229 protein-coding genes, 5 tRNA genes, 4 pseudogenes and 1 riboswitch (1 of these 239 cut by a window edge) are annotated in these 230,686 nt (G+C 41.3%); of the genes and pseudogenes, 194 read left to right on the plus strand and 44 right to left on the minus strand.

The window, feature by feature from the left end; genetic code table 11:
- Positions 1–5: 5 nt before the first annotated feature.
- The 3 genes from NML69_RS06570 (at position 6) to NML69_RS06580 (ending at position 279) form a co-directional block, all read left to right on the plus strand.
- Positions 6–76: transfer RNA gene (locus tag NML69_RS06570), tRNA-Gly, on the plus strand.
- Between the two features lie 35 nt (positions 77–111).
- Positions 112–185: transfer RNA gene (locus NML69_RS06575), tRNA-Ile, on the plus strand.
- Between the two features lie 6 nt (positions 186–191).
- Positions 192–279: transfer RNA gene (locus NML69_RS06580), tRNA-Ser, on the plus strand.
- Positions 280–354: 75 nt separating this feature from the next.
- On the opposite strand, the gene birA is transcribed toward NML69_RS06580, so the two are convergent.
- Together birA and NML69_RS06590 are read right to left on the minus strand one after the other, a co-directional pair.
- Positions 355–1,290, minus strand: a complete 936-nt coding sequence (birA, locus tag NML69_RS06585; protein WP_254725868.1) for a bifunctional biotin--[acetyl-CoA-carboxylase] ligase/biotin operon repressor BirA — start codon at positions 1,288–1,290, stop codon at positions 355–357.
- Positions 1,287–2,147, minus strand: coding sequence for an AraC family transcriptional regulator (locus NML69_RS06590; protein ID WP_254725870.1), 861 nt, complete (start codon positions 2,145–2,147; stop codon positions 1,287–1,289). Before NML69_RS06590 ends, birA begins: the two co-directional genes overlap by 4 nt.
- Before the next feature lie 107 nt (positions 2,148–2,254).
- Here NML69_RS06590 and NML69_RS06595 point away from each other — a divergent pair, with 107 nt between their 5' ends.
- The 11 genes from NML69_RS06595 (at position 2,255) to pnuC (ending at position 15,379) form a co-directional block, all read left to right on the plus strand.
- A complete protein-coding gene (locus tag NML69_RS06595; RefSeq protein ID WP_254725872.1) occupies positions 2,255–4,417 on the plus strand; it encodes an alpha-galactosidase in 2,163 nt (720 codons plus the stop codon).
- Positions 4,418–4,451: 34 nt separating this feature from the next.
- The gene (locus NML69_RS06600) at positions 4,452–5,702 is read left to right on the plus strand and encodes an extracellular solute-binding protein (RefSeq protein WP_254725875.1); all 1,251 of its coding nucleotides are present in this window, start codon (positions 4,452–4,454) and stop codon (positions 5,700–5,702) included.
- A gap of 18 nt (positions 5,703–5,720) precedes the next feature.
- Positions 5,721–6,593, plus strand: coding sequence for a carbohydrate ABC transporter permease (locus NML69_RS06605; protein ID WP_033584257.1), 873 nt, complete (start codon positions 5,721–5,723; stop codon positions 6,591–6,593).
- 16 nt (positions 6,594–6,609) lie between these two features.
- Entirely contained in the window at positions 6,610–7,443 is an 834-nt protein-coding gene (locus NML69_RS06610; protein ID WP_000711271.1) for a carbohydrate ABC transporter permease, read from the plus strand.
- A gap of 282 nt (positions 7,444–7,725) precedes the next feature.
- Positions 7,726–9,168, plus strand: coding sequence for a sucrose phosphorylase (gene gtfA / locus NML69_RS06615; protein WP_254725878.1), 1,443 nt, complete (start codon positions 7,726–7,728; stop codon positions 9,166–9,168).
- Positions 9,169–9,299: 131 nt separating this feature from the next.
- Positions 9,300–10,493: an O-antigen ligase gene (locus NML69_RS06620; RefSeq protein ID WP_254726157.1), complete on the plus strand. Its 1,194-nt coding sequence runs from the start codon at positions 9,300–9,302 to the stop codon at positions 10,491–10,493.
- A 143-nt stretch (positions 10,494–10,636) separates the two neighbouring features.
- Positions 10,637–11,074, plus strand: coding sequence for a MarR family winged helix-turn-helix transcriptional regulator (locus tag NML69_RS06625; RefSeq protein ID WP_042902612.1), 438 nt, complete (start codon positions 10,637–10,639; stop codon positions 11,072–11,074).
- 3 nt (positions 11,075–11,077) lie between these two features.
- Entirely contained in the window at positions 11,078–11,842 is a 765-nt protein-coding gene (locus tag NML69_RS06630; RefSeq protein WP_254725880.1) for a nuclear transport factor 2 family protein, read from the plus strand.
- A gap of 14 nt (positions 11,843–11,856) precedes the next feature.
- A complete protein-coding gene (locus NML69_RS06635) occupies positions 11,857–12,585 on the plus strand; it encodes an ABC transporter ATP-binding protein (protein ID WP_042902614.1) in 729 nt (242 codons plus the stop codon).
- The gene (locus tag NML69_RS06640; RefSeq protein WP_042902615.1) at positions 12,578–14,098 is read left to right on the plus strand and encodes an ABC transporter permease/substrate-binding protein; all 1,521 of its coding nucleotides are present in this window, start codon (positions 12,578–12,580) and stop codon (positions 14,096–14,098) included. Before NML69_RS06635 ends, NML69_RS06640 begins: the two co-directional genes overlap by 8 nt.
- Positions 14,099–14,587: 489 nt before the next feature.
- Entirely contained in the window at positions 14,588–15,379 is a 792-nt protein-coding gene (gene pnuC / locus NML69_RS06645) for a nicotinamide riboside transporter PnuC (protein ID WP_254725883.1), read from the plus strand.
- A gap of 35 nt (positions 15,380–15,414) precedes the next feature.
- Here the strand turns inward: pnuC and NML69_RS06650 are convergent, their stop codons facing one another.
- Both NML69_RS06650 and NML69_RS06655 read right to left on the minus strand, forming a co-directional pair.
- Entirely contained in the window at positions 15,415–15,747 is a 333-nt protein-coding gene (locus tag NML69_RS06650; protein WP_254725885.1) for a glucuronide permease, read from the minus strand.
- Between the two features lie 26 nt (positions 15,748–15,773).
- Positions 15,774–16,328: a TetR/AcrR family transcriptional regulator gene (locus tag NML69_RS06655; protein ID WP_254725887.1), complete on the minus strand. Its 555-nt coding sequence runs from the start codon at positions 16,326–16,328 to the stop codon at positions 15,774–15,776.
- Positions 16,329–16,460: 132 nt separating this feature from the next.
- Here NML69_RS06655 and NML69_RS06660 point away from each other — a divergent pair, with 132 nt between their 5' ends.
- Positions 16,461–17,351 (plus strand): cation diffusion facilitator family transporter, encoded by an 891-nt coding sequence (locus NML69_RS06660; protein ID WP_254725888.1) that lies wholly within the window; start codon positions 16,461–16,463, stop codon positions 17,349–17,351.
- 33 nt (positions 17,352–17,384) lie between these two features.
- Here NML69_RS06660 and galR read toward each other — a convergent pair whose 3' ends face one another.
- Positions 17,385–18,389, minus strand: a complete 1,005-nt coding sequence (gene galR / locus NML69_RS06665; RefSeq protein WP_254725890.1) for a DNA-binding transcriptional regulator GalR — start codon at positions 18,387–18,389, stop codon at positions 17,385–17,387.
- A 164-nt stretch (positions 18,390–18,553) separates the two neighbouring features.
- On the opposite strand from galR, the gene NML69_RS06670 reads away from it, so the two are divergent.
- From NML69_RS06670 to NML69_RS06680, 3 genes are all read left to right on the plus strand, one after another.
- Positions 18,554–19,732, plus strand: a complete 1,179-nt coding sequence (locus NML69_RS06670) for a galactokinase (RefSeq protein ID WP_198459282.1) — start codon at positions 18,554–18,556, stop codon at positions 19,730–19,732.
- A gap of 18 nt (positions 19,733–19,750) precedes the next feature.
- Positions 19,751–21,232 carry a UDP-glucose--hexose-1-phosphate uridylyltransferase gene (locus NML69_RS06675; RefSeq protein ID WP_254725892.1) on the plus strand — a complete coding sequence of 494 codons (1,482 nt, stop codon included), beginning with the start codon at positions 19,751–19,753 and terminating at the stop codon, positions 21,230–21,232.
- Positions 21,233–21,301: 69 nt separating this feature from the next.
- Entirely contained in the window at positions 21,302–21,706 is a 405-nt protein-coding gene (locus tag NML69_RS06680; RefSeq protein WP_061413329.1) for a PaaI family thioesterase, read from the plus strand.
- Between the two features lie 32 nt (positions 21,707–21,738).
- On the opposite strand, the gene NML69_RS06685 is transcribed toward NML69_RS06680, so the two are convergent.
- The 4 genes from NML69_RS06685 to NML69_RS06700 form a co-directional block, all read right to left on the minus strand.
- Complete coding sequence (locus NML69_RS06685) at positions 21,739–23,001, minus strand: nucleobase:cation symporter-2 family protein (protein WP_001171655.1); 1,263 nt, start codon at positions 22,999–23,001, stop codon at positions 21,739–21,741.
- Entirely contained in the window at positions 23,001–23,582 is a 582-nt protein-coding gene (locus NML69_RS06690) for a xanthine phosphoribosyltransferase (RefSeq protein ID WP_084859516.1), read from the minus strand. Before NML69_RS06690 ends, NML69_RS06685 begins: the two co-directional genes overlap by 1 nt.
- A gap of 360 nt (positions 23,583–23,942) precedes the next feature.
- A riboswitch (purine riboswitch) is annotated at positions 23,943–24,038 on the minus strand.
- A 130-nt stretch (positions 24,039–24,168) separates the two neighbouring features.
- Positions 24,169–24,555, minus strand: a complete 387-nt coding sequence (locus NML69_RS06695; RefSeq protein ID WP_000386240.1) for a VOC family protein — start codon at positions 24,553–24,555, stop codon at positions 24,169–24,171.
- An 11-nt stretch (positions 24,556–24,566) separates the two neighbouring features.
- Complete coding sequence (locus NML69_RS06700) at positions 24,567–25,394, minus strand: exodeoxyribonuclease III (RefSeq protein ID WP_213988220.1); 828 nt, start codon at positions 25,392–25,394, stop codon at positions 24,567–24,569.
- Between the two features lie 133 nt (positions 25,395–25,527).
- Between NML69_RS06700 and NML69_RS06705 the strand changes: the two genes are divergently transcribed.
- From NML69_RS06705 to trpA, 14 genes are all read left to right on the plus strand, one after another.
- Positions 25,528–25,983: a DUF3290 family protein gene (locus tag NML69_RS06705; RefSeq protein WP_000675332.1), complete on the plus strand. Its 456-nt coding sequence runs from the start codon at positions 25,528–25,530 to the stop codon at positions 25,981–25,983.
- Positions 25,980–26,615, plus strand: a complete 636-nt coding sequence (locus NML69_RS06710; protein WP_254725894.1) for a DUF421 domain-containing protein — start codon at positions 25,980–25,982, stop codon at positions 26,613–26,615. The genes NML69_RS06705 and NML69_RS06710 overlap by 4 nt, the downstream gene beginning before the upstream one ends.
- 54 nt (positions 26,616–26,669) lie before the next feature.
- Positions 26,670–28,415 carry an ABC transporter ATP-binding protein gene (locus tag NML69_RS06715; RefSeq protein WP_254725898.1) on the plus strand — a complete coding sequence of 582 codons (1,746 nt, stop codon included), beginning with the start codon at positions 26,670–26,672 and terminating at the stop codon, positions 28,413–28,415.
- Positions 28,405–30,147 carry an ABC transporter ATP-binding protein gene (locus tag NML69_RS06720; protein WP_254725900.1) on the plus strand — a complete coding sequence of 581 codons (1,743 nt, stop codon included), beginning with the start codon at positions 28,405–28,407 and terminating at the stop codon, positions 30,145–30,147. The genes NML69_RS06715 and NML69_RS06720 overlap by 11 nt, the downstream gene beginning before the upstream one ends.
- Positions 30,148–30,365: 218 nt before the next feature.
- A complete protein-coding gene (locus tag NML69_RS06725) occupies positions 30,366–31,058 on the plus strand; it encodes a sugar transferase (RefSeq protein WP_254725902.1) in 693 nt (230 codons plus the stop codon).
- Between the two features lie 42 nt (positions 31,059–31,100).
- Positions 31,101–32,330 carry a DegT/DnrJ/EryC1/StrS aminotransferase family protein gene (locus NML69_RS06730; protein WP_254725909.1) on the plus strand — a complete coding sequence of 410 codons (1,230 nt, stop codon included), beginning with the start codon at positions 31,101–31,103 and terminating at the stop codon, positions 32,328–32,330.
- 426 nt (positions 32,331–32,756) lie between these two features.
- Positions 32,757–33,935 (plus strand): tryptophan synthase subunit beta, encoded by a 1,179-nt coding sequence (gene trpB, locus NML69_RS06735; protein WP_254725920.1) that lies wholly within the window; start codon positions 32,757–32,759, stop codon positions 33,933–33,935.
- 290 nt (positions 33,936–34,225) lie between these two features.
- Positions 34,226–35,587, plus strand: a complete 1,362-nt coding sequence (trpE, locus tag NML69_RS06740; protein ID WP_254725922.1) for an anthranilate synthase component I — start codon at positions 34,226–34,228, stop codon at positions 35,585–35,587.
- On the plus strand, positions 35,584–36,150 hold the full coding sequence (locus tag NML69_RS06745; protein ID WP_000601899.1) for an aminodeoxychorismate/anthranilate synthase component II: 567 nt from the start codon (positions 35,584–35,586) through the stop codon (positions 36,148–36,150). Before trpE ends, NML69_RS06745 begins: the two co-directional genes overlap by 4 nt.
- A 10-nt stretch (positions 36,151–36,160) precedes the next feature.
- Positions 36,161–37,165 carry an anthranilate phosphoribosyltransferase gene (trpD, locus tag NML69_RS06750; RefSeq protein ID WP_000658698.1) on the plus strand — a complete coding sequence of 335 codons (1,005 nt, stop codon included), beginning with the start codon at positions 36,161–36,163 and terminating at the stop codon, positions 37,163–37,165.
- Entirely contained in the window at positions 37,162–37,929 is a 768-nt protein-coding gene (gene trpC / locus NML69_RS06755) for an indole-3-glycerol phosphate synthase TrpC (RefSeq protein WP_254725924.1), read from the plus strand. Before trpD ends, trpC begins: the two co-directional genes overlap by 4 nt.
- The gene (locus tag NML69_RS06760; RefSeq protein WP_061427967.1) at positions 37,916–38,515 is read left to right on the plus strand and encodes a phosphoribosylanthranilate isomerase; all 600 of its coding nucleotides are present in this window, start codon (positions 37,916–37,918) and stop codon (positions 38,513–38,515) included. The genes trpC and NML69_RS06760 overlap by 14 nt, the downstream gene beginning before the upstream one ends.
- Positions 38,493–39,716, plus strand: a complete 1,224-nt coding sequence (trpB, locus tag NML69_RS06765) for a tryptophan synthase subunit beta (protein WP_061427966.1) — start codon at positions 38,493–38,495, stop codon at positions 39,714–39,716. The genes NML69_RS06760 and trpB (NML69_RS06765) overlap by 23 nt, the downstream gene beginning before the upstream one ends.
- Positions 39,709–40,485 (plus strand): tryptophan synthase subunit alpha, encoded by a 777-nt coding sequence (gene trpA / locus NML69_RS06770; RefSeq protein WP_198464434.1) that lies wholly within the window; start codon positions 39,709–39,711, stop codon positions 40,483–40,485. Before trpB (NML69_RS06765) ends, trpA begins: the two co-directional genes overlap by 8 nt.
- Positions 40,486–40,574: 89 nt before the next feature.
- Here the strand turns inward: trpA and NML69_RS06775 are convergent, their stop codons facing one another.
- Positions 40,575–41,474: a YafY family protein gene (locus NML69_RS06775; protein ID WP_070568217.1), complete on the minus strand. Its 900-nt coding sequence runs from the start codon at positions 41,472–41,474 to the stop codon at positions 40,575–40,577.
- Positions 41,475–41,552: 78 nt separating this feature from the next.
- On the opposite strand from NML69_RS06775, the gene NML69_RS06780 reads away from it, so the two are divergent.
- On the plus strand, positions 41,553–42,008 hold the full coding sequence (locus NML69_RS06780; protein ID WP_142350307.1) for an effector binding domain-containing protein: 456 nt from the start codon (positions 41,553–41,555) through the stop codon (positions 42,006–42,008).
- On the opposite strand, the gene NML69_RS06785 is transcribed toward NML69_RS06780, so the two are convergent.
- Positions 41,997–42,659, minus strand: coding sequence for an A24 family peptidase (locus NML69_RS06785; RefSeq protein WP_254725926.1), 663 nt, complete (start codon positions 42,657–42,659; stop codon positions 41,997–41,999). The two genes, NML69_RS06780 and NML69_RS06785, sit on opposite strands and share 12 nt — an antisense overlap.
- 69 nt (positions 42,660–42,728) lie before the next feature.
- Here NML69_RS06785 and NML69_RS06790 point away from each other — a divergent pair, with 69 nt between their 5' ends.
- The 3 genes from NML69_RS06790 (at position 42,729) to NML69_RS06800 (ending at position 44,404) form a co-directional block, all read left to right on the plus strand.
- A complete protein-coding gene (locus NML69_RS06790; RefSeq protein ID WP_049519700.1) occupies positions 42,729–43,184 on the plus strand; it encodes a GNAT family N-acetyltransferase in 456 nt (151 codons plus the stop codon).
- Between the two features lie 103 nt (positions 43,185–43,287).
- Positions 43,288–43,812: a hypothetical protein gene (locus tag NML69_RS06795; protein ID WP_049519702.1), complete on the plus strand. Its 525-nt coding sequence runs from the start codon at positions 43,288–43,290 to the stop codon at positions 43,810–43,812.
- A 70-nt stretch (positions 43,813–43,882) separates the two neighbouring features.
- Positions 43,883–44,404 (plus strand): hypothetical protein, encoded by a 522-nt coding sequence (locus tag NML69_RS06800; protein WP_254725928.1) that lies wholly within the window; start codon positions 43,883–43,885, stop codon positions 44,402–44,404.
- A 219-nt stretch (positions 44,405–44,623) separates the two neighbouring features.
- On the opposite strand, the gene NML69_RS06805 is transcribed toward NML69_RS06800, so the two are convergent.
- The 5 genes from NML69_RS06805 to NML69_RS06825 form a co-directional block, all read right to left on the minus strand.
- Positions 44,624–44,827 (minus strand): CsbD family protein, encoded by a 204-nt coding sequence (locus tag NML69_RS06805; RefSeq protein WP_000102421.1) that lies wholly within the window; start codon positions 44,825–44,827, stop codon positions 44,624–44,626.
- Positions 44,828–44,868: 41 nt separating this feature from the next.
- Entirely contained in the window at positions 44,869–45,453 is a 585-nt protein-coding gene (locus tag NML69_RS06810) for an Asp23/Gls24 family envelope stress response protein (RefSeq protein ID WP_000072931.1), read from the minus strand.
- Positions 45,454–45,464: 11 nt separating this feature from the next.
- Complete coding sequence (locus NML69_RS06815) at positions 45,465–45,635, minus strand: DUF2273 domain-containing protein (protein WP_000454669.1); 171 nt, start codon at positions 45,633–45,635, stop codon at positions 45,465–45,467.
- Positions 45,636–45,645: 10 nt separating this feature from the next.
- Positions 45,646–46,209, minus strand: coding sequence for an alkaline shock response membrane anchor protein AmaP (gene amaP / locus NML69_RS06820; protein ID WP_045616760.1), 564 nt, complete (start codon positions 46,207–46,209; stop codon positions 45,646–45,648).
- A 99-nt stretch (positions 46,210–46,308) separates the two neighbouring features.
- Entirely contained in the window at positions 46,309–46,545 is a 237-nt protein-coding gene (locus NML69_RS06825; protein WP_000964741.1) for a GlsB/YeaQ/YmgE family stress response membrane protein, read from the minus strand.
- A gap of 296 nt (positions 46,546–46,841) precedes the next feature.
- Here NML69_RS06825 and NML69_RS06830 point away from each other — a divergent pair, with 296 nt between their 5' ends.
- Positions 46,842–48,323 carry a M protein trans-acting positive regulator PRD domain-containing protein gene (locus NML69_RS06830; RefSeq protein ID WP_254725930.1) on the plus strand — a complete coding sequence of 494 codons (1,482 nt, stop codon included), beginning with the start codon at positions 46,842–46,844 and terminating at the stop codon, positions 48,321–48,323.
- Positions 48,324–48,478: 155 nt separating this feature from the next.
- On the opposite strand, the gene NML69_RS06835 is transcribed toward NML69_RS06830, so the two are convergent.
- On the minus strand, positions 48,479–49,624 hold the full coding sequence (locus tag NML69_RS06835; RefSeq protein WP_048775918.1) for a low temperature requirement protein A: 1,146 nt from the start codon (positions 49,622–49,624) through the stop codon (positions 48,479–48,481).
- 803 nt (positions 49,625–50,427) lie between these two features.
- Between NML69_RS06835 and NML69_RS06840 the strand changes: the two genes are divergently transcribed.
- Together NML69_RS06840 and NML69_RS06845 are read left to right on the plus strand one after the other, a co-directional pair.
- Positions 50,428–51,717, plus strand: a complete 1,290-nt coding sequence (locus NML69_RS06840; protein WP_042768538.1) for a membrane protein — start codon at positions 50,428–50,430, stop codon at positions 51,715–51,717.
- Positions 51,718–51,726: 9 nt separating this feature from the next.
- Positions 51,727–52,815, plus strand: a complete 1,089-nt coding sequence (locus tag NML69_RS06845) for an AI-2E family transporter (RefSeq protein WP_042768539.1) — start codon at positions 51,727–51,729, stop codon at positions 52,813–52,815.
- A gap of 140 nt (positions 52,816–52,955) precedes the next feature.
- Here the strand turns inward: NML69_RS06845 and NML69_RS06850 are convergent.
- The 4 genes from NML69_RS06850 to NML69_RS06865 all read right to left on the minus strand — a co-directional run bounded on the left by NML69_RS06850 (position 52,956) and on the right by NML69_RS06865 (position 55,569).
- Positions 52,956–53,028: transfer RNA gene (locus NML69_RS06850), tRNA-Lys, on the minus strand.
- A 61-nt stretch (positions 53,029–53,089) separates the two neighbouring features.
- Positions 53,090–53,605, minus strand: a complete 516-nt coding sequence (locus NML69_RS06855; RefSeq protein ID WP_000672739.1) for a DUF308 domain-containing protein — start codon at positions 53,603–53,605, stop codon at positions 53,090–53,092.
- Between the two features lie 356 nt (positions 53,606–53,961).
- A tRNA-Lys gene (locus NML69_RS06860) sits at positions 53,962–54,034 on the minus strand.
- Positions 54,035–54,297: 263 nt separating this feature from the next.
- The gene (locus tag NML69_RS06865) at positions 54,298–55,569 is read right to left on the minus strand and encodes a replication-associated recombination protein A (RefSeq protein WP_254725932.1); all 1,272 of its coding nucleotides are present in this window, start codon (positions 55,567–55,569) and stop codon (positions 54,298–54,300) included.
- Between the two features lie 115 nt (positions 55,570–55,684).
- On the opposite strand from NML69_RS06865, the gene NML69_RS06870 reads away from it, so the two are divergent.
- The 10 genes from NML69_RS06870 to NML69_RS06915 all read left to right on the plus strand — a co-directional run bounded on the left by NML69_RS06870 (position 55,685) and on the right by NML69_RS06915 (position 63,576).
- Positions 55,685–56,155, plus strand: a complete 471-nt coding sequence (locus NML69_RS06870; RefSeq protein WP_254725934.1) for a DUF3013 family protein — start codon at positions 55,685–55,687, stop codon at positions 56,153–56,155.
- Positions 56,156–56,164: 9 nt separating this feature from the next.
- Positions 56,165–56,593: an NUDIX hydrolase gene (locus NML69_RS06875; RefSeq protein ID WP_049479771.1), complete on the plus strand. Its 429-nt coding sequence runs from the start codon at positions 56,165–56,167 to the stop codon at positions 56,591–56,593.
- Entirely contained in the window at positions 56,590–56,958 is a 369-nt protein-coding gene (locus NML69_RS06880) for a hypothetical protein (protein ID WP_254725936.1), read from the plus strand. Before NML69_RS06875 ends, NML69_RS06880 begins: the two co-directional genes overlap by 4 nt.
- A 61-nt stretch (positions 56,959–57,019) precedes the next feature.
- A complete protein-coding gene (locus NML69_RS06885) occupies positions 57,020–57,493 on the plus strand; it encodes a GNAT family N-acetyltransferase (protein WP_049499958.1) in 474 nt (157 codons plus the stop codon).
- A 137-nt stretch (positions 57,494–57,630) separates the two neighbouring features.
- The gene (gene prmA / locus NML69_RS06890; RefSeq protein ID WP_302851709.1) at positions 57,631–58,581 is read left to right on the plus strand and encodes a 50S ribosomal protein L11 methyltransferase; all 951 of its coding nucleotides are present in this window, start codon (positions 57,631–57,633) and stop codon (positions 58,579–58,581) included.
- 1 nt (position 58,582) lies between these two features.
- Complete coding sequence (locus tag NML69_RS06895) at positions 58,583–59,326, plus strand: 16S rRNA (uracil(1498)-N(3))-methyltransferase (RefSeq protein ID WP_254725958.1); 744 nt, start codon at positions 58,583–58,585, stop codon at positions 59,324–59,326.
- A gap of 10 nt (positions 59,327–59,336) precedes the next feature.
- Positions 59,337–61,133 (plus strand): oligoendopeptidase F, encoded by a 1,797-nt coding sequence (gene pepF / locus NML69_RS06900; RefSeq protein ID WP_254725960.1) that lies wholly within the window; start codon positions 59,337–59,339, stop codon positions 61,131–61,133.
- 28 nt (positions 61,134–61,161) lie between these two features.
- Positions 61,162–61,944, plus strand: a complete 783-nt coding sequence (locus NML69_RS06905; protein WP_254725962.1) for a deoxyribonuclease — start codon at positions 61,162–61,164, stop codon at positions 61,942–61,944.
- Positions 61,945–62,005: 61 nt separating this feature from the next.
- Positions 62,006–62,797, plus strand: a complete 792-nt coding sequence (locus NML69_RS06910) for a DUF2785 domain-containing protein (RefSeq protein WP_254725964.1) — start codon at positions 62,006–62,008, stop codon at positions 62,795–62,797.
- A gap of 110 nt (positions 62,798–62,907) precedes the next feature.
- Entirely contained in the window at positions 62,908–63,576 is a 669-nt protein-coding gene (locus NML69_RS06915) for an MIP/aquaporin family protein (RefSeq protein ID WP_254725966.1), read from the plus strand.
- Positions 63,577–63,633: 57 nt separating this feature from the next.
- Here the strand turns inward: NML69_RS06915 and queF are convergent, their stop codons facing one another.
- From queF to NML69_RS06950, 7 genes are all read right to left on the minus strand, one after another.
- Positions 63,634–64,125 (minus strand): preQ(1) synthase, encoded by a 492-nt coding sequence (gene queF / locus NML69_RS06920; protein WP_254725968.1) that lies wholly within the window; start codon positions 64,123–64,125, stop codon positions 63,634–63,636.
- A 17-nt stretch (positions 64,126–64,142) separates the two neighbouring features.
- Complete coding sequence (gene queE / locus NML69_RS06925) at positions 64,143–64,859, minus strand: 7-carboxy-7-deazaguanine synthase QueE (protein ID WP_254725970.1); 717 nt, start codon at positions 64,857–64,859, stop codon at positions 64,143–64,145.
- Complete coding sequence (queD, locus tag NML69_RS06930; protein ID WP_254725972.1) at positions 64,852–65,295, minus strand: 6-carboxytetrahydropterin synthase QueD; 444 nt, start codon at positions 65,293–65,295, stop codon at positions 64,852–64,854. The genes queE and queD overlap by 8 nt, the downstream gene beginning before the upstream one ends.
- On the minus strand, positions 65,295–65,948 hold the full coding sequence (gene queC / locus NML69_RS06935) for a 7-cyano-7-deazaguanine synthase QueC (protein WP_254725974.1): 654 nt from the start codon (positions 65,946–65,948) through the stop codon (positions 65,295–65,297). Before queC ends, queD begins: the two co-directional genes overlap by 1 nt.
- 201 nt (positions 65,949–66,149) lie before the next feature.
- Positions 66,150–66,464, minus strand: a complete 315-nt coding sequence (trxA, locus tag NML69_RS06940) for a thioredoxin (RefSeq protein WP_001029581.1) — start codon at positions 66,462–66,464, stop codon at positions 66,150–66,152.
- A 15-nt stretch (positions 66,465–66,479) separates the two neighbouring features.
- Positions 66,480–66,701, minus strand: coding sequence for a DUF4649 family protein (locus NML69_RS06945; protein WP_000570262.1), 222 nt, complete (start codon positions 66,699–66,701; stop codon positions 66,480–66,482).
- 97 nt (positions 66,702–66,798) lie between these two features.
- Positions 66,799–67,179 carry a MarR family winged helix-turn-helix transcriptional regulator gene (locus tag NML69_RS06950; protein ID WP_254725979.1) on the minus strand — a complete coding sequence of 127 codons (381 nt, stop codon included), beginning with the start codon at positions 67,177–67,179 and terminating at the stop codon, positions 66,799–66,801.
- A 196-nt stretch (positions 67,180–67,375) separates the two neighbouring features.
- Here NML69_RS06950 and NML69_RS06955 point away from each other — a divergent pair, with 196 nt between their 5' ends.
- Both NML69_RS06955 and NML69_RS06960 read left to right on the plus strand, forming a co-directional pair.
- On the plus strand, positions 67,376–67,750 hold the full coding sequence (locus tag NML69_RS06955) for a CidA/LrgA family protein (protein ID WP_000781325.1): 375 nt from the start codon (positions 67,376–67,378) through the stop codon (positions 67,748–67,750).
- Positions 67,747–68,442 carry an LrgB family protein gene (locus NML69_RS06960; protein ID WP_254725981.1) on the plus strand — a complete coding sequence of 232 codons (696 nt, stop codon included), beginning with the start codon at positions 67,747–67,749 and terminating at the stop codon, positions 68,440–68,442. The genes NML69_RS06955 and NML69_RS06960 overlap by 4 nt, the downstream gene beginning before the upstream one ends.
- A gap of 31 nt (positions 68,443–68,473) precedes the next feature.
- On the opposite strand, the gene NML69_RS06965 is transcribed toward NML69_RS06960, so the two are convergent.
- From NML69_RS06965 to NML69_RS06975, 3 genes are read right to left on the minus strand one after another with little or no spacing between them, the layout of a single operon-like run.
- Complete coding sequence (locus NML69_RS06965; protein ID WP_000498773.1) at positions 68,474–69,202, minus strand: hypothetical protein; 729 nt, start codon at positions 69,200–69,202, stop codon at positions 68,474–68,476.
- A 15-nt stretch (positions 69,203–69,217) separates the two neighbouring features.
- A complete protein-coding gene (locus NML69_RS06970) occupies positions 69,218–69,913 on the minus strand; it encodes an ABC transporter ATP-binding protein (protein WP_000173187.1) in 696 nt (231 codons plus the stop codon).
- Positions 69,914–69,917: 4 nt separating this feature from the next.
- A complete protein-coding gene (locus NML69_RS06975; RefSeq protein ID WP_000119122.1) occupies positions 69,918–70,283 on the minus strand; it encodes a GntR family transcriptional regulator in 366 nt (121 codons plus the stop codon).
- 140 nt (positions 70,284–70,423) lie between these two features.
- Here NML69_RS06975 and nrdR point away from each other — a divergent pair, with 140 nt between their 5' ends.
- The 27 genes from nrdR to NML69_RS07110 all read left to right on the plus strand — a co-directional run bounded on the left by nrdR (position 70,424) and on the right by NML69_RS07110 (position 101,086).
- Positions 70,424–70,897: a transcriptional regulator NrdR gene (gene nrdR / locus NML69_RS06980; protein ID WP_001203676.1), complete on the plus strand. Its 474-nt coding sequence runs from the start codon at positions 70,424–70,426 to the stop codon at positions 70,895–70,897.
- Positions 70,898–72,061, plus strand: coding sequence for a DnaD domain protein (locus NML69_RS06985; protein ID WP_254725984.1), 1,164 nt, complete (start codon positions 70,898–70,900; stop codon positions 72,059–72,061). It begins immediately after the preceding gene.
- Entirely contained in the window at positions 72,062–72,958 is an 897-nt protein-coding gene (gene dnaI / locus NML69_RS06990; protein WP_254725986.1) for a primosomal protein DnaI, read from the plus strand.
- The gene (locus tag NML69_RS06995; RefSeq protein ID WP_247936372.1) at positions 72,955–73,668 is read left to right on the plus strand and encodes an NADPH-dependent oxidoreductase; all 714 of its coding nucleotides are present in this window, start codon (positions 72,955–72,957) and stop codon (positions 73,666–73,668) included. Before dnaI ends, NML69_RS06995 begins: the two co-directional genes overlap by 4 nt.
- A gap of 13 nt (positions 73,669–73,681) precedes the next feature.
- A complete protein-coding gene (gene der / locus NML69_RS07000; protein ID WP_001207688.1) occupies positions 73,682–74,992 on the plus strand; it encodes a ribosome biogenesis GTPase Der in 1,311 nt (436 codons plus the stop codon).
- A gap of 228 nt (positions 74,993–75,220) precedes the next feature.
- On the plus strand, positions 75,221–76,066 hold the full coding sequence (locus NML69_RS07005; RefSeq protein WP_254725988.1) for a YgcG family protein: 846 nt from the start codon (positions 75,221–75,223) through the stop codon (positions 76,064–76,066).
- 160 nt (positions 76,067–76,226) lie between these two features.
- Positions 76,227–76,823, plus strand: a complete 597-nt coding sequence (locus tag NML69_RS07010; RefSeq protein ID WP_254725990.1) for a LemA family protein — start codon at positions 76,227–76,229, stop codon at positions 76,821–76,823.
- 132 nt (positions 76,824–76,955) lie between these two features.
- Positions 76,956–77,246, plus strand: coding sequence for a hypothetical protein (locus NML69_RS07015; protein ID WP_000415959.1), 291 nt, complete (start codon positions 76,956–76,958; stop codon positions 77,244–77,246).
- A gap of 144 nt (positions 77,247–77,390) precedes the next feature.
- Positions 77,391–78,161: a DNA alkylation repair protein gene (locus NML69_RS07020; protein ID WP_254725992.1), complete on the plus strand. Its 771-nt coding sequence runs from the start codon at positions 77,391–77,393 to the stop codon at positions 78,159–78,161.
- Between the two features lie 115 nt (positions 78,162–78,276).
- On the plus strand, positions 78,277–80,790 hold the full coding sequence (secA, locus tag NML69_RS07025) for a preprotein translocase subunit SecA (protein ID WP_001284115.1): 2,514 nt from the start codon (positions 78,277–78,279) through the stop codon (positions 80,788–80,790).
- Positions 80,791–80,869: 79 nt separating this feature from the next.
- Positions 80,870–81,901, plus strand: a complete 1,032-nt coding sequence (locus NML69_RS07030; RefSeq protein WP_254725995.1) for a 3-deoxy-7-phosphoheptulonate synthase — start codon at positions 80,870–80,872, stop codon at positions 81,899–81,901.
- 1 nt (position 81,902) lies between these two features.
- Complete coding sequence (locus tag NML69_RS07035) at positions 81,903–82,934, plus strand: 3-deoxy-7-phosphoheptulonate synthase (protein ID WP_049478454.1); 1,032 nt, start codon at positions 81,903–81,905, stop codon at positions 82,932–82,934.
- A gap of 44 nt (positions 82,935–82,978) precedes the next feature.
- Positions 82,979–83,341 carry a holo-ACP synthase gene (gene acpS / locus NML69_RS07040; protein WP_254725997.1) on the plus strand — a complete coding sequence of 121 codons (363 nt, stop codon included), beginning with the start codon at positions 82,979–82,981 and terminating at the stop codon, positions 83,339–83,341.
- Positions 83,331–84,434, plus strand: coding sequence for an alanine racemase (alr, locus tag NML69_RS07045; RefSeq protein ID WP_254725999.1), 1,104 nt, complete (start codon positions 83,331–83,333; stop codon positions 84,432–84,434). The genes acpS and alr overlap by 11 nt, the downstream gene beginning before the upstream one ends.
- Positions 84,435–84,452: 18 nt before the next feature.
- The gene (gene recG / locus NML69_RS07050) at positions 84,453–86,468 is read left to right on the plus strand and encodes an ATP-dependent DNA helicase RecG (protein ID WP_254726001.1); all 2,016 of its coding nucleotides are present in this window, start codon (positions 84,453–84,455) and stop codon (positions 86,466–86,468) included.
- A gap of 310 nt (positions 86,469–86,778) precedes the next feature.
- A complete protein-coding gene (locus NML69_RS07055; RefSeq protein ID WP_254726003.1) occupies positions 86,779–87,261 on the plus strand; it encodes a thioesterase family protein in 483 nt (160 codons plus the stop codon).
- Positions 87,262–87,419: 158 nt separating this feature from the next.
- Positions 87,420–88,400 (plus strand): acetylxylan esterase, encoded by a 981-nt coding sequence (locus NML69_RS07060; protein WP_254726005.1) that lies wholly within the window; start codon positions 87,420–87,422, stop codon positions 88,398–88,400.
- Positions 88,401–88,736: 336 nt separating this feature from the next.
- Positions 88,737–92,018, plus strand: a complete 3,282-nt coding sequence (locus NML69_RS07065; protein ID WP_254726007.1) for an SIALI-17 repeat-containing surface protein — start codon at positions 88,737–88,739, stop codon at positions 92,016–92,018.
- 232 nt (positions 92,019–92,250) lie between these two features.
- Positions 92,251–92,949, plus strand: coding sequence for an N-acetylmannosamine-6-phosphate 2-epimerase (locus NML69_RS07070; protein WP_001135657.1), 699 nt, complete (start codon positions 92,251–92,253; stop codon positions 92,947–92,949).
- A gap of 114 nt (positions 92,950–93,063) precedes the next feature.
- Positions 93,064–94,392 (plus strand): extracellular solute-binding protein, encoded by a 1,329-nt coding sequence (locus tag NML69_RS07075; RefSeq protein ID WP_084878772.1) that lies wholly within the window; start codon positions 93,064–93,066, stop codon positions 94,390–94,392.
- Positions 94,393–94,611: 219 nt separating this feature from the next.
- Entirely contained in the window at positions 94,612–95,478 is an 867-nt protein-coding gene (locus NML69_RS07080; RefSeq protein WP_254726159.1) for a carbohydrate ABC transporter permease, read from the plus strand.
- 15 nt (positions 95,479–95,493) lie between these two features.
- Positions 95,494–96,333: a carbohydrate ABC transporter permease gene (locus tag NML69_RS07085; RefSeq protein WP_001183243.1), complete on the plus strand. Its 840-nt coding sequence runs from the start codon at positions 95,494–95,496 to the stop codon at positions 96,331–96,333.
- Between the two features lie 445 nt (positions 96,334–96,778).
- Positions 96,779–97,231, plus strand: coding sequence for a YhcH/YjgK/YiaL family protein (locus tag NML69_RS07090; RefSeq protein WP_198459343.1), 453 nt, complete (start codon positions 96,779–96,781; stop codon positions 97,229–97,231).
- A gap of 20 nt (positions 97,232–97,251) precedes the next feature.
- Positions 97,252–97,896, plus strand: a complete 645-nt coding sequence (locus NML69_RS07095) for a YesL family protein (RefSeq protein ID WP_198459344.1) — start codon at positions 97,252–97,254, stop codon at positions 97,894–97,896.
- A gap of 170 nt (positions 97,897–98,066) precedes the next feature.
- The gene (locus tag NML69_RS07100; protein ID WP_084874422.1) at positions 98,067–98,984 is read left to right on the plus strand and encodes a dihydrodipicolinate synthase family protein; all 918 of its coding nucleotides are present in this window, start codon (positions 98,067–98,069) and stop codon (positions 98,982–98,984) included.
- A gap of 17 nt (positions 98,985–99,001) precedes the next feature.
- Positions 99,002–99,898 (plus strand): ROK family protein, encoded by an 897-nt coding sequence (locus tag NML69_RS07105; RefSeq protein WP_254726009.1) that lies wholly within the window; start codon positions 99,002–99,004, stop codon positions 99,896–99,898.
- Positions 99,899–100,321: 423 nt separating this feature from the next.
- Complete coding sequence (locus NML69_RS07110) at positions 100,322–101,086, plus strand: class I SAM-dependent methyltransferase (RefSeq protein ID WP_254726010.1); 765 nt, start codon at positions 100,322–100,324, stop codon at positions 101,084–101,086.
- Positions 101,087–101,221: 135 nt separating this feature from the next.
- Here NML69_RS07110 and NML69_RS07115 read toward each other — a convergent pair whose 3' ends face one another.
- Positions 101,222–102,073, minus strand: coding sequence for a MurR/RpiR family transcriptional regulator (locus tag NML69_RS07115; RefSeq protein ID WP_254726011.1), 852 nt, complete (start codon positions 102,071–102,073; stop codon positions 101,222–101,224).
- A 255-nt stretch (positions 102,074–102,328) separates the two neighbouring features.
- Here NML69_RS07115 and pbp2b point away from each other — a divergent pair, with 255 nt between their 5' ends.
- From pbp2b to NML69_RS07200, 17 genes and pseudogenes are all read left to right on the plus strand, one after another.
- Entirely contained in the window at positions 102,329–104,371 is a 2,043-nt protein-coding gene (gene pbp2b / locus NML69_RS07120; protein WP_254726015.1) for a penicillin-binding protein PBP2B, read from the plus strand.
- Between the two features lie 10 nt (positions 104,372–104,381).
- Positions 104,382–104,978, plus strand: a complete 597-nt coding sequence (recR, locus tag NML69_RS07125; protein ID WP_000966754.1) for a recombination mediator RecR — start codon at positions 104,382–104,384, stop codon at positions 104,976–104,978.
- Between the two features lie 173 nt (positions 104,979–105,151).
- On the plus strand, positions 105,152–106,195 hold the full coding sequence (locus tag NML69_RS07130) for a D-alanine--D-alanine ligase (RefSeq protein ID WP_084944144.1): 1,044 nt from the start codon (positions 105,152–105,154) through the stop codon (positions 106,193–106,195).
- 84 nt (positions 106,196–106,279) lie between these two features.
- Positions 106,280–107,653, plus strand: a complete 1,374-nt coding sequence (gene murF, locus NML69_RS07135) for a UDP-N-acetylmuramoyl-tripeptide--D-alanyl-D-alanine ligase (RefSeq protein WP_254726017.1) — start codon at positions 106,280–106,282, stop codon at positions 107,651–107,653.
- Positions 107,640–108,251 carry an NUDIX hydrolase N-terminal domain-containing protein gene (locus NML69_RS07140; protein WP_198459351.1) on the plus strand — a complete coding sequence of 204 codons (612 nt, stop codon included), beginning with the start codon at positions 107,640–107,642 and terminating at the stop codon, positions 108,249–108,251. Before murF ends, NML69_RS07140 begins: the two co-directional genes overlap by 14 nt.
- A gap of 195 nt (positions 108,252–108,446) precedes the next feature.
- A complete protein-coding gene (locus tag NML69_RS07145) occupies positions 108,447–109,151 on the plus strand; it encodes a TIGR02206 family membrane protein (RefSeq protein ID WP_254726019.1) in 705 nt (234 codons plus the stop codon).
- Between the two features lie 236 nt (positions 109,152–109,387).
- Complete coding sequence (ftsA, locus tag NML69_RS07150) at positions 109,388–110,758, plus strand: cell division protein FtsA (RefSeq protein WP_000196345.1); 1,371 nt, start codon at positions 109,388–109,390, stop codon at positions 110,756–110,758.
- Positions 110,759–110,774: 16 nt separating this feature from the next.
- Entirely contained in the window at positions 110,775–112,031 is a 1,257-nt protein-coding gene (ftsZ, locus tag NML69_RS07155) for a cell division protein FtsZ (RefSeq protein WP_000144261.1), read from the plus strand.
- A 3-nt stretch (positions 112,032–112,034) separates the two neighbouring features.
- The gene (locus tag NML69_RS07160) at positions 112,035–112,706 is read left to right on the plus strand and encodes a YggS family pyridoxal phosphate-dependent enzyme (protein WP_001049616.1); all 672 of its coding nucleotides are present in this window, start codon (positions 112,035–112,037) and stop codon (positions 112,704–112,706) included.
- A 9-nt stretch (positions 112,707–112,715) separates the two neighbouring features.
- Positions 112,716–113,246: a cell division protein SepF gene (locus NML69_RS07165; RefSeq protein WP_000053366.1), complete on the plus strand. Its 531-nt coding sequence runs from the start codon at positions 112,716–112,718 to the stop codon at positions 113,244–113,246.
- A complete protein-coding gene (locus NML69_RS07170) occupies positions 113,246–113,506 on the plus strand; it encodes a YggT family protein (RefSeq protein ID WP_000576501.1) in 261 nt (86 codons plus the stop codon). The genes NML69_RS07165 and NML69_RS07170 overlap by 1 nt, the downstream gene beginning before the upstream one ends.
- A complete protein-coding gene (locus NML69_RS07175; protein ID WP_254726021.1) occupies positions 113,503–114,294 on the plus strand; it encodes an RNA-binding protein in 792 nt (263 codons plus the stop codon). The genes NML69_RS07170 and NML69_RS07175 overlap by 4 nt, the downstream gene beginning before the upstream one ends.
- Positions 114,295–114,302: 8 nt before the next feature.
- Positions 114,303–115,097: a DivIVA domain-containing protein gene (locus NML69_RS07180; RefSeq protein ID WP_198459357.1), complete on the plus strand. Its 795-nt coding sequence runs from the start codon at positions 114,303–114,305 to the stop codon at positions 115,095–115,097.
- Positions 115,098–115,350: 253 nt separating this feature from the next.
- Positions 115,351–118,143: an isoleucine--tRNA ligase gene (gene ileS, locus NML69_RS07185; RefSeq protein ID WP_254726023.1), complete on the plus strand. Its 2,793-nt coding sequence runs from the start codon at positions 115,351–115,353 to the stop codon at positions 118,141–118,143.
- 327 nt (positions 118,144–118,470) lie between these two features.
- Positions 118,471–118,851, plus strand: a complete 381-nt coding sequence (locus tag NML69_RS07190; RefSeq protein ID WP_009730427.1) for a hypothetical protein — start codon at positions 118,471–118,473, stop codon at positions 118,849–118,851.
- Between the two features lie 188 nt (positions 118,852–119,039).
- Complete coding sequence (locus NML69_RS07195; protein WP_000240120.1) at positions 119,040–119,732, plus strand: phosphoglycerate mutase; 693 nt, start codon at positions 119,040–119,042, stop codon at positions 119,730–119,732.
- A gap of 169 nt (positions 119,733–119,901) precedes the next feature.
- Positions 119,902–120,306 (plus strand): annotated as a pseudogene (locus tag NML69_RS07200) (transposase); the annotation flags it as partial.
- A gap of 325 nt (positions 120,307–120,631) precedes the next feature.
- Here the strand turns inward: NML69_RS07200 and NML69_RS07205 are convergent.
- Together NML69_RS07205 and NML69_RS07210 are read right to left on the minus strand one after the other, a co-directional pair.
- On the minus strand, positions 120,632–121,942 hold the full coding sequence (locus tag NML69_RS07205) for a sensor histidine kinase KdpD (RefSeq protein WP_254726025.1): 1,311 nt from the start codon (positions 121,940–121,942) through the stop codon (positions 120,632–120,634).
- Positions 121,943–122,632 (minus strand): response regulator transcription factor, encoded by a 690-nt coding sequence (locus NML69_RS07210; RefSeq protein ID WP_001106859.1) that lies wholly within the window; start codon positions 122,630–122,632, stop codon positions 121,943–121,945. It lies immediately after the preceding gene.
- Between the two features lie 171 nt (positions 122,633–122,803).
- On the opposite strand from NML69_RS07210, the gene NML69_RS07215 reads away from it, so the two are divergent.
- The 3 genes from NML69_RS07215 to NML69_RS07225 are packed head-to-tail and all read left to right on the plus strand — an operon-like array spanning position 122,804 to position 125,177.
- Positions 122,804–123,712 carry an ABC transporter ATP-binding protein gene (locus NML69_RS07215; protein WP_254726027.1) on the plus strand — a complete coding sequence of 303 codons (909 nt, stop codon included), beginning with the start codon at positions 122,804–122,806 and terminating at the stop codon, positions 123,710–123,712.
- Complete coding sequence (locus tag NML69_RS07220; RefSeq protein WP_008809654.1) at positions 123,712–124,452, plus strand: ABC transporter permease; 741 nt, start codon at positions 123,712–123,714, stop codon at positions 124,450–124,452. The genes NML69_RS07215 and NML69_RS07220 overlap by 1 nt, the downstream gene beginning before the upstream one ends.
- On the plus strand, positions 124,449–125,177 hold the full coding sequence (locus NML69_RS07225) for an ABC transporter permease (protein ID WP_198459361.1): 729 nt from the start codon (positions 124,449–124,451) through the stop codon (positions 125,175–125,177). The genes NML69_RS07220 and NML69_RS07225 overlap by 4 nt, the downstream gene beginning before the upstream one ends.
- A 115-nt stretch (positions 125,178–125,292) precedes the next feature.
- Here NML69_RS07225 and NML69_RS07230 read toward each other — a convergent pair.
- Positions 125,293–126,549: pseudogene (locus tag NML69_RS07230) on the minus strand (ISL3 family transposase).
- Between the two features lie 88 nt (positions 126,550–126,637).
- Here NML69_RS07230 and NML69_RS07235 point away from each other — a divergent pair.
- The 7 genes and pseudogenes from NML69_RS07235 to NML69_RS07265 all read left to right on the plus strand — a co-directional run bounded on the left by NML69_RS07235 (position 126,638) and on the right by NML69_RS07265 (position 134,730).
- The gene (locus tag NML69_RS07235; protein WP_302851711.1) at positions 126,638–127,372 is read left to right on the plus strand and encodes an ABC transporter ATP-binding protein; all 735 of its coding nucleotides are present in this window, start codon (positions 126,638–126,640) and stop codon (positions 127,370–127,372) included.
- Positions 127,368–130,076 (plus strand): annotated as a pseudogene (locus NML69_RS07240) (FtsX-like permease family protein). The gene NML69_RS07235 and the pseudogene NML69_RS07240 overlap by 5 nt, the downstream one beginning before the upstream one ends.
- Before the next feature lie 144 nt (positions 130,077–130,220).
- Positions 130,221–130,490, plus strand: a complete 270-nt coding sequence (gene rpsO / locus NML69_RS07245; RefSeq protein WP_001018251.1) for a 30S ribosomal protein S15 — start codon at positions 130,221–130,223, stop codon at positions 130,488–130,490.
- A gap of 733 nt (positions 130,491–131,223) precedes the next feature.
- Positions 131,224–132,270, plus strand: coding sequence for an iron ABC transporter permease (locus NML69_RS07250; protein ID WP_254726031.1), 1,047 nt, complete (start codon positions 131,224–131,226; stop codon positions 132,268–132,270).
- 1 nt (position 132,271) lies between these two features.
- Positions 132,272–133,027: an ABC transporter ATP-binding protein gene (locus NML69_RS07255; RefSeq protein WP_254726033.1), complete on the plus strand. Its 756-nt coding sequence runs from the start codon at positions 132,272–132,274 to the stop codon at positions 133,025–133,027.
- Positions 133,028–133,046: 19 nt separating this feature from the next.
- Positions 133,047–134,057, plus strand: coding sequence for an ABC transporter substrate-binding protein (locus tag NML69_RS07260; RefSeq protein WP_049485159.1), 1,011 nt, complete (start codon positions 133,047–133,049; stop codon positions 134,055–134,057).
- Complete coding sequence (locus tag NML69_RS07265) at positions 134,038–134,730, plus strand: alpha/beta hydrolase-fold protein (protein ID WP_254726035.1); 693 nt, start codon at positions 134,038–134,040, stop codon at positions 134,728–134,730. The genes NML69_RS07260 and NML69_RS07265 overlap by 20 nt, the downstream gene beginning before the upstream one ends.
- A 42-nt stretch (positions 134,731–134,772) precedes the next feature.
- Here NML69_RS07265 and NML69_RS07270 read toward each other — a convergent pair whose 3' ends face one another.
- Complete coding sequence (locus tag NML69_RS07270; protein ID WP_254726037.1) at positions 134,773–135,522, minus strand: 1-acyl-sn-glycerol-3-phosphate acyltransferase; 750 nt, start codon at positions 135,520–135,522, stop codon at positions 134,773–134,775.
- Between the two features lie 132 nt (positions 135,523–135,654).
- On the opposite strand from NML69_RS07270, the gene NML69_RS07275 reads away from it, so the two are divergent.
- From NML69_RS07275 to NML69_RS07300, 6 genes are all read left to right on the plus strand, one after another.
- Positions 135,655–137,991: a cation-translocating P-type ATPase gene (locus tag NML69_RS07275; protein ID WP_254726038.1), complete on the plus strand. Its 2,337-nt coding sequence runs from the start codon at positions 135,655–135,657 to the stop codon at positions 137,989–137,991.
- 101 nt (positions 137,992–138,092) lie between these two features.
- Positions 138,093–138,770, plus strand: a complete 678-nt coding sequence (locus NML69_RS07280) for a tRNA (adenine(22)-N(1))-methyltransferase TrmK (protein ID WP_125840786.1) — start codon at positions 138,093–138,095, stop codon at positions 138,768–138,770.
- On the plus strand, positions 138,757–139,554 hold the full coding sequence (locus NML69_RS07285) for a Nif3-like dinuclear metal center hexameric protein (RefSeq protein ID WP_254726040.1): 798 nt from the start codon (positions 138,757–138,759) through the stop codon (positions 139,552–139,554). Before NML69_RS07280 ends, NML69_RS07285 begins: the two co-directional genes overlap by 14 nt.
- Before the next feature lie 16 nt (positions 139,555–139,570).
- The gene (locus NML69_RS07290) at positions 139,571–140,674 is read left to right on the plus strand and encodes an FAD-binding oxidoreductase (RefSeq protein WP_254726042.1); all 1,104 of its coding nucleotides are present in this window, start codon (positions 139,571–139,573) and stop codon (positions 140,672–140,674) included.
- 101 nt (positions 140,675–140,775) lie between these two features.
- Entirely contained in the window at positions 140,776–141,795 is a 1,020-nt protein-coding gene (gene galE / locus NML69_RS07295) for a UDP-glucose 4-epimerase GalE (protein WP_001156534.1), read from the plus strand.
- Complete coding sequence (locus NML69_RS07300; protein WP_254726044.1) at positions 141,779–142,762, plus strand: glycosyltransferase family 2 protein; 984 nt, start codon at positions 141,779–141,781, stop codon at positions 142,760–142,762. The genes galE and NML69_RS07300 overlap by 17 nt, the downstream gene beginning before the upstream one ends.
- 75 nt (positions 142,763–142,837) lie before the next feature.
- Here NML69_RS07300 and NML69_RS07305 read toward each other — a convergent pair whose 3' ends face one another.
- Positions 142,838–143,041, minus strand: a complete 204-nt coding sequence (locus NML69_RS07305) for a ferredoxin (RefSeq protein WP_002874767.1) — start codon at positions 143,039–143,041, stop codon at positions 142,838–142,840.
- 45 nt (positions 143,042–143,086) lie between these two features.
- Between NML69_RS07305 and NML69_RS07310 the strand changes: the two genes are divergently transcribed.
- The 9 genes from NML69_RS07310 to whiA all read left to right on the plus strand — a co-directional run bounded on the left by NML69_RS07310 (position 143,087) and on the right by whiA (position 150,146).
- Positions 143,087–143,593, plus strand: coding sequence for an SAG1386/EF1546 family surface-associated protein (locus NML69_RS07310; protein WP_254726046.1), 507 nt, complete (start codon positions 143,087–143,089; stop codon positions 143,591–143,593).
- 9 nt (positions 143,594–143,602) lie between these two features.
- Positions 143,603–144,277 (plus strand): (d)CMP kinase, encoded by a 675-nt coding sequence (gene cmk, locus NML69_RS07315; protein WP_254726048.1) that lies wholly within the window; start codon positions 143,603–143,605, stop codon positions 144,275–144,277.
- Between the two features lie 118 nt (positions 144,278–144,395).
- Positions 144,396–144,902, plus strand: coding sequence for a dihydrofolate reductase (locus NML69_RS07320; protein WP_254726050.1), 507 nt, complete (start codon positions 144,396–144,398; stop codon positions 144,900–144,902).
- 201 nt (positions 144,903–145,103) lie between these two features.
- The gene (gene clpX / locus NML69_RS07325) at positions 145,104–146,336 is read left to right on the plus strand and encodes an ATP-dependent Clp protease ATP-binding subunit ClpX (RefSeq protein WP_254726052.1); all 1,233 of its coding nucleotides are present in this window, start codon (positions 145,104–145,106) and stop codon (positions 146,334–146,336) included.
- A gap of 8 nt (positions 146,337–146,344) precedes the next feature.
- Entirely contained in the window at positions 146,345–146,932 is a 588-nt protein-coding gene (gene yihA, locus NML69_RS07330) for a ribosome biogenesis GTP-binding protein YihA/YsxC (RefSeq protein WP_000422595.1), read from the plus strand.
- Between the two features lie 9 nt (positions 146,933–146,941).
- The gene (locus tag NML69_RS07335; RefSeq protein WP_001140420.1) at positions 146,942–147,322 is read left to right on the plus strand and encodes a RidA family protein; all 381 of its coding nucleotides are present in this window, start codon (positions 146,942–146,944) and stop codon (positions 147,320–147,322) included.
- A gap of 51 nt (positions 147,323–147,373) precedes the next feature.
- Positions 147,374–148,264 carry an RNase adapter RapZ gene (gene rapZ, locus NML69_RS07340; RefSeq protein ID WP_000163039.1) on the plus strand — a complete coding sequence of 297 codons (891 nt, stop codon included), beginning with the start codon at positions 147,374–147,376 and terminating at the stop codon, positions 148,262–148,264.
- Complete coding sequence (locus NML69_RS07345) at positions 148,261–149,238, plus strand: YvcK family protein (protein WP_001231053.1); 978 nt, start codon at positions 148,261–148,263, stop codon at positions 149,236–149,238. The genes rapZ and NML69_RS07345 overlap by 4 nt, the downstream gene beginning before the upstream one ends.
- Positions 149,235–150,146, plus strand: coding sequence for a DNA-binding protein WhiA (whiA, locus tag NML69_RS07350; RefSeq protein ID WP_254726054.1), 912 nt, complete (start codon positions 149,235–149,237; stop codon positions 150,144–150,146). The genes NML69_RS07345 and whiA overlap by 4 nt, the downstream gene beginning before the upstream one ends.
- 31 nt (positions 150,147–150,177) lie before the next feature.
- On the opposite strand, the gene NML69_RS07355 is transcribed toward whiA, so the two are convergent.
- Positions 150,178–151,146, minus strand: a complete 969-nt coding sequence (locus tag NML69_RS07355; RefSeq protein ID WP_254726056.1) for an NAD(P)/FAD-dependent oxidoreductase — start codon at positions 151,144–151,146, stop codon at positions 150,178–150,180.
- 125 nt (positions 151,147–151,271) lie between these two features.
- Between NML69_RS07355 and cdaA the strand changes: the two genes are divergently transcribed.
- The 9 genes from cdaA to NML69_RS07400 all read left to right on the plus strand — a co-directional run bounded on the left by cdaA (position 151,272) and on the right by NML69_RS07400 (position 160,183).
- Positions 151,272–152,129: a diadenylate cyclase CdaA gene (cdaA, locus tag NML69_RS07360; RefSeq protein WP_033630051.1), complete on the plus strand. Its 858-nt coding sequence runs from the start codon at positions 151,272–151,274 to the stop codon at positions 152,127–152,129.
- A complete protein-coding gene (locus NML69_RS07365; RefSeq protein ID WP_254726059.1) occupies positions 152,116–152,913 on the plus strand; it encodes a YbbR-like domain-containing protein in 798 nt (265 codons plus the stop codon). The genes cdaA and NML69_RS07365 overlap by 14 nt, the downstream gene beginning before the upstream one ends.
- A gap of 30 nt (positions 152,914–152,943) precedes the next feature.
- On the plus strand, positions 152,944–154,296 hold the full coding sequence (gene glmM, locus NML69_RS07370; RefSeq protein WP_000521455.1) for a phosphoglucosamine mutase: 1,353 nt from the start codon (positions 152,944–152,946) through the stop codon (positions 154,294–154,296).
- Between the two features lie 73 nt (positions 154,297–154,369).
- Positions 154,370–154,744, plus strand: a complete 375-nt coding sequence (locus NML69_RS07375) for a DUF1149 family protein (protein ID WP_001050092.1) — start codon at positions 154,370–154,372, stop codon at positions 154,742–154,744.
- Between the two features lie 2 nt (positions 154,745–154,746).
- On the plus strand, positions 154,747–155,595 hold the full coding sequence (locus NML69_RS07380) for a DegV family protein (RefSeq protein ID WP_254726061.1): 849 nt from the start codon (positions 154,747–154,749) through the stop codon (positions 155,593–155,595).
- Between the two features lie 151 nt (positions 155,596–155,746).
- Positions 155,747–156,514, plus strand: a complete 768-nt coding sequence (gene dapB, locus NML69_RS07385) for a 4-hydroxy-tetrahydrodipicolinate reductase (protein ID WP_254726063.1) — start codon at positions 155,747–155,749, stop codon at positions 156,512–156,514.
- Complete coding sequence (locus NML69_RS07390; RefSeq protein WP_254726065.1) at positions 156,511–157,710, plus strand: CCA tRNA nucleotidyltransferase; 1,200 nt, start codon at positions 156,511–156,513, stop codon at positions 157,708–157,710. The genes dapB and NML69_RS07390 overlap by 4 nt, the downstream gene beginning before the upstream one ends.
- Complete coding sequence (locus NML69_RS07395; protein WP_254726067.1) at positions 157,707–159,575, plus strand: ABC-F family ATP-binding cassette domain-containing protein; 1,869 nt, start codon at positions 157,707–157,709, stop codon at positions 159,573–159,575. The genes NML69_RS07390 and NML69_RS07395 overlap by 4 nt, the downstream gene beginning before the upstream one ends.
- The gene (locus NML69_RS07400; RefSeq protein ID WP_254726070.1) at positions 159,572–160,183 is read left to right on the plus strand and encodes a hypothetical protein; all 612 of its coding nucleotides are present in this window, start codon (positions 159,572–159,574) and stop codon (positions 160,181–160,183) included. Before NML69_RS07395 ends, NML69_RS07400 begins: the two co-directional genes overlap by 4 nt.
- Before the next feature lie 53 nt (positions 160,184–160,236).
- Here NML69_RS07400 and mntE read toward each other — a convergent pair whose 3' ends face one another.
- Positions 160,237–161,430, minus strand: coding sequence for a CDF family manganese efflux transporter MntE (mntE, locus tag NML69_RS07405; RefSeq protein ID WP_254726072.1), 1,194 nt, complete (start codon positions 161,428–161,430; stop codon positions 160,237–160,239).
- Between the two features lie 156 nt (positions 161,431–161,586).
- Here mntE and NML69_RS07410 point away from each other — a divergent pair, with 156 nt between their 5' ends.
- From NML69_RS07410 to NML69_RS07425, 4 genes are all read left to right on the plus strand, one after another.
- Positions 161,587–163,197, plus strand: a complete 1,611-nt coding sequence (locus NML69_RS07410; protein WP_254726074.1) for a hypothetical protein — start codon at positions 161,587–161,589, stop codon at positions 163,195–163,197.
- A 1-nt stretch (position 163,198) separates the two neighbouring features.
- Positions 163,199–164,230: an acyltransferase family protein gene (locus tag NML69_RS07415; RefSeq protein WP_049500641.1), complete on the plus strand. Its 1,032-nt coding sequence runs from the start codon at positions 163,199–163,201 to the stop codon at positions 164,228–164,230.
- Complete coding sequence (locus tag NML69_RS07420) at positions 164,223–165,209, plus strand: glycosyltransferase family 2 protein (protein WP_254726075.1); 987 nt, start codon at positions 164,223–164,225, stop codon at positions 165,207–165,209. The genes NML69_RS07415 and NML69_RS07420 overlap by 8 nt, the downstream gene beginning before the upstream one ends.
- 210 nt (positions 165,210–165,419) lie before the next feature.
- Entirely contained in the window at positions 165,420–168,116 is a 2,697-nt protein-coding gene (locus tag NML69_RS07425; protein ID WP_254726077.1) for a cation-translocating P-type ATPase, read from the plus strand.
- Here the strand turns inward: NML69_RS07425 and NML69_RS07430 are convergent.
- Entirely contained in the window at positions 168,045–168,305 is a 261-nt protein-coding gene (locus NML69_RS07430; RefSeq protein ID WP_239665721.1) for a DUF4368 domain-containing protein, read from the minus strand. The two genes, NML69_RS07425 and NML69_RS07430, sit on opposite strands and share 72 nt — an antisense overlap.
- A 484-nt stretch (positions 168,306–168,789) precedes the next feature.
- On the opposite strand from NML69_RS07430, the gene NML69_RS07435 reads away from it, so the two are divergent.
- From NML69_RS07435 to yaaA, 5 genes are all read left to right on the plus strand, one after another.
- Entirely contained in the window at positions 168,790–171,312 is a 2,523-nt protein-coding gene (locus NML69_RS07435) for an AAA family ATPase (protein WP_254726079.1), read from the plus strand.
- A 201-nt stretch (positions 171,313–171,513) separates the two neighbouring features.
- Positions 171,514–171,924 (plus strand): peptide deformylase, encoded by a 411-nt coding sequence (locus NML69_RS07440; RefSeq protein ID WP_049489492.1) that lies wholly within the window; start codon positions 171,514–171,516, stop codon positions 171,922–171,924.
- Positions 171,925–171,935: 11 nt separating this feature from the next.
- The gene (locus tag NML69_RS07445) at positions 171,936–173,531 is read left to right on the plus strand and encodes a hypothetical protein (protein ID WP_254726081.1); all 1,596 of its coding nucleotides are present in this window, start codon (positions 171,936–171,938) and stop codon (positions 173,529–173,531) included.
- An 86-nt stretch (positions 173,532–173,617) separates the two neighbouring features.
- Positions 173,618–173,731 carry a DUF3953 domain-containing protein gene (locus NML69_RS07450; protein ID WP_254726083.1) on the plus strand — a complete coding sequence of 38 codons (114 nt, stop codon included), beginning with the start codon at positions 173,618–173,620 and terminating at the stop codon, positions 173,729–173,731.
- A 97-nt stretch (positions 173,732–173,828) separates the two neighbouring features.
- Positions 173,829–174,557 (plus strand): peroxide stress protein YaaA, encoded by a 729-nt coding sequence (yaaA, locus tag NML69_RS07455; protein WP_254726085.1) that lies wholly within the window; start codon positions 173,829–173,831, stop codon positions 174,555–174,557.
- A 31-nt stretch (positions 174,558–174,588) separates the two neighbouring features.
- Here yaaA and NML69_RS07460 read toward each other — a convergent pair.
- Both NML69_RS07460 and NML69_RS07465 read right to left on the minus strand, forming a co-directional pair.
- Positions 174,589–175,136: pseudogene (locus tag NML69_RS07460) on the minus strand (NADPH-dependent FMN reductase).
- A gap of 91 nt (positions 175,137–175,227) precedes the next feature.
- The gene (locus tag NML69_RS07465; RefSeq protein WP_025172773.1) at positions 175,228–175,674 is read right to left on the minus strand and encodes a MarR family winged helix-turn-helix transcriptional regulator; all 447 of its coding nucleotides are present in this window, start codon (positions 175,672–175,674) and stop codon (positions 175,228–175,230) included.
- Between the two features lie 118 nt (positions 175,675–175,792).
- Here NML69_RS07465 and NML69_RS07470 point away from each other — a divergent pair, with 118 nt between their 5' ends.
- The 23 genes from NML69_RS07470 to NML69_RS07580 all read left to right on the plus strand — a co-directional run bounded on the left by NML69_RS07470 (position 175,793) and on the right by NML69_RS07580 (position 193,488).
- The gene (locus NML69_RS07470) at positions 175,793–176,269 is read left to right on the plus strand and encodes a DUF5590 domain-containing protein (RefSeq protein WP_070800033.1); all 477 of its coding nucleotides are present in this window, start codon (positions 175,793–175,795) and stop codon (positions 176,267–176,269) included.
- A 9-nt stretch (positions 176,270–176,278) separates the two neighbouring features.
- A complete protein-coding gene (locus NML69_RS07475; protein ID WP_254726087.1) occupies positions 176,279–177,460 on the plus strand; it encodes a pyridoxal phosphate-dependent aminotransferase in 1,182 nt (393 codons plus the stop codon).
- Positions 177,460–177,831 carry a VOC family protein gene (locus NML69_RS07480; protein WP_007516973.1) on the plus strand — a complete coding sequence of 124 codons (372 nt, stop codon included), beginning with the start codon at positions 177,460–177,462 and terminating at the stop codon, positions 177,829–177,831. Before NML69_RS07475 ends, NML69_RS07480 begins: the two co-directional genes overlap by 1 nt.
- Positions 177,832–177,841: 10 nt before the next feature.
- On the plus strand, positions 177,842–179,188 hold the full coding sequence (gene asnS, locus NML69_RS07485; protein WP_180382792.1) for an asparagine--tRNA ligase: 1,347 nt from the start codon (positions 177,842–177,844) through the stop codon (positions 179,186–179,188).
- Positions 179,189–179,313: 125 nt separating this feature from the next.
- Positions 179,314–180,522 (plus strand): MFS transporter, encoded by a 1,209-nt coding sequence (locus tag NML69_RS07490; RefSeq protein WP_254726089.1) that lies wholly within the window; start codon positions 179,314–179,316, stop codon positions 180,520–180,522.
- Positions 180,523–180,654: 132 nt separating this feature from the next.
- Positions 180,655–180,945 (plus strand): 30S ribosomal protein S6, encoded by a 291-nt coding sequence (gene rpsF / locus NML69_RS07495; protein WP_001151782.1) that lies wholly within the window; start codon positions 180,655–180,657, stop codon positions 180,943–180,945.
- A gap of 11 nt (positions 180,946–180,956) precedes the next feature.
- Positions 180,957–181,427 (plus strand): single-stranded DNA-binding protein SsbA, encoded by a 471-nt coding sequence (ssbA, locus tag NML69_RS07500; protein ID WP_000609596.1) that lies wholly within the window; start codon positions 180,957–180,959, stop codon positions 181,425–181,427.
- Between the two features lie 31 nt (positions 181,428–181,458).
- Entirely contained in the window at positions 181,459–181,698 is a 240-nt protein-coding gene (gene rpsR / locus NML69_RS07505) for a 30S ribosomal protein S18 (protein WP_000068664.1), read from the plus strand.
- Positions 181,699–182,109: 411 nt separating this feature from the next.
- Positions 182,110–182,619 carry a GNAT family N-acetyltransferase gene (locus NML69_RS07510; protein WP_084937124.1) on the plus strand — a complete coding sequence of 170 codons (510 nt, stop codon included), beginning with the start codon at positions 182,110–182,112 and terminating at the stop codon, positions 182,617–182,619.
- Positions 182,620–183,054: 435 nt separating this feature from the next.
- Positions 183,055–184,209, plus strand: coding sequence for a non-hydrolyzing UDP-N-acetylglucosamine 2-epimerase (wecB, locus tag NML69_RS07515; RefSeq protein ID WP_254726091.1), 1,155 nt, complete (start codon positions 183,055–183,057; stop codon positions 184,207–184,209).
- Position 184,210: 1 nt separating this feature from the next.
- A complete protein-coding gene (locus NML69_RS07520; RefSeq protein WP_254726093.1) occupies positions 184,211–184,990 on the plus strand; it encodes a hypothetical protein in 780 nt (259 codons plus the stop codon).
- A gap of 9 nt (positions 184,991–184,999) precedes the next feature.
- On the plus strand, positions 185,000–185,140 hold the full coding sequence (locus tag NML69_RS07525) for a hypothetical protein (RefSeq protein ID WP_000176307.1): 141 nt from the start codon (positions 185,000–185,002) through the stop codon (positions 185,138–185,140).
- The gene (locus tag NML69_RS07530; protein ID WP_000625489.1) at positions 185,133–186,443 is read left to right on the plus strand and encodes a glycosyltransferase; all 1,311 of its coding nucleotides are present in this window, start codon (positions 185,133–185,135) and stop codon (positions 186,441–186,443) included. The genes NML69_RS07525 and NML69_RS07530 overlap by 8 nt, the downstream gene beginning before the upstream one ends.
- 8 nt (positions 186,444–186,451) lie before the next feature.
- Positions 186,452–187,555, plus strand: coding sequence for a glycosyl hydrolase family 8 (locus NML69_RS07535; RefSeq protein ID WP_254726095.1), 1,104 nt, complete (start codon positions 186,452–186,454; stop codon positions 187,553–187,555).
- A 122-nt stretch (positions 187,556–187,677) separates the two neighbouring features.
- A complete protein-coding gene (locus tag NML69_RS07540; RefSeq protein ID WP_254726097.1) occupies positions 187,678–189,078 on the plus strand; it encodes a bifunctional Cof-type HAD-IIB family hydrolase/peptidylprolyl isomerase in 1,401 nt (466 codons plus the stop codon).
- A 1-nt stretch (position 189,079) separates the two neighbouring features.
- Positions 189,080–189,439 carry a S1 RNA-binding domain-containing protein gene (locus NML69_RS07545; protein ID WP_000689613.1) on the plus strand — a complete coding sequence of 120 codons (360 nt, stop codon included), beginning with the start codon at positions 189,080–189,082 and terminating at the stop codon, positions 189,437–189,439.
- 53 nt (positions 189,440–189,492) lie between these two features.
- Complete coding sequence (locus NML69_RS07550) at positions 189,493–190,242, plus strand: tRNA1(Val) (adenine(37)-N6)-methyltransferase (protein WP_254726099.1); 750 nt, start codon at positions 189,493–189,495, stop codon at positions 190,240–190,242.
- Positions 190,232–190,516, plus strand: a complete 285-nt coding sequence (locus NML69_RS07555) for a GIY-YIG nuclease family protein (RefSeq protein ID WP_000349631.1) — start codon at positions 190,232–190,234, stop codon at positions 190,514–190,516. Before NML69_RS07550 ends, NML69_RS07555 begins: the two co-directional genes overlap by 11 nt.
- Positions 190,517–190,601: 85 nt before the next feature.
- Positions 190,602–191,537 carry a manganese-dependent inorganic pyrophosphatase gene (locus NML69_RS07560; RefSeq protein ID WP_000036036.1) on the plus strand — a complete coding sequence of 312 codons (936 nt, stop codon included), beginning with the start codon at positions 190,602–190,604 and terminating at the stop codon, positions 191,535–191,537.
- A 53-nt stretch (positions 191,538–191,590) separates the two neighbouring features.
- The gene (locus NML69_RS07565) at positions 191,591–191,917 is read left to right on the plus strand and encodes a DUF2568 domain-containing protein (protein ID WP_042769125.1); all 327 of its coding nucleotides are present in this window, start codon (positions 191,591–191,593) and stop codon (positions 191,915–191,917) included.
- Positions 191,918–192,039: 122 nt separating this feature from the next.
- On the plus strand, positions 192,040–192,552 hold the full coding sequence (locus NML69_RS07570; protein ID WP_254726100.1) for a YiiX/YebB-like N1pC/P60 family cysteine hydrolase: 513 nt from the start codon (positions 192,040–192,042) through the stop codon (positions 192,550–192,552).
- The gene (locus NML69_RS07575) at positions 192,536–193,186 is read left to right on the plus strand and encodes a DUF1803 domain-containing protein (RefSeq protein WP_254726102.1); all 651 of its coding nucleotides are present in this window, start codon (positions 192,536–192,538) and stop codon (positions 193,184–193,186) included. The genes NML69_RS07570 and NML69_RS07575 overlap by 17 nt, the downstream gene beginning before the upstream one ends.
- Before the next feature lie 101 nt (positions 193,187–193,287).
- Complete coding sequence (locus NML69_RS07580) at positions 193,288–193,488, plus strand: CsbD family protein (protein WP_000051179.1); 201 nt, start codon at positions 193,288–193,290, stop codon at positions 193,486–193,488.
- Positions 193,489–193,519: 31 nt separating this feature from the next.
- On the opposite strand, the gene NML69_RS07585 is transcribed toward NML69_RS07580, so the two are convergent.
- Positions 193,520–194,965, minus strand: coding sequence for a UDP-N-acetylmuramoyl-L-alanyl-D-glutamate--L-lysine ligase (locus NML69_RS07585; protein ID WP_254726104.1), 1,446 nt, complete (start codon positions 194,963–194,965; stop codon positions 193,520–193,522).
- Between the two features lie 105 nt (positions 194,966–195,070).
- Between NML69_RS07585 and NML69_RS07590 the strand changes: the two genes are divergently transcribed.
- The 29 genes from NML69_RS07590 (at position 195,071) to NML69_RS07730 (ending at position 226,980) form a co-directional block, all read left to right on the plus strand.
- Positions 195,071–196,693 carry a polysaccharide biosynthesis protein gene (locus NML69_RS07590; protein WP_254726106.1) on the plus strand — a complete coding sequence of 541 codons (1,623 nt, stop codon included), beginning with the start codon at positions 195,071–195,073 and terminating at the stop codon, positions 196,691–196,693.
- 202 nt (positions 196,694–196,895) lie between these two features.
- A complete protein-coding gene (locus NML69_RS07595) occupies positions 196,896–198,854 on the plus strand; it encodes a peptide ABC transporter substrate-binding protein (protein WP_254726108.1) in 1,959 nt (652 codons plus the stop codon).
- Positions 198,855–198,999: 145 nt separating this feature from the next.
- On the plus strand, positions 199,000–200,094 hold the full coding sequence (locus NML69_RS07600) for a cystathionine gamma-synthase (protein WP_254726110.1): 1,095 nt from the start codon (positions 199,000–199,002) through the stop codon (positions 200,092–200,094).
- Positions 200,095–200,101: 7 nt separating this feature from the next.
- Positions 200,102–201,268: a MalY/PatB family protein gene (locus NML69_RS07605; RefSeq protein ID WP_254726111.1), complete on the plus strand. Its 1,167-nt coding sequence runs from the start codon at positions 200,102–200,104 to the stop codon at positions 201,266–201,268.
- Between the two features lie 92 nt (positions 201,269–201,360).
- Positions 201,361–204,456 (plus strand): DEAD/DEAH box helicase, encoded by a 3,096-nt coding sequence (locus NML69_RS07610; RefSeq protein ID WP_254726113.1) that lies wholly within the window; start codon positions 201,361–201,363, stop codon positions 204,454–204,456.
- 47 nt (positions 204,457–204,503) lie between these two features.
- Positions 204,504–205,115 carry a cystathionine gamma-synthase gene (locus tag NML69_RS07615; RefSeq protein ID WP_254726115.1) on the plus strand — a complete coding sequence of 204 codons (612 nt, stop codon included), beginning with the start codon at positions 204,504–204,506 and terminating at the stop codon, positions 205,113–205,115.
- 11 nt (positions 205,116–205,126) lie between these two features.
- A complete protein-coding gene (gene murC, locus NML69_RS07620; protein WP_000048076.1) occupies positions 205,127–206,461 on the plus strand; it encodes a UDP-N-acetylmuramate--L-alanine ligase in 1,335 nt (444 codons plus the stop codon).
- A 9-nt stretch (positions 206,462–206,470) separates the two neighbouring features.
- Positions 206,471–206,941 carry a GNAT family N-acetyltransferase gene (locus NML69_RS07625; RefSeq protein ID WP_198459410.1) on the plus strand — a complete coding sequence of 157 codons (471 nt, stop codon included), beginning with the start codon at positions 206,471–206,473 and terminating at the stop codon, positions 206,939–206,941.
- A complete protein-coding gene (locus tag NML69_RS07630) occupies positions 206,938–207,444 on the plus strand; it encodes a GNAT family N-acetyltransferase (protein ID WP_254726117.1) in 507 nt (168 codons plus the stop codon). The genes NML69_RS07625 and NML69_RS07630 overlap by 4 nt, the downstream gene beginning before the upstream one ends.
- Before the next feature lie 70 nt (positions 207,445–207,514).
- A complete protein-coding gene (gene mltG / locus NML69_RS07635; RefSeq protein ID WP_198459412.1) occupies positions 207,515–209,266 on the plus strand; it encodes an endolytic transglycosylase MltG in 1,752 nt (583 codons plus the stop codon).
- 62 nt (positions 209,267–209,328) lie between these two features.
- A complete protein-coding gene (gene greA, locus NML69_RS07640) occupies positions 209,329–209,811 on the plus strand; it encodes a transcription elongation factor GreA (protein ID WP_000818765.1) in 483 nt (160 codons plus the stop codon).
- A gap of 76 nt (positions 209,812–209,887) precedes the next feature.
- Positions 209,888–211,252 (plus strand): amino acid permease, encoded by a 1,365-nt coding sequence (locus tag NML69_RS07645; protein WP_198459413.1) that lies wholly within the window; start codon positions 209,888–209,890, stop codon positions 211,250–211,252.
- A gap of 100 nt (positions 211,253–211,352) precedes the next feature.
- Positions 211,353–211,763 carry a GNAT family N-acetyltransferase gene (locus NML69_RS07650; RefSeq protein WP_198459414.1) on the plus strand — a complete coding sequence of 137 codons (411 nt, stop codon included), beginning with the start codon at positions 211,353–211,355 and terminating at the stop codon, positions 211,761–211,763.
- A gap of 57 nt (positions 211,764–211,820) precedes the next feature.
- Entirely contained in the window at positions 211,821–212,417 is a 597-nt protein-coding gene (locus NML69_RS07655) for an HAD family phosphatase (protein WP_198459415.1), read from the plus strand.
- 146 nt (positions 212,418–212,563) lie between these two features.
- Positions 212,564–212,773, plus strand: coding sequence for a helix-turn-helix transcriptional regulator (locus tag NML69_RS07660; RefSeq protein WP_162284509.1), 210 nt, complete (start codon positions 212,564–212,566; stop codon positions 212,771–212,773).
- Entirely contained in the window at positions 212,763–213,251 is a 489-nt protein-coding gene (locus NML69_RS07665) for a DUF6773 family protein (RefSeq protein WP_198459416.1), read from the plus strand. The genes NML69_RS07660 and NML69_RS07665 overlap by 11 nt, the downstream gene beginning before the upstream one ends.
- Before the next feature lie 116 nt (positions 213,252–213,367).
- Complete coding sequence (locus NML69_RS07670) at positions 213,368–214,828, plus strand: nicotinate phosphoribosyltransferase (RefSeq protein WP_198459417.1); 1,461 nt, start codon at positions 213,368–213,370, stop codon at positions 214,826–214,828.
- The gene (gene nadE, locus NML69_RS07675) at positions 214,825–215,649 is read left to right on the plus strand and encodes an ammonia-dependent NAD(+) synthetase (protein WP_254726119.1); all 825 of its coding nucleotides are present in this window, start codon (positions 214,825–214,827) and stop codon (positions 215,647–215,649) included. Before NML69_RS07670 ends, nadE begins: the two co-directional genes overlap by 4 nt.
- A 157-nt stretch (positions 215,650–215,806) precedes the next feature.
- Positions 215,807–216,358 (plus strand): GNAT family N-acetyltransferase, encoded by a 552-nt coding sequence (locus tag NML69_RS07680; RefSeq protein ID WP_254726161.1) that lies wholly within the window; start codon positions 215,807–215,809, stop codon positions 216,356–216,358.
- A gap of 163 nt (positions 216,359–216,521) precedes the next feature.
- A complete protein-coding gene (ccdA2, locus tag NML69_RS07685) occupies positions 216,522–217,232 on the plus strand; it encodes a thiol-disulfide oxidoreductase-associated membrane protein CcdA2 (RefSeq protein WP_254726121.1) in 711 nt (236 codons plus the stop codon).
- A 13-nt stretch (positions 217,233–217,245) separates the two neighbouring features.
- Complete coding sequence (locus tag NML69_RS07690; RefSeq protein WP_254726123.1) at positions 217,246–217,809, plus strand: redoxin family protein; 564 nt, start codon at positions 217,246–217,248, stop codon at positions 217,807–217,809.
- A gap of 9 nt (positions 217,810–217,818) precedes the next feature.
- Complete coding sequence (gene msrB, locus NML69_RS07695; RefSeq protein ID WP_254726125.1) at positions 217,819–218,931, plus strand: peptide-methionine (R)-S-oxide reductase MsrB; 1,113 nt, start codon at positions 217,819–217,821, stop codon at positions 218,929–218,931.
- A 70-nt stretch (positions 218,932–219,001) separates the two neighbouring features.
- On the plus strand, positions 219,002–219,739 hold the full coding sequence (locus tag NML69_RS07700; RefSeq protein ID WP_254726127.1) for a response regulator: 738 nt from the start codon (positions 219,002–219,004) through the stop codon (positions 219,737–219,739).
- Positions 219,736–221,427, plus strand: coding sequence for a sensor histidine kinase (locus tag NML69_RS07705; RefSeq protein ID WP_254726128.1), 1,692 nt, complete (start codon positions 219,736–219,738; stop codon positions 221,425–221,427). The genes NML69_RS07700 and NML69_RS07705 overlap by 4 nt, the downstream gene beginning before the upstream one ends.
- Positions 221,428–221,536: 109 nt before the next feature.
- Complete coding sequence (locus tag NML69_RS07710; RefSeq protein ID WP_045616863.1) at positions 221,537–222,100, plus strand: TIGR01440 family protein; 564 nt, start codon at positions 221,537–221,539, stop codon at positions 222,098–222,100.
- A 263-nt stretch (positions 222,101–222,363) separates the two neighbouring features.
- Positions 222,364–224,085 carry an aminodeoxychorismate synthase component I gene (gene pabB, locus NML69_RS07715; RefSeq protein ID WP_254726130.1) on the plus strand — a complete coding sequence of 574 codons (1,722 nt, stop codon included), beginning with the start codon at positions 222,364–222,366 and terminating at the stop codon, positions 224,083–224,085.
- A gap of 96 nt (positions 224,086–224,181) precedes the next feature.
- Entirely contained in the window at positions 224,182–224,982 is an 801-nt protein-coding gene (locus NML69_RS07720; RefSeq protein ID WP_254726132.1) for an excalibur calcium-binding domain-containing protein, read from the plus strand.
- A gap of 100 nt (positions 224,983–225,082) precedes the next feature.
- Complete coding sequence (locus tag NML69_RS07725) at positions 225,083–226,042, plus strand: ROK family glucokinase (protein WP_254726135.1); 960 nt, start codon at positions 225,083–225,085, stop codon at positions 226,040–226,042.
- 98 nt (positions 226,043–226,140) lie between these two features.
- Positions 226,141–226,980 carry a thymidylate synthase gene (locus NML69_RS07730; protein ID WP_254726137.1) on the plus strand — a complete coding sequence of 280 codons (840 nt, stop codon included), beginning with the start codon at positions 226,141–226,143 and terminating at the stop codon, positions 226,978–226,980.
- A gap of 42 nt (positions 226,981–227,022) precedes the next feature.
- Here NML69_RS07730 and NML69_RS07735 read toward each other — a convergent pair whose 3' ends face one another.
- Positions 227,023–227,193: a DUF3042 family protein gene (locus tag NML69_RS07735; RefSeq protein ID WP_001051782.1), complete on the minus strand. Its 171-nt coding sequence runs from the start codon at positions 227,191–227,193 to the stop codon at positions 227,023–227,025.
- A 120-nt stretch (positions 227,194–227,313) separates the two neighbouring features.
- Between NML69_RS07735 and miaA the strand changes: the two genes are divergently transcribed.
- The 4 genes in view from miaA to rnz are tightly spaced (at most 14 nt apart) and all read left to right on the plus strand, a layout consistent with a single transcriptional unit that may run on beyond the window.
- On the plus strand, positions 227,314–228,198 hold the full coding sequence (miaA, locus tag NML69_RS07740; RefSeq protein WP_254726139.1) for a tRNA (adenosine(37)-N6)-dimethylallyltransferase MiaA: 885 nt from the start codon (positions 227,314–227,316) through the stop codon (positions 228,196–228,198).
- Positions 228,191–229,429 (plus strand): GTPase HflX, encoded by a 1,239-nt coding sequence (gene hflX, locus NML69_RS07745; protein WP_254726141.1) that lies wholly within the window; start codon positions 228,191–228,193, stop codon positions 229,427–229,429. The genes miaA and hflX overlap by 8 nt, the downstream gene beginning before the upstream one ends.
- Entirely contained in the window at positions 229,422–230,045 is a 624-nt protein-coding gene (locus NML69_RS07750) for a cystathionine beta-lyase (RefSeq protein ID WP_254726143.1), read from the plus strand. The genes hflX and NML69_RS07750 overlap by 8 nt, the downstream gene beginning before the upstream one ends.
- A 14-nt stretch (positions 230,046–230,059) precedes the next feature.
- Positions 230,060–230,686, plus strand: partial view of a ribonuclease Z gene (gene rnz, locus NML69_RS07755; protein WP_254726145.1) — the 5' portion only. Its footprint extends 303 nt past the window's final position; only the first 627 of its 930 coding nucleotides appear in the window; the start codon lies at positions 230,060–230,062; its stop codon lies off the right edge, out of view.

Here is a 230,686-nt window from a genome sequence, read left to right on the forward strand (position 1 = left end):
ATTAAGCGGGTGTAGTTTAGTGGTAAAACTACAGCCTTCCAAGCTGTTGTCGCGAGTTCGATTCTCGTCACCCGCTTTGAACTTTGTTCAATTACCAAGTTTTTTAAACTTGGGCGCGTAGCTCAGGTGGTTAGAGCGCACGCCTGATAAGCGTGAGGTCGGTGGTTCGAGTCCACTCGTGCCCATTAATAGGAGAATTACTCAAGAGGCTGAAGAGGACGGTTTGCTAAATCGTTAGGTCGGGTAACCGGCGCGGGGGTTCGAATCCCCCATTCTCCGTACGTTAAGAGAGCTGTTAGGCTCTTTTTTGTATGTAAATCCCCCTTCTAAATCATTAAAAGGGGGATTTGTTTATTACCAACTTGTTAGTGATATTTCTCCGCTATTTAGCCAGATAGTATGTTTATCTTCAAATTCGACTTGTAGTTGGCCAGATTCTGAGATTTCTTTTGCAAGACCTTTCTCAAATTTTCCGTCTAGCTGGAATGTAACTTCTTTTCCAAGAACGATTGATCTTTCTTTATAGATATAAAGTAGCTCATCTGAATCCGTATTGTAGAAACAATTCCATATTTCGCTGATGAGCTCATTACGACTAATTGGTGCAGGTGGCATAAATAGGCTGCCTGCTTTTTCTTTTAGGTCTTCTGGGAAGTCTGCTATAGAAAAATTTATACCAAGTCCGATAATGACGTCTGTAACCAAGCCTGTCTCAACTGATGTCATCGCTTCGGTGAGGATACCTGCTATCTTTTTATTTTTAAAGTAGATGTCATTTACCCATTTGATATCTACTTCTATCATAGTTAGGTTTTTAATGGCTTTGTAGACTGCAGCAGCTACAAGGAGAGTATAGGATGGGAGTTTTTCGTAGGGAAGGTTTGGTTGAATATGCAAGGACATATAGATTCCCCCCTGAGATGGAGAATAGTAGGGGCGTTGAAAGCGGCCACGACCTGCTGTTTGACAGGTTGAAAGATAGAGTGTATTTCCTTGGTTTCCAGCCTCAATCCCTTCTTTTGCATCTGTTTGTGTTGATTTGGTCTCAGGTTTGTAGTGAATGGTTAAGTTTGTTTTCTCGTGAATCAAATCAGGCAATATCAGATCGCCTTGAATAAGCTTGTAGCCTCTATTTTTGATACTGTCAATTTCTAGCCCTTCTTGTTGAAGACGTTGGATCGCTTTCCATATGGACGTACGACTTAAATTCAGTTCTTCTCCGATTTTTTCTCCGCTAACATAATCGTTTTCTCTAGCTAATATTTGGTAGACTAGTTGGTGTGATTTCATTGATTTTCCTTTCTAGCTGAGAGGGAATGAGAGTATTCTTTTCGAGTTTGACTAGGTGTTTTATGAAAAAACTGCTTGTAGGCTTTTGAGAAATGTAGTGGATCTGAAAAACCCACAGAATACGCAATGATTTTGATCGTTTCATTGGTGTGTTCTAGTAACTGTTGCGCACGGTTCATTCGAACGAAAAGTAAATACTCTTTTGGAGAGAGTTGGTGAAATTCTTTAAACACACTAGTTAAGTAACTTCTATGAACCGATAGCTCTTTTGCTAAATCTTGAATGGTGAGCGATTGTGGATAGTGACTATCAATTAATCGTTTGCAGTCAAGATAGAGTTGGTGGGTTGATGAAATATTCTCTTTTTTCTGATTAGGAGCAATAGTTCCTAGATGAAACATCAGTTCATGGAGTTGTCCCATGATGTGGAGTTGAGCCAATTCATTTGATTTTGTAATCTGAGCGAAACGGACAATATTTTCAACGAGTTTTGCAGTTGTCTGGGTATGACTAGTTTCAGATTGGATGAGGTAGGATTGGTCAGAAATTTGAGATAGAGCAAAGTAGTCAGGTGCTCTTCCTCCAGTGATCCCCAACCAGTAGTAAGCCCAAGGATCCTGGCTATCTGCTTGATAGAATGTTAATTCATCTGGTTTTAGTAAAAAGAAATCTCCCGCCTTTAAATCAACAATTTTCCCCTTATAATGGAATTGACCTTTTCCTTTAGTGATGTAATGGAGTACATAGGTATCTCGAATAGCTGGGCCAAAAGAGTAGTTAGGCGTGCATTCTTCATAGCCGTAAAAGCTAAGAGAAAGATCAATTGTTCCAGTCTGGTATTCTGAAAAAACGAGCATGTGCCACCTCCTACCTAACATTTTACCATACTTTGTAGACATTTCTCTATTTTAGAAAGCGCTTTTATTTGCTAAAATTTTATTAAGAAATCAATGAGGTACAATTTATGGGAATTCGGATAGAGAATAATCTATTTTACGTTGAGAGTAAAGGTCTAAGTTTGATTATTGAAAATAGGGATGGATTCTTATTATTAAAACATTTAGGAAAGACTATTAAGAACTATAGAGGTACTAATAGTGTTTACGAACGCGATCATGCTTTTTCTGGTAATCCCATAGCTACTAATCGAACCTTTAGTTTGGATACGCAACGTCAGATTTTTGGACAACATGGTTTGGGTGACTTTAGAAAACCAACTTTACAGGTTCAACATGATGCAACTGAAGTAACAGACTTTCGATTTGTAGAAGCAAAGATTTTAAAAGGTCAGAATGGTCCACAGGGTTTACCTTCTCCACACAGCATGGATGATACAGAGACGCTTGCCTTGATTTTAGAAGATTCTAAGGCTCAACTTAGTCTGACTTTGTATTATACTGCTTTTGATAATGATGCGACAATTGCTAGTTACAGCAAATTGGAGAATAATAGTAATCAGGAAGTTGTCATTCATAAGGACTTTTCTTTCATGGCTGATTTTCCTGCTGCAGCTTACGAAATAGTGACTTTACAGGGAGCTTATGCCCGTGAAAAGACTGTTCGACGTCAACAGGTAGAACAAGGAATCTTTTCGATTAGTTCGAACCGTGGAGCTTCTGGGCATGCTCAAACACCAGCTCTTCTATTATGTGATCAAGGAGTTACAGAGGATGCAGGGAATGTGTTTGCTCTGCAACTACTGTATAGTGGAAACTTCGAAGCTTTTGTCCAAAAGAATCAACTGAATGAAGTTCGAGTGGCTATTGGTATTAATCCAGAAAATTTTTCTTGGAAGTTAGATTCTAAGGAAAAATTTGAAACACCGGTAGCTTTAGTGACCTATTCAGATAAGGGATTAACTGGTATTAGTCATGAAAGTCAGAATTTTGTACTTAAGCATATTATGCCAAGTAAATTTTCTAAAAAAGAGCGTCCAATTCTTATCAATAACTGGGAAGCTACCTACTTTGACTTTCAGAGAGAAAAACTGTTAGAACTAGCTGATGAAGCTAAGAAAGTTGGAATAGAACTTTTTGTATTAGATGATGGGTGGTTTGGTAATCGCTTTGATGATAATCGTGCTTTAGGTGACTGGCGTGTTAATGAGGAAAAATTGGGTGGAAGTCTAGAAAGTCTGATTTCAGCTATCCATGAAAGAGGTTTGCAGTTTGGGCTTTGGTTAGAACCTGAGATGATTTCTGTTGATAGCGACTTGTATCGTAAACATCCTGACTGGGCTATTCAGGTTTCAGGTTATGAGCATACCTATTCTAGAAATCAATTAGTACTTAATCTTGCCAATTCTCAGGTAGTAGAATATTTGAAAAGTGTTTTAGATGAACTCCTCTCTCATCATGATATTGACTACATCAAATGGGATATGAACCGCAATATCACTAATCTGGGGAATGGTTCAGTTTATCTGGAAACCCAGATGCAGTCTCATCAGTACATGCTGGGGCTTTACGAACTCGTTTCTTATTTGACAGAGAAACATAGTCATATTCTCTTTGAGTCCTGCTCTGGTGGCGGTGGCAGAAATGATCTTGGTATGATGCGTTATTTCCCACAAGTCTGGGCTAGTGATAATACTGATGCTATTACACGTTTACCAATTCAATACGGTTCATCCTATCTCTATCCAGCCATTTCTATGGGGGCTCATGTGTCAGCAGTACCAAATCATCAGATGGGACGAATGACACCATTGGAAACTCGTGGTCATGTGGCAATGATGGGAAATCTGGGTTATGAGCTTGATTTGACAAGTTTATCAGATGAAGAGAAGTCTGAGATTGCTAATCAGGTGAACTTGTATAAAGAATTGCGACCAGTAGTCCAGTTGGGAAATCAGTATAGGTTAATCAATCCCGATGCTGAATCCAACGAAGCAGCTGTACAATTTAACTATGGAAATCAGACGATCGTAACCTACGTCCGAGTCCTATCAGTTGTGGAAACAATGGAAACCACCTTGAAACTGAAAGACTTAGAAGTGGAAGGGCTTTATGAGCTGGAAGGGACAAACATTGTTTATTCGGGTGCAGAGCTCATGTATGCAGGTTTAACTGTTACCCTATCACCAGGAGATTTTTTGAGTAGACAGTATAAATTCAAAAGACTATAATAAAAGCGTATAAATTTATCAAGGAGGCATTCCAATGAAATGGTATAAGAAAGCAGGTTTTCTTTTAGTAGCTGGGGCAAGTTTACTAGGCCTAGTGGCTTGTGGTCAGAACAATCAATCAGCTGATGGAAAGGTAACGATTGAGTTTTTTAACCAGAAGACCGAGATGGCAGATACCTTGCAAAGGATAGTGGATGATTTTGAAAAGGAACACCCTAATATTGATGTGAAGCTGACTACAGTACCTTCAGCTGGAATTGTGCTAAAGACTCGGATTTTATCAGGAGATGTTCCAGATATTATTAATATCTATCCTCAAAATATGGATTTTCAGGAGTGGGCGAAGGCAGGCTATTTTGCAGATATGACAGGAAAACCCTATCTTGAGAACATCAAGAATGACTATGCCGAAAAGTATGCAATCAATAACAAGATTTATAGTGTGCCTTTAACGGCCAATCTTTATGGAGTCTATTACAATAAAACAAAGTTTAAAGAATTAGGACTGGAGGAACCGAAGACTTTTAAGGAGTTTCAAGAGATTGTTAAAAAGATAAAAGATAGTGGGAATTCTCCATTTGCGGTTGCAGGCAATGAAGGATGGACATTAAATGGTTACCACCAACTTTCTCTCATTACTCTTACAGGTAGTGGAGATGCGGCTAATAACTACCTTCGATTTTCAAAACCAAACGCCATCTCTGCAGATGATGCTATTTTAAAAGCAGATGCAGAACGACTCGATTTATTAGCAGATAATGCTCAAGATGGTTGGCGTGGTGCCTCATATAATGATTCGGTGGTAGCATTTTCAAGTGAAAAAGCCTTGATGATGCCACAAGGATCATGGGCATTAGCGGCAATTAATCAACAGGATCCAAAATTTGAGGTGGGGATGTTTGCCTTTCCAGGAGAAGAAGTAGGGAAAGAAGTCACTGTTGGTGCAGGGGACATGGCATTATCAACTTCAGCTACTACCAAACATCCGAAAGAAACCGAAGAATTTATCAGCTATATGACTAGTCCAAAAGCTATGCAATCATACTATGATGTAGATGGATCACCTATTGCGGTAAAAGGCATACAGGAAAAAGAAGATTCAGCGCTTGCAGCTATTTCTAAACTGGCATTTACGGACAAACATTATGTTTGGTTGGGCCAACGCTGGAACTCTGAAGAAGACTTTTTTAATCTAAGTGCAGGTTACCTGATGGATAAAAATCTGAAAAATATGGCAAACAATCTCAATGCTTTCTCTAATCCAATGAAGGCAGATTTGGACTAGAATAGGAGTTAAGATGATATGGCTATTCGAAAATTTTTAAATAAATACTGGGGTTGGACATTTTTACTCATCCCGCTTGCTTTACAAGCTATCTTCTTTTACTTTCCGATGGTGCAAGGTGCTTTCTATAGTTTGACTAACTGGACTGGATTGACCTATAATTATAAATTTGTTGGTTTAAATAACTACAAATTGCTGATGATTGATGGGAAATTCTTCACAGCCATAGCCTTTACTTTGATTTTAACTCTGGCATTGATTATTGGAGAGATTACGATTGGGATGGTTGTGGCACGAGCCTTAAATTCTAAGATGAAGGGACAGACCTTTTTTAGAGCTTGGTTCTTTTTCCCAGCTGTTTTGTCTGGTTTGACAGTTTCCTTGATTTTTAAACAATTCTTCAACTATGGTCTTCCAACGATTGGAAAAATTTTAGGAATTAGCTTTTTACAAGAGAGTCTATTAGGAACACCTGTCGGAGCGGTAGTGGCAACTATTTTTGTTCTTCTATGGCAAGGAGTAGCAATGCCAATTATTCTCTTTCTTGCTGGTCTTCAGAGTATTCCAAATGATATTTTAGAGGCAGCATCAATTGATGGTGCAACAAGCAAACAAACCTTTTGGAAGATTGAATTGCCCTATTTATTGCCAACGATCTCCATGGTTTTTATCTTGGCTCTTAAGTCCGGTTTGACAGCCTTTGACCAGATTTTTGCGTTGACGAGTGGTGGTCCAAATAATGCTACAACGTCTCTTGGACTTTTAGTCTACAATTATGCCTTCAAGAGTAATCAATATGGATATGCGAATGCAATTGCCTTGATTTTATTTTTAATTATTGGAATTGTTTCTCTTATCCAAATCAAGCTATCAAAGAAATTTGAAATCTAATAGAGGAGTCCTACACATGAAAAAAGAAGAAAAATTGAATCAGTTTTGGAAATATGTCCTCTTGATAGTCGGTGGTATTCTTATACTTGTTCCTTTGTTGGTAACAGTGTTTAGTTCTTTCAAGACAACTAAGGATATCATGAATCATTTCTTTAGTTTGCCCAATCCTTTTACCTTAAGTAATTATGAACGATTAATTTCGGATGGAATTGGAGGCTATTTCTGGAATTCAGCAGTTATTACGGTGTTATCATTGATTGTAGTAGCTTTCTTTATACCAGCTGCTGCTTATTCCATTGCTCGAAATATGTCCAAGAAAAAAGCCTTTGCAATAATGTATTCGCTCTTGATCTTAGGGATATTTGTTCCATTTCAGGTGATTATGATTCCCATCACAGTTATGATGAGTAAACTCGGTCTGGCAAATATGTGGGGGCTAGTAATACTCTACCTAACTTATGCTATTCCACAAACTCTCTTCTTGTATGTTGGTTATATAAAAATCAGTGTACCAGATAGTTTGGATGAAGCTGCGGAAATCGATGGGGCTGATCGTTTTACAACTTATCGTCGAATCATTTTTCCAATGTTGAAGCCCATGCATGCGACAACTTTGATTATCAATGCTCTCTGGTTCTGGAATGACTTTATGTTGCCACTCTTGATTCTGAATAAGGATTCCAAGATGTGGACTTTGCCTCTCTTCCAATACAACTACCAAGGTCAATACTTCAATGACTATGGCCCAAGTTTTGCATCCTATATTGTGGGAATTGTAACGATAACCATTGTCTACCTCATCTTCCAAAAACATATCATTTCAGGAATGAGTAACGGGGCAGTGAAGTAACAAGATACAAAGCCCGTTAAAAGCTCACAGTGAAAATAGGGAATCTGAATAAGAAGCCTTGGCTTCTTGGAAGATTCATCTTTTTCACACAGAGCTTAGGGCGTGTTCAATTAAGATACAAAGGGACGGTTCAGCTTGTTGACAATTCTATGTAGAAAACAAGAAAATAGTACGTAGTTGCTTGCAGTCTATATTAGTACTGAACAAAAATCTAAAAATATCTTTCATTTACGAAGCCAGGTCATATGAGACTTGGCTTTCATCAGAAAAAGGAGAACATTTATGTCAATTCAAAATAAAACCATGTTGATTACTTACTCTGATAGTCTTGGAAATAATCTTAAAGACTTGTATGAGAATTTGGAAAAACATTTTGGAGATGCTATTGGGGGAGTTCACCTTCTACCATTTTTCCCGTCAACAGGAGATCGTGGATTTGCACCGGTTGACTATGACGAAGTGGATCCAGCGTTTGGTGACTGGGAGGATGTTAAGCGTTTAGGTGACAAATATTATCTTATGTTTGACTTTATGATTAACCATATTTCTCGTCAATCTAAGTATTATAAGGACTATCAAGAAAAACATGAAGCTAGTGAATTTAAAGATCTTTTTCTAAACTGGGACAAGTTTTGGCCGGAAAATCGTCCGACACAGGCTGATGTGGATTTAATATACAAACGTAAGGATCGTGCACCAAAGCAAGAGATTCTTTTTGCAGATGGTTCAGTAGAACATTTGTGGAATACTTTTGGTGAGGAGCAGATTGATCTTGATGTGACCAAAGAAGTAACGATGGAATTCATCCGTAAGACGATTCAACATCTAGCAAGTAATGGGTGTGATTTGATTCGTCTAGATGCCTTTGCTTATGCGGTGAAGAAATTGGATACCAATGATTTCTTTGTGGAACCAGATATTTGGAATTTATTGGACAGAGTTCGAGATATCGCTGCTGAGTATGGGACAGAGCTCTTACCTGAGATTCATGAACACTATTCGATTCAGTTTAAAATAGCGGACCATGATTACTATGTTTACGATTTTGCCCTTCCAATGGTGACCCTTTATACTCTTTACAGTTCCAGAACAGAGCGTTTGGCTAAGTGGTTAAAGATGAGCCCAATGAAGCAATTTACGACACTAGACACTCATGATGGGATTGGAGTGGTGGATGTCAAAGATATCCTGACTGATGAGGAAATTGACTATGCTTCAAATGAGCTCTATAAGGTTGGAGCGAATGTCAAACGTAAATACTCTAGTGCAGAGTATAACAATCTAGATATCTACCAAATCAATTCAACCTATTATTCTGCGCTTGGAGATGATGATGTCAAGTACTTCCTCGCTCGTTTGATTCAAGCTTTTGCGCCAGGCATTCCTCAGGTTTACTATGTGGGTCTATTAGCAGGTAAGAATGACTTGAAATTATTAGAAGAAACCAAAGAAGGTCGAAATATTAATCGTCATTACTATAGCAACGAGGAAATAGCAGAAGAAGTCCAACGTCCTGTGGTGAAGTCTCTTCTCAATCTATTTTCTTTCCGTAACCGTTCAGAAGCCTTTGAACTAGAAGGGACTATAGAGGTGGAAACACCAACCGCTCACAGCATTGTAATCAAACGTCAAAATAAAGACAAGTCCGTAACAGCAGTAGCAGAAATTGATTTGCAAAGTCAGACCTATCAAGTAGTGGAAAACGGCAGAAAAATTCAGTTCTAGTACTATATTGATGACAGAGTTTTTTGTGGTGAAAACGTGTTCAATGTTCCCAAATGACGGAAAAAATGGTAGAATATAAAGATAGTTTAGCATTTATCTTCTGGAGAAATCCAGAACAGAAAGGATCCGTTTTGAAATCAATTGGATTACTGGATAAGATAAGAGGGCTTTCGAAAAAAGATTTCTTTTTGTATCTGATGATCATAAGTATCTTTTTACCTTTTTATTTGTTCTTAGCTCTCTTTGCTTTATATTTGATAGGTTTACTCGTTACTGGTGAGATGAAGGGAATTATCAAAGGATTGGCCAAACATCCTGTACTTCTCTTTTTTATTGCCTACAGTAGTATCATCTCCATCGTCGCCAAGAACTGGCTTGGATTGGTTGCATCTTTACTGATGTTTCTCTTCCTCATTTTCTTTAGTTTCTACCAGAAACGTCTGACACATGCTTTCTTTCGACTGATACTGCAGACAATCTTGTTTGGTAGTGTGCTCTCTGCTGTTTTTGCTACTTTGGAGCATTTTCAAATTGTAAAGAAATTTAACTACGCCTTTCTTTCGCCCAATATGCAAGTATGGCACCAGAACCGTGCAGAGGTCACCTTCTTTAATCCGAACTACTATGGGATTATCTGTTGCTTCTGTATCATGATTGCCTTTTACCTCTTTACAACGACGAAGCTAAGATGGTTGAAAGTCTTTTGTGTGCTAGCAGGTTTTGTAAATCTATTTGGCTTGAATTTTACGCAAAATAGAACAGCCTTTCCTGCCATCATCGCTGGTGCCATCATTTATCTCTTTACAACCATTAAAAACTGGCGCGCCTTCTGGCTCAGTATTGGAGTTTTCGGGATTGGCCTTTGTTTCCTCTTCTCAAGCGATTTGGGTGTCCGTATGGGAACGCTAGATTCTTCAATGGAGGAGCGAGTTTCAATCTGGAATGCGGGTATGACTTTGTTTAAACAAAATCCGATTTGGGGTGAGGGTCCACTGACCTATATGAATTCCTATCCGAGAATTCATGCACCTTACCACGAACACGCGCATAGTCTTTACATCGATACTATTTTAAGTTATGGTTTGATTGGAACCATTCTCCTATCCATTTCTTCGGTGATTCCGGTTCACATGATGATGGATATGAGTCAGGAGTCTGGCAAACGACCAATTATCGGTCTTTATCTCTCCTTCCTTACAGTAGTTGCTGTACATGGAATTTTTGACTTGGCTCTCTTTTGGATTCAGTCAGGATTCATCTTCTTGCTGGTTATGTGCAGTCTACCACTGGAACATCGAACACTGGTGTCTGAAATGACAGATTAAGTTACTCAAGAACGAAGATCTTCTACTCTAGGTAGGAGGTCTTTTTTGTTGGTGAAAATTATTTCTAAATCGAAATAGTTGACAGATGGAACGATAGGTGTTACAATAAAAACAATTCGATATAGAAATAAATTGGAGAGATCATGAAAGATAGTCATTTAGTTGCCCATCATATTCGTTTATTGAATGGGCGGATTTTTCAAAAGTTACTGAGTCAGGATCCTGAGGCTCTTTATCGGAGTGAACAGGGAAAGATTTTAGCGGTTTTATGGAATAGTGAGACAGGTTGCGCTACAGCCACAGATATTGCGCTGGCGACTGGACTTGCTAACAATACGCTCACAACCATGATAAAGAAACTTGAGGAGCAAAACCTGGTCATCATTAGCCCATGTGGAATAGATAAGAGAAAGAAGTATGTCAAGCTAACGGAGCAAGGTTTGTCCCAGAAAGAAATTGGCCAGCGTGTCAGTCAAAAATTGGATGCAATTTTTTATAAAGGATTCACTGAGGAAGAAATTCGTCAATTTGAAAGTTATCAAGAACGCATCTTAGAAAATTTAAAAGAAAATGAGGCATAAATCATGTCAAAACAAGTTGAAAATGCTCACAACCTATACATTCATGCTATTCAAGATGGACGAGTTGCTGAGGCTCAGGCCCAGTCTGTAGGAGATACCTACATTCAACACTCGACAGGAGTGCCAGATGGGAAAGAAGGGTTTGCGGCTTTCTTTGCAAATTTCTTTGAGCGCCATCCCGAGCGTGAGATGAAAATTGTTCGCACTATTGAAGACGGCAATCTAGTCTTCGTCCATGTTCATCAATATCTCAATGGTGGGGAAGCTCAATGGGTGACGACAGATACTTTCCGTGCGGATGAGAATGGTCGTATCGTGGAGCATTGGGATGTTATTGACTACTATCGTGCTCCAGAAAACGGCCAATTAGACCAGATTTTTGGAGATTTTAAGATCAAGGATTTGGATAAGACAGCAGAAAATAAAAAGTTGGTTCGCCGTTTCTTGACAGAAATTTTCCAAAATGGGGAACTGGAGCAGTGGAATGATTATGTGGCAGACGATCTGATTCAGCATAATCATGAGATTAGCCAAGGAAGTGATGCTTATAAAAACTATGTGGCTGAACATGGTGTCACTTTCGACTTTGTTTTCCAGCTTTTGGGACAAGGAAACTATGTGGTTAGCTATGGACAGACTCATATTGATGGAGTTGCCTATGCTCAGTATGACATCTTCCGTTTGGAGAACGGCTTGATTGTGGAGCATTGGGACAATAAGGAAGTTATACCTAAGGTAGAAGACTTGACCAACCGAGGAAAGTTTTAAATTGAGGATACAGAATGATTGAATACAAGAATGTAGCGCTACGCTATACAGAAAAAGATGTTTTGAGAGATGTCAATTTACGGATTGAGAATGGAGAGTTCATGGTTTTAGTTGGGCCTTCTGGGTCCGGTAAGACGACCATGATCAAGATGATTAACCGTCTCTTGGAACCAACTGATGGAAATATTTATATGGATGGCAAGCGCATCAAAGACTATAATGAGCGTGAGCTTCGTCTCTCTACTGGTTATGTTTTACAGGCCATTGCTCTCTTTCCCAATCTAACGGTTGCAGAAAATATTGCTCTCATTCCTGAGATGAAGGGCTGGACTAAGGAAGAAATTGCGAAGAAAACAGAAGAGCTTTTAGCTAAGGTTGGTTTACCGGTAGCTGAGTATGGGCATCGACTTCCAAGTGAATTATCTGGTGGGGAACAGCAACGGGTTGGTATTGTTCGTGCTATGATTGGTCAGCCTAAGATTCTCCTCATGGATGAGCCCTTTTCAGCCTTGGATGCTATTTCGAGAAAACAGTTGCAGATTCTGACGAAAGAATTGCATAAAGAGTTTGGAATGACAACGATTTTTGTGACCCATGATACGGATGAAGCTTTGAAATTGGCGGACCGTATTGCTGTCTTGCAGGACGGAGAGATTCGTCAGGTGGCGAACCCTGAGACCATTTTAAAAGCTCCTGCAACGGACTTTGTAGCAGATTTGTTTGGAGGTAGTGTTCATGACTAATTTGATATCAACTTTTCAGGATCGTTTTGGTGATTGGGTAACAGCTCTATCTCAACATTTGCAGTTGTCACTTTTGACCTTGTTACTAGCTATTTTTATCGCGATTCCTTTGGCTGTTTATCTTCGTTATCATGAAAAGATGGCGGACTGGGTCTTGCAGATTGCAGGAATTTTCCAGACCATCCCGTCTCTGGCCTTGTTAGGACTCTTTATTCCCTTGATGGGAATTGGGACCTTGCCTGCTTTGACTGCTCTGGTGATTTATGCGATTTTCCCGATTTTGCAAAATACCATCACGGGGCTGAAGGGAATTGATCCAAGTCTGCAAGAGGCTGGGATTGCCTTTGGGATGACCAGGTGGGAGCGTCTCAAGAAGTTTGAAATTCCACTTGCCATGCCTGTCATTATGTCTGGGATTCGGACGGCAGCGGTTTTGATTATCGGTACGGCGACCTTGGCTGCCTTGATTGGTGCAGGGGGACTGGGTTCCTTTATCCTTTTGGGAATTGACCGCAATAATACCAGTCTGATTTTGATTGGGGCCCTTTCTTCTGCAGTGCTTGCTATTGCCTTTAACTTCCTACTAAAAGTGATGGAAAAAGCAAAATTGCGGACGATTTTCTCTGGTTTTGCCTTGGTGACCATATTGCTCGGTCTGTCTTATAGTCCAGCCCTCTTAGCTCAAAAAGAGAAAGAAAACTTGGTGATTGCTGGAAAATTGGGACCAGAACCCGAAATTTTGGCCAATATGTATAAGCTGCTGATTGAAGAAAATACCAGTATGACTGCGACTGTTAAGCCGAATTTTGGGAAAACAAGCTTCCTCTATGAAGCTTTGAAAAAAGGGGATATTGATATCTATCCTGAATTTACTGGTACAGTGACTGAAAGTTTGCTTCAACCAGCACCTAAAGTGGGGCATGAGCCAGAACAGGTTTATCAGGTGGCGCGTGATGGCATTGCCAAACAAGATCATCTAGCCTATCTCAAACCTATGTCTTATCAAAATACCTACGCTGTAGCTGTTCCGAAGAAAATTGCTAAAGAATATGGCTTGAAGACCATTTCGGACTTGAAAAAAGTGGAAGGCCAGTTGAAGGCAGGCTTTACACTCGAATTTAATGACCGTGAAGATGGCAATAAGGGCTTGCAATCAATGTATGGTCTCAATCTCAACGTAGCGACCATGGAGCCAGCTCTTCGCTATCAGGCAATTCAGTCAGGCGATATTCAAATCACAGATGCCTATTCGACAGATGCAGAATTGGCGCGTTATGATTTACAGGTCTTGGAAGATGACAAGCAACTCTTTCCACCTTATCAAGGGGCACCACTCATGAAAGAAGCTCTTCTCAAGAAACATCCTGAGTTGGAGACAGTTCTCAATAAATTGGCTGGTAAAATCACGGAAAGCCAGATGAGCCAGCTCAACTACCAAGTCGGTGTTGAAGGCAAGTCAGCAGAACAAGTAGCCAAAGAATTTCTACAAGAACAAGGTTTGTTGAAGAAATAGCTTGAGAATAGCAAACTCAACTTTGGCTAAACGACCATATAAAAAAATGCTCAGACAATCTTGTCTGGGCTTTTTTGATATTAGAGTTACTAAATGTCATTTAAAATGGAAAATAATACTCAATGAAAATCAAAGAGCAAACTAGGAAGCTAGCCGCAGGTTGCTCAAAGTACAGCTTTGAGGTTGTAGATAGAACTGACGAAGTCAGTAACATATATACGGTAAGGCGACGCTGACGTAGTTTGAATTTGATTTTCGAAGAGTATAAGAGGAAATTTTCAGGATTTTCTAGATTTTTACTGTAAATACACTTGACTATTCACAAAATAGGTGTATAATGTGTTGTGAACTACTTAACAAATAAAGATTTCCAGCTCATGTCGACTAAGGATGGAAATCTTGTGTATAGACAGTTCAGTAGATATATAATAGAGCGTTGCGTCCGAAAGTCTATCCAGACACGGCTCTTTAAAAACAAAAGGAGAAAATATGACGACTTATTTGCAAACAAAACTCAAGAACATCAAAATAACTCTTGGTGAAATGTCTGGTGGCTACCGCCGTATGGTTGCTGCTATGGCTGATTTGGGATTTTCAGGAACCATGAAGGCTATCTGGAATGACCTCTTTGCCAATCGTAGTTTTGCCCAGTGGCTTTACCTGCTGGTTTTAGGAAGTTTTCCAATCTGGCTTGAGTTGATTTATGAACACCGCATTGTTGACTGGGTTGGGATGATTTGTAGTCTGACTGGAATTATCTGTGTTATCTTTGTATCGGAAGGTCGAGCAAGTAATTACCTTTTTGGTTTGATTAACTCTGTCATTTACCTTATCTTGGCTCTGCAGAAAGGCTTTTATGGTGAGGTGCTGACGACACTCTACTTTACGATCATGCAGCCAATTGGACTTCTAGTTTGGATCTACCAAGCACAGTTCAAGAAAGAAAAGCAGGAATTTGTCGCGCGTAAACTGGATGGTAAGGGTTGGACCAAGTATCTTTCCATTAGTGTTCTTTGGTGGTTGGTCTTTGGGTTCATTTATCAGTCTATTGGAGCCAATCGTCCTTATCGCGATTCCATCACCGATGCGACCAATGGGGTTGGGCAAATCCTTATGACAGCTGTTTACCGTGAACAATGGATATTCTGGGCAGCTACCAATGTCTTTTCTATCTATCTCTGGTGGGGAGAAAGCCTGCAAATCCAAGGAAAATACCTGATTTACTTGATCAATAGTCTAGTTGGTTGGTATCAGTGGAGCAAGGCCGCAAAGAGTGCTTAAAAAAGTAAAAAAGGATCAGATGATCCTTTTTTGTGTTAGAGCAAGATGAATAATACTGTAATGACGATAGCGCTCGTCAAACGAACGATGTGGTGCGAGATATGTTGTTTTTCTTTCTGTTGGCCGTTCCAGTAGGCACCATAGCAGACGATACTCGAGCCCACAATCCATAGAAGAATGGTCGCCAGTGGGACGAAGTAAAAGATGGCTAGAGCCAGAGAGGTGAGGCAACTGCCGACCAAAATGCACTTATTTCCCAGACTGTAGTTCTTTTGTTTCATGGCTGAAAAAGCAGCAGCAAGGTGAAGCAATGAGAAGGCGAGAGCTAGTACAATTGTTAGTATTCCTAGAATCATCGAAGTTAACATAGTTGGTTCCTTTCTGAGTTACAGGCTTAGTTATCAAGTGGAGTTGTAGAGGTCATCTCCATTACATCAAGGTAAAATCTCACCACTTGGTCTTCGGTATAGGATTTTCCTTTTTTTAGCCACCAAGTTAGGGTCTCGATAAAGTTCGTCACAACAAAATGCTGGAGGTAGGAGTCCGGAATGTTTGGATAGGCCTCTTGCAAGTCATCCGCCACCATGGGATAAACGTGGTGTTCGAGTTCCTTGTGTAGTTGGCGGAGGAAGTAGTCGTTTTTGGAAAAAAGGAGACTGGTGACATGGTCCTGGTTTTTCTGAAAATGTAAAAAGATATGTGCGAGGTAGTCCTCGGTAGTAAAGTGTCCTTCCCTTTCAAAGAGATGATGAAAGAGGTAGCGACAGAGCTCATCTAAAAGGAGTTCCTTACTTTCGTAATGACAGTAAAAAGTAGAACGCCCAACATCTGCTAGGTCAATGATATCCTGAACAGTAGTGGCATCATAGCCCTTGTCGTTCAAAAGTTGTAAAAAAGCTTGATAGATGGCTTTTTTAGTCTTGCTGACTCGACGGTCTCTTTTTGGCATATAGACACTTGAGACAAACTGTTCAGAACTGAACAGGACTGACAGTTTGCTTCTATCCTTTCTTTGGATTTTATTAGATAATACAAATGAAAGAAGTATGTATATACCCATTATACCAAAGGAGGGAGAGAAATGAGTTCTAAAACATCTATCTGGTTAGCTTTTTTCTTAAATTTAAGCTATGCGATTGTTGAGTTTATCGCAGGAGGAATCTTTGGTTCAAGTGCAGTTCTTGCTGATTCTGTTCATGACCTGGGGGATGCTATAGCCATTGGTATATCAGCCCTTTTAGAAACGATTTCAAACCGTGAAGAAGATAGGCAGTACACCTTGGGTTACAAACGTTTTAGTCTTTTAGGGGCCATGCTAACGGCTGTGATTCTTATGATAGGCTCTGTTCTAGTGATTTTGGAAAATATCACAAAGATCGCTCACCCGCAACCCGTCAATGAGAATGGCATCCTCTGGCTGGGAATCATTGCAGTAGTTATCAATGTACTAGCAAGTCTGGTAGTTCGTAAAGGAAAGACAAAGAATGAGTCAATTCTTAGCTTGCATTTTTTGGAAGACACTCTTGGTTGGTTGGCTGTCATCCTAATGGCGATTATCCTCCGATTTACAGATTGGTATATCCTCGATCCATTTTTATCTCTGGTTATTTCTGTCTTTATTCTGTCGAAAGCCATTCCTCGCTTTTGGAGCGCACTGAAGATTTTCCTAGATGCTGTGCCAGAAGGGGTCGAGACAAGTGATTTGGAGAAGGATTTAGAGGCTCTTTCCAATGTCAAAAGTATCAATCAACTTAGTATTTGGTCCATGGACGGTCTAGAGAATAATGCTATTGTCCACATTTGTATTAAGGACTGGGAACAGATGATGGAAACCAAAGAAGTGGTGCGTCAATGTTTAGAAGAAAGAGGCGTGCAGAATATCACTATTGAAGTAGATAGCAGTCAAAGTAACCATGCGCAACATAGGCGGAAGGTGAGAGAGGTAGAGCAGAAGCATGGTCATCATCATTAACAAAACGACCTCTAGCGAGGTCGTTTCGTTATCCTATTCATTCCTCGTACTCTCTCTCAAAGTCAGTCTGGTGCCCAGCATAGTCAAGCTGGGGATTTTGCGACCGTGGAGAACTTCCTTATTAAGAATATCCATACCTGCTCGGCCCATTTCTTCGGTATAGACGGTAATGCTAGAAAGAGGAGGATAGACCTGCTTGGTCAGACTAGTGTCGTTAAAGGAAATAAGGCTGACGCGGTCTGGTAGGCTAATTCCAGCTTCTTGAAGGGCACGGAGGGCACCGATGGCTAAACTATCGCTGGCAGCGAAAAAGGCTGGTGGGAGTTGTTCTCCTAGCTTGTGAATGGCCTCCTTCATCAAGTCATAGCCAGACTGGGCAGTAAAGCTCCCTTGAAAAACCAGTTCTTCATGGTAGATACCATTTGATTGGGTAATGTCTTTGAAGTTTTCTAGTCGCTTATCCTGGATAATTTCTTCCTGGTCGGTTGTTTCCTCAAGGCCTGTGAGAATGCCAATCCGATCCACCCCCTGACTGAGGAAATGGTCTACAACTTGTTTCACAGCAGTGTAAAAATCAGTGATAATACAGGTATGACCTAGTGAGAGGGTGTCACTGTCTATAAAGACTAAAGGTTTTTGGTATTCTTCAAAGGCAGCAATCTGAGCTTGGCTAAATTTTCCGATGCAGAGAATGCCAATCACTTCCTCGCTTAGTGTAAAAGGATGGTCATTAAAATAGCGCAAGATGTCATAGTCCAACTCTTGGGCCCTTTTTTCAATACCGAGACGAATCTGATAGTAGTAGAGGTCGTCCAACTCCCCTTGTTCGCTGACCCATTGGATAATGGCAATCTTTTGCTTGAGTTTGTGGGATTCGCCTGTCTTGAGGTGCTTAGTATAGCCCAGCTCTTCAGCGACAGTTAAAATACGATGTCTGGTTTCTTCTGTGACAGATAGGCTCTGGTCGCGGTTGAGGACACGAGATACGGTCGCGATAGAGACAGAGGCTAGCTGTGCAATGTCTTTTAAGGTAGCCATAAATCCTCCTCCTTTTAGGTTAGTATATCATATTTTTCTGCTTTTTACTGATAGTTTAGTAAAAATTTAGTAAAAAGGATTGACCTTGGCAAATGCCTTGGATACAATAGAAGAAAACGATTACACGTTAAGGTGACTTAACGGACAGTCAAAGGAGAATTCATATGACACAAGATCTTACTACTGAAGCCCTTCGCAAAGACTTTCTTGCCGTTTTTGGTCAAGAAGCAGACCAAACTTTCTTTTCACCAGGTCGTATTAATCTGATTGGTGAACACACAGACTACAACGGTGGGCACGTTTTTCCAGCTGCTATTTCTTTGGGAACCTATGGAGTGGCTCGCAAGCGTGATGACCAAGTTTTGCGTTTCTACTCAGCCAACTTTGAGGACAAGGGTATCATCGAAGTGCCTCTTACTGACCTCAAATTTGAAAAAGAGCACAGCTGGACCAACTATCCAAAAGGGGTTCTTCATTTCTTGCAAGAAGCTGGACACGTGATTGACAAAGGGTTTGATTTTTATGTTTATGGAAATATCCCAAATGGTGCAGGCTTGTCATCATCAGCATCCTTGGAACTTTTGACGGGGGTTGTGGCAGAGCATCTCTTTGGTTTAAAACTAGGCCGTTTGGATTTGGTTAAAATCGGAAAACAAACAGAAAACAACTTTATCGGAGTCAACTCTGGTATTATGGACCAGTTTGCTATCGGTATGGGAGCTGACCAACGGGCCATTTACCTAGATACCAACACCTTGGAGTATGACTTTGTGCCACTTGATTTGAAGGACAATGTTGTTGTTATCATGAACACCAACAAACGCCGTGAACTGGCGGACTCTAAGTACAATGAACGCCGTGCTGAGTGTGAAAAAGCTGTGGAAGAATTGCAAGTTGCCTTGGATATTCAGACCCTGGGTGAATTGGATGAGTGGGCCTTTGACCAATACAGCTATCTAATTAAAGACGAAAATCGCTTAAAACGTGCTCGCCATGCTGTTCTTGAAAATCAACGTACCCTCAAAGCACAAGCAGCTCTTCAGGCAGGTGATTTGGAAACATTTGGTCGCTTGATGAATGCATCTCACGTTTCTCTTGAGCATGATTATGAAGTAACTGGCTTGGAATTGGATACCCTTGTTCACACAGCTTGGGCTCAGGAAGGTGTTCTTGGTGCTCGTATGACAGGGGCAGGATTTGGTGGCTGTGCCATTGCCTTGGTTCAAAAAGATGCTGTTGAGGCTTTTAAGGAGGCTGTAGGCAAGCGCTACGAGGAAGTAGTTGGATACGCTCCAAGCTTCTATATCGCTGAAGTTGCAGGTGGCACTCGCGTCCTTGACTAGTTAAAAGGAGGCTCTATCGTGACCTTAGTAGATAAATTTGTAACACATGTTATTACTGAAAGTTCATTTGAGGAAATGGATCGAATCTACCTAACCAATCGTGTTTTGGCGCGAGTGGGTGAAGGTGTTTTGGAAGTTGAGACGGATCAGGATGACTTGATTGACCTCAAGGACCAGCTTGTTGAGGAAGCGGTTCGATTAGAGACGATTGAAGATAGTCAGGCTGCGCGTGAAAACCTCGGAGCTGAACTGATGGACTTGGTAACCCCTTGTCCAAGTCAGGTCAATCGTGACTTTTGGACAACTTACGCCCAATCACCAGAGCAGGCGATTGCGGACTTCTACCAACTTAGTCAGAAAAATGACTACATTAAACTCAAGGCCATTGCTAAAAATATTGCTTATCGTGTACCATCTGACTACGGAGAACTTGAGATTACCATCAACCTCTCTAAGCCTGAAAAGGATCCAAAGGAGATTGCGGCGGCCAAGTTGGTGCAAGCTAGCAATTATCCCCAGTGTCAGCTTTGTCTAGAGAACGAAGGCTACCATGGTCGGGTTAACCATCCAGCTCGCAGCAATCACCGCATTATCCGTTTTGAAATGGTGGGTCAGGAGTGGGGCTTCCAGTATTCACCCTATGCTTATTTTAATGAGCACTGTATCTTCTTAGACGGCCAGCATCGTCCCATGGCCATTAGTCGTCAGAGTTTTGAGCGCCTGCTGGCTATCGTAGAGCAGTTTCCAGGCTATTTTGCGGGCTCTAATGCCGACTTGCCAATCGTGGGGGGCTCTATTCTCACCCATGACCACTATCAGGGAGGTCGTCACGTATTTCCTATGGAATTGGCTCCTTTGCAAAAGACTTTCCGATTTGCTGGTTTTGAGCAGGTCAAGGCTGGGATTGTCAAGTGGCCTATGTCAGTGCTTCGTTTGACCTCGGATTCAAAAGAAGATTTGATCAACTTGGCTGATAAGATTTTGCAGGAATGGCGGAAATATTCAGACCCTGCAGTGCAAATTTTGGCAGAGACAGACGGGGCACCGCATCACACCATTACACCCATTGCCCGTAAACGCGATGGACAGTTTGAGTTGGACTTGGTCTTGCGAGACAATCAGACATCCCCAGAGCATCCTGATGGTATCTATCATCCCCACAAGGATGTTCAACATATCAAGAAGGAAAATATCGGCTTGATTGAGGTCATGGGCTTGGCTATCTTACCACCTCGTTTGAAAGCAGAAGTGGAGCAAGTCGCTAGCTACCTCGTGGGAGATGATGATATAGTTGCCGACTATCATCAGAAATGGGCAGACCAGCTCAAAGCCCAACATCCGGACCTAGCAGATAAAGAAAAAGCCCTTGAAATCGTCAAGGACTCTGTGGGTGCTATTTTTGCGCGTGTTTTGGAGGACGCAGGGGTTTACAAGCAGACGAAACAAGGACAGGCAGCTTTTATGCGCTTTGTAGAACAGGTCGGAATTTTGCCAAACTAGGAGCTTTCTCCTTGCACAGTCCTATAAAAAGTAGTATCATAGTGTCGTTTGAACTATCAGGAGGAAACGATGAAAGATTTTCATTTTGACGCTATATCTGCCTTTGAAAATTACGAAATAGAAAAAATGAGAGACGGTCACGTTGTGGTGACGACAAAAGTAGTGGACTCGTCGCTCAACTATTATGGCAATGCCCATGGTGGCTATCTCTTTACCCTTTGTGACCAGATTAGTGGTTTGGTGGTTATCTCGCTGGGGCTTGATGGAGTGACACTCCAATCCTCTATCAACTACCTCAAAGCAGGAAAACTCGACGATGTGCTGACCATTAAAGGAGAATGTGTCCATCATGGTCGCACAACCTGTGTCGTGGATGTGGATATCACCAATCAAGAAGGCAGAAATGTCTGCAAGGCAACCTTTACCATGTTTGTCACAGGCCAGCGGTCTGAAGACAGACAGGTAAGGATATAGATAAACAAAAAAGAGGCTCACACCTCTTTTTCTTATTTCTTCTTCCGGTTTAATACTGCATTGAGGACAATGGCCAGTAGGCTGGCTACGACGATTCCGTTTGAGAAGAACATTTGGAAGGCTGTTGGCATGCTGACAAAGAGATTACTATTGTTGAGTCCGACACCTGCAGCGATGGATACCGCTGCGATAAGGAAGTTGTGTTCATTGTTAGCAAAGTCAACGCGGGCGAGGATTTGCATCCCTTGAAGGGAAACAAAGCCAAACATCACCAGCATGGCCCCTCCAAGAACAGGGCTCGGAATGATTTGGGCGAGGGCACCAAACTTAGGAAGGAGTCCAAGGAGGACTAGGAAACCAGCTGCGTAGTAGATTGGCAGACGGGTCTTGATACCAGATAATTTAACCAAACCAACGTTTTGTGAAAATCCTGTGTAAGGGAAGGTGTTAAAGATTCCTCCGAGAAGTACGGCTAGACCTTCTGCGCGGTAACCGTTGCGCAGGCGCGTGCTGTCGATTGGGTCATTGGTAATATCAGACAAGGCCAGGTAAACACCAGTGGATTCAACCATAGAAACCGTTGCAATGATACACATCATGACGATGGATGAGATTTCAAAAGTCGGTACACCAAAGTAGAGGGGAGTTGGAACATGGACAAGCGGTGCTGCCGCAACAGGGGAGAAATCAACCAAGCCCATGGTAGCAGCAATGGCAGTTCCAACAACCAGACCAATCAAAATGGAGATAGACTTGATGAATCCTTTGGTAAAGATGTTGATCAAGAGGATGATTAGAACAGTGATGGCTGCAAGCAAAAGACTTTGCCCAGTTGGTTCTGGGACGTTATTTCCCATATTTCCAATAGCGACAGGAATCAGGGTCAATCCAATCGTGGTAATGACAGATCCTGTTACGATAGATGGGAAGAGATTGGCAACTTTTGAGAAAATGCCTGAAATCAGAACCACATAAATCCCTGAAACGATAAGGGCACCAAACATAGCACCGCTACCGTGGCTTTGTCCAATCATAATCAAAGGAGCGACGGATTGGAAGGCAACTCCGAGAACGACTGGTAGTCCAATCCCAAAGTATTTGTTGAGTTGGAGTTGAAGGAAGGTGGCCACCCCACACATGAAGATATCTGTGGAGATAAGATAGGTCAACTGTTCAGCTGAATAGCCAAGAGCTGTCGCAATCATGATGGGAACCAGGATGGATCCTGAGTACATGGCTAGTAAGTGCTGTAAGCCAAGAACGGCTGCTTGCGAGTGTTTTTCTTGTTTTTGCATTAGAGATCTGCCTCCTTAAATACGACCTGACCATTCTCAAAACGATCCAAACGAGCGAGTGATAGAACTGGATAGCCAGCTTTCTCGAGCAAATCACGACCATCCTGGAAGGATTTTTCGATAACAATACCGATGGCTTCGACTTTAGCTCCGGCTTGTTCTATGATTTGGATCAAGCCTTTGGCAGCTTGGCCATTAGCAAGGAAATCATCGACAATCAAGACCTTGTCTTCGGGTGAGAGGAATTTTCCAGCGATGGAAACGGTGCTGGTCACCTGCTTGGTAAAGGAGTAGACTTGGGCGGTTAGGATGCCTTCGTTCATGGTGATGTTTTTAGCTTTCTTGGCGAAAATCATGGGCACATTTAAGGCTTCAGCTGTAAAAACGGCTGGGGCAATGCCTGATGCTTCAATGGTCACGACCTTGGTAATGCCAGCAGAAGCGAATTTTTCCGCAAAAATCTTACCAATCTCTCGCATTAAGCTAAAGTCAACTTGGTGGGTTAAAAAAGAATCCACCTTGAGGATGTTGTCCCCCAAGATATGCCCATCCTCAAGGATGCGCTCTTCTAATAATTTCATAAGACCTCCTAAAGTCTAAAAGTCAGTTTACTTGTTGGTTAACTGTTTCTATAGTGAACCAGTTTGCTAGTACTATGTATTTGATAAAACTAGTACGAGCGAAGCGAGTTTTATCAAATATTTCCCGCCGTAGTGGTATCATAGACAATAATCTTGTTATTGTCTATGACGGGATTTTTGAGACTTTTGGCTCAAAAATTAGGGATGAAATTCCGAAGGAAGTTGCTCCCGTCCGCACTAATTAAGGGAAATATTAAAAATATTTAGTTTACACTTAAAGGCGTACTTTAATAAAAATATTCAAAAAGGACCTACTTAATCCCCTAAGTAAGTCCCCAAAATAGGCATGGCCAAAACCATACCTCCAGCTGACATACTCATTGTTAGGTGTTCCGGCACCTTGTAGAAACGTCGTGCCAATTCACGACATAAACAAGTAAAATGATATTCAATTTTAAATAGGCTACTGCCAATGTTTTTATTTTACACCAATTAGCTTTATAAATCAAATATTTTGTTAGCAAATAGACCATAAAAGCGAACGAAAAAGCTACAACACTAGATAGTATTGTAGCCCTTTATTCTTCTATTCGCTAAATCTTAAAAAATAGCCATCTGGATCCAAAACTGCAAATTCATGGGGATAAATAAAGCTATCTCCTACTCGAAATTCTCTTTTTGTCAGGGGCCGATGGATGGGATAGTCAGCTTCCAGCAGTTTTTGGTGGAGCTGAGGGACATCTTCAATGCCAAAGGAAATATTGATACCGCGCCCGAAAGGATAGGTTAGTTGGGCTAATTCTTCTGTACTGCCTTCTTCTAGCATAAGTTGGCAGTCTTCAAGCGAAAGAAAGAGGAAGTTTTCTTCTGGACGCTCGTATTCGACAGAAAATCCCAGCAAGTCGCAGTAGAAGTGGCGTGACTTTTCGAGGTCAGATACTACAAATTCAGGAATGACAGCTTGATAGTCCATTAGCTTTCTCCTTAGAGCTCAATCTCCATGACAATGGGTGTGTGGTCTTGGCGCGCACCAGAGTCAATCATGTCGGACTGAGTCACCTTGTCAGCCACGCGATTGCTGGTGAGCCAGTAGTCGATTCTCCAGCCTGTATTGTTGATTTTAGAAGTCTTGCTGCGTTGCGCCCACCAAGTGTAGCGCTCTGGGACATCACCGTGAATATGGCGGAAGGTGTCAGTAAATCCAGTTGCCAAAAGGTTGGTAAAACCAGCACGTTCCTCGTCTGTAAAACCAGGTGAACGGCGGTTGCTGGCAGGATTTGCAAGGTCGATTTCCTTGTGGGCTACGTTGTAGTCTCCAGTCGCAAGGACTGGTTTTTCTTTGTCTAGTTGCGCCAAATACTCAGCGTATTTGACATCCCAGACTTGACGCTCTTCCAAGCGTTTGAGACCATCGCCAGCGTTTGGAGTGTATACTTGGGTCACGAAAAATGTATCAAATTCCAAGGTGATGATGCGACCTTCCAAGTCCATGGTAGAAGGGGCACCGATTTCTGGAAAAGTGACAGTGGGTGTGAGTTCTTTCTTATAAAGGAACATGGTTCCAGCATAGCCTTTGCGGGCAGGTTCTTGAGAAGAACGCCACGTGTTTTCGTAGTTTGGAAAGAGTTCAGCTAAAATTTCCAAGTGTTTTTTAGTAGGACCCTTGGCAGAAAGCTTGGTTTCTTGGATAGCGATGATATCAGCATTTTCAGCGACCAAGGTTTGTAGTACCTCTTGGGACAATTTGGCACGAGTTGAGTCACTAGTTAGGGCAGCATTGAGGGAATCAATATTCCATGAGATGAGTTTCATAAAGTTACCTTTTTCATTCAGATTATAGATTTTATTATATCAAAAAAAGGTCCATTTCCCCAACGTATGGCTTGAAAAATCACTCTCTTTCGTTTATAATTAAGAATGATTTTATGAAAGGGAGTGAAAATAAATGAAATTTTACTCATATGACTATGTACTTAGCCAAATCAGTCAGCAAAATGGCATCATGATTGGCTTTGGAATTGTTCTCCTAGCTATCACAGGATTTTTTGCTTTTAAAGCCTATCGAGATAAAAAGGGGACTAAGTTTCGGGAATTGGTCATGATTTTGGCCTTGACCTTGGTGGCCATGCTTTTGGTGACAATCTCAAAATACCAGACCAATCAAGCCTCTAACAACCAATTTCAAACCTCCCTTCATTTCATAGAGGTTGTTTCCAAAGACTTGGGAGTGGATAAATCAGAAGTTTATGTCAATACTTCTGCAGCCACTGATGGAGCGCTTGTCAAGGTAGGTCCAAATTTCTACCGAGCCATGAACGGGAGCCAACCAGACAAGTATCTTTTAGAGAAATTAGAATTGAATCAAACAGACGCTATTGAATTGGTGGAGGTAAACAAATGACACTCAATTATATGGAAATTTTAATCAAACTGGCCTTGGGGCTCTTCTCGCTTGTTTTTGTTATCAATGTGACAGGAAAGGGGAACCTAGCACCTAACTCTGCGACAGACCAAATTCAGAACTATGTTCTCGGTGGTATCATCGGTGGGGTGATTTACAATAGTTCTATCAGCATTCTCCAGTATGCAGTGATTTTGATGATGTGGACGATTTTGGTCTTGACCCTCAAGTGGCTCAATAACAATGTTCGTTTTGTCAAACGCTTGATTGATGGAAAACCAACTCTCCTTATCAAAAATGGGCAGATTGACCCAGAAGCCTGTCGTTCAGTTGGCTTGTCTGCATCGGATGTAGCCCTCAAACTTCGTAGCCAAGGAATTTTCCAGATGAAGCAAGTCAAACGAGCTGTGCAGGAGCAAAATGGCCAACTCATCGTAGTCCAAATGGGAGATGAGAATCCCAAGTATCCTGTTGTCACAGATGGTGTTATCCAAGTGGAAATTTTGGAGTCGATTGGTCGTAACGAAGAATGGCTGCTTGATAACCTCAGCAAGCAAGGGCATGACAATGTAGCCAATATCTTTATCGCTGAGTATGACAAGGGTGCGGTCACAGTCGTAACCTATGAATAAGAAAAACCTGGGGTCTTGGCCTCAGGTTTCTATTTGCAATCAGAAAGGGATGTTATGTCCATTATTCAAAAACTTTGGTGGTTTTTCAAGTTAGAAAAACGCCGTTATTTAGTCGGGATTATGGCTCTGGTCTTGGTTTCCGTCCTCAACCTCATTCCCCCAATGGTTATGGGGAGGGTCATTGATGCCATCACATCGGGGCAATTAACCCAGCAGGACCTCCTTCTTGCCCTATTTTACTTGCTTCTTGCAGCCTTTGGGATGTACTATCTGCGCTATGTTTGGCGTATGTATATCCTCGGTACTTCCTACCGTTTGGGACAGATTATGCGCTCTCGCTTATTTGAGCATTTTACTAAGATGTCGCCAGCCTTTTATCAGACCTATCGGACAGGGGACTTGATGGCACACGCCACCAATGATATCAATGCCCTAACTCGTCTCGCAGGTGGAGGTGTTATGTCTGCGGTGGATGCTTCTATCACGGCACTGGTGACTTTGCTGACCATGCTCTTTAGCATTTCTTGGCAGATGACCTTGGTTGCCATTCTTCCCCTGCCCTTCATGGCTTATGCGACTAGTCGTCTAGGGAGAAAGACCCACAAGGCCTTTGGCGAATCCCAAGCAGCCTTTTCCGAACTCAATAACAAGGTGCAGGAGTCTGTATCAGGTATCAAGGTGACCAAGGCTTTTGGTTATCAGGCGGACGAGTTGAAGTCCTTTCAAGCAGTCAATGAATTGACCTTCCAAAAGAATCTCCAAACCATGAAATACGACAGTCTCTTTGACCCTATGGTTCTCTTATTTGTTGGTTCATCCTATGTTTTAACCCTTTTGGTCGGTTCCTTAATGGTGCAGGAGGGGCAGATTACAGTTGGGAATCTGGTTACCTTTATCAGCTACTTGGATATGCTGGTCTGGCCTCTTATGGCCATTGGCTTCCTCTTTAATATCACTCAGCGAGGGAAGGTGTCCTATCAGCGGATTGAGGAACTTTTGTCTCAGGAATCACCTGTACAAGATCCTGAGTTTCCTCTGGACGGTATTGAAAATGGACGTTTGGAGTACGTCATTGATAGTTTTGCCTTTGAAAATGAGGAAACACTGACGGATATTCACTTTAGTTTAGAAAAAGGGCAAACTCTGGGCTTGGTCGGGCAGACAGGTTCTGGTAAAACATCCTTGATCAAGCTTCTCTTGCGAGAATACGATGTGGATAAGGGAGCTATTTACCTAAACGGTCACGATATTCGGGATTATCGTCTGACAGACCTACGCAGTCTCATGGGATATGTCCCGCAGGACCAGTTTCTCTTTGCGACCTCTATCTTAGACAATATCCGCTTCGGCAATCCGAACTTGCCTCTTTCAGCAGTTGAGGAAGCGACCAAGCTAGCACAAGTTTACCAAGATATTGTGGACATGCCTCAGGGCTTTGATACGTTGATCGGTGAAAAGGGAGTCAGTCTTTCAGGTGGTCAAAAGCAACGTCTGGCTATGAGTCGGGCGATGATTCTAGACCCTGATATCTTGATTTTAGATGATTCCCTGTCCGCCGTGGATGCCAAAACTGAGTATGCGATCATCGACAATCTTAAGGAGACGAGGAAGGATAAGACAACCATTATTACAGCCCATCGTCTCAGTGCGGTTGTCCATGCAGATTTGATTTTAGTCCTGCAAAATGGCCAAATCATTGAACGGGGCAGGCACGAAGACTTGCTAGCCCTGAATGGCTGGTATGCCCAAACTTACCAGTCTCAGCAGTTGGAAATGAAAGGAGAAGAAGATGCAGAATAAGAAAGAACAATGGGCTGTATTGAAGCGCTTGATGTCCTATCTCAAGCCCTATGGCCTCCTGACCTTTTTGGCATTAAGTTTTCTCCTTGCGACGACGGTCATTAAAAGTGTCATTCCCCTTGTGGCTTCCCACTTTATCGACCAGTACCTCAGCAATCTTAATCAACTGGCCGTGACCGTTTTGCTGGTCTACTATGGTCTTTATCTCCTGCAAACTCTAGTTCAGTATGTTGGAAATCTTCTCTTTGCGCGGGTGTCCTACAGTATTGTCAGAGATATTCGTCGGGATGCCTTTGCCAATATGGAAAAACTGGGCATGTCTTATTTTGACAAGACGCCAGCAGGATCCATCGTTTCTCGTTTGACCAATGATACCGAGACCATCAGTGATATGTTTTCAGGGATTTTATCCAGCTTTATCTCAGCAGTTTTTATCTTTCTGACAACTCTGTATACCATGTTGGTGCTGGATTTTCGTTTGACAGCTTTAGTTTTGCTATTTCTTCCCTTGATTTTCCTTTTGGTCAATCTCTATCGGAAAAAATCAGTGAAAATCATCGAAAAAACCAGAAGTCTCTTGTCGGATATCAATAGTAAGCTGGCAGAGAATATCGAGGGAATCAGGATTATCCAGGCCTTTAACCAAGAGAAGCGCCTGCAAGCAGAATTTGATGAAATCAACCAAGAACACTTGGTCTATGCCAACCGATCTGTAGCCTTGGATGCCCTCTTTTTGAGACCTGCCATGAGTTTGCTGAAACTCCTAGGCTACGCCGTTTTGATGGCCTACTTTGGTTACCGTGGTCTTTCTATAGGGATAACGGCCGGAACTATGTATGCCTTTATCCAGTACATCAACCGTCTCTTTGATCCCTTAATTGAGGTGACGCAAAACTTTTCAACCCTTCAAACTTCCATGGTGTCTGCAGGTCGTGTCTTTGCCTTGATTGACGAGAAGACCTATGAGCCTCTTCAAGAAAATGGACAAGCCAAAGTCCAAGAGGGTAATATCCGTTTTGAACATGTGTGTTTCTCATATGATGGCAAACACCAGATCCTAGATGATATTTCCTTTTCGGTTAAGAAGGGAGAAACCATTGCCTTTGTAGGACATACAGGTTCCGGGAAATCTTCGATTATCAATGTTCTCATGCGTTTTTATGAATTTCAGTCAGGCCGCGTTCTCTTGGATGGTGTGGATATCCGAAACTACAGTCAGGAAGAGCTGAGAAAGAACATTGGTCTGGTCTTACAGGATCCCTTCCTCTATCACGGGACTATCAAGTCCAATATCGCCATGTACCAAGATCTTAGTGATGAAGAGGTACAGGCTGCGGCTGCCTTTGTGGATGCAGATTCCTTTATTCAGGAGCTTCCACAGGGTTATGATGCACCTGTGTCTGAGCGTGGTTCGAGCTTTTCTACTGGACAGCGCCAGCTTCTTGCCTTTGCTAGAACTGTTGCCAGTCAGCCTAAAATCCTGATTTTGGATGAAGCGACAGCCAATATTGACTCTGAAACAGAAAGTTTGGTTCAAGATTCCCTAGCTAAAATGAGACAGGGACGGACAACAATTGCCATCGCTCATCGTCTTTCGACCATCCAGGACGCCAACTGCATTTATGTCTTGGACAAGGGGCGCATTATCGAGAGTGGAACCCATGAGGAACTCTTGGCCTTGGGAGGAACCTATCACAAGATGTATAGCTTGCAGGCAGGAGCTATATCCTAATACTCTTTGAAAATCTATTCTAACCACGTCAGCTTTATCTGCAACCTCAAAGCTGTACTTTGAGCAGCCTGTGGCTAGCCTCCTAGTTTGCGTTTCGATTTTCATTGAGTATAAGAAGGAAATTCTTTAAATTACAGATTTCTTGCACCGCCTTTTCCATTTTGTGGTATAATGAAAAATGTTGACAAATAGTATAATAAAAACAAAGGAGAAACAGCATGCTGAAATGGGAAGACTTGCCCGTGGAAATGCAATCAAGCGAGGTTGAGTCTTACTACCAGCTTGTCTCTAAAAGGAAGGGGTCGCTGATTTTCAAGCGTTTCCTGGATTGGGTTCTGGCCCTGTTTTTGCTACTTTTGACTTCTCCCGTCTTTCTTATCTTGAGCATTTGGATCAAGTTGGATAGCAAGGGACCTGTCATTTACAAGCAAGAGCGCGTGACCCAGTACAATCGTCCGTTCAAGATTTGGAAGTTCCGTACCATGGTGACGGATGCGGATAAAAAAGGAAGTCTAGTGACTTCTGCTAACGATAGCCGTATTACCAAAGTTGGAAATTTCATCCGCCGTGTGCGTTTGGACGAACTACCTCAGCTGGTCAATGTCCTTAAAGGCGAGATGTCCTTTGTCGGTACACGACCTGAGGTGCCACGTTACACCGAGCAGTATAGCCCTGAAATGATGGCGACCTTGCTCTTGCCAGCAGGAATCACCTCTCCAGCCAGCATCAACTACAAGGATGAGGATACGATCATCAGTCAAATGACGGAGAAAGGTCTATCAGTTGACCAGGCCTATATCGAACATGTCCTTCCTGAAAAGATGCGCTATAACCTCGCCTATCTTCGAGAGTTTAGTTTCCTTGGAGACATCAAAATCATGTTTCAAACCGTGTTTGAAGTGCTAAAATAAAGTAGTCATGAGAAAATGAGTACAGATAAAAGGAGCAAATCAATGCCAAATTACAATATTCCATTTTCACCACCCGATATTACAGAAGCTGAAATTGCTGAAGTAGCGGATACCCTTCGTTCTGGTTGGATCACAACAGGTCCGAAGACAAAAGAACTGGAGCGTCGTTTGTCCCAACACACACAGACACCAAAGACTGTCTGCCTCAACTCTGCGACTGCCGCTCTTGAGTTGATTTTGCGTGTTTTGGAAGTGGGACCTGGTGATGAAGTCATCGTTCCAGCCATGACCTATACAGCTTCATGTAGTGTTATCACTCATGTGGGAGCGACCCCTGTCATGGTGGATATCCAAGCAGATACGTTTGAAATGGACTATGACCTACTTGAGCAAGCCATTACTGAAAAGACTAAGGTGATTATTCCGGTTGAGCTTGCAGGGATTGTTTGCGACTATGACCGTTTGTTCCAAGTTGTGGAGAAAAAACGTGATCTCTTTACCGCTTCAAGCAAGTGGCAAAAGGCCTTTAACCGTATCGTGATTGTCTCTGATAGTGCCCATGCTTTAGGATCTACATACAAAGGGCAACCAGCTGGTTCGATCGCTGACTTTACTTCCTTCTCATTCCATGCCGTTAAGAACTTTACAACGGCTGAGGGAGGAAGTGCGACGTGGAAAGCCAATCCAGCGATTGACGATGAAGAGATGTACAAGGAATTCCAAATCCTTTCTCTTCACGGGCAAACTAAAGACGCTCTTGCCAAGATGCAATTGGGTTCATGGGAATACGATATCGTTACACCAGCCTACAAGTGCAACATGACGGATATCATGGCTTCGATTGGTTTGGTACAATTGGATCGTTACCCAGCTTTGCTACAACGTCGTAAGGACATCGTGGACCGCTATGATCGTGGTTTTACGGGTACTCGTATCCATCCACTGGCACACAAGACTGATACTGTCGAATCTTCACGCCACCTCTACATCACTCATGTAGAAGGAGCAAGTTTAAAAGAACGCAACCTCATCATCCAAGAATTGGCCAAAGCAGGAATTGCAAGTAATGTACACTATAAACCGCTTCCTCTTTTGACAGCCTATAAGAATCTTGGTTTCGATATGGCAGATTATCCAAGAGCCTATGCCTTCTTTGAAAATGAAATTACGCTTCCACTTCATACAAAATTAAGCGATGAAGAAGTTGATTATATCGTTAAGACTTTGGTGAGAATTTCCGAAGAAATCCTCGGATCAGGAAAAAAATCATAAAAAAATCTTGACAAAAAGCGGACAATAGCATATAATATTCTCAACAAATCAGAAAAGTAACTATTTTTGATCTTCAGGGAGCCTGTGGTGATTGTGAACAGGTGGTTGGAAGTAGTGAAAATGGGCTGATTTTAAAAATGAGTTTGAAACAATGAAAATTCGGTGCGCACACCTTACAGTGCAACTTGTTGTTAGACAAGGTAGAGATGTAAAGGGGGATAGTCCCTTTATAATTGAGGTGGCACCGCGTTACCAACGCCCTCACACGGAATTTAATTCTGTGTGTGGGCTTTTTTCTATCCGTCATTTTGTTTATCTTTTATTAGGGCGTTAAGTCGCTTTGATGAACTTGAGTTCTATCTACAGCTCCTTGCCTACTACTAAAAGCAAACAAAAAGCCGGATTCATACAGAAGGAGGAAATTTTATGACAACTAAAGGATATTTTGGACAATTTGGTGGTAGTTTTGTACCGGAACCGATTCAGGCTTTGTTGGATGAGTTAGAAGTGACTTTTGACAAGTACAAGGATGATCCAGAGTTTTTGGCAGAGTTTCGCCATTACTTAAAAGACTATTCAGGTCGCGAAACACCACTCTATTTTGCGGAAAGTTTGACAGACCACCTAGGTGGCGCTAAGATTTATCTCAAGCGCGAAGACCTGAACCATCTGGGTTCCCACAAACTCAACAACGTTTTAGGTCAAATCCTTCTTGCCAAACGTATGGGCAAAAAAAGAGTGATTGCGGAAACAGGAGCTGGTCAGCACGGTGTTGCGACAGCCGCGGCTGCAGCCAAGTTTGGTATGGCTTGTGATGTCTACATGGGAGCGGAGGATGTGGAGCGTCAACGTCTCAATGTCTTCCGCATGGAGATGATGGGAGCGACCGTTCACGCAGTTGAAACAGGGACACGAACTCTCAAGGATGCGGTCGATGCAGCCTTTGGAGCATGGATGAATGACCTTGAAGCCTTCTACGTTTTGGGATCTGCTGTAGGCCCTCATCCTTATCCTACAATTGTTCATGAATTCCAAAAGGTCATCGGTGAAGAGTCTCGTCGTCAAATCTTAGAAAAAGAAGGCCGTTTACCAGACTACGTCATTGCCTGTGTAGGTGGTGGTTCCAATGCCATCGGTGCTTTTTCGCAGTATGTGGCTGATGAAGAAGTCAAATTGGTTGGGGTTGAAGCTGCCGGTCACGGACTTGATACTGACAAGCACGCAGCCACTATGACAAAAGGTAGTGTCGGAATTGTCGATGGTATGAAGACCTATGCAGTCTTTAAGGAAGACGGAGAGCTGGCGCCAGTTTACTCTATCTCAGCTGGTTTGGACTATCCAGGGGTTGGCCCAGAACACGCCTACTTCAAAGATTCTGGTCGCGTAGAATACGTAGCAGCGACAGATGAAGAAGCTGTTCAAGCTTTGCTCCTTCTTAGTAAGACTGAAGGGATTATCCCAGCGATTGAAAGTTCGCATGCCATCGCAGAAGCAGTTAAACGTGCACCGAAACTAAGTAAAGATGAGATTATCATCATCAATGTCTCTGGTCGTGGAGACAAGGACGTAGCTGCTATTGCAGACTACCTAGAAGATAAAAAATAGATGGAAAAATTACAGTCCTTTCTCTCACAGAGAGCTTGTGGTTGCTGGAAACAAGCAGAGAAAGCTGTAAGGTTGGGTCCATCTGAAACAAGAGAAGAAAACATAATTCTCAAGGGAGTGCCCTTTATCGCACAGCCTGTTACAGGAGCTTTCTGAGACAGGAATGAGAGATAGGAGAAATCCTATAATTGAGGTGGCACCGCGAATTTCGTCCTCACGCAAGTTATTTTGCGTGGGGATTTTTCATACAGTCACCACGGACTAGAAGTAGAACTGAAAGGGAAATTACAATGGAACGAATCATTCATGGAGATGTCTTATCACCAATCTTGGCTTATATGCGCCTAAAGGGGCAACACAAGGTTATCTTAGAGAGTATTCCGAGAGACAAGGAAACAGCTCGATTTTCTATCCTAGCCTATAATCCTGTTTTTGAGATTCAGTTTGAAAATGGAGTTCTTTATCAAAATGGTCAAGTGATTGATCGGGATCCTTTGGATTTCCTTTATGAAGTGACTCATAAGAGTCAGCACCATTCAGACCTACCTTTTGGTGGAGGAGCTATTGGCTTTGTGGGTTACGATATGATTTCTCTTTATGAAGAGATTGGCCAGATTCCTCAAGATACCATTGGGACGCCAGACATGCATTTCTTTGTCTATGAGAGTTACATAGTTTTTGACCATAAGAAGGAAAAAATCCATGTCATTGAGGATGCTCTTTATAGCAATCGCAGCCAAGAAGATTTGGAAAAAGCTTTGAACCAAGTGCTGGAGGAATTACGCAACCCTGCTCCAAATGAATTTGAAGACTTGGATTTATCTCCGTTGGATTTCAAATCGCATATTGCTCCTCAGAAGTTTGAGCAAATGGTCGAAACCGCTCGTGACTTGATTCGTAATGGTGATATGTTCCAATGTGTGCTCAGCCAGCGTTTCTCAGCAGAGGTTACTGGAAATCCATTTGACTTCTACAGAAATCTCCGCGTGACTAATCCTTCTAATTACCTCTATTTCTATGATTTTGGGGATTATCAAATCATCGGTGCCAGTCCTGAAAGTTTGGTTTCTGTCAAAAATGGCATTGTGACAACCAATCCGATTGCAGGTACACGACCAAGAGGGGCTACGGATGAAGAGGACAAGGCCTTGGCGACTGACCTGCTTTCTGATGAGAAGGAAACAGCAGAACATCGGATGTTAGTAGACTTGGGACGTAACGATATTGGCCGCATCTCTGAAACAGCCAGTGTCCAAGTCACTAAGTATATGGAAGTGGAGCTCTTCCGCTATGTCATGCATTTGACCAGCGTGGTGAAAGGGCGTTTGCTTCCAGAACTCACTGCCATGGATGCCTTGAAAGCTACACTTCCAGCTGGAACAGTTTCAGGAGCACCAAAGATTCGGGCCATGAGACGCATCTATGAACTGGAAACGGAAAAACGAGGCGTATACGCAGGAGCAATCGGCTACTTGTCTGCGACGGGTGATATGGATTTGGCCATTGCCATCCGAACCATGATTCTCAAAGATCAAACAGCCTATGTGCAGGCTGGGGCAGGGATTGTCTATGATTCTATCGCCCAAAACGAATACCAAGAAACCATTAACAAGGCTAAATCTATGACTAGAATTGGAGAACTAAGACCATGATTTTATTGATTGATAACTATGATTCTTTTACCTATAACTTGGCGCAGTACATTGGGAATTTTGCAGAAGTGCAGGTCTTGAGAAATGATGATCCCAAGCTGTATGAAGAAGCTGAAAAAGCAGATGGTCTGGTCTTTTCTCCCGGTCCTGGTTGGCCGGTGGATGCCGGAAAGATGGAAGACATGATTCGTGACTTTGCAGGCAAGAAGCCAATTCTAGGGATTTGTTTGGGTCACCAAGCCATCGCAGAAGTCTTTGGTGGGAAGCTAGGCTTGGCTCCAAAAGTCATGCATGGGAAACAGAGCCATATCAGCTTTGAAGCGCCATCTGTTCTCTATCAAGGCATTGAGGATGGTCGTCCAGTCATGCGTTATCATAGTATTTTGATTGAAGAAATGCCAGAAGAGTTTGAAGTGACAGCTCGTTCGACTGATGACCAGGCTATTATGGGAATTCAACACAAAAGCCTGCCGATTTATGGCTTCCAATACCATCCAGAGAGTATCGGAACGCCAGATGGCTTGTCTTCTATTCGGAATTTTATCGAGAAGGTTGTAAAGTGAGGAAACTAGGATGAAAGAGATTATTGAAAAACTAGCAAAATTTGAAAATTTATCAGGTGTGGAAATGACGGATGTCATTGAGCGTATCGTAACTGGGCGTGTAACCGAAGCGCAGATTGCTTCTCTTCTCTTGGCCCTTAAGATGAAGGGGGAAACACCGGAAGAACGCACAGCCATTGCACAAGTCATGAGAGGGCATGCCCAACACATTCCAACTGAGATACATGATGCTATGGATAACTGCGGTACAGGTGGGGACAAGTCTTTCAGCTTTAACATTTCGACAACTGCAGCCTTTGTCTTGGCTGGTGGCGGCATCCACATGGCCAAGCACGGTAACCGTTCGATTTCTTCTAAATCGGGTTCTGCAGATGTCCTTCAAGCATTGGGTATCAATCTTGACCTCAAACCAGCTGAACTAGGTAAGGTTTTTGATAAAACTGGAATCGTCTTTCTCTTTGCTAAAAATATGCACCCAGCTATGAAGTACATCATGCCCGCTCGTTTGGAACTAGGAATTCCAACAATCATGAACTTGACTGGTCCACTGATTCACCCAATGGCCTTGGAAACACAGCTTCTTGGTATTAGTCGTCCAGAACTGCTAGAAAGTACCGCTCAGGTTTTGAAAAATATGGGGCGAAAACGTGCCGTTGTGGTTGCTGGACCAGAAGGTCTTGATGAAGCCGGCTTGAACGGAACAACCAAGATTGCTCTTCTTGAAAATGGCGAAATTACCTTATCCAGTTTTACTCCAGAGGATTTGGGGATGGAACGCTACGCTATTGAAGATATCCGTGGAGGGAATGCTCAGGAAAATGCAGAGATTTTGCTTAGCGTTCTTCAAAACGAACCAAGTCCATTCTTGGAAACGACAGTTTTAAATGCTGGTCTTGGTTTCTATGCTAATGGTAAGGTAGCTAGTATCAAGGAAGGAGTTGCCTTGGCCCGTCAAGTGATTGCTAGTGGTAAGGCCCTAGAAAAACTCAGACTGTTACAGGAGTATCAAAAATGAGTCAGGAATTTTTAGCACGAATTTTGGAGCAGAAGGCGCGTGAAGTTGAGCAAATGAAGCTGGAGGAAATCCAGCCCTTGCGCCAGACCTATCGCTTGGCTGACTATTTAAAACAACATCAGGACCGTTTACAGGTAATCGCTGAGGTCAAAAAGGCTAGCCCTAGTCTGGGAGATATCAATCTCGATGTGGATATTGTGCAACAGGCCCAGACTTATGAAGCGAACGGCGCAGTGATGATTTCGGTTTTGACAGATGAGGTTTTCTTTAAAGGGCATTTGGATTATCTGCGGGAGATTTCCAGTCAGGTAAACATTCCAACGCTCAACAAGGACTTTATCATCGATGAAAAGCAAATCATCCGTGCTCGCAATGCCGGCGCGACAGTTATCTTGCTCATCGTTGCGGCCTTGTCAGAAGAACGCCTCAAGGAACTGTATGATTACGCGACAGAGCTTGGTCTGGAAGTCTTGGTGGAGACCCACAATCTAGCTGAACTAGAGGTGGCCCACAGACTGGGTGCCCAGATTATTGGGGTTAATAACCGCAACTTGACCACCTTTGAAGTCGACTTGCAGACCAGTGTAGACTTGGCCCAGCACTTTGAGGAAGGTCGCTATTACATTTCTGAATCTGCCATTTTCACAGGGCAGGATGCGGAACGAGTAGCACCATACTTTAACGGAATTTTGGTGGGAACAGCTCTCATGCAGGCAGAAGATGTAGCCCAGAGAATCAAGGAGTTGCAGATTGACAAAGGTTAAGATTTGTGGCCTATCGACCAAAGAAGCGGTAGAGACAGCTGTTTCAGCAGGGGCAGACTACATTGGTTTTGTCTTTGCACCTAGTAAAAGGCAGGTGACCTTGGAAGAGACCGCAGAGCTGGCAAAGCTCATTCCTGCTAATGTTAAAAAGGTTGGTGTATTTGTTTCACCAAGTCGAGCAGAATTGCTAGAAGCAATTGACAAAGTTAGCTTGGACTTGGTTCAAGTTCATGGTCAGGTGGCAGATGAGTTGTTTGAAGATTTGCCTTGTAGCAGTATTCAGGCCGTGCAGGTGGATGGAGAGGGGCATGTCCCCAATTCTCAGGCGGATTATCTCCTCTTTGATGCCCCTGTGGCTGGGAGTGGCCAGACCTTTGACTGGGGTCAACTGGATACGACAGGACTAGCTCAGCCCTTCTTTATCGCAGGTGGGCTTAATGAAGACAATGTAGCAAAAGCAATTCAACACTTTACTCCCTATGCAGTAGATGTATCAAGTGGAGTGGAGACGGATGGACAAAAAGATCATGAAAAGATTAGAAGATTTATAGAGAGAGTAAAGCATGGCATATCAAGAACCAAATAAAGATGGATTTTATGGAAAATTCGGCGGACGTTTCGTCCCAGAGACATTGATGACAGCAGTTTTGGAGTTGGAGAAGGCCTACCGTGAAAGTCAGGCAGACCCAAGTTTCCAAGAGGAATTAAACCAACTTTTGCGCCAGTATGTAGGACGTGAAACTCCTCTTTACTATGCAAAAAACTTGACCCAGCATATCGGTGGAGCCAAGATTTATCTCAAACGGGAAGACCTCAACCATACAGGGGCCCACAAGATTAACAATGCCTTGGGACAAGTTCTTCTGGCTAAACGCATGGGCAAAAAGAAAATTATCGCTGAAACGGGTGCTGGTCAGCACGGTGTGGCAACTGCAACAGCTGCAGCCCTCTTTAACATGGAATGTACCATTTACATGGGTGAGGAAGATGTCAAACGCCAAGCCCTTAATGTCTTTCGTATGGAGCTTTTGGGAGCTAAGGTTGAGGCTGTGACAGATGGTTCGCGCGTGCTCAAGGATGCGGTTAATGCAGCCCTTCGTTCATGGGTGGCTAATATCGATGATACTCACTATATCCTTGGTTCTGCCTTGGGACCTCATCCTTTCCCAGAAATCGTTCGTGACTTCCAAAGTGTCATTGGTCGAGAAGCCAAACAACAGTACCGTGACTTGACAGGCCAAGCCCTACCAGATGCCCTAGTAGCCTGTGTTGGTGGTGGTTCGAATGCCATCGGCCTTTTCCATCCATTTGTAGAAGATGAGTCAGTAGCTATGTATGGAGCTGAAGCAGCAGGGCTTGGTGTGGATACAGAGCATCACGCAGCGACCTTGACCAAGGGTCGTCCGGGTGTTCTCCACGGTTCGCTTATGGATGTGCTCCAAGATGCACATGGTCAAATTCTTGAAGCCTTCTCTATCTCAGCAGGTTTGGACTATCCTGGTATCGGTCCAGAACATTCACACTACCACGATATCAAACGTGCCAGCTATGTTCCTGTGACGGACGAGGAAGCCTTGGAAGGATTCAAACTCTTGTCTCGCGTGGAAGGGATTATCCCAGCCTTGGAATCTAGCCATGCCATTGCCTTTGCAGTGAAATTGGCCAAAGAACTTGGACCAGACAAGTCTATGATTGTCTGCCTATCCGGTCGTGGGGACAAGGATGTGGTTCAAGTCAAAGACCGCTTGGAAGTAGATGCAGCAAAGAAGGGAGAAGCCCATGCCTAAGACTTTAACAGAAAAATTGAACGCTATCAAAGCAGCTGGAAAAGGAATTTTTGTTCCCTATATCATGGCTGGAGACCATGAGAAAGGATTAGATGGTCTTGGTGAAACAATCCACTTTTTAGAAGATTTGGGTGTTTCAGCTATTGAAGTGGGTATTCCCTTTTCAGACCCTGTTGCAGATGGACCTGTGATCGAAGAAGCAGGCTTGCGCAGTCTAGCTCATGGAACTTCTACCCAGGCTTTGGTTGAAACCTTGAAAACCATTCAAACAGAAATTCCTCTTGTCATTATGACCTACTTCAATCCCCTCTTTCAGTATGGTGTGGACAAATTTGTCAAAGATTTGGCAGATACAACTGTTAAGGGATTGATTATCCCAGACCTGCCTCATGAGCATGCCAACTTTGTAGAGCCTTTTTTGGCAGACACAGATATCGCCTTGATTCCCCTAGTTAGCTTGACAACAGGACTTGAGCGCCAAAAAGAGTTGATCAAGGGAGCTGAAGGATTCGTCTATGCCGTTGCTGTTAATGGGGTAACAGGAAAATCAGGAAATTACCGTGCAGACTTGGACAAGCACCTGGCACAATTGCATCAAGTAGCTGACATCCCAGTCTTGACAGGTTTTGGTGTGTCTAGTCAAGAAGATGTAGAACGCTTTAATGCGGTATCAGATGGTGTTATCGTTGGTTCGAAAATTGTAAAAGCTCTCCACCAAGGAGAGCCGATTGAGGACTTTATCAAACAAGCAGTAGCTTACCAAAAATAATCAAACAAACAGCAAGTAAGAGGAAAGGCACAAACGGCAGTCTTTCCTTTTTCTTTTGAGGGTATAAGTTCATGAATGACAGTTGAATATTAGTTTGGGTATTGCTTATGAATGGTATCTATATAGTTGGTGAAATGTTTCAGGAAATGCTTAGGAGATATAACAGTGATGTATTTTCCAAAAGCAAGCAAGGTATTGTATCCCCAATCATTGTCGTTTAACGGATAAGTAATCTCGTAAATATCGCTATTAATAGGTTTTATGGCATTATAGCCTAAGAGTTCCACAAATCGATCAAGAACAATTTTCTGGACATGCAGGATGACAGGTACTTTGTTTTCATTCATCCAAGCACCACCATCATAGGGAAGTGGTGTAAAATGTCTTTTTGAAAAAGTATCGGAGAGAGTAAGTTCACTAATTCTAGCAACTTTAAAAACAGAAAAACGCGCTTTATCAGTATCGTAGGCATCCATATACCAACTCCGGTCCTTATAGACAATACGGTAAGGCTCACAATTTTTTTGACTCACCAGTCCTTGTGAATTAATATAGGAAAATTTTATTTTTACTCTACCTCTGATAGCTTCCAATAACTTAAAAATCAAAGTTCGTATTTCCAAGTTCCCTTGAGATAGAGATAAATCAATTTCGAAATCAGAGTATGTATTGGTAGCATTTAATTTCAATATAGCATTGAAAGTAGAGGCATCTTCCAATACTTGATAACGGCTTTTTAAACCAGATTCGATCGAAAGCCTCTCGGATTGGGTCAGGGGAGGTTTGTCAGTTTGGAAGTCTTCCATAAGAAAAATGCCTCCATTTTTTCCTTTCATTACATAGAGAGGAATGCCTGCAAGAGATAAATCATCAATATCTCTCATAATAGTTCGTGTGCTGACTTTAAAAAGTTCTGATAATTCTTTAGCTGTTGTTTTTCGTTTATTTGCTAAATGAGAAATAATCCCCATTTGACGGTCAATTTTCATAATTTTCTCCTTAAATATGACAGATAGTTGTCATATTACTTTCGTTATGATTATACCATAAAGAAAGGAGTTCATATAATGAAACATCAAACTAAACCATCGTTTACCTTAGTTGGCAAGAGTATTTTGATAGAAGGAACTACAGTTCATGAACATCACTATTCTAAAGAGAAAACGGCATTCTATACTCAGTTATTTAAAGAAGGAATGCTAGGAAAATTGATGCCCCATTCTCTAGATAAAAGAGGCTATGCTTTGATAGTTCCTCATAAAGATGGTATACAATACTACGCAGGAGTTGCGGCAAATGATGCTGTGGCAGGTTACGAAAGCATTCTTGTCCCAGAGAAAGATTATTTAGTAAGCTCAGCCAGTGGTGATAAATCAAGACTCTTGTTTGATAAATTGGAGGATAACTTTTTTGAGGGAGAATATAGTTCGCTTTACAATGATGGAATTATCTTAGAAATACTTTTAAACGGTAATCCCATGGATGCAGAAGTTGAGCTTTGGGTTCCCAATTCAACAAACTAATAAGAACTGATAGAAAATTATTATAGTCGCAGCAAGTAAGAGGAAAGGCACGAAAGGAAGTCTTTCCTTTTTCTTTTGCGAAAGAAAGGCTAAAATCCCTGCTGCCGAAGAGAACTGAATCAAGATGAGTAATTCTGTCACACTAAAAACGAGCGCACAAGAAGCCAGAAATAGAAAATCTCCTGCTCCCATGCGGATATCGATAAAATGGGCCATGATTCCGAGGACAAGGAAGAAAATCATAACCAGATTCCAGCCAGAGCAGGCCATGAGGATTAGGTGGAACGTCAGCCAGACTAGTAAGGGATATTCCTGATGGCGAAAGTCGTAGATGCCCAAGGTTGAGCCAGCAGTGATTAGGATGGCTTGACCCAAGGAAATCCAACCCAAAGACCAAGTCAGAAAGAGGAGTCCTAAGCCGAATTCAAAAAGGGCATACCAGAATGGATAGCGAATCTTGCAGTAGCGACAGCGAAAGCGATTGAAGACCTGCGAGAGAATAGGAATCAAATCTGAGGGACGCAAGCGAGTCTGACAGGAATCACAGTGACTAGCCGGTCGAATAATGGATTGCTCAGGAAAACGGTCAATGACCAAACCCAAGAAGGAAGCGAGAATGCTCCCGACAAGAAAAAAATAAAGATCAATCATACTTATCTATTCGTAAAAAATAGAAGAAGTAGTATAATAAAGAAACATTGATAAGATGGTGAGGTCAAGATGACAATTCGTTTTGAAGAAAATGTGAGCATAGAAAATGCTCAGCTCGTATGCCAATGGTCCAACTCCCTTGGCAAATCCTTTCAAGAACAATGGATGGGAACAATGATTCCTTTTCCCTTAACAATTCAAATCTTGCAAGATTTGAAAGGAATCTTTTCAATCTTTGATGGACAAGAGTTTGTGGGGCTTATCCAGAAAATCAGGCTAGAAGACAGGAATCTTCATATCGGGAGATTTTTTATCAATCCCCAGAAACAGGGGCAGGGCTTAGGTAGCCAGGCTTTAAGGAAATTTGTTAGTTTGGCCTTTGAAAATGAAGACATAGACACTATTTCTCTAAATGTCTACGAGGCAAATCAAACAGCTTACAAGCTTTACCAAAAAGAAGGATTTGAAACCGTTCAAATGGTTGAAGTACCTATACGAAAATACATCATGAAAAAGGGCAGATAACAGTCAGGTGGGGCTAGAGTCCCAAGGATTTTTAAGGAAAAGGAAGTTCTCTTTCAAAGTTAGAAACAAGACTTCTATGATTTCTTAGATAGAGGAGATAAAAATGTCGAGACCTAGAAAAATACGAATCTTGCTCGCTTCTGTACTTGCCTTAGTTGTTGGTATCACTCTTTATTCTCAGTATCAAAGCCACCAAGAACGGTTCCAATTAAAGACCTCCTTTGAAGAAAAGGACACTATAGCCGTCTTAAAACATTTAACGGCGTCAGGAAAATATGCGTCTGACATGCGAAAAGCTGGCTATATTGTTCCTCCCGACGGTGCCATTCGCTTGGATGGAGGAATTGACTCCATAGGGATAAAAGGAGACATCGATTTGAAAATGTCGAATCCTAGAAGGGATGAAGTCTCGGTTTTATTTGAAACAATGGTAAATGAGGAAAAAATAGATGCCTACTATATTTTAGATCATCAATTTACTCTAAAACGTAGTTACTATTCTTATATTAGTAATCAAAATAAAGAAAGTGTGACGATATCTCAAGCCGAAGAAGAACGCTTGTTAAAGATTGTTCAAAAAGAGTTGAAAGCTTTTCTAGATAAGATGTATCAGACTTTATATGGTTGATGGCACTATTGAGAAACTAACACGAGATCTTGTTTAGAATGTCAACGATGATAAGAAAGGAGGGACAAGAATGTTTACAGAATTGCTCTTTATTGTCTCTTTTGTGTTACTTTTACGTTTGTTTAAGAGTAGGCGCTCACGAATGATTATAGGAGTCTTGTATAGTTTGCTGCTAGTCTGGTTTGTCATTTCCGTTTTGAACTATGGCAAATACACTCTTCAACCAGGTCAATCCGTCAACTTAAGAGTAAATCCCAGAACACAAGATTTGGAATACTATTCAATCTTCATCTTGAAGAAAAACGATTCAAGTAAAATTAAATTAACTGGCTCAAGTGTTTGGAGTGAGAGTAATGGTGATGTTTACTATGAAGTAGAGGGACAAAAAATTACAAAAAGCCATGGTTTCGATGAGGAGGATGAAGAACTTCCAAACAATCAAGCAGATATTTATTTAGAAAAAGATGGAGTTGTTGTGAGTTACCAAGGTGAAAAAGTGTTTGATGCCACCAATAACAAGCCCTACACGATAACCATTACCAATGTAGACAACCAACTAGCCCAATTTGAGGCTCAGGTGGTGGATAAATAAGCCAGTCTAGTAGTGTGCAAGCTTTTAAAATTTGTTTCAATTCAATAAAAACATACTATTTTAAGTAAGCAAAAAAGCCCTGAAACCAAGGCTTTTCCTGTTGACACTACCTTTTAACGAAAAATGGGAAGCGTGTTTAGAATCCGATCTACAAAAAAAGAGGACATTTACGGTCCTCTTTTTGACTACTATAATGAAAAGGTCAATTAACGTTTAGCCTTATTTTTCATCTTTGTGAAGCATGTTTTTCACACCTTCAATAGCGCCTTCGACAGCGTCTTTAGCATCTTCAGCAACTTCTTTTACTTTAGAAACAACTTTTTCAGCTGTTCCTTCTTTTTCCATTTTTTCATCGCCGATCATTTTGCCGACACCTTCTTTAATGGAACCTTTTGCTTGGTTTAATTTTTCTTCTGTTGACATGATTCTGCCTCCTTTAAATTGATTGATTTTGATTAGGTGAATTAGTGTACGCGAGCATTTTCCTTTGCTTCGCCCTTAACGGCTTCAACACCTTCGCCTACTTTTTCTTGAACAGCAGCAACACCTGAACCGATACCAGATTTCACTTTTTCAAATTGTTCTGAAGCAAATTCTCCTGTTGAAGAAGCCACGTCAGTTACTCGGTCTTGGAGGCTAACTGAATCTGCTTCATGCTGTTCCTTCGTTTTGATATCAACAACATTCACATTGACTTCAACAACTTCTAGATCAGTCATTTTTGTAACTTGTGATACGACAACATCTTTGATTTCTTTGTACAAAGCAGGGACATTCTTTTGGTACTCAACAACAATGTTCAAGTCAACTGCAACTTGCTCTTTCCCAACTTCAACATTGACACCATGAGTGACATTATCTGTATTGATAATTTTTTCTGTTAGATTAGAGAAGAATCCTCCATCCACATCCAAAAGTCCAGGTACTTTTTCAAGTGAAAGACCAATGATTTTTTGGATGACTTTATCCTCATAAGTGAGTTCCCCTTTAACATCTTGAGAAACAACAGCAACATCTTTTTTTTCTACATTTTTATCTACGTTTGACATACGAGACTCCTTTATTTATTTAAATATTTTTCCTTAACATAGTATCCTGCAAATGCTCCTAAGGCTCCACAAATTAGTACAAAGAGTGTTTTGAAAAAGCCAAAGGATAAGATAAAGCAAGCGAGAATGACACCTACTAAACCTGCAATAATTGGATACTGATATTTTTTAAACCATTCCATTTTTACTTCCTTACTTTACACGACTAACAGTCTTTTTGGTCGTTTTTGGAGGTTCAAATTCTTTCACTTTAACTTCAAGTTTTACCTCACGTTCAATACCAAAGAACTGCTTTAATCCATGAGTTATTTCATTCTGAATGACTAGACATCGATTTGAGATGTTGTCTGAAGGAAGAATTTTCCCTTCTACAGTAACGAAACATTTATTTTTGCGGCTATTTACATGGACTGTTGGTTCTTTGATCAACTGATGATCAATGACCAAACATCGAACAAAGCCTTCGATAGCTGAATTTTTTAGTTTTAATGTATCTTCTTGAGTCTCTAATTGAATCTCTAAATACTGTTTAGGATAGAAGAGTATTACTAGCATTGAAATTAACACTAAAACAGATAGGACAAGTGTCCCCCAAAAGACATATCTAGCAATCAGAAATTCAGCGTAGAGTTCTCTCCAACTGAATAAGTGGATATCTAAATCACTGACCTGATGATAATCTATGAGAATAGGAAGGAAAATAGCCAAGATTAAAATACAGAAAATAAGTAACAATATTTTCTTTGATTTTGACATATTAAATCCTTTCAAATGAAAAGCTTTAAACCATAATTTTACCCGTCTACTGTATTCAAAATTATGGCTTATCACTTTTAATTTCTTATTAGGTAATGCTTATTTTTTACCAAATAGAAATGAAACAACTGCAACAACAATCACTGCACCTACGATTGACGGAATAATAGCCATTCCAGCCAATGAAGGTCCCCAGCTTCCTAGAAGTGATTGCCCTACAGATGAACCGATAAGACCTGCAAAGATATTTGCAATCAATCCCATTGAACCACCTTTTTTAGTGATTGCACCTGCGATGAGACCAATAAGACCTCCTACAATAATGGACCACAACATAGTGTATCCTCCTTTTCTATTTCTAAATCAAAGAATCAACATCTTTGATTGAACTAATTATATACTATCTCAACTTGGAAACATAATAGTACGTCTTAAAAACCGTACTGTAAACATGTACTCTAGATACAGATAAATAAGAAAAGCTAGATTCTACTGAGTTTCTAGGTTATGAAGCGAGTCTTTTCATAGCAAGCAAAAGTCGTTGTAAGAGGATAAATACACTCTATGTGGTATAATTGCATGAAGATTGAAAGACAATCAATTAGTTTATTATAAAGAAAGAAAAGTTATACATGAGAGATTTATTATCGAAAAAAAGTCACAGACAATTAGAATTATTAGAATTACTATTTGAAAACAAACGCTGGTTTCATATTTCAGAACTAGCAGAATTATTGCACTGTACAGAACGTTCTGTAAAAGATGACTTGTCCCAAGTCAGATCTTCTTTTCCTGACCTGATATTTCATTCCTCAACAAACGGCATCCGTATCATTAACACTGATGATAGTGATATTGAGATGGTCTATCATCATTTTTTTAAGCATTCAACCCACTTTTCAATTTTAGAATTTATCTTCTTTAATGAAGGATGTGATACTGATAGTATTTGCAAAGAGTTTTATATCAGTTCTTCCTCTCTTTACCGTATCATCAGTCACATTAATAAAATTATTAAGAAACAATATCGTTTTGAAGTTAGCCTCAATCCAGTTCGAATCACTGGAAATGAGATTGATATCCGTTACTTTTTTGCCCAGTATTTTTCAGAGAAATATTATTTCCTTGAATGGCCTTTTGAAGATTTTTCTCAAGAACCCTTGTCTCAATTATTGGAATTAGTCTATAAAGCAACTTCTTTCCCGATGAATTTATCAACTCACAGAATGTTAAAATTACTTCTGGTTACAAATTTATATCGCATAAAGTTTGGTCATTTCATGGAAGTTGAGAGAGACTCTTTTAACAATCAATTGTTGGAATCGTTTATGCAGGCAGAAGGCATCGAAGAGATTGTAGCGAGCTTTGACTCTGAATATCATATCTCTCTGAATAAAGAAGTAATAGGTCAATTATTTGTAACCTATTTTCAAAAAATGTTTTTCATAGATGAAGAAGTATTTCTCAACCATGCAAAAACAGACAGCTATGTAAAAAAATCGTATCAGTTATTGGGAAAGCTAGTAGATCAGGTATCAAGAGAGTATAATCTTCAAGTAGACAATAAGGACAATCTGATTTGGCATCTGCACAATACGGCGCATCTGCATCGCCAGGAATTATCGACAGAGTTTATCCTATTTGATCAAAAAGGCAATACAATCAAGAACTTTCAAAATATTTTCCCTCGCTTTGTTTCAGAGGTGAAGGAAGGGATTGAACACTATCTAGAGGCTTTGGATATGGATCGTAATTCAATGAAGGTCAATCATTTATCCTATACTTTTATCACCCATAGCAAACACTTAGTGTTAAATCTTTTACAAAACCAACCTAAATTAAAGGTTTTGGTCGTGAGTAATTTTGATCAGTATCATGCAAAATCAGTAGCCGAGACACTTGCTTACTATTGCAGTAACAATTTTGAACTGGAGGTCTGGAGTGAATTAGAGTTGTCCATTGATGCTCTAAAAGAATCACCTTACGACATCATTATTTCAAATTTTATTATTCCACCTATTGAAAATAAGAGACTGATCTATTCCAATAATGTCAATACAGTCGCTCTCATCTCTTTGCTTAACGCAATGATGTTTATTCGATTAGACGAGTAACTAAGAATAACAAAAAACGCTAGATAGCGTTTTTTGTTTTATAAGGAAAGAATTTTATCTATACTAAACTCAGAATATCCTAACAATCCTGTCATTTTTTAGTTCAGAACAACAAAAAGCCTTGGTTCCCAAAGCTTTTTAATCTTATAAACTCATTAAAACAACTCCCAGTAAGGTGTGGAATGTTTTTTAGTCTGTGTCATATAAAAATAAATAGAATGAATAGCTATAGCTAGAGCTAAAATGGTTGTAATACTTACTACTATTATAGGATTAGAAGCAAAGATTAAAGAGAGAATCAAGGCAGCCAGATAGAGTGTAGCTTGGACACAGTAGTAACTTTTCGAATAGCGAAGATAGTGTTTGTTATGGGGCCCATTTACTAGGACAGCAGCTTGAAAGAGGCCAAATCCGATATAAGAGAAGCTGGTTGCAAAGAGACGATTAGCTTCAGGATTCTGAAGAAATCCCATCGATACAGTCATCATCATAAGTCCAATGAAAATAGGATAGTGACTGTAAATTAGAAATAGCCCCTTTTGATTAGATTTTTCATCAATAGCATGGTCGAATTGACCAAAATAAAACAAGAACAGAGAAATCATAATAATGAAATAAAGAACCGAATAAATCGAGAAATTCTCGATTGTAAAGAAGTTAGCTAGCTCCGTAATCATCTCTCCAAACATAATAATGACAAGAAGGGAGATGCGCTCGATTAAATGGGGGAGATTTACCTGGTAATGCTTATCTTTATTAAGCAAGATACTTGGCATAATAAATGTTAGCAGAATACTAGCATAAAGGATATAGACTCCAATGTAAATAGGAAGAAGAGCTGCTAGATAGATTTCTAAACTTCGTAGACCTGTTATCCATAGAAAACCTTTGATACTTTCCCTATGAACATTATCGGTTGATTTTTTAAAAAACTCAACCAAATATTGAAAAAATAAGGTAAGGGTTAATGTACCAATAGCCCAACAGACATAATGAAAATATTGTTGCCAATCAGGTCCAATCATATTGGCTATAAAGAGTAAAATTCCCATTTTGATAAACATGATTACTATGTTAAATAAAGAGTTCTTTCCATAGCGATTGGTATAATCGGTTTGAATCATCCAGGAATCGATGAGAATCAAAGTAGCAATGAGAAAATCAAGGAAAGAATTCCAAGTCAAAATACCGTTATGAAGATGGTGAATTAAAGCAGTTACTTTTGAAATCGCAAAAACAAAAACTAGATCATAAAAAAGTTCTGAATAATTTACACGTTTATGTTTAACAAGAGTTGTCATCTTAAGACCTTTCTATTTTAGAAGTACAATTTATTATAACAGAAAATGGTAATAAAAAAAAAGGAGATGCTTAAATAACTTCATGTGACGCGAATGAACTGCGCCACAAAAGTTAGGTTTTTTCTGTCTAACTTTTGGGGTGCAGTTCAGAAGGGGTGTTTTTTCTATCGTTTTTTAGTGCTAAGACTACACAAAAAAGCCTTGATTCCAAGGCTTTTTCCTGTTGATTTAGATGCCCCCTACAGGGATTTGGAAAGGACTTTCATATTGAGAGCAATTAAAAATATTGAAATATAAGTGATTTTAGGTATTTTCAATGTCATGATTTAAAAATGGGACAAAAGTGGGGCAAAAACCATACAGATTCTAAACTGTATGGTTCTTTTTTTATCTAACCAAGAAAGGTTAAAACTTATTAAAACACATGCAATCAACTGTTGAAAACTTTTTAGTCCGTGTAATATAAAAACAAGTAAAAAGTTGAACTATAGGGAATATTGTGTCATAATAAGTAATAGATGAATAATTAATAGATTGGAAATAATGCTTTCTTACCTTAACAAGTTGAATTGGTTATACATTTTTTCGTCTCAATTGTACTTATCTCTCAAGTTTAGTTAATTTTTATTAGCTTTGTTTTCGAATCAATAAAACAATTTTTAGAAGTGCATAAGACAAGATGGTGACATTACTACAGTCATTTCTAGTCACCATATGTTGCTGGCACAGGCTGTTTGTAGTGTTGGCTATTTACTAGTCAGTTTAATCGGAGTGTTTAATTTTTATTGTTGAAAGGTTTTTATATGGAAAAAATTCTATCTTTAGGTCTGACAGGTAGGAAATTACTTGCTCAGGGTTTCTTATTTGTTCTGCTAGGTCTTATCTTGATGGTTACGGGGACTTGGTTGCCAGTAACGGTTATTCGACTGGTTCTGTTTTTAGCTTGGATAGCAACGGTCTTAGATTTAGTATTACGTATTTTCAAAAAAAGTCAGTCAACGGACACCTTGGGAGTTGCACTGGTTAAATTGTTAGTGCTGGGATATTTGCTTGGCTCCAATTTTGCGACGGATGTGCCGATTTATATTTTGGCTCTTGTGATTGGAGTTTATCAGATTTTTCATGCTACTATCAACCTTGTCACCTATGTTCTCTACCGCAAAAACAAAATTCGACCTCGTTTTCGTCTCTTACTAGATGGACTCGTACTAGTTTTTCTTGGTGGGACTAGTCTTTTGTCCTCTACAGGAAATTCTGTCTTTCAACTCTTTGTATTAGGGGCTTATTTTTTCCTTTATGGTGTGTCCAATATCCGTGACGGTTTCTTGTTTGAGGAGGAAATTGGGAAAAACCATCTCAAACGTCGCATTAGAATTAGCTTACCTATTGTCCTAGCCGCTCTCATCCCTGCAAGAACTTTAGCAAAAATTAACAAATTTATGCTGGAAAATGCTGATGAGGAAGAAGATATCCATCTTGGAATGGTGAAGTCTGGTAAGACAGCGGAGCTTGAAATTTTTGTTCATACAGCTGAGACCTCTCTGTTTTCGGCAATTGGTCATGTGGATATCTGCTATCAAGGCCGTGTTATTTCTTATGGCAACTATGATCCGTCTTCTGAGACCTTATTTGGCATGGTAGGAGATGGTGTCTTATATTTCTGTGATCGTGACAAGTACATTGACCTATGTAAACGTGAGAGTCAAAAAACGCTTTTTGGTTATGGGATATATTTGACGCCTGAAATGGAAAAAGCAGTTCAGAAAAAGTTGGCTGAATTGAAACAACTGACAATTCCATGGGAGCCAAGTGCAGATAAAATCATGACAGGTGATGGTAAGGAAGACTACACCTACGCTTATAAAATCAGACACGAGACAGATGGGGAACTTTATAAATTTATCAAATCTAAGTTTAAATCCTACTTTGTCTTATCTACAAACTGTGTGCTCTTGGCTGATACCATAGTCGGTCAGGCTGGCACCGATATCCTCTCACCCAAAGGATTTATCGCTCCAGGAACTTACCAAGCCTACCTTGATCGAGAGTTTGAAAAACCAAATAGTATAGTCGTATCTAAACATGTTTATTAAGGAGAATTTATGAACTTAGTTAAAAAATATACTCCGTTAATCCTTTTTATAGGGCTGGTTGCTCTTGTAATTCTGAATGCATCGAGCTTTATATCAGGAGCAATCTCTCTCTTTGATGTAATATCAACCTTGATTTATGGTGCTGTTATTGCTTTTGTGCTTAATGTTCCTATGAAAAAAATTGAACAGTATTTAGTTAAATTGAAGGTAAAGGCAGAGTTGCGTCGTCCGATTGCCATGGTACTTGTTTTCCTAGCTCTTATCTTAATCGTGATTGCTCTTTTGGTTTTGGTGCTGCCAACCCTAGCTCAGACTATTAGTCAGCTGGGAACAGTCCTTTCAACAGTCCTGACTCAACTTAGGAAATTGCTAGACAGCTCGGAATTTGTAACCAAAGACATGCTGTCAACTATCGTATCAGGAATTCAGGGACAGTCTAGCTCTATTAGTCAAGCTTTGATAACCTTCTTATCCGGTCTGACTAGTAATATAGGAAATATTTTTTCAAGTATAATGAATGCCTTTCTGATTATAGTATTTACCTTTTCATTTTTATCCAGTAAGGAACATCTGGCAGCGATGACGAGTCGACTTCTAAAAGTTATATTTCCAGAGAAAGTGGTGACAAAGTTAACTTGCATTGGACAAGTAGCACTAGAGACTTATGACCAATTTTTGATGAGTCAGCTGATTGAAGCAGTCATCATAGGAGTTATGATAGCGGTTGGTTACAGCGTGTTTGGGATACCCTATGGAGTAATGACAGGTATCTTTGCAGGAGTGCTATCGTTCATTCCTTATGTAGGGCCTATGATTGCTTGTGTTGTGGGAGCGATTTTTATCTTCACAGTGAGTCCTACTCAAGCCTTACTTTCTCTTCTTCTATATCAAATCATACAACTGATTGAGGGAAATCTTATCTATCCCAAAGTTGTGGGTCAATCTATTGGCTTACCAGCCCTTTTCACGCTTGCGGCTGCTAGTATCGGAGGGAATCTTTTCGGACTACTTGGAATGATATTCTTTACCCCCGTATTTGCTGTTATCTATCGACTGGTTAAAGAATTTGTCGTTGCAAAGGAAAATCAGGTAGATTAAGAAAAACTAAATTTAATAAGATATACTGAGAAGAGAGTGAGAGATTCTCTTCTCTTTTATTTTTAAATACTTTTCTACAAAAAGCTATTAGACGTTAAAAAAAGCCTTGGTTTCAAGGCTTATTTCTGTTGATTTAGATGTGCCCCCTGCAGGGCTCGAACCTGCGACCCATAGATTAAGAGTCTACTGCTCTACCAACTGATCTAAGAAGGCAAATAAAAAGCTGAGAATGTAACTTCCCAGCTTTTTTAATATGCCCAAAATGGCAGCTAGATTATTTACGAAAGGCATCAAGGATATAGGTGAAACCAACAATTAAAAATGCAAAGGCAACGACATAAACGACAAAGACACTTGTAGCTACTGGATTGAACAAAATCACTAGACCTAGTAAAAATGCAAGCAACGCTATCCACATGATATGGTTGCCAATAATAGGGAAAATCAATCCCAGACGATTGCCTTTAAAGAAAGCTATAATGGCTTCTACAATTAACCAAATTCCTAAAATAGTTGGAATGACAACTGGCAGCGTCACAAAGCCATAGGCAACGAGGTAAAGAGCTAAGAGAAGATTAACAATCCCTTGGAAAAGATGAGCTGGTGAGCGAAGCTCTTTTGGTACAGAGAAATAGCCTAAAATAGCTGCTATAGAAGAAACCAGTAAACCAAATGCAATCCACCAGCTGTAAGCAACAAGATTAGCTACTGGGTTTGTAAATAGGAAAAGTCCTAAAAGGACAAAAACAACTCCTGCAAGGAATAGCAGTAAACGATTAGAAAATTTCATTTCAATACCCCCTATATAGTATAGTATAGTATAGTTTGATAATAAAAATATTATACACCTTTTTAGAGGAAATGTCAATAAACAAAATGGAAAATTTGGAAGTTTCAGTCTGATTTATGAAAAGAAAATCAGTTTTTATTATTTTGAAAATAAAAAGAGAAGATAAAATTTGTCTTCTCTACATGAAAATATTGTATGGCATCAAAGCAAAAGTAACTGGCTTTACACTATTTGTAAAGATGTAATTTGGTTCAAAAAGAAAAGATAGATTTAAAAGTGGGGCAAATGATGAGGCAAATCAGTTATAGATAAGCAAAAAAGCCTTGGTTATCAAGGCTTTTCCTGTTGTATTTAGATGCCCCCTACAGGGATCGAACCTGTGACCCACGGATTAAGAGTCCGCTGCTCTGCCAGCTGAGCTAAGGAGGCAAAGAAAAAGCTGTATTGGTGCCGAAACTTCACGGTTTGTATTGAACCCGCGCAATTAAGCAGGTGGGCAACTCGCTCTAACTGAAGCTGTTTCCGTGTGAGACGGCCTACATGCTGTTAGAAGACTTTTGTTTCCCTAATAATACAAAAAATAGTCGGTCAACACTTAAGTGTGAAGTCGTACACCACAGCGTTTCTATGTTTATATGATACCACTTTTTCAAAAAAAATCAAGAGGAAAATGCAATTATTTGAAAAGGATTTCACAAGTCCCGTAATTTATCAATGGTTTCCTTGCGTTGAGCTAAAGCCCGTTCGTATTTGCCAGTATCTTCCGGAGTGAAGTAGTGCTGATCTTTAATTTTTTCTGGCAGATAGTCCTGCTTGACCCAGTTTCCAGGATAGTTGTGCGGATAGAGATAGTTTTGCGCATTCCCTAGTTCCTTGCTTCCACTGTAGTGGCCATCGCGCAGGTGGCGCGGAATAGGTAAATGACCTGATGTTTTGAGGTCAGCAAGGGCCTTGTCCATGGCCACATAGGCTGAGTTGGATTTTGGAGAGAGGGCCAAGTCAATCACGACATTGGCAATGAGAATGCGAGCTTCTGGGAAGCCAATCTTTTGAGCAGCATCTAGAGCAGTTACAGTATGAATCTGAGCTTCAGGATTGGCCAAACCGATATCTTCATAAGCGATGACGGTCAAACGACGAGCGAGACTGGGCAAATCTCCAGCCTCAATCAAGCGGGCCGCATAGTGGAGACTGGCATCGACATCCGAGCCACGGATGGACTTTTGTAGGGCTGAAAGGACATCGTAGTGACCGTCCCCATCCTTGTCCATGGTAATATAGCTCCGCTGGAGGCTATTTTCCATGATATTCAGAGTGATGTGGCGGATCCCCTTGTCATTTTCAGGGGTAGAGAGAACAGCCAAATCCAGCGAGTTAAAGGCAGAACGCAGGTCTCCATTTGTAGAGGTCGCGATGAAATCCAGTGCATCCTCATCTAGCTCTACTTGGAAATCAAAACCACGCTCAGGGTCAGTTAGAGCGATTTGAATCGCTCCTTTTACATCTTGATTAGACAAGGGTTCTAACTCAAAAATCTGAACACGGCTACGAATGGCTGGAGTGACAGAAAAGAAGGGATTTTCAGTCGTAGCCCCAATCATGATGACCAGACCACTTTCTAAGAGTGGCAGAAGAAAGTCTTGCTTAGTCTTATCGAGACGATGAATTTCGTCTAATAATAGGACGAGACCACCTGAAAATTTAGCTTCTTCGGCGATTTCTTGTAGTCGCTTTTTACTATCCACTGTCGCATTAAAGGTCCGAAAGGCATACTTGGTCGTTCCAGCGATGGCAGAGGCAATACTGGTCTTGCCAATACCTGGAGGTCCGTAGAGAATCATGGAGGACAGACGATTGGCTTCCACCATGCGACGGATAATTTTTCCAGGTCCGACCAGATGCTCCTGACCGATGACCTGGTTGATGGTTTTTGGGCGCATGCGAAGCGCGAGATTGTCTGGCATAGCAGTCCTTTCTAACATGGATTTTCTGATGTATATGTGGTAAGATGGTAGTATCTATTTTAGCATATTTCCGAGCAATCGGGGCGATTTAAGAGTCGCATAGAAAGAGGACAAAATGGCAACATACGGATTTTTAGATGTTTTAGAGGAGGAGTTGGACAAGAACTTTCCCTTTGACTTTGAGATTAGTTGGGACAAGCGCAATCACGCGGTAGAAGTGAGTTTTTTACTAGAAGCGCAAAACGCTGCTGGTGTAGAGATGCTGGATGAGGACGGAGAAGTTTCGTCAGACGATATCCTCTTTGAGGAAGCGGTTCTTTTCTACAATCCTGCCAAGTCAACGGTTAATGTAGAAGACTATTTGACGGTCATCCCTTACCTGCCTAAAAAAGGATTTTCTCGTGAATTTTTAGCTTATTTTGCACTTTTCCTCAAAGATACTGCCGAGGTTGGGCTGGATGCGCTCATGGACTTTTTGGAAGATCCAGAAGCAGAAGAATTCGTCATGGAATGGAACCAAGAAGTCTTTGAAGAGGGAAAAGTCGGCTTGGAAGAGGGAGAGTTTTATCCTTATCCGAGATATTAGGAGTCTGATATGGAAATAGAAATTTCTGATTTTACAGGTTGCAAAATTGCCCTCTTTTGTGGTGATAAGCTCTTAACTATCTTACGTGATGATAAATCAAACATTCCATATCCTAATACCTGGGAATTGCCAGGTGGAGGACGAGAAGGTGATGAAAGTCCTTTTGAGTGCGTGGCGCGTGAAGTTTATGAAGAACTGGGAATTAATCTGACCGAAGATTGTCTACTTTGGAGCAAGGTCTATCCCAGTATGATTTTTGAGGGGAAGGAATCCGTCTTTCTAGTTGGTCAGTTGACACAGGACCAGTTTGACAGTATCGTATTTGGAGATGAAGGACAGGGCTACAAACTGATGAGTACTGAGGAGTTTCTTGGCTCAGATAAGGTCGTGCCCCAGTTGCAGGATAGAGTGAGGGATTATTTGGAGGAAATAAAATGATTTTTGCAATTGCAACAACGACGTTAAATAAGGAAGTTAAACGCAAACTAAAAACTGGACAATATTCTAGAGAAGAAGCTACATTTATCTATATGGAATATTTAAAGTTAAAGAAGCAGAGAGATAGTGGTATGAAAGTAGCTGGGATTTCTACGGCTGTTATTTGGGTATTAATGCTTGTTATACCCTTACTGAGTGATAGAGGTCTCGTGCTGCCTCTTTCAGTATATTTTTTATTATTGATACTGTTAGCAGGAATTGTTCTATTTGTTTATTATCTTACGTTTGGTATTTTTAAACAGCAGATTCATAGTGCAATGAAAGAACACTATACAGATGTGATTGAAGAATTTAAGGGTCAGTAAAACAGCGTGTGGAAGAGCATAGAAGTGCTAGTTGAGAGAATGTGTATTTGGAGGTATTAGTATGATTCAGATTGAACGAGCAGGAGCGGAAAATTTAGAAACTATTATTGCCATTCAAAGAGCTAGCTTTAAGGCTGTCTATGAAAAATATCAAGATGAGTATGATCCTTATCTTGAGGATCGTGAACGAATCAAGTGGAAGTTGGTTGAGCGTCCCAATAGCTATTACTACTTTGTGAAAGAAAAGGAAGAAAATATTGGATTTTTACGAGTTCAGACCAATGAAGAGTTGACAAAGGCTTGGTTGGGAACAGCAGCGATTTTACCCCAGTATCAAGGAAAAGGTTATGGTTCTGAGGGACTGAGATTGCTGGAAAAAGAATTTCCAACGATTAAACAATGGGATTTGTGTACGGTATTACAGGATGCGGGCATGGTTGCCTTTTATGAGAAAAATGGCTACCGTCAAACCCATATCGAGCCTGAAAAAGAAGGCATGGATATGGTTTACATGAAAAAATTGATTGACAAATAGAAAGGACGGTTCGGTTACATTTCTAAACTGAACCCGCCCTATACACTGTTCCAAAAAGATAAACTTCTCTTAGACACAAGCGTCTTCAGAGAGTTTCTCATTTTGGCTTTGTGTTTTACGGGCTTGGTATCTTAATGATGGAAACATGGCAAGAGTTAAAAGTTACAGTGAAGCGTGAGGGGGAGGAATTGGTCTCCAATCTCTTGATTGAGCTGGGTGCGCAAGGTGTTGCGATCAAAGACAGTATGGACTATGTGGGGAATGTGGATCGTTTTGGTGAAATTTTCCCAGAGGTTGAGCAACAAGAAGAAATCGTAGTGACCGCCTACTATCCTGATACAGTTGATGTGGCAGTGGTTGAGGCGGACTTGCAGGCTCGCCTAGCAGAATTGACCGATTTTATGGATCTAGGAGAGGTCAAGATGGGGACGACTGCCTTGGCTGAGGAAGACTGGGCAGACAACTGGAAGAAATACTATGAGCCAGCTCGTATCACCCATGACTTGACCATCGTGCCGTCTTGGACAGACTATGAGGCGACTGCGGGAGAAAAGATTATCAAGCTGGACCCTGGCATGGCCTTTGGGACTGGGACGCATCCAACCACTAAGATGAGCCTTTTTGCCTTGGAGCAGGTTCTTCGTGGTGGCGAAACGGTGCTTGATGTGGGAACTGGTTCAGGTGTCCTTTCTATTGCCAGCTCGCTTCTGGGTGCTAAGGAAATCTTCGCCTACGACCTAGATGATGTGGCAGTTCGAGTCGCTCAGGAAAATATTGAGCTCAACCCTGGTATGGAAAACATCCATGTAGCGGCAGGTGATTTGCTCAAGGGTGTGGAGATTGAGGCAGATGTGATTGTGGCTAATATCTTGGCGGATATTCTCATTCATCTGACGGATGATGCTTATCGCTTGGTCAAGGATGAAGGTTACCTGATAATGAGTGGGATTATCAAGGACAAGTGGGACATGGTGCGCGACTCGGCTGAGTCAGCTGGATTTTTCCTTGAAACCCACATGATTCAAGGGGAATGGAATGCCTGCGTCTTTAAGAAGACTAAGGATATTTCAGGTGTGATTGGAGGCTAGCATGCAGCAGTATTTTGTAAAAGGAAGTGCTACATCACCTATCACCATTGAGGACAAGGAAACCAGCAAGCACATGTTTCAGGTTATGCGCCTGAAAGAAGGTGATGAGGTTGTTTTGGTCTTTGATGATGGCATTAAGCGCTTGGCGCGCGTGCTAAATGTGGAAGCTCGTCAGTTTGAATTGCTCGAAGAATTAGCTGATAATGTAGAACTACCAGTCCAAGTGACCATTGCATCAGGATTTCCCAAGGGGGATAAGCTGGAGTTTATTACTCAAAAAGTGACGGAACTGGGAGCCAGTCAAGTCTGGGCTTTTCCTGCTGACTGGTCGGTCGCCAAGTGGGATGGTAAGAAATTGGGTAAAAAGGTTGAAAAACTAGAAAAAATCGCCCTTGGAGCGGCAGAACAAAGCAAGCGTAATATCGTTCCAAGTATCCAGCTTTTCGAGAAGAAAGCAGATTTTCTAACTCAGTTTGACCAGTTTGACTCTATTATAGTAGCCTATGAAGAATCAGCAAAAGAGGGAGAAGCCGCGGCCCTCTTACAAGCAGTCACTGGTCTTGAAAAGGGAGCTAAATTGCTCTTTATCTTTGGTCCAGAAGGCGGTCTCTCACCTGCAGAAATTGAAAGTTTTGAAGCTAAAGGAGCAGTCTTGGCAGGTCTTGGTCCTCGCATTTTGCGAGCGGAAACAGCACCGCTTTATGCCTTATCAGCCCTTAGTGTTTTAGTAGAATTAGAAAAATAAGAGGAAGAAAATGGAACAAAAACACCGTTCAGAATTTCCAGAAAAGGAACTTTGGGACTTAACAGCCCTATACCAAGACCGTGAGGATTTCTTGCGTGCAATCGAGAAAACGCGCGAAGACATCAACCAATTTAGCTGTGACTACAAGGGCAATCTTCACACTTTTGAGGATTTCGAGAAGGCCTTTGCGGAATTGGAGCAAATTTATATCCAGATGAGCCATATCGGTAATTACGCCTTTATGCCTCAGACGACAGACTATAGCAATGAAGATTTTGCTAATATTGCCCAAGCTGGGATGGAATTTGAAACAGATGCCAGTGTAGCCTTGACCTTTTTTGACGATGCCTTGGTGGAAGCTGATGAGGAAGTCTTGAACCGTTTGGGTGAATTACCTCACTTGACGGCAGCCATTCGTCAGGCCAAAATCAAAAAAGCCCACTATCTAGGTGCCGATGTGGAGAAGGCTTTGACCAATCTCGGTGAAGTTTTCTACAGTCCACAGGACATTTACACTAAGATGCGAGCTGGGGACTTTGAAATGGCTGACTTTGAAGCCCATGGCAAGACCTATAAAAACAGCTTTGTGACCTATGAAAATTTCTACCAGAACCACGAGGACGCTGAGGTTCGTGAGAAATCTTTCCGTTCTTTCTCAGAGGGACTTCGTAAGCACCAAAATACGGCTGCGGCAGCCTACTTAGCTCAGGTCAAGTCTGAAAAACTGTTGGCAGATATGAAGGGCTACGACTCGGTTTTTGATTATCTTCTAGCTGAGCAAGAAGTGGACCGTGCCATGTTTGACCGTCAGATTGACCTCATCATGAAGGACTTTGCGCCAGTTGCTCAGAGATACCTCAAGCATGTTGCCAAGGTCAATGGTCTTGAAAAGATGACCTTTGCAGACTGGAAATTGGACTTGGACAGCGCCCTTAATCCTGAAGTGACTATTGATGACGCCTATGATTTGGTCATGAAGTCAGTAGAACCTTTGGGACAAGAATATTGTCAGGAAGTTGCGCGCTATCAAGAAGAACGCTGGGTGGACTTTGCTGCTAATAGTGGCAAGGATTCTGGTGGTTATGCGGCGGATCCGTATCGCGTGCACCCTTATGTCCTCATGAGCTGGACTGGTCGTTTGAGTGATGTCTATACCTTGATTCATGAAATCGGACATTCTGGTCAATTTATCTTTTCAGATAATCACCAAAGTTACTTCAATGCTCATATGTCGACCTACTACGTCGAAGCGCCATCAACCTTCAATGAATTGCTTCTTAGTGATTACTTGGAGCACCAATCTGACGACCCTCGTCAAAAACGTTTCGCTCTTGCCCACCGCTTGACAGATACCTACTTCCATAATTTCATCACCCACCTCTTGGAGGCAGCCTTCCAGCGTAAGGTTTATACATTGATTGAAGAAGGGGAAACCTTTGGAGCAAGCAAACTCAACAGCATTATGAAGGAAGTTTTGACAGATTTCTGGGGAGATGCTATTGAAATTGATGACGATGCGGCACTGACTTGGATGCGCCAAGCTCACTACTACATGGGCTTGTATAGTTACACTTACTCTGCTGGTCTTGTCATCTCGACTGCAGGTTATCTTCATCTGAAACATTCAGAAACTGGAGCTGAAGATTGGCTTAATCTCCTTAAATCAGGTGGTAGTAAGACACCGCTTGAGTCAGCCATGATTATCGGAGCGGATATCTCAACAGACAAACCACTTCGTGATACCATCCAATTCTTGTCTGACACAGTTGACCAGATTATTGCCTATAGTACTGAGTTGGGAGAGTAAAGATTGGACAGAGTTTTAGGAGAATAATATGAATAGAATCAAAGAATGGCTAGAGCAAGATCCCAAAAGAATGCATTTTATCAAAATTGGTCTAGTTTTATTGGGAATCATTTTATTGATTGCTCTACCTACTCTCTATCTTGTTTTGAGCGGAGTTGGTATTTGGTATTTTGTAAAGAAAGCACCAGATATTCGAAAAAGAAATCTAATGATTGGGCTTTTCATTGTCAGTTTTGTTGCAGTTGCTCTTCAAACTCCGACAGTCACAAAGAAAATTTCATCTTCTCAGTCAGAAACTAAGCAGACTGCGACATCTACTACTTCGACAGCTTCAACCACAGATACTTCATCTAGTATAGAGGAAGCAAAACGAATCGAAGAAGAGAAAAAAGCTAAAGAAAAAGTAGAAGAAGAGAGAATTGCCAAAGAAAAAGCTGCAAAGGAGTTGCAAGAAAAAGGTGAAACCTTAGTCAAACAATTGGAAGACAGTCAAGATGCGAGTCAAGTGAAGTCTGCTAAAGAGACAGTTAATCAGATTGAAAATAATGATAAAAAGACAGAGTTGCTTGATAGAATAGGTGCAGTTGAGTCGTTAATTTCTCAAAAAGAAGAAGAAAAAAGAGCTGCGCGTGAAGCTGAAACCAAAGCTCAACAGCAAGATAGAATTGTCTATGTTGCAGACCATGGGAAATCAAAAGTTTATTGGTATAGTAAGGATAGAATGCCTTCAAAAACGAATAAAGCTAACGTTGTTGAGATGACAGAAGCAGATGCGATTGCAGCAGGGAAACGTCCATCTAAAAGAGAATAAGACGGAAAGTTATCTTGGGCTGGTTTGTTGAACAGTTGCTAGAAATGTAGAGGTACTTGAGATGCGTAAAAAATTACAAAGAAAAGTGACAGAAGAAAAACCAAGCTATAGCCGAGAAGAAATTCAGTGGTTGATCGAGCATTTGGGAGATCCCTCTCCAGAAATTCGAGACGAACTTGTTTTTACGAGTTTGGCTAGAGGGATTCAAGAAGAGTTGTTTTCCCTTGAGCAGTTTCAGTTTATCTCAGAAGAGGTCTCCTCTGATGAAGGTTTATACAAAGAGATTGATAGTAGAGGAGTTTCGGCTCTTAAACGTTCTTTTAGGGCGCTTATTTATGCCAATCTACTGTCCTGCGATGGTACTAAGGAATCACTTTATTACCAGCAGTTGCCTTCTCCTATAAGGGCTACCATGCTAAATCAAGGCTTACACTATCTTACAAAGGAAAAAGAGACGACGGGCTACCATCATCAGTATGGTTGGGTTCATGCTTTTGCTCATGGAGCTGATCTCTTGACTGAAGTCCTTTGTCATCCAGATTTTCCTAATAACAGAGTTCATGAAGTATTTGATGTACTTGACCAACTATTTAAAAGAATTCCCATTCGTTTTACAAATGATGAGGACTGGCGGTTAGCGAGAGTACTTTATGAACCCATTTTGCAAGGAAAATTAGAGCAAGAACAAGTAGCCTCTTGGATAAAAACGGTTGACTTTCCGATAGAAGAGACCGAAGATTTTTATAAATTTTCCAACTTCAGATCCTGTCTGTTGGAAGTCTATATCCAACTTGACCAGAGAAATAGTATACAAGATGCCTTGAAAGAAGCCATTCAATCTTTTCAGTACTAAGGATAAGCGAGTCGTTTCATGATTTTCAAAGAACTTTCCAGTCAATTTTCTTGAAACCCTTTCCTTCTTTTGATAGACTAATACATAGTTTGAAAAAAAGGAGACTTATCATGAAAAAATTTGTTGCTGAATTAATCGGTACATTTATGCTTGTGTTCATCGGAACAGGAGCCGTTGTTTTTGGAAAAGGTCTTGATGGCCTTGGACACCTTGGAATTGCTTTTGCTTTTGGCTTGGCCATCGTAGTCGCAGCTTACTCAATCGGAACTGTTTCAGGTGCTCACTTGAATCCAGCTGTTTCAATCGCTATGTTTGTAAACAAACGTTTGTCATCTTCTGAGCTTGTAAACTATATCCTTGGACAAGTAGTTGGAGCTTTCCTTGCGTCAGCTGCAGTATTCTTCCTCTTGTCTAACTCAGGCATGTCAACTGCTAGTCTTGGTGAAAATGCCTTGGCAAACGGTGTTACTGTCTTTGGTGGATTCTTGTTTGAAGTTATCGCAACTTTCTTGTTTGTCCTAGTTATCATGACTGTCACTTCAGCAAGTAAGGGCAATGCCGCAATCGCTGGTTTGGTGATTGGTTTGTCCTTGATGGCCATGATTCTTGTTGGCTTGAACATTACTGGACTTTCAGTGAACCCAGCTCGTAGCTTGGCACCTGCTGTTTTGGTCGGTGGCGCAGCTCTTCAACAAGTTTGGATTTTCATCCTTGCTCCAATCGTTGGTGGTATTCTTGCAGCCCTTGTTGCTAAAAACTTCCTTGGAACAGAAGAATAATTGAAACTCAAAAAGCCTTGCTCCTCAGCTTGAGGAACAGGGCTTTTTCGTATCGGTTTAGCGGTTGTCAATTTTCTCTGGATAAAGGTCGTGTTGGAAGAGGCGTTGTTCTGCCAGGCCTTCATACTTGGTTCCAGGTCTACCGTAGTTGTAGTAAGGGTCGATTGAAATGCCACCGCGTGGAGTGAATTTTCCCCAGACTTCTAAATAGCGAGGGTCTAGCAAGTTGACCAAGTCTTTCCCGATGGTGTTGATACAGTTTTCGTGAAAATCCCCATGATTTCGGTAGCTAAAGAGGTAGAGTTTGAGAGATTTTGACTCGACACAGAGCTTGTCAGGAATGTAGGAAATATAAATGGTCGCAAAGTCTGGCTGAGCCGTAATAGGACAAAGTGAGGTAAATTCAGGACAGTTGAATTTGATGAAATAGTCATTTTCCACATGACGATTGTCAAAGGATTCGAGGACTTCTGGTTGATAGTCAAAAATGTAGTTGGTTTCTTTGTTGCCGAGGAGGCTTAGGTTTTTCAATTCTTCTTGTTGTGACATGATTTTTTCTTTCTAATTTAAACACCACGTTGGTTGTCGTAGAGGAGGGTATGAAGTTGAGGAAGGACGCGGACATTGCCCCAGCTATCGTCAGCAGCGATACGTTCCCAGAGTTCTTTGAGGCGGTCCAGTTGGTCTTGGACAATATTACCTGTAGCCTTGGGCTCAGGATTTCCAGCCGATAAGAAAAGAACATCTGGTTGGTAACGTTCTTGAATCCCTTTGGCAAAGGCCAAATCGGCATCATCAAAGACAGGGATCTTAAAGGTGACCTTATCTGGATCCAATTGGGAAACGATAAAGTCTAAGGTTTCGAAGTTGACTTCCATCTTGGATGAAGGAGGTTTGGGACTCAGAGTAACCTGGTCGATATCTTTTAACCAATTTTGCCAGCGGGAACCTTGGGTCTCAACAGCCAGAGTGACACCACGTTCTTTAAGCTTGGTGACGAGTTCAGCCATGTTGGCTGCTAGGATAGCAGGATTTCCGCCAGACAAGGTAACGTAGTCGTAGCTTCCTAGCTTATCTAATGCAGCAATGACCTCGTCAGCGGTCATGCGAGTTGGTTTTTCAGAACCATCCCAAGTAAAGGCAGAGTCGCACCAGTCGCAGTGGTAGTCGCAACCACCAGTGCGGACAAACATGGTTTTCTGCCCGATAGCACGACCTTCACCTTGAAAGGTAGGGCCAAAAATTTCCAGAACTGGTAGTTTGAGGACACGTTCCCTAGTCATCTAACCACTCCCGTCTAAACTCCGCAAAGGCAGTCGGAGTCTCATAGAGACGAACGTATTCCATACGGAGACCGCGCTCGTCTGGCAACTCTTGTCTCATGGTTTGGAAAATCCAGTAAACCATGTTTTCAGCGGTCGTGTTCATATAAGGCAGGGTTTCATTGAGATAGCGATGATCCAAGTGGGGTTCAATGTAGTCCTTGTAGATAGCTTTAATATCTCCAAAGTCGTAGGTCATGCCCCGTTCATCTAAAAATCCACTAATAGCAATCTGCAGATGATAAGTGTGGCCGTGCAGGGATTTGCATTTTCCCTCATAGTGAAAGAGGTGGTGGGCAGCGTCGAAAGTAAACTCTTTTGAAACTAAGGTTCTGTGAGGATTGTAGACAAGAGATTCCCCAGTTTCCTGTTTGATTTCTTTGGGTGCAAAAAACATTAGCTCTCTCCTTTCTGTGAGAGATAAACATCAAGGCCATGCTGACGCAGGTGGCAGGCTGGGCAATCCCCACATCCACTTCCGATAATCCCATTGTAGCAGGTCAAGGTCTTTTCACGAACATAGTCAAAGGCACTGAGTTGGTCGGCTAATCCCCAAGTTTCAGCCTTGTCTAGCCACATGAGAGGTGTTTGGATAACAAAATCGTAATCCATGGCAAGGTTGAGCGTGACATTGAGAGATTTGACAAAGACATCCCGGCAGTCAGGGTAGCCTGAAAAATCTGTCTCACAGACACCTGTCACGATGTCTTTAATGCCTCGTTGCTTGGCAAGAACTGCTGCAAAGGATAGAAAGAGGTGGTTGCGGCCGTCAACGAAGGTATTGGGAAGCTCTCCCTCTTTTTGCTCGATTTCCATATCAGAGGTCAGGGCATTTTCAGTGATTTGTCCCAGCAGAGACATATCTAGGATGTGATGACGAATACCTTGTTCCTTAGCGATTTCTTCAGCAACTTGAATTTCGAGATGATGGCGTTGGCCGTAGGCAAAGGTGACGGCTTCGACTGTTTCATAGTGTTCTTTAGCCCAAAAGAGGCAGGTTGTGGAATCTTGACCGCCACTAAAGACGACCAAGGCTGATTGACGTTTCATAGTACTCCTTCCAAAATGGGAAATGTTCAGAGCACGCAAAAAGCTCCCTTGAGGGGAGCTAAAAAATACCAAGTAGAGGTTTTTTTTAGCGATGGCATGTCCCAAACATCGTAATATTCTACATACAGTCTAGCATATTTTTTGAAAAATGGCAAAGGGCAAGAAAAAGAGACCAAATGAAGCACTTGGTCTCTAGTGTGATTAGCTCAATTCAGCAACGATGGCCTTGATTTGTTCTGCAGTATGAACACCTGCAACTTGTTTCACCACTTGGCCGTCTTTCTTGAAGAGAAGGGTTGGGATAGACATGATTCCAAAAGCACGAGCTGTGTTTGGATTTTCATCAACGTCCATTTTAACGATTTTCAAGACATCTTCTGAAAGTTCTTCAGACAATTTGTCCAAGATTGGACCTTGCATACGACATGGACCACACCAAGTTGCCCAGAAGTCTACCAAGACCAAACCGTCTTTTGTTTCTTGTTCAAATGTTGCATCTGTAATTGCTTTTGCCATTGTATTTCTCCTTTTTTAGTTATATTGGCTTAAATCTTGTTTCATGAGATAGAAGAAGACATCTCCATAAGTCCCATGGTAGTCCAAGTCATGACCATTGTAGGTTAATTTTTGAACTGGGTAATAGTCTGCGACACCGATAAGGCAGGCGTGTTGAGAACGTTCAAAGTCTTGGTAAGACTCGAAAGTCATGGTTCTCTCTTGCTTACTGGCGTCTAGATAAGTAATTTCGATCATATAAAACTCCTTTGTTTGATCTTGACTTTATTGTACTCTTTGAAAAGAGGAATGTCAAGAAAAATGATTGCGCACGCAACTTCTTTAAAAAATCTGTTTATGAAATGAAATCAAGACTCGTCTCCAGTCTTTCTTCGACAGCCTTTTGCAGGTAAGCTAGAGTTGTCTGTCCCTCGTCAGTCAGGCAGATAAAGCTAGCCCGTCTATCCTGATCGCAACACCGACGACTAAGCAAACCACAGTTTTTCTCTTCCAGGCGAGCCACCATTCGAGAAACAGCGCTCGGACTGAGATAGAGTTTATCTGGCAGGTCAATCTGTCGTAAAGATTTTTCATCAGCTAGGTCCAGATAGTAGAGCAGGTAAAACTCTTTCAAGGTCAACCTTTGTTCACTCTGCTGGGCAATAGTTTCTTCCAACAAGGTTTCCATTTCCTTTTGACGGCGGTTGTAGTCAAACCACTTTTCCAAATAGGTCATTGCTTTCTCCTTTCTTTTCAAAGTAAAAATCACAAAGTCATTACTGATTATCTTTGTAACACAAGATGATTGCGCATGCAATGATTATACTACTTTTAACTAATCCTTGCAAGAAAGAAGAATTTCAATATTTCCTTGAAATTTTCTGAAAAAAGAGTAAACTGGTATGCAAGAAGTCTATTTCGTGGAGTTTAGGATGAAATTATATGTTCAATTAATGATTCTCTTTGTGATTTCTCTTATCGGAGAGGGGATTTCCAGTTTCTTTCATTTGCCCATCCCAGGCAGTATTATCGGTTTGATTATTCTCTTTCTAGCCCTACAGTTCAAGTGGCTGAGAACCAGACATGTCAATATGGTTGGGAATTTCTTGCTGGCCAATATGACTATTCTCTTTTTACCGCCAGCAGTGGGAATCATGGAAAAGTTTGATGTGATTGCCCCTTACCTCTTGCCTATCGTTTTGATTGTCTTTTTTGCCGCGGTCATCAACATTATCCTCATTGCCCTAGTGGTTCAGTTTATCAAGAGACGATTTGAGGGAGATTATGAGAAAGGAGATGCCAAATGAGCGAATTTGTATCCAATCCTCTGTTTGGGATTGCATTATCTATTCTAGCTTATCTATTGGGTATGTTGATTTACAGACGTTTCCCCCATCCATTGACAACACCCTTACTTTTGTCAGCTATTTTTATCATTATTTTCCTTAAGGCGACGGGTATTTCTTATCAAGATTACTACCAAGGTGGTGTTTATCTGAACAATTTGATAGTCCCATCGACCGTAGCTCTAGGGATTCCGCTATATAAGAGTTTTCATCTGATGAAGCACCATGCACGGAGTATTCTCTTTGGTAGTCTGCTAGCAGTAGTTGTCAACACTAGCTTCACTGCCATAGTGGCGAAAATCTTTGGCATGGATTTTTTCCTAGCCATTTCTCTCTTTCCCAAGTCAGTGACAACTGCCATGGCAGTGGGAATCACAGAAAAATTGCAAGGTTTGACGACTGTGACCTTGGTCGTCGTAGTAGCGACTGGGATCTTGACCAGTGTGATCGGACCAACCCTTTTGAAGTGGTTGAAGATTGACGATCCAGTGGCTGTCGGACTCTCCCTTGGAGGGACAGGTCATGCTGTCGGAACGGGTACGGCCTTTCGATATGGTTCTGTAGCAGGAGCCATGGGTGGCTTGGCTATCGGTGTCACCGGTATTCTCTACGTATTTGTTAGTCCAATAGTAGCCAGTTTGATATTGAGTTAAAGAAAAACCCAGCTTTCTAGCTGGGCATTTTTTATTGCAAATTAACCTTGTTTTTCAAGATATAGTAGGTTCCGAGATAGTAGATAGCTGATAAAAAGAGATCGCGCAGAATTTCTGTACCAATCATCATGTTAAAGTCATTTTCAATTCGGAAAAAGAGAGAAACATAACCAATGACGATGGCAATGACGATATAGGCTAGAATCCCCATAGCTGTTCGATACTCATTAAAGAGTTGTCCGATAGAGATGGAGAGGTAGATGGATAAAATCCATGCGATCGAACCTACAAACAGTGATAGCGCATACAGCCAGCCGTAGCTGAGGTAAGGGGAAATGAAGTTATAGAGGGCAGTGAAGTCTTTTTCTATTGGTGTTAAGAAGAAGATAATCAATATACTCAAGATAAAGACGATATAGCTTAAGATGGACCAGACAAGACCACCTAAAAGTTTTGCGATGATGATTTGGTGCTCAGAGACAGGCAAGGTCAGGGTCAAGTACCCTTGGCGGTCATAAACACTGCCCTTGAATCTTCGGATGATTAAAAAGATTGTTGCAATCCAAAGAGTGACGCTGAGTCCTCCAAAGACTAGTACTAAAAAGAAGATGAAATAAGCAGCATTGTTAGGATTGTAACTCTGGCTAAGGCTGCTAATAAAAGCTCCAATCAAAACTGAAATTGCAAGCACAGCACCGTAGAGTGCCAGATACCATTTATTGACATTTTTAAATTCATAACGAACTAGATTCCAAAACATAATAATCTCCTTTGCTTAGGCTTTAAATTCCTGGCGGAAGAGCTGGTCAATTGATTCACCTGACTCGTAACGAATATCATCAACATTTCCTTGGCGGACGACTTTTCCGTCTTTGAGAAAGATAATCTCATCCAAAATTGGCTCAATATCTGAAATCAAGTGGGTTGAAATCAGCACCGTAGAGGTTGGTGAGTAGTTGTTGATGATGGTATTAAGGATATAATCACGGGCAGCTGGATCTACACCTCCGATTGGTTCGTCAAGAACGTAGAGGCGGGCTTCACGACTCATAACCAAGATGAGTTGGACCTTTTCCTTGTTCCCTTTTGATAATTTCTTTAAGCGACTGTTTTCATCAATACCAAGATCAGCTAGCAGGTGTTGGGCTTTTTCGAGATTGAAATCCTGGTAGAAGGTTTTAAAATAGGTTAGAGCATCCTTAACCTTCATCTCTTCATTGAGGTAGGTTGTATCTGGTAGGTAGGATACGATCGCCTTGGTAGCAGGACTTGGATCCTGTCCGTTAATGAGGACACGTCCTTTATTTGGTTGAAGGAGGCCATTGATCAGTTTGATCAAGGTTGTTTTTCCGGATCCGTTTGGTCCAAGGAGTCCGACAATCTTTCCGGCTGAGATCTCTAGTGAGATATTGTCAAGTGCCGCAGTTGCTCCATATGATTTTGTTACATTTTCAAGTGCTAGTAGTGTCATAGTCTTAAACTCCTTTGATATAGTCACTTAATACATTTGGCAGTTCTTCTTTTTTGTAGCCAAATTGAAGCATGCAAGAGACGAAGTGTTGCAGTTGCTCCTCGGAAAGTTGTTTGCGGGACTGAACGATGAGGTCCAAATCCTCGGTGACAAAACGACCAGTTGTCCGCTTGCTGTATACAAATCCTTCACGTTCGAGGTCAGACAAGGCGCGCTGGATGGTATTGGGATTGACCCCAGCCTCGCTCGCCAGTTCTCTCACGGTTGGGAGCTGTTGGTTGGGTTCCAGTTCATGGGAAACAATCTGTAATTTGATTTTTTCCATAATCTGTAAATAAATCGGTTTTGTATTATCAAATGACCAGGACATCATAGTCTCCTTTCTTTGTCTTTATTGTTCTAATTAAATAATGCAATAAAACAAAAAACTTGTCAAGTAAAAATAAGAATTGTTTTGGGAATTGCTCAAAAAATGGTATAATGAAAAGAAAACGATAAGGAGGGAAATGCATGCGTTGTCCAAAATGTGGGGCTACAAAGTCAAGTGTTGTTGATAGTCGACAAGCCGAAGAAGGAAATACCATCCGCCGAAGACGTGAGTGCGACGAGTGCCAGCATCGTTTTACAACCTATGAACGAGTAGAAGAAAGAACGCTGGTTGTCGTCAAAAAAGACGGTACACGTGAGCAGTTTTCGAGAGATAAAATCTTTAATGGGATTATCCGCTCAGCCCAGAAACGCCCTGTTTCAAGTGATGAAATCGGCATGGTGGTCAATCGCATCGAGCAAAAACTCCGTAGTCGCAGTGAGAATGAGATCCAAAGTGAATATATTGGGTCTTTAGTCATGGAAGAATTGGCAGAGCTTGATGAGATTACCTATGTTCGTTTTGCTAGTGTTTACCGTAGCTTTAAGGATGTGAGTGAGTTGGAGAGCCTTCTCCAGCAGATCACCCAGTCCTCTAAGAAGAAAAAGGAAAAATAGATGAAACCAAATGACCGTTTTTCTTTTCTAAAGAATAATCGGGTGTCGCAAGATACCTCTTCTCTGGTACAGTGCTACCTCCCGATTATCGGTCAGGAGGCACTGAGCCTCTATCTATACGCCATTACCTTTTGGGATGGTGGGCAAAAGGAACATCTCTTTTCCCATGTTCTCAACCACTTAAACTTTGGCATACCTACCTTGCTCCAATCCTTTAAAGTCTTATCTGCTTTGGATTTGTTGACCCTTTATCAGAAGGGAGAAACCTATGAATTGCAGCTTCATTCTCCCCTAACTATTCAGGATTTTTTAAGTCATTCTGTCTATAGCAGACTCTTGGAGAGAAAGATTGGGGATACTGCGCTTGCTTCTATGAAGCAAGCTCCAAGTGAGGGAGAAGCACTCTCTGTTTCTTTGAGCCAAGTCTTTCCAACCCTGACTGAAGAAGTGACACCAAGCGAGTCTAAAAGCAAGTTAAAAAATGATTTTGACTTGGAACATTTCCAGCGCCTGATGGCTCGAGATGGCTTGCGTTTTGAAGACGAGCAGGCGGATGTTTTGGAATTGTTTGCCATCGCAGATGAAAAAAAATGGACCTGGTTTGAAACCTATCAATTAGCCAAGGCGACTACAGTGGCTCAGGTTATTTCAGTCAAACGCATGCGTGAAAAGATAGCACAAAAACCAGCGACTTCTGACTTTAGCCCCAAAGAAATGACCATTATCAGGGAAGCCAAAAATAAAACTCCCCTGCACTTTTTAGCGGAAATCAAGCAAACGCGTAAGGGGAACATCACCCAGAGCGAAAGAGAACTCCTTCACCAGATGGCGTCTTTAGGCTTGTTGGACGAAGTCATCAATATCGTCTTGCTTCTAACTTTTAACAAGGTTGATTCGGCTAATGTCAATGAAAAATATGCCATGAAGGTCGCTAATGACTATGCTTACCAAAAAATTCGAACAGCAGAAGAAGCTGTGCTTCGGATTCGAGAACACCAGCAAAAAGGGCAAGAAGAACAGAAAAACAAGGCTAGCTCAACTAAGACAAATGTTCCTAAGTGGAGTAATCCAGAATACAAGAATCAAACCAGTGAGGAAACTCGTCTGGAACTAGAACGCAAAAAACAAGAAATGTTAGCCCGATTAGAAGAAGGAGGAGACTAGATGGAAAGTGTTGGTGATGTAATCAAACGTCAGACAAGTCGTTTTCAGTATCAGGACTTGGTTAAGCAGATCATGAAGGACCCCGATGTAGCGGATTTTATCCAGAAAGAATCCCTCAGTCCAGAGGAGTTGAATCGTAGCATCTCCAAGTTCAACCAATATATCACAGAACGGGATAAGTTTCTTCGTGGGGATGCGGACTATATAGCGCGTGGCTACAAGCCTATCTTGGTCATGAATCACGGTTATGCGGATGTGTCTTATGAAGAAACACCAGAACTAATCGCGGCAGAAAAAGAGGCTGCAATTAAGAATCGCCTTAAGTTGATCAATCTACCAGCAAGTCTCAAGAAAGCGAAATTAGCTCAGATTGACCTAGATGATCTAGGACGGTTACCGATTTTTGAGAGACTCTATTCCTTTGTTGACCTTTACCCAAGCATCCGAAAAGGCCTCTATCTTTACGGAGATTTTGGTGTTGGTAAGAGTTTCATGATGGCAGCCCTAGCTCACGACCTATCTGAAAAACGTGGGGCATCAACGACGATTCTTCATTATCCAAGTTTTGTCATTGATGTGAAAAATGCCATCGGTGAAGGTTCTGTGAAGACCTTGGTGGATGACATCAAGTTAGCAGAAGTCTTGGTATTGGATGATATTGGTGCAGAGCAGTCGACTCCTTGGGTACGTGATGAGATTCTCCAAGTCATTCTTCAGTACCGCATGCAGGAAGATTTGCCGACCTTCTTTACTTCCAACTTTAATTTCCAAGATTTGGAAAAACATTTTGCCAAAGGAAAGAATGGAAATGACGAGACTTGGGAAGCTAGACGGGTCATGGAACGAATCCGTTATTTGGCTGAGGAAACGAGACTAGAAGGAGAAAATCGCCGATGACAGAAACCATTAAACTGATGAAAGCTCATACTTCAGTTCGTCGTTTTAAGGAGCAAGAAATTCCCCAAGCAGACTTGGAAGAGATATTGACTGCTGGACAAATGGCGTCGTCTTGGAAAAATTTCCAATCCTACTCTGTGATTCTTGTGCGCAGTCAAGAGAAGAAAGATGCTCTTTATGAATTGGTTCCCCAGGAAGCCATTCGCCAGTCAGCTGCCTTTTTGCTCTTTGTCGGCGACTTGAACCGAGCTGAAAAGGGAGCAAGCCTTCATACGGATGCTTTCCGACCTCAAGGAGTGGAAGGTCTCCTTATCACGTCTGTAGACGCGGCACTTGCTGGGCAAAATACCTTGCTTGCAGCAGAGAGCCTGGGCTATGGTGGTGTTGTCATCGGTTTAGTCCGTTACAAGTCGGAAGAAGTGGCAGAGCTCTTTAACCTGCCTGATTATACCTACCCTGTTTTTGGAATTGCCCTTGGTGTGCCAAATCAACAACACGATGTTAAACCAAGATTACCTTTGAGCCAAGTGGTATTTGAAGAAGAATACCAAGAACAGCCAGTAGCAGCGATTTTGGACTATGACCAAGTTCAGGCAGACTATGCTGGTGCGCGTGCGACGACCTCTTGGAGTCAGCGTTTAGCAGAGCAGTTTGGCCAAGCCGAACCTAGTTCAACTCGAAAAAATCTGGAACAGAAAAAGTTATTGTAGAAAGTGAGAAAACATGGCCTTACCAACTATTGCCATTGTGGGACGTCCCAATGTTGGGAAATCAACCCTATTTAATCGAATCGCTGGTGAGCGGATCTCAATCGTAGAAGATGTTGAGGGTGTGACACGAGACCGTATCTATGCAACGGGTGAGTGGCTCAATCGTTCCTTTAGTATGATAGATACAGGAGGAATTGACGATGTCGATGCTCCCTTCATGGAGCAAATCAAGCACCAAGCAGAAATTGCTATGGAAGAAGCGGATGTCATCGTTTTTGTGGTATCTGGAAAAGAAGGAATCACAGATGCGGACGAATACGTAGCCCGTAAACTTTATAAGACCCATAAACCTGTTATCCTTGCCGTTAACAAGGTTGACAACCCAGAAATGCGAAATGATATCTTTGATTTCTATGCGCTAGGATTAGGCGAACCCCTGCCAATTTCGTCTGTCCACGGTATCGGTACGGGTGATGTGCTGGATGCCATTGTGGAAAATCTACCACACGAAGTTGAAGAAGAAAATCCAGACGTGATTAAATTCAGTTTGATTGGCCGTCCTAACGTTGGAAAATCAAGTTTGATCAATGCCATTTTAGGAGAAGACCGCGTGATTGCTAGTCCTGTTGCTGGAACAACGCGTGACGCCATTGATACCCACTTTACAGATACAGATGGACAAGAGTTTACCATGATTGATACAGCGGGTATGCGCAAGTCTGGTAAAGTCTATGAAAATACGGAGAAATACTCTGTCATGCGTGCTATGCGTGCCATTGACCGTTCTGACGTGGTTTTGATGGTCCTCAATGCGGAAGAAGGTATCCGTGAATACGACAAGCGTATCGCAGGATTTGCCCATGAAGCTGGTAAAGGGATGATTATCGTAGTCAATAAGTGGGATACACTTGAGAAAGACAACCACACCATGAAGAAATGGGAAGAAGATATCCGTGAGCAGTTCCAATATCTGCCTTATGCACCGATTGTCTTTGTATCCGCTTTGACCAAGCAACGTCTCCATAAACTGCCTGAGATGATCAAGCAAATCAGTGAAAGTCAAAACACCCGAATTCCATCAGCTGTCTTGAACGATGTCATTATGGATGCCATTGCTATCAATCCAACACCGACAGACAAAGGGAAACGCCTCAAAATCTTCTACGCAACCCAAGTGGCAACAAAACCACCAACCTTTGTCATCTTTGTCAATGAAGAAGAACTCATGCACTTCTCTTACCTGCGTTTCTTAGAAAATCAAATCCGCAAGGCCTTTGTCTTTGAGGGAACACCAATCCATCTCATTGCAAGAAAACGTAAGTAAGTCTTGCTTGTTTTTCTGCAAAAACAAACTAAGAGAAGACTTCATAGTCTTCTTTTTTCTGTCTAAAAAGGGAGAAAAGAAGCTGTCAAATTGGAGGAGAAATCTGTCATCAAAATTCAATCATTTTCCTAGCTTTTGTAATCTATTTGTAATGAAAATGCACTTTCTTTGTAAAAATCAAAATGCTATAATTCCTTAAATCAATTTTCCTTTATCAGGGAGGTTATTATGAAAAGAAGTAGATTATTTAAACATAGTTTCTTGGTTCGCTTGCTTGGGTTGCTGATGGTCTTTCTCTTCCTGTCAGCATTCACAGCACCTGAAAAACCTGAGTTCGGGATCTATGACCCGGATCATTATTTAACGGATGAGACTATAAGTCAGATACGGGAATTGAATAACGTCAATAGTAAAAAATCAGAAAAATTCCAGATGGGTGTCTACGTTGTGAAAAGCCTGGATGGAGAAACAATCGAAACTGTCGCCAATGAAACAGCTAGAGCTTGGAAGATTGGCTACTCGGGAGACAACAATGGTGTCTTGATTGTGGTAGCAGTCCAAGATAGAAAATCACGGATTGAAACCAGTAATAATGTGGCCAGTAAGATCACGGACTATCAGACCAATAGATTTTTGAAAACAGCACGACCTTACTTTAAAAATGGTGACTATAACAAGGGTGTTCTCTCAATAGTCAACAATCTCAACTACATGTTTTATAGTGGATCGAGTACGACTGCTTCAAGTTCTAAAAGTAGTTACGACTATGCTACTAATTCTAGTCGTCTAAGAGAAATTGAAAAGTATACAGCTGAGAGTCGATCTTCAAAACGGAACCGAAAAAGCAGTTCAAATGACGGAGTTATCGTATTTGGAGTTCTCATTTACTTCATCGTGATGATTATCGGATTTCTATTTGGTGCTCGTGGTTCACGTGGAGATGATTCTGGCGGTGGCTGGTGGGGCGGTGACTCATCAGATTCAGGATCCTCTTGGTCTGACTCGGGCTCCGATTCATCTGGAGGCTGGGACGGCGGTGGCTTCGATGGCGGCGGTTCGTCTGATGACTGGTGAGTAATCATATATTGCTCAAACCGATTTCTCCATACAGTTAGGTGACTCCTTTGCAAGAGTTCACTCCTTAATTAAAAATAAAAACAAAGTTTGGGAAATTGATTTAAAATCTGAGTATTTTCTCAGAAAAGTTGATAAAAGAAAGTGTTAAGGTTTTGATATGAAACAAAATAAAGTAATTCTCTCAATAGTGGCGATTTTCTTTGGACTACTAGTTCTGGGAAGTTTTTCCGCAGTAACGACCTATAATGGTCTAGTTGGTGAACAGACTAAAGTGGAGCAGGCTCAGGCCGATGTCTCGACAGCCCTCCAACGTCGTTCGGACTTGATTGGTAACTTGGTGGAGTCCGTTAAAGGACAAATGAATCATGAAACCGAAGTCTTTACCAAGATTGCTGATGCTAGAGCTAAAATCGGTAGTAGCTCAGTAACTTCGGAAGAAAACCAAAAGGCTCAGGGAGAGTTGAGCTCAGCTCTTTCCCGCTTGATTTCCTTGACGGAGAATTATCCAGAACTCAAGAGCAATCAAAATGTTGAGCAACTAATGGTCGAACTTTCAGGCAGTGAAAATCGTATCTTTGTAGCACGCAAGGATTATAATAAAGTCGCAGCCGAGTACAATCAAAAGTTGAGAAGTTTTCCAACCGTGCTTTTTGCGAATATGATGAACTTTAAAGAAGCTGAAACCTTTAAAGAAACTGAAGAAGCCAAGACAGTTCCTAAGGTCGATTTTGGAACATCTTCATCAAGTCAATAAAGTGAATCAGCCTATGAATAAAGTAATTTCTCTAGTAAGACTAGTGATTTCAAACCCGAACCTGGAAAGCTTTTTCCAGGTTTTTTTGGTATAATAAAAGGGAAGAGACAGTGACTCAAATGGAGGTTTGCTATGGAGAAAACAAAAGCCTTTCTTGAAGCGCACTACAAGAGATATATCCTTACGATTTGCCTTCTCTGGTTCCTCATGTTTTTTCTTCCTTGGGATTGGCAAATAGGAGGAGTTTCAGTATATTATTTCGTTATGAGAAAACTCTTTGTGGTTTTTGGTGTTTTATCTATCCTATACTCCGTGCTGATTAAAAAATTCAGTCTTCTCATCTTTGGAATTATCTTTTGCTTGGCCTTCTGGATCAATCTCTTTTGGTATTTTGGGATATTGCCTGTATTCTTGGGAAATTAAACATAAAAAAATGAAGGGCTAGACTAGTTTCTAGTCCTTTTTTCTTCCTTGTTAAAATAGTTGGAGATATAAAAATAATTTTGTTGACGGGCTATCTGTATGATATAATAAGTCCCGTAAAACGAAGATTAAGGGATTTGAAAAATGGCGAAGAAAGTAAAAGATTATTATGACTTGGCTTATGCTAGGGATTTGAGTCAAAGGTTGCAAGAAGCGTCCCTTGACTTTGATGGACAAAAATTTAGCTTATTGCTGGAAAAAGACTTGGAAGAGTTGGAGTTTAGCCAGCGTCAAGAACTTTTGGCTAAAAGTATCAAAGATTGCCTTCCCCTATCTTATGAGGACTCTCTCAAGGTTTTTGAGAAAATTTTGGGTCCTGAGTTAGAGGGTGGTTTAGGTATGTTCTCAGAAGGATATTGGCTTTGGCCAATCGGAAAATATGTAGAGCTATTTGGGGACAAGGAATTTGAATTGAGCGCGGCCTTTAGTAAGGAACTAACCAAGCGATTTACTGGAGAATTTTCCATGAGACCCTTGCTGGCTCGTTATCCTAAAGATACAATGGTTTTGCTGTTAGAATGGAGTCAGGATGAAAATTTGCGCGTTCGCAGACTTGCCAGCGAATGCATGCGTATCCGTCTGCCTTGGGCTAAGAGACAAACCGTGGTATTGGATTATTTTGAGGATTTTACCACTATTCTGACCAATCTAAAGGATGATAGAGACAAGTCCATTCAAAAAAGTGTAGCCAATAATCTAAATGATTTGTACAAGGAAGATCCTGATAAGTTTGAAAGGATTCTTCAAACTTGGCAAAAGGAGGAGCTGAGTCCAAGTTGTGCTTGGATCATCAAGCATGCATCTCGAACAAAAAACAAAAAGGTAGCCACAGAAGATTTATGCAAAAAAAGCTGAATTTTGGCTGGCCTTTTCCGTTGTAAATTAAGGATTCTTTCTTGAAAAATAATGGTAAATATGCTAAAATTAAAAGAACATTCTAAAATATTCAGAATAAAAAGTAAGGAAAATCATGGCTAATATTTTAAAAACGATTATTGAAAATGATAAAGGAGAACTTCGTCGTCTGGAAAAGATGGCTGATAAGGTTCTTAACTATGAGAGCCAAATGGCTGCAATGTCAGACGAAGAACTAAAAGCGAAAACTGACGAATTTAAAGAACGATACAACAAGGGTGAATCACTTGATTCATTGCTATATGAGGCTTTTGCGGTAGTTCGTGAAGCTGCAAAACGTGTCCTTGGGCTTTTCCCTTATAAGGTTCAGGTCATGGGTGGGATTGTTCTTCACCATGGTGACGTTCCAGAGATGCGTACCGGTGAAGGGAAGACCTTGACAGCGACCATGCCAGTATACCTCAATGCCCTTGCAGGTAAAGGAGTTCACGTAGTTACAGTCAATGAATACCTAACAGAACGTGACGCGACTGAAATGGGTGAGTTGTACTCATGGCTCGGTTTGTCAGTAGGGATCAACTTGGCAGCTAAATCTCCAATGGAGAAAAAAGAGGCTTACCTTTGCGACATTACCTACTCCACAAACTCAGAGATTGGTTTCGACTACCTTCGTGACAACATGGTCGTTCGTGCAGAAAACATGGTGCAACGTCCACTAAACTATGCCTTGGTCGATGAGGTTGACTCAATTTTGATCGACGAAGCTCGTACACCATTGATCGTTTCAGGCGCCAATGCAGTTGAAACAAGCCAACTCTACCATATGGCGGACCACTTCGTGAAATCCTTGGACAAGGACGACTATATCATTGACGTTCAGTCTAAGACGATCGGTTTGTCAGACTCTGGTATTGACAAGGCTGAAAGCTACTTCAAACTAGAAAATCTCTACGACATTGAAAATGTGGCTCTTACTCACTTTATCGATAATGCCCTCCGTGCCAACTATATCATGATTCTCGATATCGACTATGTGGTTAGTGAAGAGCAGGAAATCTTGATTGTCGACCAATTTACAGGTCGTACCATGGAAGGTCGTCGTTACTCTGATGGTTTGCACCAAGCGATTGAAGCAAAAGAAGGTGTCCCAATCCAAGATGAGACTAAGACTTCAGCTTCTATTACCTACCAAAACCTCTTCCGTATGTATAAGAAATTGGCAGGTATGACAGGTACTGGTAAAACAGAAGAAGAAGAATTCCGCGAAATTTACAACATTCGTGTTATCCCAATCCCAACTAACCGTCCAATTCAACGTATCGACCACTCAGACCTTCTCTATGCAAGTCTTGATGCGAAATTTAAGGCTGTAGTTGAAGATGTAAAAGCTCGTTACCAAAAAGGTCAGCCGGTCTTGGTAGGTACAGTTGCCGTTGAAACGAGTGATTTCCTTTCTAAGAAATTGGTAGCAGCAGGTGTTCCTCACGAAGTCTTGAATGCGAAGAACCACTACAGAGAAGCGCAAATCATCATGAACGCTGGTCAACGTGGCGCGGTTACTATCGCAACCAACATGGCTGGTCGTGGTACCGACATTAAACTTGGTGAAGGGGTTCGTGAGCTTGGTGGACTTTGTGTTATCGGTACAGAGCGTCACGAAAGTCGCCGTATTGATAATCAGCTTCGTGGACGTTCAGGACGTCAAGGAGACCCAGGTGAGTCACAATTCTACTTGTCTCTTGAAGATGATTTGATGAAACGTTTCGGTTCAGAACGTTTGAAAGGTGTCTTTGAACGACTCAACATGTCTGATGAAGCCATTGAATCTCGCATGTTAACGCGTCAAGTTGAAGCAGCTCAAAAACGTGTCGAAGGAAACAACTACGACACTCGTAAACAAGTCCTTCAATACGATGATGTTATGCGTGAACAACGTGAGATTATCTATGCGCAACGCTATGATGTCATTACTGCAGATCGTGACTTGGCACCAGAAATCCATGCTATGATTCGTCGTACCATTGGACGTATCGTGGATGCACATGCACGTTCTAAGGAAGATGAAAAATTAGAAGCAATCTTGAACTTTGCTAAGTATAACTTACTTCCAGAAGATTCAATTAGCCGTTCAGATCTTGCAGGTCTGTCAGACCAAGCTATCAAAGATGAACTTTTCCAACGTGCCTTGAAAGTCTATGATAGCCAAGTTGCTAAGCTTCGTGACGAAGATGCAGTGAAAGAATTCCAAAAAGTCTTGATTCTACGTGTTGTAGACAACAAGTGGACAGACCATATTGATGCTCTTGACCAGTTGCGAAATGCTGTTGGTCTTCGTGGATATGCCCAAAACAACCCTGTTGTAGAATATCAAGCAGAAGGTTTCCGCATGTTTAACGACATGATTGGATCGATTGAATTCGATGTGACCCGCTTGATGATGAAAGCACAAATCCATGAACAAGAACGTCCGCAAACTGAACACAATATCAGTACAACTGCGACTCGTAATATCGCAGCGCAGCAGGCAAGCCTTCCTGAAGATTTGGACTTGAGCCAAATCGGACGAAACGACCAATGCCCATGTGGATCAGGTAAGAAATTTAAGAACTGTCATGGTAAGAGACAATAATATGAGATAAGATACAGGCGGATACCTGGTAAAAATCATTTTTTGCTTGGTGTCCGTTTGCTTTATAAGGAGATGAATCATGGTATTTAAAGCTAAAAGTCCTAAAATTAACATTGAAGAAGTTCGCGCCTTGTCTAAATTAGAGGGAGCGGCTCTTGCGAGAAAAAATCAACGTGATCAGGAATTGGAAGCCATCATTCGTGGGGAAGACCAGCGTATTCTCTTGGTGATTGGACCATGTTCATCTGATAATGAAGAGGCGGTTCTCGAGTATGCCAAGCGTCTATCTGCTTTGCAAGAAGAGGTCAAAGACCGTATTTTTATGGTTATGCGTGTCTATACAGCTAAACCTCGTACCAATGGGGACGGCTATAAGGGCTTGATTCATCAACCAAATGCGACAGAAGCTCCTAGCTTGATCAATGGGATCAAGGCTGTTCGTCAGCTCCACTACCGTGTGATTACCGAGACGGGAATGACAACAGCGGATGAGATGCTTTATCCTGAAAATCTTCCGCTGGTGGATGATTTGATTTCTTATATGGCTGTTGGAGCCCGTTCTGTAGAGGATCAACAGCACCGTTTTGTAGCGAGTGGAGCAGACTTTTCAACAGGATTTAAAAATCCAACATCTGGAAATCTTAATGTTATGTTTAACGGGATTTACGCAGCGCAAAATAAACAGAGTTTCCTTTTCCTCGGTAAAGAGGTGGAAACAACGGGGAATCCATTGTCCCACGCCATTCTTCGCGGAGCCTTGAACGAATACGGGAAAAATATTCCTAACTACTACTATGACAATTTGATGGATACCATTGATCAGTATGAAAAGATGGGCTTGGAAAATCCCTTTATCATCATCGATACCAATCATGACAATTCAGGCAAGCAATATATGGATCAAATCCGTATCGTTCGTCAGACCTTGATTAACCGTGACTGGAATGAGAAAATCAAGAAATATGTTCGTGGTTTTATGATTGAGTCCTATCTAGAAGATGGACGTCAAAATGAGCCAGAAATTTTTGGTAAGTCTATTACAGATCCGTGTCTAGGATGGGACAACACAGAAGCACTTGTTCGCGAAATTTACCAAACGCTAGGAGAGTAAGATGGCATTTATCGAAAAAGGTCAAGAAATTGATATTGAAGCAATCAAGGCTGCGACCCAGTTGTCACCTGAAGCCTTGCGAAAGAAAGAAGCCCGCGATAGAGAGTTGGCAGCCATTATCTCGGGTGAGGACGACCGAATCCTTTTGGTGATGGGGCCTTGTTCTTCTGACAATGAAGAAGCAGTACTCGAATATGCTCGTCGCTTAGCCGACTTGCAGAAAAAAGTTGCGGATAAAATCTTTATCGTAATGCGTGTCTATACGGCTAAACCTCGTACTAATGGAGATGGCTATAAGGGCATGATTCATCAACCAAATACCAGCGAAGCGCCTAGTCTCATCAATGGTTTGCAGGCTGTTCGTCAGCTGCACTACCGAGTGATTACCGAAACTGGATTGACGACAGCTGATGAGATGCTTTATCCGTCAAATCTCGTTTTGGTTGATGACCTGGTCAGCTACCATGCTGTAGGGGCTCGTTCAGTGGAAGACCAAGAACACCGCTTTGTAGCCTCTGGGATTGATGCTCCGGTTGGGATGAAAAATCCAACATCTGGAAATCTTGGGGTCATGTTTAATGCTATCTATGCAGCTCAAAACAAGCAAACCTTCCTTTACCATGGCCAAGAAGTGGAAACTTCAGGAAATCCTTTGGCCCACGTTATCCTTCGTGGTGCCATGAACGAATATGGTAAAAATGAACCCAATTTCTACTATGAAACCCTCTTAAATGCCATCAATCGCTATGAGACTATGGGACTTGAAAATCCCTTCATTATCATCGATACTAATCATGACAATTCTGGCAAGCAATATATGGAACAAATTCGCATTGTTCGTCAAGCCTTGCTGAATCGTGATTGGAATGAAAAGATTAAAAAGACGGTTCGAGGCTTTATGATCGAATCTTACCTAGCAGATGGTCGCCAAAATCAACCAGAGATCTTTGGTTGCTCCATAACGGACCCTTGTCTAGGTTGGGAAAATACAGTAGCCTTGGTAGAAGAAATTTATACTACCTTAACAAAATAAGTGAAAAGGATGGAGTTGGGGGAATCTCAGCTCCTTTTGTGAGTATGATAGTTGGACACGGAATTGACATCGAAGAATTAGCTTCGATAGAAAAAGCAGTTACACGACGTGAGGGCTTTGCCAAGCGCGTGCTGACTGCTAAAGAAATGGAGCTCTTTACCAGTCTCAAAGGGCGCAGACAGATCGAATACTTGGCAGGCCGCTGGTCAGCTAAGGAGGCCTTTTCCAAGGCTATGGGGACAGGAATTGGCAAACTGACCTTTCAGGATTTGGAAGTTTTGAACAATGAACGCGGGGCTCCCTATTTTAGTCAGGCACCATTTTCAGGAAAAATTTGGCTATCGATCAGCCATACAGATCAGTTTGTGACAGCCAGTGTCATTTTGGAGGAAAATCATGAAAGCTAGTCCACATAGACCAACCAAGGCTCTGATATATCTGGGAGCTATTCGACAAAATATTCAGCAAATGGGGGCTCATATCCCTGAAAGAACGCTCAAGTGGGCAGTGGTCAAGGCCAATGCCTATGGTCATGGGGCAGTAGCTGTTGCCACAGCTATTCAAGATGATGTTGATGGATTTTGTGTTTCCAATATTGATGAAGCCATCGAGTTGCGTCAAGCAGGTATAAACAAGAAAATTCTCATCTTAGGAGTTTCTGAGCTAGAAGCTGTTTCTCTAGCAAAAGAATACGACATCATCTTGACAGTGGCAGGATTGGAGTGGATTCAAGCACTCTTAGCTAGGGAGACAGATTTATCTGGCTTAACAGTTCACCTCAAGATTGACTCAGGGATGGGACGGATTGGCTTCCGTGATTCCAGTGAGGCAGAGCAGGCTCAAGCCTTGCTCCAACAACACGGTGCTCGCGTTGAGGGGATTTTTACCCACTTTGCTACTGCAGATGAAGAATCAGATACCTATTTTAATACCCAGTTAGAACGATTTAAAGCTATTTTGGCAAGTATGAAGGAAGTTCCAGAGCTGGTTCATGCCAGCAATTCGGCAACGACCCTCTGGCATGCAGAGACTATTTTCAATGCAGTCCGTATGGGAGACGCCATGTATGGTCTCAATCCAAGTGGAGAGGTCTTGAACTTACCCTATGATTTGACTCCAGCCTTGAGTTTGGAGTCTGCCCTTGTTCATGTCAAGACAGTTTCAGCTGGAGCTTGCATGGGCTATGGAGCGACTTATCAAGCCAATAGTGAACAAGTCATTGCGACGGTGCCAATCGGCTATGCGGATGGTTGGACACGAGACATGCAGAATTTCTCTGTCTTGGTAGATGGTCAAGCTTGCCCAATCGTCGGACGAGTATCTATGGACCAAATTACCATTCGTTTGCCTAAGGTTTACCCACTAGGAACAAAAGTAACCCTGATCGGCACAAACGGTGACAAGGAAATCACAGCAACTCAGGTAGCGACCTACCGTGGAACCATTAACTATGAGGTGGTTTGCCTCCTCAGCGATCGCATTCCGAGAGAATATTATTAAAAAAGAAAGGAGTGGAGCATGAATCTACATCAACCCTTGCATGTCTTGCCTGGTGTGGGGCCAAAGTCAGCAGAGAAATACGCCAAACTAGGAATTGAAAACTTGCAAGACCTCTTGCTCTACTTTCCTTTCCGTTATGAAGATTTCAAGACCAAGCAGGTGATGGAGCTGGAAGACGGAGAAAAGGCTGTCCTGTCTGGTCAAGTCGTAACTCCTCCAAGTGTCCAGTATTATGGTTTTAAGCGCAATCGTCTGCGTTTTAGTCTCAAGCAGGGAGAAGTCGTTTTTGCGGTGAATTTTTTTAACCAACCCTATCTGGCTGATAAGATAGAGTTGGGAGCAACCCTGGCTGTCTTTGGAAAATGGGACCGTGCTAAGGCCAGTCTGACTGGGATGAAGGTTCTGGCTCAGGTGGAAGATGACCTCCAACCTGTTTATCGTCTGGCTCAAGGAATCAGTCAGGCCAGTCTGGTCAAGGTCATCAAGACAGCCTTTGATAAGGGGTTGGACCTCTTGATAGAGGAAAATCTTCCCCAGTCTTTACTGGATAAATACAAACTCATGTCCCGTTGTCAGGCTGTCCGTGCCATGCATTTCCCCAAGGATTTGGCAGAATACAAGCAGGCCCTTCGCCGGATCAAGTTTGAGGAACTCTTTTATTTTCAAATGCAGTTGCAGTCACTCAAGTCTGAAAATAGAGTTCAGGGAAGCGGTCTGGTTCTGAATTGGTCTCAGGAAAAAGTGACAGCCGTTAAAGAAAGTCTTCCTTTTGCCCTGACCCAAGCTCAAGAAAAGAGTTTGCGGGAAATATTGACCGACATGAAGTCGGACCACCACATGAATCGTCTCCTACAAGGGGATGTAGGGAGCGGAAAGACGGTGGTTGCTGGCTTGGCTATGTTTGCGGCGGTGACGGCTGGCTATCAGGCAGCTCTCATGGTACCGACAGAAATCTTAGCAGAGCAACACTTTGAGAGTTTACAGAACCTTTTTCCAGACTTGAAACTCGCTCTCTTGACAGGTTCCTTAAAAGCTGCAGAAAAAAGAGAAGTTTTAGAGACCATTGCCAAGGGTGAGGCTGACTTTATTATCGGAACCCACGCTCTGATACAGGATGGGGTTGATTATGCTCGTCTTGGTTTGATTATCATCGATGAGCAGCACCGTTTTGGTGTGGGACAAAGGCGGATTTTACGGGAAAAAGGCGACAACCCAGACGTTCTCATGATGACGGCGACGCCCATTCCGCGAACATTGGCTATCACAGCCTTTGGCGATATGGATGTTTCCATTATCGACCAGATGCCTGCGGGTCGGAAACCCATTGTGACACGTTGGATCAAACATGAGCAACTGCCTCAGGTGCTGACTTGGTTAGAAGGAGAAATTCAAAAAGGTTCTCAAGCATACGTCATCTCTCCCTTGATTGAAGAATCAGAAGCTCTGGATCTGAAAAATGCCATTGCCTTATCTGAGGAGTTGACAGCTCATTTTGCCGGCAAGGCTGAAGTAGCTCTTCTACATGGTAAAATGAAGAGTGATGAAAAAGACCAGATCATGCAGGATTTCAAAGAGAGAAAAACGGATATTCTAGTATCTACAACTGTTATCGAGGTTGGGGTCAATGTTCCAAATGCGACAGTTATGATCATCATGGATGCCGATCGCTTCGGTCTCAGCCAGCTTCATCAGCTCAGAGGTCGTGTTGGTCGGGGAGACAAGCAGTCTTATGCTGTTCTTGTGGCTAATCCCAAGACGGACTCTGGGAAGGACCGCATGCGCATCATGACAGAAACCAATAATGGATTTGTCCTTGCTGAGGAAGATTTGAAAATGCGCGGATCGGGTGAGATTTTTGGAACCAGACAGTCAGGACTTCCAGAGTTTCAAGTGGCGGATATTATCGAAGATTTTCCGATTTTAGAAGAAGCTAGGAAGGTTGCCAGCTACATTAGTTCGATAGAAGGTTGGAAAGAGGATCCAGAATGGCGCATGATTGCTCTCCACCTAGAGAAGAGAGAACATCTGGATTAAGCCTTTTCTAAGAAATCTATAAGCTAGCTTTTAGGTTTGGGTCTTATACTAGAGTCATCAAAAAGAAACGAGGACTCTCACATGACTATTAAAGTAACCTACCAAAAGAAATTCCAAACCGTCAAACTAGAGAAAGGAGCTAGCACCTATTGATACACAGAGAGCGGAAACGCTCTTTTTATTTTTATAAAATGGTCGGCTATAAATCAAACTTAGTCGAGAGATAAAAAGATATTAGTCTCCAAACCTATTTACTCTTTGACTGAAGCTTGATATAATTGCCCCATCTGAGTAAGGAGGAGTGAAAAGAATGTTAGAAACCAGAGCGATTGCTATCCAAGATAGGTATGGAGAACGATTTCAGCATTGTTGGGGATGTGGTCCCAAGAATGATTTAGGCTTACATTTAAAAACCTATCCAAGTATAGATGGAAAGAGTTGTATTAGTCGGATAAAGCTTGAAAATGCTTATACTGGTGGAGTTCCATCAAATGTCTTTGGAGGAATGATAGCGACTATTTTTGATTGTCATGGCACGGCCTCAGCAGCTTGGTTTGCCCATCATCAAAAAGGGTTGGAACTGACGGAATCAACTGTGATAGGACGTTTTATTACAGCTCGCTTGGAGATTGATTACCTTAGTCCTAGTCCAATTGAAGATGAAATTGTGGTTACTTCTACTCTGGAGGAATTAGGGGAAAGAAAAGCAATTATTGCTATGGAGATGACAGTGGCTACTAAAGTCCGTGCCAAAGCCAAAATGGTAGCAGTTGCTGTGAAGGATCATATGTAAAACGGAAGATTAGAAGTTTAAGATTTTAAAACTACTTTCAGATGATAGGTTTGAGGAAAGAGAATATAAATTCACTTTCTGTTTACCGTTCTTTCTTGCATTGCTTTCCTAGATATGCTACAGTTGTGATAGCGATTACAAATCAAAAGGAGCATGATATGAAAAATCCAGCTTTATTAGAAGAAATCAAGACTTATAGAGGGCGAGATGAGGTTCCAGAAGACTTTGATACTTTTTGGGATGGGGAAGTGAAAAAGGTTTCAACTCTTCCAGCCTACCAGTTGGAGGAAAGAGATTTCCATATTCCCCAAGTCAAGTGCTATGAGCTAACCTTTGAGGGAACTAATGAAGGCAAGGTCTACGCACGTGTCGTCCTTCCAAAGAGTGAGGGTAAAGTTCCCCTAATCTTTCACTTTCATGGCTATATGGGACGTGGTTGGGACTGGGCCGACATGCTGGCCTTCACCGTGGCTGATTACGGGGTTGTTTCTATGGATGTTCGAGGCCAGTCAGGTTATTCGCAAGATGGTTTGCGCTCTCCTTTGGGAAATACCGTTAAGGGACATATCATCCGTGGTGCTGTTGAGGGTAGGGATCAGCTCTTTTATAAGGAAGTCTATCTGGATATTTACCAGTTGATCGAAATTGTTGCTAGTCTGCCACAGGTAGATGAGGAAAGACTTTCTAGCTATGGTGCCTCACAAGGCGGTGCTTTAGCCCTGGTTGCAGCAGCGCTCAATCCTCGGATTCAGCGAACAGTTGCCATCTATCCTTTCTTGTCAGACTTTAGACGAGTGCTTGAGATTGGCAATACCAGTGAAGCCTATGATGAACTCTTCCGATATTTCAAGTTCCACGATCCCTTCCATGAAACAGAGGAAGAAATTATGGCGACTCTTGCCTATATCGATGTGAAAAATCTTGCCCATCGCATTCAAGGTGAGGTCAAGATGATTACGGGCTTGGACGACGATGTTTGTTATCCTATTACCCAGTTTGCAATTTACAACCGTCTGACCTGTGATAAGGTCTATCGCATCATGCCTGAGTATGCCCACGAAGCCATGAATGTTTTTGTCAATGACCAAGTTTATAACTGGCTCTGTGGTAGTGAGATTCCTTTTAAGTACGCAAGATAATGAATGAGAGAGCCCAGGATCTCTCTTTTTATGTCCAAAACCTGAAAGTACTTTTAGAAAATTTAAAATATTAAAATATTCTTAAAAGTAAAATCTATTCTGTGAGAACATAGATATAAATATAAGACTTTATTGTATAATAAAGGAAAAATCACTTGTGAAAGGAGGAAAAAGGCTGCTGGGCGCTTAAAGAATGGCTCAGCAGAAAATGGGAGAGGATTGGGAGCTCTCATTAAGTTGGATACTTTCTTGTAAAACTTGTCTCTTGAAGAGACAATAAAAATTTTTAAAGAAAAAAGAAAGCGCTTTATTTTTATGAAAAATGGAAGGACAAACATGAATTACAACTCTTTACATCGGAAACAGCGATATGGAATTCGAAAATTTGCAATCGGAGCAGCATCAGTAGTGATTGGTACAGTAATATTTGGAGTAAATCCAGTCTTAGCCCAAGAACAAGCCAATGCAGCAGGCGCTAGTACAGAAACTGTCGAACCTGGTCAAGGATTATCAGAATTGCCAAAAGAAGTGTCCTCGGGAGATCTTGCTCATTTGGATAAGGATTTGGCTGGTAAATTGGCAGCAGCTCAAGACAATGGCGTTGAGGTGGACCAAGATCATTTGAAAAAAAATGAGAGTGCAGAATCAGAAACCCCATCCTCTACGGAAACCCCTGCAGAAGAAACAAATAAGGAAGAGAAATCAGAGGATCAGGGAGCTATTCCTCGTGACTATTACTCAAGAGATTTAAAAAATGCTAATCCTGTCCTTGAAAAAGAAGATGTTGAAACCAATGCAGCAAATGGTCAGAGAGTTGATTTATCAAGTGAACTAGACAAACTAAAGAAACTTCAAAATGCTACAGTTCACATGGAGTTCAAACCAGATGCATCAGCTCCACGCTTTTACAATCTCTTCTCTGTATCCAGTGACACCAAGGAAAATGAGTACTTTACTATGTCGGTCCTTGATAATACAGCTCTTATTGAAGGGCGTGGCGCTAACGGGGAGCAGTTCTATGATAAGTATACAGATGCTCCTTTGAAAGTTCGCCCTGGACAATGGAATTCCGTGACCTTTACTGTCGAACAACCGACAGCGGAGTTACCTCATGGTCGAGTTCGTCTCTATGTGAACGGTGTCTTATCCCGAACAAGTCTAAAATCTGGTAACTTCATCAAAGATATGCCAGACGTTAATCAAGCTCAACTTGGAGCAACCAAACGGGGCAATAAAACAGTTTGGGCATCAAACCTACAAGTTCGAAACTTAACTGTTTATGATCGTGCTTTAAGCCCAGATGAAGTTCAAACACGGAGTCAGTTATTTGAAAGAGGTGATTTGGAGAAGAAACTTCCAGAAGGTGCGAAAATCTCAGAGAAAGAAGACGTCTTTGAAGGCGGAATGCATAACCAACCAAACAAAGATGGCATCAAGAGTTATCGTATTCCAGCTCTTCTCAAGACTGATAAAGGAACGCTGATTGCTGGAACGGATGAAAGACGTTTGCACCATTCTGACTGGGGGGATATTGGGATGGTTGTTCGTCGCAGCTCAGATAATGGAAAAACATGGGGAGACCGAATCGTAATCTCAAATCCTCGTGACAATGAGCACGCTAAACATGCAGATTGGCCATCTCCAGTCAATATTGATATGGCCTTGGTACAAGACCCTGAAACAAAGAGAATTTTTGCAATTTATGACATGTTCCTTGAGAGTAAGGCGGTATTTTCTTTGCCGGGGCAAGCTCCGAAAGCTTATGAACAAGTGGGAGATAAAGTTTATCAAGTTTTATATAAGCAAGGGGAATCAGGTCGCTATACGATTCGAGAAAACGGAGAGGTTTTCGACCCTCAAAATAGAAAGACAGATTATCGTGTTGTCGTTGACCCTAAAAAACCAGCCTATAGCGATAAGGGAGATTTGTATAAAGGAAATGAGCTAATCGGAAATATTTATTTTGAGTATAGCGAGAAGAATATTTTTAGAGTTTCCAATACCAACTACCTATGGATGTCCTACAGTGATGACGATGGGAAGACTTGGTCTGCACCAAAAGATATTACTCATGGGATTCGGAAAGATTGGATGCACTTCCTAGGAACTGGACCTGGTACAGGGATTGCCTTGCGTACAGGGCCTCATAAGGGAAGACTGGTGATTCCAGTTTATACAACAAACAACGTTTCCTACCTAAGTGGTTCTCAATCATCTCGTGTAATTTATTCAGATGATCATGGAGAAACATGGCAAGCAGGGGAAGCAGTTAATGATAACCGCCCAGTAGGCAACCAAACCATTCACTCTTCAACCATGAATAATCCAGGCGCCCAAAATACGGAGTCAACTGTTGTTCAGTTGAATAATGGGGATCTCAAGCTCTTTATGCGTGGGTTGACAGGTGATCTTCAGGTTGCGACCAGTCATGATGGGGGAGCAACGTGGGATAAGGAAATCAAACGTTATCCTCAAGTAAAAGACGTTTATGTTCAAATGTCCGCTATTCACACCATGCATGAAGGCAAGGAATACATTCTACTCAGCAATGCTGGTGGTCCTGGACGAAACAATGGTTTGGTTCACCTGGCTCGTGTTGAGGAGAATGGTGAGTTGACATGGCTAAAACACAATCCTATACAAAGTGGTAAGTTTGCTTACAACTCGCTCCAAGAACTCGGAAATGGCGAATATGGTTTGCTTTATGAGCATGCGGATGGCAATCAAAACGATTATACTTTATCCTATAAGAAATTCAACTGGGATTTCTTAAGCAAAGACAGAATTTCTCCTAAAGAAGCAAAAGTAAAATATGCTATCCAAAAATGGCCAGGTATTATTGCCATGGAGTTCGATTCGGAAGTATTGGTCAACAAGGCTCCGACCCTTCAATTGGCAAATGGCAAGACAGCAACCTTTATGACCCAGTACGATACAAAAACTCTCCTATTCACAATAGATACAGAAGATATGGGGCAAAGAATTACAGGTCTAGCTGAGGGTGCAATCGAAAGCATGCACAATTTACCAGTTTCTTTAGCTGGCTCTAAACTAAGCGATGGTATTAATGGCAGTGAAGCTGCTATCCATGAGGTTCCAGAGTTCACAGGAGGCGTTAATGCGGAAGAAGCCGCTGTAGCTGAGATACCAGAGTACACTGGACCATTGGCAACAGTAGGTGAAGAACCAGCACCAACAGTAGAAAAACCAGAATTCACTGGTGGAGTCAATGCTGTTGAGGCAGCAGTCCATGAACTTCCAGAGTTCAAGGGTGGTGTCAATGCGGTTCTAGCAGCCTCAAACGAGCTTCCGGAATATAGAGGAGGTGCTAACTTTGTCTTAGCAGCTTCAAATGACCTGCCAGAGTATAAGGGTGGAGTCAATGGCGCTGAGGCAGCAGTCCTTGAAGTGCCAGAGTACAAGGGAGATACCAATCTAGTATTAGCAGCTGCAGACAACAAACTGTCTCTAGGCCAAGATGTGACCTATCAAGCGCCAGCAGCTAAACAAGATGAACTTCCAAATACGGGAAGCAAGGATACAAACTCACTAATTTCTCTTGGCCTTGCGGGCGTCTTCTTATCACTCTTTGCATTTGGCAAGAAGAGAAAAGAATAATAAGTAAAAGCTATTTGAGTAACTCTCAGAAGAGATAGCAGGTTTTAAGCCTGCTATCTTTTTTGACGATATTCAGGTTGATTTGAAATCATAAGAGGCCTGAAACTACTTTCAGGATAGTCTGTTCTATAAAATAGTTTTGAAACTGAAATCTATTCTACTACAAGTTATTGAAAGCGCTTAACAAATGATATATAATAAGCCCATAAGAACAAGAAAGGGAGGAAAGAGGATGCCACAGATCAGCAAAGAAGCCTTGATTGAACAAATCAAAGATGGAATCATTGTCTCTTGCCAGGCACTTCCTCACGAACCGCTTTATACAGAAGCGGGAGGAGTCATTCCCTTGCTAGTCAAAGCGGCTGAGCAAGGTGGAGCAGTCGGTATTCGAGCAAACAGTGTTCGCGATATCAAGGAGATTAAGGAGGTTACGAAACTACCGATTATCGGGATTATCAAACGTGACTATCCGCCACAGGAGCCTTTCATTACAGCTACGATGAGAGAAGTTGATGAACTGGCTGAACTAGATATTGAGGTCATTGCTCTGGATTGTACCAAACGTGAACGTTACGACGGTTTGGAAATTCAGGACTTTATCCGACAAGTCAAAGAAAAATATCCGCATCAACTCTTAATGGCTGATACTAGCACGTTTGAAGAGGGTATAGCAGCGGTTGAAGCAGGAATTGATTTTGTTGGAACGACCCTATCAGGTTATACCTCCTATAGTCCTAAGGTAGATGGTCCAGACTTTGAACTGATCAAAAAACTCTGCGATGCCGGCGTGGATGTCATCGCTGAAGGGAAAATTCATACACCAGAACAAGCCAAGCAAATCCTTGAATATGGGGTGCGAGGTATCGTTGTTGGTGGAGCGATTACTAGACCAAAAGAGATTACGGAACGCTTTGTTGCCGGTCTTAAATAACACAATCTCAAAAAAGAGGAGAGTGGTCGATGCGTCGGATAAAATGAAAACGTATACAAATGTAAACTTGCTCATTATCCAATATGGATACGCTTATCAATTAGGAGAATACAAATGAAATTTAGAAAACTAGCTTGTACAGTACTTGCGGGTGCTGCGATTCTTGGCCTTGCGGCTTGTGGTAACTCTGGTGGAAGTAAAGATGCTGGAAGTTCTAGTAGCGATAGCGGAAAAACAGAAATCACTTGGTGGGCATTCCCAGTCTTCACACAAGAAAAAACGGGTGACGGTGTTGGAACTTATGAAAAATCAATCATCGAAGCTTTCGAAAAAGCAAATCCAGATGTAAAAGTGAAATTGGAAACCATCGACTTCAAGTCAGGTCCTGAAAAGATTACAACAGCCATCGAAGCAGGAACAGCGCCAGACGTACTTTTTGACGCACCAGGGCGTATCATCCAATACGGTAAAAATGGTAAATTGGCTGAGTTGAACGACCTCTTCACAGACGAATTTGTCAAAGATGTCAACAACGAAAACATCGTACAAGCAAGTAAGGCTGGAGACAAAGCCTACATGTATCCAATCAGTTCAGCACCATTCTACATGGCAATGAACAAGAAAATGTTGGAAGATGCTGGTGTAGCTAACCTTGTTAAAGAAGGTTGGACAACTGATGACTTTGAAAAAGTTTTGAAAGCCCTTAAAGATAAAGGCTACACTCCAGGTTCATTGTTCAGTGCTGGTCAAGGGGGAGACCAAGGAACACGTGCCTTCATCGCAAACCTTTATGGCGGTTCTGTAACAGACAAAGACGTAACCAAATATACAACAGACGATCCTAAATTCGTCAAAGGTCTTGAAAAAGCTGCTAGCTGGATTAAAGACGGTTTGTTGAACAACGGTTCACAATTTGACGGTGGAGCAGACATCCAAAACTTTGCGAACGGTCAAACTTCATACACAATCCTTTGGGCACCAGCTCAAAACGGTATCCAAGCGAAACTCTTGGAAGCAAGTAAGGTAGACGTGGTAGAAGTACCATTCCCATCAGACTCTGGTAAACCATCTCTTGAATACCTTGTAAACGGATTTGCAGTATTTAACAACAAAGACGACAAGAAAGTCGCAGCTGCTAAGAAATTCGTTCAATTCATCGCAGATGACAAAGAATGGGGTCCTAAAGACGTAGTTCGTACAGGTGCCTTCCCAGTTCGTACTTCATTTGGCAAACTTTATGAAGACAAACGTATGGAAACAATCAGTGGCTGGACTAAATACTACTCACCATACTACAACACTATCGATGGATTTGCTGAAATGAGAACACTTTGGTTCCCAATGTTGCAATCTGTATCAAATGGTGACGAAAAACCAGCGGATGCTTTGAAAGCCTTCACTGAAAAAGCTAACGAAACCATCAAAAAAGCTACAAAACAATAAGCACTAAGTCAGATTGATTCCCCCCTTTTCCCTGTGCACTATGGTGTAAGAAAAGGGGGACTTTTGTTTGAAATGGTAGGAACTGTCACGAAATTAAAATGAAGTTCTTACATAAGCGAATCTTAAAAAATTTCATTTTGGTTTTAAAACAGTTCAAGAAAATCAAAAACTATTCTATTTGAAAGAGAGGTGCCGACTGTGAAAGTCAATAAAATTCGTATGCGGGAAACAGTGATTTCCTACGCTTTCCTAGCACCAGTGTTATTCTTCTTTGTCATCTTTGTCTTGGCTCCTATGATTATGGGATTCATTACAAGTTTCTTTAACTACTCCATGACTAAATTTGAGTTTGTAGGCTTTGACAACTACATTCGCATGTTTAAGGACCCTGTCTTTATGAAGTCTTTGATCAATACCATTATCCTGGTTATTGGATCTGTTCCGATTGTGGTTCTCTTCTCGCTCTTTGTAGCATCTCAAACCTATCATCAAAATGCCATTGCCCGTTCTTTCTATCGTTTCGTCTTCTTCCTTCCTGTAGTTACAGGTAGTGTTGCCGTAACGGTTGTATGGAAATGGATCTATGACCCCCTATCAGGAATTCTTAACTTTGTCCTTAAGTCAAGCCACATCATCAGCCAAAACATTTCTTGGTTGGGTGACAAAAACTGGGCTTTGCTAGCGATTATGATCATCCTTTTGACAACATCTGTTGGTCAACCGATTATTCTTTATATCGCTGCCATGGGGAATATTGACAACTCACTTGTTGAAGCAGCGCGTGTAGACGGTGCGACTGAGTTTCAAGTCTTCTGGAAGATCAAATGGCCTAGCCTTCTTCCAACAACTCTTTACATCGCGATTATTACGACCATCAACTCTTTCCAATGTTTCGCCTTGATTCAGCTCTTGACTTCAGGTGGTCCAAACTACTCAACAAGTACCTTGATGTACTACCTTTACGAAAAAGCCTTCCAATTGACAGAATACGGCTATGCAAACACTATCGGTGTCTTCTTGGCAGTGATGATTGCCATTGTCAGCTTTGCGCAATTCAAGATCCTCGGAAACGACGTAGAATACTAAAGAAAGGAGACAGTTATGCAACCTACACAAAAGAAACCTTTAACAGCTTTCACTGTTATTTCAACGATTATCTTGCTCTTGTTGACCGTACTGTTCATCTTTCCATTCTACTGGATCTTGACAGGGGCCTTCAAATCACAGCCTGATACCATTATGATTCCGCCACAGTGGTTCCCTAAAATGCCAACCATGGAGAACTTCCAACAACTCATGGTGCAAAATCCTGCTATGCAGTGGATGTGGAACTCTGTATTTATCTCACTGGTAACCATGTTCTTAGTCTGTGCAACCTCTTCTCTAGCAGGTTATGTCTTGGCTAAAAAACGTTTCTATGGTCAACGCATCCTCTTTGCAGTCTTTATCGCTGCCATGGCTCTTCCAAAACAAGTTGTCCTTGTACCATTGGTACGTATCGTCAACTTCATGGGAATTCACGATACACTTTGGGCAGTGATTTTGCCTTTGATCGGATGGCCATTTGGGGTATTCCTTATGAAACAATTCAGTGAAAATATCCCTACAGAATTGCTTGAATCAGCTAAAATCGATGGTTGTGGTGAGATTCGTACTTTCTGGAGCGTAGCCTTTCCTATCGTAAAACCAGGATTTGCAGCTCTTGCGATCTTTACCTTCATCAATACTTGGAACGACTACTTTATGCAGTTGGTTATGTTGACTTCACGTCAAAACTTGACCATCTCACTCGGGGTTGCGACCATGCAGGCCGAAATGGCAACCAACTATGGTTTGATCATGGCAGGTGCAGCTCTTGCAGCAGTGCCAATCGTAACCGTCTTCCTTGTCTTCCAAAAATCCTTCACTCAAGGGATCACTATGGGAGCTGTTAAAGGATAATGCTCTGCGAAAATCGAGTTTAAACTACGTCAGCATCACCTTGCCATACTTAAGTATTGTCTGCGGTTAGCTTTCTAGTTTGTTCTTCGATTTTCATTAAGTATAAGAGAATATAGAGTTATAAGTGTCTACAAAATGGAGAGTATGCAGTTACTTCGTGAAGTTTTGTCAGACACTTATAAACTTAAGAATGAACTCTTTTCATGATACTAGTTAGAGTAGGTTCGTTTTAGGGTGGCTATTTCCCGCTTTAGTGGTGTCTAAGATAAGCATCTTACGCTTATCTTAGACGGAATTTTTGAGACTGACGATAAAAGATTAAAAGGCTCAAAAATTAGGAATGAAATACCGAAGGAATTTGCTTCCGTCCGCACTATTACAGGAAAATAGAGAAAGGATGAATCGGAACTGAAAAATAGTAACTATCAGAAACGAAGGAAATAGTATGATTTTTGAAGATTTGAAAAACATCGCCTTTTACAAAGGAATCCATCCCAATCTAGACAAGGCTATCGACTATCTCTATCAGCACCGTAAGGATTCTTTCGAACTCGGTAAGTATGAGATTGACGGGGACAAGGTCTTTCTAGTTGTGCAGGAAAATGTCCTCAATCAGGCTGAAAATGATCAATTTGAGCATCATAAGAACTATGCAGATTTGCATTTGCTGGTAGAAGGGCATGAATATTCGAGCTACGGTTCACGTATCAAAGACGAGGCGGTAGCATTCGATGAAGCGAGCGACATTGGCTTTGTCCATTGTCATGAACGCTACCCACTCTTGTTGGGCTATCACAATTTTGCAATTTTCTTCCCAGGAGAACCACACCAGCCAAATGGCTACGCAGGGATGGAAGAAAAAGTTCGCAAGTATCTCTTTAAAATTTTGATTGATTAAAAGAATCAGGAGGAGCAAACATGGCACAAAAAGGAGTAAGCCTTATCAAGGCAGCATTTGATACAGATAATTTTCTCATGCGTTTCAGTGAGAAGGTCTTGGATATCGTCACAGTCAATCTTCTTTTTGTCGTCTCTTGTTTGCCCATCGTGACGATTGGAGTGGCAAAAATTAGCCTCTATGAGACCATGTTTGAAATTAAGAGAAGCAGACGAGTACCAGTTTTCAGAACCTATCTAAGAGCTTTCAAGCAAAATCTGAAACTGGGGCTTCAGTTAGGTCTGTTAGAGTTGGGCATTGTCTCATTAAGCCTTCTAGATCTCTACCTCTTCTGGGGACAGACCGCTTTGCCTTTCCAGCTTGTGAAAGCTATTTGTTTGGGGATTCTCATCTTCCTTACTCTCGTGATGCTGGCTAGTTATCCCATCGCTGCGCGCTATGATTTGTCTTGGAAAGAGGTGTTGCAAAAGGGGCTTATCTTGGCAAGTTTTAACTTTCCATGGTTCTTCCTCATGTTAGCCATTCTCTTTCTTATTGTGATGGTTCTTTATCTATCCGCCTTCACTCTCCTTTTGGGTGGATCGGTCTTTATCCTCTTTGGTTTTGGTTTGCTGGTCTTTCTCCAAGCAGGATTGATGGAGAAAATTTTCGCAAAATACCAGTAGGATGAGATCTTTCTGAAACTACTTTCAATCGTTATAGTTTCTAAAATACAAGTAGAAACTAAAATCTAAGTGTATACAAGATATTGAAAGCGATTTCCACAAGGTGTATACTAAACTTGTAAAAAATAGAACTGCTCTCAGCAGAAAAAAGAAATCTTAGGAGAAAATCTATGTCAGATTTGAAAAAATACGAAGGTGTCATTCCAGCCTTCTACGCATGTTATGATGATCAAGGAGAAGTCAGTCCAGAGCGTACGCGTGCCTTGGTTCAATACTTCATTGATAAGGGAGTTCAAGGTCTCTATGTCAACGGTTCTTCTGGTGAATGTATCTACCAAAGTGTGGCAGACCGCAAATTGATTTTGGAAGAAGTCATGGCAGTTGCCAAAGGGAAATTGACTATCATCGCTCACGTAGCTTGCAACAATACCAAAGACAGTATGGAACTTGCTCGCCACGCAGAAAGCTTGGGAGTAGATGCTATTGCAACGATTCCACCGATTTACTTCCGCTTGCCTGAGTACTCAGTTGCCAAATACTGGAACGATATTAGTTCTGCAGCTCCAAACACAGACTACGTGATTTATAACATTCCTCAATTGGCAGGTGTTGCTTTGACTCCAAGTCTTTACACTGAAATGTTGAAGAATCCACGTGTTATCGGTGTTAAGAACTCTTCTATGCCAGTTCAAGATATCCAAACCTTTGTCAGCCTTGGTGGAGAAGACCACATCGTCTTTAATGGTCCAGATGAACAGTTCCTAGGTGGCCGTCTCATGGGTGCTAAGGCTGGTATCGGTGGTACTTATGGTGCTATGCCAGAACTCTTCTTGAAACTCAATCAGTTGATTGCTGAGAAAGATTTGGAAACAGCGCGTGAATTGCAGTACGCTATCAATGCAATCATTGGAAAACTCACTTCTGCACATGGAAATATGTACGGTGTGATTAAGGAAGTCTTGAAGATCAATGAAGGCTTGAACATTGGTTCAGTTCGTTCGCCATTGACGCCAGTAACCGAAGAAGATCGCCCAGTTGTAGAAGCAGCAGCACAATTGATTCGTGAAACCAAGGAGCGCTTCCTCTAATCCATAAGGAGGTATTTATGACACACTACGTTGCAATTGATATCGGTGGAACCAATATCAAATATGGTTTGATTGACCAAGAAGGCCAACTTGTTGAATCGCATGAAATGCCAACTGAGGCGCATAAGGGTGGACCTCATATCTTACAAAAGACAAAAGATATCGTAGCCAGCTATTTAGAAAAAGGCCCAGTAGCAGGTGTTGCCATTTCTTCTGCAGGAATGGTGGATCCTGATAAGGGTGAGATTTTCTATGCTGGTCCTCAGATTCCCAACTATGCAGGAACCCAGTTCAAGAAGGAAATCGAGACGAGTTTTGCGATTCCTTGTGAAATTGAAAATGATGTCAACTGTGCAGGTCTGGCTGAGGCAGTATCTGGTTCAGGCAAGGGAGCGAGTGTCACTCTTTGCTTGACCATTGGAACTGGTATCGGTGGTTGCTTGATTATGGATGGGAAAGTCTTCCATGGATTTAGCAATTCGGCCTGCGAAGTCGGTTACATGCACATGCAGGATGGAGCTTTCCAAGACCTCGCCTCTACGACAGCCTTGGTGGAGTATGTAGCAGCAACTCATGGAGATCCGGTTGATCAGTGGAATGGCCGACGCATTTTCAAGGAAGCTACCGAAGGAAACAAGATCTGTATGTCTGGGATTGACCGCATGGTAGACTATCTAGGAAAAGGTCTGGCAAATATTTGCTATGTTGCCAATCCAGAAGTGGTCATTCTTGGTGGCGGTATCATGGGGCAAGAGGCTATCCTCAAACCAAAGATTCGCACAGCCTTGAAGGCGGCCTTGGTGCCAAGCCTAGCTGAAAAAACACGATTAGAATTTGCCCATCACCAAAACACAGCAGGGATGTTGGGAGCCTATTATCATTTTATACTCAATGAAAATCAAAGAGCAAAGTAGGAAGCTAGCCGTAGGCAGTACTTGAGTACGGCAAGGTGAAGCTGACGTGGTTTGAATTTGATTTTCGAAGAGTATCAAGACAAAACAATCCAAGTTTGGAATTATAGAATTAAGAAAAACACTTAATCACTACTCGAGTGAAAACTGTTTTGCTTAATTCTTTTTTTATTGAAAAATTTGAGCCAAAGGATGTAATCGTGAGAAACTAGGAGAAAATAACCGACTTGCATGAGAAGTTAAGGAGAGAGCAATTCTATCATCCATTTAATTGATATTTAGCTTGAGTAAATGGGAAAATGTGGAAAAATGATATAATGAGATGGACGAAAAATTGACAAATTAGAATTTCTAGAGGTGAGAAAATGTAATGGCAACTGATTCACCTGAAATCGAAATCATATAAAATTACGAGGAGATTGTAAGATGAACAATTATATAAAATTAAATGAAGATCGATGGAATAATGTAAAAAATGACTATACTGAGCCATTGACACAGGAAGAATTAGAAGAAGTTAGAAAGCATCCAATTTCTGTTGCCTTAACTGTTGGGAAAAAAGTTCCGAAAGAATGGTTTGAAAAAGCCAAGGGAAAAAAGATATTAGGGTTAGCTTGTGGTGGTGGACAGCAGGGTCCCGTTTTTGCTCTAAAAGGTTATGATGTCACCATTATGGATTTTTCTAAATCACAATTAGAAAGAGATGAAATGGTTGCAAAACGAGAAGGCTTAAAAATCAATACCGTTCAAGGCGATATGACAAAACCATTCCCATTTGAAGATGAAACCTTTGATATTATTTTTAATCCAGTTTCAAATGTATACATAGAAGATTTAGAAAACATGTATAAAGAAGCCTCTCGAGTATTGAAAAAGGGCGGTTTGTTAATGGTCGGATTCATGAATCCTTGGATCTACATGTATGATGCTGACACTGTATGGGACAAACCCGATGAGGAATTACTGTTAAAGTTTTCACTACCTTTTAATTCAAGAGAGCTTGAAGAGGAAGACAAAATTACCATCAATCCAGAATATGGATATGAATTTAGCCATACCTTAGAAAGTCAGATTAGAGGACAACTAAAAAATGGCCTCGCTATGATCGATTTTTATGAATCATGTGATAAAAGGCATCGATTGTCACCTTATGGAAATGACTACATCGCTACACTCTGCATTAAACTATGATATTATAGAACGTACTTCTGAAGAATAGCTCATTTTATTTTACGATTAGAATTTGCCCATCACCAGAACACAGCAGGGATACTCGGTGCATATTACCATTTCAAAACAAAACAATCCTAGTTTGGCTCAACCAAACTAGGATTTTCTGACACGTTTTTGTCTACGATAGCCGTTGAGCTTTTTATTTTCCCAATAGCTGTTAAAGATTTTTTCTTTGCTCTCGCGATTAATTTCTAAAAAGTAGGCATAAATCAAATCTATTAAAATGAGCATAGGGAGTTGAGCGGAAATACGCTGGATGTAAGAAGATTGACTATGGCTTGCCACAAGGACTGTTTCGGTATAGGCCTGACTGTTTTTGTTTGGAGCGCTGGTAAAGAGAATGGTCTTGGCCCCCATTTCCTTAGCATCCAACAAACTATCGAGGACGGATTGAGTAGTGCCTGATAGAGAAAAGCCAAGTACCAGACAATTTTCATCCATGATACTAGTCGTCCAAGCAAAGCCATCCTGATCGGTCAAAGCTTCACAGACCACACCTAATCGCATAAAGCGCAGTTTCATCTCACGGGCAATCAGACCAGAACTTCCCGTCCCAAAAAAGTAAACTCGTTCTGCGTCATCGATTAATTGGGCAACTCGTTCCAGTTGTTCTTCGTCAATCAAATCCTGTGTTTGTTCTCGCATGATACTGTAGCTTCGTAAAACACGTTTGGTCAAAGGACTGTGTTTGTGCGAATGAGTGTCCGGTTTACTAGCCTGATGCTGGTATTGAAAGACGAACTCTCGGTAGCCTGTAAAACCACACTTTTTGGAAAAGCGGGTCAAGGCTGCTTGGGAGATATGTAATTTCTGGGTAACTTGCTGAGAAGAGAGATCATCTTGGATCGTTTCAGCTTGTAAAAAATAGCGAGCGATTTCTTGCTCGAGCTCGGTTAATTCTTCAAAATGGAGGTCGATTATGGTTGCGATATCTGGCTTGTTCATGAGGCTCCTTTTTATGAGTCAAAGTCTTAAAGGTTAACGCTTTCCTAACTATTACTATCATTATATCATAGAAAATAGGATAACCAAATAAAAAGGCATTTTCAATTAAAAGTCAAAAAATGCTTCGACTTTTCCAAGAGTTTCTCCGTAAAATATGGTACAATGAAATGTACTGAGATTCACCTATTTACTCTATTATTTTAGGGAAAATAAAGGTGGAAATCGGGAATTTTTCTAGAAAAGAGTCTTAGTTGTATGAGAAAATTTAATAGCCATTCGATTCCGATTCGGCTTAATTTACTATTTGCGATTGTCATCCTGCTCTTTATGGCCATTATTGGTCGTTTGTTATACATGCAGGTGCTCAATAAAGATTTCTATGAAACAAAATTGGCCTCAGCCAGCCAAACAAGGGTAACAACCAGTTCAGCTCGTGGACAGATCTATGATGCGGCAGGGAAACCCTTGGTAGAAAATACTGTCAAGCAGGTTGTTTCTTTCACACGAAACAATAAAATGACAGCAGCTGAATTGAAGGAGACAGCCAAGAAACTCCTCACATATGTAAATGTAACTTCCCCAGATCTGACCGATCGACAGATTGCAGACTATTACTTGGCGGACCAGGATATTTACAAAAAAACAGTCGAATCCTTACCAAGCGATAAACGCCTAGATTCAGATGGGAATCGTTTATCGGAAGCGACACTTTACAATAATGCGGTTGAAAGCATTGACGTGAGTCAACTCAATTATACAGATGACCAGAAAAAGGAAATCTATCTCTTTAGTCAGCTAAATGCTGTTGAAAATTTTGCAACGGGCACCATTTCTACGGATGCCTTAGATGATACCCAAGTTGCTCTCGTTGCATCAGCGTCCAAGGAATTACCAGGTATCAGTATTTCAACCTCATGGGATCGTAAAGTACTGGATACATCTTTATCAACGATCGTCGGTAGCGTTTCAAATGAGAAGTCAGGACTTCCAGCAGAGGAAGTTGATGCCTATCTCAAAAAAGGGTATTCTCTCAATGACCGAGTGGGGACTTCCTATCTTGAAAAGCAATATGAAGATGTTCTTCAAGGCAAACGCTCCGTCAAGGAAATCCACCTCGACAAACACGGAAATATGGAAAGTGTGGAAAATGTCGAAGAAGGAAGCAAAGGAAACAATATCAAGTTAACGATTGATCTAGCTTTCCAGAATGGTGTGGACGACCTACTCAAGAGCTACTTCAACTCAGAGTTGGGTAACGGTGGAGCCAAATATTCTGAAGGGGTTTACGCCGTAGCCCTCAATCCTAAAACCGGTGCAGTTTTGGCCATGTCAGGTGTTAAGCATGATGTCGAATCCGGTGAATTAAGTTCAGATTCGCTTGGAACGATAACCAACGTCTTTGTGCCAGGATCTGTCGTTAAGGCGGCGACCATCAGCTCTGGTTGGGAAAATGGAGTCTTGTCAGGTAATCAAACCTTGACAGACCAGCCGATTGTTTTCCAAGGTTCGGCCCCTATCAATTCATGGTATACCTTGTCCTATGGTTCTTTCCCTATCACAGCAGTTGAGGCTCTAGAATACTCTTCTAATGCCTATATGGTTCAGACTGCGCTAGGAATCATGGGACAGACCTACACACCAAACATGGTGGCCGCAACGGGACAGTTAGAGACTGCAATGGGCAAATTGCGATCAACCTTTGGGGAATATGGACTTGGAGCTTCAACAGAGATTGACCTCCCAGATGAGTCTACAGGATTTACACCAAAAGAATTTGATTTGGCCAACTATATTAATAACGCCTTTGGTCAGTTTGACAACTACACACCGATGCAGTTAGCCCAGTATGTCGCAACCATTGCAAACAATGGCGTACGATTGGCTCCTCACATCGTTGAGGGAGTTTATGGAAACAATGAACAAGGTGGCTTAGGAAATCTAGTTCAAGAAACAGCCACCAAGGAACTGAACAAGATCAACATCTCAGAAGCGGATATGGCTCTCTTGCACCAAGGTTTCTATCAAGTTTCGCATGGAACGAGCGCTCTGACAACTGGTCGTGCCTTTTCAAATGGCTCATCCGTTTCCATCAGTGGGAAGACAGGTACTGCCGAAAGTTATGTCAATGGTGGCCAAAAAGCCAATAATACCAACGCAGTTGCTTATGCTCCGTCTGATAATCCTCAAATCGCGGTCGCAGTCGTCTTTCCTCATAATACCAACCTAACAAATGGTGTCGGACCTTCAATTGCGCGTGATATCATCAATCTTTATAATCAACAACATCCAATGAATTAGAAAGGAACTTATGCTGTATCCAACACCTATTGCCAAGTTAATTGATAGCTATTCGAAGCTTCCAGGTATCGGGATCAAAACGGCTACCCGTCTCGCCTTCTATACCATTGGAATGTCTGATGACGATGTCAATGAATTTGCAAAAAATCTCCTATCTGCCAAGCGGGAATTGACCTATTGTTCCATCTGTGGTCGCTTGACCGATGATGATCCCTGCTCTATCTGCACAGATCCGACTCGAGACCAGACAACGATCTTGGTGCTAGAGGATAGTCGCGATGTGGCTGCTATGGAAAACATCCAAGAATACCACGGACTCTATCACGTCTTGCACGGTCTCATTTCTCCGATGAATGGTATCAGCCCAGACGACATCAACCTCAAGAGCCTCATGACCCGTCTCATGGATAGTGAGGTTTCAGAGGTGATCGTGGCAACCAATGCGACAGCAGATGGGGAAGCGACATCGATGTATCTCTCTCGTTTGCTCAAACCAGCTGGTATCAAAGTCACTCGTCTAGCACGAGGACTAGCCGTGGGAGCAGATATCGAGTATGCGGATGAGGTCACACTCTTACGAGCCATTGAAAATCGGACAGAGTTGTAGGAGTAGACAAATTTACGAACTAAATTTATTCATAAGAAAATTAAGGAGACCGACTTTGATGTTATAGGTCTCTTTTATGTTTCTTAAATTCTAGTACCATGTTCAAGTTTCAAAAAAGAAGCAAATATGATATACTAAAGAACGAGTATTCTATTAGAATTAGGACAAGTAATATGAAACAAACGATTATTCTTTTATACGGTGGACGTAGTGCAGAGCGTGAAGTCTCTGTCCTTTCAGCTGAAAGTGTTATGCGTGCGGTCAACTACGACCGTTTCACAGTCAAGACTTTCTTCATCAGCCAGTCAGGTGACTTTATCAAAACGCAAGAATTTAGCCAGACTCCAGGTCAAGAGGATCGTCTCATGACCAATGCAACTATTGACTGGGACAAGAAAATAGCGCCAAGTGCCATCTATGAAGAAGGTGCAGTGGTCTTTCCAGTTCTTCATGGTCCTATGGGAGAAGATGGCTCTGTTCAAGGATTCCTTGAAGTTTTGAAAATGCCCTATGTCGGCTGCAATATCTTGTCATCAAGCCTTGCCATGGACAAAATTACGACTAAGCGTGTTTTAGAATCAGTAGGGATTGATCAAGTTCCTTATGTGGCTATCGTTGAAGGCGATGATGTGACTGCTAAAATCGCTGAAGTTGAAGAAAAATTGACTTATCCAGTCTTCACGAAGCCGTCAAACATGGGTTCTAGTGTCGGTATTTCTAAGTCTGAAAATCAAGAAGAACTCCGCCAAGCTTTGGAGCTTGCCTTCCAATATGACAGCCGTGTCTTGGTAGAGCAAGGGGTAAATGCGCGTGAAATCGAGGTTGGTCTCTTGGGCAACTACGATGTTAAGAGCACTTTGCCAGGTGAAGTGGTCAAGGATGTTGCCTTTTATGACTATGATGCCAAATATATCGATAACAAGATTACCATGGACATCCCAGCAAAGATTAGTGATGATGTGGTAGCTGTCATGCGTCATAATGCAGAAACAGCCTTCCGTGCGATTGGTGGCCTCGGTCTGTCTCGTTGTGATTTCTTCTATACAGATAAGGGCGAGATTTTCCTAAACGAGCTTAATACCATGCCAGGTTTTACCCAGTGGTCTATGTATCCACTACTTTGGGACAATATGGGAATCAGCTACCCAGAACTAATCGAGCATTTGGTTGACCTTGCTAAGCAAAGTTTTGACAAGCGCGAAGCGCATTTGCTATAAAAATGAAAGAGAGGGTAGAAGCCAGAACTATCACTGCATGATGATTAGAGTTCTCGGACTTCAACCCTTTTTAAAGGAGTAGAAATGAAATTAACAATCCATGAAGTTGCCCAAGCTGTTGGAGCTAAAAATGATGTTAGTCTTTTTGCGGACGTTCAGTTAGAAAAAGCTGAGTTTGACAGTCGTTTGATTGGGCCAGGTGATTTGTTTGTGCCACTCAAAGGAGCGCGTGACGGTCATGACTTTATCGAAACAGCTTTTGAAAATGGTGCAGTAGTAACCTTGTCTGAGAAAGAGATTGCAAATCATCCCTACATTCTAGTAGACGATGTCTTGACTGCCTTTCAAATCCTCGCAGCCTACTATCTTGAAAAAACGGCAGTTGATGTCTTTGCAGTAACGGGTTCAAATGGCAAGACGACTACCAAGGATATGTTGGCACATTTATTGTCAACAAAATACAAGACCTACAAAACTCAGGGCAATTACAATAACGAAATTGGCCTTCCCTACACAGTTCTCCACATGCCTGAAGGGACAGAAAAGTTGGTCTTGGAGATGGGACAGGATCACCTAGGAGATATCCATCTTTTGTCTGAATTGGCTCATCCTAAGACAGCCATTGTGACCTTGGTTGGAGAGGCTCATTTGGCCTTTTTCAAAGACCGTTCGGAGATTGCTAAAGGGAAAATGCAAATTGCTGATGGTATGGCACCAGATTCTTTGCTTTTGGCACCAGCTGACCCGATTGTAGAGAACTACTTGCCTACAGATAAAAAAGTGGTCCGTTTTGGGCAAGGAGCTGAGTTAGAAGTCACAGACTTGATTGAGCGCAAGGATAGTCTAACTTTTAAAGCTAATTTTTTGGGACAAGCCCTCGATTTACCAGTGACAGGTAAGTACAATGCCACCAATGCTATGATTGCTGCTTATGTGGCTCTACAAGAAGGAGTTTCAGAGGAGCAAATTCGTCAGGCCTTTCAGAACCTAGAATTGACCCGCAATCGTACTGAGTGGAAGAAGGCAGCCAATGGAGCAGATATTCTGTCTGACGTATACAATGCCAATCCAACTGCTATGAAGTTGATTTTGGAAACATTTTCTGCCATTCCAGCTAATGAAGGGGGCAAAAAAATAGCTGTTCTAGCAGACATGAAGGAACTTGGTGACCAGTCTGTTCAGCTCCATAACCAGATGATTTTAAGCCTATCGCCAGATGTGCTGGATACCGTTATTTTCTATGGAGAAGACATTGCCGAATTAAGCCAACTTGCTAGTCAAATGTTCCCAATCGGTCACGTTTTCTACTTCAAGAAAACAGCTGACGAGGACCAATTTGAAGACCTAGTCAAGCGGGTTAAGGAAAGACTCGGTGCCAATGACCAAATTTTGCTCAAAGGATCGAACTCCATGAATCTAGCCAAGCTGGTAGAAAGTTTAGAAAATGAATGCAAGTGATTTCACCAAGTATCTGCAAAGAATGCTAGCCATTACGGATACTGGATTAACCTTTACAAAAGATCCTTTCGACCGTGAGCGCTACGAGGACTTGCGAATCCTGTTATCTGAAATGTTGAATCAGGTATCAGACCTCGATGCAGAAGAAGTGGCAGAAGTCTTGAAACCAACGTCCGCTTATGCAACTCCTCTGATGGACGTCCGTGCTTGGATTGTCGAGGATGAAAAAGTCTGTTTAGTTAGAGGAAAAGGGGAGGATAGTTGGGCTTTGCCAGGTGGTTTTGGTGAAGTTGGCTATTCTCTAACCGAAAATATTCTTAAAGAAATTGAAGAAGAAACCGGCTTTACAGCAAAAGCTGAAAGGTTACTTGCAGTTTTTGACACCAATCGTTTCCAACTACAGAGCAAACAATATGCAAAGTTTGTCTTTGAATGCCAACTTCTTGATGGACAATTTCAAGAGAATCAAGAAATTGCTGAGCTTCAATTTTTTGCCATTGACCAATTGCCAGTCTTATCTGAAAAACGCATCACCAAGGAGCAAATGGAGATTCTTTGGCAAGTTTATAAAGGACAAAGAGACCAATATGTTGATTAGTTTATGCTAGAGAAGTTGACAAATCAAAAAAGGGTATCTGCAAGGTGCATTTCTGCAATACAAATGATATAATATGTTGCGAATTTAAGACGCAAGTATTCTATGCATGGCATGGAATCAAGTTTTTCAAAAAATTTAAAAGCTGGGGAAAGTGAATTTTTTACTGTCTCTAGCTAGATGAACGAGGAATAGAATATGAATTTGTGGGATAAATTATTTACCACACAGATATCAGAACCGCCCCAGTTTGAACTCCACTGGTACATTGGTTTGTTATGTTTACTGGCTCTTACTTTCTATGCTTCTTATCGTTTTCGCGATAAAGTGGCTTACAAGCGTTTTATTCAGATCCTTCAGTCTGTTCAACTGATTGTTCTGTACAGCTGGTATTGGGGGAATCACATGCCTCTGTCAGAAAGTTTGCCCTTCTATCATTGCCGTATCGCCATGTTTGTGATGCTCTTGATTCCAGGGACATCCAAGTACAAACAGTACTTTGCTCTTTTAGGAACTTTTGGAGCAACAGCAGCACTGGCTTACCCACTCTTTGATCCCTACCCATTTCCACACGTAACCATTTTGTCCTTCATTATCGGACATGTTGCCCTTTTAGGAAATGCGCTCCTATACTTGTTTAGAAACTATCAGCCTTCCCTTCTCGATTTGAAGAATGTGACGGTGATCACCTTCGCCTTAAATGGCTTGATATGGGTTGTCAACTTAGTTGTAGGTGGGGATTATGGCTTTTTAAACAAACCACCACTTGTTGGAAGTTTCGGCCAGCCCTTAAATTATCTCATTGTTTCGACTGTTATCGTGATAGCAATTCGCTTAACAGGGAAATTAGTAGAAAATTTTTTACAACAAAAATCGGAAGAATTTATTCAAGAGAAGATCTAAAATGATCTTCTCTTTTTTGGATTTTTAAGAAACAAAAAGGAAATTGTGAACGTTAACTTCAAATAATCTCTTAGAAGAAGAATTTTTCTAGAATTTTCTCAAAAAACATGCAGGAATTTTATCAAAAACTAAGCACGATTGGATTTTTTGTGTTATAATATTCTTTGAATAGCTATGCCCAAACATAGTTATTAAATAGAAGTGAGAAACTTGGAAGACAGAGAGGATGCGATGTAATGACTAGAGATGGTTTTTTTACAGGCTTAGATATCGGAACTAGCTCGATTAAAGTGCTAGTAGCTGAGCATAGAGATGGCGAAGTAAATGTAATTGGTGTTAGCAATGCCAAAAGTAAAGGTGTCAAAGACGGAATTATTGTTGATATTGAAGCAGCTGCTTCAGCAATCAAATCTGCAATCACACAGGCAGAAGAGAAAGCTGGTATTTCTATTAAGTCTGTTAACGTTGGCCTTCCAGCAAATCTCTTGCAGGTTGAACCAACACAAGGAATGATTCCTGTAACTTCAGATACTAAAGAAATCACAGATCAAGATGTTGAAAATGTTGTCAAATCAGCTTTGACAAAGAGCATGACTCCTGACCGTGAAGTGATTACCTTTATTCCAGAAGAATTCATTGTGGATGGTTTCCAAGGAATTCGTGACCCTCGTGGTATGATGGGTGTCCGCTTGGAAATGCGTGGTCTGCTTTACACAGGTCCTCGTACAATTCTACACAATCTTCGCAAGACGGTTGAGCGTGTAGGTATTCATGTTGATAATGTGATTATTTCACCTTTGGCAATCGTGAACTCCGTTCTCAATGAAGGTGAACGTGAATTTGGTGCGACTGTCATTGACATGGGTGGAGGTCAGACTACTGTAGCGACTATCCGCAACCAAGAATTGCAGTTCACTAACATCTACCAAGAAGGTGGAGATTACGTTACTAAAGACATTTCTAAAGTCTTGAAAACATCTCAAAAAATTGCAGAAAGTTTGAAACTGAACTATGGTGAAGCTTACGTTCCACTAGCAAGTAACGAAACTTTCCAAGTTGAAGTAATTGGTGAAGTAGAACCTGTTGAAGTAACAGAAAGCTACTTGGCAGAAATTATCTCAGCACGCATCAAACATATCTTTGACCAAATCAAACAAGAGTTGGAAAGAAGACACTTGTTGGATTTGCCAGGAGGTATCGTCCTTATCGGTGGAAATGCAATTTTGCCAGGAATTGTTGAATTAGCCCAAGAAGTATTTGGTGTTCGCGTAAAACTTTATGTACCAAATCAAGTTGGAATTCGCAACCCTGCATTTGCGCACGTGATTAGCTTGTCTGAGTTTGCTGGTAAATTGACTGAAGTCAATCTTCTTGCCCAAAAAGCAGTTAAAGGAGATGAATTCCTTCGTCAAAAACCAATCAACTTTGGCATTCCAAATCAACGTTTGAATCCAGTAGCGCAACCAAGTCCAGCACAAGCAGCTCCAGCTGAAACTGTGCAGGAAGCTCCAGTTGCTCCCAAGGAAGAATTCCAAGCAAGTTCTCAAAGTAAACCGAAGCTAACAGAACGTTTCCGTGGTTTGATCGGAAGCATGTTTGATGAATAAAAGAGGATAAGAAATTATGACATTTTCATTTGATACAGCAGCAGCTCAAGGCGCAGTTATTAAGGTAATTGGTGTCGGTGGTGGTGGTGGTAACGCCATCAACCGCATGGTTGACGAAGGTGTTGCTGGTGTAGAATTTATCGCAGCCAACACTGATGTACAAGCCCTTAGCAGTACGAAAGCAGAAACCGTTATCCAACTTGGTCCAAAATTGACTCGTGGTTTGGGTGCTGGAGGGCGTCCGGAAGTTGGACGTAAAGCTGCAGAAGAAAGTGAAGAAGCTTTGACGGAAGCTATCACTGGAGCAGACATGGTCTTTATCACTGCTGGTATGGGTGGTGGATCTGGTACAGGTGCAGCCCCTGTCATTGCACGTATCGCTAAAGATCTTGGTGCTCTTACAGTTGGTGTCGTGACACGTCCTTTCGGATTTGAAGGAAGCAAACGTGGCCAGTACGCTGTAGAAGGAATCAACGAACTTCGCGAGCATGTTGATACTTTGTTGATTATCTCTAACAACAACTTGCTTGAAATCGTTGATAAGAAAACGCCACTTCTTGAAGCTCTTAGCGAAGCAGATAACGTTCTTCGCCAAGGTGTTCAAGGGATTACTGACTTGATCACGAACCCAGGATTGATTAACCTTGACTTTGCTGACGTGAAAACTGTAATGGCCAACAAAGGGAATGCCCTTATGGGTATCGGTATCGGTAGTGGTGAAGAACGCGTTGTTGAAGCGGCTCGTAAAGCAATTTACTCTCCACTTCTTGAAACAACTATCGATGGTGCTGAGGATGTCATCGTCAACGTTACTGGTGGTCTTGATTTGACTTTGATTGAAGCAGAAGAAGCTTCAGAAATCGTCAACCAAGCAGCTGGCCAAGGTGTAAACATCTGGCTTGGAACATCAATTGACGAAAGCATGAAGGATGAAATCCGTGTTACAGTTGTAGCGACAGGTGTTCGTCAAGAGCGAGTGGAAAAAGTAGTTGGAGCTCGTAACAACCAACCAGTTGGACGTCCATCAACTAAAGCGCCACAAGCACACACATTTGACCGTCAATTCGACTTGGAAGAGACAGCAGAATTGCCTAAATCAAGCCCACGTCGTTTTGAAACTAACCAAGCCTCTGCTTTTGGAGACTGGGATTTGCGTCGTGAGTCTATTGTTCGCCAAACAGATCCAGTTGTTTCACCGGTAGAACGCTTCGAAACACCAGTTTCACAAGATGAAGATGAATTGGATACACCTCCATTCTTCAAAAATCGTTAATCAATGAATTTGAAAAAAAATACTGAATTAGTTTTTCAGCAAATAGCTGATGCTAGTCAAGAAGCCAACCGTGCTCTAGATGCTGTTTCAGTAATCGCAGTGACAAAGTATGTAGATGTACAAACAGCGGAAGCCTTGCTTCCGCTTGGTGTCCGTCATATCGGTGAAAATCGAGTCGATAAATTTTTAGAAAAATATCAGGCCTTGAAAGATTACCCAGTTACTTGGCATTTAATAGGAACACTACAGAGACGGAAAGTGAAAGAAGTAATCCCATATGTGGATTACTTTCATGCTTTAGATTCCCTAAAGTTAGCCCAGGAAATTCAAAAGAGAACAGATCATGTTATCAAGTGTTTCTTGCAGGTCAATATTTCTGGGGAAGAAAGCAAGCATGGGTTTTCAAAAGAAGAATTGCTAGAACTTTTGCCAGAATTGGCTAAGTTAGATCAGATTGAGTATGTTGGTTTAATGACCATGGCTCCTTTTGAGGCAGACAGTGATGAATTGAAAGAAATTTTCAAGGATACGCAGGCTCTGCAAGCAGAAATTAGAGAAAAACAAATCCCTAATATGCCGATGACAGAGCTAAGCATGGGAATGAGTCGTGATTTCAAAGAAGCGATTCAGTTCGGCTCAACCTTTGTTCGAATCGGTACAGCATTTTTTAAATAGGAGAGAGCTATGTCTTTAAAAGATAGATTCGATAAATTTATAGATTATTTTACAGAAGACGGAGAAGAAACGACTAACTACCAGACTCAACAAGAGGAAACAGTTAGCCCAGCCATCTCATCTTCTAAAGAATTACCAGCACCTGCTCAGTCAGGATCAGCAAAAGATGCAAATATTACTCGTCTACATGCGCGTCAGCAAGAATTGGCAATGCAAAGCCACCGTTCAGATGAGAAAGTGACAATTGACGTTCGCTATCCAAGAAAATACGAAGATGCAACTGAAATTGTAGATTTGTTGGCTGGAAATGAAAGTATTTTGATTGATTTCCAATACATGACAGAAGTACAAGCCCGTCGTTGCCTTGATTACTTGGATGGAGCCCGTCATGTCTTGGCTGGAAATATGAAAAAAGTTGCGAGTACGATGTATCTATTGACTCCTGTCAACGTTATCGTGAATATTGAAGATATCAAGCTTCCAGATGAATCACAAAGCGCTGAGTTTGGTTTTGATATTAAACGAAATAGAGCAAGATAATGATTTTCTTAATCCGTTTAATCCAAAATGCGGTTAGCATTTATTCCATCATTCTCGTTGCATTTGCTCTTCTTTCATGGTTTCCAAATGCCTATGAAAGCCAACTAGGTCGCTTAGTTATCAGACTTGCTCGCCCAGTTATTGAGCCACTTCGTAAGCTCAATCTACAATTTGCTGGTCTTGATTTTACGGTTTGGGCAGCGCTGATTTTGATTCAGTTTGTTGGAAATCTCTTAACACGACTAGTCCTATTACTATGACAGTAAATCGAGCCATTTATCAGCATTTTTCCCAAGATGATATTCCCTTTATTGATAAGGGGTTAGAGTGGATCAAGCGGGTAGAAGATACCTATGCGCCGGTACTTACTCCTTTTATCAATCCCCATCAGGAACAGATCTTGAGGGTGCTAGCTGGGACATATGGACTGGGTTGCCAAAGTAGTGGTGATTTTCTTCCGACAGAGTCGGTTCGAGTTCTTCTCTATCCAGATTACTTTGAACCGGAGATATCAGACTTTGAAATGGCCTTGTTGGAAATTTGCTATCCGAGTAAGTTTGAGCAACTGAGTCATGGAAAAATATTGGGAACAATCATCAACCAACTAGGGATTGACCGGAAATTATTTGGTGATATCTTGGTAGATGAAAAGAGAGCACAGATTTTTGTCAATCGTGATTTCATTCCTCTTTTTCAGGATGGAATAAGAAAGATTGGCAGACTTCCTGTATCGCTGGAGGAACGTCCTTTTACCGATAGGATTTTGTCTAAAATTGATTATAGAGAACGAGAAATTTTAGTTTCGAGTTTTCGATTGGATGCCCTCTTATCAAGTGCCTTGAAATTATCTAGAAATCAAACTAGCCAACTGATTGAGAAAAAATCTGTCCAGGTAAATTATCATGTGATTGAAAAATCTGATTACCAGGTTGCAGTTGGAGATTTGATCAGTGTGAGAAAGTTTGGTCGTTTGAAAGTTGTCAAAGACAATGGTCAGACAAAAAGAGACAAGATAAAACTAAGCATTCAATTATTATTAAGTAAGTGAGGAAAAGTATGCCAATTACATCGTTAGAAATTAAAGATAAAACCTTTGGTACAAGATTTAGAGGTTTTGACCCAGAAGAAGTAGATGAGTTTCTTGATATCGTTGTTCGTGATTATGAAGACTTGGTGCGTAGCAATCACGACAAAGAAACGCACATCAAGAACTTGGAAGAGCGTTTGTCTTACTTTGATGAAATGAAGGATTCCTTGAGCCAATCAGTTTTGATCGCCCAGGATACTGCTGAGCGTGTCAAACAAGCTGCTCAAGAACGTTCAAACAATATTATTCAACAAGCTGAACAAGACGCTCAGCGTTTGCTCGAAGAAGCGAAATACAAGGCAAACGAAATTCTTCGTCAGGCAACAGATAATGCTAAGAAAGTTGCCGTTGAGACTGAAGAATTGAAGAACAAGAGTCGTGTATTCCATCAACGCCTCAAGTCTACGATTGAAAGTCAATTGGCTATTGTCGAGTCATCTGATTGGGAAGATATTCTTCGCCCAACAGCTACTTACCTTCAAACAAGTGATGAAGCCTTTAAAGAGGTGGTTGGTGAAGTTCTTGGTGAATCAGTATCTTTACAATCAGAGGAAGAGCCTATTGATATGACTCGTCAATTCACACCAGAAGAGGTTGCTGAATTGCAAGCTCGTATCGAGGCTGGCAATAAAGAATTAGCTGAGTTTGAGGCTCAACAAAATCAACAGACAGAAGAAATTGACCAGCATGAAAAGTCAGTTGAAGTAGAAGCTACTGCGGCAACTGAGGACGATGCAAACAAAGAATCTGTTCTTATCCTATAAAAAATGTGAGAACAAGATCGAACCAACTATATTTTCAGCGAGTGGGAGATGGTGAGAGTCCTGCAATCCCTAGTGGTTAGATTATCCTCTCAACAAAAATCTAGTCTGAAAGCAGTAAGACTGGACGTCCCCCACGTTACGGGAAAAGAGGAAAAGAGACCCTGTCTTTTTTCGAACAAAGGTGGTACCACGATTTTCGTCCTTTTTGCGAATCGTGGTTTTTATTTTGTCATTTTAAATTAAAGGAGTAACAATGAAACTTAAAGAAACCCTCAATCTAGGGAAAACAGACTTTCCTATGCGTGCTGGTCTTCCAACTAAAGAACCAGTTTGGCAAAAAGAATGGGAAGAAGCAAAACTTTACCAACGTCGTCAAGAATTGAACCAAGGAAAACCGCATTTCACTTTGCATGATGGACCTCCGTATGCAAACGGAAATATCCACGTTGGACATGCCATGAACAAGATTTCTAAAGATATTATTGTTCGTTCGAAATCTATGTCAGGGTTTTACGCCCCTTACATCCCAGGTTGGGATACACATGGTCTGCCAATCGAGCAAGTCTTGGCAAAACAAGGTGTTAAACGCAAAGAAATGGACTTGGTTGAGTACTTGAAACTTTGCCGCGAGTATGCTCTTTCTCAAGTTGATAAACAACGTGAAGACTTTAAACGTTTGGGTGTTTCTGGTGACTGGGAAAATCCTTATGTGACTTTGACTCCGGACTATGAAGCGGCTCAGATCCGTGTCTTTGGTGAAATGGCTAAGAAAGGCTACATCTACCGTGGTGCCAAGCCTGTCTACTGGTCATGGTCTTCTGAGTCAGCCCTTGCAGAAGCGGAAATTGAGTACCATGACTTGCTTTCAACTTCCCTTTACTATGCTAACCGCGTCAAAGACGGAAAAGGTGTCCTAGATACAGACACTTACATCGTAGTTTGGACAACTACTCCATTTACTATCACAGCTTCTCGTGGTTTGACAGTTGGAGCTGATATTGACTACGTAGTCGTTCAACCAACTGGTGAATCTCGTAAGTTTGTAGTTGCTTCAGAATTGTTGAACAGTTTGTCTGAGAAATTTGGCTGGGCGGATGTGCAAGTCTTGGCAACCTACCGTGGTCAAGAATTGAATCACATCGTAACAGTCCACCCATGGGATACAGCTGTAGATGAGTTGGTGATCCTTGGTGACCACGTTACTACTGACTCTGGTACAGGTATCGTCCATACAGCTCCTGGTTTTGGTGAGGACGATTACAATGTCGGTGTTGCCAACGGCCTTGAAGTTGCTGTAACAGTTAACGAACGCGGTATTATGATGGAAAATGCTGGTCCTGAATTTGCGGGTCAGTTCTATGACAAGGTTGTGCCGACTGTTATCGAAAAACTGGGCGATTTGCTCCTTGCTCAAGAAGAAATCTCTCACTCATACCCATTTGACTGGCGTACGAAAAAACCAATCATCTGGCGTGCTGTTCCACAATGGTTTGCTTCTGTATCTAAATTCCGCCAAGAAATCTTGGATGAAATTGAAAAAGTGAAGTTCCACTCAGAATGGGGGAAAGTTCGTCTTTACAATATGATTCGTGACCGTGGTGACTGGGTTATCTCTCGTCAACGTGCTTGGGGTGTTCCGCTTCCAATCTTCTACGCAGAAGATGGTACAGCTATCATGACAGCTGAAACGATTGAACATGTAGCTCAACTCTTTGAGGAACACGGTTCTATCATCTGGTGGGAACGTGATGCTAAGGATCTCTTGCCAGAAGGATTTACTCATCCAGGTTCACCAAATGGCGAGTTCAAGAAAGAAACAGATATCATGGACGTATGGTTTGACTCAGGTTCATCATGGAATGGAGTGGTGGTCAACCGTCCAGAACTCAAATACCCAGCAGATCTATACCTTGAAGGTTCTGACCAGTACCGTGGTTGGTTCAACTCATCACTTATCACATCTGTTGCTAACCATGGCGTTGCTCCTTACAAACAAATCTTGTCACAAGGTTTTGCCCTTGATGGTAAAGGTGAGAAGATGTCTAAATCTCTTGGAAATACGATTGCTCCAAGTGATGTTGAAAAACAATTTGGTGCGGAAATCTTGCGTCTCTGGGTAACAAGTGTTGACTCAAGCAACGACGTGCGTATCTCTATGGATATCTTGAGCCAAGTCTCTGAAACTTACCGTAAGATCCGTAACACACTTCGCTTTTTGATTGCCAATACATCTGACTTTAACTCAGCTCAAGATGCAGTGGCTTACGATGAGCTTCGTTCTGTTGACAAGTACATGACCATTCGCTTTAACCAGCTTGTGAAGACTATTCGTGATGCTTATGCAAACTTTGAATTCTTGACAATCTACAAGGCCTTGGTGAACTTTATCAACGTTGATTTGTCAGCCTTCTACCTTGATTTTGCGAAAGACGTTGTCTACATCGAAGGTGCCAAATCACTTGAACGCCGTCAAATGCAGACTGTCTTCTATGACATTCTTGTCAAAATCACCAAACTCTTGACACCAATCCTTCCTCACACAGCAGAGGAAATCTGGTCATATCTTGAGTTTGAAGCTGAAGAATTTGTTCAATTGTCTGAATTACCAGAAGCGGAAACTTTTGCTAACCAAGAAGAAATTTTGGATACATGGTCAGCCTTCATGGACTTCCGTGGACAGGCTCAAAAAGCCTTGGAAGAAGCGCGTAATGCAAAAGTAATCGGTAAATCACTCGAAGCCCACTTGACAGTTTACCCAAATGAAGTGGTGAAAACTCTTCTTGGAGCAGTAGATAGCAATGTGGCTCAACTTTTGATCGTGTCAGAATTGACCATCGCTGAAGGTATAGCTCCAGAAGGCGCAGTTAGCTTTGAGGATGTTGCCTTTACAGTTGAACGCGCTACAGGTGAAGTTTGTGACCGTTGCCGTCGTATCGACCCAACTACTGCAGAACGCAGTTACCACGCAGTCATCTGTGACCACTGTGCAAGCATTGTAGAAGAAAACTTTGCAGATGCAGTTGCAGAAGGATTTGAAGCGAAATAATCAGAAAGAGACTGAGAAAGGTCGTTAAAATCATAAAAACGCATAATATCAAGAGTTCAAGTGCTTTGATATTATGCGTTTTATCATGGGAAAATTTACTAGTCCATTTCTTCAAATGAAGTTCTTCCTGGCCTATCCGTGTAGATAATTAACATAATCAACTATTCAGTTTTCTCATAATTTTATATTTCTACTAATTATAAAGAGACTATAGAACTTAAAATTATTTTTTGAAAATCAATATTTATTATAAAATTTTATAAGATTGTTTAATTTTTAGATAAATTATGATAGAATAATACATATAAAAATTTTAAGGAGATTATTATGAAAACAAATACACTTGCTCGTGTTAACGCTATTTTTGGTCTTATTTCAGGAATTGTATTGCTTTTAGCGCCAGTCATCATGTTTATCATGGCTATTGGAGCTGCTGCGGCAACTGAAGACGCAGATGTAACGGTTGGGACATTGACAGGGCTCTCAATTATTTTGTCATTGGTTAAAATTGCTGTTTTAGTGTTGGGAATTGTGGCTATTGTTTATTATAAAGATGATGAACGTGTTACGAATGCACCTTCTGTCTTGCTCATTGTAGGTGGTGCGGTCGGCTTGATTCCATTTTTAGGATGGGTAGGTGGAATTCTAACCATTATTGGTGGTTCACTTTACTTTGGAACATTGAAAAAATTTGTAATTGAAGAGTAGTAGTTTTCCAATTATTTGGACGGGACTATTTCATCCTATATCAAGAACAATTATGATAGTACGATAAAGAGAAGACTGCTAAGCTCTTCTCTTTTTAGTTGATTTTAACTAGCTTTTTTGTGAAAAATTGTGTAAAATAGAATAGATAAACGAGGGACACCTCGAAAAATAAAAGGAGAATCCATCTAATGGTAAAATTGGTTTTTGCTCGCCACGGTGAGTCTGAATGGAACAAAGCTAACCTTTTCACTGGTTGGGCTGATGTTGATTTGTCTGATAAAGGAACACAACAAGCGATTGACGCTGGTAAATTGATCAAAGAAGCTGGTATCGAATTTGACCAAGCTTACACTTCAGTATTGAAACGTGCAATCAAAACAACAAACTTGGCTCTTGAAGCTGCTGACCAACTCTGGGTTCCAGTTGAAAAATCATGGCGCTTGAACGAACGTCACTATGGTGGTTTGACTGGTAAAAACAAAGCTGAAGCTGCTGAACAATTTGGTGATGAGCAAGTTCACATCTGGCGTCGTTCATACGATGTATTGCCTCCTGCAATGCCTCATGATGACGAATACTCAGCTCACACTGACCGTCGTTACGCTTCACTTGACGATTCAGTCATTCCAGATGCTGAAAACTTGAAAGTGACTTTGGAACGTGCCCTTCCATTCTGGGAAGATAAAATCGCTCCAGCGCTTAAAGATGGTAAAAACGTATTCGTAGGAGCTCACGGTAACTCAATCCGTGCCCTTGTAAAACACATCAAACACTTGTCAGATGATGAAATCATGGGTGTAGAAATCCCTAACTTCCCACCATTGGTATTCGAATTCGATGAAAAATTGAACGTCGTAAAAGAATACTACCTTGGAAAATAATCTATAAACAGAAGGCCTAGGAATTCCTAGGCTTTTTTGTATTTGCTTCTAGTTTCCAATTAGTTGGAAAAGCGTTATAAATGATAGTAAAGAGTGACTTAATTGTAAGAAAGAGAGAAAGACGATGGCTTACAGGCTCTTTGTCAACTGTAGTGGGTTGATGAAAAGGGCTAGTAAGGTGAAACGATCTAATCGAGTGGTTATTCTAGGGTAATTAAAAACGATTTATCGTGCTGAAAATTTAGAAATGGCAGTACAAGCTTTAGAGGACTTTATCGCTGAATGGAAGCCAAAGTATAGGTAAGTCATGGAAAGTCTGGAGAATACGGATAATCTTTTAACTTTTTTCCAGTTTCCCTACCAAATTTGGCACAGCATTTATTCGACAAACCTCATTGAGTCTCTCAACAAAGAAATTAAACGTCAAACGAAAAAGAAGGTTCTTTTTCCTAACGAAGAAGCCCTGGACCGTTACTTAGTTACTTTGTTTGAAGATTATAATTTCAAGCAAAGTCAACGAATCCATAAAGGGTTTGGTCAATGTTCTGACACACTTGAAAGCTTATTTGATTAGCACTCCATAACTCTACTTGAGTGTTTACACATAATTATTGACAGTATCTAAAGCGTTTTTAGTGTAATTCGTATATAGTTGTTGACAAAACATTTTAACAGTAAAAGAGTGCAACTTTATTTGTTCACTCTTTTTTTGCGTATAACAGAAAAATTTTTGATAAATAGAATAGTATTGCTACTTATTTATCAAAAATTTACGATGATTAGACGAAAGAATACTTTGCCCCAAAAATAGCATTTAGAAATATTTAGAAGATAAATAATGTGTCGCAATGCTCCAAATGGTTAGTTTTCTAAGTGTAAGCTTGTTCTGAGGCAGGCCATTATTCCTTTACTAAAGGTAAAGAAATGGTGACTTTTAAGCCTGGATGATTGTCCAAAAAAACAATTTCACCTTGATGTAATTTAATAATTTGTTTGGTGATAACTGTTCCCATACCATGTGATTCATAATTAGTTGATTTTTGATTTAGCTCAGTAATTTTTTGAGCTGTAATATCTCCTTGATCCGCAATGACGATGAGCACTTTATTATCAGATAATTGATAAGTCAGATCAATCTGGTTAGAGCCGCTGTGCATAATACTATTAAGCAAGAGATTTCTAAAAGCTCTTGCTAATAAAGTTACCTCTCCTTTTACCAACACTGTCTCGGCAGGCAAATCAAAATGAAGTGTAATTGTTTCATAATTATTCAATATATCGGCAATTACTGTTCGTAGGACAGCAACCAAATCAAGATTGGAAAATTCGGAGTGACGCTTTTGGTTATCCAATAAGTAGCTCATATTGAGATTAGAAATCATTTCTTTCATAGTTTGAATCTGATTTTCAATTTCCTCTGTCTGCTTTCCTTTGCCATACTGCTGCTCTAACTGACTGTTATAACCTGATATGAGCATAAGAGGATTGCGTAAATCATGACTGACCCCTCTAATCCATTGCTCTTTCATCGTGTTGCTTTCTTCCAAAATATGAGATGTTTCATTGAGAGCCGTCTTAATTTCAGAGAAATTTCCCTTTTCTTTAAGAACGATATTTTGACCTTGAGATAAAGAAGTGACAGCAGTAATAATCGGCTCCATCTCCTTTTTAATACGCAACTTTGATCGGCTCAAAAGAATAAAAATAAGTAAAAGAATAATACCCAAGAAAACAAGTCCCAAACTGAGAAAATTCCTAATAAATTGCGTATTAGCATAGAAATTAAATTTTGCTAAGGAATGCTTTTTAGGATAGCCCAAAACTAAAATTTGCTGACCACGTACATAGGAGAAAACAGGGTAATCTTCTAAATACCAACGTGAAAATTTAACCATATCAGCATTCGTATAATGCCTTTTGAGTCCTTTAGGTAAATGATAAGATTGGACAATATTGCCATCTTGATTCAGTACCATAGCCCAAGTATTTTGTTTATCCATTTCAATTTTGCTGCTTTTATCAAAATTGAAATTATTCTCTTGACTCGATTGAGCGATTTTAGTGTAAAGTAGTTCCGGTTTTTCCTTTCCATAGAAACTAAAATAGGCTGAGAAAACCAAACCATAAACAAAAACAAGTCCTATGATTAAAGCCAAGATTAATAGAACATACCTGGTTAATAACTTAGTAAAAAATTTAACGGTATCCATTTAATTCACCTTTAGTTTGTAACCCAAACCTTTAACCGTTATTAAGCTTTCTGGTTTAGAAGGATTGGCTTCAATCTTTTGTCGAATCTTACGAATATGAGCCATTAGGGTATTATCATAGCCTTGGTATTGTAATCCCCAGACCTTTTCTAAGAGTTGGTCAAAAGTGACAATGCGATTCTTATTATCATATAAGACCTTAAGAATACTGTATTCCTTAGCTGTCAGCTGAATCTCTAGTTTTCCTTTGGTAATCAAGGCTTGGCTAAAATGCACCTGGCAAGCAGGCAAAACAAGGGTATCTTCCTTTTCGGGATAGGCTCTTTTTAGGATGGAAAGAATACGCAACTCCAAATCTCTTGGACGGAAAGGCTTGATAATATAGTCATCTGCCCCTAACTCAAAGCCCTGATATTGTTTTTCTATATCGGAGATTGCCGACAAAAACAAAACAGGAACCATTGAAGTCTTACGGATGCCCTTTAAAACTTCAAATCCTGATCCTTCAGGCAGCATAATGTCTAAAATAACTAAATCAAAAGATTTTTCTTCAAATTGCTCCAAAGCTTCTTTTTGTGATTGTACACTTGTTAGATTGCTAAACCCAGCAATGCTCAATGATTCTTGCACTATTTCTAAAATTTCTGGGTTATCGTCTAAAATTAAGATCTTCTTTTCTTTATAATTCATACTATTACCTCAACAAGACTAGTATAACACATTGCTTCCTTAGTCAAGGACTTTAAAGTAAAAATTAAGGAAGAATTAAGGTAATGAACAGGTTAAAATAAAGGAGTTTCATTATAATGAAAATAGCGAAAGGATATAACATCACTCTAAGATTTTTAAAGGAGAAAACAAATGAACAATTATATCGTTGAAACCAACCAATTAAGTAAGGATTTTTCAGGTGAAGTAGCCGTTAATCAGCTCTCTATTCATATTAGAAAAAATGAAATTTATGGTTTTTTGGGACCAAATGGTGCTGGTAAGAGTACTGCTATGAAAATGCTTTTAGGATTGTTGCAACCAAGCCACGGTTCCATTAAGCTCTTTGGAAAAACCTTTAATAGCAATCAAATATCACTCCTCTCAAATGTAGGTTCCCTCATTGAAGAGCCCTCTTACTATGCTAATTTGACCGGTTATGAAAATCTTGAAATTATCCAAAAATTGCTTAAATTACCAAAAAGAAATATTGATGAAGTCTTAAAGATTGTCAAACTTTTCGATCAAAAAGACAAGCTAGTTAAAAACTATTCACTAGGCATGAAACAACGTTTAGGAATTGCGTTAGCTATTGTTAAATTTCCTAAATTACTGATTTTGGATGAGCCAACTAATGGTTTAGACCCTGCCGGTATTCAAGAAATTCGTGAGCTTATCAAGTCTTTACCACAAAAATACGATATGACTATCATCGTTTCTAGCCACATTCTTTCAGAAATTGAACAGATGGCTACAACTGTTGGCATTATCAATCATGGTCAATTACTTTTTGAAGGCCACCTATCTGACCTTGAAGAAGATGAAAAATATCTGTTTGAGACCAGTGATGATGTAACTGCTAAAAGAATACTAATGTTCAATGGTTTTAATTTGGATGATGATCCAAAATTGATTATCAACGATAACAATAAAGTTAATATAGCCACTGCTATTCGACTCTTAGTTGAAAATAATGTTGATATTTATCAAGTTCGTATGATTCGTCGATCGCTGGAAGATGTTTTCCTTGATATGACAGGACGGGAAGGAAGTGTTTTGTAATGCTAAATTTACAATTAGAATTTATCAAACTAAAAAGACGGTCTTTCTTGTTATCTTTGATTGCTATTGTAGCAGTGGGCTTGATTTGGAGTAGCGTTGTTATCAAATATGAATTACCTAAAACACATGAGGCCTATAATGCCATTTATACCATGACTTACTTGAATGATTTTATTTTGCCACTTTTCATTGCAGTTTTAGCGTCTAGACTACTGGAATTGGAACATCTAGGCAAAACTTTTAAACTCTTGCAAACCAGTAACGAAAGTCCTTGGCAACTTTTTAAAGCTAAATTGACTGTGATGGCTATTTTTGCCTTTGTTGTCAGTTTGATTCAAACGCTTTTTCTGAAATTTATTATTCAAGGCATGCAGGTCAGTGTGACACCTGTTTCATTGAGTCTCTTTTTGTTCACAACTTTTTTGGTTTGTCTCTTTCTGTCTTGTTTACATCTTTGCTTAGCTTTTATCTATCCAAAGCCAAGTGTGACAGTAGTAACAGGCTTAATTGGTTCCTTCCTGTCATTTATAGGTATCGGTGCGTTACCAGTTCCTATTCGTATTTTCATTCCTTGGCAATATTTCTCTATGATGGGAATCGCTAAACGGGTGGCTGGAACTAACACTTATCTTTTTCAATACGATAATGCTTATCCCTTTAAATTAGTCGTATTATTGCTTATCATTTTTTTAAGCATCTTTGCCAGTAAAAAACTCATTGGAAAGGCGGATCTATTATGATTATTTTTGAATTTAAAAAAATCAAAAAAAGTGCTATTCCGATAACGCTAATCTTCTTTAACCTTGTTGGGTCCTTATTGGGAGCAATGATTTACGCTCTCAATCGAAAGGTGCTCCTAGATGGTACACAAGCTCACGTCCTTTGGGGACAAACAGTTTTCTATTCCTCGCAGGTATTTACTCCTATTCTGATCGGGATTATCTGTTCCATCAGTTGTCAATTCGAGGAAAGTAATAAAAACTGGCAGCGCTTATTAAGTATTCCGGTTAAAGCCAATCGTATCATTTTATCAAAAATCACCAGCTTATCACTAGTCATGGCTATTAGTCAACTGATAGTTCTTCTCTTTTATATTATCAGCGCTTTGGTTTTGAAGGTACCTTTTGCAAATTATCTACTGGACTTTTTACTTTGGTCTATCACAGGTTGGATAGCAACCATTACTATTGTCACCATTCAAATTTTTCTCAGTATTCGCTTAAAAAATTTCGCAGTGCCTATTCTTATATCAGCTATTTTGGCTATGGCAGGACTTATGACCCTCTTTATTGGACAAGGTCTTTTTAGAATTTTCCCTTATGCTCAGATTGCTGTTGGTGATCGAGCTCGTTCCTTAGTCCCTTTTACCTTATCTGAATTTATCCTTTTCTTAGTTGTCAATAGTGCTTATATTTTTGTCTTCTATACCTTAGCAGTTAGACAGCTTAAAAAGAGATTTATTTAATCTCATTTATAGTGAAAAACATGAAAAAAGCAAAGAACTATCGTAATTGTTATACAATTAATGATCAGCAAATAAACAGTGGGCTCTTTGTCAACTGTAGTGGGTTGATGAAAAGTTATAACCTGGAGAGGACCAAATTGGTTCTCTCCTTTTTGATGTTCAAAGCAATGAGAATTCTAGTTTTAAAGTTGTCAAAGTTCCGGAAGCCAAAAGCATTTCGCTTGATGACTTTGATAAGATTATTGGTAGCCTCTAGTTTTACGTTTGAGTAGGGAAGTTCCAGTGCATTCATGATCTTGTCTTTATCTTTCAAAAAGGTCTTGAAAACAGTTTGAAAAATAGGATTTACAGAAGAAGTTGTTTCTTCAATAAGACTAAAGAAATGTTCCGTTTGTTTCTCTTGAAAATGAAAGAGTAGGAGTTGATAGAGATTATAGTGCTGTCTAAGTTCTTAAGAGTATGAAAGCAGCTTTTCTAGAACCTCTTTATTGGTCAAGTGTGACCGAAAAGTTGGTCGATAAAATCGTTTATCACTGAGTTTACGGCTATCCTGTTGAATGAGTTTCCAGTAACGTTTCAGTGCTTTATATTCGTGCGATCTCCGATCAAACTGATTCATGATTTGGATGGGAAGGTGGTTCATAGCTCGACTGAGATGCTGGACAATGTGAAAGCGGTCGAGGACGATTTTAGCAGAAGGAAATAGTTTTCTGGCAATATCGTAGTAGGGACTAAACATGTCCATGGTAATGACTTTCACACGACTTCTCACCTGTCTAGAATAACGAAGGAAATGATTGCGAATAGTTGCTTGAGTCCGTCCATCTAGGATAGCTACGATCTTTCTTGTATCGTAGTCCTGTGCAATGAAGCTTATCTTACCTTTCTTGAAGCTGTACTCATCCCAGCTCATGTGTTCTGGAAGGTGGTTAAGATCAGACTTGACCTCGAACTCTTTCAATTTACGGATGACTGTCGAAGTAGAGACCGATAAATTTTCGGCGATAGCAGTCATAGGGACTTTCTCGATTAATTTTTGAGTGATTTTCTGGTTGACGATCGTTGAGATTTGGTAGTTCTTTTTGACTAAGGAAGTCTCTGCGACAGCTATTTTTCCGCATACTTTACAACGAAAACGGCGTTTTCTCAATCGAATAAAAGTTTTGTATCCCGCACACTCTAGATAGGGAATTTTAGATTCTTTTTGGAAGTCATATTTAGCCATTTGTCCTTGACAATCGAGATACTTAGGAGCAGGATAATCTAGCTTAGCGATGATTTCTTTATGTGTTCCAGCATCCAGATAATCCAAGATTATGATGTTCTTGTCTTTAATTCCGAGTATGTTTGTGATAAAATTTAATTGTTCCATAAGATTCTTTCTAATGAGGGTTTGGTCACTTTTTCATTATAGGTCTTATGGGGCTTTTTTCTACAACAAAATCGGCTCCATAATCCCTATGGTGGCTTTACCCACTACAGAAATTATAGAGCCGGCTTATATTGAAATGAAACACAGTTACAAGCGTTACCAAGTTGGGGATACGGAGATTGTGGCTAATCGAGATGTGAATTTTGAAATTGAAAAGGGGGAGCTGGTTATTATCCTTGGTGCTTCAGGTGCTGGAAAATCAACCGTTCTTAATCTCCTAGGAGGTATGGACACCAATGATGAGGGGGAGATTTGGATTGATGGTGCCAATATTGCCAACTATAGTTCGCACCAACGAACAAACTATCGTCGTGAAGATGTGGGTTTTGTTTTTCAATTTTACAATCTAGTCTCTAATCTGACAGCCAAGGAAAACGTGGAGTTGGCCTCAGAAATCGTAGCGGATGCCCTAGATCCAGAGCAAGTGCTCAATGACGTAGGGTTAGGTCACCGCCTCAATAACTTTCCAGCCCAGCTTTCTGGAGGGGAGCAACAGCGAGTCTCCATTGCACGCGCGGTAGCCAAAAATCCTAAAATTCTCCTCTGTGATGAACCGACAGGTGCCTTGGATTACCAAACGGGGAAGCAAGTCTTGAAGATTCTCCAAGACATGTCTCGTCAAAAAGGAGCGACGGTGATTATCGTGACCCACAATGGCGCGCTAGTTCCTATCGCAGACCGCGTGATTCATATGCGTGATGCCACGGTTAAGAGTGTAACGATTAATGAGCATCTGCAGGATATCGATACATTGGAGTATTAGGATGAAAAAAACATATCGGAAAGACCTATTTCAGTCAGTGACGGCTTCAAAGGGACGCTTTGTTTCTATCTTGACCTTGATGATGCTGGGTTCTTTAGCCCTAGTAGGTCTTAAAGTAGCCAGTCCAAACATGGAACGCACGGCAGGGGATTATCTCCGTAAAGCCAATACCCTGGATCTGGCAGTAATAGCTGATTATGGCTTGGACAAAGAAGACCAAGACGAACTAAAGACCCTTCAAGGAGCAAGTGTTGAGTTTGGCTATATGGAAGACCTAACCGTTGAAAATAGTGAAGAAGCGGTTCGACTTTATTCCAAGCCAGAGGGGTTTTCAACCTTCCAAGTGACAGAAGGGCGACTGCCAGAGGCTGATGAGGAAATTGCCCTAGCCGACTTCTGGAAAGACCGCTATCATATTGGAGAGACCATTACCTTTACCAAGAAAGAAGAAGGGAAGTCCGTCTTAAAATCCCAAACTTTTACAATTACTGGATTTGTTCAGTCGGGTGAAATCCTTTCTAAAGAAGATTTAGGAAGTGCTAGTAGTGGAAATGGAAGCTTGGCTGGCTATGGAGTGATTTTACCAAGTCAGTTTGATTCAGATGTTTATAGTATTGCGCGTGTGCGCTATGATGATTTAAAAAATCTGGATGCTTTTTCATCAGACTATAAGACCAAACGAACCCAACATCAGTAAGAGTTGCAATATTTGCTAGTTGATAATGGTCAAAAAAGATTAGCAAGTATCAAAACAAATGGGCAAAAGAGCCTGGAAGAGGGAAAAGAACAGCTCCAAACTGCTGAAAGCAACCTTGAAAATGGCAAGAGTCAGTTAGAGCAGGCCGAAAGTCGCTTGAAAACGCAAGAAGAACAAGCGACCGCTTTACCAGAACCACAAAAGAGTCAAGCCAAGGGACAGCTGACAAAAGCAAAGGAAGAACTGGCGACTACAAAAGAAAAACTGGCTCAGACAGAGAGTGATTTAACTAAGGAAAAAGAGAAGTTAGAACAGCGTCAGAAAGAGCTTGATGAACTAACGGAGCCGAAATACCATGTATACAATCGCGAAACCATACCAGGTGGACAAGGCTACCTCATGTACAGCAATGTATCAACAAGTATCCGTTCTATCGGAAATATCTTCCCCGTTGTGCTTTATATGGTCGCTGCAATGGTGACCTTTACAACGATGACTCGCTTTGTGGATGAAGAACGTACCAATGCCGGTATTTTCAAGGCCCTAGGCTACCGGAATCAAGATATAATTGCTAAGTTTGTCCTCTATGGTTTTCTTGCAGGAACTGTAGGAACCATTTTAGGAACGCTTCTAGGACATTATCTCCTTGCAGGCGTGATTTCGGATGTTATAACAGCTGGGATGGTTGTTGGTAAAAGTCAGGAGTATTTTTACTGGTCTTATAGCCTCCTTGCCCTAACCTTAAGTTGGGTATCCAGTGTTTTGCCGGCTTATTTGGTGGCACGGAGGGAACTACACGATGAAGCAGCCCAACTCTTACTTCCAAAACCTCCCGTTAAGGGATCAAAGATTTTGCTGGAACGCCTGAGCTCTATTTGGAGTCGTTTGAGTTTTACTCATAAGGTTACGGCGCGAAATATTTTCCGTTATAAGCAACGGATGTTGATGACCATTTTTGGAGTTGCAGGTTCGGTGGCTCTCTTATTTGCAGGTCTTGGCATTCAGTCTTCTGTAGGAGGAGTTGTCGAGCGTCAATTTGAACAAATCCAGCAATACCAGATGATTGTAGCGGAAAAGAGCAGTGCGACGGAGCAAGAAAAAGCAGATCTGGAAAGTGCCTTGCAGGCTGAATCTATCCATGCTTACCAAAAGATTTATTCTAAATCCATTGAAAAAGATTTTAAAGGAAAAGCAGGACTTCAAACCATCACCATGATGGTTACTAGTGGAGAAGACTTCAAGCCCTTTATCGCATTAGAGGAAAATGGCCAAGAGGTGGAGATTACTGCTGGAGCGGTCGTGAGTCAAAAACTAGCTCAACTAGCAAATGTTAAGGTTGGGGACGAGCTGGAGCTTGATGGGAAGGAAATTAAGGTCGCGGCTATTTCTGAAAACTATGTTGGACACTTTGTTTATCTCAATAGAGCGACTTACGAACAAGTCTACGGCACCCGTCCTCAAGACAATACCTACCTAGTAAAATTAAAAGATCCAACACCTTCCAATACGGAGAAAGAAGCGGCTAGCTTTATGGAAAAAGCAGCTATTTCTGGGGTAGTCCAAAATACAACGGCTATCCATCTCTTTGAATCCGTGGCTAGTTCGCTCAATAAAACCATGGCCATCCTTGTCCTTGTTTCCGTTTTACTAGCCATTGTCATCCTCTACAATCTCACTAACATCAATGTGGCAGAACGTATTCGTGAACTTTCCACTATTAAGGTTCTCGGTTTCCATAATAAAGAAGTGACCCTCTATATCTACCGCGAGACTATGGTGCTGTCCCTTGTGGGGATTGCTCTCAGTTTGGTAGCTGGCCACTATTTACATCAATTTTTGATTCAAATGATTTCACCAGCCACCATACTTTTTTATCCACAAGTTAGCTGGGAAGTCTATGCTCTTCCAATCGTCGCAGTGACTGTAATCTTAGCTTTACTGGGGGTCTTTGTCAATTACCACTTGAGAAAAGTGGATATGCTCGAAGCCCTGAAATCAGTAGAGTAATTCAAGCGTTTAAACAGTAAATCAGTTGACAAAGTCCCTGCTTCTTGGTAGAATAAGAACTGTCGTAAAGACAAATAACTTCTTCTTGGTTACAGGCATGCCAACCTGTCACTCGGATGAAGCCAAATAAAAAGGAGAAACATCATGGCAATCTCAAAAGAGAAAAAAAATGAAATCATCGCACAATATGCACGTCACGAAGGTGATACAGGTTCAGTAGAGGTTCAAGTTGCTGTCCTTACTTGGGAAATCAACCACCTTAACGAACACATCAAACAACACAAAAAAGACCACGCTACTTACCGTGGATTGATGAAGAAAATCGGTCGCCGTCGTAACTTGCTTGCATACTTGCGTAAAAACGACGTTAACCGTTACCGTGAGTTGATCAACTCTCTCGGACTTCGTCGTTAATCTGCTTTATTTTCTACTTACATTGCGTTGTCACTTTACCTCGATATACTAAAGTATTATCTTCGGTTACGGTTCCTAGCACTGTAAGGTAAAATAAACCAGATCATCTCCCTTCGGGGAGATTTTTTGTTTCACTAAAATTTTTATACAATCTTCGGCTCATCGCCTAGTCTATAAACGGTTTATCCGGCAAGAATCATGATGCTAAGGGCGTTAAAAATCCGTATGAAAATAGGGAAAGGAAACAGTGTTCGATGAACACAAGGAGTTTCATCTTTTTCACTAGGATTTTAGCCCGAGCTCAAATCAAGCTTTCTGATTTCAGAGAGCTTTTTGTTTTTATCCGCTTGCTTAGGCCGTATTCAATTGAGCATATCTTGATAATGAAACTACTCTAAATTGGGTAGCTTTTTTACTTTTGTCACCTTACATCGATATACTTAAGTATTATCTTCGGTTACGGTTCCTAGCACTGTAAGATAAAATAAACCAGATCATCTCCCTTCGGGGAGATTTTTTGTTTCACTAAAATTTTCGTACAATCTTCGGCTTGTCGTCTGGTCTATAAACATTTTATCCAGCAAGAATCATGATTTTAGCCCAAGCTCAAATAAGCTCTCTGATTTCAGAGGACTTTTTCTATATATGTTTCTATCCTTGTTCATCTAATAGAAATATGGTATACTTTTCATGAGAATTTTCTAAATTTTTAATTTTGTCTAAGGAGGTTTTCATGCTTTCCAAATTTTCTGGAAGCCGATGGGACCTGCAATTTGTGTTACTTTTAGGTATTTTGCTAGCTGTTTTAGGGATTTCCCTTTTTCTAGCAGTTTCTATGGGATCCGTTGCGATTGATCTAGGAGATACCTATCGGATTATTTTGAGCAGGTTGGGTTTTCCTCTTGAGATAGGAGAGGTTTCCAAGTCCACTCTTGCCATTGTATGGAACATGAGATTCCCCCGAGTATTGCTGGGTCTGATAGTAGGAGCTGGCCTTTCCATGTGTGGTAGCGTGATGCAGTCTACAGTGAACAACCCCATCGCTGAGCCCTATGTCTTAGGAATCTCTGCGGGTGCAACTTTGGGTGCAACTTTGAGCATCATTCTTGGTTTAAAAGTGATGATTAGCCTTGGGGCTTTTCTTGGAGCTATTTTGGCAACAATTGCTGTCCTCATCATTGCATCTATGCAGGGTAGGATGACGACTTCTAGTCTGATCTTATCAGGAACGGTGGTCAATGCTCTTTTTCTGGCCTTTTCCAACTTTATTATCTCTGTTGGCGCTAATGCTGACAGTGTGATGACCATTAAGTTTTGGACCATGGGCTCGCTTGCTGGGACTACCTGGTCTGACTTAATCCTGCCAACTATAATAGTAGGAATGGCCTTTCTATTTTTCTCTACTCAGTATCGTGTTTTCAATGCGATGATGATGGGAGATGAGGCTGCTTTAACTTTGGGAATTCCCTTACGCTTTTATTGGTATCTTTATGTGACCATGGTGGCTGTGCTGACAGCAGTCTTAGTGGCAACTTGTGGGATTATTGGATTTGTCGGTCTGATTACTCCGCATTTAGCTCGAGGGTTAGTAGGAACGAATTACAAGAGGCTTTTTCCCGTTGCAACCTTGCTGGGTGCCCTCTTTGTCATCTGGGCAGATGTACTCTCTCGTGTTATTATTCCAAATGCTGAATTGCCAATTGGTATTTTTACAGCCTTAGTAGGTGCTCCCTTCTTTATTTACATTGTTGGGGGTAGGCGAAGGGAGGTGAGGGCCTGATATGGACTTGATTTGTCAGGATATCCACTTTGGACTAGGAGAGAAAAAAATCCTCAAAGGAGTTTCTCTTAAGGTTGAGGGGCATCAATTTCATACGATACTAGGGCCAAATGGAAGTGGAAAAACCAGCCTGCTTAAACTCCTCTATCGTCAGGAAAAGGCAGACAAAGGCTTGATAAGCTTAGATGGAAAGCCACTGGAGCATTGGTCACTCAAAGAAACAGCTAAGCAAATGGCAGTTGTCACCCAGTTTAATCAGCTGCAGTTTGATTGTACAGTTGAAGAAATCGTCTTGTTGGGAAGAACTCCCCACCTCTCTTTTTTACAGAAGGAAAAGGAAAGAGATTATGCCCTCGTTCAAGATGCTCTCGTCAAGGTGGATATGCTCGAGAAGAAAACTCGTCTCTATTCGTCTCTGTCAGGGGGGGAGAAACAACGAGTCTTATTGGCCCGCGCCTTGGCGCAAGAACCGACTCTCTTGCTCCTGGACGAACCAACCAATCACCTGGATATCAAATATCAGCTAGACTTGTTGGCCATTGTGAAGAATCTCAAGGTCAATGTTTTAGCTGTCCTGCATGATATTCAACTTGCTTGTCGCTATTCGGATTATCTCTATCTGATGAAAGAGGGAGAAATCCTTTACCAAGGGACTCCAAAGGAGACCATCACCCCTGAGTCATTGCAAACTGTATACGGAGTTCAAAGTCAGGTGACTTGGACTGAGGATCAGCAAGCCATGATTCACTATTTATAAGAAAGAAAAGGAAAACAAAATGAAAAAAACACTCAGTATTTTACTCGTAACAGTAGCTACCCTAACCATGGCAGCTTGTGGCAATACTACTACAGAAAAAACTACCACACAGTCTAGCACAGAAACAAGTCAAAAGGCGAGCACAGAGACGACTTATCCGTTAACGGTCAAGACCTATGATGCTAAGGGAAATGAAGTCGAACAAGTCTTTGACAAGGCACCTGAAAAAGTTATCACCAACAATCTTTCAACCACTGAAATCTTATTGGAGTTAGGCTTGAAGGATAAAATTGCTGGCATGCTCAACCCGGACAATGCTGTAACAGACAAATACAAGGACGCGATTGCGACGATTCCTCAAATTGGGGATAAAAAAACAGTCTCTCAAGAGACAGTCCTTTCTTATGAGCCAGATGCTGTGATGGGTCGAAACATGATGTTTTCTGAAAAATCCTTGGGGACAGTTAGCACTTGGAATGAAAACAAAATCCCAGTCTATACACAAAAAGCTTCTCTCTCAACGATTCAGCAAGATTTGGGAAATATTGTAGAAGATGTCAAAAATCTTGGAATGATTTTCAATGTTCAGGACAAGGCTAATGAATACGCAGCCCAATTACAAGCTAAAATTGACGCTGTTAAGAAAGCAAATCCAACAAGCCAAGGTGAAAAGAAAAAGGCTTTGATTATGGTTGCTTATAATGATGAAACCTTTGGTGCCTACAAGTCTGCTTTGCAAGAAAGCTTGTTGAATCAACTTGGTTATACCAACGTTGCAACGGGAACATCAGGCTTGACCTTGGAAAATCTCGTGTCAATGGATCCTGAGTTGATTATCTATGTAACCAGCGACCGCAATAAAAAATTGGATGCCAACGCAGTAGAGTTGATGAAGGCAAATGAAGTTTTGGAAAATGTTCCTGCAATTAAGAATCAAAAAATCATGACCATTTCTTACGATGAGTTGATGGACTATGGTCCAGCAGTGATTGATTCCCTTGAGAAAATCAATGACTTTATCAATAAATAATGAGTTTGATTGGGAGGGAATCCAAGTTAAGATCAGCCTTCCTTCGGCCTATGATCCCAACCAAACCTATCCAGCTATTCTCTTGAATGATGGAAACTTGGATTTTCTATCTTCCCTTTCAGAATCTGTGATTTTAGTGGGCTTGACCTCTAAACATCGCCTAGACGACTACACTCCATGGAAGGCAGTTGCTCTGAGAGAGGGGGCTCCAGATTTTGGCGGTCAGGCAAATGCCTATCATAGTCATTTATTTGGAGATCTTTTAGACAAGTTGCAGTCGCTTTATCGCCTGGACAAAAATCGCCTTGCTTATGGAGGTTACTCACTAGGTGGTTTGGTGGCAGTATACAGTCTTTTCAGCTTTGACAAGGTCTCCTGTGTCTTCTCTATCTGTGGTTCCTTTTGGTATCCTGATTTTGTGACTTATTGCAAGGAAGAAAAGGTGAAAAATTTAGATTGTTTGCTGTATTTACAGAATGGCCAAACAGAAGGAGCCCATCATACCAATCGCTTGGCTCAAGCACCAGCCTATGCTGAGCAGATCCATACCAGTCTTCAGAAACGTTATCTGACTGGTCAGTTTGTTTTTGATCCTTTTGGGCATCATGAGCAAGTTGCTGAGCGATTTCTAGCCTTTTCCAACTGGTTGTCCCAAAAATGGAAAATCGAATAAAAGAATTATCCCTTGGCAAAAGCCAAGGGATAATTGTATTTTTTAACCAAGAACCTCTCTCTTCTTATCTGGATTCCAGATGAAGCTTGCAATAAAGGTAAAGATAATCGTTAGGATACCAACAACCACAGCAAGGATGAGGGCTGGGATGCGGACAAACCACCAGAGTGGGTTTGGTTTTTTATCATTGTGCCATTGCTTGGTTTCTTCGTCCAAACGTTGGAATTCTGCTTGGATACGGTCTGCAACCATTTCAATCCCTTCATCATTCATTTTCTTGATGTCTGAGATATCGACAGGATTTCCAAAGTTCATATCCACACGCTCACGGCTAACCAAGCCTTTCAAGGTCATGGGACCGGTATAGGTAACAGGCATGATGCGAACCTTAGCCATTTTGGCAATCAAGGCAACTCCACCCTTGACATCATTTGAGTGACGGCTCCCACTTGGAAACATGATGAGAGAGCGGTCGCTTTTTTTGAGGACGTTGATAGGATACTTGATGGCAGAGGCACTAGGTTTTTCCCGATCGATAGGAAAGGCGCCACACATACGGATCCACCAGCCAAAGATACGGTTGTTAAACAGCTCTTTTTTTGCCATAAAGATGAACTGTTTTGGCTTGGTCGCAAAGGCCATGTAAACAGGATCCCACCAGGTACGGTGAGGTGCGACGAGGATATAGTTTTCGTCTCGGCTAGGGATTTTATCAGTATTGTGATAGTGGGCATTGCCATTGATGGACCACAAGATCAGCATGACTAGTCCACGCAAATAAGTATAAAACATGAGATCTCCTTCGATTGTATTGCTTTTATTATTATACCTTATCAAAAGACTACTGGCAAACTTTTTCAGTTATCAGCCAACAGTTTTAGATGGGATTAGAATTCTTTTAAAAAAAATGATATGATAGAATTCATGGATAAAAATAAGATTATGGGATTAACCCAAAGAGAAGTCAAGGAAAGACAGGCTCAAGGTTTGGTCAATGACTTTACCGCTTCAGCCAGTACCAGTACTTGGCAAATCATCAAACGAAATGTTTTTACACTTTTTAACGCATTAAACTTTATTATCGCTCTAGCGCTTGCTTTTGTGCAGGCTTGGAGCAATTTGGTTTTCTTTGCCGTTATTTGCTTTAACGCTTTTTCTGGGATTGTGACTGAGCTACGGGCCAAACATATGGTGGACAAGCTCAATCTCATGACCAAGGAAAAGGTCAAAACCATTCGTGATGGTCAAGAAGTTGCTCTCAATCCAGAAGAGTTGGTTCTAGGAGATGTCATTCGTTTGTCTGCTGGAGAGCAAATCCCTAGTGATGCACTGGTTCTGGAAGGATTTGCGGAAGTCAATGAAGCCATGTTGACGGGTGAGAGTGATTTGGCGCAAAAAGAAGTGGATGCCTTGCTCTTGTCAGGGAGTTTCCTAGCCAGTGGCGCAGTTTTGGCTCAAGTTCACCATGTCGGGGCAGAAAATTATGCTTCCAAACTCATGCTGGAAGCTAAGACAGTGAAACCGATCAACTCTCGAATTATGAAATCGCTGGACAAGCTAGCTGGTTTCACTGGGAAGATTATTATTCCCTTTGGTCTAGCTCTCTTGTTAGAAGCCTTGATGTTAAAAGGCTTGCCTCTTAAGTCTTCCGTTGTAAATTCGTCGACAGCCCTTTTGGGAATGTTGCCCAAGGGAATCGCCCTTTTGACCATTACTTCGCTCTTGACTGCGGTGATTAAGCTGGGCTTGAAAAAGGTTTTAGTGCAGGAGATGTACTCTGTCGAGACCTTGGCGCGCGTGGATATGCTTTGTTTGGACAAGACGGGCACCATCACCCAAGGAAAGATGCAGGTGGAGGCGGTTCTTCCGCTAACTCAAGCTTATGGTGATGAAGCTATTGCAAGTATCCTGACCAGTTATATGGCCCATAGTGAGGATAAAAATCCAACAGCTCAAGCCATTCGCCAGCGTTTCCAAGGACAGGTTGCCTATCCTATGATCTCGAATCTCCCTTTCTCAAGCGACCGCAAGTGGGGAGCCATGGAGTTAGAAGGGCTAGGAACGGTTTTCTTAGGTGCGCCTGAGATGTTATTGGACTCCGAAGTCCTAGAAGCTAGAGAGGCCTTGGAGAGAGGGTCTCGTGTCTTGGTCTTAGCTCTTAGTCAGGAAAAACTAGATCACCACAAACCACAGAAACCGTCTGATATTCAAGCCCTAGCCTTGCTGGAAATCTTGGACCCCATTCGAGAAGGAGCAGCTGAAACGCTAGATTATCTCCGTTCTCAGGAAGTGGGGCTCAAGATTATCTCTGGTGACAATCCAGTTACGGTTTCCAGCATTGCCCAGAAAGCTGGTTTTGCGGACTATGACAGCTATGTAGATTGTTCAAAAATCACGGATGAGGAATTGATTGCTATGGCTGAAGAGACAGCTATTTTCGGACGTGTTTCCCCTCATCAAAAGAAACTCATCATCCAAACGCTGAAAAAAGCGGGGCATACAACAGCTATGACAGGGGACGGGGTCAATGATATCCTGGCCCTTCGTGAAGCAGACTGTTCCATCGTGATGGCAGAGGGAGATCCGGCAACACGTCAGATTGCCAATCTAGTTCTCTTGAACTCAGACTTCAATGATGTTCCTGAGATTCTCTTTGAAGGTCGTCGTGTGGTTAATAATATTGCTCACATTGCACCGATTTTCTTGATAAAGACCATCTATTCCTTCTTGCTTGCAGTCATCTGTATCGCCAGTGCTCTTCTAGGACGGTCTGAGTGGATTTTGATTTTCCCCTTCATTCCAATCCAGATTACCATGATTGACCAATTCGTGGAAGGTTTCCCGCCATTCGTTCTGACTTTTGAGAGAAATATCAAACCTGTTGAACCAAACTTCCTCAGAAGATCCATGCTTCGTGCCCTACCAAGTGCCCTCATGGTCGTGTTCAGCGTTCTTTTTGTGAAAATTTTTGGAGCGAGTCAAGGTTGGTCTGAGTTAGAAATCTCAACCCTACTCTATTATCTCTTGGGCTCTATCGGTTTCTTATCCGTATTTAGAGCCTGTATGCCATTCACCCTCTGGCGTGTCCTCTTGATTGTCTGGTCTGTGGGAGGCTTCCTAGCTACAGCTCTCTTCCCAATGATTCAAAAGTTGCTTGAAATTTCAACCTTGACTGAACAAACGTTGCCTGTTTATGGGGCCATGATGCTGGTCTTTACCGTGATTTTCATCCTGACCAGTCGTTACCAAGCTAAAAAATAAAGAAAGACTGCAATCTGTGGATTGCGGTCTTTTTAGGCGCAAGATTGCTAGCTGAAATGTGGTATAATAAGAGGTAATAGAGTTTTGGAAAGTGAGAGAAGATGATTTCAAAGAGATTAGAATTGGTAGCTTCCTTTGTGCCACAGGGGGCCGTTTTACTAGATGTGGGGAGTGACCATGCTTATCTGCCTATCGAGTTAGTTGAGAGAGGCCAAATCAAAAGCGCCATTGCAGGTGAGGTGGTAGAAGGTCCCTACCAGTCTGCGGTCAAAAATGTTGAGACTCACGGCTTAAAGGAGAAAATCCAAGTCCGTTTAGCCAATGGCCTGGCAGCCTTTGAAGAAGTCGACCAAGTATCGGTTATCACCATTGCAGGTATGGGTGGCCGTTTGATTGCTACCATATTGGAAGAAGGCTTGGACAAGCTGGCTAATGTAGAACGTTTGATCCTTCAGCCCAATAATCGTGAAGACGACTTGCGTATCTGGTTGCAAGACAATGGTTTTCAGATTGTAGCAGAAAGCATCCTAGAAGAAGCTGGCAAATTCTACGAGATTTTGGTGGTGGAAGCTGGACAAATGAAGCTATCAGCTAGTGATGTTCGCTTTGGCCCCTTCTTGTCCAAAGAAGTCAGCCCAGTCTTCGTTCAAAAGTGGCAAAAAGAAGCAGCTAAGTTAGAGTTTGCTCTTGACCAAATCCCAGAGAAAAATCGAGAAGAACGTCAAGTTCTAGCTCATAAGATTCAAGCCATCAAGGAGATGCTCCATGTTAGCAAGTGAAGTGATTAAACGTTATGAAGACTTTTGTCCTCAGGAATTTTCCATGGAGGGAGACAGTCGTGGCCTGCAAATCGGTACTTTAGACAAGGATATCCAAAGGGTCATGGTTGCCCTTGATATTCGTGAAGACACGGTGGCAGAGGCTATTGAAAAGGGTGTGGATTTGATTATCGTTAAGCATGCGCCTATCTTTCGTCCGATTAAGGATTTGGTAGCCAGCCGTCCACAAAATCAGATTTACATCGACCTTATCAAGCATGACATTGCCGTTTATGTCAGTCATACTAATATCGACATTGTAGAGAATGGTCTCAATGACTGGTTCTGCCAGATGCTAGGCATTGAGGAGACGACTTATCTCCAGGAAACAGGCCCAGAACGTGGGATTGGGCGTATTGGTGACATTAAACCACAGACTTTTGGAGCATTTGCTCAGCATGTCAAGCAAGTCTTTGGTCTTGATAGTCTTCGCATGGTGCATTATCAAGAGAGTGATTTGAAGAAGGAAATTTCAAGAGTTGCCATTTGCGGTGGTAGTGGTCAGTCTCTCTATCCTGATGCTTTGGCAAAAGGAGCTGATGTCTATATCACTGGGGATATCTATTACCATACTGCCCAAGACATGCTGTCTGATGGTTTACTGGCATTGGATCCAGGACATTATATCGAAGTGCTTTTTGTGGAAAAAATCGCAGCACTCCTTACTCAATGGAAGGTAGAAAAGGACTGGTCTATTGATATTGTGCCGAGTCAAGCATCGACTAATCCTTTCCACCATATCTAGATAGAAGGTGAAGAAAATGAAAAAAGTTGCCATTATCGGAGCAGGGATTGTAGGGGCAACAGCTGCCTACTACCTCTCGAAAGAAAGTGACCTAGAGGTAACCGTTTTTGACCATGGACAGGGGCAAGCAACCAAGGCTGCAGCAGGAATTATCAGTCCTTGGTTTTCAAAACGCCGAAATAAAGCCTGGTACAAGATGGCGCGCTTGGGAGCTGACTTTTATGTGGATTTGTTGGATGATTTAGAAAAGTCTGGTCAAAAAATCGACTTTTATCAGCGTTCGGGAGTTTTCCTCTTGAAAAAGGACGAATCCAAGCTTGAGGAACTCTATGAACTAGCCCTCCAGCGCAGGGAAGAATCTCCCTTGATAGGTCAGTTAGCCATTCTGGACCAAACGTCTGCGAATGAATTATTCCCTGGCTTGCAGGGATTTGACCGCCTGCTCTATGCTTCTGGTGGAGCGAGAGTAGATGGTCAACTTCTAGTGGCTCGTCTACTAGAAGCCAGTCAGGTCAAGCCGGTCAAAGAAAAAGTGACTCTGACACCATTAGCATCAGGTTACCAGATTGGTGAAGAGGTGTTTGATCAGGTTATTTTGGCAACGGGAGCTTGGTTGGGAGACATTTTGGAGCCTTTAGGATATGAGGTAGATGTTCGTCCCCAAAAGGGACAGCTCCGAGATTATCAGCTCTCCAAAGACCTAGCATCTTACCCTGTTGTCATGCCAGAGGGGGAGTGGGATTTGATCCCTTTTGCAGGTGGGAAATTGTCCTTAGGCGCTACCCATGAAAATGATATGGGATTTGATTTGACGGTAGATGAAACCTTGCTCCAACAAATGGAGGCGGCGGCCTTGCCTCACTATCCAGCCTTGGCAGGAGTGAAATCATCGGGTGAGCGTGTGGGAATCCGTGCCTATACTAGTGATTTCTCCCCTTTCTTTGGGCAGGTACCAGGATTGGCAGGTGTCTATGCGGCTAGTGGTCTAGGTTCATCAGGTCTCACAACGGGTCCTATCATCGGTTACCATCTAGCCCAGCTGGTCCAAGACAAGGAGTTGACCTTGGACCCAGTAAACTATCCAATTGCAAACTATGTCAAACGGGTAAAAAGCGAATAAAATTTTACTGAAATTTTAGCAGGTAGTTTAGGATAGCAAATGACATTCCCTATCAAAAATGATAAAATAAGAAAAAATAATCCGAGAATCGAGGAAGAAAGATGCAAGAAAAGATTTTGGTAACTGGTGGTGCCGGATTTATTGGAACTCACACTGTTATTGAATTGATCCAAGCAGGTCATCAAGTGGTTGTGGTGGATAATCTTGTTAATAGCAATCGTAAAAGTTTAGAAGTTGTTGAGAGAATTACAGGAGTCGAGATTCCTTTTTATGAGGCAGATATCCGTGACACAGATACACTCAGAGATATTTTCAAGCAGGAAGAACCGACTGGTGTCATTCACTTTGCTGGTTTGAAGGCTGTTGGCGAATCAACACGCATCCCTCTTGCCTACTATGACAACAATATCGCTGGAACTGTCAGCCTTCTAAAAGCCATGGAAGAAAATAATTGTAAGAACATTATCTTCAGTTCTTCTGCGACAGTTTACGGAGATCCTCATACAGTTCCAATCTTAGAAGATTTCCCACTTTCAGTGACCAATCCATACGGTCGTACCAAGCTCATGCTAGAGGAAATTTTGACGGATATTTACAAGGCAGACTCAGAATGGAATGTGGTCTTGCTTCGTTACTTTAATCCAATCGGAGCGCATGAAAGTGGAGACTTGGGAGAAAATCCTAACGGAATTCCAAACAATCTCTTGCCTTATGTTTCACAAGTAGCAGTGGGCAAACTAGAACAAGTACAAGTGTTTGGAGATGATTACGATACAGAAGATGGAACAGGGGTTCGTGACTATATCCATGTCGTAGACCTAGCCAAAGGTCACGTTGCAGCTTTGAAAAAGCTTCAAAAAGGTTCAGGTCTTAATGTTTATAACCTTGGGACTGGTAAAGGTTACTCCGTTCTTGAAATTATCCAAAATATGGAAAAAGCAGTGGGACGTCCTATTCCTTACCGCATCGTAGAACGTCGCCCAGGTGATATCGCTGCTTGCTACTCAGACCCAGCAAAAGCTAAAGCAGAGCTCGGATGGGAAGCAGAACTCGACATTACCCAAATGTGTGAAGACGCATGGCGTTGGCAAAGCAAGCATCCAAATGGATTTGAAGACTAAGATGACGATTTCAATCATTGTCCCTTGTTTAAACGAAGAGGAAGTACTTCCTCTTTTTTATCAGTCTGTGGAAGCTCTGCTTCCAGAATTAGGAGCAAAGATCGAGTATGTCTTTGTAGACGATGGCTCTAGCGATGGAACCTTGGACCTTTTGAAGACCTATCGGGAGCAAAATCCTGCGGTATGTTATGTCTCATTCTCACGAAATTTTGGAAAAGAGGCAGCCTTATACGCAGGCTTGCAGCATGCAACTGGAGACTTGGTGGTCGTGATGGATGCAGACCTTCAGGATCCTCCCAGTATGCTACTTGAGATGAAGACCTTACTAGACCAGAATGCAGACTTGGACTGTGTTGGGACACGGAGAACTAGTCGGGAGGGAGAACCATTTTTCCGCAGTTTCTGTGCCGACCTCTTTTACCGCCTCATGCAAAAAATTAGCCCAGTGGCCTTGCCCTCAGGTGTCCGTGATTTTCGCATGATGAGAAGGTCTGTGGTAGATGCTATTTTAACACTGACCGAGTCCAATCGTTTTTCTAAAGGACTCTTTGTCTGGGTGGGTTTTAAAACGCACTATCTTGATTATCCAAACGTTGAACGACAGGCTGGCAAGACCAGTTGGAGTTTTAGACAACTCTTTTTCTACTCGATTGAAGGGATTCTTAACTTTTCAGATTTCCCCTTGAGTATAGCCTTTGTAGCGGGACTTCTATCTTGTTTTCTTTCGTTTGTGATGACATTTTTTGTAGTGTTTCGGACTCTTATCTTGGGAAATCCGACATCTGGTTGGACCTCTTTGATGGCTGTCATTCTCTTTCTTGGAGGGATTCAACTCCTGACGATTGGGATTCTCGGTAAGTATATCAGTAAGATTTATCTAGAGACCAAAAAAAGACCACTCTATCTCGTCAAAGAAAAAAGTGACCTTTCTATTATTGAAGGAAAAAATAACCAAAAAAGACTATAATTTTACCTAGAAATATGCTAAACTAGTAAGTGTGGGAAAAATGAGAAAAAATTAATAACATTCATTCCCTGCTTTCTACGATGGATCTTTTAGAAGTGCTCTTGTAGGACAATTTTTGATGGCCTCTAGAACATCGCTGGTCTCAGCGATTTCTCTTTGCAATTCAACTGGATCATCGTAAAATCGAACGATTCCATTATCATGGTAATCAAAGAGTTCAGAATAGGTTTGGCAGAGCCCGCAGGCGATGCACCGTTCGGGTATAAGTGTGACTTTCATATTTATATTGTAATAAGAAAATGTAAAAAAAACAAGGAGTAAGGTATGGAAAAAGAACCGTGGCAAGAAGATATCTACGAAAACAATGAGGAAGAAACAAGATCAGAGCGTCGACACCGGAAACAAAAAGGGAAAGGCGTTGTTGCCAATCGTGTCTTGACGGTTCTAGCTAGCCTCTTCTTTGTAATTGTTGTAGCGATGGTAGTTGTATTGATTTACCTATCAACCGGAGGAAGCAATCGTACTTCATCTTTGAAGGACTTCTATGATGCATCGTCTCCTTCTACAAGTTCAAGTTCCAAAGTGGAAGAATCATCATCTTCAAGTAGCAAGGTAGAGGAAACAGCTTCTTCTGAATCAACACCTTCAGAGAGCAGTTCGGAAGAACATACAGAGGGTGAAGGAACACTTACAGTACAGCCTGGAGAGGGAGAAGCGGCTCTTGCTCAACGTGCAGGGATTTCCATTGCCCAGCTAGAAGCCCTAAATCCTTCTCACATGTCATCTGGATCTTGGTTTGCCAACCCGGGTGATGTGATTAAGACAAGATAGGAGTCGGTCATGAAGACAATTCAAATTGCTATCGATGGTCCAGCTTCGAGTGGTAAGAGTACGGTCGCAAAGATTGTCGCTAAGGATTTTGGTTACACTTATCTTGATACGGGTGCTATGTACCGTGCTGCGACTTATATAGCGCTCAAGCACCAGTTGGATGCAGGAAATGTAGACCAACTTCTTGAGCTTCTTAACCAACACCCCATTAGTTTTGGTCGTTCAGAAACAGGTGAGCAACTTGTTTTTGTAGGGGATGTTGATATTACTCATCCGATTCGTGAAAATGAAGTGACCAATAAAGTTTCAAGCATTGCTGCCATTCCTGAGGTGCGTGAGAAACTGGTTTCGCTCCAGCAAGAGATTGCTCAGCAAGGTGGTATCGTCATGGATGGGCGTGATATCGGGACAGTTGTTTTACCACAAGCTGAACTCAAGATTTTCCTAGTGGCTTCTGTTGAAGAAAGAGCAGAGCGTCGTTACAAGGAAAATATTGCTAAAGGGATTGAGACTAACTTGGAAACGTTGAAAGAAGAGATTGCGGCGCGTGACTACAAGGATAGTCATCGTGAGACCTCACCTCTCAAACAGGCTGAGGATGCAGTTTACCTTGACACAACTGGACTAAGTATCCAAGAAGTGGTTGAAAAAATTGAATCTGAAGCAAAAAAATATATGTCCTAGGGACGAGAGGAGCAGGCTGAATGAAGCCTGCTCCTTTTCTCTCTTTTGCGCGCGTTTCAAAACAGCCTTTTTGGGAGAATTTTGATAAAATAGTAGTATCAATAAAAAGGACGGAAGCATGACAAAGAAAATCATAGCCATTTGGGCCCAAGATGAAAAAGGTGTGATTGGGAAGGAAAATCGTCTCCCTTGGCATTTGCCAGCAGAGTTGCAACATTTTAAGGAAACAACTTTAAATCATGCTATACTGATGGGGCGAGTGACCTTTGATGGCATGGGACGTCGTCTGCTTCCAAAACGGCAAACCTTGATTTTAACGCGCAATAGCGAAGAAATCATAGATGGGGCGTTCGTATTTCAAGATGTGGAGTCTGTTTTAGCGTGGTATCAGAGTCAGGAAAAAAATCTCTATATCATTGGCGGAAAGCAGATTTTTCAGGCTTTTGAGCCTTATTTAGATGAAATCATCGTGACACAGATTCATGCTCAGGTGGAGGGAGATACCTATTTCCCTGAAGAGTTTGACTTGTCTCGTTTTGAGACAGTTGCAAGTAAATCTCACACCCGAGATGAGAAAAACGACTATGATTTTACCATCGAATACCGAGATAGAAAGGAAGTCTAATGGAGCGCAGTATATTTGGATTTTTTACAGCTTTTTTGTGTGTGATCTGTATTTTGACTGGAGCACAGGCTTTTCGTAAGAAGCGCTATGGACTGTCTGCCTTACTCTGGTTGAATGCTTTTACTAATCTGGTGAACAGTGTCCACGCTTTTTATATGACCTTATTTTAGATAGAATGATAAATTAGAATGGAAGGAAATCATGCCTACAAATAGGAAAAATGATATGATGGTTTATTGCTCATTTTGTGGCAAGAGCCAAGAAGAAGTAAAGAAAATAATCGCTGGGAACAACGCCTTTATCTGTAATGAATGTGTGGAGTTGGCCCAGGAAATCATTCGGGAGGAGTTGGCCGAGGAAGTTTTGGCAGACTTGTCTGAAGTACCAAAACCAATCGAACTCCTCAATATCCTAAACCACTATGTGATTGGTCAGGATCGTGCCAAACGTGCCTTGGCAGTGGCTGTATACAATCACTATAAACGCATTAATTTCCACGATACGCGTGAAGAGTCAGAAGATGTGGATTTGCAGAAGTCAAATATCCTGATGATTGGTCCAACTGGTTCAGGGAAAACTTTCTTGGCTCAGACTTTGGCTAAGAGCTTGAACGTGCCTTTTGCCATTGCAGATGCGACAGCTCTGACTGAGGCTGGGTATGTGGGTGAGGATGTGGAAAATATCCTCCTCAAACTCTTGCAGGCTGCTGACTTTAATATCGAACGTGCAGAACGTGGGATTATCTATGTGGATGAAATTGACAAGATTGCCAAGAAGAGCGAGAATGTGTCTATCACACGTGACGTTTCGGGTGAAGGGGTGCAACAAGCCCTTCTCAAGATTATCGAGGGAACTGTCGCTAGCGTGCCGCCTCAAGGAGGACGCAAACATCCACAACAAGAGATGATTCAGGTAGATACTAAAAATATCCTCTTTATCGTGGGTGGTGCTTTTGATGGCATCGAAGAAATCGTTAAACAACGTCTGGGTGAAAAAGTTATTGGCTTTGGCCAAAATAACAAGGCGATTGACGAAAACAGCTCCTACATGCAAGAAATCATCGCAGAAGACATTCAAAAATTTGGGATTATTCCAGAGTTGATTGGACGCTTGCCTGTTTTTGCAGCTCTTGAGCAATTGACGGTCAATGACTTGGTTCGCATCTTGAAAGAACCAAGAAATGCCTTGGTGAAACAATATCAAACCTTGCTTTCTTATGATGATGTTGAGTTGAAATTTGACGACGAAGCCCTTCAAGAAATTGCCAATAAGGCTATCGAACGCAAGACAGGGGCGCGTGGTCTTCGTTCTATCATCGAAGAAACCATGCTAGATGTTATGTTTGAAGTACCGAGTCAGGAAAATGTGAAATTGGTCCGCATCACAAAAGAAGCTGTCGATGGAACGGAAAAACCAATCCTAGAAACAGCCTAGAGGTGACTATGGAACTTAATACACACAATGCTGAAATCTTGCTCAGTGCGGCCAATAAATCCCACTATCCGCAAGATGACCTGCCAGAGATTGCCCTTGCAGGGCGTTCAAATGTTGGCAAATCTAGCTTTATCAACACCATGCTGAACCGCAAGAATCTTGCTCGTACATCGGGGAAACCTGGTAAAACCCAGCTACTCAACTTCTTTAACATTGATGACAAGATGCGCTTTGTGGATGTACCAGGTTATGGCTATGCCCGCGTTTCCAAAAAGGAGCGTGAAAAGTGGGGGCGCATGATTGAGGAGTACCTGACGACTAGGGAAAATCTCCGTGCGGTTGTCAGTTTGGTGGATCTCCGCCACGACCCGTCAGCAGATGATGTGCAGATGTATGAATTTCTCAAGTATTATGAGATTCCAGTTATCATCGTTGCGACCAAGGCGGACAAGATTCCTCGTGGTAAGTGGAATAAGCACGAATCAGCAATCAAAAAGAAATTAAACTTTGACCCAAGTGACGACTTCATCCTCTTTTCATCTGTTAGCAAGGCAGGGATGGATCAGGCTTGGGATGCAATATTAGAAAAATTGTGAGGGAAAGAAATGGCAAAAACAATTCATACAGACAAAGCTCCAAAAGCAATCGGACCATATGTTCAAGGGAAAATCGTTGGCAATCTTTTGTTTGCTAGCGGTCAAGTTCCCCTATCTCCTGAAACTGGAGAAATTGTAGGAGAAACGATCCAAGAACAGACAGAACAAGTCTTGAAAAATATCGGTGCTATTTTGGCAGAAGCAGGAACAGACTTTGACCATGTTGTCAAAACAACTTGCTTCTTGAGTGATATGAATGACTTTGTTCCTTTTAACGAGGTTTACCAGACTGCCTTTAAAGAGGAATTTCCAGCTCGTTCAGCTGTAGAGGTTGCACGTCTTCCTCGTGATGTAAAAGTCGAAATTGAAGTGATCGCAGAGATTGGATAAGCTAGTTGAAGTTTGGCTCTGCCAAACTTTTTTTGATATAAGGAGAGATAGATGACAAAGAAACAACTTCACCTGGTGATTGTGACAGGGATGAGTGGTGCAGGGAAAACGGTAGCCATTCAGTCCTTCGAGGATTTGGGATATTTCACTATTGACAATATGCCACCAGCCCTCTTGCCAAAGTTTTTGCAGTTGGTAGAGACCAAGGATGATGACCATAAGTTAGCCCTAGTAGTCGATATGCGGAGCCGTTCCTTCTTTTCAGAGATTCAGGCAGTTTTGGATGAATTGGAAAACCAAGATGATTTGGACTTCAAAATCCTCTTTTTAGACGCAGCAGATAAGGAATTGGTGGCCCGTTACAAGGAAACCAGACGGAGTCACCCTCTAGCAGCGGATGGTCGGATTTTGGACGGCATCAAGCTGGAGCGCGAGCTCTTGGCACCTTTGAAAAACATGAGCCAAAATGTGGTGGATACGACAGAACTTACTCCGCGTGAACTTCGTAAAACCATTGCTGAGCAATTTTCAGACCAAGAACAGGCCCAGTCTTTCCGTATCGAAGTCATGTCTTTTGGATTCAAGTATGGTATTCCTATCGATGCAGACTTGGTCTTTGATGTCCGTTTCTTGCCAAATCCATACTACCTCCCTGAACTCCGTAATCAGACAGGTGAGGATCAAGCAGTTTATGACTATGTGATGAATCATGAAGAGTCTGAAAGTTTCTATCAGCACTTACTCGCCTTGATTGAGCCCATTTTGCCAAGTTACAAAAAAGAAGGCAAGTCTGTTTTAACCATTGCAGTAGGATGTACAGGTGGACAACACCGTAGTGTTGCCTTTGCCAAGCGCATAGCTGAGGACCTTGCTAAAAACTGGCCTGTCAATGAAAGCCATCGTGACAAAGACAGAAGAAAGGAAACGGTAAACCGTTCATGAGAAAACCAAAGATAACGGTAATTGGTGGAGGAACTGGTATCCCCGTCATTTTGAAAAGCTTGCGAGAAAAGGATGTTGATATCGCAGCCATCGTAACGGTAGCTGATGATGGCGGATCTTCTGGTGAGCTAAGAAAGAATATCCAACAGCTGACACCACCAGGCGATCTTCGCAATGTTCTGGTAGCCATGTCGGATATGCCTAAATTTTATGAGAAGGTTTTTCAGTACCGCTTTTCAGAAGACGCTGGTGCTTTTGCGGGTCATCCTCTAGGAAATATCATTATAGCAGGACTTTCTGAAATGCAAGGGTCCACTTACAATGCCATGCAGCTGCTAAGTCTCTTTTTCCACACAACAGGAAAAATCTACCCCTCAAGCGATCAGCCTTTGACACTGCATGCAGTCTTTAAAGACGGTTCTGAGGTGGCAGGTGAGAGCCACATTGCAGATCATCCAGGTATGATTGACCATGTCTATGTGACCAATACCTTGGATGATGAAACACCCCAAGCCAGCCGTCGAGTGGTCAATACCATTCTCGAGAGTGATATGATCGTCTTGGGGCCTGGTTCCCTCTTTACATCGATTTTGCCGAATATTGTCATCGAGGAGATTGGACAGGCTCTCTTGGAGACTAAGGCAGAGATCGCCTATGTCTGCAATATCATGACCCAGCGTGGGGAAACAGAGCACTTTTCAGACAGTGACCACGTGGAAGTCCTCCATCGACACTTAGGTCGGCCATTTATTGATACGGTCTTGGTTAATATCGAAAAGGTTCCTAGAGAATACATGGATACCAACCGTTTTGATGAATATTTGGTTCAGGTAGAGCATGATTTTGCTGGTCTTTGTAAGCAGGTTCCTCGTGTGATTTCATCCAACTTCCTTCGTTTGGAAAATGGAGGGGCCTTCCATGATGGCGATTTGATTGTAGATGAATTGATGCGCATTATACAGGTGAGAAAATGAGTTTTACAGTTGCAGTAAAAGAGGAAATTCTTGGTCAACACCATCTCAGTCGTTATGAACTATCGGCCATCATCAAGATGTCTGGTAGCATCGGTCTCTCGACTTCTGGTCTGACCTTGTCTGTTGTGACTGAAAATGCTAAGTTGGCTCGGCATCTCTATGAGTCCTTTCTCCATTTTTATGAGATTAAGTCTGAGATTCGTCACCATCAGAGAAGCAATCTTCGTAAGAATCGTGTCTATACGGTCTATACCGATGAGAGAGTGCAGGAGCTTTTAGCTGATTTGCGGCTTGCGGATTCCTTCTTTGGTTTGGAGACGGGTATTGATCCCGATATTTTAGCAGATGAGGAAGCTGGACGTGCCTACTTATGTGGGGCCTTTCTGGCAAATGGTAGTATTCGAGATCCTGAGTCTGGCAAGTACCAGTTGGAGATCAGTTCCGTTTATCTGGACCACGCTCAAGGACTAGCCTCTCTTCTTCAGCAGTTTTTGCTGGACGCCAAGGTTATTGAGCGCAAGAAAGGTGCAGTTACCTATCTCCAGCGTGCAGAAGACATCATGGATTTCTTGATCGTGATTGGGGCCATGCAGGCGCGTGATAATTTTGAGCGCGTTAAGATTTTGCGTGAAACCCGTAACGACCTCAATCGCGCCAATAACGCTGAAACAGCCAATATCGCTCGGACAGTTTCTGCCAGCATGAAGACTATCAATAATATCAGTAAAATCAAAGATAGAATGGGTTTGGAAAATTTACCAGTGGATTTGCAGGAGGTGGCTCGTTTGAGGATTCAGCATCCAGACTACTCTATCCAGCAGTTGGCGGATAGCCTGAGCAATCCCCTGACCAAAAGTGGTGTCAACCACAGACTCAGAAAGATAAATAAATTAGCGGAAGAACTATAAAACCACGAATCGTTGATTCGTGGTTCTTTTATTATAAACTGGTCGAGTGTTTGGGTTGAACTTTTTGTTCTGGGTCAATGTAGTTAATAGCATTGTTGACAGCAGTTGGAGCTTCACCTAGTCCTGTAGCGATCAAATCAATTTTACCATCATAGTAGCAGCAGTCCCCGATGGCATAGATACCTGCTTGGCTAGATTCTTGCTTGCTATTGACGATAATCTTGTGACGGTTGAGGTCCAGCCCCCAATTTTTAAGATTGCCAACAGATGATTTGAAACCATAGTTGACAAAGAGATGGTCTACTTCGATAATTTCGGTTTCATCTGATTTGACTTTGGTGATTTCTAGTTTGTCGAGTGTTTTACCATCTCCAAGGAGTTGGCTAGAGACGAACGGTGTCTTGATGGTCACAGATGATTCTTGCAAGGCTTGCACACTATGTTCCAAGGCGCGGAAATTATCTCGACGATGAACAAGAGTAGTTGGGGCAATCTTTTCAAAAGCCAGAGCCCAGTCCACTGCGGAGTCCCCGCCACCAAGGATGGTTACTTTCTTGCCAGCGTATTGTTGGATATTGGAAACGTGGTAGTGGATATTTTCATAGTCTTCAACACCGTCTAATTCGAGTGGACGTGGTTTAAAGGCACCACCACCCATGGCAATGATGACTGTTTTGGTCAGGTGACTTCCCTTGTTGGTTGTGATGGTAAAACCTTGATCTTGTTTCTCTATTTCAAGAACAGTTTCGTTGAGGTGAACAGGTGTTTCAAAGCCGTTTAGCTGTTCAATCAAGCGATTGGTCAGCTCTTCCCCAGTTAAGTTTGGAAAACCTGGCACATCAAGGATTTGCTTCTCAGGATAGAGGATGGCAGGCTGGCCACCTAGCTGGGGAAGGGAGTCGATGATTTGGACTTTGGCTTGGCGTAGGTGGGCGTAAAAGGCAGCAAAGAGCCCGACAGGACCGCCACCTACAATGGTAATATCATAGAGTTGAGACATGATTTCTCCTTCGTTTTTTCTAATCAGTTTATTTTATCATATTTTTGCTTAATTTAAAATGAGGTAGGATAGGGAAAAAATGGTATAATGGTACAGAAAGTGTTTTGATAGGGAGGAGGCCAGGGATGAATTTTCAACCATTATCCAATTTGCAATACTGGACGAGTTTGTTTTCAAGCCCTTGGACAATAGTCACCAATCTGATTGATATTCTCATTGTGACATATATTTTATATCATTTTACCAAAGCGATTGCAGGAACTAAAATCATGATCTTAGTTCGGGGAGTTTTGGTCTTTATTCTAGGCCAGATTCTGTCCAATATGATTGGTTTAACGACCATTTCGTGGTTGATCAATCAGATAATCACTTACGGGGTTATCGCAGCAGTAGTTATCTTTTCACCAGAGATTCGGACTGGTTTGGAGAGATTGGGCCGGGCTACGGATTTCTTCTACAATGCCCCTATTAGTGCGGAAGAGCAAATGGTTCGTGCATTTGTCAAATCAGTCGAGTACATGAGCCCTCGTAAGATTGGTGCTCTGGTAGCAGTTCAGCGAGTGAGAACCTTGCAGGAGTATATCTCAACTGGAATTCCTCTAGATGCTAAAATTTCCTCTGAGTTATTGATTAATATCTTTATCCCCAATACACCCTTGCACGATGGTGCGGTCATTGTCAGAGAAGACAGGATTGCCGTAACTTCAGCCTACCTACCCCTGACTGAAAATACAGGAATTTCCAAGGAGTTTGGGACACGTCACAGGGCGGCGATTGGTTTGTCAGAAGTATCGGATGCTCTTACCTTTGTGGTTTCTGAGGAAACAGGTGGAATCTCAATCACCTATAATGGAGTCTTTAAGCATGATTTGACCTTGGAAGAATTTGAATCGGAGTTAAGAAGAATCTTGCTTCCGACATCAGAGAAAAAACAGGGTCTGAAAGAGCGTTTGCTAGGAGGATTGAAACATGAGAAAAAATAGTCTTTATATTATTTCTTCCTTCTTTTTCGCCTGCATCCTCTTTATCTATGCGACTTCAACAAACTATCAGAATAGCAATAGTGCTAGACAGGTGCGGACAGAAACCTATACCAATACGGTTCTTAATGTCCCAATCGATATTCAGTATGACAATGCTCAGTACTTTATCAGTGGTTTTACATCTGAAGTGACCGTCTTTCTGACTGGGTCAAACAGAGTTGCTTTGGCGAGTGAGATGCAGGAAAGCACTCGGAAATTCAAGGTCAAAGCTGACTTAACCAATGCCAGTGTAGGAACCATCGAAGTTCCCCTGACTATTGAAAATTTACCGAGTGGTTTGACGGCTGTTGCGACACCGCAAAAGATAACAGTCAAGGTTGGTAAAAAAGCAAAACGTGATAATGTAATCGTTGTGCCGGAGATTGACCCTAGTCAGATTGATTCTCGTGTGAAAATTGATACAGTTACTGTATCAGATGAAAAAGTAACGGTTATTAGTGACGAGGAAACTCTCTCTAGAGTAGATCGTGTCATTGCCATCTTGCCAACGAGTGAACGGATAACAGGTAACTATTCGGCTTCTGTTCCTCTACAAGCAGTCGATAAAAATGGAAATGTCTTGCCAAGCGTCATTATGCCATTTGACACTACAATGAAAATTACAACTAAGACAGCATCGTCTAGCTCGAGTTCTTCGTCAACAACCTCGTCAACAGGCTCCTCGACTAGCAGCTCGTCTTCAACGAGTTCAGAAACAAAACCAGACTCGTCTAAACAAGAATAAATAAAAAAGTAGAAAAGGATGATTAACAACATGGGTAAATATTTTGGGACCGATGGAGTCCGTGGAGAAGCAAACGTAGAACTGACGCCAGAATTGGCCTTTAAACTGGGACGTTTTGGTGGTTATGTTCTTAGCCAACACGAAACAGAAGCCCCTAAAGTCTTTGTAGGACGTGATACACGCATCTCAGGAGAAATGCTAGAATCTGCCTTAGTGGCAGGTCTCCTCTCTGTAGGGATTCACGTCTACAAACTCGGTGTCCTTGCAACACCAGCAGTAGCTTATTTGGTCAAAACTGAGGGAGCCAGTGCAGGTGTCATGATTTCCGCTAGTCACAACCCAGCCCTTGATAATGGAATTAAATTCTTTGGTGGGGATGGCTTTAAACTTGATGATGAAAAAGAAGCAGAAATCGAAGCCTTGTTGGATGCTACAGAAGACACCCTTCCTCGTCCAAGTGCCGAAGGCTTGGGAACCTTAGTGGACTATCCAGAAGGTTTACGTAAGTATGAAGGCTACCTTGTTTCAACTGGAACTCCTCTTGAAGGAATGAAAGTGGCCTTGGATACAGCTAACGGTGCAGCGTCTACGAGTGCTCGTCAAATCTTTGCAGACCTTGGAGCTCAAATAACTGTTATCGGTGAGACACCAGATGGTCTTAATATCAACTTGAATGTGGGTTCTACACATCCAGAAGCTCTTCAAGAAGTGGTCAAAGAAAGCCAGTCAGCCATTGGTTTGGCCTTTGACGGAGACAGTGACCGTTTGATTGCTGTTGATGAAAATGGCGACATTGTCGATGGTGATAAGATCATGTACATCATCGGGAAATACCTTTCTGAAAAAGGACAGTTGGCTCAAAACACCATCGTGACAACGGTTATGTCTAACCTTGGCTTCCATAAGGCCTTGGAGAGTGCTGGCATTAACAAGGCAGTGACTGCTGTTGGTGACCGCTATGTCGTTGAAGAAATGAGAAAATCAGGCTACAACCTTGGTGGTGAACAATCAGGTCACGTTATCTTAATGGATTACAATACAACTGGTGATGGTCAACTATCAGCTGTCCAATTGACTAAAATCATGAAAGAAACAGGCAAGAGCTTGTCTCAATTGGCATCAGAAGTGACGATTTACCCACAAAAACTGGTCAATATCCGAGTGGAAAATGCCATGAAAGAAAAAGCCATGGAAGTACCAGCCATTAAAACGATCATCGAAAAGATGGAAGAAGAAATGGCAGGGAACGGTCGTATCCTTGTCCGCCCAAGTGGAACAGAACCCCTCTTGCGTGTCATGGCAGAAGCTCCTACGACAGAAGAAGTTAACTACTACGTAGATACGATTGCTGCTGTTGTTAAAGATGAAATCGGAATTGACTAAAGCCTAGAAAACTAGATGAAATGATAAAAATGTGGTACAATTGCATAGTAAATTGTAGCAATGGGAGAGAAAAATGAATCTTAAACGAGAACAAGAATTTGTTAGCCAGTATCACTTTGATGCTCGTAACTTTGAATGGGAAAATGAAAATGGAGCTCCTGAAACCAAGGTAGACGTGAACTTTCAGTTGCTCCAACATGATCAAGAAAACCAAGTGACTTCGCTTGTTGTTATCTTGAGTTTCATGATTGTCTTTGACAAATTTGTCATCAGCGGAACGATTTCCCAAGTTAACCATGTGGAAGGTCGCATTGTTAACGAACCAAGCGAATTTAACCAAGAAGAAGTCGAAACCTTGGCACGTCCATGTTTAAACATGCTTAATCGTTTGACGTATGAAGTAACAGAAATCGCCTTGGATCTTCCAGGGATTAATTTGGAGTTTTAGCCATGAAATTAGCTGTCATTACAGATTCTTCAGCCTATTTAGAGGAGAAGATGCTGCAAAGAGAGAACCTATTTATCTTGGATATTCCTGTTAACATTGATGGGGAGGAGTATGTTGAAGGTGTCAATCTGACTGCTGAGGAATTTTATCAAAAAATGGCTCAGTCTGCAGAATTGCCTAAAACTAGTCAACCAAGTATTGCCAAATTGGATGAGATTCTAAGTTCCTTGAAAGATGAAGGCTATACCCATGTCTTGGGACTCTTTCTTTCGTCTGGAATTTCAGGTTTTTATCAGAACATCCAATACATGTTGGATGAGTATGATGGCTTGACCATTGCCTTTCCAGATACCCATATCACAAGTTCCCCTCTAGGATTTATGGTAGAGAGTGTCTTTGAATGGGCAGAACAAGGGGATGATTTTGCCCAGATTCAGGAGAAGTTGGCTATCCAAATTGCTGATAATTCAGCCTTTATCATAGTAGATGACCTCGACCACTTGGTTAAGGGAGGACGTTTGTCAAATGGGGCAGCCGTCTTAGGGAATCTCCTCAGTATCAAGCCTATCCTTTACTTTAATGACCAAGGTGTGATTGAAGTTTACGAAAAAGTTCGTACGGAAAAGAAGGCAATCAAACGTTTGGTAGAAATCATCAAGGATTTGACAAAAGATGGGGACTACCGTATAACAGTCATTCATGGGAACGCTCCTCAAAAGGCAGCGGATTTACGTCAGCTTTTGATGGAGAGTGGTGTGACTGCTGAGATTCCAATTGATACCTTTGGTAGTGTCATTGGGACTCACCTTGGAGAAGGTAGTATCGCCTTGAGCTATACACCAATCGTCTAAATTGTTCTTACAGGCTTTGTATCTTAGAAATTGAACACGGGCTACCTGCCTCTTGAAAAAAGATGCCTGTCTTGTCTTTCATGGAAAGTCAGCGTCATTCCCTATTTTTCATGGGCAGCTAACGTCCTTTGTATCTTAGTCAGGAGTAGAGATGAGTATTCGAGTAATTATTGCCGGTTTTAAGGGAAAGATGGGTCAAGCTGCTTGTCAGATGGTCTTGGCTGATCCAGACTTGGACTTGGTCGCAGTTTTGGATCCGTTTGAGTCTGAGTCAGAGTGGCAGGGAATTCCTGTCTTCAATGATAAGGCTGCCTTGGCTGGTTTTGAAGCGCATGTCTGGGTAGACTTTACAACACCAGCCGTTGCTTACGAAAATACGCGCTTTGCTCTTGAAAATGGCTTTGCTCCAGTGGTGGGAACAACAGGCTTCACTAGTGAAGAAATTGCAGAACTAAAAGCATTTTCCCGTGAACAAGATTTGGGTGGCTTGATTGCCCCTAACTTTGCCTTGGGAGCTGTCTTGCTCATGCAATTTGCGGCGCAGGCTGCCAAATATTTCCCAAATGTGGAGATTATCGAGCTCCATCATGACAAAAAAAAAGATGCTCCGAGTGGAACAGCCATTAAAACAGCTGAGTTGATGGCAGAAGTTCGAGAGTCTATCCAGCAAGGTGCGCCTGATGAGGAAGAATTGATTGCTGGTGCCCGTGGTGCTGACTTTGATGGCATGCGGGTCCACTCAGTTCGTCTACCAGGCTTGGTAGCCCATCAGGAAGTCATCTTTGGCAATCAGGGAGAAGGATTGACCCTCCGTCATGACTCCTATGATCGTAGCTCCTTCATGACAGGGGTCAATTTGGGAATCAAAGAAGTTGTCAAGCGTCATGAGCTTGTCTATGGATTAGAACACTTATTATGAGATTAACGCAAATGCCTTCTGAATTTCAGAAGGCTTTACCAGTATTAGAAAAAATTAAAGAAGCAGGCTTTGAGGCCTATTTTGTTGGGGGCTCTGTTCGAGATGCCCTCCTCAATCGTCCCATACACGATGTGGATATCGCGACTTCTTCCTATCCAGAGGAGACCAAGCAGATTTTTCCGCGAACAGCTGATATCGGAATCGAGCACGGAACTGTCTTAGTTTTAGATGGTGACGAGGAGTATGAGGTAACCACCTTTCGGACAGAAGATGTCTATGTAGACTATCGCAGACCCAGTGCGGTTTCCTTTGTGCGCTCGCTAGAAGAAGATCTCAAGCGCCGTGATTTCACAGTCAACGCTTTTGCCTTGGATGAGACAGGAGAAATCATCGATTTGTTCGATGGTCTCAAAGATCTGGAAAACCAAGTCTTGCGAGCAGTAGGTATAGCCAGTGAGCGTTTTAACGAGGATGCTCTGCGCATTATGCGTGGTTTTCGTTTTCAGGCCAGTCTTGGTTTTGAACTTGAGCCAGAAACTTTTGAAGCGATGAAGACTTTGACGCCACTCTTGGAGAAAATTTCTGTAGAGCGCACCTTCGTTGAGTTTGATAAACTCTTGCTGGCACCTTTTTGGCGAGTTGGTCTGTCTTCCATGATTGAGAGTCGAGCTTATGACTATCTTCCAGATATGGCAGGGAGCCAGGACAAGCTCAACAAACTGTTTGATTTGGAAACTGATTTCACTTTTGAGTCTTCCGAACAAGCCTGGGCGGCTCTATTGTGGGCTTTGGAGATTAAAGATGCACAGCCATTTTTGAAAGCTTGGAAAACCTCACGCCAGTTTGCTAAGCAGGTTCAGGATTTGCTGACTATTTTGGCTTTGCGAGAAGAAGGTGAGTTGAGCAAGCGCGATTGTTACCGCTTTGACTTGGATTCCCTTCTACAAGCTGAAAGGCTTCGTCAGGCCCAAGGAAAAGCAGTCAATCATCAAGCAATTACAGAAACTTACCAGAGTTTGACCATTCATGACAAGAAAGAAATCCAGATTAACGGTGGTATTTTAATCAAGGAATATGGTTACCAACCAGGTCCAGATTTGGGAGAGATTTTAGCAGAGATTGAGTTTGCCATTGTCGATGGTGACTTGGAGAATGACCGTGATGCCATTCATACTTACCTGAGGGAGAAAAAATGAGTGATTTTATCGTTGAAAAACTAAGCAAATCCGTCGGAGACAAGACCGTTTTTAAGGATATTTCCTTTATTATCCATGATTTGGATAGAATTGGTCTGATTGGTGTTAATGGAACGGGTAAGACAACCCTTTTGGACGTCCTTTCTGGCACTTTTGGCTTTGATGGGGACGTTAGCCCCTTTTCAGCTAAGAATGATTATAAGATTGGTTACTTGACCCAGAATCCAGACTTTGATGATAGCAAGACGGTCTTGGATACGGTTCTGTCCAGCGACCTCAAGGAAATTCAGCTGATTCGTGAGTATGAGTTGATCATGCTCAACTACAGTGAGGACAAGCAGGCTCGTTTGGAACGGGTCATGGCAGAGATGGACTCTCTCCAAGCTTGGGAAATTGAAAGCCAGGTCAAGACGGTTCTCAGCAAGCTAGGTATTCAGGACTTGTCGACTCCAGTTGGTGAATTGTCAGGTGGTCTGAGAAGACGGGTCCAGTTGGCGCAAGTTCTCCTAGGAAACCACGACCTCTTGCTTCTGGATGAGCCGACCAACCACCTGGACATTGCGACCATTGAGTGGCTGACCCTTTTTTTGAAAAATTCCAAGAAGACAGTTCTCTTTATCACCCATGATCGCTATTTCCTAGATGCACTGTCAACACGAATTTTCGAGTTAGACCGAGCAGGCTTGACCGAGTATCAGGGGAATTATCAGGATTATGTTCGCCTTAAGGCGGAGCAAGATGAGCGTGACGCTGCTCTCCTTCACAAAAAGGAGCAACTCTATAAGCAAGAATTAGCCTGGATGCGAAGACAACCGCAAGCGCGTGCGACCAAGCAGCAAGCTCGTATCAATCGTTTCCACGATTTGAAAAAAGAAGTTTCAGATGGCGTTGCTGATACAGACTTGACCATGAACTTTGAAACCAGTCGGATTGGGAAAAAAGTCATCGAGTTTCAGAATGTTTCCTTCGCCTATGAAAACAAGCCCATTTTGCAAGATTTTAATCTCTTGGTGCAAGCTAAAGACCGTATCGGTATCGTTGGGGACAACGGTGTTGGGAAGTCAACCCTGCTTAACCTCATCGCAGGGAGTCTTGAGCCGACTAAAGGTCAAGTTATCATCGGTGAGACGGTTCGCATTGCCTATTTCTCTCAACAAATCGAAGGCTTAGACGAGAGCAAGCGCGTTATCAATTACCTGCAGGAAGTAGCAGAAGAGGTTAAGACCAGTGGTGGTTCTACGACTTCCATTGCAGAGTTGCTAGAGCAATTCCTCTTTCCACGTTCGACGCATGGAACCTTGATTGAGAAATTGTCTGGTGGAGAGAAAAAACGCCTTTATCTCCTCAAACTACTCCTTGAAAAACCTAATGTTCTTCTTTTGGACGAGCCGACAAATGACCTAGATATTGCGACCTTGACAGTTTTGGAAAATTTCTTGCAGAGCTTTGCAGGGCCAGTATTGACAGTCAGCCACGATCGCTATTTCCTTGATAAGGTAGCGACCAAGATTCTCGCCTTTGAGAATGGCAGCATCCGTACTTTCTTTGGTCATTATACCGACTATCTTGATGAAAAAGCCTTTGAAACAGAGATGGCCGATCAAGTGCAAAAGGCAGAAAAGGAGAAAGTAGTCAAGGTCCGTGAAGACAAGAAACGCATGACCTACCAAGAAAAGCAGGAGTGGGCAAGCATTGAAGGCGATATTGAAGCCTTGGAAAATCGTATCGCTGCTATTGAGGAAGAAATGCAGGCAAATGGCTCTGACTTTGGCAAACTGGCCACGCTTCAGAAAGAGCTAGACGAGAAAAACGAAGAACTCCTTGAAAAATACGAACGCTATGAATATTTAAGTGAGTTGGTATGATGGAAGAAAAAGTCATTAAACGTAGTCCCAAGAAAATCATTTGGAATGCCTTGTTTGGCCTAGCTTCGGTGCTTTTCTTCTTGTTACCTCTCTATTATCTCCATTCGTATTCGCAAAAGGGGACGGGACTTCATACGGTAAGTCTTTTGTTGATGCTGTTTGTACTTTTTTGTGCTGGAGTAGTCATTTATCAGACATACAGACTGTTAAGTTCCGATAAGGAATATTTGAGATTTACTGTCGAGGGATTTTACTACAAACCAAACCCAAAGAAACCCAGTCATTTTTATGCTTGGGCAGATGTAGAGGAATTTTCCTTTTCTCGGATTCGAGGGAAGTACAGGGATTCTTATCGGATTGGAGTCTATTTTAAAAACAAGGAAAATGTGAAATCCCAATCCTTTCTAGCTCTACTGAAGAGAAGGTGTCTCCCTTTTTATCCGTCAGCAGATTTGATCATCCCTATCTTTCTACTAGATGTAGGACTTCCTGAAAGGGTCTATGAGACCATGAAGTACTATGAAAGAGAATGGCGTATTGAACAAAATCGTCAAGCTAGAAAACAGACAAAACAAGGTTCGAAAAGCAAATCTTCCAAACTGTCATAGTTCGTCTTTACTTAAAGTAAAATAATTAAAAAGACCCTATCCATTGGATAGGGTCACTGTTTGTCTTCTTTTTTAGTTTCCTGATGAAAGATATTTTGCCAAGTCTCATGGCGACGCCAGATACTAGTGTGGACGATGCCATCTAGCTCATAGCAAATGAGCTTGGTTTTCTGACTAATGGAGGTAATCTGAATGTCCTTAATCGCAGCACTAAGTTCTTTTTCAGACTTATAAGCCTCTTTATCCATCTGCTCTCCATCTTGACGGATATAGAGAAAGTCCTCAGCAAGGAGTTCTTCTAGCTGATTTCCTTGGTCAATCAATTGCTCACGCATGAGCAGTTTTTTGTAGACATTGTCTAAAATCTCGTCCTCAGGTATGGGAGCTGGCTCGATATGGACATCGGTATCAAAGACTCCAAAACGCTCTTCCAGCATGGACTCGACCTGGTCCGCAATTTCGTGACTCTCATAGACTGATAGATCAGGATTCATCTCCAGGGTGATATCAAGGTAGATATTGCTACCGTAGGTCCGCCCTCTTTGGGACTTGACCTTACTAATCTTTGGAATTTCCATAATGGCCTTTTGGTAGTCTTCTAGCAAACGGTCGTCAAAACCATCTGAAAGACTGAAGGAAGACTCGATAAAGATATCATAGGCTGTTTTTAAGATAAAGAAGGTGATGATGATAGCGACCAATTTATCCACGATAGGGTAATTGAAACTGCTGGCTAGGATAGCAATGGAGGTTCCAAGTGAGGTGACAGCATCGGAAAGATTGTCCTTAGCAGCTGCCTTGAGAGCCTTGGATTTGGATTTCTTACTGAGGCGTGTGTTATAGAGATAAACAGCAAACATGACCGCTGCTGAAATGATTCCTAGAGTTGCACCCAAAGGATCAATAGGTGTTTGTTCCCGACTGAGAATTTTCTGAATGGTGTCCCGAAGCACATCAAAACCAACATAGAACATGATGATGGAAGTAATCAAGCTAGCCAAATCTTCAATCTTCCAGTGACCAAAGCGATGGTCACGGTCTGCAGGTTGGCGAGCCATCCGAATCCCAATCAAGAGAGCAACATTTCCGATAATATCGGATACGTTGTTAAAACCATCCGCCACCAAACTGGAGGAATGCAGGAGGTGGCCAGTTGCCAATTTTGCTGCAGACAAGAGGAGGTAGGTTGAAATACTGATAATGGCTCCACGTTCTGCCAATTTGAGATTTGACATGGATTGGTTCATCGGGCTTCCTTTCTAGGCATATAGTATTCTACCATTATACTGGTTTTCAAAGGAAAATTCAAACGAAATAGGCTTACAAGATTGGAGGTAAGCTAGTTTTTTATAAGGAAATGTGGTAGAATTGAAGGGTAATATTTATTCGAAAGAGAGCTTGTAATGATAAATAAAAATATGGTCAGTAGGCTACTTAGCTTAAGTTTTTTATTTTTGCCATTTTTATTTTTTTATCTCTATATATCGATGAGAGGTTTTGAATATCCTGTAGTAGATGATATCATGGTGAATCAAACTATATTATCTGGGGATAATATGCTATTACCCTATGTAGGAATTTTATTATCTACAGGGTTGGTCTTTCTTCAAAAAATTTTTACTGATTGGAATATTTTTTTTATCTTTTTAGTTAGTATTTATTGTATTAGTTTTGGTGTCTATGCTATCTTTTTTTATAAGAAAAAACTGTATCTTTTGCTTCCAATTGTGTTTTTAGCCCAATTGATACTTATTAAATATTTTTCTTTTTCCGTTATCGCATATTTATCAGCTACAGCAGCAACTTTTTTACTATTTGACAAAAGGTACATTTCAGGACTATCACTATTGTTCATTGGTTTATCCATTCGACCTCAAATTATATCAAGCTTTATTTTACTGTTATTCCCTTTTCTGCTCTTTGAGTGGATATCTTCTAAAAAAAGAAAAGAAGTTGTTTTATTATTTAGCGTCATTTTACTGATTTTTGCTTCCAATAAACTATATACACTAGGGAAAGCTGACGTACAGGAGTATTTGACATGGAATGCCCTAAGTACGAATTTGAGAGATTATCCTGCTATTGATTATCAAAGACATGCGAATGAATTTGAAGCTTTGGGAGTAAGTGAGAATGATTTGAATGTCTCCACCTACTGGTTATTTGCTGAAAAAAAAGCCTTAAGCAATACTCTTTTAACAAACATTCAATCTGTTCGCTCCCTTTCAGAGAAATACTCGTTTAATCTGCCTCAGATGATATCAGATTTTTTTAAGAATAGTATACTGACAACCTTCTCTTTAGTACTGATTAGTTGGTTCTTGATTTTTAAGCCTAAGAAGCTATACGGATGGTTTGTGCCGATTTCCCCATTACTTTTAATTGGAGCTCTCTTTGTTAGACAGAGGGTAGTAGAGCGCGTATATATCCCTCTAATAGTATGTTTCTTAGTAGTATTTATTTTCTATGCTCGATCATTTTATGAAAAAAGACGTTTATTTGATAAGAGGAAGGTGTTCCTTAGCTTACAAATAATGGGAATACTAGGAGGAGCAGTATGGATAAATCAGCTTGGACAAAAACTGTATTGGTTTCCCTATATTCAATCGTCAGTAGTCTCAGAGTACCAAAATCTTGTACAGAGGAATTCGGATAAACTTATTGTTTTTGGTGGATATGGCACTTTGGTTTCTTCACAGCCTACATTGTCAACTTTTAAATTAAGATCCAATCAGTTAGTGACAAATACAACTACATTAGGAAATTGGCAAACTTTTTCTCCTCATTATTATGAACAAATGAAACGATACGGAGTTGAAGAACCTGAAAATCTGTTGTCTTCTGCAATCAACAATCAGAATATTCTCTTCTTTTGGTCCACTTCCTCAGGGAATATGGATAGTGTTAAAAAAATTATGAAAGAACATTATCAGAAGGATGTTTACTTTGAGGAAGTTGAATCTGTCACTTCAGATATGAGCGTTTATCGTTTAAAATTAGGAACAGGAGGATAGTATGAAGAACCGAATTGGTTACATAGATATGTCTAAAGGTTTAGCAATTATATTAGTTATCATTGGACATAGTAGCTTCGTTCCAAATAATGCAAAGTTGCTTCTCTATTCATTCCACATACCGTTGTTCTTTTTCTTATCTGGTTTTACTTTGAATGTTAGAAAATACGAAACCTTCTCAGGCTATTGTTTAAATAAGGTAAAGAGTTTAGTTATTCCTTTTTTCTTGCTAAATAGTTTTGTTTTTCTGTTTCAACTTTTTGTTATGTACCCTGATCAGGTTCTGAGTTTTGATATTCTTCATTTTATAAAACAGTTACTGATTTCAGATCGTTTGCATATTTATTTTCAATTATGGTTTTTGAATGTGATGTTTTTGGCTCATGTTTTCAGTTACTTTATTTTAAAGAGAAGATGGAATTTGAGCCAGTGGGTGATAATAATCTTATCTCTCTTGGTTTTGGTCTATCTCGGACAGAAGGTATATGAGAGGGAGTATTATTTAATTTGGAATATTGATTTAGTTCCTGTTGCTCTGATTTTCATCTTGCTGGGAGTATGGACTAAGAATAATTTACATCAATTAGAAAAGTATTTTTCAATTTACCTTTTACCGATTGGACTTATTCTTACCAATTATAGCAGTAAACTAAACTATCGAGTGAGTGGCTATCAAATTGTTGATTTGTATTATCAGCAAATTGGGAATCATTTCTTATTTTACTTGGCAGCTATTTCAGGAATTTGGAGTGTTCTTATATTTTTTAAAACAATTCCAGAGAGTTCCATTTTGAAATCAATCGGCCAAAAAACGTTGATTTATTATGGAGTACATTCGCCGATAGTTCTGGTGTTAGTAGAAAAATTAGTTAAAGAATTGTCTACGAAATATACTGGAATTTTTGTTAATCAATATATAACGACAGTTTTTGTAGTTATATTAACAATTTTGGGCTGTGAATTGATAGTCAGGATGTTTAGAGGAACCAACTTTCCTTTTGGGATAAAAAGATTAGGAGAAAGAGATGAGTAGACACAAGCCAATTTTATATATAGTTGTTCCATGTTACAACGAAGAGCAAGTCTTACCACATACTAATCCAATGTTTGTTGAAAAAATTGAACAATTAGTAAAGAAAGAAGAAATCCATCCCCATAGCAAAATTATGTATGTAAATGATGGTAGTAAGGATCGGACTTGGGAACTGATAGAAAGTTATGCTAAATCCATCCCTTATGTAGTTGGTGTGTCACAAAGTCGTAACAGGGGGCATCAAAGTAGTGTCCTTGCAGGTATGTATGAGGCCATTCAGTTTGCTGATATTGTCATTACCATTGATGCTGATGGACAAGATGACATTAATTGCATGGACAAGATGGTTTCGGAGTATAAAAGTGGCTCTGAAATTGTCTACGGTGTACGTGATAACCGTGATACGGACTCTGCTTTTAAACGAATTACAGCCGAAGGTTTTTATAAAGTGCTACGCCTATTTGGAGCAGAAGTCGTTTTTAATCATGCCGACTATCGATTGGTTTCTAAAAGATTCTTGAAGGAATTAGAAAAATTCACTGAAGTCAATCTTTTTCTTCGTGGTTTAATGCCTTTAGTTGGCTTTAAATATTCTTACGTTTCGTATAAGCGACATGAACGAATTGCTGGTGAGAGCCATTACCCACTGTCTAAAATGCTTGGTTTGGCTATGGATGGTATTACAAGTTTATCAATCAAACCGATTCGGTTGATTACAAGTCTTGGTGTTTTGACGTCACTCTTTAGTTTTCTATTGATTATTTGGGTTATATGGAGTAAGTTTGCTGGTACAGTCGTGGCTGGCTGGGCGAGCACCTATGCAATAGTCAGCTTACTTGGTGGAGTCCAATTGATTAGTTTGGGTGTAATTGGTGAGTATGTTGGAAAAATTTATCTGGAAACAAAACGTCGTCCTAGATATATTATCAGTGAACGTACTTTTGATTCAGAAAGTGTTTCATCGGATTTTAACCATTGAAAAATTTTCAAATTTTGATATAATAGTACTACTCAAGGGAGTAGCTGGCAGAAACCTGTGATAGTGTCGTCATTCCGAATTGTATACTGAAAAGTATGTTTTCCGGCACTATCTTAAACAGCGAGACTTGTTATGATTAACAGGTCTCTTTTTGTTTGTCATAAAACTAAAAGAGAACTTGTTTTGCACACAATGTCAAGGAGGAGACAGATGTCAAAAGAACAAAAACGCCAAGCGTTTTATACTCAAAGTCCTGAAGAGGTCTTGAAGTCAGTAGAAGCAACTGAGCAAGGCCTTTCGTCAAGCGAAGCGCAGAAACGCCTTGCTGAATATGGACGCAATGAACTCGAAGAGGGTGAGAAAAAATCTCTCTTGGTTAAATTCATCGAACAGTTTAAGGATTTGATGATTATTATTTTGGTGGCTGCAGCCATCTTGTCTGTCATAACTTCTGGTGGGGAAGATATCGCAGATGCCATCATTATTCTAGCCGTTGTTATCATCAACGCGGCCTTCGGTGTTTACCAAGAAGGAAAAGCGGAAGAAGCCATCGAAGCTCTCAAGTCTATGTCTAGTCCAGCTGCTCGCGTTATCCGTGATGGGCACATGGCTGAGATTGACTCAAAAGAATTGGTACCAGGTGATATCGTTGCCCTTGAAGCAGGTGATGTTGTACCAGCAGACCTACGTTTGCTAGAAGCTAACTCTCTTAAAATCGAAGAAGCAGCCCTAACAGGTGAGTCTGTTCCAGTCGAAAAAGACTTGACAGTTGAACTTGCTGCAGATGCTGGTATCGGTGACCGTGTCAATATGGCTTTCCAAAACTCAAACGTGACTTATGGTCGTGGTCTTGGTGTTGTTGTCAATACAGGTATGTATACGGAAGTTGGTCATATCGCTGGCATGCTCCAAGATGCGGATGAGACCGATACACCACTCAAACAAAACTTGAACAACCTTTCTAAGGTCTTGACCTATGCTATTTTGGTCATTGCCCTTGTTACTTTTGTAGTTGGCGTCTTCATTCAAGGAAAAGATCCGCTTGGTGAGTTGATGACCTCTGTTGCGCTTGCTGTTGCAGCTATCCCAGAAGGCCTTCCTGCTATCGTTACCATCGTACTTGCCCTTGGTACTCAAGTTTTGGCAAAACGAAACTCTATCGTTCGTAAGTTGCCAGCAGTTGAAACGCTTGGTTCAACTGAGATCATCGCTTCTGATAAGACTGGTACGCTTACCATGAACAAGATGACAGTCGAAAAAGTTTTCTATGACGCAGTCCTACATGACTCTGCTGATGACATTGAACTTGGCTTGGACATGCCACTACTTCGTTCGGTTGTTTTGGCTAATGATACTAAGATTGATGCTGAAGGAAACTTGATCGGGGATCCAACGGAAACAGCCTTCATCCAGTATGCCTTGGACAAGGGCTACGATGTTAAAGGGTTCTTAGAGAAATATCCTCGTGTAGCTGAATTGCCGTTTGACTCAGATCGTAAACTCATGTCAACGGTTCATCCATTGCCAGATGGTAAATTCCTCGTGGCAGTCAAAGGGGCTCCAGATCAACTTTTGAAACGTTGTGTTGCTCGTGATAAAGCAGGAGATGTTGCTCCGATTGATGAGAAAGTCACTGAATTAATCCATACAAACAACTCGGAAATGGCTCACCAAGCCTTGCGTGTCCTTGCAGGTGCTTATAAGATTATCGATAGTATTCCAGAAAATCTTACTTCTGAAGAGCTTGAAAACAACTTGATCTTTACTGGTTTGATTGGGATGATTGACCCTGAGCGTGCCGAAGCGGCAGAAGCTGTTCGTGTCGCTAAGGAAGCAGGAATCCGTCCAATCATGATCACTGGTGACCACCAAGATACAGCAGAAGCTATTGCTAAACGTTTGGGAATTATCGACGAAAATGACTCAGAAGGTCACGTTTTAACTGGTGCTGAGCTCAACGAACTGTCTGATGAAGACTTTGAAAAAGTAGTTAGTCAGTATTCTGTTTATGCCCGTGTGTCTCCAGAGCACAAGGTTCGTATCGTCAAGGCTTGGCAAAAACAAGGTAAAGTCGTTGCCATGACAGGTGACGGTGTCAATGATGCGCCAGCTCTGAAAACAGCAGATATCGGTATCGGTATGGGAATCACTGGTACAGAGGTTTCTAAGGGTGCATCTGACATGATTCTTGCGGATGATAACTTCGCGACCATTATCGTCGCAGTTGAAGAAGGACGTAAGGTCTTCTCTAACATTCAAAAGACTATTCAGTATCTACTTTCTGCCAATACTGCTGAAGTTTTAACCATCTTCCTATCAACCTTGTTTGGTTGGGACGTCTTGCAGCCAGTTCATCTCTTGTGGATCAACTTGGTAACCGATACCTTCCCAGCTATCGCTCTTGGTGTTGAGCCAGCTGAGCCTGGTGTCATGACTCACAAACCACGTGGACGTAAGTCAAGCTTCTTCTCAGGTGGGGTCTTGAGTTCTATCATCTATCAAGGTGTACTCCAAGGGGCACTGGTCTTGACCGTTTATGGTCTTGCTCTTGCTTATCCGGTCCATGTAGGAGATAATCAAGCCATTCACGCGGATGCCCTCACCATGGCCTTTGCAACACTTGGTTTGATCCAGCTCTTCCATGCTTACAACGTCAAGTCTGTTTACCAATCCATCTTGACAGTCGGACCATTCAAGTCTAAGACCTTCAACTGGTCTATCTTGGTATCCTTCATCCTCTTGATGGCAACAATCGTTGTAGAACCGCTTGAAGGTATCTTCCACGTAACCAAACTAGACTTGTCACAATGGGCTATTGTTCTAGCTGGAAGCTTCTCAATGATACTTATCGTCGAAATCGTCAAGTTTGTTCAACGTAAACTTGGTCTTGATAAGAATGCGATTTAAAAAGAAAGTCATCTTCGGATGGCTTTTTTTGTTGTTTAGTTTCTTGATGGAACTGTAGTAAATATCAATTTGAATAATTCGGTTGCGTTTCGTACCAGATTGTTTATGCATTATAATCTTGTCAATCATCTTAATTACCATTTCAACGATTAATTCTGGAACTTGTGTATACTTCGAAATTATCGCCATAAACTTGTGGATGTTCAAATTATCTTCTTGTTGTTCGGCAAGTTTTTCAGTTAAATCAAAAATGAAGGTTTGAAGCTGTTTTATTCTTCTCCGTAAGTCTGGCTTGGTTTTATAAAAAGTGCGTCAGTTTAGACCTTCTAATTAATCAAAAATGCCAATCAAAATGTGATAAAATTACACACAGAGTCATGTGAAAAATAGTTTTTAAAAAGTGATTTTTTGGTATTTTTGGAGTTTTTTTGTCAACACGACTCGAAAATCGACGATATCTATTTTGCCCTAAGCCCATACAATAATCTTAGTTAAGACGGGAGACGGTATATTGAAAAACAGTTTTGACAACATTATTTGATGAAATTGACCTTAAAGTTTCGTTGACAGGTTTTAAAGGGCTATACTTACATTGAATTATTGCTAATAATATGTTATAATATAGGTGGTAGCTTTAAGTTATTTCTAAATAAAAAGAGGAGTATGAGTACATATGAAAAACAACGCTATTGATTACTTAATAGATCTAGCTGAAAAAGGTGATTGTAATGCTTGGTTATCCTATATTATAAAATTCTTTATTGAAAACAAAGGAATTATTGATGATAATGTAAAGAATGATTTAGCGGATTATTTACTTCAAAGAAAAAAAATACCAAATATTGTATCTCCATCTAATAATTTTAGTACAAAAAACGAAAAAATAATTTTAACAAAATTAGAACATCTCTCAGGTGTAAATGCTCTTTCGGAAGAACAAAGCATTACTTTCTCTCCAGCAATGAACATCATTTATGGCCTTAACGGTACTGGAAAGAGTAGTTACTTTAGAATACTAAATAATATGACGGGACAAATGAATTCTAAAAATATTTTGCAGAATATTTTTAGTGACTCTCCAAAGAATATTGATGTGAATATTGAATATAGTATAGATGATACCCAAAAATCAAGCGCTTGGTCAAATACTTCGACTATTTCAGATTTACGTTCAATTAGAGTTTTTGATACAGAATATACTAATAAATATTTACAGAAAAGAAACGCAGACGAACTACTAATTAAACCCTATGCACTTTCATATTTTTCTGAGATAAGTGAGTTAATAGTTAAAATAAAAGAATTATCAGAAGAAAAGATCAAATCGGATGAAGAGGCATTGCCAGATATTAATCTTGATAAGGTTACAGAGAACTTCAGAGAATTTTTAAAAAAAGATAGATTTGAAGAAGTAGATATTAAGAAAATAAAAAGTTTTGAAAGTTTTTCTTCAGAAGAGAGAAGTCAACTCGAAAATGTTAAAAAATCTATAGAAAATCTTCAAAAAGCAAATTCAGCTGATGCTATTAAGATTAATAAAATAAAACTTGATAAACTCCAAAAAATAAAGTCAGAATTTAAGAGCTTAATGATACTCCTTGAGAAAGAGAAAAAAAGTGTAGATAATCTAGTTGTAAGAAGGGAGAAGCTAAGACAGGAACACTCAACTGCTAGACAACAGTATGAACTTTTTAGCGAGATACCTGGTACTGATAGTGATATTTGGATTAATTTTATTAAATCAGGAATAATCTACTGCGAAGAATTTGAACTGGAAGATACATGTCCGTATTGTCATCGCTCTTATGATAAAAAATCGTTAGAAATAACGAAAGCATACTCAAAATTTATAAAAGATACCACCCAAACTCAATTAGATGAAAATACAGCAAGTATAAAGGAAAAAATTATAGAACTACAAACTATTTCTGTGGTGGATATACAGAGTGAAGAAATTCAACTTTCCCTTGATCAAAAGTCTGAACTTATAACTTTAAATGAGCAGATAATTAAAAATAAGGAATCACTCTTAAGTAAATTGAGAGAGCAGGAACCTATAGAAGCACCTAAAATACAAGAAGAGTTATTAAATAATCTATCCAAAGAAATAGATGATACTAATCAATTGCATATTGAATTAAATTCAGAACAGTCTCGGAGAATAGAATCTTTAAAGAAATACAATCACCAATTAATGATTCTTGAAGAAAAAGAATCGCTGAACTCTCAATTCACTAAACTTAGTAAGTTTGCTGATATAACAAATAGATTATTTCAAGAAAGAAAATTAATATCTGAGATAAATACTTCAAAATTAAGTAATTTAAGTAAAAAAGCGCATGCCGACCTACTTACAGGTGATTTGCTGAAATCTTTTGAGCACAATTTGAAATCACTTGGTTTAAATAATCTGTCTATTAAATTACAAGGTTCTAATAGTAGAGGAAAACAACAAACAGAGTTAATTTTAAATAATAATAAAAATATTGAAGACATCTTGAGTGAGGGTGAGCAAAAAGCCACTGCTCTAGCTTTATTTATTTCTGAAATCACTCTTTCAAAAAATCGAAGTACGATTATTTTTGATGACCCTGTCAATAGTTTAGATCATAGGATTATGAATAAATTTTCCGAACTATTACTGTCATTAGAAAATCAAATTATTATATTTACCCATAATAAAATGTTTCTCGACAGTTTCATGACAAGTAAACTCGGTCATATGTGTAAAAATATAAACGGAGGATGTAATAAAGATAAAGGTAAGCATGTTTATCTTTATGAAACTGTGAGTGAAGGCAAAGTTCGAAAAGGTATCATAAAATTAAAACAAACTGAAAACTTAAATACTTATATCTCTGATATTAAACACTCATTAACAGAAAGTCCATTGTCAGATAATAGCAAACAACTTATTTGCGGTAAACTAAGAAGAGCAGTTGAATTTGCCATTGATGAAATAATTTTGAATAATCAAGTCCCCACTAAATATAGTAATAAAAAAAGCCGAATCAACTGGGATGAATTAAAGAAAATTGAAAACAATTCGGAGATTATTGACATATTACATGCTATTCATGGGCGTTGCTCTGGTGGAGCCTTACATAATGGAACCGAGAATGAAGAGAACCCAATTGATAAAGATGAATTAATAACGATGTTACAAGATATCGAGGACATAAAGAATAGTCATTGATAAATTAGTATACTTTATAAGTGTTTAAAAGGATATATAAAATAGAAAGAGGAGAGTACAATCATTTACTATCCTCTTTATTTTATTAACTACTATATATTAGACCACTCTTCGGATGGCTTTTTTTGCATTTGAGGAGAATAGTTAGGAGTTATCCGCTTTTGTGCTATAATAAAGTAAAATAGCAAGGAGTGAAAGAGAATGGAAAAGAAAATTGTCCGAGATGTCTTATTCTTGTCGCAGGTCTCGAAAGCTGCAAGTCAGGAAGACCTTTATCTGGCTAAGGATTTGAAGGATACCCTGCTGGCTAATCGCGAGACCTGTGTCGGTCTGGCAGCCAATATGATTGGTGTGCAGAAGCGTGTCATTATCTTTAATCTTGGCTTGGTTCCCATAGTCATGTTTAATCCCGTTCTCCTTTCCTATAAAGGACCTTACGAGACAGAGGAAGGTTGTTTGTCTTTGACTGGGGTGCGACCAACAACTCGTTATGAAACGATTACGGTTTCCTATCGTGATAGTAAGTGGCAGGAACAGACCATTATGTTAACAGGTTTTCCGGCTCAGATCTGCCAACATGAACTGGATCATTTGGAAGGACGGATTATTTAGGAGGAACGCAGATGAAACGCATACTTTTTGAACTTGTTTTTATCGCAACGACTTGGTATATATTTTTACCACCCTTCAATCTGACTAGTTGGGAATTCATCTTCTTTCTCTGTGGGCATCTGGTGGTGATGGGGATTTTGTTTAGTTTCCGCAAGGATACCAATCTCCTCAAAACTGTTCATGTACGTCATGGCAAGGTTGCCAAAGATCTCAATCTAGAAGGATTTCATTTTAATAAATTAGGTGGAGGATTGTTGCTGGCTGCAGGACTCATTTTTGCCCTTGCTGGTCTTGTAAGCCTAGTAACCTCTAGCTTTTTCCAAGCAAAAAATTATGCTAATGTGGTGTCTATCACAGAAAAAGATTTTAAAGATTTTCCTAAGAGTGATACCAGTAAGGTTCCAATTCTAGATCGGAGCACTGCAGAGAAGATTGGAGACCGTTATCTAGGCTCTCTGACGGATAAGGTCTCCCAGTACGTAGCAGCAGATACTTATACCCAGCTGACGGTTGATGGCAAACCTTATCGAGTGACTCCTTTGGAGTATGCCGACCCGATCAAATGGTTTAATAATCAGTCCAAGGGAATTGGTGAGTATATCAAGGTTGATATGGTGACAGGAAATGCAGAATTGGTGGATTTAAAAACGCCAATGAAGTATTCAGACTCTGAGTATTTTAACCGAGACGTCAAACGTCATCTTCGGATCAAGTACCCAACCAAGATTTTTAAAACGCCCTCCTTTGAGGTGGATGATGAAGGCAATCCCTTCTATGTAGCAACCGTTTATCAAAAACAGTTTGGTCTAGGAGTCCCGCGTCCTTCATCTGTTATTATCTTAGATGCCACCAATGGAGAAACCAAGGAATACAGCTTGGATGAAGTCCCAGAATGGGTGGATCGTGTCTATCCAGCTGAAGAAACCATCGAGCAAATCAACTACAACGGCAAGTATAAAGACGGCTTCTGGAATGCCTTGATTTCTAAGAAAAACGTTACCCAAACGACCGAGGGCTATAACTATCTTTCTATCGGAAATGACATCTATCTCTACACGGGGGTCACTTCAGCAAATGCTGACGAAAGTAATCTAGGATTTATCCTTGAAAATATGCGCACTGGTGAAATCACCAAGTACAATCTAGCTTCAGCAACCGAAGAATCAGCCCGTGCTTCTGCAGAAGGAGCCGTTCAGGAGAAGGCCTACAAGGCTACCTTCCCTATTCTTGTCAATCTCAATGACAAGCCTCTTTATATCATGGGCTTGAAAGACAACGCAGGCTTGGTCAAGGAGTATGCATTGGTCGATGCCGTGGAGTACCAAAACGTCATCGTAGCAACTACGGTAGATGAACTCCTCAGCAAGTATGCCAATAAAAATGACCTCGAGTTGGATAATGAAACGGTAGAAAACATCAAGGGTATCGTCTCAGACCTTAAATCAGCTGTCATCAAGGGTGATACCGTCTATTTCTTTAAAGTTGATGGCAAGATTTATAAGGTCAAGGCTTCCGTATCAGACGACCTTCCTTACCTCGAAAATGGTCAATCCTTTGAAGGTCAAGTTGGAAAAGATAATTACCTCAAGACCTTTAAAGTACAATAATACTCTTCGAAAATCAAATTCAAACTACGTCAGCTTCGCCTTGCCGTACTCAAGTACAGCCTGCGGCTAGCTTCCTAGTTTGCTCTTTGATTTTCATTGAGTATAAAAATAGGTTTTCTCAGTTCAAGGAGAAAAAAGATAAATTCTTATCTATCTTAACAAGCTTAGCTGGCACAGCCCTTGTTCTCGTGGCTATCTGATTAGGATGAACAAAATAAACAGAGAAACCTCGGTATGAACCGAGGTTTTTAAGATGAAATTCTTGGTCGTGGTTGAAAAATATGCTACACTAACAATATGAAAATTTTAATCCCAACAGCAAAAGAAATGAACACAGACCATCCTTGTATCGAAGCGCTCCCCTTGAGGGAAGAAAGTCAGGCAGTCCTTGACTCACTTGCGCATTACTCAGCTAGTGAATTAGAGACTTTTTATAAGGTATCTGCCGAGAAAGCAGAAGAAGAATACGCTCATATTCAAGCTCTAAAAAATCACAGGGCTAAATATTATCCAGCCTTGAAACTCTTCGATGGTCTCATGTATCGCCACATCAAACGAGATGGGTTAACCGAGGCTGAACAAACCTATCTTGAAAATCATGTCCTGATTACCTCGGCTTTATACGGTGTTGTCCCTGCCTTGTCGCCCATGGCTCCTCACCGTTTGGACTTCTTGATGAAGTTAAAAGTTGCTGGTAAGACTTTAAAGAGTCATTGGAAGTCAGCCTACGATGAGGCCCTACAAGATGAAAACTTGATATTCTCACTCTTATCATCAGAGTTTGAAACCGTATTTTCGAAGGAAATCAGAGAAAAGATGGTGACCTTCAAATTTATGGAGGAAAAGGCAGGTCAGCTGAAAATCCACTCAACCATTTCAAAAAAAGCCCGTGGGGCCTTTTTGACTGCCTTGATAGAGGGGCAAGTCCAAACAGTCGAACAAGCTCGTAAGCTTAGCTTCGCCGGTTTTGACTACCAACCTGATTTATCCAGTGATTTAGAATTCGTCTTTGTGAAACAAGCATAAAACCAGCTCATTAGAGCTGGTTTTTGTTTGATTAGTTGATGGCTGCAAGAAGGTCGTCCGCTTGTTTTGCAAGTGATGAAGCAGTTGCTTCTTCTAACACCAATTTTCCATCTGCCCAAGCAGAGTCATTGACACGAGCGGCTGTAAAGTCACCAACGACTTGTGTGCGGATAAATGGCAAGAGGTCTTTGTAAATCGCAAAAAGTTGATCGTGACCTGCATTGGCTACAGATGAGACAGTAACAAACTTGTCTTGGAGGGCAGAAGCACCACGTGTATCAGACAAATCAATGGCGCGAGAGAGCCAGTCAAGCAAGTTTTTCACTGTTCCAGGGATAGAGAAGTTGTAGACTGGAGAGAAGATCCAGATAGCATCCGCAGCAAGAACTTCTTCACGAGCAGCAGCTACAGCTGGATGAGTTGGAACTTCCAAATCTTGGCTGAAGAGAGGAACAGCTGAGTAATCAAGATAGCTAACTTCTGCTTTTCCAGCAAGTGCTTTTTCAGCTTCGAGGGCCATTGGTGGTTGAAAGAACCTTGGCGTAGTGAACCGACGATAAATAATACTTTTTTAGACATGATGTGTCTCCTTTAGTTTAAAATTCAAAGAGCGAACTCTTTTGTTACCATCTATGTTACAGCAAATGATACTAATTAGCAATAATTTTGCTCACAAATTTTTAAATTTTTTTAAAATGCGGATTAACTCTTCCTTTTCGCCATCTTCCAAGATGCTGAGTGCTTCTACGATAGAATCGATATGATCAGGAAGAACCTCTTCGATTTTTCTGCGTCCTGCAGGTGTTAATTTCAGGAAAAAGGATCGACGATCTTTTGGGTCACAAGTTCTAGAAATCCACCCATCTCGAACCATATTTCGAATGACAACAGTCATGTTTCCAGAAGTGGCTAGCATTTTTTCAATCAAGTCCTGAATGCGTAGTTCCCCCTTGCTATAGAGGGTTTCCAGAACAGAAAATTGAGTAGGTGTTAGCCCGTGTTCTTTGGCAGCCTTGGCTTCATATGGTTTAAAAGTTCGTATGGCTTTATTGAGGACAATAGCTGTTTTTAAGTCTAGTTGATTATCGGAAATTTTCTCTTTCAAATATTGTTTCATAAGGTTATTTTATCAATAATGAGAGAGAAAAACAAGAACTTACATTTTATAGGAAAAGAATCTTAGAATGTTCCCGTCTTCACTTGTAATAAAGAAGGAGAGATGGTAAAATAGACGAGTGAAACTAAGACAGAAAAAAGCAAAAAACAAGCTACTTTTACAGTATGGAATCGGCATTGCTCTGGTAGTACTAGTCATGACGACTTCCTTCCTTTATCTGATATCACTCAGCATGAAACCCTATCAAGATGCTAGAGTTGAGGGAGAAAAACTAGCCAAGCAGTATGCAGAATTGGAAAAGGCAGATCAGGTTGATTTCTACAATGGTCTAGAGGGTTATTACAGTGTTCTGGGACATAATAAAAAGCAAGAGGCCATTGCCGTACTGATTGAAAAGAATGACCACAAGATTTATGTTTATCAGCTTGATAAGGGGATTTCTCAAGACAAGGCGGCGACGATTTCGAGGGAAAAAGGAGCTAGCGACATTGACAAGATTACTTTTGGTCGCTATCAGGACAAGCCGATTTGGGAAGTCAAGTCAGGAAATCAGTACTATCTGGTCGACTTTGAAACAGGAGCAGTGATCCAATAAGGAGGGCATATGAAACTATCCAAACGTGTACTAGAAATGGAAGAAAGCGTCACTCTAGCCAGTGATGCAAGAGCCAAAGCATTAAAAGCTCAAGGAAAGGATGTTCTTTTCTTAACTTTGGGACAGCCTGATTTTCATACTCCTGAAAACATTCAGGATGCAGCGATAGAAGCGATTCGAGATGGACGAGCTTCCTTTTATACAGTTGCTTCAGGCCTACCAGAGTTAAAAGCAGCGGTCAATACCTATTTTGAGCGTTATTATGGTTATTCCGTAGCGGCCAACGAAGTCACTTTTGCGACTGGTGCCAAGTTCTCTCTCTACACCTTCTTTATGGCTGTGGTCAATCCAGGTGATGAGGTCATCATTCCTACACCTTACTGGGTCAGCTATGGAGACCAGGTCAAGATGGCAGAAGGTGTGCCGGTTTTTGTCCAGGCCAAGGAAGACAATCACTTTAAAGTAACAGTAGAGCAGCTAGAAGCAGCCCGAACAGATAAGACCAAGGTCTTGGTTCTCAATTCACCATCGAATCCGACCGGTATGATCTACTCTCGAGAGGAACTTTTGACTATCGGAAATTGGGCTGTTGAACATGATGTCCTTATCCTAGCAGATGATATTTATGGTCGTTTGGTTTATAACGGGAATGAGTTTGTTCCAATCTCTAATTTGTCAGAAACCATTCGCAAGCAAACCATCGTGATTAACGGTGTATCTAAGGCCTATGCCATGACTGGTTGGCGGGTAGGTTATGCTGTGGGAAATCCTGAGATTATCGCTGCCATGAGCAAACTAACAGGACAAACAACCTCTAACCTGACTGCCGTATCGCAATATGCTACCATTGAAGCCCTAACTGGGCCACAAGACTCTGTTGAAACCATGCGCCAAGCATTTGAGGAACGTTTGAATACCATTTATCCTCTCTTGTGCCAAGTCCCAGGATTTGAAGTTGTCAAGCCTCAAGGAGCCTTCTATCTCTTCCCAAATGTTAAGAAAGCGATGGAGATGAAGGGTTATACAGATGTGACAGAGTTTACAACAGCTATTCTCGAAGAAGTCGGACTGGCCTTGATTACAGGAGCTGGGTTTGGAGCACCAGAAAATGTTCGTCTCAGTTATGCCACAGACTTGGATACATTAAAAGAAGCTATTCGCCGTTTGCATCAGTTTATGGAGGAATTATAATGATAGATCATTTTACCCTTAAGGTAAAGAATTTAGAAGTTTCTAAAGCTTTCTATCAAGCTACTTTAGCTGCTTTAAATTATCACCTTCAATTTGATACGGGGCAGGTCGTTAGTTTCACAGAACCGCGAGATGTGGATCCAGGTGGTGATTTTTGGCTAAATGTTGGCCAACAAGAGCCGATGCATTTTGCCTTTAGTGCTCAAACTTGTCAAGAAGTAGATGCTTTCTATCATGCAGCTTTGGCTGCTGGAGGAAAGGATAATGGTGCACCTGGCGAACGTAAAAATTACCATGTGGGATACTATGCTGCGTTTATTATTGACCCAGATGGAAATAACATAGAGGCAGTTTGCCATAAAGAAGAATAGAAAAGGAAAAATAATGACAAAACGTGTAACAATCATCGAAGTAAAAGACTACGTTGGTCAAGAAGTGACCATCGGAGCCTGGGTTGCCAACAAATCTGGAAAAGGGAAAATTGCCTTCTTGCAATTGCGTGATGGAACGGCCTTCTTCCAAGGTGTAGCCTTTAAACCAAACTTTGTAGAAAAATTTGGTGAAGAAGTGGGACTTGAGAAGTTTGATGTCATCAAACGCTTGAGCCAAGAAACTTCTGTTTATGTGACAGGAATTGTCAAAGAAGACGAACGTTCTAAGTTTGGCTATGAGTTGGATATTACAGACATCGAAGTGATTGGTGAATCTCAAGACTACCCAATCACACCAAAAGAACACGGAACAGACTTCTTGATGGACAACCGTCACTTGTGGCTCCGCTCTCGTAAGCAAGTAGCGGTTATGCAAATCCGTAACGCGATTATCTATGCGACTTATGAGTTTTTCGACAAGAATGGATTCATGAAGTTTGATAGCCCAATCCTTTCAGGAAATGCAGCAGAAGATTCAACAGAACTTTTTGAAACAGACTACTTTGGAACGCCAGCCTACTTGAGCCAATCAGGTCAGCTTTATCTTGAAGCGGGTGCTATGGCTCTTGGCCGTGTCTTTGACTTTGGTCCAGTATTCCGTGCTGAAAAATCAAAAACGCGCCGTCACTTGACTGAGTTCTGGATGATGGACGCTGAATACTCATACTTGACACACGATGAGTCACTTGACTTGCAAGAAGCGTATGTAAAAGCCCTTCTTCAAGGTGTTCTAGATCGTGCGCCTCAAGCCTTGGAAACCTTGGAACGTGATACAGAGCTCTTGAAACGCTACATTGCAGAGCCATTCAAACGAATCACTTACGATCAAGCCATTGACCTCTTGCAAGAGCATGAAAACGATGAAGATGCTGACTACGAACACCTTGAGCATGGTGATGACTTTGGTTCACCACATGAAACTTGGATCTCAAACCACTTTGGTGTGCCAACATTTGTCATGAACTACCCAGCAGCTATCAAGGCCTTCTACATGAAACCAGTTCCTGGAAATCCAGAGCGCGTGCTTTGTGCAGATTTGCTTGCTCCAGAAGGCTATGGAGAAATCATTGGTGGTTCTATGCGTGAGGAAGACTACGATGCCCTTGTAGCTAAGATGGATGAACTTGGTATGGATCGTACAGAGTATGAATTCTACCTTGACCTTCGTAAATACGGTACAGTTCCACATGGTGGATTTGGTATCGGTATTGAACGTATGGTCACTTTCGCAGCAGGTACAAAACACATCCGTGAAGCTATTCCATTCCCACGTATGTTGCACCGTATCAAACCATAAAACAAATCAAAACGCCCTAGGGGCGTTTTTTCAAAGTAGAAGAAGGAAGAGGTGGAGATCTTGTAAAGCACAGCTTAACAAGTGACAAACACAAAGATACAAATACACTTGTTAAAGGAGAAACTATGTTTAAACGAAATTACCGGAAGAATATCGGTCTCATGGCTGGTGTGGAATTTTTTGCCTTTCTGGGCATTACCAGCTTTTGGATTCTATTTCTCAGTCAAAACGGGATGTCGCTTTGGCAGATTGGCTTATTGGAAAGTATTTTTCATGCCACCAGTGTCATCTGTGAAATTCCCTCTGGAATGTTAGCTGACCGCTATTCCTATAAAACCAATCTATATTTAAGTCGAATAGCTGGAATTGCGTCGTCTATTCTCATGTTAGCAGGGCAAGGTAATTTTTGGATTTACGCACTCGCTATGGTGGTGAGTGCCTTGTCTTATAATTTTGATTCGGGGACGAGTGCAGCCATGGTTTATGATTCGGCCGTGGAAGCCGGATTAAAAGAGCGCTACTTATCTATCTCCAGTTTTATGTCAGGGGTAGCAGAAGGAACTCGGTCTTTGGGAACCGTTTTAGCGGGGTTTTTTGTCCATGGTCAATTGCACTTGACTTACTATATCATAATTGTTACTTCTATAATCGTTCTTTTCCTAACTTGGATGCTAAAAGAGCCTAGTGTTAAAGCGCAAAAATCTGAGCGTCTGACCATGAAAAGGATTATGTGGACTGTCAAAGAGGAGCTGCAGAGAAATCCCAGTCTTTTTGGTTGGATGCTTCTGTCCCAAATCATCGGGACACTGATGTGCATGTTTTATTTTTACTATCAAAATCAACTGCCGGACTTAGAAGGATGGCAGATTTCGATGGTCATGCTAATCGGTAGTGTTTTGAATATCTGGGCAGTTTATCTAGCGAGTAAGATTGGAAAGAAGTATGCAGCCTTAAAGCTCTTTCCAATTCTTGTACTCTTAACGGGAGTGACCTACTTACTTTCCTACTTTGGTACGCCACTGATTTATATTTTCATTTATTTGATTAGTAACGCCTTATATGCTCTCTTTCAACCGATTTTTGACAACGATTTACAAAAGCGACTCCCAAGTGAGGTACGGGCAACCATGCTAAGTGTCTACTCCATGATGTTCAGCCTGAGTATGATTGTTATTTTTCCTCTTACGGGATGGCTGATTGATGCTCTAGGTTTTGTAGAAGCCTTTATTTACTTAGGATTCTTTTTAGTAATAGTCGCCTTTTCACTATTCTTCATTTTGAAAGAGATGGCCAGAGCTTTAGAACTGAAAGAGAATGTTATTTCTAAGCAATAGAGTTATTTTTCATTTTTATCTTTTTTCTCTTGCTATCTACTAGTATTTCTAGTATAATAGTTAATTGTGAGCAAACCTCACTTACCCCTTGCAAAGTCTTGGGGTCATTAGACCAAAAGGAGGAACATATCAATGGCTAAATACGAAATTCTTTATATCATTCGTCCAAACATTGAAGAAGAAGCGAAAAACGCTTTGGTAGCACGTTTTGACTCTATCTTGACTGACAACGGTGCAACTGTTGTTGAATCAAAATCATGGGAAAAACGTCGTCTTGCATACGAAATCCAAGATTTCCGTGAAGGACTTTACCACATCGTTAACGTTGAAGCAAACGACGACGCAGCTCTTAAAGAGTTTGACCGTCTTTCAAAAATCAACGCTGACATTCTTCGTCACATGATCGTCAAACTTGACGCGTAAGAAGGTAGATTATGATTAACAATGTTGTACTTGTAGGGCGTATGACACGTGACGCTGAGTTGCGTTATACCCCATCAAATGTAGCAGTTGCGACTTTTACTCTTGCAGTAAACCGTACATTCAAGAGTCAAAATGGCGAACGTGAGGCTGATTTTATCAATGTCGTTATGTGGCGCCAACAGGCTGAAAATCTTGCTAACTGGGCTAAAAAAGGCTCTCTTATCGGGATCACAGGTCGTATCCAGACTCGTAGTTACGATAACCAGCAAGGACAACGTGTCTACGTAACAGAAGTCGTGGCTGAGAATTTCCAAATGTTGGAAAGCCGCGGAGTGCGCGAAGGACATACAGGTGGGGCTTATTCTGCACCAACTGCTGGTCAATCAGCACCTGCAAACCCAGTACCAGACTTTTCACGTTCTGAAAATCCATTTGGAGCAACAAATCCATTGGACATTTCAGATGATGATTTACCATTCTAATGGACAATTAATACTATAAAGGAGAAAAAACATGGCTCAACAACGTCGTGGCGGATTCAAACGCCGTAAAAAAGTTGATTACATCGCAGCAAACAAAATTGAATATGTTGATTACAAAGATACTGAGCTTCTTAGCCGTTTCGTTTCAGAACGTGGGAAAATCCTTCCTCGTCGTGTAACAGGAACTTCAGCTAAAAACCAACGTAAAGTAACAACAGCTATCAAACGCGCTCGCGTAATGGCTTTGATGCCTTTCGTAAACGAAGATTAAAAAAAAGACCCATAAGGGTCTTTTTTTCACGAGCATGGAAACGAGAGAGCGAGTTGGGGTCCGGGTGGACCTCTTTTTCATGAGCATGAAAACAAGAAAGCGAATTAAGCCCCCAACAGGTCTTTTTTTCATGAGCCTTGAAATGAGAGAGCGAGTTGAGGTCCAGTGGACCTCTTTTTCATGAGCTTGGAAATAAGAAAGCGAGTCAAGCCCCCAACAGGTCTTTGTTTCACGAGCTTTGAAACGAGAGAGCGAGTTGGGTCCAGTGGCCCTTTTTTTCAGACTTTTCCAGGACTCTGTTAGAATGGAGTCCCTTTTGACCTAGTAAGATTCTTTTGTCTTACTAGGTTTTTTCTTTTAATCTCTATTATCGTGCTATAATAGTGGAAGAAGGCTTTTAAGGAGTACCTTATGGAAACAACATGTCTGATTAGAAAAATGCAAACATCTGATGTTAAAGAACTATCCCAAGGTTTTACCAATCAAGGTTGGCCGGGTAGAGAAGAAATTTTGGCTAGGTATTTTCTTGAACAAGAATGTGGGGAGAGAGAAGTCTTAGTTGCAGAGGTTGGGGGTGCTTTAGTGGGTTATGTCACAATTTTGCCTTGCGCTAAGCAGGGGCCTTTTGCAGAAATCTATCCAGAACTCTCAGATTTTAATGTCTTTGAGCCCTTTCAAAATCAAGGTACTGGAAACTTCTTGATGGAAGAGGCAGAAAATCGAGTTAAGCTCATATCGGATAAGGTTACCCTTGGTGTTGGGCTCCATTCAGGGTATGGACCTGCCCAGAGATTGTACATCAAACGAGGTTATATTCCAGATGGTTCGGGCGTCTGGTATCAAAATCACAGATCGGCTATGGATGCTACTTGTGAAGATATCGGTGACCTTGTTTTATATCTGTCAAAAGATTTGATTTAAGATAGATCTTATAAGGTTTAACTTTAAAATGGCAAGAAGTCGTAACCTCCTTTTTCATTCGAAAAAGGAATTTTTTGTTTGAAATTGTTTGATTTATTCCTCAAAGTGATAAAATATAATTGTTTGAAATATCAATACAAATATAAATATCAAAAAAAACATATAAGGTTTAGTTTTTTTAAATACGGATTCTTTTGAAAAGTCTTAAAATTTCCTAAAATAAGGCTTTTCAAAGGTTGTAAATAAAATTATTACAAAAAGGTTACAAATTGTTAAAATTAAATTAAATGAAATAATATAATTTGGAAAAAATTTGACATATAAATTAATTGACGGTAAAATAATTAAGATAATCAAATTAATTGATTTGCGCAATAATTCGATATAAAGATTAATCTGATGTGTCAAATTTTATTATAGTAGAAGGATAGCATAATGAAGAAACTGAAAGTGATGGTTGTTTTTGGAACACGACCAGAAGCTATTAAAATGGCCCCTTTAGTGCTGGAATTGCAAAAACATAGTGACAGTATTGAGACAATCACAGTTGTGACAGCTCAGCATCGTCAAATGCTGGACCAAGTTCTTGAAACGTTTCGCATTGAGCCACATTATGATCTGGATATTATGGGGAAAAATCAATCTCTTTTAGATATTACTGGAAAAATTTTAGAAAAGTTTGATCCAGTTGTTAAGCAAGAACTTCCAGATATGATTCTTGTTCATGGAGATACAACAACAACTTTTGCAGCCAGTTTAGTTGCTTTCTATAATCAGGTACGTATCGGCCACGTTGAAGCTGGTCTAAGGACCTTTGATAAGTATTCTCCTTTCCCAGAAGAGATGAATCGTCAGATGACAGATAGTCTTGCGGATCTCTATTTTGCTCCAACTAGTGAGAGTAAAGAAAATCTCCTCAAGGAAAATCATCCTGAGTCTGCTATTGTCATTACGGGAAATACAGCCATTGATGCCTTGAAACTAACCGTTCAATCGGATTACTATCATGAAGTTCTAGATCAATTGGATCCAGATAAGAAACTTGTATTGGTGACCATGCACCGTCGTGAGAATCAAGGTCAACCAATGAGAAATGTCTTTGCAGCTTTACGTGAGATGGTCGATCTTCATCAGGAAATTGAAGTTGTTTATCCTGTTCACCTTAGCCCTGCTGTGCAGGAAGCAGCAAAAGATATCTTAGCTGGTCACGATCGTATTCACTTGATTGAGCCTTTAGATGTACTTGATTTTCATAATTTGGCTTCAAGAAGCTATTTTATCATGACTGACTCTGGCGGAGTTCAGGAAGAGGCGCCTTCTCTCGGCAAACCTGTCCTTGTCCTTCGTGACACGACGGAACGTCCAGAAGGAGTAAGAGCAGGTACTTTGAAGCTAGTTGGTACGGATCCAGTATGTGTGAAAGAAGCGATGGCAGCACTTTTAACAGATGAAACTCTTTATAGACAAATGTCTCATGCACCAAATCCTTATGGAGATGGAAGAGCTTCTGAACGAATCGTACAATCCATTCAACAGTACTTTGGGGCAGCGACTTCTGTATCTGAATTCAAAGGGGGGGGAATAAGATAAAATGAAAAATTGGAGTCAATTTAAAAACTGGCTTATGGCTTTGCTTGCTTGTGAGGTCATTCTTTTGGTGCTTTGTTTTTTGTACGCTCGAGCAATCATTTTAGAACAAATCTTGTTTTTAGCTTTAGCCTTGTTTGCAGTGTTGGTATTATCTGACCTTTTGCTTACTTGGACCCTTATCTTAGCATTTGGTTTTGGACTTATCGTTTTGGTTGCGGGTGTGGTTTATATCCCAATCATTCAACTGGTCTTCTTATTAATCAGTTTTCCTCTTTTGATTGGGATTCTACTTAAGGTTCGTTATTATTTCTTCAAGGCGACCTCAAAGGTCCAAGAACAGGAAGACGAAGCTCAAGCAGATTACCAAGCTATGGTAACTGAGCAAAGTGATGTGACGGTACAATCCTTATTGATTCATTGGGCACATGAAGATTTGTTCTTCCAGATTAAACCGAAAGAACATAACCAGATGCTCAGTCGTATTCAAGAGGTAATTGCTCAGGAATTGAGTTACAATGATAAGCTTTATTACGTTTCAGATGGTAATTTTCTCGTTCTGTCTAGCAGTAACCAATATTCCTTGAAAGAGCTTTACTTTAATGATTTGCAGGAGAAACTAAGCAGTTTAGTTTTTCATGGAGAAGAAGGCAATCAAGAAATTCAGTTCCAAACAGGCTATTTGGTGATTAACTCTGATAATAAAGATAAATACCAAGACTACGCAGATGTAGCCAGTCATCTCAAACGTCAACTAGAGACAGATGTAATTGTAGAATATTAGGAGGGAAACATGACTTTAACCGAACTATTTTTTGGTATTGCTTTGGGACTCAGTCTCGCCTTTGGCATTTGTTTTATCATACTATTTATTGCATACAATATTCTTTACCATCGAGTGAACAAAAATTTTAAGGCGGTGAATCATGATTAGTCAAATGTTAATGATTTTTACCTTGCTTACAATTTGGATTTCTCTAGCTTGGGGCTTGGTAATTCTCTTTTCGGCAGTACACTTTTGGTTTAAACACAGTGATTTTCGTGTAGACACTTCGCCGCTACCTTATTATCCTAAGGTAACGATTGTTGTTCCTGCTCATAATGAGGATGTGGTTATTGCCCAAACAGCAAAAGCTATCTTGGATATGAACTATCCTCACGACCGTGTGGAGTTGCTTCTATTCGCAGATAACTGTTCAGATAACACCTATGCAGAATGTTTGTCTGTACAAGCCATGCCTGAATATGCAGAAAGAAATCTGACTATTATCGACCGTACTGGTACGGGAGGAAAAGCGGGTGTTCTAAACGATGCTTTGGAGATGGCAACAGGTGAATACATCTGTGTCTATGATGCAGATGCCATGCCTGAAAAGAACGCCCTTTATTTCCTTGTGAAAGAAGTGATGAAGGACCCAGAACGTCACGTGGCATCTTTTGGTCGCAACAAGACTCGAAACGCCAACCAAAATTTCTTGACTCGTTGTATCAACCAAGAAATCGTTGTTACTCAGCGCGTGCACCACGTTGGGATGTGGCATCTCTTTAAAATTGGGCGTATCCCAGGAACCAACTTTATCATTCAAACCGACTTTGTAAAGAGCATCGGGGGTTGGAAAAATGGCGCCTTAACCGAGGATACCGATATTTCCTTCAAAATCATGCAGAGTGGTAAATTGATTGCCCTTGCCTATAATTCAGAGGCTTTCCAACAAGAACCTGAAACCTTAAAGAGTTACTATATGCAGCGTAAACGTTGGGCGAAAGGAAATTATGAAGTTGTTCTCTCGAACTTTAAGCATTTATTTGGCAGAGCAAACTGGCGTGTTAAACTAGAAGTCTTTAACTATTCATGTGTTTTCTTTTGGTTTAACTTTGCCATTGTTCTATCAGATTTGATTTTCCTAGCGAATGTGCTAGCAATCTGCCTTAATCTTTTCTTCCCAGATGTCAGGGTTCCATTTGCTTTTGATGCGGACAATATCTACATTGCCCAGCTCATGCTTTTTAACTGGATACTCATGATTGGTCTCTATTTGATGCAAATTATGACAGCATTGGCAAGTCAATTTGGACAAGCGACGACAAAACAAATCTGGTTAGCCTTGGCAGCATATTTCTCTTACGCACAGATGTTTATCGTTGTATCCGTTGATTCCATTTCTTCAATAGTGCTGGATAAAGTACTCCGACGAAAAGAAACCAAGTGGGTTAAAACTAAGCGATTTGCAGGATAGGAGGATTTATGAAAACGAATAAATTAAAATATGTCTGGTTTGTGCTCATCCTTTCTATCTTTTGTTTAGCCTTGTTTTTAGCAAGAGGAAGGACTAAAATCGAGATGCGTAATCGAATTTACAGCCAATGGAGCCAACAGTTCCTTGTTACAAAAGGCGATCAGTCTTATGTTCGTACGACGAATGATTCGGAGGAGACAACAGTTCTATCTGAAGCCCAAAGTTATGGCATGCTCATAACGGTTTTAGCAGCCCAAAAAGGGCAAGCAACACAAGCAGATTTTGAGAATCTTTATCGCTATTACCAAAATCATCGTATCGAGGGAACGCAGTTGATGTCTTGGAAGCAAGTGATCACAAATGGTAGCGAAACGGTTGAGAAGCAAAATGCAACCGATGGTGATCTCTATATCGCTTATTCTTTGATTGAAGCTGCCAAGCAGTGGCCGAATAAGGCGCAGGAATACCAAACACAAGCTAAAAAAATCTTAGAAGAAATTCTTCGATACAATTACAATGAAGAGACAGGAGTGCTAACAGTAGGAAACTGGGCAAATAAGGATTCTGATTATTATTACTTGATGCGGACGTCTGATACTCTTCCTCACTATTTCCAGTCTTTCTATGACCTGACTGGAAACAAACAGTGGCTAGATGTTAAGGATAAGATGCTTGGGCAATTGGAGCAAATCAGTTCTCATTCTGATACGGGTCTCTTGCCAGACTTTATCTGGGCTGAGAAGTCAGGGGCACGTCTTGTTGATGCCAACACTATCGAATCTCAATACGATGGAGCGTATTCTTATAATGCTTGCCGTTTGCCATATCACTTGTCTCAGAGTCAGGATGAAAGAAGCCAAAAACTCGTTCAAAAGATGATGGATTTCTTTATGAAAGAGCAACGTATTTATGCTGGTTATGACTTGAATGGAACTGCCCTCAATCAATACCAGGCAGGTAGTTTCTTGGCCCCGATTACCTATGCGTCTGACAAGGGAGAAGGCTATCTGAAACTTCTTCAGCAAAATAAATACATTTTCACACAAGATTTACCTTTGGACAACTACTATGATGCAACGATGATTACCATGATTGCTCTAGAGATGTTCTAGAATGAAAAGAGAGGGTTAGTTTAACTGGCTCTCTTTTTGATAGGATTTTCATCTTTTTTCAAAAAAGGAATTTCATCAGCTTTATGGTATAATGGAAAGAGTGATGGAAAAGAGGTAGAGAGATGGATGCGAAATTAAAATACAAGGCAAAGAAGATTAAAATCGTCTTTTTTGATATCGATGATACCTTGCGTACGTCAAAGACAGGTTTTATTCCAGCTACAATTCCCACTGTCTTTAAACAGTTGCGTGAAAAAGGAATTTTAACAGGAATTGCCTCTGGTCGTGGCATTTTTGGTGTTGTTCCAGAGATTCGTGAGCTCAAGCCGGACTTTTTTGTAACCCTAAATGGGGCCTATATTGAAGATAAAAAAGGCCAGGTCATTTATCAGCATCAGATTGACAAGTCAGATGTTGAGGAGTACATTTCTTGGACAAAGGAAGAGGAAATTGAGTACGGCTTGGTTGGTAGTCATGACGCCAAACTCTCCACGCGAACAGAACTAATCAGTGAGGCTATTGATCCGATTTATCCAAACTTGGATGTGGATCCAGATTTTCATGAAAAAGCGGACATTTACCAGATGTGGACCTTTGAGGAAAAAGGGGACAACTTGCGGTTACCAGATAGCCTCTCTGGTAAACTTCGCATGGTGCGTTGGCATGAACATTCATCTGATATCGTGGCTATTTCAGGTTCAAAAGCCACAGGTGTAGCCAAGGTGGTGGAGCATTTAGGCTTGAAACCAGAGAATGTCATGGTCTTTGGAGACGGTCTCAATGACTTGGAACTCTTTGATTATGCTGGAATCAGTATTGCTATGGGAGTTTCCCATGAAAAAATCAAAGAAAAAGCAGATTATATTACAAAAACAGTAGAAGAAGATGGCATTTTTGATGCCTTAGAAGGATTTGGTATGGTAGAAAAAGAATTGCATTTCCCACAAGTAGACATTGAAACAGTAGAAGGTCCGTTGGCAACTATTAAGACAAATTACGGAGACTTGCGTATCAAGCTCTTCCCTGAACATGCTCCCAAAACAGTAGCCAACTTTGTTGCTCTGTCAAAAGATGGTTACTATGATGGTGTAATTTTCCACCGAATTATCAAGGACTTTATGATCCAAGGTGGAGACCCAACTGGTACTGGTATGGGGGGAGAGTCAATCTACGGTGACTCTTTTGAAGATGAATTTTCTGAAGAGCTCTACAATATCCGTGGTGCCCTTTCTATGGCCAATGCTGGTCCAAATACCAATGGTAGCCAGTTCTTTATCGTGCAAAACCAACACTTGCCATACTCTAAGAAAGAGATTGCGCGTGGTGGTTGGCCAGAACCAATCGCTGAGATTTATGCAGAGCAAGGTGGAACTCCTCACCTTGACCGTCGTCATACTGTTTTTGGGCAATTGGTAGACGCAGAATCTTTTGCTGTCTTAGATACCATTGCAGCTGTTGAGACTGGTGCAATGGACAAGCCAGTTGAAGATGTGGTTATTGAAACGATTGAAATTGAGGACTAGGATGAAAATTGGTGATAAGCTAAACGGGCGTATTACAGGAATTCAGCCCTATGGTGCCTTTGTTGAGTTAGAGACAGGGGTGACAGGGCTGATTCACATCTCGGAGATTCGGACGGGATTTATTGAAAATATCTATGACATTTTAAAAATTGGTGATGAGGTTCAAGTACAGGTGGTGGATTTTGACGAATACACGGGAAAAGCCAGTCTTTCTATCCGTACTTTGGAGGAAGAAAAACATCAATTGCCAAGACGGAGACGTTTTTCAAATGATCGGATCAAGCACGGTTTTGCACCACTTGCTCGAATGATGCCTGTTTGGACGCGTGAAGCATTAGAGCATTTAAAAAAGAAGCCGTAAATACGATTATCTAAATCATTTGTGCTATTAACATAATTTGATATAATAAAAGTATGAAAGAAGAACAATTATTAAAATCAGGAGAGCGAATCAACCAGCTCTTTTCGACAGATATCAAGATCATTCAAAATAGAGAGGTGTTTAGCTATTCGGTGGATAGTGTTCTCTTATCACGCTTTCCTCGCTTTCCTAAAAATGGCTTAATTGTGGACTTTTGTGCTGGAAATGGTGCAGTGGGACTTTTTGCAAGTAGTCGTACCAAGGCAAAAATTCTCTCTGTAGAAATTCAGGAGCGCTTGGCGGATATGGCAGAGCGTTCGGTTCAGTTGAATGGCTTGGAAGAGCAGATGCAGGTTATTTGCGATGATTTGAAAAATATGCCTGCCCACATTCAGGGAAGTAAGGTGGATATGATTTTGTGTAATCCGCCTTATTTTAAGGTGGATCCGCATTCTAATCTGAACGAGAGTGAGCACTACCTTCTGGCCAGACACGAAATTACGACTAACCTAGAAGAAATCTGCCGTAGTGCTCAGAGTATTCTCAAGTCTAATGGCCGTTTGGCCATGGTTCATCGTCCAGATCGGCTCTTGGATATCTTAGACATGCTTCAACGCCATAATTTGGCACCCAAGCGCCTGCAATTTGTCTATCCTAAACGTGAGAAGGAGGCCAATATGCTCTTAATCGAAGCTATCAAGGATGGATCGACCAGTGGCTTTAAGGTCTTGCCACCACTCATCGTTCACAATGATGATGGTTCTTATACACCAGAAATTCAAGAGATTTACTATGGATCATAAGGCCTATATGTATGTGGTGGAGTGCCGCGACGGTTCTTACTATACGGGCTATACAACGGATGTGAAGAGGCGCCTTGCCGTTCATAATAGTGGTAAGGGAGCCAAGTATACCCGAGCTCGCTTGCCAGTCAAACTCATCTATGTAGAGGGTTTTGCCAGTAAGGAAGAAGCCATGTCTGCCGAAGCTCTCCTCAAACGAAAGAAACGTCCACAGAAAGAACGATTTTTATCCGAAAATCAAGAGAAAAATCTAGTCAACCATATTGATGTCTAACGAGGAGTCCTTTGGCTCCTCTTACTTTTGTCAAAAGAGGAAAAAAGTGCTACAATAAGATGAATAAATTTAAAGAGGTATTATCATGTCTAAGATTCTAGTATTTGGTCACCAAAATCCAGACTCAGATGCCATCGGGTCATCTGTAGCCTTTGCTTACCTTGCAAAAGAGGCTTATGGATTGGACACAGAAGCTGTAGCACTTGGAACTCCTAATGAAGAAACAGCTTTTGTTTTGAACTATTTTGGTGTAGAAGCACCACGCGTCATCACATCTGCTAAAGCAGAAGGTGCAGAGCAAGTCATCTTGACTGACCACAATGAATTCCAACAATCAGTGTCAGATATTGCTGAAGTAGAAGTTTACGGAGTTGTGGATCACCACCGTGTGGCTAATTTTGAAACTGCCAGCCCACTTTACATGCGTTTGGAACCAGTTGGATCAGCGTCTTCTATCGTTTATCGCATGTTCAAAGAGCATGGTGTAGCTGTTCCTAAAGAAATCGCAGGTTTGATGCTTTCAGGTTTGATTTCAGATACTCTTCTTTTGAAATCTCCAACAACTCACCCATCTGATAAAGTGATTGCGCCTGAATTGGCTGAATTAGCTGGTGTCAACTTGGAAGAGTACGGTCTTGCTATGCTGAAAGCTGGTACAAACTTGGCTAGTAAATCTGCTGAAGAATTGATTGACATCGATGCTAAGACCTTTGAACTCAACGGAAATAAGGTTCGTGTTGCCCAAGTCAATACAGTTGATATTGCTGAAGTCTTGGAACGTCAAGCTGAAATCGAAGCAGCAATGCAAGCAGCTAATGCAGCAAACGGCTACTCAGATTTTGTTTTGATGATTACAGACATCGTCAACTCAAACTCAGAAATTTTGGCTCTTGGGTCAAACATGGACAAGGTCGAAGCAGCTTTCAACTTCAAACTTGAAAACAACCACGCTTTCCTTCCAGGTGCTGTTTCACGTAAGAAACAAGTGGTGCCTCAGTTGACTGAAAGCTTTAATGGGTAATTCTTAAGGAATATTTGGAACTGTTAATTTGACTATTCATAGAAGGTGATAGCATGATGCGATTGATTGAAGGACTGCGCTTTTTGGTTGAGGTTGTCGCAATACTTGGTCTTTTCTCCGTGTCTGTGATACAAATTTCTTGGCAGGAAAAATTCCTATTTTTTCTTCTAGCAGTTCTATTAATCTTATTTTGGGCGCGATATATGGCACCAAAATCTCCACATGCTTTTAAAAAATGGCACCGCCTCGTTGCAGAGACATCGATTTTTATTTTGGTTAGTGGTAGTTTTTGGTATTTGTATGGATTGCAAATAGGGATCCTCTACTTAGCCCTGTCTTTTGGAAGTTTGGTGCTACTTTATTATTTTCAGCTAGAGTGATTCTTAGAATATAGTTAATGAATTATTTTAATGGTAATCATTTGACTAGAGATTGACACGAGAAAACGATGTTTTCCATATAACTAAAGGGGTTTCGGCTCCTTTTTTTCTAGGAGAGAAAGATGTTAGAAAATGGTGATTTGATCTTTGTGAAGGATCTTTCAGATATGGGGCAGGCCATCCAGGCTTCGACCGGGAACTATAGTCATGTAGCCATCTTTTTGGACGGTTTGATCTATCATGCTAGTGGGCAAGCAGGGGTCATCTGCCAAGAACTAGATGAATTTTTTGAACGAACTCATCTCTATGACCTTTATGTCTATCCAGAGCTGGAAGCTGACTTGGTAAAAGAGAGAGCTAGCAAACATTTAGGTGCACCCTATAATGCCTCTTTTTATCCAGATGGGTCTGGTTTTTACTGCTCCCAGTATATCGTGGAAATTCTTCCTATTTTTGGGACTATTCCGATGCAATTTGGGGATGGGGAGCAGGAGATTAGCGATTTCTGGAGGGACTATTACAGGAAACTCGAACTTCCTGTGCCTCTGAATCAACTAGGGACCAATCCCAGTCAGTTGGCAGCATCTCCTCTTTTAGAATGTAAAGAAAGGAATCTTCATGATTCAGATTTTTAATCCCTCTCGTTTGACTCGGCAGCCATTTTTTATAGATTTGGTGGACTATCTGGACCAGCATAACGATGTGATCCTTCGAGAAATCAAGGCCCAGTTTCCAGATGTAGCAGTTGATAAACTCATGGAAGAGTATATTAAGGTCGGTTTGATCCGAAGGGAAAACAAACGCTATTTTCTCAATCTCCCTTTTTTAGAATCTACGGATAATTTAGCCCTTGACCAAGAAATTTTTATCAGAGAGGACAGTTCAGTTTATCATGCTCTGTTGGAGCAGAGGTTTGAGACAGAATTGCGCAATCAAACTAATGCAGCTATTTTAGTTGAAAAGACCGACTTTGCGCGAACAAAAATGACCCTATCCAACTATTTCTACAAGGTCAAGCACCAATATCCTTTGACAGAAAAACAGCAGGAACTCTATGCCATTTTGGGAGATGTCAATCCTGAGTATGCTCTCAAATATATGACGACATTTTTGCTCAAGTTCCTCAAAAAGGACCAGCTCATGCAGAAACGGCGTGATATCTTCGTTGAGAGTTTAGTCGTCTTGGGCTATATTGTTCAAAATGAAGCTGGAAAGTATGAGTTGGTTGTTGATTTCGACAAGGAACGCTTGTCTTTCTATTTGTCTTAATTGTTTGCTTTTGAGCAGATTATTTGACTTTGCTAAAGAATAAGCATAAACTAAATGTAAGCGATAACGTTTATCGTATTAAAAGCAAAGGAGACAGAGATATGTCACTTGAAAATAAATTGGATCAAGCAACTGGTGCTATCAAAGAAGGATTTGGTAAAGTTACTGGCGATAGCAAGACAGAAGCAGAAGGTACTGTAGAAAAAACAGTTGCCAAAGCAAAAGAAGTTGTTGAAGATGCTAAAGGTGCTGTAGAAGGTGCCGTTGAAGGTCTTAAAAATTCATTTAAGAAAGAAGACTAAAAAAATCAAGGGAATGTTTCCCTTGATTTTTTTATAGATAACGTTCTGCGATAGCTGCGTCTCCAGGATAGTCTTCTTTCTTTCCTTGGACGATTTGGTAACAATCAGCTCCCTTACCAGCAATAATCACGGCATCTAGTTCTTGATTTGTGATGGCCATCGCTGCCTTGATGGCTTCTTCACGATCGGCAATCTTTTCAACAGGATGATTGATGTAGCTGCTGATTTCTTCAGCAATGGCCATTGGATCTTCATAGTTGGGATCATCAGCGGTGAGAAAGACTTGAATCTCAGGATGTTGATTGAGAAGGATTCCAAAGTCTTTGCGACGACTTTCACCCTTGTTTCCAGTCGAACCGAGAACCAGAGCAATCTTTCCAGTTTGATGGGTTTCAACAACAGAAATAAGTTTTTTCAGACTGTCACCATTGTGGGCGTAGTCGATGAAGACCTTGGCACCATTTTTTTGAGTGAGAACTTCCATACGTCCAGGAACGCGGGTTGCAGCGATTCCTTTTTTGATATCTTCCAGACTAGCGCCTAGACGGAGGCAGGCAAGTCCTGCAGCGACTGCATTTTCTTGATTGAAGTGACCTATGAGTTGGATATCATAATCACCAGCGAGTTTACCTGTAGCTGAAAAGCTAAATGCTTTGGAATTCTCGATTTGGTTGCTCGACTGACTACCGTAGAAATCATGCTCTTGATGTTCAACTTGTTCTTTCAGTACAGAAAAGTGATCCATATCGCTGTTAATGACAACTGCTCGGCTATTTTCCATCAAGAGACGTTTGTGGTAGAAATAATCTTCAAAGCTTGGATGTTCAATTGGTCCGATATGGTCAGGAGTGATGTTAAGAAAGACACCTACATCAAAGGTCAGACCATATACTCGATGAACAAGATAGGCTTGGCTAGAAACTTCCATTACAAGATGGGTTCGACCATTCTGAACAGCCTGAGCCATCATGTCGAAAAGATCGATATTTTCAGGTGTCGAGAAGGAAGATTTAAAGAAGGTCTCGCCATCCAGAGTTGTGTTCATAGTTGACAAGAGAGCTGTTGGGTAGCGTTGAGATAGGATGTGGTAAGCAAAGTACGCTGCTGTTGTCTTTCCTTTTGTCCCTGTGAAAGCGAGAATTTTGAGTTTCTCTTGTGGATTGCCATAGAATTCCATAGCAATCAAACTCATGGCTTTTTTGATATCGTTCACAATGATGACGGGGATACCGACCTCGTAGTCCTTTTCTGCGACATACCAAGCTAAGCCCTGACTTATAGCGGATAGGAGGTATTCTTTTTTAAAGGCAGCACCTTTTGCAAAAAAAAGAGTCCCTTCTTTTACTTTCCTGCTGTCGTAACTGATACTATCAAAAACAACTTCACTGTAGTTGTAGTGGTAATGACCTTGGTCAATAATCTCACGAAAAAGGCCATCTTTCTTTAAAATATCTAATACGGTTTCAATCTTAATCATACTTTCTATTATAAACTTCAAGCCCGAATTTTACAAGTAACAAGGAAAAGTTTATAATGGAAGATAAGGAACTTTTCCTAGTTATCAAAATTGAATGAGGAAGCTATGTCTAACGAAAACAATCACCAGCAAGCCCAGATGTTGCGAGGGACTGCTTGGCTAACAGCTAGTAACTTTATTAGTCGCCTCCTTGGTGCTATCTATATTATTCCCTGGTATATCTGGATGGGGACTTATGCCGCTAAGGCAAATGGACTCTTTACTATGGGCTACAATATTTATGCTTGGTTCTTGCTGATTTCAACAGCGGGTATCCCAGTTGCGGTCGCTAAACAAGTAGCTAAATACAATACCATGCGAGAAGAAGAACACAGCTTTGCCTTGATTCGGAGTTTCCTAGGCTTTATGACTGGCTTGGGACTGGTCTTTGCCTTGGTCTTGTATCTCTTTTCTCCCTGGTTAGCAGATTTATCAGGTGTGGGGAAAGATTTGATACCTATCATGCAGAGTTTGGCGTGGGCGGTCTTGATTTTCCCGTCAATGAGCGTCATCCGAGGCTTCTTCCAAGGGATGAATAACCTGAAACCTTATGCCATGAGTCAAATCGCCGAGCAGGTGATCCGTGTTATCTGGATGTTGTTGGCAACCTTCTTCATTATGAAGATGGGTTCTGGTGACTACTTATCAGCCGTTACTCAGTCAACCTTTGCAGCCTTTGTGGGGATGGTGGCAAGTTTTGCAGTTTTGATTTATTTCCTTGCCCAAGAAGGTTTGCTTAAAAGAGTCTTTGAAACACGGGATAAAATCAATAGTAAGCGACTCTTAGTCGATACCATCAAGGAAGCCATTCCCTTTATCCTGACAGGATCAGCCATTCAACTCTTCCAAATCTTAGACCAGATGACCTTTATCAATAGTATGAAGTGGTTTACCAACTACAGCAATGAAGACTTGGTTGTCATGTTTTCTTATTTTTCAGCCAATCCTAATAAAATTACTATGATTTTAATCTCTGTGGGGGTTTCAATTGGGAGTGTCGGTTTGCCATTGTTGACGGAAAACTATGTAAAAGGTGACTTGCAGGCAGCGGCTCGCCTAGTCCAAGATAGCCTCACCATGCTTTTCTTATTTCTACTGCCGGCAACGGTTGGAGTGGTCATGGTAGGGGAGCCTCTTTATACAGTCTTTTACGGTAAGCCAGATAGTCTGGCCATGGGCTTATTTGTCTTTGCAGTTTTGCAGTCTACTATCCTAGGCTTGTATATGGTCTTGTCTCCTATGCTTCAGGCCATGTTCCGCAACCGCAAGGCAGTTCTTTATTTTGTCTATGGTTCCATTGCTAAGATCGTCTTGCAATTGCCAACCATTGCTATTTTCCACAGCTACGGTCCCTTGATTTCAACGACTATCGGTTTGATTATTCCGAATGTCCTGATGTACCGAGACATCTGCCAGGTAACGGGTGCTCGTCGAAAGATTATATTGAAGCGAACCATTTTGATTACCATCTTGACCCTCGTCATGTTTATCCTAGTTGGCTTCTTTCAGTGGCTACTCGGTTTTGTCTTCCAGCCAAGTGGACGTTTCTGGAGTTTCCTTTATGTGGCTCTCATCGGGGGACTTGGGGGAGGTCTTTATGGTTTGATGAGCCTACGAACTCGACTCTTAGACAAGATAATCGGCAAAGCTCAAGCAGACAGACTACGTACACGACTGAAAATCTCGTAAAAAGATTTATAAATAAAAGTAATAAATTTAACCTTTCTTTAACAGAAAGGTTTTTATTCTACATTTTTCTTAAAAAAAGAGAACTTTTTCTAAAATTAAGAGCAAAAAATATGCTTTTTTAAGTTTTTCTTCAGAAATTACTTGACTAAATAAAACCAAAGCTGTATAATAAGACAAAACTTTTAAACAGGAGGTTCTGGAAATGAAAAAGTCTAAGGCCAAGTATCTGACACTTGCAAGTGTCGTGTTAAGCGCTGGTATTCTACTGAGCGCATGTGGAAATTCAAGTAGCGCTACTAAAACATATAACTATGTTTATTCGAGCGATCCATCCAGTTTGAACTATCTCGCAGAAAACCGTGCAACAACCAACGACATCGTGACCAATTTGGTGGATGGGTTAATGGAAAATGACCAATATGGTAACTATGTTCCATCATTGGCAGAAGATTGGACTGTTTCTCAGGACGGTTTGACCTATACCTACAAATTGCGTAAGGATGCAAAATGGTATACTTATGAGGGTGAAGAATACGCCCCTGTAACGGCCCAAGACTTTGTGACAGGTTTGAAATATGCTGCTGATAAAAAATCCGAAGCCTTGTACCTGGTTCAAGACTCTGTAGCAGGTTTGGATGACTATATCAACGGGAAAACAACTGACTTTTCAACAGTCGGTGTTAAGGCGATTGACGACCAAACAGTTCAGTATACTTTGACACGTCCAGAACCTTATTGGAATTCTAAAACAACTTCAACCATTCTCTTCCCTGTCAATGCAGACTTCCTAAAATCAAAAGGGGATGATTTTGGTAAGGTAGATCCTTCTAGCATTTTGTATAGTGGACCTTTCTTGATGAAATCGTTTGTTTCAAAATCTGTTATCGAATACAAGAAAAATCCAAATTACTGGGACGCTAAAAATGTCTTTGTGGATGATGTGAAATTGACTTACTATGACGGTAGTGACCAGGATGCCCTAGCTCGTAACTTCGTAGAAGGAGTCTACAGCTACGCACGTCTCTATCCAAATAGCTCAAGCTTTGAAGGAATTAAAGAGAAGAACAAGGATAACATCATCTATAGTATGCAAAATGCAACTTCTTATTACTTGAACTTCAACTTGGACAGAAAATCTTATAACTTCACGTCTAAATCCTCAGATATCGAAAAGAAATCTACCCAGGAAGCAGTTCTGAATAAAAACTTCCGTCAAGCCTTCAACTATGCTTACAACCGTACAGCCTATGGAGCTCAATCTCAAGGGGAAGATGGAGCAACGAAGATTATTCGTAACCTAGTGGTACCTCCTACGTTTGTAAGTATCAACGGAAAAGACTTTGGCGATGTTGTTTCAGAAAAGATGGTCAACTATGGCCAAGAATGGCAAGGAATCAACTTTGCAGATGCGCAAGACCCATACTACAATCCTGACAAGGCTAAAGCTAAATTTGCAGAAGCTAAGAAAGAATTGGAAGCTAAGGGTGTGCAATTCCCAATCCACTTGGATGTATCTGTGGACCAATCAGCTAAAAAAGGCGTACTTGAAGCAAGCTCTTTGAAACAATCCATCGAATCTGTTCTAGGAGCTGAGAATGTGGTTATTGATATCCAACAGTTATCAACAGATGACTACGATAATTCTAGCTACCTCGCTCAAACCGCAGCTCAAAAAGACTTTGATATCTATAATGGCGGTTGGAGTGCTGACTACTTGGATCCATCAAGTTATCTAGATATCCTAAATGTCAATAACGGTGGTATGTTGCAAAACCTTGGTTTAGAGCCAGGTGAAGTCAATGACAAGGCCAAGGCAGTTGGTCTGGATACTTACACTCAAATGTTAGAAGAAGCGAACAAGGAGCAAGATCCAGCAAAACGTTATGAAAAATATGCTGAAATTCAAGCTTGGCTCGTTGATAGCGCCCTTGCAATTCCAAACGTTTCCCAAGGTGGAACACCTGGCTTGAGAAAGACAGTTCCATTCTCAGCGCCATTCTCACAAGCTGGAAATAAGGGTGTCGAATCATACAAATATCTCAAGTTGCAAGATAAGACTGTAACGACTGATGAGTATGAAAAAGCTAAAGAAAAATGGCTAAAAGAAAAAGAAGAATCAAATAAAAAAGCCCAAGAAGAACTGGCAAAACACGTTAAATAACCAGTCTATTCAACAGGAAAAACGATAGTTTCTCAAGGAACTATCGTTTTTATATAGTTTGAAACTATAACTAGCTCTTGAAAACAAGAAAATGAGTTAGTAAAAATAAGTGGTACAATAGTTACTATAGATTTGGAGGTATTGTATGAGCAAAGAACTACACATCAACACAATTTTGGCCCAGGCGGGAATCAAGTCAGATGAGGCTACAGGTGCCTTGGTAACACCGCTTCATTTTTCAACCACTTATCAGCATCCGGAGTTCGGTCAGTCTACGGGATTTGACTATACCCGTACTAAAAACCCAACTCGTAGTAAGGCGGAGGAGGTTTTGGCGGCTATTGAATCAGCGGACTATGCCCTAGCAACGAGCTCAGGAATGGCTGCGATTGTACTGGCCTTTAGTGTTTTTCCAGTAGGAAGTAAAGTCTTGGCTGTACGCGATCTGTATGGGGGTTCTTTCCGTTGGTTCAATCAAGTCGAGCAAGAAGGCCGTTTCCATTTTACCTATGCCAATACAGAAGAAGAGCTTGTCGCTGAGTTAGAGAAAGATGTGGATGTTCTCTATATTGAAACACCAACCAATCCCTTGATGTTGGAATTTGATATTGCCAAACTAGCCAAACTAGCTCATGCCAAGGGTGCCAAGGTAGTGGTGGACAATACCTTCTACAGTCCGATTTACCAACGTCCGATTGAAGATGGTGCGGATATCGTTCTTCATTCTGCCACCAAGTATCTAGCAGGGCACAATGATGTCTTAGCTGGGGTGGTTGTGACTAATAGTTTAGAACTATATGAACAACTTTTCTATAATCTCAATACGACAGGTGCGGTCTTGTCACCATTTGATAGTTATCAGTTGATTCGTGGTCTTAAAACTCTGCCTCTTCGTATGGAGCGTTCTACAGCCAATGCCCAAGAAGTGGTTGCCTTTTTGAAGGATTCACCTGCTGTCAAGGAAGTGCTCTATACTGGACGTGGGGGTATGATTTCCTTTAAAGTAGTGGATGAAAAACGTATTCCTCATATTTTAAATAGCCTCAAGGTCTTTTCATTTGCGGAAAGTTTGGGTGGAGTAGAGAGTCTGATCACCTATCCGACGACTCAAACCCATGCGGATATTCCAGCAGAAGTGCGCAATTCCTATGGCTTAACAGATGACCTCTTGCGCTTGTCAATTGGGATTGAAGATGCTAGAGATTTGATTGCGGACTTGCGCCAAGCTTTGGAAGGATAAGATAGATATGGGAAAATATGATTTTACAAGCCTGCCCAATCGTTTTGGGCACCATACCTATAAATGGAAAGAAGCAGAAGCTGACCGAGAAGTTCTACCAGCCTGGATAGCAGATATGGACTTTGTGGTTTTGCCTGAGGTTCGACAAGCTGTACAAGCCTACGCAGATCAGTTGGTCTATGGCTATACTTATGCTAGTGATGCTTTGATTGAGTCGGTTCAGGACTGGGAAGCCAGTCAACACGGCTATCGCTTTGACAAGGATGCCCTCGTCTTTATCGAGGGAGTGGTACCAGCTATTTCAACAGCCATTCAAGCCTTTACAAAAGAAGGAGAGGCTGTTCTGATTAACACACCGGTCTATCCACCTTTTGCACGCAGTGTCAAACTGAACAATCGCAGATTGATTACCAATTCTTTGGTGGAAGAGGATGGGCTGTTTGAGATTGACTTTGACCAGTTGGAGAAGCAATTGGTGGAAGAGGATGTGAAGCTTTATATCCTCTGCAATCCTCATAATCCTGGGGGCCGTGTTTGGGAAAAGGAAGTGTTAGAAAAGATTGGTCATCTCTGCCAAAAACATGGTGTTTTGTTGGTTTCAGATGAGATTCACCAAGATTTGGCTCTCTTTGGTCACAAACACCAGTCATTCAATACCATTGATCCCGCCTTTAAAGACTTTGCTCTTATCTTGAGTAGTGCCACTAAGACCTTTAATATTGCTGGGACCAAGAATTCCTATGCAGTTATTGAAAATCCAAAGCTTCGTGTGGCTTTCCAAAAACGCCAGTTGGCCAATAACCAACATGAAATCTCAGGATTGGGGTATTTGGCGACAGAAGCTGCCTACCGTTATGGCAAGGACTGGTTAGGAGAGTTGAAAGAAGTCATTGAGGACCACATTTACTATGTAGTGGATGTTTTGGGCAACGAAACCAAGATTAAGGTCATGAAACCGCAAGGTACCTACTTGATCTGGCTTGATTTTTCAGCCTATGACCTAACGGATGACCGCTTGCAAGAGCTTTTGAAGAATGAAGCCAAGGTTATCTTGAATCGAGGTTTGGACTTTGGAGAGGAGGGAACTCTTCATGCCCGCCTCAATGTGGCTATGCCGAAGTCAGTACTGGAAGAGGTTTGCCAACGCATCGTGACCACTTTTGCTACACTTTAAAAATCGAGCCTTCTAGGAGAAAAGTCTTCCTAGAAGGCTATTTTCGTAGGGGAAAATGTGGTATAATGAAAAGATAAGATAAAGGGGTAACTATGGCTAAATTGATTCCGGGAAAGTTGCGCATGGAGGGGGTTGCACTCTATGAAACAGGCAACATTGAGATAATCAAGGAAAAAGGGAATCGCCTCTATACTCGTGTGGCGGGAGAAGACTTGCGCTACAGTTTAGAGGATGATCTGGTTTTTTGTGCTTGCGATTTTTTCCAAAAAAGAAGTTACTGTGTTCACCTCGCAGCGCTCGAGCATTATCTGAAGAATGATGAAGAAGGCCAGGTGATTTTACGAGCCTTAGAAAAAGGACATGAAGAGCAAGAAGAGGTCGAAACCAAGGTTAGTTTTGGCGGTAGTTTTTTGGAGTGTATCCAACCTCAGAAGAGAGAGAAAATCTACACTTTGTCGTCTCAAGGCCAGGTGGAAGCTGGAACCAATCGCCTCCTTTGGACTCTCCGAATCGGTTTAGCTGATAGTCAAAAATATTATGTCATTCGTGACATCCCTCTCTTTTTGAAGGTCTTAGTCCATCGAAAGCCATATATGATTGGGAAGCACTATGAAAATGACTTGTCTTGGGATGCTTTTGATACAGCTAGTCAAGAAGTTCTTACTTTTTTATGTGGCTTAATTGAGGAGGGACTGAGTCAAGACCTCTTTTTCCCCAATCAAGGTCGTCACCTCTTTTTCCCTCTGACCTTTTTTGAGCAGGGAGTGGAGTTGCTGATGAACTTGGAAGATTTTCATTTCGAACATCAGATTACTAGTTATGAAAATCTTCTCTTTCATGATTTAGATCCAGATGCAGAGATTTTCTCTTTTTCCGTGCAGGAGTATCCCGATTATTTTGAGATGGAAATTTCTGAGACTGACCGAGTTAACGTATTCTATGGGGGAGCGGTTCTCTTTCGTAAGGGGAATCTTTATCTCTTAAATCCTAAACAAATCAGCCTCCTAAAGGAAATAAAGGATCTCCCTCAGGAGGAAAGAGGGAGAAAATGCCTCCAGTTTGACAACAGTGATCGTGATCGTCTGGCCGCCTGTCTTCCTTTATTTGGACAGCTGGGTATAGTTTCTGCTCCTGAGCGCTTGCAAATCAGCCCCTTTTCACCAATCTTTTACTTTGATAGGGAGGATGACGGCAGCATCCGTTTGGATATCCAATTTGACTATGGAGATGTTAAGGTGACTAGTCGTCAACAGCTGGAACAATTACCTTTTTCAAGTGATGCTGTCTTGGAAAACCAACTATTTCAAGTCTGTTTAGGGGCTGGTTTTGAGGCTGATTTTCAGTCTTGGAGACAGGCTTTGAAGCCAGAGGCAGTTTATTCTTTCTTTCACCGTACGATTCCAGCTTTTGAGAAGTTGGGTCAGGTTTTCTTGTCTGATGAGATGAATCAGCTCTACAGTGTCCAAGCTCCTCAGGTTCAGATTGAGTCCAAGGGAGGACTGTTGGAGATTCAGTTTGATTTCCAAGGGATTGCCCAAGAAGAGATTGATCAAGCTCTTAAAGCCCTGACCAGCAATCAGGATTTCTATATCAGTTCTTCTGACCAAGTGTACTTTTTTGATGAGGAAACCAAGCAGATTCGTCAAAATTTGCAGGAACTGGGGGTTGAGCTAAAAGATGGTTCTTTTCAGGCTCGGAAATCCCTAGCTTACAGTTTGTCTCAGTTGTTTGAAGGTCGAGACAGGATCTCCTTCTCGGAAGAATTTCAGCATTTAGCTCATGATTTGACCCATCCAGAGGACTTTCCTTTGGGAGATATACGGGTGCAGGCGAGTTTGAGAGACTATCAGGAAAAGGGTGTCCGTTGGCTCCAGATGCTTCATCACTATGGCTTTGGTGGCATCCTAGCCGATGATATGGGACTGGGAAAAACACTGCAAACTATTGCTTTTTTGACCAGTCAGGTGACAGAAGATAGTCGGGTCTTGATTTTGGCTCCGTCAGGTTTGATCTATAATTGGGCAGATGAATTCAGGAAATTTGCCCCACAATTGGATTTGGCTGTCGTTCATGGTTTGAAAGCGAATCGAGAAGCAATTCTTTCTGAAAATCACCAAATCTATGTGACTAGCTATGCCACCTTTCGTCAAGACAGCGAGCTTTATCAAGAGATGGCTTTTGATTTTCTCTTCTTAGATGAAGCCCAGGTCATGAAAAATGCCCAGACCAAGATTGCTCAGAGTTTGCGCCAGTTTGTGGTGCCAGCAGTTTTTGCTTTGTCAGGTACGCCTATCGAAAACCATTTAGGAGAGTTGTGGTCTATCTTTCAAATTGTCCTTCCGGGGCTCTTACCAAGTAAAAAGGAGTTTATGAAATTACCGGCTGACCGAGTCGCGCAGTTTATCAAGCCTTTCGTCATGAGGCGTAAGAAAGAAGAAGTCCTTACAGAACTACCTGACCTGATCGAAGTCGTCTATAAAAATGAACTGGAAGACCAGCAGAAGGCCATCTATCTCGCCCAGTTGCAACAGATGCGAGACCGCCTAGCGCAAGTGACAGATCAAGAATTCCAGAGAAGTCGGGTAGAAATCTTATCTGGCCTCATGCGATTGCGCCAGATTTGCGATACGCCAGCTCTCTTCATGGACGATTACCAAGGAGCCAGTGGTAAACTCGATAGTCTCCGAGATTTATTGCTACAAGTGGCAGATGGTGGCCATCGGGTCTTGATTTTCTCCCAGTTCAAAGGAATGTTGGAAAGAATCGAGCAAGAACTCCCAGACTTGGACTTGACTTCTTTCAAAATCACAGGCTCAACTCCTGCTCAAGACAGACAGGAGATGACTAAGGCCTTTAACCAAGGGGAGAGAGATGCCTTTCTCATCTCCCTTAAGGCGGGTGGTGTTGGTCTCAATTTAACGGGAGCTGATACGGTTATTTTGGTTGACCTCTGGTGGAATCCCGCTGTCGAAGCTCAGGCTATCGGACGAGCCCACCGCATGGGGCAGGAGCAGATGGTCGAGGTCTATCGTTTGATTACTAAGGGAACCATTGAAGAAAAAATCCAGGAGCTTCAAGAACAAAAGAAACATTTGGTTTCCCAAGTTTTAGATGGTACGGAGTCGCGTGCGAGTCTCAGTCTGGCAGAAATTCGTGAAATTTTGGGAATTTCTGAAGCCAGCACTTGAAAAATCAAGACAATACGCTATAATGAAGTGTTGAAAGGAAATACAAAATGAAACAAGATCGATTTCCATTGGTGTCAGATGATGAGATCATGCTGACCAAAATGCCAGTCATGGACTTGTACGATGAGTCAGACTTTATTAGCAATATCAAAGGTGATTACCGCGATAAGAACTATTTGGATTGGTCTCCTATCAATGAGGAAGAAACTGTAGTTTCTCCAGTGGTTAATAAGGAGTCAAAGCCAAGTCCAGAACCTAAAAAAGTTGAAAAAACCTATGCTGAATTGGCTCGAGAAGAGGCGCGTGCGGACTTGAAGAAGAAACGTTCAGCCAAGTATTTGACTCAGGATGTTAGTCATACTAGACGACACAATGGTTCAACACTTGTTCGTCAAGGAAACCAACCAACAGCACCATTTCAAAAGGAAAATCCAGGTGAGTTTGCCAAATTTAGTAAAAACTTGAGCCAGTCTCACTATATCTTAGCTGAGGAGGTTGGTCAAGTGGCGAATCCAACTCCGAAAAACCAAATGGAAAAAGCTAAAAAGAACAACTACGATTTTCTAAAGAAGAGTCAAATCTATAATAAAAAGAATAAGCAAACAGAACAGGAACGTCAGGTTGCCCAAGAGTTGAATCTGACAAGAATTACTGAGTAGGGGAGAAAAGCATGTCAAAAACATATCATTTTATTGGAATCAAGGGATCAGGGATGAGTGCCCTAGCTTTGATGTTGCACCAAATGGGACACAAGGTTCAAGGTTCAGACGTTGAAAAATACTACTTTACTCAACGTGGGCTAGAGCAGGCAGGAATTGCGATTCTTCCTTTTGATGAAAAGAACCTACAAGGTGATGTGGAGATTATCGCGGGGAATGCCTTCCGTCCAGATAACAACGTTGAAATCGCCTATGCAGATCAAAATGGTATCAGCTACAAACGTTACCATGAATTCCTAGGTAGCTTTATGCGCGACTTTGTCAGCATGGGAGTGGCAGGAGCTCATGGCAAAACTTCAACAACCGGTATGTTGTCACACGTCTTGTCTCACATCACAGATACCAGTTTCTTGATTGGTGACGGAACGGGTCGTGGTTCAGCCAATGCCAAATATTTTGTCTTTGAATCAGACGAATATGAGCGCCATTTCATGCCTTACCATCCAGAATACTCTATCATCACCAACATTGACTTTGACCATCCAGACTACTTTACAAGTCTAGAGGACGTTTTCAATGCCTTTAACGACTATGCCAAACAAATTACCAAAGGTTTGTTTGTATACGGTGAGGATGCTGAGTTGCGTAAGATCACTGCCAATGCGCCAATCTATTACTATGGGTTTGAAGCTGAGGGCAATGACTTTGTAGCTAGTGATCTTCTTCGTTCTACGACTGGTTCAACATTCACCGTTCACTTCCGTGGACAAGAGTTGGGTCAATTCCACATTCCAACCTTTGGTCGTCACAATATTATGAATGCGACAGCTGTTATTGGTCTTCTTTACACAGCTGGATTTGATTTGAACTTGGTCCGTGAACACTTGAAAACTTTTGCAGGTGTTAAGCGTCGTTTCACTGAAAAAATAGTCAATGATACAGTGATTATTGATGACTTTGCCCACCATCCAACAGAAATCATTGCAACCTTGGATGCGGCTCGTCAAAAATATCCAAGCAAGGAAATCGTAGCAATCTTCCAACCGCATACCTTTACAAGAACCATTGCCTTGTTGGACGAATTTGCCCATGCTTTGAACCAAGCGGATGCGGTTTACCTAGCACAAATTTATGGATCAGCTCGTGAAGTGGACCATGGTGATGTCAAAGTAGAAGACTTAGCCAATAAAATCAACAAGAAACACCAGGTTATCACTGTTGAGAATGTATCTCCACTCCTAGACCATGACAATGCTGTTTACGTCTTTATGGGTGCTGGAGACATCCAAACCTATGAATATTCATTTGAACGTCTCTTGTCTAACTTGACAAGCAACGTCCAATAAGGAAAACAGATGGAAATTCCAATTACTATAAGGCAAGCTACCTTATCAGATTTAGAAGAAATGTTGGCGATTGAAGAAGCCAATCCTTCGTTAGAAGAGGCACTTAGCCGTCAATCCTTAGAAGAGAGTATCCGCAAGACTGCGGGTACCTTTCTTGTAGCTGGGGATGAAAATCGGCTCCTAGGCTATGTTTTAGGAGAAGCTGAGTCTATTCATTCCAAATGGATAGAAATAAAATCCTTGACCATTCATCCTGACCATTGGGGACAGGGGCTGGGAACTCTTCTTCTTGCAGCCTTGAAACAGGTGACAGTCGAACTAGATTATCAAGGTATTCTTTTGCAGAGTCCTGATGAACTACTATCTTATTTTGAAATGAATGGTTTTGTTGAAGAAGAAGAAGTGACAGAGAATCATTATGGCAGTAGTTCTGAATGGTATCTGACTTGGGTCAATCCTTTTTATCAGGAGGAAATATGAAAATCAGACAAGCAAGATTTTCGGATTTAGATCGGATTATAGAGATAGAACTAGAGAATTTTTCCCTTGAAGAAGCCATTCCTCGTTCGGTCTTTGAGGCGCATTTGCGGGAAATTCAGACCAGTTTTCTCGTAGCTGAAAAAGAGGGGCGTATTCTTGGTTATATCGAAGGTCCAGTCGTCCCACACCGCTATCTAGATGATCAGTCCTTTACAGAAAAAATAAAAGACTATAGCCATCAACCTGGAGGTTATATTTCTGTGACTTGCCTATCGATTGCCAAGGAAGCACAAGCTTTGGGGGTAGGGAAAAGACTATTAAAGGCTCTGAAAGAAGTCGCTTTAGAACATGAACGAGAGGGCATTAACCTGACGTGTCATGATTACCTTATCTCCTATTACGAAAAGCACGGCTTTGTTAATGAGGGAATATCCCAGTCAAGCTTTGCTGGGGAAACATGGTATGATATGATCTGGCAGCCTGAAAATAAAGAAAACAGCTAGGGAATGCCCTAGTTGGTTGCTTTTCTGAGACTTTTAAGATATAATATTATGGATTGTCAACAAGGAGGTAATGCTTTTGACTGAAAAATCAAGAGAAGAAGAAAAATTAAGCTTTAAAGAGCAAATTCTACGTGATTTAGAAAGAGTAAAAGAACAAGATAGAAGAGAGAAAGAAGTAGAGATTCTAAATCTGACGGCTTCATCATCCCAAGCTAGTTCAGCAACTCCTTCAGATCTTGAACCAGAAACGTCAACAGAAGAGTTGATGGCTGATTCCCTATCTGTTGTCGATAAAATCCTAAAGAATGCACCAAGTGTTCCTCCACTTTCAAGTGCTAGAACTGATGAAATGGATGAACAAGAAGAGAAAGAGATTAGACAGCCAATCATCGACAAGATTGAGGTTGTAGAATCTGAAGAACCTCTAGTAGAGCCGATTCATCTGGCTGAAGAACCTGTAGTGGAACCTGTTCAGCCTAAGGTAGAACCAGTTGAGCTTAAACCCGAAGAAAAAGATTTTAACGATACTCCGACTAAGGTTGCCGTAACCTATAAAACAGAAGACAAGAAAGAGGAAATCACCCCAGGGATGCCTGAAAGAGTTGAGCCTGTTTCTACAGAATCTAGCAGTGGATTAGCTGATGCTCCGCGTCGTAGTCGTCGTCAAGGTGCAACACCAACTAAGAAAAAGAAAAAATCAAAAGCTAAAGGTTGCCTAGTAACAGTTCTAGTTCTCCTAGTACTCGTTGCAGTTGGTGGTTACTTTGGTTATGGTTACGTTCAAGATTCCTTGAAACCTGTGGACGCGAGCTCTAAGGACTACGTAACGGTTCAAATCCCAGACGGTGCAAATGTTCAAGAAATTGGAAGCACCTTGGAAAAATCTGGTTTGGTTAAACATGGACTTATCTTTAGTCTTTATGCTAAATATTATAGCCATGCTAACTTGAAGTCAGGTTATTACAACTTGAAGAAGAGTATGAGTACGGATGAGTTGATTCAAGAATTAGAAAAAGGTGGGACTCCTGAAGCTCAGGCACCTGTTCTTGCAAACTTGACAATTCCAGAAGGCTATACATTAGAGCAAATCGCTCAAACAGTAGGACAACTTCAAGGTGAATTTAAAGAACCTCTTACTGCGGATGCTTTCTTGGCAAAAGCTCAAGATGAGACCTTTATCTCACAATTAGTAGCCAAGTATCCAAACCTACTTGGAAGTCTTCCAACAAAAGACAGTGGCGTTCGTTATCGTCTTGAAGGTTACCTTTTCCCAGCAACCTATACGATCAAAGACGATACAACTGTTGAAAGTTTGATTGATGAGATGGTGGCTGCTATGGATAAGGCTATGTCACCATATTACGCTACGATCAAAGAAAAGAATCTGACAGTTAATGAATTGCTCAGCATTGCTTCTCTTGTCGAAAAAGAAGGTGCTAAGACCGAAGACCGCAAGAAAATCGCAGGTGTCTTCTATAACCGCTTGAATGTTGGTATGCCACTTCAAAGTAATATCGCTATCCTATATGCTCAAGGAAAACTTGGTCAAAAGATTAGTTTAGCAGATGACGCTGGAATTGATACAACGATTGATTCACCATACAATGTTTATACACACCTTGGCCTCATGCCTGGACCGGTTGATAGCCCAAGTTTGGATGCGATTGAAGCAAGTGTAAACCAAACAAAGAGTGAGTACTTGTACTTTGTAGCCAATGTTGAAGACGGTAAAGTATACTTTGCGACAACAAAAGAAGAACATGATCAAAACGTTGCAGAGCATATCAATAGTAAGTTACCTCAAGCAAGTAGTTCAAACTAAAATTATGTGGTTTTCCACATAATTTTGTTTTAAAAAAGTAAATAGAATAGAAAGTTAAAAAAATGGCAGAAAAAACTTACCCAATGACCCTTGAAGAAAAGGAAAAACTAGAAAAAGAATTAGAGGAGTTGAAACTCGTCCGTCGTCCCGAAGTCGTAGAGCGTATCAAGATTGCTCGTTCCTATGGAGACCTTTCAGAAAATAGTGAGTATGAAGCAGCGAAAGATGAACAAGCTTTTGTTGAAGGACAAATTTCAAGTCTAGAAACAAAAATTCGTTATGCTGAAATTGTTAATAGCGATGCAGTTGCCCAAGATGAGGTAGCAATCGGTAAAACAGTAACAATCCAAGAAGTCGGTGAAGACGAAGAAGAGGTCTACATCATCGTCGGTTCTGCAGGTGCAGATGCTTTTGCTGGTAAAGTATCAAATGAAAGTCCGATTGGCCGTGCTCTAATTGGCAAGAAGACTGGCGATACTGCAACGATTGAAACACCAGTTGGTAGCTATGATGTCAAAATCTTAAAGGTTGAAAAAACAGCCTAAATAGGATGAAAAAGGAGTAGTGAAGGCCTTGCCTTGCTCAACTCCTTTTTGGTTTTTTGGATAAAAAGGAGACTATATGAGTGAAAATAAGAAGAAAAACAAAATGGAGCGTGGTTTAACCAATCGCCATGTGCAGGTGATGGCTATTGCGGGAACAATCGGAACAGGACTTTTCTTAGGTGCTGGTCGCTCTATCAGCCTTACAGGACCTTCTATCATCCTGATTTATATGATTACAGGAGCCTTTATGTTTTTGATGATGAGGGCTGTTGGGGAGATGCTGTATCAGGATCCAGAACAACATACCTTTATCAACTTTATCACCCGTCATTTGGGGAAAGGTTGGGGATATTTCTCAGTTTGGTCTTATTGGTTGTCAGTTGTCTTTATCGGTATGGCAGAAATCACTGCCATCTCAGATTATGTTCGCTTCTGGTTTCCCACCTGGCCTAGCTGGATGATTCAACTTGTCTTTTTAACGATTTTGGCTTTGGTCAATCTGATTGCGGTTAAGCTCTTTGGAGAAGTCGAGTTTTGGTTTGCTATGGTCAAGATTGTGGCGATTTTAGCCATGATTGCCACTGGGGTCTTTATGGTTTTGACAGGCTTTAAGACACCGCACGGTGTTGCAAGTTTGGCAAATATCAGCGACCAGTTCTCTCTTTTCCCAAACGGAGTTATGAACTTTGTCATGGCCTTTCAAATGGTATTTTTTGCCTATCTGATGATTGAGTTTATCGGGGTGACAACTTCAGAAACAAAGAACCCTCGTCAGGTACTTCCTAAAGCTGTTAAGGAAATTCCTCTCAGAATTATCTTCTTCTATGGGGGAGCTCTCATTGCGATTATGGCCATTATTCCTTGGTCTTATCTTAATTCTTCAGATTCTCCATTTGTAACGGTTTTTGAACTGGCAGGGATCAAGTGGGCAGCGGCTCTAATCAACTTTGTTGTCTTGACCTCAGCGGCGTCTGCGCTTAACTCAACTCTCTACTCAACAGGGAGACACTTATATCAGATTGCCCATGATTCGCCCAATCGTTTCTTAAAGGCCATCAAGGTCGATACCCTTTCTCGCCACAATGTTCCACAAAATGCCATCATCGCCTCAGCAATTTTGATTGCTCTGGCTGCCTTTATCAATGTGTTGCCAGGTGTTTCAGATGCCTTTGCTTTGATTACAGCATCTTCATCAGGTGTTTACATCGCGATTTATATCTTGATCATGGTGGCCCATCTCAAATACCGCAAGTCACAAGACTTCATGGCTGATGGCTACCTCATGCCTCAGTATCGCTTGCTTAATCCCCTAACCATTCTCTTTTTCGTCTTTGTTTTTGCGACTCTCTTTTTGCAAGAGTCTACCTTTATGGGGGCAGTTGGTTCTGCCATCTGGATCCTTGTTTTTGGGATTTATAGCCAGTGGAAATTTAGAAAATAACTCATGGACTCATCAACTCTGCTTGGTGAGTTTTTTCTAGTTTGACAGTCCATCTAAATAAGACTATAATCAAGCTGTAGCAGTTTATTAGGAGGTTTGGATGCACGTTAGATTGGAAAATAAGGAATCTCATAAAGCGCAGGAAATAGGGGACTTGATTCGTGCTTATAATCGTTCTAAAAGAGAAGAGGCTGAAAGCGAGCCACTGAACCTTTATGTCGAAGACGAAAAGGGCAATCTCATGGCAGGCTTAGTAGCAGAGACTTTCGGAAATTGGTTGGAAATCGAGTATTTGTTTGTGAAAGAGGAATTGAGGGGACAAGGAATTGGTTCAAAACTATTGCAGCGAGCTGAAAATGAAGCCAAGAATCGAAACTGTCGTTTTTCTTTCGTGAATACTTACCAGTTTCAAGCACCAGATTTTTATAAAAGGCATGGCTACAAGGAAGTCTTTGCCTTGCAAGACTACCCCTATACAGGGCAAAGATTTTATTACCAAAAGGATTTGTAAGCTATTACTCTGCGAAAATCAAATAGGAAATCTTCACATCACTATGGAGGTAGGTTAATGGATATCATACTAGATATGGGCAACGTCTTATTAGAATGGAACAAGGATAAGATTTTACAAGGCGTTTCGGATACGAAGGAAGAATATTTGGTTTTAGATAAAGCCATTTTTCAGTCGGGACTTTGGGAAAGATTAGATCTTGGGACCATGACGAGAGAAGAGTTGGTGTTTAAAGTTGTGTCGATGATTGGAAGTACCTATCAAAAGAAAGTCGAAGAAGTTATCTGGAACTGGCTTAGCTACATTGATATTTATAGGGAAGTCTTTCCTGTTTTGTCAGAACTAAAGAAAAAGGGACATCGCATCTTTGTCTTGTCCAATACCTCAAAGGTATTTTATGACTTGCTGGAAGAGCAACTATCTCCCTTAAAAGAACTTTTAGATGGTTTTGTCCTATCCTGTGATATAAAAGCTATAAAGCCTGATTTGGCAATGTTTAAGGGGATTCTCGATAAATACCAGCTAGATCCTACAAATTGTGTCTTTCTAGACGATATTGAGGACAATACAATCGCAGCTCAGAAATTGGGCATCAAGGGCTGTCAGGTCAAGAAAAGAAGTGATGTCGTCGATATTTTGAAATCCTATATTTGAACTCAACACTCTCTACTTTTGTGGTAGAGAGTTTTCTTGTTAATAAAATCTTACAAAATGACATTTATATATTGCATTAAGTTGGATATATGGTATAATGTTTTTAAAAGAAGCGCAACTTTTTAAAATTTTGAAGGAGGATGCTAGTGGCTAAAAATTTAAAATTAAAATTAGCTCGGGTAGAGCGTGATTTAACACAAGGGGAATTGGCAGAAGCTGTAGGTGTTACTAGGCAGACTATAGGCTTGATTGAAGCTGGGAAATACAATCCCAGTCTCTCCCTCTGCCAGTCCATTTGCAGATGTTTAGGCAAAACTTTAGACCAACTATTTTGGGAGGAAGAAGATGAAAAATAGATTTTTTTATTATCAATTATTAGACGAAAGAGAAGAACAACTGATTAACAAAGCTGGTGCAGAGTCTTTTTATATGTTTATCGGGCTCATTCTGCTAAGCTATCTGGTGGCAGTATTAGCACCTGCTCTTTTTAATCCTGATATTCTTCTGGTTACCCTTCTTTTAGGAATTTTCTTCTTTTTCAATCGTGCACGACAACTTGGAGTGACCTACTATAGTCGTTTTCATTTTACGATTGTAGGGTGTTTGCTGGTAACTCTTGCTATTACGACTCTCTTGATGTTACAGAATTATCAATTCAATATCGAAATTTATCAGTACAATCCTTTGAACGTTAAATACTTGTCTGCTTGGGTTATTACTTATCTGATTTACCTGCCTTGGGTTTTTATCGGCAATCTCGGCCTTAAAAGTTATGGTGAATGGGCTCAAAAAAAGTTTGAGCGAGATATGGATGAACTGGAGAGTGGAGAATAGCTTGTTATCTTTTTATCAATCTCGGTAAAATGTGTTATAATAGTACTAATTTATTGGATGGTGTGAAAGTGGTAGAATACGTTCATACCTTTGTAAAAAAGGAAGAAGGAAAACAGATGTATCCAGATGATAGTTTGACATTGCACACGGACTTGTACCAGATCAATATGATGCAAGTTTACTTTGACCAAGGAATTCACAATAAAAAGGCGGTCTTTGAAGTTTATTTCCGCCAGCAACCTTTTCAGAACGGTTATGCAGTTTTCGCTGGCTTGGAAAGAATTGTACATTATCTTAAAGACTTACGCTTTTCTGATAGCGATATTGCCTACTTGGAGTCGCTTGGCTATCATGGGGCGTTCTTAGACTACCTCCGCAATTTCAAGTTGGAGTTGACGGTTCGTTCTGCTCAGGAAGGGGACTTAGTCTTTGCCAATGAACCGATTGTACAGGTGGAAGGTCCTCTAGCCCAATGTCAATTAGTCGAAACGGCTCTCTTAAACATCGTTAACTTTCAAACCTTGATAGCGACTAAGGCAGCACGTATTCGTTCGGTTATCGAAGATGAACCTTTGATGGAGTTCGGGACACGTCGTGCGCAAGAAATGGATGCGGCTATCTGGGGAACACGCGCAGCCGTGATTGGTGGCGCTAATGGAACCAGCAACGTGCGTGCTGGTAAACTCTTTGACATTCCTGTCTTAGGAACCCACGCTCATGCCTTGGTACAGGTTTATGGAAACGACTATGAAGCCTTCAAGGCCTATGCGGCGACCCATCGTGATTGTGTCTTTCTTGTGGATACCTATGACACCCTTCGCATCGGCGTGCCAGCTGCTATTCAGGTGGCGCGTGAGCTAGGTGACCAGATTAACTTTATGGGTGTACGGATTGACTCTGGGGATATTGCCTACATTTCCAAGAAAGTCCGTCAGCAATTGGACGAGGCTGGCTTTACAGAGGCTAAGATTTATGCTTCTAATGACCTTGATGAAAATACTATTCTCAACCTCAAGATGCAAAAGGCTAAGATTGATGTATGGGGTGTGGGAACCAAGCTGATTACAGCTTATGATCAACCAGCTCTTGGGGCAGTTTATAAGATTGTAGCTATCGAAGATGAGAATGGTCAGATGCGCAATACCATCAAACTGTCTAATAATGCTGAAAAAGTGTCAACGCCAGGTAAGAAGCAGGTGTGGCGCATTACCAGCCGTGAAAAAGGCAAGTCAGAAGGTGACTACATTACTTATGATGGTGTGGATGTGAGTGACATGACAGAAATCAAGATGTTCCATCCGACCTATACCTACATCAAAAAGACCGTTCGTAATTTTGATGCCGTTCCTCTCTTGGTAGATATTTTTAAAGAAGGAACATTAGTTTACAACCTGCCTAGTTTGACTGAGATTCAGTCCTATGCTCGCAAAGAATTTGACAAACTTTGGGATGAGTACAAACGCGTGCTCAATCCGCAGCACTATCCAGTGGACTTGGCGCGTGATATTTGGCAAGATAAGATGGATTTGATTGATAAGATGCGCAAGGAAGCTCTTGGTGAAGGAGAAGAAGAATGAGTTTGCAAGAGACCATTATCCAGCAACTAGGTGTCAAGCCAGTTATTGACGCCCAGGAAGAAATTCGTCGTTCGATTGATTTCTTAAAGAGATACTTGAAAAAACACCCTTTCCTTAAAACTTTTGTACTAGGGATTTCTGGGGGTCAGGACTCAACCTTGGCAGGGCGCTTAGCACAATTAGCTATGGAAGAAATGCGAGCAGAGACAGGAGATGACAGCTACCAATTTATCGCTGTCCGTCTGCCATACGGCGTGCAAGCTGATGAAGCAGATGCTCAAAAAGCCCTCGCTTTCATCCAGCCAGATGTCAGCTTGGTTGTGAATATCAAGGAATCAGCTGATGCCATGACAACTGCAGTTGAAGCGACAGGAAGTCCTGTTTCAGACTTTAACAAGGGCAATATTAAAGCTCGTAGTCGTATGATTGCCCAATATGCCCTTGCGGGTGCCCATAGCGGAGCGGTCATTGGAACAGACCATGCTGCGGAAAATATCACGGGCTTTTTTACTAAGTTTGGTGACGGTGGTGCAGATATTCTCCCTCTTTACCGCCTCAATAAACGTCAAGGAAAACAACTCTTGAAGGAACTTGGTGCAGACCCAGCACTTTATGAAAAAATCCCAACAGCAGACCTAGAAGAAGACAAACCAGGCCTAGCTGATGAAGTCGCTCTCGGAGTCACTTACAATGAAATTGATGACTACCTAGAAGGCAAAACAATCAGCCCAGAAGCTCAAGCGACTATTGAAAACTGGTGGCACAAAGGCCAACACAAACGTCACCTACCAATCACCGTATTTGATGACTTTTGGGAGTAAAAACCTCCAGTGGAGGTTTTTAGCCTCTCACCTTGAAATAAAAAAGTGAGAGTTAGTCCTGTGGACCTTTTTACCCTGAGCCTAGAAATGGGAAAACGAGGAATGTCCAGAGGACCTTTTTAGCTTGAGCCTTAAGCTTAGAAAGCGAGGTAACATGATGAAAGCAATCGGTACGCAAATATTACAGACAGAACGTTTGATCTTGAGAAGATTTGTGGAGAGTGATGTGGAAGCCATGTTTCAAAATTGGGCTTCGTCTGCTGAGAATCTAATCTATGTCTCTTGGGATCCTCATCCTGATGTCGAGGTGACTCGGAACTCGATTCGAAATTGGGTTGCATCCTATAACAATCCCAACTATTACAAATGGGCTATTTGTCTCAAAGAGAACCCAGAGCATGTGATAGGAGATATCAGCATCATTGAAATGCACGAGGAAGATTTAAGTTGTGAAATTGGGTATGTTTTAGGAAAAAACTTTTGGGGCCGAGGTATGATGACAGAGGCCTTGAAAGCTGTGCTAGACTTCTGTTTTACTCAAGCAGGCTTTCAAAAAGTCAGAGCACGATATGCCAGTCTCAACCCAGCTTCAGGTCGTGTGATGGAAAAAGCGGGAATGTCCTATCTAAAAACCATTACCAATGGTGTGGAGAGAAAAGACTACGTTGCGGACCTTATTTATTACCAGATAAGTAGGGAGGACAGGTGATTCTCTTTTCTGTTTCTACCAAAGTCAGACCTTGTCTGGCTTTTTTTGTGCCAGATTTCTAAATAAACTGATTAAATTCCTATTTTTCCCTATCATTTTCCCTGTTTTTTCTGGAGTTTTGGGGATAAAATAGACCTATCAAATCAAAGAATGGAGGAAGGCAATGGACAATGTAATCTTTTTTATTAGTGTTTTTCTTGCTGGAATTCTTTCCTTCTTTTCTCCTTGTATTTTACCCTTGTTGCCAGTCTATGCAGGAGTCTTATTGGATGATAAGAATGATGCTCAGGCTTCTAGCGGAAAATTTTCAATCTCAGTTGTAAGTTTATTGCGAACTCTGGCCTTTATAGCGGGGATTTCCTTTGTTTTTATCCTACTGGGTTATGGAGCTGGTTTTTTAGGTAATTTGCTGTATGCTTCTTGGTTTCAGTATGCGACGGGTGCGATTATCATTCTCTTGGGCTTGCACCAGATGGATGTTTTACATTTGCAGGGACTCTACAAGGAAAGAAGGCTACAATTAAAGAGACAGGGTCAAAATGCTAATGGCTATAGTCAGGCATTTTTACTGGGGTTGACCTTTAGTTTTGCTTGGACACCGTGTGTAGGGCCAGTTCTGGGCTCTGTTTTGGCTTTGGCGGCTTCAGGTGGTTCAGGAGCTTGGCAGGGAGCTGGTCTCATGTTAGTCTATACGCTGGGATTGGCGCTACCATTTTTAGTTCTAGCTCTTGCTTCCAGCTATGTTTTGAAACATTTCCGAAAACTCCATCCTTACCTCGGAATCCTCAAAAAAGTGGGTGGTTTCCTCATTATCGTGATGGGAATCTTGGTGCTTTTGGGAAATGCTTCCATTTTGACTACATTATTTGAATAGAGAGGAAAAAGAAATGAAAAAATGGCAAACATGTCTCCTTGGAGTAGGCTCAATCTGTTGCTTGGCAGCCTGTTCGGCTAAAAATATGGCAGACGAGTCTACTATGAAGGAGCAATCCAAAACAGAACAAGTCAGTTCGCAAACTGCGACTAAAGGTCAGGCGGTTGCTGATTTTGAACTGATGGGAGTAGATGGCAAGACCTATCGTTTGTCTGATTACAAGGGCAAGAAAGTCTATCTCAAATTCTGGGCTTCTTGGTGTTCCATCTGTCTAGCCAGCCTTCCAGATACGGATGAAATTGCTAAAGAAGCTGGTGATGACTATGTGGTCTTGACAGTGGTGTCTCCTGGGCACAAGGGGGAGCAATCTGAAGCGGACTTTAAGAATTGGTACAAGGGATTGGATTATAAAAATTTTCCAGTTTTAATTGATCCATCAGGTAAACTCTTGGAAAGTTATGGTGTCCGTTCTTATCCGACTCAAGCCTTTATAGACAAGGAAGGCAAGCTGGTCAAAACGCAACCAGGTTTTATGGATAAGGATATGATTTTAAAAGAATTGAAAGAAATGGGGTAGAGAAAGGCTATGAATGATAAAGTAAAACTTTTTGTCTTGGCAGGGGTCATTCTCCTAGCCATAACCGGTTTCTATTTTCTATTGATGCGAAATACAGGGCAGACAGATAGCTCGCAAATTGAGAAAGCATCAGTTAGCCAAGGAGGAAAAACAGTGAAAAAAACAGAAGTGAGTAAAGACGCAGACTTGCACGAAATTTATCTAGCTGGGGGATGTTTCTGGGGAGTGGAGGAATACTTCTCACGCGTTCCCGGAGTGACAGATGCCGTTTCAGGCTATGCAAATGGTAGAGGGGAAACAACCAAGTACGAATTGATTAACCAAACAGGACATGCAGAGACTGTCCATGTCACCTATGACGCCAATCAAATTTCCCTCAAGGAAATTCTGCTTCATTACTTCCGCATTATCAATCCAACCAGCAAAAATAAACAAGGAAATGATGTGGGGACTCAGTATCGTACCGGCGTTTATTACACAGATGACAAGGATTTGGAAGTAATCAACCAAGTCTTTGATGAAGTTGCTAAGAAATATGACCAACCTCTAGCAGTTGAAAAGGAGACCTTGAAGAATTTTGTAGTGGCTGAGGACTATCACCAAGACTACCTCAAGAAAAATCCAAATGGCTACTGTCATATCAATGTCAATCAGGCTGCCTACCCCGTCATCGATGCCAGCAAATATCCCAAACCAAGTGATGAAGACTTGAAGAAGACCTTGTCACCTGAGGAGTATGCAGTTACCCAGAAAAATCAAACAGAACGAGCTTTTTCAAACCGCTACTGGGATAAATTTGAATCTGGTATCTATGTGGATGTGGCAACTGGCGAACCCCTATTTTCATCAAAGGACAAGTTTGAGTCTGGTTGCGGATGGCCTAGTTTCACCCAACCAATTAGTCCAGATGTTGCCACCTACAAGGAAGATAAGTCTTACAATATGACGCGTATGGAAGTGCGGAGCCGAGTTGGAGATTCTCACCTTGGTCATGTCTTTACAGATGGACCAGAGGACAAGGGGGGCTTGCGCTACTGTATCAATAGTCTCTCTATCCGCTTTATTCCCAAAGACCAAATGGAAGAAAAAGGTTATGCTTATTTACTAGATTATGTTGATTAAGAAGTCTTTCCTAAGCAGTTAGAGAAGAATTTTGCTATACTGATACTAGTAAGTGACAAAGGAGCAGAGCATGACCTACACAATCTTAATCGTAGAAGATGAGTATCTGGTTAGACAAGGCTTGACCAAGCTGGTCAATGTAGCAGCCTACGATATGGAAATCATCGGCCAGGCTGAAAATGGAAGACAGGCTTGGGACCTGATTCAAAAAAAGATGCCAGACATCATTTTAACCGATATCAACATGCCTCAGCTGAATGGCATCCAGTTGGCCAGCCTGGTACGAGAAACCTATCCTCAGGCTCACCTAGTTTTTTTAACAGGTTACGATGATTTTGATTATGCCTTATCTGCTGTCAAACTCGGTGTAGATGACTATTTGCTCAAACCCTTTTCTCGTCAGGATATTGAGGAAATGTTAGGGAAAATCAAGCAAAAACTAGACAAGGAAGAAAAGGAAGAGCAGTTACAAGATTTATTGACTGATAAGTTTGAGGGAAATATTGCTCAGAAGATCCAGTCTCATCTGGCTGATAGTCAATTTAGTTTAAAGTCTTTAGCCAGTGAATTGGGCTTTAGTCCGACTTATTTGAGTTCCTTGATTAAGAAAGAGTTGGGACTGCCTTTTCAGGATTACCTGGTGAGAGAGCGTGTCAAACAAGCCAAGCTCTTGCTTCTGACCACGGATTTAAAGATTTACCAGATAGCCGAAAAGGTTGGTTTTGAAGATATGAACTACTTTACCCAACGCTTTAAACAGATTGCAGGTGTGACGCCTCGTCAGTTTAAGAAGGGGGAAGGACAATGAAGCGTTCTTCTCTCCTAGTCAGAATGGTTATTTCCATCTTTCTAGTATTTCTCATTCTCCTAGCTCTGGTTGGGACTTTCTACTATCAATCTAGTTCATCAGCCATTGAGGCTACCATTGAAGGCAATAGTCAAACGACTATCAGTCAAACTAGCCACTTTATCCAGTCTTATATCAAAAAATTAGAAACCACCTCTACCAGTTTGACCCAGCAGAAGGATGTCCTAGCCTATGCTGAGAATCCCAGTCAAGACAAGGTAAAGGAAATCCGAGATCTGTTTTTGACCATCTTAAAGGCAGACCAGGACTTGAAAACGGTGGTACTGGTCACCAAATCCGGTCAGGTTATTTCTACAGATGACAGTGTGCAGATGAAAACTTCCTCAGATATGATGGCTGAGGATTGGTACCAAAAGGCCATTCATCAGGGGGCCAAGCCAGTTTTAACCCCAGCTCGTAAATCAGATAGTCAATGGGTCATTTCTGTCACTCAAGAACTTGTTGATGCAAAGGGAGCCAATCTTGGTGTGCTTCGTTTGGATATTTCCTACGAAACTCTAGAAGCCTATCTCAACCAGCTCCAGTTGGGCCAGCAGGGCTTTGCCTTTATCATCAATGAAAACCATGAATTTGTCTACCATCCTAAACGTACTGTCTATAGTTCAGCGAGTGAAATGGAGGCCATGAAACCCTACATCGAGACGGGGCAGGGATATACGCTGGATCACCAATCCTACGTCAGTCAGGAAAAGATTGCAGGTACTGATTGGACGGTTATAGGCGTGTCTTCGTTGGAGAAGTTAGACCAGGTTCGGAGTCAACTCATGTGGACCTTGCTTGGGGCTAGTGCCTTATCTCTTCTTGCCTGTCTCTGCTTGGTGTGGTTCAGTCTCAAACGCTGGATTGCCCCTTTGAAGGAACTTAGAGAAACCATGCTGGAAATTGCTTCTGGTGCTCAGAATCTTCGTGCCAAGGAAGCTGGTGCCTATGAACTGAGAGAAGTGACTCGTCAGTTCAATGCCATGTTAGATCAGATTGATCAGCTGATGGCAGATGTGCGCAAGCAGGAAGAAACGACCCGTCAGTATGAACTTCAAGCCTTGTCGAGCCAGATTAACCCCCATTTCCTCTATAATACTTTGGACACTATCATCTGGATGGCTGAGTTTCAGGATAGTCAGCGAGTGGTTCAGGTGACCAAGTCCTTGGCAACCTATTTCCGCTTGGCGCTCAATCAAGGAAAGGATTTGATTTCTCTTTCTGATGAAATCAATCATGTCCGCCAGTACCTCTTTATCCAGAAACAACGCTATGGTGATAAGCTGGAGTATGAGATTGCTGAAGATCCTGCTTTTGGTAACCTAGTCTTACCCAAGTTGGTGTTGCAACCTCTTGTAGAAAATGCTCTTTACCATGGTATTAAGGAGAAGGAAGGTCAGGGCCATATTAAAGTCTCTGTTCAGAAACAGGATACAGGGCTTGTCATCCGCATTGAGGATGATGGTGTTGGTTTCCAAAATCCTGGTGATAACAGTCAAAGTCAGCTCAAACGTGGGGGAGTTGGTCTACAAAATGTCGACCAACGACTCAAACTTCATTTTGGAGACAATTACCAGATGAAGATCAATTCTGTACCCTCAAAAGGGACGATAGTTGAAATATACATCAATAAAATTGAAACAAGTTAACTCCCAGTTCATTCTGGGAGTTTTACTTTTAAAATTCAGAATGATTAGTTGGCCTTGATAAAATCAGTAAAAAAAGATATGATAGATAATGACAAAAGAGGTATCAAGTATGAAGGAAAAAGACATTCAAAGAGCAACAAGCCAGATTGTAGAAGATGTATTAGAAAAGGCCAATTTGAAGCAAGGGGCTATCTTTGTTTTGGGCCTTTCTTCTAGTGAGGTGATAGGTGGTCAGATTGGCAAGGAATCCAGTCAAGAAATTGGGGAAATCATCGTGAAAACCATCCTAGATATACTAGAGGAAAAAGGAATTCATCTAGCTGTTCAAGGTTGTGAACATGTTAATCGTGCCCTCGTTGTTGAACGTCAGGTGGCAGAGCAGTTTGGTCTAGAAATCGTCAGTGTCCTTCCGACTCTTCATGCAGGCGGTTCGGGTCAATTGGCAGCCTTCAAGTTTATGCAGGATCCAGTTGAGGTTGAATTCATCAAGGCCCATGCTGGGTTGGATATCGGAGATACTGCGATTGGCATGCATGTCAAGCATGTTCAGGTTCCGATTCGCCCTCTTTTGAGGGAAATTGGGCATGCCCATGTAACGGCTCTAGCTAGTCGTCCTAAATTAATCGGAGGAGCGCGTGCGCAGTATCCACAAGATTCTATCAGAAAGTCATAAAATCATTCTATAGTAACAGAAGAAAAGCAAAAGACAGAGGAAACAACGGTATATATACCATGACTTCCTCTGTTCTTTTTTGTTGTATTTTTGTGTAAAGTGCTCCAAATAAGACCAGTTTTTACAAGAAGAAGGGGTGCTATCTGATGGAGAATTGCCAAAAGTAGAAAAAGTAAGGTAGAGAATTTTTTTCGTTATAGAAATCAGTAAACAAAGCTGGATTTAGCTGTTCTAGGTCGGCTTTTTTGTGCTATACTTAAGATATGCATAGAAAAACAGTGATTGATTTTAGGGCTTTGGGGGAGAGATACACTTTTACCCAGCCGATCAAAGAGTTAAAAACGAGAGATTTAGCAGAAGTGGCGGACCTGCTGGCTCAGGTGGAAAGCTACCAAGAACAAGGCTATTATGTGGTGGGCTATGTCAGTTACGAGGCTGCACCTGCATTTGAGAAGAAATTAGCAGTTCATAAAGCTCCTTTACTGGTAGAGTACTTGCTTTACTTTACGGTTCATGATAGGGTGGAAACATCGCCTATTCCTCTGACTTATGAGGAAATAGATCTGCCTTCAAGGTGGCAGGAAGAAACATCTGCAGAGAACTATGAAGAGGCTATTGCCCAGATTCACCATCATTTGCGTCAAGGGGACACCTACCAGGTCAACTACACCGTCCAACTCAAGCAAGACCTAAGTGCCAATCCTTTTGTCATCTACAATCGCATGGTGGTAGAGCAGGAGGCGGGCTACAATGCTTATGTAGAACATGACGAGATGGCAGTGATTTCCATGAGTCCAGAGCTCTTTTTTGAGCAAAATGACCGTGAATTAACGACTCGCCCAATGAAAGGAACAACCCAGCGGGGAGTGACTGACCAAGAAGACCTTGCCCAAGCTAGCTGGCTAGAACAGGATCCTAAAAATCGCTCTGAAAATATGATGATTGTGGATCTTTTGCGCAACGATATGAACCGTATTTCTGAGGTGGGGAGTGAGCACGTGGAGCGTCTGTGTCAGGTGGAGCAGTATTCAACTGTTTGGCAGATGACTTCGACCATCAAGAGTCAGTTGCGAGAGGATGTGGACCTAGTTGAAATCTTCCGTTCGCTCTTTCCATGTGGTTCCATAACGGGAGCACCGAAAATTGCGACCATGGAAATCATCAAGAACTTGGAGCCTCAACCCAGAGGAGTTTACTGCGGAACGATTGGTCTCTTGCTTCCAAATGGACGACGGATTTTCAATGTCGCCATTCGGACCATTCAACTGCATCAAGGAAAAGCCATCTATGGGGTTGGCGGAGGGATTACTTGGGATAGTACTTGGGAATCTGAATACCGAGAGGTTCATCAAAAGGCGGCTGTTCTCTATCGTAAACAAGCACGTTTCCAATTGATTACAACTGGGAAAATCAGCCAAAAACAACTGCTTTTTGAAGATCAACATCTGGAAAGACTGACAAAGGCGAGTCGATATTTTGCCTATCCTTTTGATCCAGAAAACCTGAGACAAAAGATAGAGAAAGAGTGCCAAGTTTGTGATGTTAATCAAGACTACCGCTTACGAGTTACCCTCAGCAAATCTGGAGAGATGAAACTCAGTCGCCAAATCTTAAGTCCCATCAGTCCAAGCTTCTGCAAAGCAAAACTTTGTCTGCAAGAAGCTGATTTGCAGCAAGCATTTACCTACTTCAAAACCACTCACAGACCACATTTAAGCGTAGGTAAACAGGAAATCATTTACCATAATGCAGCAGGAGAACTGCTTGAGACCTCTATTGGAAATCTGGTCTTAAAAATTAATGGTAAACTCTACACACCACCCATCAGTCAAGGAATTTTACCAGGAATCTACCGCCAGCATTTGTTGGAAACAGGACAGGTAGAGGAAAAAGTTCTGACTTTGGCAGACTTGAACCAAGCGGAAACTATCTATGGCTGTAACGCAGTGAGAAAATTGTATGAGTTGGAAGTGAATTCTAAATAAATTTCATAAATTAAAAAATATAATGGATATGTTGAATTGTTGAATTAAGTTTGATAAAATAAAAAGAAAACGATGTCATTTTATTAGGAGGAAATGATGAAAAAAACAATTTTGCTGAAAGTGATTCTTACTGTTTTTCCAATTTTAGGTTTGTTTGCTCAACCGGTTAGTGCAGAAGAAAATATTCATTTTTCTAGTTGTAAAGAAGCATGGGAAAATGGTTATTCTGATATCCATAGAGGAGAGCCTGGATATTCTTCAAGACTAGACAAAGATGGTGATGGGATAGCTTGTGAACGTGCAAATGCACCTCGGGGAGTCTTTAAACCACGCCAGTCTAGTCCACAAAATAGAGTTTCTTCTAGTGGATGGGTTAAGCAGGACGGATATTGGTATTATTATTCTGACAATGGTAATCCAGTAACAAATTCTTGGAAAGGAGATTACTATCTCAAATCAGATGGGACAATGGCTCAGAGTGAGTGGATATATGACTCATATTACAAAGGATGGTATTATCTCAAATCGGATGGTTCATATGCACGAAATACATGGATAGGAAGTTACTACCTTAAACAAAACGGAAAGATGGCTCAAAGTGAATGGATTTATGATTCATCATACCAAGCTTGGTATTATTTGAAATCAGATGGATCCTATGCACAAAATGCTTGGCAAGGCGCTTTTTATCTCAAAGCGAACGGTAAAATGGCACAAGGTGAGTGGATTTATGACTCTTCTTATCAATCTTGGTACTACTTGAAATCAGATGGTTCATACGCTCGTAATACTTGGCAAGGAAATTACTATTTGAAATCAGATGGTAAAATGGCAAAGAATGAGCAAGTTGATGGTGGCAGATACTACGTAGATGGTTCTGGTCTTTGGAAACCATAAATCAGAATAATTTCTAGGAAGTTAATGCAAACCTTTGCACAAAATGGACGATTTTGTTATACTATATCTGTAAGCATTTTCAATTAAAAAGGAGAAGATGATGAGTCAAAAGATTATTGGGATTGACCTTGGTGGAACATCTATCAAGTTTGCAATTTTAACTCAAGAGGGAGAAATCCAAGAAAAATGGTCCATCAAGACTAATATTTTGGATGAGGGAAGTCATATTGTCGATGATATGATTGAGTCTATTCAGCATCGTTTGGACTTGCTTGGATTGTCATCTACGGATTTCCGAGGCATTGGAATGGGATCACCTGGTGTGGTTGACCGTGAAAAAGGAACTGTTATCGGTGCCTACAACCTCAACTGGAAAACCCTTCAACCAATTAAAGAAAAGATTGAAAAAGCCTTGGGTATTCCATTCTTCATCGACAATGATGCCAACGTAGCTGCTCTTGGTGAGCGCTGGATGGGTGCTGGTGACAACCAACCGGACGTTGTCTTTATGACACTTGGTACAGGTGTTGGTGGCGGTATCGTGGCAGAAGGCAAATTGCTTCACGGTGTCGCTGGTGCGGCAGGAGAACTTGGTCATATCACTGTTGACTTTGATCAACCAATCGCTTGTACTTGTGGTAAGAAAGGCTGTCTTGAGACAGTTGCTTCTGCAACAGGGATTGTTAACTTGACTCGTCGTTATGCAGATGAATACGAAGGTGATGCAGCCTTAAAACGCTTGATTGATGATGGAGAAGAAGTAACAGCTAAAACTGTCTTCGACCTTGCAAAAGAAGGAGACGACCTTGCCTTGATCGTTTATCGTAACTTCTCACGTTACTTGGGAATTGCTTGTGCTAACATCGGTTCAATCCTAAACCCATCAACCATCGTCATCGGTGGTGGTGTATCAGCTGCAGGAGAATTCCTTCTACAAGGTGTTCAAAAAGTCTATGACGAAAATACCTTCCCTCAAGTACGCACATCCACAAAATTGGCTCTTGCAACTCTAGGAAATGACGCTGGAGTTATCGGTGCGGCATCACTTGTATTGCAATAAGATCATAAAAGGAGAAAAACACTACTTTAAAGCCAGTGATTTTCCTCCTTTCTTTTTTTATGCTATACTAGTTAGGACAATAAATGAGGTGAGAGTAAATGACAAAAGCAGATACGATTTTTAAAGAGAATATTGAACGAATCCTCAAAGACGGTGTCTTTTCTGAGCAGGCTCGTCCCAAGTACAAAGATGGAACTGTTGCCAATTCCAAGTACGTAACGGGTGCCTTTGCGGAGTATGATTTGTCTAAGGGGGAATTTCCCATCACAACCTTGCGTCCCATTGCAATCAAATCTGCCATCAAGGAAGTACTCTGGATTTACCAAGATCAGTCTAATAGCTTAGATGTTCTCAATGACAAGTACAATGTTCACTACTGGAATGACTGGGAAGTGGGAGATACGGGAACCATCGGTGAGCGCTATGGGGCAGTCGTTAAGAAACACGATATCATTAATAAGATTCTCAAGCAGTTGGAAGCCAATCCTTGGAATCGTCGCAATATTATCTCACTCTGGGATTACCAAGCATTTGAGGAGACAGACGGCCTCCTTCCATGCGCCTTTCAGACCATGTTTGATGTCCGTCGTGTTGATGGAGAAATCTACCTGGATGCGACCTTGACTCAGCGTTCTAACGATATGCTGGTGGCCCACCACATTAACGCTATGCAGTACGTAGCCTTGCAGATGATGATTGCCAAGCATTTCGGCTGGAAGGTTGGGAAGTTTTTCTATTTTATCAACAACCTTCATATCTATGATAATCAGTTTGAACAAGCTCAGGAATTACTCCGTCGTGATCCGTCAAATTGCCAACCACGTTTGGTCTTGAATGTACCAGACAAGACTAATTTCTTTGATATCAAAGCGGAAGACTTTGAGTTAGTTGACTATGATCCGGTCAAGCCACAGCTGAAGTTTGATTTGGCTATTTAAGAAAATAAAAAGAAGTTGAGATTTCTCAACTTCTTTTTTTGATTAATGTGATACGCGACGGCGAGCTGCTTTTTTGCGGTTTTCTTCGATGAAAGCTGCTTTTTGCTCTTCTGGCTCAATCACTTTCTTTTTAATTGCGTATACTGCACCTGCAACAGCAGCGACAGTTCCTGCGACACCTGTTACAAGACCTTTAGCGAATCCTTTAGCCATGAGTCTTCCTCCTTTATCTTCCCGATCAGCCTAGCTCCTCAAGTGGTAGCATTTTTCTGACTGACCTTTTTGTGATATAATAATAGTAACGAAAAAATGGAAATTTTTCAAGGAAAAAAGATGAAAACAAAAATAATTGTGATTGTTGGACCGACTGCTGTTGGGAAGACAGCCCTTGCTATTGAAGTGGCTAAGCGCTTTGGTGGAGAGGTGGTCAGTGGTGACAGTCAGCAAGTATACAGAGGGTTGGATATTGGGACGGCCAAGGCTAGCCCAGAGGAGCAAGCAGCTGTTCCTCATCATTTGATTGATGTCAGAGAGGTGACCGAGTCTTACTCGGCTTTTGATTTTGTTTCAGAAGCTAAGAAGGCCATTGAGGATATTCAAAGCCGTGGCAAGCTAGCCATTATCGCTGGTGGAACTGGACTTTATATCCAGAGCTTGCTTGAAGGCTATCATCTAGGTGGGGAAACACCTCATGAGGAGATTGTAGCTTATCGGGCTAGTTTGGAGCCTTATTCAGATGAGGAATTAGCCCATCTTGTGGAGCAAGCAGGTCTTGAAATTCCCCAGTTTAATCGTCGTCGTGCCATGCGTGCCTTGGAAATTGCCCATTTTGGTAAGGATTTGAAAAATCAGGAAAGTCCTTATGAAGCTTTGATTATCTGCTTGGATGATGAACGCAGTCAGCTTTATGAACGTATCAACCGTCGAGTAGATCTGATGTTTGAGGCTGGACTTTTGGATGAGGCTAAGTGGCTCTTTGACCATTATCCAGATGTGCAGGCAGCCAAAGGCATTGGCTACAAGGAACTCTTTTCTTATTTCCGTGGGGAGCAAACTCTTGAGGAAGCCAGCGAGAGTCTCAAACAGGCGACCCGCCGTTTTGCTAAGCGTCAGTTGACCTGGTTCCGTAATCGCATGCAGGTTACCTTTTATCAGATAGGAGAGCCTGGTGTGCAAGACCGTATTTTAAGCCAGATTGAGGAGTTTTTAGATGATTGAAACGGAGAAAAAAGAGGAACGCGTCCTGCTCATTGGTGTGGAATTACAGGGCATGGACAATTTTGACCTCTCTATGGAAGAATTGGCCAGTCTAGCCAAGACTGCTGGAGCAGTTGTAGTCGATAGCTACAGACAAAAACGTGAAAAATATGATTCCAAGACCTTTGTCGGCTCTGGTAAGTTGGAAGAAATTGCGCTCATGGTGGATGCAGAAGAAATTACAACTGTCATTGTCAACAACCGTCTGACTCCCCGGCAAAATGTCAATCTAGAGGAAGTTCTGGGTGTCAAGGTCATTGACCGTATGCAGTTGATTCTGGATATCTTTGCCATGCGAGCTCGAAGTCATGAAGGAAAACTCCAAGTCCACCTGGCCCAGCTCAAGTACCTCTTGCCCCGCTTGGTTGGTCAGGGAATTATGCTCAGCCGTCAGGCAGGGGGAATTGGTTCCCGTGGTCCAGGTGAGAGTCAGTTGGAACTGAACCGACGTAGTGTTCGCAATCAAATCACAGATATTGAGTGTCAGCTTAAGGTAGTTGAGAAGAATCGAGCGACAGTCAGAGAAAAACGCTTGGAGTCAAGTACCTTTAAAATTGGTTTGATTGGTTACACCAATGCTGGGAAATCAACCATCATGAACACTTTGACCAGCAAGACCCAGTATGAGGCTGACGAGCTTTTTGCGACCCTGGATGCGACAACTAAGAGTATCCATCTGGGGGGCAATCTTCAGGTTACCTTGACGGATACGGTTGGCTTTATCCAGGATCTGCCGACTGAATTGGTTTCCAGTTTCAAGTCAACCTTGGAAGAAAGCAAGCATGTGGATCTTCTGGTTCATGTCATCGATGCCAGCAATCCTTATCACGAGGAGCATGAAAAAACAGTCCTGTCCATCATGAAAGACTTGGATATGGAGGATATTCCCCGCCTGACCCTTTATAATAAAGCGGATTTGGTGGAGGATTTCACGCCTACCCAAACACCTTATGCCCTCATTTCTGCCAAGTCTGAGGATAGTCGTGAGCAGTTGCAAGCATTGTTTTTGGAGAAGATCAAGGAGATTTTTGAAGCCTTTACCCTGCGCGTGCCTTTTTCAAAGTCTTACAAGATTCATGATTTGGAAAGTGTAGCGATTCTGGAGGATCGTGACTACCAAGATGACGGTGAAGTGATTACAGGATTTATTTCCGAGAAAAATAAATGGAGATTAGAGGAATTTTATGACTGATATTAAAACGTTGGCTCTAAAGTATGGAGGTTATACAAGTCTGGATAAGGTCTATCTAGATCAACTTCTAGCTGGCAAAACAGAGCAAGAGCAGTTGGCTCTCATCACACCTCCTCCGAGTGTCGTCAATGCCTACTTTGCTGAACTCTACCAGAAAAAGAGTCCTGAAGCTGCGACAGATTACTTTGCAGAACTCAGTCATGAACTGAATCTCTACAATGCTGATCCAAGTTTCACCTTTGAAAATAAGCCTTTTATTCGTCTTAATTTATCTGGCAAATCTTTTGGATTTTGCTATGAGAGTGAAGGACTGGGAAGGATATTCTCAGAAACTGAGGAAGCAATCACAGCTGACTTGCTCTTTGAAATTGCTCAGATTTTCCCTCATCAGTTGGTCTTTGGAGAGTCTGGAAAGATTTACTTGAAGTCTGTCGGGGACGAGGAAGTTGTTAGCGTAAAAAGTCTCACAGCTTTGACTGATTTGGAAAGTTTAGCTGATGGTCGCAAACGTCTCAAAGGCTATAGCCAAGAGGATTTACTGCAAGAAGCTAGAGCTTTTTCTGGCAAGTGCTATTTCCGATCGGAAAACCGTACTGCTATGTTATATATTGATTAATTAGGAAGTATCGAATGGATATTCAATTTTTAGGAACAGGGGCTGGTCAGCCCTCCAAAGCCCGCAACGTTTCAAGTCTTGCCTTGAAACTCTTGGATGAGATTAACGAGGTTTGGCTCTTTGACTGTGGAGAAGGAACGCAAAATCGTATTCTGGAAACCACGATTCGACCACGTAAGGTCAGCAAAATCTTTATCACCCACCTGCATGGAGACCATATCTTTGGCTTGCCAGGATTCCTTTCTAGCCGTGCTTTTCAAGCTAATGAAGAGCAGACAGATTTGGACATTTATGGACCTCAAGGGATCAAGTCATTTGTCTTAACCAGCCTTCGTGTGTCCGGTTCTCGTCTGCCTTACCGCATTCATTTCCATGAGTTTGACCAGGATTCTCTAGGGAAAATTCTTGAAACAGATAAATTCACGGTGTATGCGGAAGAGTTGGATCACACTATTTTCTGTGTGGGTTATCGTGTCATGCAAAAGGATCTAGAAGGGACCTTGGACGCTGAAAAACTAAAGGCTGCTGGTGTACCATTTGGACCGCTTTTTGGAAAAATCAAAAACGGGCAGGATGTAGTCCTAGAGGACGGCACCAAGATCAAGGCAGCTGACTATATATCAGCGCCACGTCCAGGTAAG

This window comes from Streptococcus sp. CF8-6, from assembly GCF_024295845.1.
GTDB classification, from domain to species: Bacteria; Bacillota; Bacilli; order Lactobacillales; family Streptococcaceae; genus Streptococcus; species Streptococcus oralis_BO.

Excerpts from the sequence above, each read along its gene's own strand:
- birA (WP_254725868.1), bottom strand. The coding sequence starts at position 1,290 with ATGAAATCACACCAACTAGTCTACCAAATATTAGCTAGAGAAAACGAT.
- NML69_RS06590 (WP_254725870.1), bottom strand. The coding sequence starts at position 2,147 with ATGCTCGTTTTTTCAGAATACCAGACTGGAACAATTGATCTTTCTCTT.
- NML69_RS06595 (WP_254725872.1), top strand. The coding sequence starts at position 2,255 with ATGGGAATTCGGATAGAGAATAATCTATTTTACGTTGAGAGTAAAGGT.
- NML69_RS06600 (WP_254725875.1), top strand. The coding sequence starts at position 4,452 with ATGAAATGGTATAAGAAAGCAGGTTTTCTTTTAGTAGCTGGGGCAAGT.
- NML69_RS06605 (WP_033584257.1), top strand. The coding sequence starts at position 5,721 with ATGGCTATTCGAAAATTTTTAAATAAATACTGGGGTTGGACATTTTTA.
- NML69_RS06610 (WP_000711271.1), top strand. The coding sequence starts at position 6,610 with ATGAAAAAAGAAGAAAAATTGAATCAGTTTTGGAAATATGTCCTCTTG.
- gtfA (WP_254725878.1), top strand. The coding sequence starts at position 7,726 with ATGTCAATTCAAAATAAAACCATGTTGATTACTTACTCTGATAGTCTT.
- NML69_RS06625 (WP_042902612.1), top strand. The coding sequence starts at position 10,637 with ATGAAAGATAGTCATTTAGTTGCCCATCATATTCGTTTATTGAATGGG.
- NML69_RS06630 (WP_254725880.1), top strand. The coding sequence starts at position 11,078 with ATGTCAAAACAAGTTGAAAATGCTCACAACCTATACATTCATGCTATT.
- NML69_RS06635 (WP_042902614.1), top strand. The coding sequence starts at position 11,857 with ATGATTGAATACAAGAATGTAGCGCTACGCTATACAGAAAAAGATGTT.
- NML69_RS06640 (WP_042902615.1), top strand. The coding sequence starts at position 12,578 with ATGACTAATTTGATATCAACTTTTCAGGATCGTTTTGGTGATTGGGTA.
- pnuC (WP_254725883.1), top strand. The coding sequence starts at position 14,588 with ATGACGACTTATTTGCAAACAAAACTCAAGAACATCAAAATAACTCTT.
- NML69_RS06650 (WP_254725885.1), bottom strand. The coding sequence starts at position 15,747 with ATGTTAACTTCGATGATTCTAGGAATACTAACAATTGTACTAGCTCTC.
- NML69_RS06655 (WP_254725887.1), bottom strand. The coding sequence starts at position 16,328 with ATGCCAAAAAGAGACCGTCGAGTCAGCAAGACTAAAAAAGCCATCTAT.
- NML69_RS06660 (WP_254725888.1), top strand. The coding sequence starts at position 16,461 with ATGAGTTCTAAAACATCTATCTGGTTAGCTTTTTTCTTAAATTTAAGC.
- galR (WP_254725890.1), bottom strand. The coding sequence starts at position 18,389 with ATGGCTACCTTAAAAGACATTGCACAGCTAGCCTCTGTCTCTATCGCG.
- NML69_RS06670 (WP_198459282.1), top strand. The coding sequence starts at position 18,554 with ATGACACAAGATCTTACTACTGAAGCCCTTCGCAAAGACTTTCTTGCC.
- NML69_RS06680 (WP_061413329.1), top strand. The coding sequence starts at position 21,302 with ATGAAAGATTTTCATTTTGACGCTATATCTGCCTTTGAAAATTACGAA.
- NML69_RS06685 (WP_001171655.1), bottom strand. The coding sequence starts at position 23,001 with ATGCAAAAACAAGAAAAACACTCGCAAGCAGCCGTTCTTGGCTTACAG.
- NML69_RS06690 (WP_084859516.1), bottom strand. The coding sequence starts at position 23,582 with ATGAAATTATTAGAAGAGCGCATCCTTGAGGATGGGCATATCTTGGGG.
- NML69_RS06695 (WP_000386240.1), bottom strand. The coding sequence starts at position 24,555 with ATGGACTATCAAGCTGTCATTCCTGAATTTGTAGTATCTGACCTCGAA.
- NML69_RS06700 (WP_213988220.1), bottom strand. The coding sequence starts at position 25,394 with ATGAAACTCATCTCATGGAATATTGATTCCCTCAATGCTGCCCTAACT.
- NML69_RS06705 (WP_000675332.1), top strand. The coding sequence starts at position 25,528 with ATGAAATTTTACTCATATGACTATGTACTTAGCCAAATCAGTCAGCAA.
- NML69_RS06710 (WP_254725894.1), top strand. The coding sequence starts at position 25,980 with ATGACACTCAATTATATGGAAATTTTAATCAAACTGGCCTTGGGGCTC.
- NML69_RS06715 (WP_254725898.1), top strand. The coding sequence starts at position 26,670 with ATGTCCATTATTCAAAAACTTTGGTGGTTTTTCAAGTTAGAAAAACGC.
- NML69_RS06720 (WP_254725900.1), top strand. The coding sequence starts at position 28,405 with ATGCAGAATAAGAAAGAACAATGGGCTGTATTGAAGCGCTTGATGTCC.
- NML69_RS06725 (WP_254725902.1), top strand. The coding sequence starts at position 30,366 with ATGCTGAAATGGGAAGACTTGCCCGTGGAAATGCAATCAAGCGAGGTT.
- NML69_RS06730 (WP_254725909.1), top strand. The coding sequence starts at position 31,101 with ATGCCAAATTACAATATTCCATTTTCACCACCCGATATTACAGAAGCT.
- trpB (WP_254725920.1), top strand. The coding sequence starts at position 32,757 with ATGACAACTAAAGGATATTTTGGACAATTTGGTGGTAGTTTTGTACCG.
- trpE (WP_254725922.1), top strand. The coding sequence starts at position 34,226 with ATGGAACGAATCATTCATGGAGATGTCTTATCACCAATCTTGGCTTAT.
- NML69_RS06745 (WP_000601899.1), top strand. The coding sequence starts at position 35,584 with ATGATTTTATTGATTGATAACTATGATTCTTTTACCTATAACTTGGCG.
- trpD (WP_000658698.1), top strand. The coding sequence starts at position 36,161 with ATGAAAGAGATTATTGAAAAACTAGCAAAATTTGAAAATTTATCAGGT.
- trpC (WP_254725924.1), top strand. The coding sequence starts at position 37,162 with ATGAGTCAGGAATTTTTAGCACGAATTTTGGAGCAGAAGGCGCGTGAA.
- trpB (WP_061427966.1), top strand. The coding sequence starts at position 38,493 with ATGGCATATCAAGAACCAAATAAAGATGGATTTTATGGAAAATTCGGC.
- trpA (WP_198464434.1), top strand. The coding sequence starts at position 39,709 with ATGCCTAAGACTTTAACAGAAAAATTGAACGCTATCAAAGCAGCTGGA.
- NML69_RS06775 (WP_070568217.1), bottom strand. The coding sequence starts at position 41,474 with ATGAAAATTGACCGTCAAATGGGGATTATTTCTCATTTAGCAAATAAA.
- NML69_RS06780 (WP_142350307.1), top strand. The coding sequence starts at position 41,553 with ATGAAACATCAAACTAAACCATCGTTTACCTTAGTTGGCAAGAGTATT.
- NML69_RS06785 (WP_254725926.1), bottom strand. The coding sequence starts at position 42,659 with ATGATTGATCTTTATTTTTTTCTTGTCGGGAGCATTCTCGCTTCCTTC.
- NML69_RS06790 (WP_049519700.1), top strand. The coding sequence starts at position 42,729 with ATGACAATTCGTTTTGAAGAAAATGTGAGCATAGAAAATGCTCAGCTC.
- NML69_RS06795 (WP_049519702.1), top strand. The coding sequence starts at position 43,288 with ATGTCGAGACCTAGAAAAATACGAATCTTGCTCGCTTCTGTACTTGCC.
- NML69_RS06800 (WP_254725928.1), top strand. The coding sequence starts at position 43,883 with ATGTTTACAGAATTGCTCTTTATTGTCTCTTTTGTGTTACTTTTACGT.
- NML69_RS06805 (WP_000102421.1), bottom strand. The coding sequence starts at position 44,827 with ATGTCAACAGAAGAAAAATTAAACCAAGCAAAAGGTTCCATTAAAGAA.
- NML69_RS06810 (WP_000072931.1), bottom strand. The coding sequence starts at position 45,453 with ATGTCAAACGTAGATAAAAATGTAGAAAAAAAAGATGTTGCTGTTGTT.
- NML69_RS06815 (WP_000454669.1), bottom strand. The coding sequence starts at position 45,635 with ATGGAATGGTTTAAAAAATATCAGTATCCAATTATTGCAGGTTTAGTA.
- amaP (WP_045616760.1), bottom strand. The coding sequence starts at position 46,209 with ATGTCAAAATCAAAGAAAATATTGTTACTTATTTTCTGTATTTTAATC.
- NML69_RS06825 (WP_000964741.1), bottom strand. The coding sequence starts at position 46,545 with ATGTTGTGGTCCATTATTGTAGGAGGTCTTATTGGTCTCATCGCAGGT.
- NML69_RS06830 (WP_254725930.1), top strand. The coding sequence starts at position 46,842 with ATGAGAGATTTATTATCGAAAAAAAGTCACAGACAATTAGAATTATTA.
- NML69_RS06835 (WP_048775918.1), bottom strand. The coding sequence starts at position 49,624 with ATGACAACTCTTGTTAAACATAAACGTGTAAATTATTCAGAACTTTTT.
- NML69_RS06840 (WP_042768538.1), top strand. The coding sequence starts at position 50,428 with ATGGAAAAAATTCTATCTTTAGGTCTGACAGGTAGGAAATTACTTGCT.
- NML69_RS06845 (WP_042768539.1), top strand. The coding sequence starts at position 51,727 with ATGAACTTAGTTAAAAAATATACTCCGTTAATCCTTTTTATAGGGCTG.
- NML69_RS06855 (WP_000672739.1), bottom strand. The coding sequence starts at position 53,605 with ATGAAATTTTCTAATCGTTTACTGCTATTCCTTGCAGGAGTTGTTTTT.
- NML69_RS06865 (WP_254725932.1), bottom strand. The coding sequence starts at position 55,569 with ATGCCAGACAATCTCGCGCTTCGCATGCGCCCAAAAACCATCAACCAG.
- NML69_RS06870 (WP_254725934.1), top strand. The coding sequence starts at position 55,685 with ATGGCAACATACGGATTTTTAGATGTTTTAGAGGAGGAGTTGGACAAG.
- NML69_RS06875 (WP_049479771.1), top strand. The coding sequence starts at position 56,165 with ATGGAAATAGAAATTTCTGATTTTACAGGTTGCAAAATTGCCCTCTTT.
- NML69_RS06880 (WP_254725936.1), top strand. The coding sequence starts at position 56,590 with ATGATTTTTGCAATTGCAACAACGACGTTAAATAAGGAAGTTAAACGC.
- NML69_RS06885 (WP_049499958.1), top strand. The coding sequence starts at position 57,020 with ATGATTCAGATTGAACGAGCAGGAGCGGAAAATTTAGAAACTATTATT.
- prmA (WP_302851709.1), top strand. The coding sequence starts at position 57,631 with ATGGAAACATGGCAAGAGTTAAAAGTTACAGTGAAGCGTGAGGGGGAG.
- NML69_RS06895 (WP_254725958.1), top strand. The coding sequence starts at position 58,583 with ATGCAGCAGTATTTTGTAAAAGGAAGTGCTACATCACCTATCACCATT.
- pepF (WP_254725960.1), top strand. The coding sequence starts at position 59,337 with ATGGAACAAAAACACCGTTCAGAATTTCCAGAAAAGGAACTTTGGGAC.
- NML69_RS06905 (WP_254725962.1), top strand. The coding sequence starts at position 61,162 with ATGAATAGAATCAAAGAATGGCTAGAGCAAGATCCCAAAAGAATGCAT.
- NML69_RS06910 (WP_254725964.1), top strand. The coding sequence starts at position 62,006 with ATGCGTAAAAAATTACAAAGAAAAGTGACAGAAGAAAAACCAAGCTAT.
- NML69_RS06915 (WP_254725966.1), top strand. The coding sequence starts at position 62,908 with ATGAAAAAATTTGTTGCTGAATTAATCGGTACATTTATGCTTGTGTTC.
- queF (WP_254725968.1), bottom strand. The coding sequence starts at position 64,125 with ATGTCACAACAAGAAGAATTGAAAAACCTAAGCCTCCTCGGCAACAAA.
- queE (WP_254725970.1), bottom strand. The coding sequence starts at position 64,859 with ATGACTAGGGAACGTGTCCTCAAACTACCAGTTCTGGAAATTTTTGGC.
- queD (WP_254725972.1), bottom strand. The coding sequence starts at position 65,295 with ATGTTTTTTGCACCCAAAGAAATCAAACAGGAAACTGGGGAATCTCTT.
- queC (WP_254725974.1), bottom strand. The coding sequence starts at position 65,948 with ATGAAACGTCAATCAGCCTTGGTCGTCTTTAGTGGCGGTCAAGATTCC.
- trxA (WP_001029581.1), bottom strand. The coding sequence starts at position 66,464 with ATGGCAAAAGCAATTACAGATGCAACATTTGAACAAGAAACAAAAGAC.
- NML69_RS06945 (WP_000570262.1), bottom strand. The coding sequence starts at position 66,701 with ATGATCGAAATTACTTATCTAGACGCCAGTAAGCAAGAGAGAACCATG.
- NML69_RS06950 (WP_254725979.1), bottom strand. The coding sequence starts at position 67,179 with ATGACCTATTTGGAAAAGTGGTTTGACTACAACCGCCGTCAAAAGGAA.
- NML69_RS06955 (WP_000781325.1), top strand. The coding sequence starts at position 67,376 with ATGAAATTATATGTTCAATTAATGATTCTCTTTGTGATTTCTCTTATC.
- NML69_RS06960 (WP_254725981.1), top strand. The coding sequence starts at position 67,747 with ATGAGCGAATTTGTATCCAATCCTCTGTTTGGGATTGCATTATCTATT.
- NML69_RS06965 (WP_000498773.1), bottom strand. The coding sequence starts at position 69,202 with ATGTTTTGGAATCTAGTTCGTTATGAATTTAAAAATGTCAATAAATGG.
- NML69_RS06970 (WP_000173187.1), bottom strand. The coding sequence starts at position 69,913 with ATGACACTACTAGCACTTGAAAATGTAACAAAATCATATGGAGCAACT.
- NML69_RS06975 (WP_000119122.1), bottom strand. The coding sequence starts at position 70,283 with ATGTCCTGGTCATTTGATAATACAAAACCGATTTATTTACAGATTATG.
- nrdR (WP_001203676.1), top strand. The coding sequence starts at position 70,424 with ATGCGTTGTCCAAAATGTGGGGCTACAAAGTCAAGTGTTGTTGATAGT.
- NML69_RS06985 (WP_254725984.1), top strand. The coding sequence starts at position 70,898 with ATGAAACCAAATGACCGTTTTTCTTTTCTAAAGAATAATCGGGTGTCG.
- dnaI (WP_254725986.1), top strand. The coding sequence starts at position 72,062 with ATGGAAAGTGTTGGTGATGTAATCAAACGTCAGACAAGTCGTTTTCAG.
- NML69_RS06995 (WP_247936372.1), top strand. The coding sequence starts at position 72,955 with ATGACAGAAACCATTAAACTGATGAAAGCTCATACTTCAGTTCGTCGT.
- der (WP_001207688.1), top strand. The coding sequence starts at position 73,682 with ATGGCCTTACCAACTATTGCCATTGTGGGACGTCCCAATGTTGGGAAA.
- NML69_RS07005 (WP_254725988.1), top strand. The coding sequence starts at position 75,221 with ATGAAAAGAAGTAGATTATTTAAACATAGTTTCTTGGTTCGCTTGCTT.
- NML69_RS07010 (WP_254725990.1), top strand. The coding sequence starts at position 76,227 with ATGAAACAAAATAAAGTAATTCTCTCAATAGTGGCGATTTTCTTTGGA.
- NML69_RS07015 (WP_000415959.1), top strand. The coding sequence starts at position 76,956 with ATGGAGAAAACAAAAGCCTTTCTTGAAGCGCACTACAAGAGATATATC.
- NML69_RS07020 (WP_254725992.1), top strand. The coding sequence starts at position 77,391 with ATGGCGAAGAAAGTAAAAGATTATTATGACTTGGCTTATGCTAGGGAT.
- secA (WP_001284115.1), top strand. The coding sequence starts at position 78,277 with ATGGCTAATATTTTAAAAACGATTATTGAAAATGATAAAGGAGAACTT.
- NML69_RS07030 (WP_254725995.1), top strand. The coding sequence starts at position 80,870 with ATGGTATTTAAAGCTAAAAGTCCTAAAATTAACATTGAAGAAGTTCGC.
- NML69_RS07035 (WP_049478454.1), top strand. The coding sequence starts at position 81,903 with ATGGCATTTATCGAAAAAGGTCAAGAAATTGATATTGAAGCAATCAAG.
- acpS (WP_254725997.1), top strand. The coding sequence starts at position 82,979 with ATGATAGTTGGACACGGAATTGACATCGAAGAATTAGCTTCGATAGAA.
- alr (WP_254725999.1), top strand. The coding sequence starts at position 83,331 with ATGAAAGCTAGTCCACATAGACCAACCAAGGCTCTGATATATCTGGGA.
- recG (WP_254726001.1), top strand. The coding sequence starts at position 84,453 with ATGAATCTACATCAACCCTTGCATGTCTTGCCTGGTGTGGGGCCAAAG.
- NML69_RS07055 (WP_254726003.1), top strand. The coding sequence starts at position 86,779 with ATGTTAGAAACCAGAGCGATTGCTATCCAAGATAGGTATGGAGAACGA.
- NML69_RS07060 (WP_254726005.1), top strand. The coding sequence starts at position 87,420 with ATGAAAAATCCAGCTTTATTAGAAGAAATCAAGACTTATAGAGGGCGA.
- NML69_RS07065 (WP_254726007.1), top strand. The coding sequence starts at position 88,737 with ATGAATTACAACTCTTTACATCGGAAACAGCGATATGGAATTCGAAAA.
- NML69_RS07070 (WP_001135657.1), top strand. The coding sequence starts at position 92,251 with ATGCCACAGATCAGCAAAGAAGCCTTGATTGAACAAATCAAAGATGGA.
- NML69_RS07075 (WP_084878772.1), top strand. The coding sequence starts at position 93,064 with ATGAAATTTAGAAAACTAGCTTGTACAGTACTTGCGGGTGCTGCGATT.
- NML69_RS07080 (WP_254726159.1), top strand. The coding sequence starts at position 94,612 with ATGCGGGAAACAGTGATTTCCTACGCTTTCCTAGCACCAGTGTTATTC.
- NML69_RS07085 (WP_001183243.1), top strand. The coding sequence starts at position 95,494 with ATGCAACCTACACAAAAGAAACCTTTAACAGCTTTCACTGTTATTTCA.
- NML69_RS07090 (WP_198459343.1), top strand. The coding sequence starts at position 96,779 with ATGATTTTTGAAGATTTGAAAAACATCGCCTTTTACAAAGGAATCCAT.
- NML69_RS07095 (WP_198459344.1), top strand. The coding sequence starts at position 97,252 with ATGGCACAAAAAGGAGTAAGCCTTATCAAGGCAGCATTTGATACAGAT.
- NML69_RS07100 (WP_084874422.1), top strand. The coding sequence starts at position 98,067 with ATGTCAGATTTGAAAAAATACGAAGGTGTCATTCCAGCCTTCTACGCA.
- NML69_RS07105 (WP_254726009.1), top strand. The coding sequence starts at position 99,002 with ATGACACACTACGTTGCAATTGATATCGGTGGAACCAATATCAAATAT.
- NML69_RS07110 (WP_254726010.1), top strand. The coding sequence starts at position 100,322 with ATGAACAATTATATAAAATTAAATGAAGATCGATGGAATAATGTAAAA.
- NML69_RS07115 (WP_254726011.1), bottom strand. The coding sequence starts at position 102,073 with ATGAACAAGCCAGATATCGCAACCATAATCGACCTCCATTTTGAAGAA.
- pbp2b (WP_254726015.1), top strand. The coding sequence starts at position 102,329 with ATGAGAAAATTTAATAGCCATTCGATTCCGATTCGGCTTAATTTACTA.
- recR (WP_000966754.1), top strand. The coding sequence starts at position 104,382 with ATGCTGTATCCAACACCTATTGCCAAGTTAATTGATAGCTATTCGAAG.
- NML69_RS07130 (WP_084944144.1), top strand. The coding sequence starts at position 105,152 with ATGAAACAAACGATTATTCTTTTATACGGTGGACGTAGTGCAGAGCGT.
- murF (WP_254726017.1), top strand. The coding sequence starts at position 106,280 with ATGAAATTAACAATCCATGAAGTTGCCCAAGCTGTTGGAGCTAAAAAT.
- NML69_RS07140 (WP_198459351.1), top strand. The coding sequence starts at position 107,640 with ATGAATGCAAGTGATTTCACCAAGTATCTGCAAAGAATGCTAGCCATT.
- NML69_RS07145 (WP_254726019.1), top strand. The coding sequence starts at position 108,447 with ATGAATTTGTGGGATAAATTATTTACCACACAGATATCAGAACCGCCC.
- ftsA (WP_000196345.1), top strand. The coding sequence starts at position 109,388 with ATGACTAGAGATGGTTTTTTTACAGGCTTAGATATCGGAACTAGCTCG.
- ftsZ (WP_000144261.1), top strand. The coding sequence starts at position 110,775 with ATGACATTTTCATTTGATACAGCAGCAGCTCAAGGCGCAGTTATTAAG.
- NML69_RS07160 (WP_001049616.1), top strand. The coding sequence starts at position 112,035 with ATGAATTTGAAAAAAAATACTGAATTAGTTTTTCAGCAAATAGCTGAT.
- NML69_RS07165 (WP_000053366.1), top strand. The coding sequence starts at position 112,716 with ATGTCTTTAAAAGATAGATTCGATAAATTTATAGATTATTTTACAGAA.
- NML69_RS07170 (WP_000576501.1), top strand. The coding sequence starts at position 113,246 with ATGATTTTCTTAATCCGTTTAATCCAAAATGCGGTTAGCATTTATTCC.
- NML69_RS07175 (WP_254726021.1), top strand. The coding sequence starts at position 113,503 with ATGACAGTAAATCGAGCCATTTATCAGCATTTTTCCCAAGATGATATT.
- NML69_RS07180 (WP_198459357.1), top strand. The coding sequence starts at position 114,303 with ATGCCAATTACATCGTTAGAAATTAAAGATAAAACCTTTGGTACAAGA.
- ileS (WP_254726023.1), top strand. The coding sequence starts at position 115,351 with ATGAAACTTAAAGAAACCCTCAATCTAGGGAAAACAGACTTTCCTATG.
- NML69_RS07190 (WP_009730427.1), top strand. The coding sequence starts at position 118,471 with ATGAAAACAAATACACTTGCTCGTGTTAACGCTATTTTTGGTCTTATT.
- NML69_RS07195 (WP_000240120.1), top strand. The coding sequence starts at position 119,040 with ATGGTAAAATTGGTTTTTGCTCGCCACGGTGAGTCTGAATGGAACAAA.
- NML69_RS07205 (WP_254726025.1), bottom strand. The coding sequence starts at position 121,942 with ATGGATACCGTTAAATTTTTTACTAAGTTATTAACCAGGTATGTTCTA.
- NML69_RS07210 (WP_001106859.1), bottom strand. The coding sequence starts at position 122,632 with ATGAATTATAAAGAAAAGAAGATCTTAATTTTAGACGATAACCCAGAA.
- NML69_RS07215 (WP_254726027.1), top strand. The coding sequence starts at position 122,804 with ATGAACAATTATATCGTTGAAACCAACCAATTAAGTAAGGATTTTTCA.
- NML69_RS07220 (WP_008809654.1), top strand. The coding sequence starts at position 123,712 with ATGCTAAATTTACAATTAGAATTTATCAAACTAAAAAGACGGTCTTTC.
- NML69_RS07225 (WP_198459361.1), top strand. The coding sequence starts at position 124,449 with ATGATTATTTTTGAATTTAAAAAAATCAAAAAAAGTGCTATTCCGATA.
- NML69_RS07235 (WP_302851711.1), top strand. The coding sequence starts at position 126,638 with ATGGTGGCTTTACCCACTACAGAAATTATAGAGCCGGCTTATATTGAA.
- rpsO (WP_001018251.1), top strand. The coding sequence starts at position 130,221 with ATGGCAATCTCAAAAGAGAAAAAAAATGAAATCATCGCACAATATGCA.
- NML69_RS07250 (WP_254726031.1), top strand. The coding sequence starts at position 131,224 with ATGCTTTCCAAATTTTCTGGAAGCCGATGGGACCTGCAATTTGTGTTA.
- NML69_RS07255 (WP_254726033.1), top strand. The coding sequence starts at position 132,272 with ATGGACTTGATTTGTCAGGATATCCACTTTGGACTAGGAGAGAAAAAA.
- NML69_RS07260 (WP_049485159.1), top strand. The coding sequence starts at position 133,047 with ATGAAAAAAACACTCAGTATTTTACTCGTAACAGTAGCTACCCTAACC.
- NML69_RS07265 (WP_254726035.1), top strand. The coding sequence starts at position 134,038 with ATGACTTTATCAATAAATAATGAGTTTGATTGGGAGGGAATCCAAGTT.
- NML69_RS07270 (WP_254726037.1), bottom strand. The coding sequence starts at position 135,522 with ATGTTTTATACTTATTTGCGTGGACTAGTCATGCTGATCTTGTGGTCC.
- NML69_RS07275 (WP_254726038.1), top strand. The coding sequence starts at position 135,655 with ATGGATAAAAATAAGATTATGGGATTAACCCAAAGAGAAGTCAAGGAA.
- NML69_RS07280 (WP_125840786.1), top strand. The coding sequence starts at position 138,093 with ATGATTTCAAAGAGATTAGAATTGGTAGCTTCCTTTGTGCCACAGGGG.
- NML69_RS07285 (WP_254726040.1), top strand. The coding sequence starts at position 138,757 with ATGTTAGCAAGTGAAGTGATTAAACGTTATGAAGACTTTTGTCCTCAG.
- NML69_RS07290 (WP_254726042.1), top strand. The coding sequence starts at position 139,571 with ATGAAAAAAGTTGCCATTATCGGAGCAGGGATTGTAGGGGCAACAGCT.
- galE (WP_001156534.1), top strand. The coding sequence starts at position 140,776 with ATGCAAGAAAAGATTTTGGTAACTGGTGGTGCCGGATTTATTGGAACT.
- NML69_RS07300 (WP_254726044.1), top strand. The coding sequence starts at position 141,779 with ATGGATTTGAAGACTAAGATGACGATTTCAATCATTGTCCCTTGTTTA.
- NML69_RS07305 (WP_002874767.1), bottom strand. The coding sequence starts at position 143,041 with ATGAAAGTCACACTTATACCCGAACGGTGCATCGCCTGCGGGCTCTGC.
- NML69_RS07310 (WP_254726046.1), top strand. The coding sequence starts at position 143,087 with ATGGAAAAAGAACCGTGGCAAGAAGATATCTACGAAAACAATGAGGAA.
- cmk (WP_254726048.1), top strand. The coding sequence starts at position 143,603 with ATGAAGACAATTCAAATTGCTATCGATGGTCCAGCTTCGAGTGGTAAG.
- NML69_RS07320 (WP_254726050.1), top strand. The coding sequence starts at position 144,396 with ATGACAAAGAAAATCATAGCCATTTGGGCCCAAGATGAAAAAGGTGTG.
- clpX (WP_254726052.1), top strand. The coding sequence starts at position 145,104 with ATGCCTACAAATAGGAAAAATGATATGATGGTTTATTGCTCATTTTGT.
- yihA (WP_000422595.1), top strand. The coding sequence starts at position 146,345 with ATGGAACTTAATACACACAATGCTGAAATCTTGCTCAGTGCGGCCAAT.
- NML69_RS07335 (WP_001140420.1), top strand. The coding sequence starts at position 146,942 with ATGGCAAAAACAATTCATACAGACAAAGCTCCAAAAGCAATCGGACCA.
- rapZ (WP_000163039.1), top strand. The coding sequence starts at position 147,374 with ATGACAAAGAAACAACTTCACCTGGTGATTGTGACAGGGATGAGTGGT.
- NML69_RS07345 (WP_001231053.1), top strand. The coding sequence starts at position 148,261 with ATGAGAAAACCAAAGATAACGGTAATTGGTGGAGGAACTGGTATCCCC.
- whiA (WP_254726054.1), top strand. The coding sequence starts at position 149,235 with ATGAGTTTTACAGTTGCAGTAAAAGAGGAAATTCTTGGTCAACACCAT.
- NML69_RS07355 (WP_254726056.1), bottom strand. The coding sequence starts at position 151,146 with ATGTCTCAACTCTATGATATTACCATTGTAGGTGGCGGTCCTGTCGGG.
- cdaA (WP_033630051.1), top strand. The coding sequence starts at position 151,272 with ATGAATTTTCAACCATTATCCAATTTGCAATACTGGACGAGTTTGTTT.
- NML69_RS07365 (WP_254726059.1), top strand. The coding sequence starts at position 152,116 with ATGAGAAAAAATAGTCTTTATATTATTTCTTCCTTCTTTTTCGCCTGC.
- glmM (WP_000521455.1), top strand. The coding sequence starts at position 152,944 with ATGGGTAAATATTTTGGGACCGATGGAGTCCGTGGAGAAGCAAACGTA.
- NML69_RS07375 (WP_001050092.1), top strand. The coding sequence starts at position 154,370 with ATGAATCTTAAACGAGAACAAGAATTTGTTAGCCAGTATCACTTTGAT.
- NML69_RS07380 (WP_254726061.1), top strand. The coding sequence starts at position 154,747 with ATGAAATTAGCTGTCATTACAGATTCTTCAGCCTATTTAGAGGAGAAG.
- dapB (WP_254726063.1), top strand. The coding sequence starts at position 155,747 with ATGAGTATTCGAGTAATTATTGCCGGTTTTAAGGGAAAGATGGGTCAA.
- NML69_RS07390 (WP_254726065.1), top strand. The coding sequence starts at position 156,511 with ATGAGATTAACGCAAATGCCTTCTGAATTTCAGAAGGCTTTACCAGTA.
- NML69_RS07395 (WP_254726067.1), top strand. The coding sequence starts at position 157,707 with ATGAGTGATTTTATCGTTGAAAAACTAAGCAAATCCGTCGGAGACAAG.
- NML69_RS07400 (WP_254726070.1), top strand. The coding sequence starts at position 159,572 with ATGATGGAAGAAAAAGTCATTAAACGTAGTCCCAAGAAAATCATTTGG.
- mntE (WP_254726072.1), bottom strand. The coding sequence starts at position 161,430 with ATGAACCAATCCATGTCAAATCTCAAATTGGCAGAACGTGGAGCCATT.
- NML69_RS07410 (WP_254726074.1), top strand. The coding sequence starts at position 161,587 with ATGATAAATAAAAATATGGTCAGTAGGCTACTTAGCTTAAGTTTTTTA.
- NML69_RS07415 (WP_049500641.1), top strand. The coding sequence starts at position 163,199 with ATGAAGAACCGAATTGGTTACATAGATATGTCTAAAGGTTTAGCAATT.
- NML69_RS07420 (WP_254726075.1), top strand. The coding sequence starts at position 164,223 with ATGAGTAGACACAAGCCAATTTTATATATAGTTGTTCCATGTTACAAC.
- NML69_RS07425 (WP_254726077.1), top strand. The coding sequence starts at position 165,420 with ATGTCAAAAGAACAAAAACGCCAAGCGTTTTATACTCAAAGTCCTGAA.
- NML69_RS07430 (WP_239665721.1), bottom strand. The coding sequence starts at position 168,305 with ATGGCGATAATTTCGAAGTATACACAAGTTCCAGAATTAATCGTTGAA.
- NML69_RS07435 (WP_254726079.1), top strand. The coding sequence starts at position 168,790 with ATGAAAAACAACGCTATTGATTACTTAATAGATCTAGCTGAAAAAGGT.
- NML69_RS07440 (WP_049489492.1), top strand. The coding sequence starts at position 171,514 with ATGGAAAAGAAAATTGTCCGAGATGTCTTATTCTTGTCGCAGGTCTCG.
- NML69_RS07445 (WP_254726081.1), top strand. The coding sequence starts at position 171,936 with ATGAAACGCATACTTTTTGAACTTGTTTTTATCGCAACGACTTGGTAT.
- yaaA (WP_254726085.1), top strand. The coding sequence starts at position 173,829 with ATGAAAATTTTAATCCCAACAGCAAAAGAAATGAACACAGACCATCCT.
- NML69_RS07465 (WP_025172773.1), bottom strand. The coding sequence starts at position 175,674 with ATGAAACAATATTTGAAAGAGAAAATTTCCGATAATCAACTAGACTTA.
- NML69_RS07475 (WP_254726087.1), top strand. The coding sequence starts at position 176,279 with ATGAAACTATCCAAACGTGTACTAGAAATGGAAGAAAGCGTCACTCTA.
- NML69_RS07480 (WP_007516973.1), top strand. The coding sequence starts at position 177,460 with ATGATAGATCATTTTACCCTTAAGGTAAAGAATTTAGAAGTTTCTAAA.
- NML69_RS07490 (WP_254726089.1), top strand. The coding sequence starts at position 179,314 with ATGTTTAAACGAAATTACCGGAAGAATATCGGTCTCATGGCTGGTGTG.
- rpsF (WP_001151782.1), top strand. The coding sequence starts at position 180,655 with ATGGCTAAATACGAAATTCTTTATATCATTCGTCCAAACATTGAAGAA.
- ssbA (WP_000609596.1), top strand. The coding sequence starts at position 180,957 with ATGATTAACAATGTTGTACTTGTAGGGCGTATGACACGTGACGCTGAG.
- rpsR (WP_000068664.1), top strand. The coding sequence starts at position 181,459 with ATGGCTCAACAACGTCGTGGCGGATTCAAACGCCGTAAAAAAGTTGAT.
- NML69_RS07510 (WP_084937124.1), top strand. The coding sequence starts at position 182,110 with ATGGAAACAACATGTCTGATTAGAAAAATGCAAACATCTGATGTTAAA.
- wecB (WP_254726091.1), top strand. The coding sequence starts at position 183,055 with ATGAAGAAACTGAAAGTGATGGTTGTTTTTGGAACACGACCAGAAGCT.
- NML69_RS07520 (WP_254726093.1), top strand. The coding sequence starts at position 184,211 with ATGAAAAATTGGAGTCAATTTAAAAACTGGCTTATGGCTTTGCTTGCT.
- NML69_RS07525 (WP_000176307.1), top strand. The coding sequence starts at position 185,000 with ATGACTTTAACCGAACTATTTTTTGGTATTGCTTTGGGACTCAGTCTC.
- NML69_RS07530 (WP_000625489.1), top strand. The coding sequence starts at position 185,133 with ATGATTAGTCAAATGTTAATGATTTTTACCTTGCTTACAATTTGGATT.
- NML69_RS07535 (WP_254726095.1), top strand. The coding sequence starts at position 186,452 with ATGAAAACGAATAAATTAAAATATGTCTGGTTTGTGCTCATCCTTTCT.
- NML69_RS07540 (WP_254726097.1), top strand. The coding sequence starts at position 187,678 with ATGGATGCGAAATTAAAATACAAGGCAAAGAAGATTAAAATCGTCTTT.
- NML69_RS07545 (WP_000689613.1), top strand. The coding sequence starts at position 189,080 with ATGAAAATTGGTGATAAGCTAAACGGGCGTATTACAGGAATTCAGCCC.
- NML69_RS07550 (WP_254726099.1), top strand. The coding sequence starts at position 189,493 with ATGAAAGAAGAACAATTATTAAAATCAGGAGAGCGAATCAACCAGCTC.
- NML69_RS07555 (WP_000349631.1), top strand. The coding sequence starts at position 190,232 with ATGGATCATAAGGCCTATATGTATGTGGTGGAGTGCCGCGACGGTTCT.
- NML69_RS07560 (WP_000036036.1), top strand. The coding sequence starts at position 190,602 with ATGTCTAAGATTCTAGTATTTGGTCACCAAAATCCAGACTCAGATGCC.
- NML69_RS07565 (WP_042769125.1), top strand. The coding sequence starts at position 191,591 with ATGATGCGATTGATTGAAGGACTGCGCTTTTTGGTTGAGGTTGTCGCA.
- NML69_RS07570 (WP_254726100.1), top strand. The coding sequence starts at position 192,040 with ATGTTAGAAAATGGTGATTTGATCTTTGTGAAGGATCTTTCAGATATG.
- NML69_RS07575 (WP_254726102.1), top strand. The coding sequence starts at position 192,536 with ATGATTCAGATTTTTAATCCCTCTCGTTTGACTCGGCAGCCATTTTTT.
- NML69_RS07580 (WP_000051179.1), top strand. The coding sequence starts at position 193,288 with ATGTCACTTGAAAATAAATTGGATCAAGCAACTGGTGCTATCAAAGAA.
- NML69_RS07585 (WP_254726104.1), bottom strand. The coding sequence starts at position 194,965 with ATGATTAAGATTGAAACCGTATTAGATATTTTAAAGAAAGATGGCCTT.
- NML69_RS07590 (WP_254726106.1), top strand. The coding sequence starts at position 195,071 with ATGTCTAACGAAAACAATCACCAGCAAGCCCAGATGTTGCGAGGGACT.
- NML69_RS07595 (WP_254726108.1), top strand. The coding sequence starts at position 196,896 with ATGAAAAAGTCTAAGGCCAAGTATCTGACACTTGCAAGTGTCGTGTTA.
- NML69_RS07600 (WP_254726110.1), top strand. The coding sequence starts at position 199,000 with ATGAGCAAAGAACTACACATCAACACAATTTTGGCCCAGGCGGGAATC.
- NML69_RS07605 (WP_254726111.1), top strand. The coding sequence starts at position 200,102 with ATGGGAAAATATGATTTTACAAGCCTGCCCAATCGTTTTGGGCACCAT.
- NML69_RS07610 (WP_254726113.1), top strand. The coding sequence starts at position 201,361 with ATGGCTAAATTGATTCCGGGAAAGTTGCGCATGGAGGGGGTTGCACTC.
- NML69_RS07615 (WP_254726115.1), top strand. The coding sequence starts at position 204,504 with ATGAAACAAGATCGATTTCCATTGGTGTCAGATGATGAGATCATGCTG.
- murC (WP_000048076.1), top strand. The coding sequence starts at position 205,127 with ATGTCAAAAACATATCATTTTATTGGAATCAAGGGATCAGGGATGAGT.
- NML69_RS07625 (WP_198459410.1), top strand. The coding sequence starts at position 206,471 with ATGGAAATTCCAATTACTATAAGGCAAGCTACCTTATCAGATTTAGAA.
- NML69_RS07630 (WP_254726117.1), top strand. The coding sequence starts at position 206,938 with ATGAAAATCAGACAAGCAAGATTTTCGGATTTAGATCGGATTATAGAG.
- mltG (WP_198459412.1), top strand. The coding sequence starts at position 207,515 with ATGCTTTTGACTGAAAAATCAAGAGAAGAAGAAAAATTAAGCTTTAAA.
- greA (WP_000818765.1), top strand. The coding sequence starts at position 209,329 with ATGGCAGAAAAAACTTACCCAATGACCCTTGAAGAAAAGGAAAAACTA.
- NML69_RS07645 (WP_198459413.1), top strand. The coding sequence starts at position 209,888 with ATGAGTGAAAATAAGAAGAAAAACAAAATGGAGCGTGGTTTAACCAAT.
- NML69_RS07650 (WP_198459414.1), top strand. The coding sequence starts at position 211,353 with ATGCACGTTAGATTGGAAAATAAGGAATCTCATAAAGCGCAGGAAATA.
- NML69_RS07655 (WP_198459415.1), top strand. The coding sequence starts at position 211,821 with ATGGATATCATACTAGATATGGGCAACGTCTTATTAGAATGGAACAAG.
- NML69_RS07665 (WP_198459416.1), top strand. The coding sequence starts at position 212,763 with ATGAAAAATAGATTTTTTTATTATCAATTATTAGACGAAAGAGAAGAA.
- NML69_RS07670 (WP_198459417.1), top strand. The coding sequence starts at position 213,368 with ATGTATCCAGATGATAGTTTGACATTGCACACGGACTTGTACCAGATC.
- nadE (WP_254726119.1), top strand. The coding sequence starts at position 214,825 with ATGAGTTTGCAAGAGACCATTATCCAGCAACTAGGTGTCAAGCCAGTT.
- NML69_RS07680 (WP_254726161.1), top strand. The coding sequence starts at position 215,807 with ATGAAAGCAATCGGTACGCAAATATTACAGACAGAACGTTTGATCTTG.
- ccdA2 (WP_254726121.1), top strand. The coding sequence starts at position 216,522 with ATGGACAATGTAATCTTTTTTATTAGTGTTTTTCTTGCTGGAATTCTT.
- NML69_RS07690 (WP_254726123.1), top strand. The coding sequence starts at position 217,246 with ATGAAAAAATGGCAAACATGTCTCCTTGGAGTAGGCTCAATCTGTTGC.
- msrB (WP_254726125.1), top strand. The coding sequence starts at position 217,819 with ATGAATGATAAAGTAAAACTTTTTGTCTTGGCAGGGGTCATTCTCCTA.
- NML69_RS07700 (WP_254726127.1), top strand. The coding sequence starts at position 219,002 with ATGACCTACACAATCTTAATCGTAGAAGATGAGTATCTGGTTAGACAA.
- NML69_RS07705 (WP_254726128.1), top strand. The coding sequence starts at position 219,736 with ATGAAGCGTTCTTCTCTCCTAGTCAGAATGGTTATTTCCATCTTTCTA.
- NML69_RS07710 (WP_045616863.1), top strand. The coding sequence starts at position 221,537 with ATGAAGGAAAAAGACATTCAAAGAGCAACAAGCCAGATTGTAGAAGAT.
- pabB (WP_254726130.1), top strand. The coding sequence starts at position 222,364 with ATGCATAGAAAAACAGTGATTGATTTTAGGGCTTTGGGGGAGAGATAC.
- NML69_RS07720 (WP_254726132.1), top strand. The coding sequence starts at position 224,182 with ATGAAAAAAACAATTTTGCTGAAAGTGATTCTTACTGTTTTTCCAATT.
- NML69_RS07725 (WP_254726135.1), top strand. The coding sequence starts at position 225,083 with ATGAGTCAAAAGATTATTGGGATTGACCTTGGTGGAACATCTATCAAG.
- NML69_RS07730 (WP_254726137.1), top strand. The coding sequence starts at position 226,141 with ATGACAAAAGCAGATACGATTTTTAAAGAGAATATTGAACGAATCCTC.
- NML69_RS07735 (WP_001051782.1), bottom strand. The coding sequence starts at position 227,193 with ATGGCTAAAGGATTCGCTAAAGGTCTTGTAACAGGTGTCGCAGGAACT.
- miaA (WP_254726139.1), top strand. The coding sequence starts at position 227,314 with ATGAAAACAAAAATAATTGTGATTGTTGGACCGACTGCTGTTGGGAAG.
- hflX (WP_254726141.1), top strand. The coding sequence starts at position 228,191 with ATGATTGAAACGGAGAAAAAAGAGGAACGCGTCCTGCTCATTGGTGTG.
- NML69_RS07750 (WP_254726143.1), top strand. The coding sequence starts at position 229,422 with ATGACTGATATTAAAACGTTGGCTCTAAAGTATGGAGGTTATACAAGT.